Origin of the sequence: Glycomyces xiaoerkulensis (assembly GCF_002798405.1) — a bacterium.
Taxonomy (GTDB): Bacteria; Actinomycetota; Actinomycetes; order Mycobacteriales; family Micromonosporaceae; genus Glycomyces; species Glycomyces xiaoerkulensis.
In genome coordinates this window covers 303,680-486,590 of record NZ_PGGV01000033.1, presented here as the reverse complement: position 1 = coordinate 486,590, position 182,911 = coordinate 303,680, and the positions used below count along the sequence as shown (strand labels likewise).

The following is a 182,911-nucleotide window of genomic DNA, read 5'->3' as shown; positions in this document are numbered from 1 at the left end:
GGACTCCTTAGAAAGGAGGTGATCCAGCCGCACCTTCCGGTACGGCTACCTTGTTACGACTTCGTCCTAATCGCCAGCCCCACCTTCGACCACTCCCCCCGCACAAAGCGGTTGGGCCGCAGGCTTCGGGTGTTGCCAACTTTCATGACGTGACGGGCGGTGTGTACAAGGCCCGGGAACGCATTCACCGCAGCGTTGCTGATCTGCGATTACTAGCGACTCCACCTTCATCGAGCCGAGTTGCAGACTCGAATCCGAACCACGACCGGCTTTACAGAGATTCGCTCCACCTCACGGTATCGCCACCCGCTGTACCGGCCAATGTAGCATGCGTGAAGCCCTGGACATAAGGGGCATGATGACTTGACCTCATCCCCACCTTCCTCCGAGTTAACCCCGGCAGTCCCCCACGAGTCCCCACCACTACGTGCTGGCAACATGGGGCAAGGGTTGCGCTCGTTGCGGGACTTAACCCAACATCTCACGACACGAGCTGACGACAGCCATGCACCACCTGTCACCCCGCCCGAAGGACACTGCGTCTCCACAGCCATCGGGGTGATGTCAAACCCAGGTAAGGTTCTTCGCGTTGCATCGAATTAATCCGCATGCTCCGCCGCTTGTGCGGGCCCCCGTCAATTCCTTTGAGTTTTAGCCTTGCGGCCGTACTCCCCAGGCGGGGCGCTTAATGCGTTAGCTACGGCACAGAGACCACAAACGTGCCCCCACACCTAGCGCCCACCGTTTACAGCATGGACTACCAGGGTATCTAATCCTGTTCGCTCCCCACGCTTTCGCTCCTCAGCGTCAGCACAAGCCCAGAGACCCGCCTTCGCCACCGGTGTTCCTCCACATATCTGCGCATTTCACCGCTACACGTAGAATTCCAGTCTCCCCTACTTGCCTCAAGCCCGCCCGTATCCACCGCACGACCACAGTTAAGCCATGGCTTTTCACGACAGACGCGACGAGCCGCCTACGAGCCCTTTACGCCCAATAAATCCGGACAACGCTCGCGCCCTACGTCTTACCGCGGCTGCTGGCACGTAGTTAGCCGGCGCTTATTCGAACACTACCGTCACCGACCGAACACGACCGGCTTCGTCGCGAACAAAAGAGGTTTACAACCCGAAAGCCGTCATCCCTCACGCGGCGTCGCTGCATCAGGCTTCCGCCCATTGTGCAAAATTCCCCACTGCTGCCTCCCGTAGGAGTCTGGGCCGTATCTCAGTCCCAATGTGACCGACCGCCCTCTCAGGCCGGCTACCCGTCACCGCCTTGGTAGGCCATCACCCCACCAACCAGCTGATAGGCCGCGAGCCCCACCCCAGCCGCCAAAGCTTTCCACCACTGAACATGCATCCAGCAGTCACATCCGGTATTAGCCGCCGTTTCCAACGGTTATCCCAGAGCCAGGGACAGGTCACCCACGTGTTACTCACCCGTTCGCCACTCGAGTACCCACCCAAAGGCAGGCCTTTCCGTTCGACTTGCATGTGTGAAGCACGCCGCCAGCGTTCGTCCTGAGCCAGGATCAAACTCTCCAACCAAAACCAAACAACACCAACCACCACCACAACCGCAGCAGCAGCCAGCATCAAAGCATGCATCGAAGCAGACCTGACCGATTCCAAAAGGAAAAGACAGTCAAACAAACCAACCAAACCACCCCCAGCACAACACCAGGAACAGCCCAGCCAGCCCGCACGCTGACCATCCAAACACCCTGTTGAGTTCTCAAACAACACGCCACAACCGAGTCATTTCACTAACGTGATTTGGCCTCAGCCGGAGCAACCTCTCAACTCTACCAGTCCTCGACTCTTGCGCAAACTCCAGGTTGATTAACCTGCGTCACACACGAACGAGTCTCCGGTGAGTCTCTGAGATCTCCCGCGAATCAGTCTTCGGACCGCGCCTGCACTCTTCCGAGTTCGTCGCTGATCTCCGGTGACTTCCGGACCAGCCTCTCCGGCTGTCCCGTTCCCCCGCGGGCAAGAACAAATATACACGCCTTTAACCGACGCTGCAAAGGGGGGTGCCCCTTGAGGAGCGGAGCCTTGAACAGCACAAATGAACTGCGCCCCAATAGAGTGCAGGAAGGGCGACTCACCGTCACCGCTCCGGGGGGCCGAAAACGAAAGGGCCGGGGGCCGCCTTTCGGCGGCCCCCGGCCTATCAAAGCTCTGTGCGCTACGTCCTAAGACTCGCTCTGGACGATGTTCACCAGCTTCCGGCCGCGCTTGCTCGAGAACAGCACCTCACCCTCGGCCAGCGCGAACAGCGTGTCGTCGCCGCCGCGGCCGACCAGGTCGCCCGGGTGGTACTTGGTGCCGCGCTGCCGGACGAGGATCTCGCCGGCGGAGACCTGCTGTCCACCGAAACGCTTGATGCCGAGGCGCTTGGAGTTGGAATCGCGCCCGTTGCGGGAGCTGGATGCACCCTTCTTGTGTGCCATCGGTCAACCCCTTACTTCTTGATCCCGGTGACCTTGACGCGGGTCAACCGCTGGCGGTGCCCCTGGCGCTTGTGGTAGCCGGTCTTGTTCTTGAACTTGTGGATCTTGATCTTCGGGCCCTTGGTGTGCTCGAGAAGTTCACCGCTCACCGTGACGCCGGAAGCGTCGGTGACCACAGTGCCTTCGTCGACGAGCATCACCGCGGGCAGCGTAAGCGTGTCGCCGGGCTCGCCCAGAAGCTTCTCGACTTCGAGGACGTCGCCCTCGGCGACCTTGTACTGCTTTCCGCCAGTCTTGACGATTGCGTACATGTCGACGCTGGTCTCCTTGGGTCCTCCCCGTGCGGGGAACAAGTTCCCCCCGCAGGGGAACGGTGGCTGTCAAATAATTGCGGTGTCACACACCACGCGCGTTTACGGCTCCGCAGGCGTCGCCGTGGGCCCGTCCGATCGAGTCCGTGTGCGCCCCCGCGCGGGCGGGGAAGACGGAAGGCTCTTTGGGCCGCTCACTAGGCTACGTCATGTACGCGGAGACTCCGGCACGGGGATCGTCGCGGCGCCGCGAACGTCACAGTCCGCGGCGCCGTGCCCGGTTCAATCGGTGCCGGTCTGGGCCTCTGACGATTCCTCGCCCTCGCTCGAGGCGGCCGCGATCTTCGCGGTCGGCTCGGCGGCCGACTTGGTCTCCTGCTGCTTGGACTTGGATCCGCCGGACTTGGACCGTTCCTTCTTCTTCTTGCCGCCGCCGGAACCGCCGTTGCCACCGTTGCCGCCCCGCTTCTTCGAGCCGTTGCCGAGGATCTCGTCGGGGTGGACCAGCACGCCGCGGCCCTTGCAGTGGTCGCACGATTCGGAGAAGGCCTCGATGAGGCCCTGGCCGACGCGTTTGCGGGTCATCTGCACCAACCCCAGCGAGGTCACCTCGGTGACTTGGTGCTTGGTGCGGTCGCGGCCCAGGCATTCGGTCAGGCGCCGCAGCACCAGGTCGCGGTTGGATTCGAGGACCATGTCGATGAAGTCGATGACGATGATGCCGCCGATGTCGCGCAGCCGCAACTGGCGGACGATCTCCTCGGCCGCCTCGAGATTGTTGCGGGTGACCGTCTCCTCGAGGTTGCCGCCCTCGCCGGTGAACCGGCCGGTGTTGACGTCGATGACGGTCATCGCCTCGGTCCGGTCGATCACGAGCGAGCCGCCCGAGGGCAGGTAGACCTTGCGGTCGAGGGCCTTGAGGAGCTGCTCGTCGACGCGCTTCTCGGTGAAGACGTCCTTGGTGCCGGTGTGGTGCTTGAGCCGCGGCAGCAGCTCGGGCGAGACCGATTCGAGGTACTTGTGGATCTCGTCGTAGGCGTCGTCGCCCTCGACCACCAGCTCCTTGAAGTCCTCGTTGAAGACGTCGCGGACCACGCGGATGAGCACGTCCGGCTCGGAGTGCAGGACCGCGGGCGCGTTGCCCTTCTTCGCCTTGGTCTGGATCTCCTCCCACTCGATCTGGAGGCGGGAGATGTCGCGGGCCAGGTCCTCGGGGCCGGCGCCCTCGGCGGCGGTGCGGACGATGACGCCGGCGCCCTCGGGCACCAGCTTCTTGAGCGCGGCCCGCAGACGGGTCCGCTCGCGGTCGGGGAGCTTGCGGGAGATCCCGGAGGCGTTGCCGCCCGGGACGTAGACCAGGTGCCGACCGGACAGGGCGATATGGCTGGTCAGGCGCGCGCCCTTGTGGCCGACTGGGTCCTTGGTGACCTGCACCAGGACCGAGTCGCCGGGTTTGAGGGCCTGCTCGATGGAGCGGGCCTTGCCGGCCAGGCCGGTGGCGTCCCAGTTGACCTCGCCGGCGTAGAGCACGGCGTTGCGTCCGCGGCCGATGTCTACGAAGGCCGCCTCCATGGACGGCAGGACGTTCTGGACCTTGCCGAGGTAGACGTTGCCGACCAGACCCTGGGCGCCGGTCCGGGACACGTAGTGCTCGGCGAGGATGCCGTCCTCGAGGACGGCGGCCTGGGAGCGGCCGTCGCGGAAGCGGACGACCATGCGGCGCTCGACCGACTCGCGGCGGGCGAGGAACTCCGCCTCGCTGACGACCTGGGCGCCGCGGTTGCGTCCGCCCTTGCGGCCGTCGCGGCGGCGCTGGCGCTTGGCCTCCAGGCGGGTGGAGCCGGAGACGCCGCGGACGTCGTCGCTGGAGGACTTCTTGGGGGGCGTGCGGACCTTGACGACCACGTCGGAGTTGTCCGAGCCGCCCGACTTGGAGCGGTCGGAGCCCTCGGTGCCGGCGCGCTTGCGGCGGCGCCGCCGGCGGCGGGTGATCTCGGGTCCCTCGGACGAGGCCGACTCGTCGGAGTCGGAGTCGGGGCCCTCGTCGCCGTCGTCGTCCTCGTTGCTGTTCTCGGCGCCCTTGCCGCGGCCCCGGCCTCGGCGGCCCCTGCGTCCGCGGCGGCGACGGCGCTCTTCGGCGTCCTCGTCGCTCTCGTCGACCTCGTCGGCGGCCTCTTCGGGCTGGGGGTCGGGGTCCTTGGGGGCGGGCTTGGACTTCTTGCCCTGCTGGTTCTTCTTGGTCTGGTTCTTCTTGGAGCGCTTGGGCTCGCCCTCGTCGGGTTCGTCGGGCCCGTCGGCGCGCGGGGCGCGCTCGGTGCGTTCGACCTTCGGCGGCGGGGCGAACACCGGGACGGCCTGCGGGGCCGCCGCGGCGGCGCGCTGGCGTTCAGCGCGCTCCTCGGCTTCGGCGTTGGGATCGGGTTCGGGTTTTTGCGGCGCCATGAAAGTGACGGGTGCAGCGGGCACCTGCTGGTCGCGCGGTTCGTTCTCGCGCATGCGAATAAATCTCCATTCCAGCCGCCTCCCGGGCGCGTGACGCTCTTGGCGTCCGCAGCCGCACGGGCTCGGCATCAGTAGTGCGGCCGTCCCGCCACGGTTACGCCCACGAGCCGATCGCTCGGCTCCGCGCTCCGTGCCGTTCAGGCCGCACTGAAAGCCTTCAACTCGCGCCGGGAAAACACCTCTGCCCCGGCCGAGTGGTCGCGTCCGGCGCCGGCGGCGCGGACGGGACATCTTCGGGCCGCACCTCGTCATTGTGTGCGGTGCGACAACTTCGAGTATCGCACACTCCGACCCGTAGGCCGACCCCGACGGCCGTGCGGTGCCTCTTCTCTCAGTGCGCTGTGACACACCGAACGGTCCACCGGGGCCGCCGACGGCGCCCACCATCGGGGGAAAACGCACGACGCGACGGGTTTGGCACGCGCTGGACCTGGTCCGCATCAGATGCACTCGCTACGCTATATGGCGCGCGGCGGCAGCAACGCCGATACACGGAGGTACCGAAATCGCACTGCAGGTTGTCGACTCCGACGAGTCCGATGGACCCCCGGGTGGCGGGAAGCCCGGCACCTACCAGGGGCGGCATCGCGGTGCCGACCGGCTGCGCCAACTGGCCAGCGCCGGCGGCGTGCTCACCGCGATCGCGGTACTGCTGGCCGGGGGCGGCACCCTCCTGTTCTGGCTCTCCGGGTTCGGCGACGAGGAACCGCTGGTGCGGTCCGACCGGATCGGCGACCTGTGCGAGATGGCCGTCGACGAGGAGCTGCTCGGGCCGTGGGCCGACGCCGAGCAGGCCCGGGAGCCCACCGACCGCACCGAGGACGAGGTGCGGACCTTCGACTGCACCTATTCGGCCGAGCACAGCGGCGACGACGCCTACCGCCTGGTCACGTTCTTCGCCACCGTCCAGGTCTACGAGTCGGTCGCGGACGCGCGGGCGGCGCACGCGGGCGTACTCGAGTTCGAGGACTCCGAGGGCCACCAGACCTCCTCGGTCGGCGGCGTCGCCGACGAGGCGGCCCTGGCGACGGTCACCGAGGGCGAGGAGACCGAGCTGCGGCTGCACGCCCAAGAGGCGAACACGACACTCAGCTTGAACCTGTTCCTGACCGGCACGCCGCCCGAGGGCGGCGACGGCCCGACCCTGGCGAAGGATCTGGCATCGGGGCTCATCGGCGCGCTCCCCCGGGAAGGGAATTGACCGGCCCCCCCTTTAAGCTGGCCATGAATACCTCGGCGTCAAGTCGACACGCCGAGAATGAATCGTGGAGGATAACGTGAGCGCCACACCGCCCTTTGGCCCGGCCTATGAACAGCCGCCCGACGAACCACCGAGGCGGCAGGGGCCGAACCAGTGGCAGCCACAGGCGGGCAGGCCGCCCGCGGGGCAGGGCGGCCCCGGTCAGCCGCCGCCGGGCGGCCAGCGCCCGCAGGCGGGACGCCCCGGCCCGGCGGCCGGAGGCAGGCCGCAGGCGGGGAGCCCGGCGGCCGGACGCGGCCCGGCCCGGCCGCAGTACCAGTCGCCGCAGACCGGCGGCATGCCGCAGTCGCCCCCGCCGCCCTACGGCCCCCAGCCGCAGCAGCCGCCGCAGGTCGATGCGGAGGAGCTCTCGCCGGAGCCGTTCGAGGAAGCCGCGTTCGGCGCCGGCTCGCAGGGCGACTGGAGCGGTGAAGCGACCTCGACCATCGGCCGCCTGGGAGCGGCCAAGGAGTCCCGTTCTCGGCGGCGCACCGATTTCCAGAAGAAGCGCAGGCGCGCCCGCAAGTCGAGCCCGATCCCGAAGATCATCGCGGCCGTGGCGGTCCTGGGGCTCCTCGGCGCTGCCGGATGGTGGTGGCTGAACCGCGACGACTCGGGCGACGAGACCGACACCGTCGACCCGAGCCTGGCCTACGCGCCCAGTGAGGAACCGTGCTCGCTGGCCGACTCCTCACCGCTGGACGGCCTGGTCGACGGGGTCGAACCGGAGGCGGTCGCCGAAGCCGAGCAGCGGCGGCGCGGCTGGGAGCAGTCATGCGTGCTCACCTACGGGGAGCCCGACAGCGCCGCGGCGCTGCTGGAGTACGAGGGCACCGTGTTCGACTCCGACGCCAAGGCGAGCGTGAACTTCGAGCTGGGCGCCCGCGAAGTCGCGGAGATGACCGACCCGTGGACGGTGATCGAACCGGCCCCCGAGCTCGGCGCCCAGGCGGCGGCGGTGGCCCGGGTGGTCGAGGAGGGCACCTCCAACTACCAGCTCCACCTCCAGGACGGCAACGTGTACCTGGTGGTGCGCCTGTCGGTGGTCGACTCCGGCATGGACGAGCAGGGCATGACCGACCTGGCCACCGAACTGGCCGGCTCGTACCTGGACGCCTGGGACGACGCCGGCTGACCGGCACCGACGAAAGGGCGGGGCCGGGTGGCCCCGCCCTTCCTTCAAGCGCTCAGTAGGTGCGCATCGGCTGGCCGAACATCTGCGACTCGATCGAGGTCGGCGCGCACCAGAGGTACTTCTCCTTCTGGCCCTTCCGCAGCATCGCGACCATGTCGTCGTGGAGCATCTGGAGCCACTGCAGGACCTCCTGGTTGACGCGGATGCTCGATCGCGCGATCTGGGCCTCCTCGGCGGTGAGGCGCTGGAGCACGGTCATGTGGGCCTCGGCGGTGAGGCTGTCGGCGAAGTTGGTCAGGCGCGGCAGCACCGTCAACTGGGTGCGCCAGGGGCCGAGCACCGGTTTGGTCTGGGAGCCGCGCTCGCCGACGTCGTAGACGTACAGCGCCGGGGAGTGCTGGCTGGCGTCGACGGTGACCGGCTGGTCGCCGTGGAGGACGGCAAGCCGGTCACCGCGGCCGGTGGCGGCCTCGCCGAGGCCATTCCACTCCTGGGGCCGGGCGGTGCAGACCGCGACGCGGGTGCCGAGGGCGAGCGCGCGGAAGACCAGCAGCCGGGCCAGGTACACCCCGCCGATGAGATTGACGCGGGTCTCCTCGGGCCGGAAGAGCGGGGCCACCACCGGGACCTGCTCGGCGTCGCGGCCGATGACCAGCCCGGAGGGCGGGCTGGCGGAGGTCATGAGTTCGAGCGCCCGCGCGGTGGGGATCTGCGGCATGGGGCGGAGCGGTTCGACCGCCTTGCCCGCCTCGGAGGCGGTCGCGACCGCGCGGTCGGTGACCGGGAGGCCGTAGACGGTGCCCTCGGTGGGCCCGGCCGAGACCTGGGAGACGCCGAACAGGCCCGCCGAGGTCGGCGTGGAGCTGACCGGGCCGCCGCTCAGCGGCGCGGCTCCGGAATAGGGCACGCCCGAGTACGGCTGGGCCGACGCCGGCTGGCCGGAGAACGGCTGCCCGGAGACCGGCTGTCCCGAGACGGGCTGTCCGGACACCGGCTGCACCGACGCCGGGGAGACCTGCGCGGGCGAGCCGCCGGAGACCGGGGCCGCCGAGACCGGCGACTGGGGCGGCTGCTGCTGAGACGGAGGCGGCCCCTGCGGCCGGGGCTGCTGGGGCGGTCGGGCGGCGGGGCCCTGCCGACCGCTCTGCGGCGGCGGGGCCGGCGGGCGCGTCGGCGGCGGCTGCGAGGCGGGACCCTGCCCGGCCCGGGGCGGCACGCCGTGCGGCGGCCGCGGCGACGCCCCGGCCTGTGGAGTCCCGGTGCCGCGAGCCGGACTCTGGGGACCGGGCGCCTGCCCGCCGCGCGCGGGCGATTGGGGACCTTGGCCCCCGCGGGCGGGCGACTGCGGCTGCGGCTGGTTCCCGGGAGCGGTCGCGCCGTAGGTGTGCGGTGCCCCCGGCTGGGTCGGCGGCGGGGCGGGCTGCGGTGCGGGGTGCTGCTGCTCGGGGGGACGCGGCGGGGAGTCCGGCGCGCCGCCGTTGCGGGCGACCTTGATGGTGCCGTCGTCGTCCTCGACCGAGGGCTTCTCGGCTTCGCGTCGCTCGGCTTCCTCCTCTTCGGAGTGGTGGCGGCCGCCGTTGCCGCCCGCGCGGTAGGTGCCGCCCCGGTAGGTGCCGCCGCCGTAGACGTTGCCGTTGCGGTCGCTCATCGGGGACCTCCTCCGGTCGGGGCGGAAGCGTACGCGGCGGGGCCGTGCTCGCCGTCGAGTCGCTGCAGCCGCACGCCGAGCTGGTCGGCGACATTGAGCATCTGGTTCTGGGCCGACTCCCACGAGGCCTGGTCGAGCGCCAGGCGCACCACCGCGTCGACGGCGAGCTGGCGTCCGGTGACGCGGCCGTCGGGGCTGACCTTGCCGGAGGTGCCGGCGGTGACCACGATGGCGACGGTGGCGAACGCGGCCGGGACGCCCGAGAGCGCGTCGACGGTGCGGTGCAGGGCCTGCCCGTCGCTGGGCCACTTGGTGATCCGGTAGGAGACGTGCCGCAGTCCGTCGGCGTACCAGTGGCTCCACTCCTCGGCGGTGCGCTCGCCCGGGACCGGCGCGAAGGCGACGCCGAGCGACTGCTGCACCGCCTCCCTGACGCCTCCGGCGTCGAGGATCCGGTTGGGGACGCCGACGTTGCCCAGGAGCTTGGAGACGCGCTGCGAGGTGGAGGCGAGGGCCTTGTAGACGCCTTCGACCTCGCCGCCGCGCTCGGCGGTCGCCTCGCGCGCGTCGCGGGCGCCGAGCCTGACCGCCAGCCACGCCTTGTGGTGGACCACGGCCGGGTACTCGCCGAGCAGCTCCCGGTAGGACCGGGCGGCGGCGCTGTTGTCGTAGGCGGCCAGGCCAACCGGGGTGGTGTGGCCGACGAGCTGCACCGCGGTGACCGGCACCGAGGACTCGTCGAACAGCCGCTCCAGGCGTTCGAGCGGGATCGCCTTGGTGCCTTCGTCGGTCGAGCCGATCTCGATGACCGAGAACCAGCCGCCGTTGTCGTGGCCGATGCCGACGTTCTCGTCGCGGTCCTCCACGCCGCTAATGCCCAGGTCCGGGGCGACGCGGTGCAGGACCTCGGTGAGCTGCTCGGTGTCGAGCGCGCGCACGCGGCGGCGGAGCCTCGACCGCAGGGGCCAGGTCTGGTACCACCAGTAGTCGCCCTTGCGCCAGAACGCGATCACGACGATGGCCAGCGCGACCGCCCCGCCGGCGGCCTGCACCGGCAGGTCGAACGCCAAGCACGCCAAGGCGATCGTCAACGCGACCTCGACGGCGATGAGCTGGGCCACGGTGAGCGGCCCCAGCCTGCCCGAGGAGCGCGTCGTGAACACGACGGTCTCGCCGGGGGCCGGGCCTTCCTGCCGGGCCTGCACGGACGCCGTGCCGCGAGCCTGGTCTTGCCCCTGCAGCATCGTCATTTGCGACGTCTCCATCATGAAGGTGAGTGGTCGTACCTATCGTAAGCGGGCAAGTCCACCTCTCACCGACCACCCGACCGGCCGATCGCGAACCCGGGCCGCTGGTGCGGCGGCGTTACACTGGATCAGTGCGTATCCTCCCGCGTTTTCCCCTTTACACTGCGGTCGTCGCGGCGGCCACCTGCACACTCCTGCTGCCCGCCGCGCCCGCGTCGGCGGAGTTCGAAATCGAGCGGCTCGAAGAGGATAAGGAGATCCCCTGCGAGAAACCGCCCGACAGCCGCGAAGACCTGACCGCTAAGGCTTGGACGGTCGACTTCCTCGCCCTCAACGAGGCCCACCAGTACAACCGGGGCACCTACGAGGACGGGACGCCGGTGACGATCGCCGTCGTCGACTCGGGTGTCAACGCGGAACTGGAGGTCTTCGAAGACCGGGTGGTCGACGGATTCGACCTGTGGGATCCGGACGCGGCCGGCAAGTGCGACGCGCACACCCACGGCACTTCGGTGGCGGGGGCCGCCGCCGGCCGGGCGCAGGGCCGTCAGTTCGTCGGTGTCGCGCCCGAGGCCGAGATCATGCCGCTGCGCATCTACCAGGACACCGAGGACGCCGGCGACGGCGAGCGGAGTGAGCTGCTGGCGCAGACGATCGTGGCCGCCGTCGACAACGGGGCCGACGTCATCAACGTCTCGAGCGTCGTGCTCGACACCCCGGAACTGCAGGGCGCCGTGGAATACGCGCATTCGCAGAACGTCGTCATCGTCGCCGCCACCGGCAACAACAACCTGTACATGGACGACGACGGAGTTCCACGGAAGGACCGGGCGTACTATCCGGCGAACTATCCGGAGGTCATCGCCGTCGGCGCGCACAACCCGGACGGGTTCTGGTACGAGAAGACGAACTACGGCCGGAACCTGGACCTGCTGGCCCCCGGCGCCCAGGTCACCATGCCCTACGCCGGCGGAGGATGGCACACCGACTCCGGAACCAGTTACGCCGCCCCGCACGTGGCCGGTGTGGCCGCCCTGCTGAAGGGCGAGTTCGGCGACGAGATCGCCACCCCGGCGTGGATCGAGCGGCGGATCAAGCAGACCGCCATCCACCCGGCGAACGATTTCAACGTCTACCAGGGGCACGGAGTGCTGGACATCCCGAGGGCGCTCACCGCCCCACCGGAGGTCGGTGCCGCGCCGCTGCCGGATGAGGCGGACCCGAGCGAGTCGACCCCGTCGTTCGAGCCGCAGAGCATCGATTCGATCGCGGTCGACTACGACCCGTTGCGTACTGAGAAAATCATCGCCTGGTCGAGCGTCATCGGTTCGATCACGCTGATCATTCTGGTCCTGGTGCTGAAGAAGCTCATCCCGCAGGGGCGCAGGCGGCGCTGGAAACCGGGCAGGCGCGGAGGCGACAACCTCCCGGCCGCGAGGGCGGACTGAGCCGGGCGGCAAGCCGCACCCGAGCGGTTCAGAACGGCAAGAAGCCCGGGTGATCAACCATCACCCGGGCTTAACTTGGATCCGCTGAGGTCGAAACCCACTATTGGAATCTCATGGCGTTCGCGGCCTCGGTCTCCTGCGTACGGATCATCGCGTTCTCGACGGCCTTGCCGACCATTCCGAGAATCTCGTTGATCCGGCCGATGGACTGGTTCCATTCCTCACGCTTCGCGGTGTACGCCTCGAGGTCGTCACCCACCCACTCGAGGTTGTCGAGCTTGGTGGCGAGCTCCTCAAGGGTGTCGTTGATGGATCCCTGATCGTCAATGATCCGTTTGTGCGCGGATTCCATCTCCGCGTATGTCATCGAGATAGGCATGGAACATCACCTCTTCCTGGAGTGTCGGGGGCTACAGTTCGCTGTAGACGTCGTCGATGTCGCTGGAAGCTTCCATGTCCTGCTCGGCGGTCTGCGCGGCGGACTGGTCAAGCTGCTCGGCGATTTCCTCGAGGGTGGTGCACAGGTCGGTAGCCTCTTTGTTCCAGTCCTCCATGACGGCCTCGAACTTCTGAGCCGCCGCACCGGACCAACTGGCGCGGACCTCGTCCACCACAGTGCGGAGGTCCTGCAGAGTACCGTCGACGTTCCATTTCGCGTTGATGGTGTCGGTAGCTGCTTGCGCAACTGTCTCCGGTGTCATGGCGACAGTACCGGCCATCGTCACACCTCCTACTACTTTGTCGAACCGGGGCAGCGGCCTCGGGCCGCCAGGGTCTCCCAGTGAGTTTTCGTTTCGCAGTCACCATAACCCGTCCGTGCAAACTCACCGGGCCGGCGATGCACCTCCCAGTTTACAGTCCCGCGAGTCCCCCCGTGTATCCCGACTTCGTGCCATGATGGGAAGCGGCCTGCATCACCAATCCGAGCGGCGGCCCCGTGGTCCCGGGGAGAGTGAGACCGGGTTGCGGGAACCAGCGGAGAGTTCACACCTTGCACTCCAGTCATCATCCGCAACATTGCCGGCAGATGAACAGCCTCATAAGCTCTGAGAACCACCGACGATGAGAGCTCGCATCCACTTAAGTCCAGCGTGTGAATCAAGGGAAGCAAGGGCACACGTGACCAGTGCTCGGTCCCCTCGAAATACATAGGATCTCGTCAGCGTCGGCCGACACCTCCTCCCACGGCCCAGGATCCGAACCAGTACAAGTTGCGCTAACTCGGTATGCTGGTACCAGTACGTGGTGAGCGGCCGTGCCCGTCGACCTACGCAGCGTCGGCCCACACCCATCCCTGACCGAACACAGCGTTCCCCGAGGTGAAACGATGCCAATCCCAGCCGGCAATGGCGAAATGATCCACGTCATCCCCGACGATTCGGCCGACGGCTACTCGCTGGTCAGCTCGACCGACGGCCGGATCATCGTTGCCGACGAAGACGCGCTCGACGAGCTCGGCATCAGCCTGAGCGACATCGAATCCGAGCTCGAAGGCACGCGCGACCTGGTGACCAACGGCAATCTCACCAGGGTCCGCGGCGCCACCTTCGCGATGATGCCGCAGATCCAGTTCGAGCAGGTCGACGCCCTCAATCTGAAGCTGGGCACGTTCGACGATGCGGAAGAGGTGCGGAACCTCTACCGCGAGAACGTCTACCTGGGCAGGGCCGAGCAGGTGGAGCGCATCGCCAACGGTTATGCCGTCGGACGCCAGGTCACCGAGGAGATCAAGACCGAGTACGTCAACAACGACGGCGACGTGGCCGCCGACATCAACCAGATCAACTCGGAGTTCGACTCGACCGAAGGCATCTCCGAAAGCGAAGTCCAGGAAGTTCAGTCCGAGAACGAGGCGCTGGAGGGCGACGGGGACGGCGATGCACCGCAGCACTGACGGGCATTCGACAATAGACTTCGCCTCAGCCCCTAGGAAGGAGCCACGTCATGGGACAGGGTAAGGGCGCCGAATACTACAAGAACACATACACCCACGAACAGCTCTGGCAGAAGCTCATCACTGACGGCGACTCGTGGAGCGTCGAGCAGGGCGGCTCGGTCTGGCGCACCGCCAGCGCAGACATCGAGAACGCCAAGACCGGTCTCGACACCGCCATGTCCCAGGTCGCCGACTACTGGCAGGGATCGGCCTCCGAGGAGTTCCAACGCCGCATGGAAATCCTGCGTGAGTACGGCGACGAGGCCGCAAGCGGTATGGAGCGGGTCTCAGAATATACAGTGCCTGAACTTGCTGGATTCCTCAAAGAAGCGCAGCAGAAGGCCAGGGACCAGGATCTCTATCCCGAGCATACGCTCACTGACTACGATGAATGGCTTGAGCAGACCAAGCCGGAAGACCTGCAACCGGGCACTGAAAAGGAGCAGAACCAACGTCCGCAACTCCAGCGTGAGCATGCGGACTACATCGAGGAGCGCCATGAAGCCATGGCGATCATCGTTGCCGACCTGGGCCAGAATTACCAGGATGTCGCTGACACATTCCGCGAGCCTCCCTCGCCGCCTCCGACCGGCATGCCCGGCAACGATACCTATCAGCAGCCCACCGGCGGCGTCTTCGGTAGCAGCGGCTTGGGCCCCACCGGCGGCTACACGGGTGGCGGCTCCGGTCCAGGGTCGGCGAACTTCGCGAACGACAATCAGTTCAATGGTGCCGGTTCCGATGATCTTGAACCGGTAGACGGCTGGGACCCGGCTTCATACACCGACCTCGACTCGAATTTCGAGGGCGGCGCCCTGGCCAGTGGCGGCTCGGCCACCGCGTTCGCACCTGGCGGTGGCCCTGGGGCCACCAGTGTCGGCGGTGCTGGCACCACCGGCACCGGAACCGGCGCCGGCCTGTTCGGACCGGCACGCAGCAGCGGTGCGGGATCCGCTCCCGGTCGCGGCACAGGCTCGAACAGCCCGGCGCGCAGCGGTGCCAATAGGCCCGCCAGCTCTACCCGGGGCTCGGGATCGGGACGCGGTACGGGCGGACGCGGCAGCGCGACCGGCCGCGGCATCAACAGCCGCGGAGTCGGTCCGCGCGGTGGCACTCGCTCGGGTCACAACGACGATGATGAGGAAGAGGAATACACGCGCGAGACCTGGTTGAAGGAAGACGATGTCAACTGGGGACGCAACCGGACTCCGGACGAGGAACTCGACGACTGACCTCTGAGAGCCGAAAAGTGAGGGGCGAGCGGCAGAGCCGCTCGCCCCTCACTTTTCGCTGTTGTCACCTTCGATAATTTGGATCGCTGGGCTGCCATGGTGGGCTCTGGTCCGCGCCTCCAGGAGGTGGGCTGTAGCCCTGTGGGTCGGGAGGCGGTGGGGATCCGTAGCCTTGCGGCGGCCCCGACGTTGGTGGGGCGTAGTGCTGCGCCTGGGGCGGCTCCGACGGTGAATAGCCGCCTTGAGCTGGTCCGACTCCGGGGTCGAACCTCCCGCGGACCATCGCCGCCTGCTTGCGGCTTCGCCCCCGGAGCACAAGCCACACGCCGACCGCCGCGCCAATCAAGACGAGTGCCGCCGCGATAACGATGACCGTCGACAGGCCGGAGTCCGACTCCTCGGACGCCGCTTCGGTATCCACCGCTGATGGCTCCTCGGCCGAGTTCTCTGCCGGCGCTTCCCCCTCGCCCGCCTCGGAATCCTCTTCGCCATCATCATCCGGGCTGGCGCCGCTCGCTCCCGCTTCCCCCATCGGGTATCCGAGCGGATTCTCGTCGACGGTTTCGATGCCGTCAGCGTCTACTGCTCGCTGAGCGTTTACAAGACCGAACCCCATCGCATCAGTGCGGTTCTCGCCGCTGCCGTCTCCGGCGGTTTGGATCAGACGCTGGATCACGTTGTTCTCATCCAGGTCCGGATGTGCCGCCATGGTCAGGGCGGCGACGCCGCCGACAAAGCCGGAGGCGACCGATGTACCGGCAATGCCTTCGTCGTATTCGACTTCAGGCTCGGTCCCCCAGCCCTTGTCCTCTTTCATCGGTAGTGGATGGAGCATGTTCTCCGCTGGTGCAGCGATGTCGTTTTCGGGTCCGGTTGATGTCCCGTACCAAGCGGATCCGTCAGTGTCCGTTCCTGCAACTCCTACGACGCCGGGAAGATTTCCGGGGAACGCTGGGGGGTTCTCCGGAATGTTCCCGACCGCGGAGATCACCACTACCCCTTTATCGATGGCGTATTGAACTGCCTCAGTGATACGTTCGTTCTCCCCAGTTTGACCCGACGCGAAAACGATGACATCAGCGCCATTGTCAGCGGCCCACTCGAACGACGGCTTGGTCGTTGCACCGAGACCACCAATCTCTACCTCGGCCCCGTTGTCGAACCGGACGGGAAGAATTGTCGCCTCCGGTGCGACGTGGAGAACACCCGCGGCGACCTGCATACCGTGGCCATCGAGAGTGTCCTCCCAAGCATCGTCTTCACGGTCGAACGCTGAGAAACCAGGCAGAACATCCTTGTCGTCGAAGAAGGGGTGCTCGCCCATCCCGGTGTCGATGACCGCGACCGTCACGCCATCGCCTTTGGTCGTCTCCTGAGCGGCGGGCACCTGCATGAGGTCCAGCGCCCACTGCGCTGAATCGGTGAGCTTCTGGTCCTGCGCGAGCGCGGCACTTGGTGTGGCGACAATGCTTCCCGCCAGAGCGACCGCTCCGAGGCCCGCCCCGAGAGCGGTTCGCAGGCGCCGCGACACTCCTCGGTCCGTTTGCCTTGCACGGCTGGGGAGGTCGGGGTGGCAGGTTCTGCGTTTCGGGGGTATCGAGTCGAGAGGTGACGCCATGGGGATGGCCCCTTCCGTGCTTCTGTCGTAACAGCGGTGTCCGCTCTGTCCCACAAGATACCGGACCTGCGCCGTCTCGGTGAGCCGCGGCTGAGCCCTCCAGAGTAGGGCACTGTCCAGGTAGAACAAGAGGCCGAGCGGGGTGTGAGGGAGGTCCTAGACGTTCTCGAACCCGAGCGCGTGTCGTCCTTGATTCCGGGTTCGGGCTGTGCCATGGTGCTGGCACGCGCGAAGCGCACCAACCGAATATGGCCCGGCGGGCCGCCTCACTGACGCCAATCACCGCGGCGGCCCGCCTCCACAACCATCGGAAGGTAACCTCCCATGGTCTCTGTCAGCCTACGTGAAAAACCGTCTGAGGCAATAGAGCGAAACGCCCCCGACAGGTGGACGGCCGTCAAGCCGGTCCCGGGCACTCCGGCCTGGGCCCACCCGGCACGACCCGGGACCCGAGCTCCGGCCAAGCCGTGGGAGCCCTGGAGACTCCCGAGCAAGCGCCCGTTCCCGAACCCCTCCACCCGCAGACCCAGCCCTACTCCCGTCGAGCAGAACCACGCCTGGCGGATCGACTTCACCGAGCCTTCTTCCCCTGCTCCAACCGCAGTCGCGACCACTCCCGAGCAGGATCGCCGCGTCCGGCGTCGTCTCGCTGCGCTGGTGGGGCTGGCCTACCTGCTCCTGACCGCGCTGACGACGGGGTTCACGTGGAGTGCCTACTTCGCGGATTCGGCAAACGACGAGACCGGGCCCGAACCCCGGAAGCCGGAACCGGACGACGAGCCGGACTCGACGGATCGACATCCGGATGCGCCGGGGCTCCACGTCCGGGCGGACGGGTCCCGATACCTGATAATGCCGCTGCCGACGGCGGCTCCGGGCGGTGCGTAGTGAGGTTGAATGCCATCGTCGACGCCGCCAGTATGCCGGTCCTGGCGATCGAGCCCGTAGCGGACCGCCGCGTCCAATACTCCTGGCCGGTCGGCCAAGACCGGCTCAGGATCCTGCTGGTCGGCTGGATACCGGCCCCGATCGGCAGCGTGATCGACCTGAACTCGGAAAACGCGCGCCTGGTCATCTCCGAACCGCACCACCTGGACTGGGCCAGGGCGAACGCCGACCGGATCGTCGCAGGCGCGGTCGGACTGTGGCGACGCACCTTCCATGAATGCGAAGGATTACGGCGGGACGGGCGGCAGCCGGACGTTGCGCCCGGCCGCCGGGGGTCAGGCCGATTCGACCGGCAGGCCGGCGGCCGTCCAGTCCTCGATGCCCTCCTTGTACTTGCGGACGTTGGTGTAGCCCATGGCGGTCAGCCGGTCGGCGACCTGGCCGCTGTTGGGGCAGGCGGGGTTCGAGCAGTAGGTGACGATCGCGGCGTCGCGGTCGGGCAGCAGGGTCGAGGCTTTGTCGTCGACGTCCGCCAGGACGAGCGGGAGGGCACCGGGCAGGTGCTGCTTGGCCCAGTACTCGCCGCCGAGCGCATCGACGACGGTCACGTCGCCGCTCTCGACTGCGGCCTTGAGTTCGTCACGGGTGATGAGTGCAGTCATGTCGCACCTTTCAAGTAAGTGGACTATAGTCCAGATGTGCAACACGACCGTACCGGACCACAGTCCGTTTCTGCAACCCCGCTGGAACTGCTTCGGACCCCGCCACCGAAGGAGCGCGCCGACGCGGCCCGCAACCGGGCCGCGATCCTGGACGCGGCGGCACGTCTCTTCGCAGAGCACGGAGTCGAGGACGTGTCGATGGACCAGGTCGCCACGGCCGCCGGTGTCGGCAAGGGGACGCTCTTCCGCCGCTTCGGCGACAAGGCCGGCCTGGCCGCAGCGCTCCTCGACTCGCGCGAACGCGTGCTCCAAGACGGGATCCTCACCGGTCCCCCGCCGCTGGGGCCAGGAGCTCCCGCTCCCGAGCGCATGGCCGCCTTCGTCGAGGCCTACCTGGACTACCTCTTCGAGCATCTGCCGCTCGTGCGCATGTCGGAGACCGCCAGCCCCGGTGCGCGCTACCGGATCGGTGCCTACCGCTTCTGGCACCGCCACACCGTGATCCTGCTCGATGACCGACCCGACGCAGAGGCCACCGCGCACGCCTTGCTGGCGCCGCTCGGCGCCGAACACATCGCGGCGATCCTCCCCGACCTCGGCGAAGACCGCGTCCGGGCGTCCGTCCACCGCTTGTGGAACGCGGCCGCGACCGAATAACCTGCTGCCCACCCGAAAACGCCAGCGTCTACGTCCCTGAGGCCTGTCTCCCGATCCGTTCCGGACCGTCGCCGATCAAGACACCCGTACGGGCGACTCTCGTTCCCGGGAAGCTGGGAGCGGTCGTGACTCGGCGGGTGTTCAAGGCCCCGGCCGTCAACTCGGATAACGCCCCGGGGCGGTACTCGGCGGTGGTCTTGGCGGTCTCGCACACCCGCACTGCGGTCAGCTCGGGGAAGTCCTCGATCCACCGCTCGTAGATCCAGATCGCCAGGTTCTCCGAGGTCGGATTCCACTCCATCGACTCGTTCAGATGCCGGTGGTCCAGAGTCTTGTCGACCCATTGCTTAAACTCGTCCAAGTCCCGGTAGTCGCGCACGAAACCCGATGGGGTGAGGCGGTCGCGCGAGGCCCTCAGCTCCAGTACGACGACGTAGTTGTGCCCGTGCATGCGGGCGCAAGGGTGCCAGCTCGGGAGCCCTTCCAGGACGTGGCTCGCCGAGAAGTGGAACTCCTTGGTGATCGTCAGCATCGCCAATCCAGTCTCGCACCGTCCCGCTCACGGCCGGGGCCGGATGCGCTCCTCACCGCTCGGAACCCTCACCGTCGCGGATCGCGCGGTTGAGCGGGTCCCTCTCGACGAACCCGGTCCTCACGGCCGGGTCGTCGATCAGTTCGGCTTTGCGATCCAGTTCGGCGCGTGCCCGATCGAGCAACTCACGGGCCGAGTCCGAGCGGCCCGCGGCCGCGTGCGCGAGCGCCGCGTGGAAACAGACCTCCTCGGTGCGCAGCGCCGGCATCGGCCCCACCTCGTCGAGGATCCGGACGCCGTGCTCGGCCTCCCGGAGAGCACGCTCGGCGTCGCCCCGAGCTCTGGCGATCCGGCCCAGGAGCATATGGGCCGCGATCGTCGACCGGACCATGCCGCTCTGCCGGGTCTCCTCCACCGTCGCCTGGGCGAGCCGCCCGGCCATTTCCAGGTCGCCGCGGTGCTCCAGGAGCGCTTGGGCGTACAGGTTGCGGACGATCGGGACGAGGTTCAGCAGCCAGGTCCGCTCGGTCTCCTCCCAAGCCGACTCCATCAGCGCGATCACCTCCCGGCCCGCCGCGCCCGATCGGCCCCGGGGGTGCGCGAGCAGCGCCGAGTTGTAAGCGTGCCAACCCGACTCCCCGCCCCGCTCCTCCTCGATCGAGCACGCCTCCCGCAGCGCGTCCTCGGCCCCTTCCAGGTCGCCGAGGGTGGTGCGGACCTGCGCCAGGTAGTTCAGGGCGATGGGCAATTCCGCGAGACTGCCTTCGGCGCGCATCCGGTCCACCGCGGGCACGAGCCGGTCGAGCGCTTCACCGAGGCGCCCAGAGTCGAACAGCGTGATCCCGTACTGGATCTCGCCCAGATTGCGGCTGTGGTTCAGCACCGGGTCGTCGCCGCCTGAGATCCGGGCGTCCGTCCGCCGCATCCGCTCGGCCTCGGCGAGCTGCGCGAGCCCGTCGGCCAAGCGCCGCTTCGAGACCTGGCGGCCGTACTCGATCCGGGCGACGTAGAGCGCGACGGCGTCTCCGGAGCTCTCGGCCAGTTCCACGGCCCGGTGCAGGCGCTCCAGGCCGACTTCGAGTCCGCGCGTGGACATCAAGGTCTTGCCGCGCATCATGGCCGCTCGGGCGAGCAGCACCGGATCCCCGTGCCGCCGGGCCGCTTCCTCGGCCTCGGCCGCCAGCGCGTCGACGTCGCGCTCCCCGGTCGGTCGGCGCAGGCCCTTCCAGCGCACCTCGGTCAACGACAGGTGCAGGACGATCGCCCGGATCAGCCGTGCATCGCGGCCCGGTTCGCCGGGCGGCATGCTCCTGGCCGCGTCGATCGCGATGCCGCACAGCCACTCGGCTTCGGACATCGACAGCAGTTCGGTGGCGGCGCGGGAGGCGAGCTCCAGGTGGAAGTCGCTCGAGGCTCCCAGGCAGCGGACGCCCGCGGCCCGGTAGTGGCGGGCGATCTCCAACCGGTGTTCCAGGTTCGCAGTCTCGCCGAGTCGGTCCAGCTCGGCTGCGGCGATCCGCTCGTGTCGTTCTCGGCGCTGGTCGATGCTCTGCGATCGGTAGACCAAGCGCCACAGCGCCCGGTGCTGGAACCGGTAGTGGTCGGCCCGGCGGTAGCGTGCCCACGGGGGCGCCCCGTCGGCCTCGATGAGGTGGCTGCGTCTGGCGAGCTCGTGGAGCCGGTCCCGGACGGGGGCGTGCTCGCGTCCGGCCAGGCCGGCCAGCGTCGCCGAATCGAATCCGTACCCTTGGGCGGCACCCAGGACGACCAGTTCCCGGCTCGACTCCGGAAGGGCCTCGAGCTGCTCGTCGACCCAGTGCGCCAGGCTTTCGGGGAGGGCGATGCCTCGATCGGCCGCGTTCTCCCAGTCGTCCAGGCACTTGACCACGAAGATCGGGTGGCCGCCGGTGACCTGGCTCAGTTCGGCGGCGAACTCGGGCGGGGACACCGGTCGCTTCGATTCGACCAGGTCGGCGACCGCCTCCGCGGGCAGCCCGCCGATCGGGAGGCGGCGCAGCAGTCCTTCGCGCTCCCAGGAGCCCAGGAGCGGTTCGGTCTCCCGTCCGCCGCTGTGGAACGGATCGAACCCCAGCACCAGGCCCATCGGCAGTCCTTCCGGCCGACGCATCAGGCGGTCGAGCACCTCCAGGCTGCTGTGGTCGCACCGGTGGACGTCGTCGATGACGAACACCGACGGCCGCTTGGCGATCCGTTTGCCGATCGCTTCGGTGATGCGGATCGCCGCCGCCTGCTGGAACGGCATCAGGCTGTCGAACGGCATCGAGCCCGACCCCAGCGACGTCTTGACCACCTCGGCACCGGCGTTGACGACCGGTTTGAGTCCGGGGACGAGCTCCCCGAGCAGCGCCGGTACGGAGGCGGTCACACCCGCCACGACCGGTTTGCGCAGCAGTCTGCGGGACCGGCGGCGGGATTCCAGGAGCGCCAGGAGGTCGACGATCGGTCCGAAGGTCAGGGTGGGGCCGATCGTGGGGTTGCAGCGGACGGTGTAGACGTCGACCGGCAGCTCGCTTTGCGCGGCTTCGAAGTCGGCCAGCAGGGCGGACTTGCCCATGCCCGAGGGCCCCTCGACCACTATGCAGGGGTCGGTCGTCCCGCCGGGTACCGCCCTGGCGAACTTGCGAAGCCGGTCCGCCTCATCCACACGATCAACGAAACGCTCGTTCATCGGACCCCATCCGTCCACGATTGCCAAGCCAGGCAAAGGGTTCAGTCTCCATCACGATAGGCCATCGGCGTCTTCGGCTGGGGCCTCGGCGCGGCGCGGGGCGTCGGGCATGCGCTCAGCGCCGCCGGTAGGCGGTCATGCCGGATTCGGTGAGTCGTCTGGTCAGCAGCAGGATCCGGGCCGGGAGGTAGTCGGTCTCGGGGTCGTCGCCGTCGAGTTCGTCGTCCTCCTCGGCCCACTGCTCGAGCGTGGTGCCGATCGCCCGGTCGAGGAAGCGCCGGGCCGCCTCGTGGGTGAGGTCCTCGGTCCGGGTGGGGATCTCGTTCAGCAGGTTGCCGGAGTCGATCCGCTTGAGCAGGCCCGGTACCTGGTCGGGCGGGACCGGGTCGAGCATGGTGATCGCGCCGCCTCCGGTGTGGTCGACACCGATCAGGAAGCCGTGCTCCTCCTCGCCGCGGTGGAACAGTGCCAGCAGCCAGGCTTCGTCGTCGTCCTGCGGGACGGTGATCCGGGTGAAGCGGACCGGTTCCACCGGGCGGAAGAGCTCGGCGGTCCACACCGGGTCGGGCACCCCGGTGGCCTCGAGGACGGTGTCGGCCTCGCGGGCCAGCGCGGCGAGTTGTTCGTCGGGGCCGAGCGCCATGAACGTCAGCAGGGCGCGGGCGCTGGGGTCGGCGCCGCGGGCGACCTCTTCGACCAGGCGGACGGCGGCGTGGTCGGAGTCGAGTTGCTCGATGCCGGCCAGGAGGCCGAGGATCGCGCCGCCGGCCAGTTCGGCTTCGAACGGGTCGGTGACGGTGGCCAGGTCGTCGCCCATGGCCGCCAGGTGCGGGCGGATCGCGGTCAGGAGGTCTTCGATGTCCTCGACTTCGCGGCGCAGGGCCGCGCGGAGTTCGATCCGCTCTCTCCGCCGCCGGTCCCGTCGCCTGCTCATCACCTCATGCTGTCACTTCGCCGCACGGCATGGAACCCCCGCCGGATCAATCCTCCCCCGTACACGGCAGGCCGACGACCGTGTCGCGTTCCGGGGGCACCTCGCCCTGCGGGTCGAGGCAGGGGACGCTGTCGTCGACCCTTTCGAGGCAGCCGCTCTGGACCTCCAGCAGGGGCTGCTCGCCGGTGAGGAGCCGGAAGGTGAGGTCGTCGCCGCGGTGGGCGGTGAGGGTGGGCCGGCCGTCGCGGGTGGTGCCCCGGTAGAGGACCTCGTAGTCGCCGCCGCTCCATCGGTCCCGGAGGGCGGTGGTGTAGGCGGTCTCGTCGGCCGGATCGTCGAAGTCGGCGATGCCGTAGGCGATGCGGTAGCGGTAGGTCTGCAGGCCGCTTTCGGTGCGGTAGCCGCAGGCGGTGACCTCGACCTCGCGGCTGTGGAAGCCGGGGAAGCCCTGGTGGGCGACGGCGGTGGTCGTCACGGCCGCTTCGATGCGGGCCCACACGTCGGATTCGTCGTGCTCGCCCACCGGAGGGCCGGTCTCGGTCGAGGCGGTCACCCAGTCGCCCACGGACACGGCGACGCCGAAGCCGAGGATCACGCTCGCGCCCCAGGTGAGCGACTCGACGCTCAGCAGGTGCGGCCGGGCCGGTTCGTGCTCGGTGCGCAGCCACCGCTGGGATTCGGCGGTGGCCGCGATCGCCACGGCCGCGAACGCGACCGGCCCGACGGTGAGCGCGAACAGGACTCCGGCGGCCACCGACCGGCCGGGGTCGACCGGGACGAGCAGGAGGATCTGCTGCACGGCGGCGAGGACGGCGGCGCCGGTGAGGTAGAGGCGGGCCCGGAAGCCGCCCTTGCCGAGCCAGTAGACCGCGAGCAGGTTGACCGGCAGGGCGGGGGCGAGCGTCACCAGGTAGGACATGCCGCGTTCGAACAGTTCGGTCTCGACGCCGCCGGCCCATGCCTGGCCCTGGAGGGCGCGCCACGTCCAGAGCCAGAGGGCCGCCACCAGGACCGTCTGGGCCGCCAGCAGCAGGCGCAGCGCCTGCACGCGTCGGGGCGGCCGCGCGGCCGCCCGTCCGGGCGGGCGTTCCATTCAGCCTTGGCCGTTCGGCGGCAGGAGCGCGGTCTGTATGAGCTGCTCGCCGTCCTTGCGGCGCACGAGGGTGCCGCGGCCGGGCGGCTGCGGGCTGGGCCGCAGCTTGCCGAAGATCGCGCCTTCCTCGCGTTTGCCGCTCATCAGCAGGCCGGGGTTCTCGAGCTGCTTGATCTGCCCCATCACCGGGTCCATCATGGATCGTCCGGCGCCGGCGCAGCGCCGGGCGAGGATCATGTGGAAGCCGATGTCCCGGCCCTGCGGGATGAGCTCGGCCAGCGAGGTCAGCGGGCCGGACCGCCCCTGGGAGACCATCTCGTAGTCGTCGACGATCAGGTACAGGTCCGGGCCGGTCCACCAGGTCCGGTCGCGCAACTGCGCCGCCGAGACGTCGTCGCCGGGCAGCCGGTTCTCGATCGGGCCCTTGAGCCGCTTGCAGGCGGTCTCGAACTGCTTGCTGTTCATCGCGTAGTCCAGCAGCGTGGGCTTGCCGATCTCCTCGAGCATGCCGCGCCGGAAGTCGGCCATGATGACCTTGGCCTCGTCGCCGGCGTACGTGGCCTGGATCTGGCGGGCGATGTGCCGCAGCAGATTCGTCTTCCCGCACTCGGTGTCGCCGAGCACCAGCAGGTGCGACTCGGCTTCGAAGTCGAGCGTGACCGGCTTGAGCCCGGCTTCGTTGAGCCCGATCGGGATGCCCGGCTTGGACCGGTCGACCGCCTGCAGGAACTGGTCGACGTGCAGCTCGCGCGGCAGCAGCCGCACCGGCGGGCACGGCGGGCCGGGCCAGGCCTGCTTGACCTTCTTGACGAAGTCCTCCACGCCCGGGGACAGGTCGTCGCCGTCCATGTTCCCGTCGATGCGCGGCACCCCCGACAGGAAGTGCAGCTTGTTGGTCGACAGCCCACGGCCCGGCCGGCCCTTGGGGACGTTCGCCTGCGCCTTGCGGTCGACCTCGGACTCCATGTTGTCGGAGAGCTTCAGCTCCAGCTTCAGCCCGAACATGTCGCGCATGTTCATGCGGATGTCGCCCCACCGGGCGCAGGTGACGATCACGTGCACGCCGTAGGACAGGCCCCGGTTGCCGATGGTGCGGATCTGGTCGACGAACGGCTCGTAGTCCTCCCGCAGCGTCATCCAGTTGTCGACGACCAGGAAGACGTCGCCGTAGGGGTCGTCGGGGAAGCGGCCGTCGGCCTTCATGCGCCGGTAGGCGTGCATGCCGTCGATCTTGTTGGCGGTGAAGAACGCCTCCCGCTCGTTGAGGATGGAGGTGACCTCCTGGATGGTGCGGCGCACCCCCTCCTCCTCCTGGCGGCCGAACACCCCGGCCACGTGCGGGAGGTCCTCGATGCCGCGCAGGGTGCCGCCGCCGAAGTCCAGGCAGTAGAACTGGATCTCCTTCGGGGTGTGCGTCAGCGCCATCGACCCCATCATGGTCCGCAGCATCGTCGACTTGCCGGACTGGGCACCGCCGGCGATGGCGACGGTGCCCTGGCCGCCGGACAGGTCGACGATGAACGGGCTGCGCCGCTGCTCGAACGGCCGGTCCTCCTCGCCGAGCACCGCGTTCAGCTTCCCGTTGAGCGAGAAGCCCTTCGGGGTCAGGCCGCGGACCGGATCGGGCTCGAGGTTCGGCAGCAACCGGTCGAGCGTCGGCGGCTCGGTCAGCGGCGGCAGCCACACCTGGTGGGCCGGCCGGCCCATCCCGATGCAGTTGTTCACCATCACCTCGAGCTCGGAGAGCTTCTCGTCCTCGTTCTCCTCCTCGGCTTCGGCCTCGGCCTCGTCCTCCTCGGGCTCCTCCTCCGGCTCCGGTTCGGGCGGCAGCTCGACGTGGCCGGGCAGGAACCGCTGCACCTTGTGCTGCACCGCGGCGATGCGCTCGGCGCGGGAGACCTGCTGCTTCGGCGGCTTGTAGGCACCGCCGACGTAGGCGGCGCGGAACCGCACCAGCTCCTCGGTGCCGACCTGGAGGTAGCCGTGGCCCGGCTGCTGCGGCAGCTCGTAGGCCGCGCCGGTGCCGATGACGGTGCGGGACTCCTGGGCCGAGAACGTGCGCAGCGCGACCCGGTAGGACAGGAACGTGTCCAGGCCCTTGAGCTTGCCCTCCTCGAGCCGCTGCGAGGCCAGGAGCATGTGGACGCCGATGGAGCGGCCGATGCGGCCGATCTGGAGGAACAGGTTGATGAACTCCGGCTTGGCGACGAGCATCTCGGAGAACTCGTCGGCGATGATCATCAGCGTCGGCATCGGGTCGAGCGGCTGCCCGGCGGCGCGGGCCTTCTCGTACTCCCACCGGTTGGTGTAGTTGCCGGTCGAGCGCAGCACCTCCTGGCGGCGCACCAGCTCCCCCTCGAGCGCGTCGGCCATGCGGTCGACCAGCTCGATCTCGTCGGCCAGGTTGGTGATGACCGCCGACACGTGCGGCAGCTCGTCGAGCGAGGCGAACGTCGCCCCGCCCTTGAAGTCGACAAGGATGAAGTTGAGCTCCTCGGAGGAGTGCGTGGCGATCATCGAGCCGACGATGGTGCGCAGCACCTCCGACTTGCCCGAACCGGTCGCGCCGATCAACAGCCCGTGCGGGCCCATGCCGCCGGCGGCCGACTCCTTGAAGTCGATGTCGACGACCGAGCCGTCCGGTCCGGGCCCGATCGGCACCTTCAGGTAGTCCTTGACCGCCTTCTCCCGCCAGTGCACGGCCGGGTCGAGGGCGGCGGCGTCGTTGAAGCCCAGCATCTCCGGCAGGTTCGACGGGGCCGACATCGGCGAGGCGTCCTCGTCGCCGGACTCGGTGCTCCCGCCGGCGCCCTTGAGCGTCAGCCGCCACGGGGCCAGCGACCGGGCGATGCCCTCGGCCTGGTTGTACGACAGCCGGTCGGGCCTGCCCAGGACCCGGCGGCGTCCGGCCTGGTCGCTGCGGATCTCGTCCTCGGTGATGTCGAGCAGCTTGATCTGCGGGCCGGGCTTGCGCGGCAGGTAACCGGAGAAGTCGAAGACCGTCACCCCGGCCATGCCGTCGGCGGCGATGAGCCCGGTCGGGTCGACGTCGCCGCCGTCGAGGATCACCACCAGGTGGGACTCGTCCTCCCCGGCCGTGGCCCCCGGCGACCAGGCGGCGCGGCCGGTGAACTGGTCGCGCAGGGCGCTCTCCAACTGCGAGGTGGAGTTGTAGAACATCCGCACCGGACCGGCGCCGTCCTCGTCCGAGGGATGCTGCAGGTGCGGCAGCCACTTCGTCCAGTGCCACTCGGCCATCCGGTCGGCGTCGGCCACCACCGCGACCATCACGTCGTCGGGCGAGTGCAGCACCGCCAACTGGCATAGTTGCGACCGCAGATTGTCCATGACCAGCGCCCGGTCCCCGCGCAGCACGTGCCGCCCGGCCTCGGTGTACCGCAGCGACCGCGGAATGTTCATCACGTTGGAGTGCGCGGCCACGAAACGCCGCAGCGCCATCGACGACATCGGCTCCAGGTCCTCGACCGGCTTGGTCTCCGGCGGCACCAGCTTCATCGTCATGCGCTGCTTGCCGACCCCGACCCTGACGTCGAAGGAGTCGTCGTCCTTGTTGCGGCGCTCCCACATCCGCCGCGAACCCACCAGCGACCACAGCGCCTGCGGGTCGGGGTGGCGCCAGCGCGCCGCCCGCCACTGCCGCTCGGCGCCCTTGCGGGCCCGGCGCCGCACCTGGTTCAGGTAGCGCATGTAGTCGCGCCGCTCGGCGTTGAACTCGGCCTTCTTCTGCCCCTTGTTCCCGCCGATGTTGGACAGGAACATGCCGAGCATGGACACGCCGAACATCGCGCCGACGGCCATCATCAGCGGGTCGATGCCGCCGCCGGCGCCGCCGCCGCGGCGCATCATCATCAGCGCCATCGCGCAGGCTCCGGCCAGCATCGGCAGCACCATCAGGTACTGCCCGATCGACTTCGGCTGCGGATCGGGCATGTCCGGCGGCGACTCGAGCAGGATGTCGCCGCGCGGCGCCTGCGGACCGCGTTTGCGCGGCGGCCGACGGAAGAGTTTGGTCGTCACAGTGGGTCCTTGTACTCACCGGGGGATGCGCCCTGCCGTATAAAAGATGTAAGTGCGCTCTGTCGAGTATCGCACTTTCAGGGTAGGACCGCATCGCCACCGGTGCGCCGGGTGCGTGATGGCATGAGGGATTTATCCTGGGAACGTCCCCCCGATTCTCGACCCGACCCGGAGGTTCGTGCGGTGAGCACCAAATCGGCCACCCTCAGCAGGGTGACGATCGTCAGTCCTCGCACCAGGATCGACCTCGCCCTGCCCTCAGACGTGCCTCTGTCGGACCTGCTGCCGACGATCCTGCACCAGGCGGGCGAGTACTACATCGACGAGGCCGGCGACAACGGCGGCTGGATCCTCTCCCGGCTCGGGGAGGACCCCCTCGACACCGGGCACTCGTGCTCGCAACTGTCGGTCGCCGACGGCGAGATGCTCTACCTCAACCCCGCCGACGCAGCCAAGCCCGAGATCGTCTTCGACGACGTCATCGACGCGGTCGCCACCGCCACCGAGCAGCGCGGCAACCGGTGGGACCACATCGCCACCAAGCGCTTCGCGGTCGGGGTCGGCACCGCCGCCCTCGCCGCCGGGGCCCTCGCGGTGCTGCTGACCGGCCCGCCGCAACTGCCCGGCGCGATCGTCGCCCTGGCCGTGGCCGCGGTCCTGGTCGGAGCCTCGGCGCTGCTGAGCCGCGCGGTCGGCGACTCGCGCGCGGCCACCTACTTCGGCGTCACCGCCGTGGTCTACGCCGGAGTGGGCGGGCTGCTCATCGCCGCAGGCGACCGGACCGTATCCGAACTCGACGCCCCGCACGTGATGATCGCGGCCAGCGCGATCCTCCTGTTCAGCGTGCTCGGCATGGTCGCGGTGGGCGACATGGCCTCGGCGCCGGTGTTCATCACCACGATCCTGGGCGCGATCGTGCTCGGGATCGCGGTCGGGTTCATGATGCTGATCGACTCCCCCAACTTCCCCAGCACCGCCGCGACCGGCGCGGCCATCGCCGCGCCGCTGGCGCTGGCGCTGCTGCCCTCGGCACCCCGCCTGTCGCTGTCGATGGCGATGGTGCCGACGCCCACGCTGCCGTCGACCACCGACGAGCTCAAGGAGGGCGACACCGAGACGATCGACGGCAAGCGGATCCTCACCCTGTCCGAGCACGCCGGGAACTACCTGGAGGCCCTGTACGCCTTCGCGGCGGTGGTGGGGCTGGTGTCGTCGATCGCGCTGGCGTTCTCCGGCGAGCTGCCGGGCATGGTCCTGTCGACGGTCGTGGCGCTGATCCTGCTGAGCCGCTCCCGCTCGATCGAGGACCGGCCGGCGCGGATCGTGATGCTGGCCTGCGGCATGGGCGGGCTGACCGCGATGCTGACGGCGATCTTCCTGGGCACCGACAGCCTGGTGGTCCGCCTGGTGGCGATCCTGGGGGCGCTGACGCTGCTGACGGTGATCGCGATGGTCTACGGCCTGGCCGTGGCGGGCAAGAAGATCGCTCCGACCTGGGGCCGGCTGCTGGACATCGGCGAGGCGCTGCTGATCGTTTCGATCCTGCCGCTGGCCGGCTGGATCTGCCACCTGTACGACTTCGCGCTGACGCTGCGCGGGTAGAGCGACCGTTCCCAGTCACCCCGAGAGAGGCTGAATTCGATGGCCCAGATGCGTTCCCGCCGGGAGCAGGTGGACGCCCACCGCTTCATCACCTCGCGGATGAACCAGGCGCTGGTGCTGGCCAACCCCGACTCGGTCGAACGTCCGCTGCGCCGGATCGGCGTCTCCATCTTCGCCTCGGTGATGATCATGGTGCTGATCTTCGCCGGGTTCGCGATCGCCGCGCTGCTGAACAAGGGCAACGACGCGCCGCAGTTGAACCACATCATCCTGGAGAAGGGCACCACCTCGATCTACGTCTACACCTTCGCTCACGACGAGAGCGAGGAGAACGGCGACGAGCCGAAGCTGTGGCCGGTCACGAACTTCACCTCGGCGCTGCTGCTGCTGGAGCCCTACAACGGCGAACCGCCGGTGCAGGAGCTGAAGCCGGAGTCGCTGGCGGGGTACCCGCGGGGGTTCATGGTCGGGCTCAACGACGTGCCGCCCTCGCCGCCGCCCCCGGACAGCCTGCTGCAGGACGAGGACTGGAACGCCTGCTCGCTCCACCGCGAGGACGGCGGGGTCAGGAGCCACATGTTCACGCAGTTGCTGGTGGCCGACCTGCCCGAGCCGGAGTTCCTCGGCGATGAGGAGTGGATGCTGGCCGAGTCGGTCGTCCGCGAGGGCGAGTCGCGGATGTACCTGCTGTGGGACGACCGCCGGCACGAGATCACCGACCCCGATTCGGCGCTGGCGGCGCTGGACATGACGGCGAGCGACGCGGTGCCGGTGACCGACGATGTGCTCACGACCTTGGATGACGGCCCGCCGCTGGAGGCGGAGCCCGAGGACTACTTCGGCGAGCCGTCCGAGGTGGTGGACGCCGACGGCAACCAGTTGGACTACGGCCAGACGGTCGAGTCGAACGGGAGCAAGTACGTGCTGCTGCGGGTCGAGGAGGAGCCGGAGCTCGCCCGGATCGGCGACACCACCGAGATGCTGCTGGAGGGCCAGTTGGGCGACACGGTCCCCATCGCCGCCGACGAGGTGAGCCGGGTCGGCATCGAGGCCGAGTACGAGAAGCCGAACTTCCCGCAGGCCCGGAAGGAGACGCGGACGCTCGACAGCGACCGCCCGGCGGTCTGCTCGGTGTTCGACCCCGGTGCCGAGGACGACACCGGGCTCCGGATCGCCTACTACTCCAACGCTCCGTCGGACATGACCGAGCCGGCCGAGTCGGTCGAGCTGAACGACGACGGCACGATCAAGTCGAACCTGGAGAACCTGACCACGCAGGTGGTGATGCCGCCGGGCACGGCCGCGGTGGTGGTGGCCAAGGGGCCGACCGGCCTGGACATCGCCGGCTTCAGCTACCTGATCGACAGCCTCGGGTTCAGTTACGGCCTGGTCGACAAGGGCACGACCGGTTCGACGCGCCAATTGCTGGGCTACGGCGAGGTGGATCCGGTGGGCGTTCCGAACTCGATGCTGACGCTGATCCCGTCGGCGACCGATCTCGATCCCGAACAGGCCCAGTACGAGACCGCTCCGGACGCGGAGGGCCCGCCGGTGTTCGATTCGGGAGAGGACGAGCAAGAAGCTGGAGATGACGAGCAGGAAGGCTGAACGGCGCTTTCCGCCAGCACTTCTGCAGTGGCAGAGCCGTGTTAGCCTGACGCGACGTACACCTGAGACCCGAGGAAACAACATGTCCTACCCGCCACAACAGCCGGGCTTCGACCCGAATCAGCAACCCCCGTACGGGCAGCAGCCCGGCGGCTATTCGCCGCAGCAGCCCGGGTATGGACAGCAGCCCGGATACGGCCAGCAACCGGGGTACGGTCAGCAGCCGCCCCCCGGCTATGGGCAGCAACCCGGGTACGGACAGCAGCCGGGCTACGGCCAGCAGCCGCCCCCCGGTTACGGCCAGCAGCCCGGATACGGCCCGGGCGGGCTGCCGCCGGCCCCGCAGAAGTCGAAGGCGGGCCTGATCGTCGGCATCCTGCTGGGCGTGGTGGTCCTACTGGGCGCGATCGGCCTGGTGGTGTGGCAGCCGTGGAACGACGGCAGCGGTGGCGGCGGCGACGCGCCCTCGGCCGGGGACTCCCCGGAGGACGTGGTGGCCAACTTCATGGACGTGTTCACCGAGTCCTTCAGCTCGGGCGGCTTCACCGACACCGAGGGGATGGTCGCCGACCTGGAGCCGTTCGTCTGCGCCGAGGAGAAGGAGGCCCTCAATTCGGAGGTCGAAGAGTACTTCGGCACCGGCGCGATCGGCGAGGAGGAGATGGCCGCCATGGAGGACATGGAGGTGACCATGGACTACGAGATCACCGGCTCCTCCGAGGACGGCGACACCGCCAGCGTCGACGTCTCGATGACCGGCAATATCGACATGGGCGAGTACGGGAGCGTCCCGCTCGACACGACCTCGACGATGGACCTGGTCAAAGAGGACGGCGCCTGGCGGATCTGCGGCGGCATGTAGCCGGGCGGCACGATCGTTGGAGCCCTTCCCGGCGTCGCCGGGAGGGGCTTTTCGTCCATCTGGAATCACATCAGCGCGGTCAGTCCGGCGAGGTAGCCGTTCCGCTGGCCGTCCCGGTTCGGGTGGTAGGACTCGCCGATGGGCCAGGCGAGGCCGTTGATCCACTCGGTGTCGTCGCAGACGGCGTGTCCGTCGAATGGGTCGCGCACGTCGACGAAGTCGAGGCCGCGGCCGGCGGCGGTCGCGCCGATCGTCTCGGCCAGCAGGTCGGCCGCGTCGTTGAGCCGCGCCTGCTCGTCCGGGTCGATGCGGGTGATGGCGTTGCACTCCCGGCCGTTGAACAGGCGCGGGTATCCCAGGACGACGATCCGTGCGGTCGGTGCGGCGTCGGCGACCGCGTCGTAGACCTCCTCGAGCCGGCCGGGGAGGGTGTTCTGGATGAACTCGCGCGCCTGGTCGATCTGCTCGTCGCACGTCAGCGGATACGGGTAGGCGCACTGCTGGATGACCGAGGCCCAGCCGGTGTCGTTGCCGCCCACGGTGAGCGTGACCAGGTCGGTGCTCGCCGAGAGCGAGCCGAGCTGGTTCTCGATCACGTCGGCGGTCCTGGCGCCCGCGCAGGCCGCGAAGGCGAAGTCGGCGCCGAGGTCGGCGGCCAGCAGCGACGGGTGGGCGTGCGGCGAGCGCTTGCAGCCGGAATCGTCGTCGAGGTACTCGCGGGTGCCCAGACCGGAGGCGTAGGAGTCGCCGAGGGCGGCGTATTCGACCGATTGCGCCCGGGCAGGTCCGGCGGCGAGCACCGCGGTCAGGAGGAGGGTGACCGCGGCGTTCACGAATAGGACGGTGCGACGCCGATCGTCCATACGGGGCTCCACCTCGAATCCCGGTCCGGAGGAAGGAACCCTCTTTATATCAATTCGATAACGAATAATCCAGTAGCAGAACGCCACCGGTCGGTGATCTTACGGCCGACGGTGGACCCGTGGGGCGGGTGTGACCGGTGGGGCGGCTCAGGCGCCCTCGGGCAGGTCGAGTCGGTCCAGCGGCTGCGGCTCGTCGGGGGTCTCGGCCAGCAGCCGCCCGGTGACGTCCTCCCGGGCCGCCTCGGGCTCGGCCAGCAGCCGCCCCACCTCCTGCCGCAGGTGGGCCTCCATCAGCTCGGCGAAGCGGTCCCCGCGGCCCTCGTGCAGCGCCTCGAAGACCGCCGCGTGCTCCTCGGCCAGGTCCCGGTGGATCTCGAAGTGCTCGTACATCGAGAAGGTGCACAGCCGCGTCTCGATCAGGAGCGTGCGCACCATGCGCTCCATCCGCGTCGAGGAGCCGGCGGCGCCCAGCACGCGGTGGAAGTCCAGATAGGCGTCGCCCAGGCCGCGCGCGTCGTCGGCCTTGAGCGCCTTCTGCATCCGCTTGAGCTCGGTGGAGAGGTCTTTCAGGATCGCCTTGCGCTCCTCGCCGGGGCGGTCCAGGAAGCGCCGGCCCAGCTCCGTCTCGATCCGGGCCCGCAGCCAGTGGATGTCGTGCACGTCCTCGGCGGTCATCGTCCGCACCGCCATGCCCCGGCGCCGCGGAATCACCAGCAGCCCTTCGGCGCACAGCCGCTGCATCGCCTCGCGCAGCGGCCCGCGGCTGACGCCGAGCTGGTAGGCGATCTCGGCCTCTCCGAGCGGCGCTCCCGGCGGCAGGGCGCCGTCGACGATCGCGGTCCGGATGGTGTCGGCGATGAGGTCCACCGTCGAGGTGCGCCGCACCGGGGCCAGGCGTCCCACCTGACGACTGCGCAGTGATCCGCTCCTGCGATCCGACACGACCGTCTCTCCTTCTGCGAGTTTCGCTCAGCATCTTAGCGCCACGGCCGGACCGGACACGGTTGAATGCCGCCGACCGGGGGGGACTCTGCAATAGCGTGGTCACCGACGATTTCGTTACCGAACGTCAATCATCGGATTGTCGACAAACCTACAGCAGACCGCTAGGGTCGGCAATGTACACGAGAAAGTTTCTGGAGGAGACCACCGTGTCTGACAATTTGAAACTGAACCGCCGCAACCTGATGTTCGGCGTTTCCGGCGGGGCGGCCGCACTCGCCCTCGGAGCCTGCTCGCGCACCGACTCCAACGGAGGAGGCGACGGCGACGGTGGCAGTCTCCTGGAGCGGGCGCAGGACGGCGAGACCATTCGCGTCGCCTACGCCGACGAAGCCCCTTACGCCTACACCGCCGAGGACGGATCGGTGGTCGGCCAGTCGGTCGACACCCACGTCCACATCCTCGAGCAGCTCGGCATCAGCGCCGACCAGATCGACTGGCAGCTCACCGAGTGGGGATCGCTCATCCCCGGTCTCGGCGGCACCCACGACATGGTCATCGCGGGCATGTACGTCACCCCCGACCGCTGCGAGAACGTCGCGTTCGCCAACCCCGACTACATCATGCCGGACGCGCTGCTGGTCCTCGCCGGAAACCCGGGCGGCTACACCACGCTCAACGAGATGGCCGACACCGACGGCGTCATCGGCGTCATGAACGGCACCAGCGAGCAGGAGATCGCCGACCAGATCTACCCGGAGGACCGCATCAACGTCCAGGGCGACCTGGACTCGCTCATCCTCGAGCTCAAGGCCGGCCGCCTCGACGCGATCGCGCTGACCAGCGCCAACCTTCAGCTCGCCGCCGACGCCGACGACGAGATCGAGACCACTGAAGGCTTCTGGCCGAAGGACCCGGAGACCGGTGAGGACATCATCGGCGCCGGCGCCGCCGTCTTCCAGCCGGGCGACACCGACTTCCGCGACGCGGTCAACGACGAGGTCGCCAAGCTGCTCGACGACACCGAAACGTGGGAGTCCATCGTCGGTGAATACGGCTTCACCGTCGAGACCAACCACCCCGAGGGGCTGACCGCCGAAGAGCTCTGCCCGGACACCTACCAGTAACACCATGGACTGGCAGACCGTCTTCGACTCACTGCCCAGCTACGCCGAGCCGCTATGGGTGACCGTCCAGGTCACCGTCGGCTCGGCGGCGCTGGCTCTGGTGGTCGCCTTCGCGCTGGGACTGATGACCAGCTCGAAGCATCTCGCCGTGCGCACCCCCGCCCGCACCGTCGTGGAGTTCATCCGCGGCTCGTCGGTGGTGGTGCAGCTGTTCTGGTTCGCCTACGCCATGCCGCCGCTGCTGGGCATCCAGTTCGACTACCAGATCCTGGCCGGGATCATCGCCCTGGCGCTCAACTACGGCGCCTATTCCTCGGAGGTCGTGCGCGGCGCCATCGGAGCCGTCCACAAGGGCCAGCTCGAGGCGGCCACCGCGCTGAACTTCAGCTCCTACCAGAAGATGCGCTTCGTGGTCCTGCCCCAGGCCTGGCCCGAGATGATCCCCTCGCTCACCGCCTTCGCGATCATGCTGCTCAAGGCCAGCGCGCTGGTGTCGCTGGTGAACATCATCGACATCACCTCCTGGGCGACCGTCCTCGGATCCCGCCCCGGTCAGGACCGCCTGGTCCACTACAGCGTCATCCTGGTCATCTACTTCATCCTGGCCTGGCTGATCTGGACCGGCATGCGGGCCCTGGAGCGCAGAGCCAAGCGCGGCCTGGGCATCGGCCTGAAGCAGCGGCGGCAGAAGACCGTCGGCGGCATTCGCGGCCCGCTCGGCGGCCTCGGGGCCGACCACACGGCCCAGGCCGAGAACGAGCTCATCGACGACAGGCGTCGCCGTGAAGGAGGTGGCGAGTTATGGAGGGCTGGAGCAACGAGCGCGCCGCCGAGGTCTTTCCGATGGTGCTGGACGGCTTCTGGGTCGTCCTGCAGGTCACCGCCGTCGCCGCGACCATCGCGGTGCTGGTGGGTCTGGCGGTGGCGATCACCGAGCAGGTCTCGTCGCCGTGGGTGCGCCGACCGCTCAGCGGCGTCATGCAGTTCATCCGCAACACCCCGCTGCTGGTGCAACTGCTGCTGGTGTGGGCGGCGACGAGCTACTACATCAACCCGGACTGGAGCGCGTTCATCGTCGGCTCGGCGGTGCTCGGCGTCCACTACTCCTCTTACACCTCCGAGTCATTCCGCGCCGGCATCGAGGCGATCCCGCAGGGCCAGTGGGAGGCGTCCACGGCACTGAGCCTGCCGGCCCACCGGACCTGGTTCGCGGTGATCCTGCCGCAGATGATGCGGCGCTCCACCGCCGCGGTCGCCAACTGGCTGATCGCCATGTTCAAAGAGGTCCCGGCGCTGTTCGCCATCGGCGTGCTCGAGATGATCTCCCAGGTCGACAAGTACCTCGGGCAGACCTACTCCGGCGCGGTCGAGGGCTACACCATCGCCGGGCTCTTGTTCCTGGCCGCCTCCTACCCGGTGGCGGTCGCGATGCGGAGATTGGAGAACCGTCTTGCCAAGTCCAACTTCTGATGAACCCATTATCAGGTTCGACCGGGTCAACAAGGCCTTCGGCGACCTGAAGGTCCTCAAGGGCCTGAGTTTCGACATCGACCCCGGCGAGCGCGTGACGCTCATCGGCCCCTCGGGTTCGGGCAAGACCACGATCCTGCGACTGCTGATGACGCTGGAGCACGTCACGCCCGTGAAGCACCCCGAGGAGAACGGCGGTGTCATCTGGGTCGAGGGCGAGCCCTTCTCGCACATGAAGAAGGGCAGCAAGCTCCACGTCGCGAACGAACGCTACCTGCGGCAGCGGCGCCAGAAGGTCGGGATGGTGTTCCAGCAGTTCAACCTGTTCCCGAACATGAAGGTGCTGCGGAACGTCACCGAGGCCCAGGTGCACACCCTGAAGCGGTCCAAGGACGAGGCCGAGGCCAAGGCCCGGGACCTACTGGAGCTGGTGGGCCTGTCGGACAAGATCGACGGCTACCCCAACCAGCTCTCGGGCGGGCAGCAGCAGCGCGTGGCGATCGCTCGCGCGCTGGCGATGGACCCCGACATCCTGCTGCTCGACGAGGTCACCAGCGCGCTCGACCCGGAGCTGGTCGCCGACGTGCTGCAGGTGCTGCGCGACATCGCCGACACCACCAGCATCACGATGCTGATCGTGACCCACGAGATGAGCTTCGCCAAGGACGTGTCCAACCGCGTGATGATGTTCGACCAGGGCGTCATCGTCGAGGAGGACACTCCCGAGCGCATCTTCTCCGATCCCCAAGAAGTGCGTACTCAGGACTTCCTCAGAGCTGTCCTGGCGGAGTAGAATCAGAATCTCCTCCATCCTTGGAGAGTGTTAGGGGTGTTCGAGGGGGGCGGTCATGAGGGGTTTAGGACCGCCCCCCTCACTTCTCGTCTTCACCCGTTCGCGCGCGCCGACGGGCCTCCGGTGCGCGGTGCGGCACGCGGCCACGCTCGGTGAGTGGCAGAATCTATCAGCGTGTCAACACGTTATTCCGAGGGTGCGCGCCTATGAACCTCTTCGGCAGGGACGAGATCGCCGCCGGCGAGGCCGTGGCCGTGGTCGGCCTCGGCCGGTTCGGCTCGGCTGTCGCCCAGTCCCTCACCCGGCTCGGGCACGAGGTGCTCGCGATCGACGAGCGCGCCGACATCGTGCAGCGCTCCTCCGAGAGCCTCACGCACGTCGTCCAGGCCGACTCGACCGATTCGGGCGCCCTCGACCAGTTGGGCCTCGGCGAGTTCGACCACGTGGTCGTCGCGATCGGCACCGACATCGAGGCGAGCGTGCTGACGGTCCTGGCCTGCGAGGAGGCCGGGGTCCGCGAGATCTGGGCCAAGGCCATCAACGCCAAGCACGGGCAGATCCTCCACCGCACCGGCGCCCACCACGTGGTCTACCCCGAGGCGGCCATGGGCGAGCGCGTGGCCCACCTGGTGAGCGGCAAGATGATGGACTTCATCGAGTTCGACGACGGGTTCGCGATCGTGAAGACCAAGGCCCCGCACGAGGCCATCGGCCGGCCGCTGGGCGAATCGAGGCTGCGCTCGAAGTACGGGATCACCGTCGTCGGCGTCAAGCAGCCCGGCGAGGACTTCACCTACGCCACCGCCGACACCGTCATCTCCGAAGGCGACACCCTCATCGTCTCCGGCAGCACGAAAAAGGTAGAGGCGTTCGCCGCCACCACCTGAGATGCGCACCTTCCTCAACTGGTTCACCGGCCACCCCGTCCGCCTGGTCCCGGTCGGGTTCGCCGCCGCCATCGCCCTGACCACGATCCTGCTGCTGCTGCCGATCTCGCAGTCCGGCCGCGCCGAGACCGGATTCCTCGACGCGCTCTACATCGGCACCTCGGCGATCACCGTCACCGGCCTGATCACCCTCGACACCGCCACCCACTGGAGCCTGTTCGGCGAAGCCGTCCTCATGGTCGCGATGCAGGTCGGCGGCCTGGGCATTATGGTCAGCGCCGCGTTCCTCGGTCTGATCGTGAGCAAGCGGCTGGGTCTGCGATCGCGGATGATGGCCCAGGCCGAGGCCAACCGCGCGATCAACATGGGCGACGTCAAGACCGTCATCGTCCGGGCGGTCCTGGTGATGCTGACCGTGGAGCTGACCACCGGTGCGCTGCTGGCGCTGCGCTTCTACTTCGGCCACGGCTTCGGCCGGTTCGAGGCGATCTGGCAGGGCCTATTCCACGGCATCAGCGCGTTCAACTCCGGCGGGTTCAGCCTGTTCTCCGACTCCATGGAGGGCTTCGTCCACGACCCGTGGGTCATCGGCCCGATCATCGTCGCCGCGGTCATCGGCGGCCTGGGCATGCCGGTGCTGTTCGAGCTGGCCCGCCGCAACTGGGGCCACGCCAAGTGGACCCTGCACACCAAGATGACGCTCACCGGCACCACGATCCTGTTCGTCGGCGGATTCTTCGTGTATCTGGCCTTCGAGTGGTCGAATCCGGGCACGCTCGGACCGTTCGCCTGGCACGACAAGCTGCTGCCGGCGCTGTTCAACGAGGTGATGCTGCGCTCGACCGGGTTCAACTCGATCGACGTCGCCTCCATGCACACCCACACGCAGTTGTCGGCGATCGTGCTCATGTTCATCGGCGGCGGCGCCGCCTCGACCGCCGGCGGCATCAAGGTGACCACGTTCTTCGTGCTGCTGTGGGTGATCTGGTCGGAGGTGCGCGGCGAGCCCGACGCCTCGGCGTTCCGCACCCGGCTGGGTGAGCCGGTGATCCGGCAGGCGCTCAGCGTCGCCCTGGTCTACGTCGCGTTCATCGCCGCCGGCACGATCGTCATGCAGATGTTCGAACCGCATATCGACTTGGCGCACATCCTGTTCGAGGCGACTTCGGCCGGGGCGACGGTGGGCCAGTCGGCCGGTATCACCCCCGACCTTTCGGGCCCGTCGAAAGTCGTGTCCATTGTCCTCATGTACGGTGGCCGGATCGGACCGGTGCTGTTCGCGACGTCCCTCGCGATCCGCACCAGGCAGCGGCTGTACCGTTATCCCGAGGGGCGCCCCCTCGTCGGCTGAGGAGGCCCCTATCAGTGCCCGTCCCCCTCACAAGCGAAGATAGTGTGAGCCTTACCGCAGCGCGGTTCGTCGCCTCAGAAAGGACGCCCTCCGATGTCCCGTAAAGCCCGGCAACGCACCAGCCGTCTCCCGATCCGGATGCAGCTCATGCTGCCGATCGCCGCCGCGCTGATGGGCATGCTCGTGCTGGGGCTGTTCCACACCGTGCACGTGTGGGGCTCATACCAGGACTCGACGGACGCCGAGGTGGTCGCGGACCTGGCCGATTCGCTGTCGGGCGTGCTCGAGGACCACCAGCACGAGGGCGGTCCGGTCCTCGAGGCGGTCCTGACCGGGCGGGGCGCCGACATGGATCTGGAGCCGCTCCGGGCCGAAACCGACGCCTCCATCGCCGAGCTCGAACGGGACGCCGAGGCCGCGGTCGAGCGGTTCCCCGGACTGCACAACCCCATCGACGGGCTCATGCAGCACATCGACCGGCTCGGCACCGCCCGCTCCGGGCTCGACGACCTGGCCGCCGGGGAGGCCTCCTTCGAAGACGACCGGATCACCGAGGCGTTCGGGATCTACCAGTCCATGGCCAGCAGCCTGGTCAACATCGCCGCCCGGCTGCCGAATCTGGTAGACGACTCGAACATCTCGGCGCAGATCGATTCGCTGGCCTCGGCGATGCAGGCCGGGCGGCTGGCCTCCCGGATCCAGTTCCGGGTCACCGCCGACCTGGCGGTCCTGGCCGCCGAGGGCGCGATCCTGGTCGACCGGCTGCTGCTGTCGGACGCGGCCTGGCTGTCGGGCAACTTCGACCGGCAGATCATCGACTTCCAGGCCAAGGCCGAACCAGAGGTCAGCGAGGTCTACGACACCGGGGTCAGCTCCGAGGAGGCCATGCTCGCCCGCGAGTCGCTGGGCATCTACGCCGACGGCGACATCCCCGAGGTCTCGCCGGTGGAGTTCTCCGCCGCCCAGCGCGAGGTCGTCACGGCCCTCCAGCAGACCCAGGTCAAGGCCCTGGAGATCCTGCACCGCGACGTCACGGCGCTGCGGGACTCCTCGACCCGGACCCTGCTGACCACGTTCGCGCTGATCATCGTGCTGGCGCTGACGGCGATCATCTCGGCGGCGATGCTCGCCCGCCGCATCAGCCTGCGGGTCGACTCGGTCCGCGAGGCGACGCTGACGGCGGCCTACGACACCCTGCCCAAGACCGTCGCGTCGGTCTCGCAGGCCGGCAACGCCGACGAGGTCGACCGGTTGCTGCAGACGGCGAAGCAGCAGACGGTGATCGCCACCGACTCCCGCTACTCCGACGAGCTCGACAGCCTCGCCGAGGCCTTCAGCGCCGCCCACCACCAGGCGCTGCGCCAGACCGCCAACCAGGCGCTGCTGCGCATCGACGTCGAGGCGATGATGAAGACCCTCGCCCGCCGCGGCCAGAGCCTCATCCGCCGCCAGCAGCAGGTGATGGAGTCCCTGGTCGACGCCTCCGGTTCGACCGACGGCATCCCCGAGGAGTGGCGCAGCGTCTACCACCTGCTGTCGCGCATGCGGCGCAACGAGGAGAACCTGCTGCTGCTGGCCGGCGGCGACCCGCAGCGGCGCTACGACCGGCCCACCGACATCGGGTCGATCATCAGCGACGCCGTCGGCGAGATCGAGGCGGCCGGCCGGGTCCTGGTCGACAACCAGGTGTCGGCGTGCCTGGAGACCAAGCCGGCCGGGGACGTCGCCCGCATCCTCGCCGAGCTGCTCGACAACGCCACCGCCTATTCACCGCCGAACCAGCAGGTCCGGGTCTCGTCCCGGCGGTCGGGCTCGGAGATCGTGGTGTCGGTGGCCGACGACGGGATCGGTCTCAACCCCGACCAGATGTCGGCGATCAACCGGCGCCTGGCCGAGCCCACCCAGCTCAACTCGGAACTGACCGCCACCATGGGCCTGCTCGTGGTCGGCCGTCTCGCCGCCGAGCACTCCGTCAGCGTCCAACTGCACTCCACCACCGGCAAGGGCACGCTGGCGCTGGTGCGGCTGCCGGCATCGGTGCAGGCCGAGATGCACGCCGGCATGGTCGGTGTCGGCCCGTCGGGTTCGTCTGCGCGCCTGGCGCTGTCGGCGCACGCGGCGAACCTGCCGATGACCGGAACCGGCACGGACATCGAGGCCGAGGGCGCCAACGAGCCGATCGTCCCCAAGGCCCGCCGGGCGGGCGTGACGCCCGAACCACGGCCGGTAGCTGGGCCTGAGCCCACTGCGGGCGCCAATAATGAGCCTGTGGATGTTACCTTCAGGAAGGTGAACAGAGCACTCGAATCCGCCGGAGGTCCGAACGGCACGGAACTACCGCGGCGAGCGCCAGGCACTGAGCTCATCCCCGGCTCGGTTCCCGGAGCGAAGCCCGGTTCCGGCGAGTTCGACCTCGACCCCGCAGAGATCCGCGAACGCCTCACCGGATTCGCCTCCGGCATCGCGGCGGCCTCCGAGCAAGAACAGCGTTGATAACTAGAAAGCAGCGAGATGGATACCAAGGACAAGAACGTCGGTGAACTCGACTGGCTCCTCACCTCCTTCGTGGAGAAGGTCCCGGACGTGTCCGAAGCCCTCACCGTCTCGGTCGACGGGCTGGCGATCGCCGCCTCCGAGGGCCTGTCGAACGACCGCGCCGACCAGCTCGCCGCCATCACCTCCGGGCTCGCCAGCCTGACCACGGGGGCCGCGAAGGTCTTGGACGCCGGCCGGGTGCGCCACTCCGCGATCGACATGGACGAGGGCGTTCTGCTGCTCATGGCCGTGGCCGAGCGCGCGTACGTGGCCGTGCTCGCGACCGCCGGCGCCGACCTGGGCCAGGTCGGATACGAGACCGCGGTGCTGGTCAAGCGGGTCTATGCGGCGCTGGAGCCCGACTCCCGGAGTTAGGCGCGCCGCCGGGCGTAGGAGATTGCTCACGAGTCCGCCCCGCCCTCTCCCAGAGCACCGGACGCGAACGCCCCTCCCCCACTCGAACTTCCCCGCGACCTGCGACGATCACCGAACGCTCCCGCTCGGCCACGCCGCTCCACCTCCGACCCTCCGCAGCGGCGCGCCGGAGGAGGGCTATTCTGCGTTCGCTACCTGGTATCAGATTCTGGAGGCCCACAGGTGACCACGGTTGAGCCCAAGGTCGAACCGACGCCTATCGTCGCGCGCCCCTGGCCGGTGCGCCGCGAGCCGAAGGGTTCCTGGTTCGCCCGGACCCTCCGCACGACCGACGCCAAGCAGATCGGGCTGCTCTACTTCACGACCTCGTTCGCGTTCTTCGCCATCGGCGGCATCCTCGCTCTCCTGATCCGAGCCGAGCTGTTCCGGCCGGGTCTCCAGTTCCTCTCCAGCGAGCAGTTCAACCAACTGTTCACCATGCACGGCACCATCATGCTGCTCATGTTCGCCACGCCGATCGTGTTCGCGTTCGGCAACTACCTGGTGCCGCTGCAGATCGGAGCGCCCGACGTGGCGTTCCCCCGGTTGAACGCCTACGCCTACTGGCTCTACCTGTTCGGCTCCACGCTCGCGGTGGCCGGCTTCCTCACCCCCGGCGGCGCCGCGGCGTTCGGCTGGTTCGCCTACCAGCCGCTGTCGAACGCGGTCAACTCCCCCGGCGTCGGCGCGGACATGTGGTTCGTGGGCCTGACCATCTCGGGTCTGGGCACCATCCTCGGCGCGGTCAACATGATCACCACGATCATCACCATGCGCGCCCCGGGCATGCTCATGTTCCGGATGCCGATCTTCACCTGGAACATCCTCATCACCAGCCTGCTGATGCTGCTGGTGTTCCCGATCCTGGCCGCCGCGCTGCTGGCGGTGGTGGCCGACCGGCAGATGGGCGCGCAGGTGTTCAACTCCGAGACCGGCGGCGCGATCCTGTGGCAGCACCTGTTCTGGTTCTTCGGCCACCCCGAGGTCTACATCGTGGCGCTGCCGTTCTTCGGAATCGTCTCCGAGATCTTCCCGGTCTTCAGCCGCAAGCCGATCTTCGGCTACAAGACCCTGGTGGCCGCGACCCTGGCGATCGCGGGCCTGTCGATGGCGGTGTGGGCCCACCACATGTACGCCACCGGCTCGGTGATGCTGCCGTTCTTCTCGCTGATGACGTTCCTGATCGCCGTCCCCACCGGCGTCAAGTTCTTCAACTGGATCGGCACCATGTGGAAGGGCCAGCTCACCTTCGAGGCGCCGATGCTGTTCAGCCTCGGGTTCCTGGTGACGTTCCTCCTGGGCGGCCTGTCGGGCGTCCTGCTGGCGAGCCCGCCGATCGACTTCCACGTCTCCGACTCCTACTTCGTGGTCGCCCACTTCCACTACGTCCTGTTCGGCACCATCGTGTTCGCCGTCTACGCCGGGGTCTACTTCTGGTTCCCGAAGGTCGCCGGCCGCATGTACGACGAGCGGCTCGCGAAGGTGCACTTCTGGCTGACGTTCATCGGCTTCCACACCACGTTCCTGGTGCAGCACTGGCTGGGCAACGAGGGCTTCCCGCGCCGCTACGCCGACTACCAGATCGGCGACGGGTTCACCGCCCTGAACATGGTCTCCACGGTGGGCGCGTTCATCCTCGGCCTGTCGACGCTGCCGTTCATCTGGAACCTGTTCAAGTCCTGGAAGGCCGGGCGCCTGGTCGAGACCAACGACCCGTGGGGCTACGGCGGTTCCCTGGAGTGGGCCACCAGCTCCCCGCCGCCGCTGCGGAACTTCGACCGGCTCCCGCGCATTCGGAGCGAACGGCCCGTCTTCGACGAAAAATGGGGCCATCTGGTCAAAGAGGTCAAAGGCCACTAGAAGGCACAAGAAAAGCCCGGGAGCCGATGCTCCCGGGCTTTTTCGGTCCCACCCCTACACGATCGCCTACCCGGTCACTAAAGTTTGAAACATGAGCCGGGCATTGATCGTGGTAGACGTCCAGAACGACTTCTGTGAGGGCGGGTCACTCGCCGTCAACGGCGGCGCGGCGGTCGCCCGCGGCGTCACGGAGTTCATCAACAACTCGACCGGCCGCTGGGACCACGTGGTCGCCACCCGGGACTGGCACATCGACCCGGGCGCCCACTTCTCCCCCGACCCGGACTTCAGCGAATCGTGGCCGCCGCACTGCGTGGTCGGCACCAGCGGCTCGGACTTCCACCCCGACTTCGACCACTCCCTGGCCGAGGCCGTGTTCGACAAGGGCGCCTACGAGGCTGCCTACTCCGGCTTCGAGGGGTCGGCCGGCGAGAAGGGCCTGGCCGAGTGGCTGCGCGACCACGACGTCGACGAGGTCGAGGTCGTCGGCCTCGCCGCCGACCACTGCGTCCGAGCGACCGCCCTCGACGCGGCCCGAGAGGGCTTCGCCACCTCGGTCCTACTCGACTACACCGCCGGGGTGACCCCCGAGACGACCGAGCGGGCCATGGAGGAGCTCACCGCGGCGGGCGTCGGCATCCGCTGACCGCGACATGTAAGACACGCCGATTGCATGTCCCGCATATGTACCATCGTTATCGGTACCGTCCGGGTATGCCATTGGAGAACACCATGTCGAAGAACCTGCAGGTACGTGACCTGGATGACGAGGTGGTAGCCGAGCTCAAGGCCCGCGCTGCCCGCGCCCAGCAGTCCCTATCCGCCTACGCAGGGCGGATCCTCACCGAGGCGGCCTCGCACCCCACCCCGGACGATCTGCTCGAACGCCTCAAGGCACTGCGCGAACTCGGCGGCGGAGCCAGCCACGAGGATGTCATGGAAGAGATCCGCAGGATCCGCGAAACGTGATCGTGCTCGACAACTCTGCCCTGATCGACGCGACGATCGGCTACGAGGAGCGGCCGGGACTCGACCGTGAACTCATCACCCAGGAGCTGCACGTTCCGCACCTGATCGATTATGAGTTCCGGAATGCGCTACGCGGGATGCTGCTGGGCAGCAAGATCATCCGCAGTCGCGCCGAAGGGGCGATCATGATCAAGGAGACCCTGGCACTCGTACGCTATCCGGAATCGGTCACCGGCAGGAGGACCTGGGATCTGATGGACAATTTCAATCCCTACGACGCCACCTATGTGGCTCTCGCCGAGTATCTCGGGTGCCCCTTGGTGACGACCGATGCGAAGATGGAGCGCGGGGCGCGCACCGTCGAAGTGCGGCTGTACTAGGTCACCTGCCGTAGCGGCGGTTTCGGGTGGCGAAGGAGCGGACGGCGCGCAGGAAGTCCACGCGCCGGAAGTCGGGCCAGTTCGAGTCGCAGAAGTAGTACTCCGAGTACGCCGACTGCCACAGCAGGAACCCCGACAGCCGCTGCTCCCCCGAGGTCCGGATCACCAGGTCGGGGTCAGGCTGCCCGGTCATGTACAGGTGCCGCGCGATCGAGGAGGCGTCGACCGCCTCGGCGGCCTCCTCCATGCTCGCGCCCGCGGCGGCCTGATCGAGGATGTAGGACCGGACCGCGTCGGCGATCTCCCGCTGGCCGCCGTAGCAGACCGCGAGGTTGACCCGGATGCCGCGCTTGCCGGCGGTGCGCTGCTGGGCGTCCTTGAGGCGGGCCTGGTGCTCCGGCGGCAGCAGGTCGAGCGCGCCGACCATGCGGAGCTGCCAGGGCTGCTCGTCCTCGGCCAGCTCGGCGGCGAGGTCGCCGATGATGTCCAGCAGCGGATCGAGCTGCGAGCTGGGCCGCGTGAGGTTCTCGGTGGACAGGAGGTAGATCGTCACGTGTCCGACGCCGAGCTCGTCGCACCAGTCGAGGAAGCGCTCGATGTGCTTGGCGCCGGCGCGGTGGCCGTCGTTGGGGTCGGTGTAGCCCATGTCGCGGGCCCACCGGCGGTTCCCGTCGACCATGACGCCGATGTGGCGGGGCAGGGGTTTGCCCGCGAGTTCGCGGGCCAGCCGTCGTTCGTACAGACGGTAGAGCAGATTCGATGGCGCCACAACCGGCAATTATAGGCCGGAGCGCAAGACGCTCCGGCCCCAGTGCCGCCGGCGCTCACCGGTTCGTCACCGCGCGCCGAGGCGGTGCTTCAGGGCGTCCAGCTCGCTCCACAGCATCGTCGGCAGCTTGTCGCCGAAACGGGCGAACCAGCCCTCGATCAGCGGGATCTCCTCGATCCACTCCTCCCGGTCGACCTCCAGCGCCGTCTGGAGGTCGCCGGGGTGCAGTCCGAGCCCGGCCGTGTCGAGCGAGGCGGGGGTCGGGCAGTACCCGATCGGGGTCTCCACCGCGTCGGCCTCGCCCTCCAGGCGCTCGACGATCCACTTGAGCACCCGCGAGTTCTCCCCGAAACCCGGCCACAGGAAACGGCCGTCGTCGCCGCGGCGGAACCAGTTGACGTAGAACACCTGCGGCAGGACCGACTCGTCGACCGCCGACTTGCCGACGTCGATCCAGTGCCCGAAGTAGTCGGCGGCGTTGTAGCCGATGAACGGCAGCATCGCCATCGGGTCGCGCCTGACGACCCCGACCTGCCCGGCCGCGGCCGCGGTGGTCTCGCTGGAGAGGGTGGCGCCCATGTACACCCCGTGCACCCAGTCGCGCGCCTGCGTCACCAGCGGGACCGTGGTGGCGCGGCGGCCGCCGAACAGGATCGCGTCGATCGGCACCCCGCGCGGATCGTCGTACTGCTCGGCCAGCACCGGGCACTGCCGGATCGGGGTGCAGAACCGGCTGTTGGGGTGGCTCGCTGGCCGGCGCTCCTCGGGCGTCCACTCCCGGCCCAGCCAGTCGGTCGCGCGCGCCGGGGGCTCGCCGGCGCCCTCCCACCACACGTCGCCCTCGTCGGTGAGCGCGACGTTCGTGAACAGGCTGTGCCCGCGCTCGATGGTGCGCATGGCGTTGGGGTTGGTCCCCCAGCCGGTGCCGGGGGCGACGCCGAAGAACCCGGCCTCGGGGTTGGTCGCCCATAGCCGGCCGTCCTCGCCGAACCGCAGCCAGGCGATGTCGTCGCCGAGCGTTTCCACCTTCCAGCCGGGGATGGTCGGCTCCAGCATGGCCAGGTTGGTCTTGCCGCACGAGGAGGGGAACGCGCCGGTGACGTGGTAGACCTTCCCTTCGGGGCTGGTCAGGCGCATGATGAGCATGTGCTCGGCGAGCCAGCCCTCGTCGCGGCCGATCACCGAGGCGATACGCAGCGCGTAGCACTTCTTGCCCAGCAGCGAGTTGCCGCCGTAGCCCGAACCGTACGACCAGATCTCGCGCTCGGCCGGGAAGTGGGAGATGTACTTGGTGTCGTTGCACGGCCAGGACACATCGGTCTCGCCGGACTCCAGGGGCCGCCCCACCGAGTGCAGGCAGGGCACGAACTCGGCCTCGTCGCCCATCGCCTCGAGCACGTCGGCGCCCATGCGGGTCATGATGTGCATGCTGGCGGCGACGTAGGCCGAATCGGTGATCTCGACGCCGAACCGGGGCGGCTCGGCCTCGAGCGAGCCCATGCAGAACGGGACGACGTACATGGTGCGCCCGCGCATGCAGCCCCGGTAGAGGTCGGTCATGGTCTCACGCATGTAGTCGGGCGCGGTCCAGTTGTTGGTCGGCCCGGCGTCCTCGGGGTCGGCCGAGCAGATGAAGGTGCGGTCTTCCACGCGGGCGACGTCGGAGGGGTCGGTGCGGGCGAGGAACGAGTCGGGCTTGGCGGGTACGGCCTCCAGGGTGCCGAAGGCGACCAGCTCGGCGGTGAGCCGCTCCCATTCGCCGTCGGTGCCGTCGCACCAGACGACCTGGTCGGGGCCGGTGAGGTCGGCGATTTCGGCGACCCAGGCGACCAGGCGCCGGTGGCTGGTGGGCGGATTCGTCAGGCCGGTGATCGGCGCTGCGGTGGCGGCATCGGTGCTCACTGTCGCTCCTTCGGTTCCAGGGCAGTGTTCGGTCGCGGGCACTCCGTCCGGGACCGGCTGCTTCGGACGCTACGGGACCGGGCCGGACCGCGCGGGCAGTCTTGCGCGAACGGTGTGGACTTGAGCAGGGACGGCGTTTGCGGATTCCTACAACCTGCTTATTCACGCTCGAAAAGAGCAAATTTGACGGTCATTATTGCTTAGTCGATCATCATCGATCATGATTGGTGAAATCCAGTCCGCCTTTCGAGCGAAACGCACCGGCTTCGCGCATCGAATGAGCGCGCTGGTGGGCCGCTACTGCGCGGGTACCCGCATTGACAGGCGGTAATTCCGACGATTCTCCCCGTTCGGGTGCCGGGTTGTATCAGGATCGGCCCATACCCACCGCAGAGCGAGCATCGGAGGCGGCGATGGCACACCGCAGGGAACCCGAGGGGTCGAGAGGGCCGCGGGTGCGGACCTGGACGATCGGGGCGGTGATCCTGGTGGCGCTGGCGGCGGTGGTGGTGCTGGCGTCCCTGGCGGTCCGGCCGTAGCGGTCTAGACGCCGGGTCCGCGGCGGCGCAGGTCGTCGACGCTGGTCATGGCCTCGCGGAGTTCTTTGAGCCAGTCTTCGGAGTGCTGTTCGACCAGGCGGACGCACCAGGCGAGCGCGTCGGATCGGGAAGAGGCGACTCCGGAGCCGACGAGGGTGTCGAGGACGAGCCGCTCCGGCTGGCGCAGGCTGGTGGTGACCGGGATGGACTGGTGGGTGAAGACCATGGTGGTGGCGCCGCATCGGGCGCCCCAGGAGGCCTGCCGGTGGTAGCGGTACTGGAGCTGCTGGGCGATTTGGACGCGCATGTCGCGGGTGGCTTCGCGGAAGCGGGAGATGCGGCCCTCTTCGGTGGCGGCGCGGTCGGATTCGGTGGCGTCGGCGGGGTGGTCGGGGGTGGCCAGGGGGCAGACGACGATCATCTCGTCGCGGTCGGCGCTCACTTCGGGGAGCCCGGCGGTCCAGCCGTCGGGGAAGATCCCGTAGATCCAGGCGGGTGCGTCGTCGGTGGACGGCAGGGGTCCGTAGTGCCACGAACTGGTGTCGTCGATGCCCGGCATGGCGTCGCCTCCTTGAGCGGCCGGCTCGTGTTTCGAGGGCCGCCTCAAGGTGTACCGCATGTGCGCAACCGCCCGGTCACATGCCCCGCAGGAAGAGAGCGGCGAGACCGCAAGTGGCGGTGACGGCTCCGGCGACGCAGGCGATGATCTGGCCGGGGCGGGGCCGGACGCGGTACTGCCAGCCCAGCCAGAGGCCGAGGGCGAGCGGGCCGGCGGCGATGCCGGCGAAGAGGCCGAGCGCGGCCGCCGCGTGCCGGGCGGGCAGGTCGCCGGCCAGGAGCCAGGCGGCGAGGGCCACGGCTGCGGCGCTGAGGGCCGCGCCGATCCCGGCGGCGCCCAGTTCGGTGTGCCGGGGCGCTTCGATGGGCAGTTCGCCGGAGCGGGCGAGGGTGAGGAGCCGGTCGGCGCGCCGCAGGCGGGCGCGGACACCGGCGGGTTCGGGATCGGGGTCGGGTTCGGCGCTGGGGGTGGGGCCGGTCCGGCGGTGGCCGACGAGGTCGCCGAGGGACCGCCAGAGGGCGGCGGCGGTCCGGTCGGTCTCGGCGGCGAGGTCGGCGGCGTCCCGCCGGGCGGCCTCGGCGTCGTCGCGTTCGGCCCGGGCCTCGGCCGCGGCGTGTTCGAGGGCGGCGGTCTCGGCCCGGTAGGTGTCGGTGGCGGCCTTGATCTCGGCGTCGGCGTCGTCGCGTTCGCGCAGGTAGGCGGCGATGGCGTCGTGGTATTCGGTGGTCATGTCCTCCCCTCGGCGGGCGCTTGGTCGAGGACGGATCCGGGCCGGGGCAGGGCCGGCTCGGTGCGGTAGGGGATGACCACGGACGGGTCGCGGTGGCGGGCGCGGTCGAAGTAGAGGCCGCGGCGGGGCCGCGGGTACCAGGCGGGGCCGCCGGAGGCCGGGGAGAGGGGGGCGAGTTCGGGGCCCTGGACGTCGAGGGCGAGCCAGGCGTCGACGGCGTCGAAGCGGGCGGCGAAGCCGCCGAGGTCGTCGCGGAGGCGCGGCACGGACCGCCACCAGCCGAGGGTGTGGAGGTGCCGTTCGGGTCCGTCGAGGAGCATGGCACGGAGGGCGGTCAGCGCGGTCGCATCGAGGCGGGCCGATCCGGCGTCGACCGCGTAGAGGAGGTTGAGGCGGAGGGCGCCGTCGGCGCGGTCCTCCCAGGTTTTGACCACGTCGGCGAGGTTGTCGTGCCAGGTCAGGTCGACTTCGGCGGCTTCGAGGGCGGCGGCGAGGGCGAGCGCGCCGGTGGCGGCGTCGGGTTCGAGGCAGCACAGGTCGACCGCGACCGGTTGGGCGCGGGCGGCGGTGAGCGCGGCGGCGGCGAGGACGTCGGCGGCTTCGCGGGTGCGGGTGCCGAGGACGGCGAGGTTGCGGCCGGGGGCGCGGTGGAGGTCGATGGTGGCCGGGCGGGCGGCGACGTCGATAGTCTGGCCGAGGACGGCGGTCTCGGGTTCGGGCGTGCGGTCGGGCAGGTCGGGGACGAGGTCGCCGTCGAACAGGGCGGGCGGGGCGCTGTCGGCGTCACGGGCTTCCCACAGGCGCCGCTGGAGGGGGCGCCAGGCGTCGGCGTGGCCGGCGTTGGGGACGGCCACGGTGCGGTTGGCGCCGAGGTGGCCGGATTCGTCGTTGACCACGGCGTGGAAGCGGGGGACGGTGTCGGCGGCGTGGTTGTTGTCGGCCAGGAGGCGGCGGGCCTTGGGCAGAGCGATGCGGAGGGTGAACTGGGCGACGAGGCTGGGGCGGCCCCAGAGCGCCTCGATGCCGGCGATGTCCTGGGAGGCGAGGACGAGGTGGATGCCTTGGCCGCGGCCGCGGCGGGCGAGGTCTTCGAGCAGGCCGACCGCTTCGTCGGTGACCGCGTCGCGGGCTTCGAGGAGGACTTGGAACTCGTCGACGACGGCGACGATGCGGGGCCAGTGGCCGTGCGGGTCGGCTTCGCGGAGCTCTTCGAGTTTGGTGGCCTCGTGGGCCTTGGCGGCCTCGGCGCGGCGGCGCAGTTCGTCTTTGAGGTGGCGCAGGAGGGCGAGGCCGAATTCGCGGTCGTCGTTGACGTTGACGCCGACGAGGCGGACGTGGGGCAGCCAGGTGGGGTCGCGGCGGCCTGCGGCGAAGCGGGCGAAGGAGACGCCTTCTTTGAAGTCGAGGAGGTAGAGGGCGAGTTCGTCGGGCGGGTAGGTGGAGGTGAGCCCGGCGATCCACGCGTACAGCAGGTTGGTCTTGCCGGATCCGGAGGGGCCGCCGACGAGGGCGTGGGGCGGGTTGTCGCCGAGGGTGAGGCGGGCGGGCTCGCCGGTGGGGGTCTCGCCGACGACCGCTTCGAGTCCGGCGGCCGAGTCGGCCCGCCACAGGCGGGCGGGCAGGAGGTCGACCAGGCGGGCGGGTTCGCGGCCGGCGGTGTGCCGCTCGGCGATGCCTTTGGCCGCGTCGGTGATCAGGCGGCCCGGCGGGGGGTCGTCGAGCGCGATCGGGGCGCCTTCGAGGCCGGGGCAGGCGGTGGGGCCGAGGCTGGGCAGGTCGCCGGGGCGGTCGCCGACGGCGACGAGGTGGACTCCGGCGGCGACGCCGGTGCGGCCCAACCGGGCGAGTTGGGCGCGGTCGTGGTCGGGCCAGGTGTCGGCCTCGGCGCCCTGGAGGACGAGGATCCGCCACGGTTCGGGGCGGCGACCGGTGGCTTCGGCCAGTTCGGCCAGGGAGGCGTGTTCGCCGGCGAGGACGTCGGCGTTGATGCGGCGGACGTCCTCGACCAGCGCGTCGAGTGTTTCGCGGAGTCCGGAGGGGCCGATGAACGACAGCAGTCCGGCTTTGCCGAGGGGCGCGAAGGCGGCGAGGGAGCCGCCGAGGTGCTCGGGGTCGTAGACGGCGAGGCGGACGAGCCCGGCCGGGGCCGAGCCGACCGCGCGCAGCAGGAGGCCCGGCAGCGCGCCGGCGGCGTCGGTGCCGACGTGGAGGTGGGCGCGGTCGAGCAGCTCCACCAGGGCCGGCAGGTCGCTGCCGTCGTCGAGCCGCCCGACCCGCAGCAGCGGGGCGGGGCCGCCCGTCCGCGCCGGGGCCGGTTCCCACCGGTCCCAGGGGGCGCCGGCGGCGCCGGGGGCGGCTGCGGCGGCGGCCCGGTTCGCGGCGTCGGTGCCGTCGCGGAGCGTGCGGGTGCGGCGGGTTTCCAGGGTGGCGATCATGCGCCGGTGGATGGCGGTGAGTTTGGTCCGCTTGCGGTCGGCGTCGGCGATGGCGGCGGCGGCCTCGCGCCGGGCGGTCTCGGCCGCGGCGGCGGTGCGGTCGGCCAGCAGGCGCGCCTCGCCGCGGGCGCTGCCCAGTTCGGTCTCCAGCGCGACCGCGAGTCGTCTCCGCCAGTTGCTCATGCCGGTCGGCCCTTCCGCTCGGTCTTGCCCAGACGGTGGAGTGCGGCGACCAGGGCCGGGCCGACCGCGGCGGTCGCGGCCGGGTCGGTCCGGTCGTCGCGTTCGGGCACGCCGAGAGTGCAGGCGGAGGCGAGGGCTGCGTCGAGGTGGCCGGGCTCGGCGCCGGGCACGAGGGCGCGGACGCGGTCGGCGGTGCGGCGGCGAAGGTCGGGCAGGTCGCGGGCGGTGGGGGTGCGGCCGAGGTGTTCGGCGGCGAGGGTGCGCACCAGCGGCCAGGCGAGGCTGGGCAGGCGGCAGCCGGTGTCGGGGCCGGCGTCGCGGACCAGGCGGTGGTAGGCGGCGGCGTTGCCGTCGGCGGCGGCGCGGAGCATCTGGTCGAACACCCGGGTCGGCGGGTCCGGTGCGGGTCGGCCGGCGCCGGTGCGGCGGCACAGTTCGTTGACCCGGTCGGTCCACCAGCGGCGCGGGTCGGGCGGCGCGGCCGCGGGCCGGGATCGGGAGGAAGGCCGACCCGGTGCGGGCGGCGCGGCGCCGGAGGCGCCGATGGCGCCGAGGTAGTCGTCGACGGCTCCGGCGGCTTCGGCCAGGCGGGCGCGGGCGGCATCGAGGCTGCCGCGCGCCTGGCCGAGCCGGTGGAGGCCGATGTCGGTGCTGGACTCCCGCGAGGCGGCGCGCAGTTCGGCGGCGGCGGCCTCGAGGTGGGCGTCGGCGGTCTCCAGGCCCGGTGCGGGGAGGTCGGCGGTGAGCGACCGGAGCCGGCTCGCGAGGGCGGCGACGTCCACGGGGTCTCCGTTCCTAGAGGGTCGCGGCGTAGGCTTCGGCCTGCTCGGCGGCGGCGAAGGTGGCGGCCAGGGACTGCTCGAGCTCGGTGGTCGCCTGGGCGAGCGCGGCCTGGGCGGTGGCGACGGCCTCGTGCCCCGAGCCGGCGGTGACGGCGTTGAGGCCACCCTGGGCGGCCTCGATGTTGCCGCGGGCAGCGGTGATGGCGGCCTGGCCGTCGCGGACCTGCTGGAGGGCGGCGGCGATGGCCGACTTGAGTTCGGCGACGCTGATGTTGGACACGATGTTCATTGTCGCCGAGAACCGGCCGCCTTTCGGTGGTAGAACGATTACTCGGCGTGTCTGCTTTGTCGGATTCCCGACCCTTCGGTGACTCCCGGTCACGATTGCGACGCGTTAACCGTAGCGAAGTGACACACCTCCCAACTAGAGTGTGGGTACCAACGGGGCACGGCCGGAGCGCGGCCGGCAGAGGTCGCCCAGGCCGTCCCCCATACATCGACATCCGGGAGGCGACCGTGCTCGCACAGCGCACCTACGTCCTCGACACCTCGGTTCTGCTATCGGATCCAGGAGCGTTCTCACGGTTCGACGAACATCACGTGGTCATCCCGCTCGTCGTCATCGGCGAGCTGGAGGCCAAGCGGCAGCATCCCGAACTCGGCTGGTTCGCCCGCGAATGCCTCCGCCGCCTCGACGAGCTCCGCATCAAGCACGGCCGCCTCGACGAGCCGATCCCCATCGGCGAAGCCGGCGGCACGCTCCGGGTCGAGCTCAACCACGTCGACACCTCCCGCCTTCCGGCCGGGTTCTCGGTCGACTCCAACGATTCGCGCATCCTCGCCGTGGCCTGCAACCTCGGCCTCGAAGGCGAGGAATCGGCACTGGTCACCAAGGACATGCCGCTGCGGGTCAAGGCCGCCGCCATCGGCGTGGCCACCGAGGAGTACCGGCACGGCCAGGCCGCCGACCCGACCTGGTCGGGCATGAGCGAACTGGCCCTGGCCGACGAACAGCTCGGCGAGCTCTACAACGGCGAACGGCTCGACCTGCCGCCCGAAGCCGACCTGCCCTGCCACACCGGCCTCGTCCTGTCCGGCGCGAGCACCTCGGCGCTGGGACGGGTCACGCCCGACAAGCGCATCCGCCTGGTCCGCGGCAGGGAGGCCTTCGGCGTCCACGGCCGCTCGGCCGAACAGCGCGTCGCACTCGACCTGCTGCTCGACCCCGAGGTCGGGATCGTCTCCCTGGGCGGCAAGGCCGGCACCGGCAAGTCCGCGCTGGCCCTGTGCGCCGGGCTCGAGCAGGTCCTCGAACGCGAGACCCACAAGAAGGTCCTGGTGTTCCGGCCGCTCTACGCCGTCGGCGGGCAGCAGCTCGGCTACCTGCCGGGCACCGAGGGCGAGAAGATGAGCCCGTGGGGGCAGGCCGTGTTCGACACGCTCGGCGCGGTCACCGGCGACAACGTCGTCAACGAGGTCCTGGAGCGGGAGATGCTGGAGGTCCTGCCGCTCACCCACATCCGGGGCCGGAGCCTGCACGACGCGTTCGTCATCGTCGACGAGGCGCAGTCGCTCGAACGCGGCGTGCTGCTGACCGTGCTGTCCCGGATCGGACAGGGCTCGAAGGTGGTGCTCACCCACGACGTCGCCCAGCGCGACAACCTGCGGGTGGGCCGCCACGACGGCATCGCCTCCGTCATCGACGTCCTGAAGGGACACCCACTCTTCGCTCACGTCACCCTCACCCGCAGTGAGCGTTCGGAGATCGCCGAGATGGTGACCAACCTGCTGGAAGGCTGAGGAGTCGACTCTGGCATGCTGTGTCGCGGGCGCGCGTCCGCCGCGCGCCCGCGACACAGGAGTTGAGAGATGATCCCACTGCTGACCCGGTACGGCTCGAAACTCGCTGCCGTACTCGTCCTCGCACTCGGGGCCGTCATAGCCGTCAACGCCGCCACCGACGACGCCTCCGAACTCGACGCACAGCACCCCAGCCAGGCCGCCGCCGAACAGCAGGCGGCCGCCGAAGCCGCCTACGAAGAGGTCCGGTACCGGCACGTCAACTACATCGCCGAGACCGCCGGCGCCGACGTCGACACCAAGGCCGCCGCCGTCGCCGACTTCGCGCTCGCCAAGGCCGAGGGCCTCGACGACGCCGAAGAGGCCGCCGTGAAGGCCGCCGAGGAAGCGGCCGCCCAAGAGGCCGCCAACACCAACCCGACCTCGGTCGACGTCCCCGAGAGCTGCGACGCCTACTCCGGCAACCGCGCCACCGGCTGCGCCATCGCACTCGACTTCGGCTTCAGCCTCGAGCAGTTCGCCGGCTGCCTGGAACCGCTGTGGACCCGCGAATCGGGCTGGAACGAATACGCCGCCAACTCCATCGGCGCCTACGGCATCCCCCAGGCACTCCCCGGCTCCAAGATGTCCTCCGAAGGCGACGACTGGGAGACCAACCCGGTCACCCAGATCCGATGGGGCCTGTACTACATCCAGGGCCGCTACGGCGACCCCTGCGGCGCCTGGGAGCACTCGGAGAGCAACGGCTGGTACTGACCGGCCGGATCTGGGACGATAGAGGCATACCCGCTGCTGGAGGCGCGCCGTGCTCTACCGCATCCTCGCCGACGCCGTGATGCTGGCACACTTCCTGTTCCTGGTGTACCTGGTCGTCGGCGGCTTCCTCGCCTGGCGGTGGCCGAAGGCGTGGTTCCCGCACGCGGCGGTGGCGGCCTACGGCCTGGTCATCACCGCCTACGGGTTCGTCTGTCCGCTCACGCCGCTCGAGAACGACCTGCGGGGGCGCGCCGGCGAGGACGGACTGGAGCCGACCGGGTTCATCGACACCTACATCGAAGGGGTCGTCTACCCCGAGGAGCACACCCTGACCGCTCGCGCCGCGGCCGCGGTCGTCATCGCCGTCTCCTGGATCGGCGCCTATCTCCGCCACCGGCGGCGCCGAGGCCGCGGTCAGGCCGGGACCGGAACCGGCTCGCGCACCGCCGGCGGCTCCGGGACCGGGTCGCCGCCGCGGCGCAGCCACGACCCGAGGACCGCGAGCGCCAGCAGCTCCGAACCCACCGTCATGCGCTGGTTCAGGCCCCCTGCCGCGGCCCACCACGGCGAGGCCAGGTCGAACCACGCCAGCGCGTAGGGCAGCGCGGTCACCGCCAGCGATCCCAGCGCCACCCAGCCGCACGCCGACACGATCCGCGCGCAGCGGCAGGCGCCGCGCGCCCACCGGCCGAACGCGATGGCGAGCGCGGCCATGACGCAGAAGGCCGCGAACGCGGCGTACCGGTGCACGAAATGCACCGCCGAGTAGGGCCCGGCGGTGGGCGGATCCGACGGGAACGCCGCCACCAGCAGCAGCAGGCCGGCCCAGGCCGCCAGCAGCGGCGCCATCCAGCGCGGTGCCGCGACCGACCGGGCCAGCGCGGCGAACGCGCAGGCGCCGCCCGCGAACAGGCACAGCGAGACCGGCAGCAGCCACCCGTGCGGCGTGTAGAGGTGCGCGCTGATCACCGCGTGCGCCGGGTTGAGCCCGGAGGTGGCGTGCAGGACGACCATCGCGGCCAGGCCGAGCCCGATCCCGGCGAACCCGGCCAGCGTCAGTCGCTTCAGGACGATTTCACGATTTCGCATGGGCGCGGCGGTGATCATGCTTTCCAGCCTCGCCGGAGAAGGCCGCCGATGCAGTAACGCCGACGCCCCACTTCAGCGCCTTGCCTGCCCCCGCGTCCCGGTACAGCCAGCACTACCACGGCGGTGCCCGAACGGCATGAGACCGGGGGCCGCCCGACCTCACCTGCGAGCCGGTCATCGGCAACGTTAGGACCTACAACGACCGCTGTCATCCGACCGCCATCCACTCGCCGACGCGCCCCGTATGTGGAGGAGACGGTCAGAGGCGTCACCGGCCGGTGAGACGGCGCCGCGGGCCGGCGCGATCCGGTGCCGGACACCGCTACATCCCACGGCCGGTCGGCGTCGGCTACTTGACCTGCCACCGATCGTCGACATCACCGTGGTGCCTCTCGGACAAATTATGATCCGCAGTGCACACTGATCCATATGACGCGGATCAGAGCCAAAAGCGGATCAGAATTGAGAGACGTCTTCGAACATTTCCTGGATTCGACGCTTCCTGAGGGCTGGGATCTGGAGCTGATCCCTGCGGACCGATCCGGTAGCGACCAGGGATTCGACTACGTCATCACAGGTCCGGACGGCAACCAGGCCCTTATCACCGTAGAGGCAAAGGTTCAGGTTAGCCCGGCGAACGTCCCCCGCATGGCAGCGAAACTCCGCGACGTCCAAGCCGCACTGCGCGGAGGTCCGCACGCGTCCACGAAGGCCGTGATCGTCTCGAACTTCATCTCCAAGCGCTCGCAAGAACTATTGGAAGCCGCCGGGATCGGGTGGTTCGACCCCACCGGCAACACGAAGGTCGAAACCGATCGGCCATCCCTGTTCATCAGGCAGTCCGGGGCCGATCAAGACCCGAACCCCGACACGGAGGACCGTCGGAAGAAATCGCTTCGAGGCCCAGGGGCGGCGCGAGTGGTCAGGGCACTGCTCGACGGCGCAAGCGATACCCGGGTCCACGCGCTGGCTGCAAACGCGAATGTAGGCGCGGCCACCAGCGCGCGGGTCCTCGGATACCTGGCCCAGGAGCATCTGGTGGAACGCGATGAGCATGCAACGGTGCGGCGCGTTCACAAACGCTCACTCGTGCGCGCCTGGGCGCGCGACTACGGCATTACCAGGACAAACCACACGACCACCGTGCTCGCACCACGCGGTCTCGACTGGGTAGTGGAGCAGCTCGCCGAGCGACGACTGCCCCATGTACTGACCGGTTCAGCCGCGCTCCGTCGTTATCTCCCCGAAGGGATCCCGGCGGTGACTCCGCTTTCACTGCTTGCGATCTACTCAGAGCAGACGCCGGCACTTCAGCGAGAGCTACGGCTCCGAAATACCGAGCGGGGTGCCAATGTCCTGCTGATAGAACCGTTCGATCAAGCCGTGCTTCAACGAACTCGGGACATCGACGGGCACCGGTACTCGGCACCGAGCCAGACCGTAGTTGACCTTCTGACGAGCCCAGGCCGGGGACCCGAGGAGGCCGAACAACTCATCGAGGTGCTCGCACAGAACGACAAGGAGTGGTCACTATGACGCCGCAGGAAGAGTACGTCATGGCGCGGCGGGTGCTGCTGGACGGACTGGAAGCACTCCAACCTCATCTCGACGCCCTCGTCCTGGTGGGAGCACAAGCCGTATACCTCCACACCGGCGAGGCCGAGTTCTCAGTGGCACCGACCACCACCGATGCCGACATCGCACTCGATACGAACCATCTCGGCGACCGTCCACTCCTGGGTGAAGCACTCTGCGAGGCCGGATTCACACCCGGTCGAAACCCTGGTACCTGGTACAGCCCCCGCAACCGTGCAACTGGATCTAATGGTGCCTGAACTTCTCGCGGGTCCTGCAGGTCGACGCGGGGCCCGCCTTCCGCCCCATGGAAACCACGCTGCTCGAAAAACCTCGGGCCTCGAACCGGCGATCATCGACAATTCGCCGGCCGTCATGAGCGCAATCAACGCAGAAGACGAGCGTCGGTTCGTCATTCGAGTGGCCGGACCGACCGCGTTGCTGGTTGCAAAACTCATCAAGATCGGGGAACGACTCGAATCCCCTGCTCGGCTTGCGGCCAAGGACGGACTCGACGTACTGCGAATCCTGCAGGCCACCGAAGCCGAGACGATGGCGACCACGCTGCACAGACTTGAGACCGATCCACTCACGGCTCAAGTTACCCGCACCGCGCTGAACTTCCTGCGAGCTGAGGGGACCCATACCCGCGGTGCGTTGGCGGCGCTGTCGGCGCAAGCAGTCGGCGTTCTGGCGGATCCCGAAACCACCGCCGCCTCGCTGTCGTTCCTAGCGCAGGACCTGTGCGACAGCTATGAGACGCTCGGCTGAAGCTGTGGGACGCTGGAGGCATGAACCGGCTCGCCGACTCACTCTCCCCCTACCTCCGCCAGCACGCCGCCAACCCCGTGGACTGGCGCGAATGGGGGCCCGAAGCGCTGGCCGAGGCCCAGCTGCGCGACGTCCCGCTGCTGGTCAGCATCGGCTACTCGACCTGCCACTGGTGCCACGTGATGGCCCACGAATCGTTCGAGGACCACACGGTCGCCGCGGTGATGAACGACCGGTTCGTGCCCGTCAAGGTCGACCGCGAGGAACGCCCGGACCTGGACTCGGTCTACATGCAGGCGACGATGGCGATCACCGGCCAGGGCGGCTGGCCGATGACGGTGTTCGCCTTCCCCGACGGAACCCCGTTCTTCGCCGGCACCTACTTCCCCAAGCCGCACTTCCTGCGGCTGCTCGACGCGGTCGGCACCGCCTGGACCGAACAGCGCGACGACCTCCGCCACCAGGGCGGGGCCATCGTGCAGGCGAGTGCGCAGACCGGCCCGGCGTTCGCCGACGTCACCGTGGCCTGCCCGCTCGACGGCCCGTGCCCGCCGGCCCCGCCCATCCGCACCGACGCGCTCGACACCGCGGCCTCGACCCTGCTCCGATCGGCCGACCGCGAGCACGGCGGATTCGGCGGCGCCCCGAAGTTCCCCTCCGTCCCGACCCTGCGCTTCCTATGCGACTACTACGTCAGGACCGGCGACCGAGCGGCCCTGGACCACGTCGCACTGACCGCCGAGCGCATGGCCCGGGGCGGGATCTACGACCAGCTCGCGGGCGGGTTCGCCCGGTACAGCGTCGACCCGGCGTGGGTGGTGCCGCACTTCGAGAAGATGCTGTACGACAACGCCGAGCTGCTGTGGCTGTACTCGCGGCTCTACGGCGAGGGCGCCCTCTTCGCACGGGTCGCCGACGAGACCGCGGCATTCCTCCTCGAGCACTTCTCCACCGCCGAAGGCGGCTTCGCAGCGGCCTTCGACGCCGACACCGAAGGCGAAGAGGGCCTGACGTACGTGTGGACCGCCGAACAGCTCGTCGAGACCCTCGGCGAGGAGGACGCCGCCTGGGCCGCCGAAGCCTTCGGCATCGACCCGGCCGCGCCGAACTTCGAGCACGGCGCGAACGTGCTGCTCCTCCCCCGCGACCCCGCCGACGACGCGAGGCTGGCGGCGGTGAAGCACCGGCTGCTCGCCGCCCGGCGCCGGCGCCCGCAGCCGGAGCGGGACGACAAGGTGGTGGCCGCCTGGAACGGCCTGGCCATCGCCGCGCTGGCCGAATACTCCTCGCGCACCGGGCACCGCGATTCGCTGCTGGCGGCCGAGCGGGCCGCCGAGTCCCTGGTCCGCCTCCACCTCTCCGACGAGGGCCGCCTGGCGAGGGCCTCGCTCGGCGGCGAAGCCTCGGAGGCGCCGGGCATCCTGGAGGACTACGCCGCGGTGGCCCTGGGCTTCCTGCGCCTGGGAGGCGACTGGACCGACCGGGCCACGGGACTGCTCGAGCAGATCCGCGCCCACTTCAGCGACGGCGAGGGCGGCTTCTTCGACACCGCCTCCGACGCGGAGGAGCTGGTGTCCCGCCCTGCGGACGTGCACGACGGCCCCACCGCCTCGGGCTGGGCCCTGGCCGCGGCCGCCCTCCTGGAAGCCTGGCAGGTCACGAGCGACGAAACCTACAAGGACGACGCCTGGAGGGCGATCGCCAGGGCCGAACCGGCGATGTCGGCCAACCCGAGGTTCACCGCCGGGCTCCACGCGGCGGCCGAGGCCCTGGTGCGCGCCCAGAAATAGCCGCCCGGCCCCGGATGATGTGGGTGGGGGATCACAGCCGTGCCCACGGGGAAACCCATTGCCGGGGCCGAGCGCCCGCGCATAGGTTTAACAGGTGTGAAGCCCAACCCGCTGCGTCCCGCCCCTCCCTCCCCCGCCCGGATTCCCACCTCCCCATGGAAGTACCTGGTACGGGTGGCCCGAGCCCAGACCGCCCGGGTCGCCCTCGGGTTCCTGTCGCTGAGCGTCTCGGGCAGCGCCTGGGTGCTGCTCCCCTGGGTCATCTCCCGCGTCATCGACGAGGTGGTCATCGCCGGCACCACCGAGCCGCTCCTGCCGTGGACGATCCTCCTGGTGGTCACCGCGATCGCCAGCTCGTGGATCTTCACCCTCGGCTACCGGTTCCTGTTCATGGCCGAATCCCACTCCCGCGTGCGGACGGTCCACGAACTCACCGACCACCTCAACACGGCCGGCACCGGCGTGAGCGGCGCCGTCTCCCCCGGGGAGATGGTCAACCTCTCCACCGAAGACGCCCACAAGACCGGCTCGTTCATCTTCCAGCTCGGCTTCGGCTGGATGGGCGTGGTGATGCTCGTGGTCGGCACCGCGGTCCTGTGGGGCACCCACCCGGCCCTGGGGGTGACGGCCGCCGCGGGGACGTTCGTGATCGGGTTCCTCGTCGGCCCCCTCCTGTCGCGGCTGCAGCGGCACCAGATCGCCTACCGCTCCAGCGTCGCCACCCTCACCAGCCAGGCCGCAGACGTAGTCGGCGGCCTGCGGGTCCTGCGCGGGATCGGCGGTGAGGACCGGTTCTCCGAGCGCTACCGGCGGGCCTCGACCGACCTGCGGGAAGCCGGGTACACCGTCGCCGCGTCCGATTCGTGGATCCAGGGGCTGCGGACCAGCCTGCCGCTGGCGCTCATAGCCGGGACCACCTGGGTCGGGGCCCGGCTGGCGCTGGCCGGGACCATCACCGTCGGCGAGCTGTCGGCCGCCTTCGGGATGACCGCACTGCTCGCCCAGCACGCCGGCGGGCTGATCGGGTTGGCGCAGGCGTTCATCGCCGCCCGGGTCTCCTCGCGGCGGCTCACCGCGTTCTTCAAGACCGCGAGCGAGATCGACGCGAGCGGCACCGAACGCGAGCCCGGCGGAGAACTGCGGGACACGGACACGGGCCTGGCCATCGAGCCCGGCCGGCTGACGGTCATCGTCAGCGCCGAGAACGAACCGGCCGCCGCCGCGCTCGAACGGCTCGCCCGCCACCGGGACTCGGGGGCGCTGTGGGGCGGCACGCCGATGTCCGAGGTGGACCTAGAGGTGCTGCGGGAGCGGATCCTGCTGCTGCGCGAGGACTACCTGTTCGCCCAGTCGCTGGGGGCGACCCTGCGCGTCGATCCGGAGGCCGCGCTGCGGGCGATAGAGGTCGCCTGCGCCGGAGACGTCCACTCCAGCCTCGGATCCAGCCTGGACGGTGAGATCACCAACGGCGGCCGCAACCTCTCCGGCGGCCAGCGCCAGCGGCTCCGCCTGGCCCGCGCCGTCGCCGCCGACGCCGAGACCCTGCTGGCGATCGAGCCCACCTCCGCGGTCGACGCCCACACCGAGTCCCTCGTCGCCGAGCGGGTCGCCGCCGAACGGGCCGGCCGCACCACCGCCGTCGCCACCACCTCCCCGCTGTGGCTCGCCCGCGCCGACCGGGTCGCCTGGATGGTCGACGGGAAGATCCGCGCCACCGGTACCCACGCCGAGCTGTCCACCGAGCGCGAATACCGCAGCCTGACCTCTCGACAGGAGCCCCGATGAGCGACCAGTCCACCGCCGACTCCCGGCTGCCGATCGCCGACCGCGCCACCATGATGCGCGCGGTAGGGCGGCTCGTCCTCGACGACCGGCCCCGGTTCGTCGCCGTGATCGGCCTGTACATCGCCGCGGCCGGTGCCGGGGCGGCCCTGCCGGTGATGCTCGGCGAGGTCATCGACGGCATCGGCACCGGCTGGACCACCACGCGGGTCGACCTGGTCTGCGGTGCGATTGCCGGCTGCGTGGTGCTGCAGTTGGTCCTCATGCGCGCCGGGCGGCGCCTGGGCTACCGGCTCGGTGAACGCGCGGCAGCGCGGCTGCGCGAATCGTTCATCGACCGCGTCCTGCGCCTGCCGCTGGGCACCGTCGAACGCGCCGGCACCGGCGACCTCGCCACCCGCACCGCCGGTGACGTCAGCGCGGTCGCCGAGCTGCTGCGCAAGACCGGGCCCGAGGTCGCCGTGGCCGCCATCGAGGTGGCGGTGATCGCGGTGGCGGCGTTCGTGGTCGACCTCAAGCTGGGGCTGCTGTTCCTGATCGGTTCGCCGGTGCTGTACTTCGCCGGGCGCCGCTACATCCGGCTGGCCAGCCCGGTCTTCCTGTCCGAGCGGGCCGCCATGAGCGAGATCGCCGAGACGCTCACCGCGTCCGCGGCGGGGGCCGGGACCGTGGCCTCCTACCGGATGCAGGACGAGCGCCGCCGGGCGGGCTTCGGTCGGGCCGCGACGCACTTGGGGCGACTCAAGGGGATCGTGCGGCTCCAGAGCTGGTTCCTTCCCGCCACCGATTTGGCGTTCCTGACCCCGGCGGTGGTCGTGACCGTCGTCGGCGGGCTCTGGTCGATGAACGGCGGGGTGAGCGTCGGCGAGGTGGTGGCGGTGGCGATGCTGGCGCTGCGCCTGGACGGGCCGGTGTTCAGGTCGATGATGTCGTTGAGCGAGTTCCAGATGGGCGGGGCCGCGCTGGCCCGCGTCGAGGGTGTCCACCTGCTGCCCGATGACGAGCGGGACGCGGCGCCCCGTGGCGCGGAGGTGCGGCTCGAGCAGGTCACGTTCGGCTACGGGGACGGCCCGGACGTGCTGCACGAGTTGAGTCTGCATCCGCGGCCCGGTGAGCGGCTGGTGGTGGTCGGGCCGTCCGGGGCGGGCAAGTCGACCATCGCACGCCTGATCGCCGGGATCGACCGGCCGCGCTCGGGGTCGGTGACGCTCGGCGGGGTGCCGGTGGCCGACATCGCCCTGGAGGAGCTGCGCCGGAGGGTGATCCTGGTGACTCAGGAGCATTATGTCTTCACGGCGACGTTGCGCGACAACTTGAACCTGGCGGCCCCGGAGGCGACCGAGACGGAGCTGGTCGCGGCTTTGGAGGCGGTCGACGCCCGCTGGGCGGTCGACCTGCCCGCGGGTCTGGACACGATGGTCGGTGAGGAGCACCGCTCACTGAGTCTGGCCGAGGCCCAGCAGCTCGCGCTCGCCCGCGTGATCCTGGCCGATCCCGATGTGGTGATCCTGGACGAGGCGACCGCGGGGATCGACCCGGGCAGCGCCGGCGGCGTCGAGGCGTCGTTGGCGGCCGCGCTCCACGGCCGCACCGTGATCGCGATCGCCCACCAGTTGCAGGCCGCGGAGGCGGCCGACCGGATCGCGGTCGTGGAGGACGGCCGCATCGTCGAGGAGGGGTCCCAGCGGGAGCTGCTGGAGGCCGACGGCGTCTACGCGGATCTGTGGGAGGCGTGGAAGGGCGTCGCCGCGTAGGCGTTTCGGTTCGGCGGCACCTGGTCGCCGGTCCGTTCCGGGCCGGACCGCCTCGGGCGGTTCAGGGCCGCATCGGCTTCAGGCCCGCCGGTGGATCAGGGCCTCGATGCCCTGGATGAGGCGGTCGAGGCCGAACTCGTAGGCGTGCTCGGGGTTCTGGCCGGCCCGGTGCGCCCGTCCGGCCGCCTCGCCCACGCGGGTCGCTATCGGGAAGGCGGCGGGGTCGAGCACCGCTTCGAGTTCGGGTCCGGCCGCCCGCCACCATTCCTCGTCGCCTATCCCGGTGCGGCGGACGGCCCGGTCGGCCTCGACCCGGCGGCGGGCCACGCCTTCGACGTGGTCGTGGACGAGCGTGATGACCGCGTCCATCTCGACGTCGGTGAGTCCGATCCCTTCGACGACGCCGAGTTCGCGCTCGTACTTGGCGATCGAGTGCGGCCCCAGCGGGGGGCGGCCGGTGAACACCTGCATCACCCAGCGGTGGCGCATGTGCAGGTCCCATCCGGCTCGGGCGACGCTCCGCAGGCCGTCCTGCCAGGTGGCGTGGTCGGGTTCGCCGAGCCGCTCGACCGCTTCGCCGTGGACCGAGTCGAGCATGGCGTCGAGCAGGTCGTCCCGGGAGGCGATGTAGGTGTAGAGCGACATGGTGCCCACCCCGAGCGCTTGGGCGACGCGCCGCATGGACAGGCGGTCGAGGTCCTGGTCGCCGTCGGCGATCTCGACGGCGGCGTCGACGACCTGCGCGGTCGTGAGCGAGTGTCTGGGGCCGCGCCGCGGAAGCCGCCGGGTGCCCCACAGCGTGGCGACCGATCGCGCCGGGTCGCCTACATTGCTGATCTCGGTCGCCATGGCTCGATCATAGCCGAAATACTTGGTACATCGTACGGTGTATGGGGTACGCTTCTCCGTATGCCATACGAAGAAAAGGTTCCGCCGCTCCCCCGCGGCGATCTCGCGATCGAAGCCGTCGACGTCCGCAAGCACTACAAGGACCGGACCGCACTCAGCGGCTTCAACCTCCGGGTCCGGGCCGGCACCGTGTGCGGCCTGCTCGGACCCAACGGCGCGGGCAAGACCACCGCTGTCCGGATCATGTCCACGCTGACGCGGGCCGACGGCGGCGCCGTCTCCGTCGCCGGATGCGACCTGCGCACCGACCCGACGCGGGTGCGCTACCGGATCGGGCTGGTCGGCCAGTACGCGTCGGTGGACGAGGTCCTCAGCGGCCGGCAGAACCTGGTCATGTTCGGCAAGCTCTACCACCTCCCCGCCGCCGAGGCCCGGAACCGGGCCGACGAGCTGCTGGAGCGGTTCGACCTGACCGAAGCGGCCGACACGCCCGCATCCGAATACTCCGGAGGGATGCGCCGACGCCTCGACCTGGCCGCCGGCCTGCTGCTCAGTCCCCAGGTGCTGTTCCTGGACGAGCCGACCACCGGCCTCGACCCGCGCTCGCGCATCGAAGTCTGGGAGTCGATCAGGGGCCTGGTCGGATCGGGAACGACCGTGCTGCTGACGACCCAGGACCTGGAGGAGGCCGACCAACTGGCCGACACGATCGCCCTGATCGACGCCGGACGCGTCGTCGCCGAAGGCACCCCCGACGAGCTGAAGGCCGCCGTCGGACCCGACCGCGTCGAGACCGTCACCCGCAAACCAAGCCTCGACGAGGTCTTCCTGCACCTCACCGGCCAACCGGCCGCCGACCGCACCACGGAGGACCGGCGATGACCGCCACCGCCCCGACGACCGCGCCGCGCCCGACCCGACCGGCGACCGGCCTCCGCGACGCCGCCACCCTGACCGGGCGCGTCCTCACGCACTGGCGCCACCGGCCCGCGTCGATCTTCCTCAACCTGATGTTCCCGGTCCTGATGGTCCTCATGTTCGGCTACCTCTTCGGAGGCGCGATGACGGTGCCCGACGGGCGCTACATGGACTTCCTGATCCCCGGCATGTTCGCCATGACCATGCTGTTCGGACTCGAATCCCTGGTCGTCGCCGTCACCACCGACAACGCCAAGGGCGTCACCGAGCGCGTCCGCGCCATGCCCGTCGCGGCCACGGCGGTTCTCGCAGGCCGCAGCACCGCAGACCTGCTCAACGCGGTCGTCGGCCTCGCGGTCATGGTCGCCACCGGCCTGCTGGTCGGCTGGCGGGCCGATCGCGGCCTCCCACTGGCACTGGCCGGCCTCGGGCTGCTCCTCTGGCTCAGATTCGCCTTCACCTGGATCGGGATCTACCTCGGACTGCTGCTGAAGACCCCCGAATCGGCCGTCGCCGTGCAGATCCTGGTCTGGCCGGTCGGCTTCCTGTCCAGCGCGTTCGTGTCCCCCGGCACGATGCCGGCCTGGCTCGGCGCCATCGGCGCCTGGAATCCCCTCTCGGCCACGGCCACCGCGATCCGGGGACTGTTCGGCGACCCCGACTGGAACGCCCAGCACTGGGCCGCCGAGCACGCGCTCGTGCTCGCGATCGTCTGGCCCGCGGTGCTGACCGCGATCTTCCTCCCGCTCGCGGTCAGGCGGTACCGGGCGCTGGAGGACTGACGGGCCGCGTCGGTGCCGCCGTCGCACCCCGGCGTTAGACTCCGGTCCCATGGGCGGCGAGCTGATTCCCCGCGAGCGTGACGAGGTGGCCCCCGGCGCGGTCCTGGTACCGGATTGGCTCGACCTGGACCGCCAGCGGGACCTGGTGGAGGCATGCCGGGAGTGGGCGCGGCCTCCGGCGGGGATGCGCACGGTCCGCACCCCCGGCGGCGGTGTCATGACGGCGAAACAGGTCTGCCTGGGCTGGCACTGGTACCCGTACCGCTACTCCACCACGATCGACGACTGCGACGGCCGGGCGGTGAAGCCCTTCCCGCCCCGGCTCGGCGAACTCGCCAGCCGGGCGACCGAAGCCGCGTACGGCGAGGCCGGATCGTCCGAATACGACGTGGCGCTCATCAACTTCTACGACTCCGGCGCCCGCATGGGCATGCATCAGGACAAGGAGGAGCACTCCGACGCCCCGGTGGTCTCATTGAGCCTGGGCGACACGTGCGTCTTCCGGTTCGGCAACACCGAGTCGCGTGCCAGGCCCTACACCGACCTGGAGCTGCGCAGCGGCGACCTGTTCGTGTTCGGCGGGCCCTCCCGCATGGCCTTCCACGGCGTCCCGCGCGTCCTGCCCGGCACCGCCCCGGCAGGTCTCGACTTGACCGGACGTCTGAACATCACACTTCGCGTCAGCGGCCTGCACCCGCCCTGAGCTGCTAACCAAGCCTGGCCCGGATCCCGACCCCGCCCGAACCCGTGCGTCCCCCGCCATCACCGTTCCGACCACCCTTGGGCACTCGATCGCCGTCGAGTACGGGTCCGCAATCCTCCGGAGCACGCTCGCAACACGGTCCGGCATCAGCGCCCCCAGCGCCGGACGCCTGACCCGAGACACCGCAACCTGCGGGTACACGGAACGCGCCTGAGGCTGATCGACAGCCTCCGAGCGCTCTCATCCGCAACCGCGCAGGCGCGCCCCGAAATCCGCCACGGCGGCCCGGAAGGCAGGCGGTTCGTCGACGGTGAAGTCGACGTCGAGGAAGGCCAGGCTCGGCAGGAGCCACTCCCAGGTATCGAGCCACAGCAGCACCTTGGTCCGTCGTTCGCCCAAGGACTCGAGCTCGGCCTCCTGGTATCTGAACGCGTCGGCGACGGCGGCCACCGGCGCCTCCACGGTGAGGACGACGCGCTCGCGGTGCCGGTGGAGCCCTTCCTTGAGGTAGTCGATTGCGGTGCCGGAGGGCAGCGGCCTCGGCGTGAAGACGTCCGTCGAGGCCCGGAGGGCGGTGATCCGGTCGATGCGATAGACCCTCCAGTCGCGCCTGTCGCGGTCCCAGGCGAGCAGGTACCAGCGGAGGTTGAGGTGAATCTGCCGGTACGGTTCGACGCGCCGCGAAGTGACCTCGCCGTCCTTGCGTTCGTATCGGAAACCGACGACCTGCCGGTGCTGGATCGCCTCGGCCAGGCTGCCCAGGACCCCCGCAGTGGCGCTCGGGGCCGGGGCCGTGTCGGTCTCCAAGCTCGCCCGCAGGCGTGCCGCCTGATATCGCAGGCGCTTCGGCAGATACTGCTCGATCTTGCCGTAGGCCCGGGTGGCCGCGTCGTCCAGACTGCCTTCGGCCGCACTGCCGGTGGCGGCGAGGGCGGCCAGGCCGAGGAGGGTCGCGATCGCCTCCTCGTTGCCGAGCATGAGCGGCGGCAGAGCGGCTCCAGCGGTGAGCCGGTAGTGGCCGCCCGGGCCGGGCCGGGTCGCGACCGGGTATCCGTAGCCGCGGAGACGATCAACGTCGCGCCGCACGGTTCGCGGGCTGACGCCGAGTCGTGCGGCGAGCTCCTCGCCGCTGAACGTCCGCCCGGTCTGGAGGATGGTCAGCAGGGCGAGTGTGCGTTGCGTGACGTCGGCCATGCCGTCATGTTCGCTCAAATTGCGGACGGATACCGTCCGCATCTGGTCATAGCGTCGACTTTATGACGAAGCGAATCCGTATCCGAGGCGCCCGAACCAACAACCTGAAGTCCGTGGACGTGGACATCCCGCGCGGTAACCTGGTCGTGTTCGTCGGCGTGTCGGGCTCGGGCAAGTCGTCGCTCGTGTTCGACACGATCGCGGCCGAGGCCGGCCATCAGCTGAACGAGACGTTCCCGCCCTTCGCCCGGAACCGGCTCCCGAAATGGACGAGGCCCGAAGCCGACGAGATCGAAGGACTGTCCCCGGTGGTGCTGATCGATCAGCGCCGGATCGGCGGGAACGCCCGATCCACAGTCGGCACGATCACCGATACCTGGACCTACCTGCGGCTGCTGTTCTCGCGGATCGGCACACCCCATGTGGGCGAGTCGAACCGGTTCTCGTTCAACGACCCCGCGGGCATGTGTCCGACCTGCTCCGGACTCGGCGAGATCGTGGCGACCGCCGTCGACCGCGTCCTGGACCTGGACCGGTCCCTCTCCCAAGGCGCGATCCTGGTGCCGGGATTCGGCAACGGCGGCTACTGGTACTCCCAGTACGCCGACATCGGCGGCTTCGAGGCCGACACTCCCCTCCGCGAGTGGACCGAGACCGAGCGCCGCGCCCTGCTCTACGGCGGCGAGCACGCCGCCCGCCTCGGGACCAGGCCGCCGGAGCATTACGAGGGCGTTGTGGAGCGGTTCGAGCGGATCCACCTGCGCACCGCCGACAACCTGTCGGACCGAAAGCGGGAGACCATCGCCCGGTTCACCCGCTCAGAGGCCTGCCCCGACTGTCGCGGCGACCGCCTCAACGACCAAGCCCGCAGTGTCACCGTCCTCGGCCGGACGATCGGGGAAACGGCTCTCATGGAGGTGAGCGAACTCGCCGAACTCGTGTCGCACCTGGACGACCCGACTATCGCGCCCGTCGCGGACGCGCTCGTGGACCGGCTGCGGGCCATGATCACGATAGGACTCGGGTACCTCCAGCTCGGACGTACCACCACCAGCCTCTCCGGCGGTGAGTCGCAGCGGATCAAGACCGTCAAACACCTCGGCAGCAGCATGGTCGAGATGGTGTACGTCTTCGACGAGCCCACCGTCGGCCTCCACCCGCACGACATCGACTCCATGACCGCGCTGCTGCGGAAACTGCGCGACAAGGGCAACACCGTCCTCGTTGTCGAGCACGACCCCGCCGTCATGGCCATCGCCGACCAGGTCGTCGAGATCGGCCCCGATGCCGGGGCCGACGGCGGGAGGCTGGTCTTCCAGGGCACCTTCGAAGCACTGCGGACGGCGCGCACCCCGACGTCGACGGTGCTCGCCGAGCGGGCGCCGCTCACGACCGAACCACGAGCGCCGTCGGGCACCGTCACGGTGAAAGAGACCTCCCGCAACAATCTTCAGAACCTGACCGTCGACTTCCCCACCGGGGTTCTCACCGTCCTCACCGGCGTCGCGGGATCGGGCAAGTCCAGCCTCGCCGGGGAACTGGTCGACCAGCACGACGCGGTCGTCATCGACCAGAAACCCGTCGGCACCAACCGGCGCTCCACGCCCATCACCTACACCGGCATCGCCGCTGCCGTCCGCAGGCTCTTCGCCCGGCGGAGCGGACTGCCCGCCAAACGCTTCAGCGCCAACTCCGAGGGCGGCTGCCCCACATGCGATGGCCTGGGAGTGATCCATACCGACCTGGCCTTCATGGACGGTCGCGATTCGGTCTGCGAGACCTGTGACGGGAGGCGTTTCACCGGTGAGGTGCTTCGCCACCGCGTCAACGGCCTGTCGATCGCCGACGTCGACGACCTCACCATCGCCGATGCCCTCGGCCTGCTGCCGGACAAGGCGATCCGCGAGGCACTGCACCACCTGGAACGGGTCGGGCTCGGCTATCTCCGCCTCGGCCAGCCGCTCACGACGCTCTCGGGCGGGGAATGCCAGCGCGTCAAGATCGCCAAGGAGCTGCGCGAAGCCGCCGAACCGGCCCTCTACGTCCTCGACGAGCCCACCACCGGGCTGCACCTGCGCGACATCGACACCCTGGTCCAAGTGCTCGATCAGCTGGTCGATCGCGGACACACGGTCATGGTCATCGAGCACAACCCCGACGTGATCCGACGCGCCGACTGGATCGTCGACCTCGGTCCGGGGCCGGGCAGGCATGGCGGCCGGGTCCTCTACGAAGGCCCTGTCGCGCACATGACCGGCACTGTCACGTCCGAGGCATTGCGGGAGGGCTGATCGCCCTGCGCGTGAGCGGCCTGGACCGGCCCTGACCGATCGCGGTCCGGCGGGGCGGTCGACCGCCCCCGTGACCCGAAGTCCCGTGCCGAGGCTCGCCGGAGCGGGCCATCCTTCCTCGCACAGCACGAACGACCACTGGAGATTGACAGCTATCAATAGGATTGGGACACTCGACCCATGTTCCCTTGTGGCCGAAAAACCGCGCCCCTGATCGTCGCCGCCGTACTCGCGGCGAGCCTCATCACGGTCTTCTCGACCGCCGCTCCCGCCGACGCGGACGACCATTGCCGTGCCGAAGTCGACCACACCGTCGTCGCCGACTGGGGCTCCGGCTTCCAAGCCCGGGTCACGATCGACAACACCGGCGAGACCTCGATCGACGGATGGCGGGTCACGCTGACGTACCCCGAGCCGGTCACGGTCGGCAACCCCGGCTGGGGCGCCACCGGTCCGGTCCCGATCGATCCTCACACCATCGTGTTCGAGAGCACGGCGTGGAACGGCACCATAGCTCCCGGCGGCCGGACCGGCTTCGGGTTCGTCGCCTCCGGCGGAGGCGGAGCGCCTTCGATCACCCTCGCCGTCGCCGGCGAGGACTGCGATCTCGGCGGCACCGAAGCCCCCGGACCGGCGAACCCGTACCAGGACGCCGAGGTCTACGTCGACCTCGACTGGTCGGCCCAGGCTTCCAGCGGCGGCGCACCCGCCGAGGTCGCCGACCAGGCGACGGCCGTGTGGCTCGACGGCATCGGTGCGATCGCCGGTGAGGGCGCCGTCGGCATGGGGCTGGCGGACCACCTCGACGAGGCGGTGGCCCAAGGCGCCGACCTGGTCCAGATCGTCCTCTACAACCTCCCCGGCCGGGATTGCGCCGCCCTGGATCCGGACGGGGAGCTCGCCCCCGACGAGATCGACGTCTACAAATCCGAGTTCGTGGACCCGATCGCCGACATCATCGGCGACCCGGTGTACGAGGGACTGGACGTCGTGGCGGTGGTGGAGCCGTATGCGATCCCCAACCTGGCCGCCCACACCGACCCCAGCCCCTTTGCCACGGAGGAGTGCGACGTGATGGGGGACAACGGGAATTATATGGAGGGCATCGCCTACGCCGTCACCGAGCTCGCCGACGTCGGCGTCTACAACTACCTCGACGCGGCGGACCACGCCGCGATCGGATGGCATGACGCCAACCCCGCCTACGATGAATTCGGCAACGCCGTCGAGCTGTTCGGCCAGATGCTCTCCATGGGCGTCGACCCCGGCGACGTCGACGGGATCGCCACCAACACCGCCGGATACGCCGCGACCGTGGAACCGTACTTCGACGCCGACGACGTGGTCGGCGGCACGCCGGTCACCCAGACCGACTGGATCGATTTCAACTCCTACATCGACGAATACGACTTCGCCTCCGATCTCCGCAACGCGGTCGTCGATGAGGGATTCGACCAGGACCTCGGCATCATCATCGACACCTCGCGCAACGGCTGGGGCGGACCCGACCGGCCCACAGCCACCAGCGGCAGCTCGGACCCCGCCGCTTATGTGGACGAATCACGCATCGACCGCCGGATCAGCAAGCAGGACCGTTGCAACCAGGACGGCGCGGGGCTCGGTGCCCGGCCCCAGGCCGAACCGATCGCCGACCCGAACCTGCACGCCTACGCCTGGATCAAACCCCCGGGTCTGTCCGACGGCAGCGACGGCCCCGTCCTGGTCCCCGGCCAAGGCTACGATTCGACCTGCGCCCCCGAATACGGCTCGCTGCAAGGCGCCCCGCCGCGCGGGGAGTGGTTCCAGGGGCACTTCGACCAACTCCTGAGAAACGCCTGGCCGCCACTGGAGCCGGTCACCGAATAGAACCTTCGACCGACGATTGCGCCACACCGAGGCAACCGGTCCGTTCGCCTGTAGTCGACCCATCAGCCTGGTAACGAGGACGGAGTTCCCTCGCGGCCGCATTGCGTCTCGAGGTGTGAGAGATGCCGGTGAGACGCTTGCGCCACGTTGTCCACGTCGTTAGCCTCAGGGAAGTTCCACGGCGTGCCCTCACCTCGATCGTGGGAGCCCGATACGAGAGGAACGACCATGGCCGATTCACGGACCAATATTCGGGTTGCCGCCGTCTCGGCGGCAGCCGTTGCAGCAGTTGCGTTGACGGGGGTTACGGCCGAGGCCGACCCGAAGGAGCCGACCCTGCGCGGCGAAGCGCCGATCGATCTGAAGGTCGGCAGCGCCGTCTGGGGCCAGAACGAGCTGCTGGACTACGACCCCGCGGACCCCAATGAATTCCAGAGCATTCTCGGCAGCGAGTTCAACTCAATTACCGCCGAGAACGACATGAAATGGGCCGAGATCCACCCCGAGCCCGACGTCTACGACTTCTCCGGCGCGGACGCCATCGTCGAATTCGCCAAAGCCAACGGCCAGGAGGTGCGCGGTCACACGCTGCTCTGGCACAGCCAGAACCCGGACTGGGTGACCGAGGGCAGTGAAGACTGGACCTGCCAGGAGGCGCGCGGCTTCCTCGAAGACCACATCCGCACCGTCGTCGGCCGCTACGCCGGCGACGTCTACGAGTGGGATGTGGCGAACGAGCTCATCCAGGACGACTGGGACGAGGGCGGTGTCAGGCTGCGCACCGAGGTCAACCCCTTCCTCAGCGCCTGCTCGGAGGATCCGGTCGGCCTCATCGGCGATGCTTTCCGCTGGGCGCACGAGGCGGACCCCGAGGCGGTGCTCTTCCTCAACGACTACAACGCCGAGGGCATCAACGAGAAGACCGACGCCTACTACGCCTTGGCGCAGGAGCTGCTCGCCGACGGCGCGCCGCTGCAAGGATTCGGAGCTCAGGGCCACCTGAGCCTGATGTACGGCTTCGACGATTCGATCCAGGCGAACTTCGAGCGGTTCGCCGATCTCGGGCTGAAGGTGGCCGTCACCGAGGCCGACGTCCGGATGCCGCTGGACGAGGACGGCAACCCGACCGAGGAGCAGATCGCGCTGCAGGCGGAGCGGTACGACGCCATGCTCCAGGCGTGCATCAACGTCCCGGCCTGCACGAGCTTCACGGTCTGGGGCTTCGATGACGGGCGCTCCTGGGTGCCGGGAGTCTTCGACGAAGGCTACGCGACGATCATGACCGAGGAGTTCGAGAGGAAGCCGGCGTACTTCGCGCTGCGCGACAGCCTCTCGGATGCCACCCCCGGCAGGTCCCCGCGGACGCCCCCGGGCCTGAACAAGTAATCCTCACGAGTGACGTCCGGTGGCGCGTGGGTCCGAACGGGCCTCGCGCGTCACCGTTCGCTTACCGGCACGACCGCCGAGTCTCCACGTCGAACCGCCCGTCGCGACGACGATTCCGTCGCCCGGAACCCCGACCGCGTGCAGGGGTCGGCGTGAGGGTTCAGGGGGTCCTCTACGGGTCCGGCACATCCTTGACCCGCCCGGCTCCTTGATACGAGCACGAGTCGCGAAAACTGCGGAGAGCATGGGCCCCATGGGGGGCCGATGGTGGACATCCTTCGTCGATACTCGAAACGCTCCGACGTGCAAGAAGACCTGAAGAGAACTCTACAAGCTCTCAAGCGCTCCCGCGACGAGCCAGCTACGAACCGTAGGAGCGTGCAAAGCAAGCCGCGAACGTGGTCTGCGCAAGACCGAGTTGCCGGAGAGCAGCAGAGGGCCATCGGAGAAGCTTTCTTGGAAGGTGCCACAAAACAGCAGCTAGCCGAGGCATACGGGCTCAGCCCCAAGACTATCCAGCGACTGTTGCGGAAGCTTGGGGTGCGCCGCTGAAGAGAACAAGATGGCTCCTCCAGCCACGGCCCTGCGGTGTTCCATGTCCCTAGCCCGGCTCAGGACGCCCTATACTCTTGCCATGAACACCTCGGGCGATCCTCACATCTACGATTTTGACGTTGCACTCTCCTACGCAGGGGAAGACCGCTCGTACGTCCAGAGCCTGGCGAACTTGCTGCGCGAACGAGGCATACGTGTCTTTTATGACGAATACATGCAAGCTGAACTGTGGGGCAGCGATCTATACGTCGTTCTCGATGAGGTGTATCGGAACCGCGCCCGGTATACTGTCGCATTCGTTTCACGACACTACGTCAGCAAGCCCTGGACACATCACGAACGCCAAAGTGCACAGGCTCGCGCGCTGGTCGAGCGAGATCCGTACTTCTTGCCTGTGCGCCTGGATGATAGCGAGTTGCCCGGCCTACGTCCGACAGTTGGCTACATTGACGCTAGAAGCACATCGGAAGATCAGCTCGCCGCTCTTATTGAGCAGAAGCTCGCCACAAGCCCTGGAGTTCTGTCTACTTCTACTCCCAAGCTCCGTGTACCGAGAACTCCAGACCAGGAGCGTGAACTCCTTGCGCAACGACCTTATGGTTGGGAATACATGCTGTATGCCGGGATGATCTGGCAGAGAATTCAGCGCCTGGAGACAAAGTGGCACGACCATGAGATGGGTTATGCCCGTAGGTCAGGTAAACACCTGACCGATATCGATGCCACCGAAGCCATTAGCAATATTCTGAGCGACATAGAGTCGCATACCGATACCATGAATTCCATCTTTAATGAACGTTTCATGGAATTGGCATTTGGAGCCCCCGGCGAACCTGGCGATCCCACAAGAATCGAGCACTTGGCGATAAGATTCGTCGGAATATACGAAGATCTGATGGACCAGGCTGCGCAAATCCGTGGCCTAGGAGTAAGTGATGAACTCAAGAGACTTTTCGAACTAGCTGCTCAGCTCACGAACCAACCCCTATCGGAAATCCGCGAGTTTGCCAACCTTCTGTTGGTTGAATTTGACGCACTACCAGAGCTACTGGAGACAGGCGAGCCTATAGAGAAGGAACTCATGATTAATCTCACAGTTGACAGACAGGCCGTATCGACCTACTCCGAAGAGTTGAGGAAAGTTCGCCGACGCATGCTGAGGCGACGATGACGGATGACTCTACATTCCTAGCAACGCTTATCCAAGCGGCAGCAACGCTCGCTGCAATTATCGGTGGTCTACTTGTGGCACGTATCGTTGCCGTTGCTGGCGAACGTCACTCATTGGAGCGACGAGTTAAAGAGTTGAAAGAGATCGTCAAACAGAGGAGAATTGATCTCGATGCAGCGCGTCAAGCATTGCTAGAGGAAGATGGAAGAAGCTTCATCTGGTATCTTCTTGATGAATTCCTTGATGAACCAGGAAGGGAGTTTGAAGACTTCTACCGGGAATACGATACAGATCGAACGAGTGACGAGCTGCGCCCGTACTTTAATCAGCTAGTACAAGCTGTCCAGCATGTCTCTGAAACTCTTAACATAAAACAACTATCGTTGCGAAAGCCGGCATCGTGGGATACGGAAGCACGCGCTGAACTACTTCAGCAATTCGCCGATCAGCTCGAGAAGGCAATTGCCGAGAGGCTCATCGATATCGTTGAAAATCACTGGAAGTCTCAGGAACCGAAAGGCCCGTTTAACGTTCCCCTCCCCGAGTTCGAGACTCCACGACTTGATCACCTATTCCAGACTGCTAGTGCGATTGAATATCAGGATCTAATCCGCACCGAGGCTCGCTCAAAGGCTGAGTTTACTGACGCTGAGATGGAACTCAAGCACACACAGCGCGCTCTTGCTTCTTTGAGCCGGCCACGTGGTGTTGTTTGGGCCGTTTCTATCCTTGCTGCAATCTCGATTAGCGGTATAGTCGTGCCTCTGGTAGAGATGACTACAGGCAAGGTTCCACTCTCGGACACCGAACGTACTACTTATGCTTCACTTTTCGTTCTAAGTCTGGTCATCTTCTTCGTTTACCTGGGTATAGAGATATATAGGATCTTGGCGCCATATAAGTCCCTAGACTCCTAGAGTATCGGTTGTTCATTCCACAACACCAGCACTCTTGACTGTCGCGCTAATGCGACGCATAACAACAAGTAGGGACTGTGCGCACATCTCCTTCAGAGCTAGCTTGCCGTTGTAGCGGTGGGCCTGGTTCGTGGTGCCCAGAGCTGAGCGGCTCGGGCATGGGCAAGCATGTAGACGGAGACAACGACATGGAAGTGTGGCCTCACCAAGAGGAACACGAGCAATTCTTAGTTCCGCCTCCCGACGAATCTACGGACGAACGGGTGATTCGGGAAGGCATCGCTGAGGCGTTACGTGAAGAGCGCGAAATCGACGACCGGACGGCCCGGTGCATCGCCTCGCAGTTGCACGGCGGGCAGGCATCAGCGCTCTGCGGTCTGGCCTCCACTGGCGCAGTGCCGGAAGAGGTTCAGCACGCCTTGGCGCGAGAACGCGAGCAGCAGTCTGCCCAGGGCGGTTTCAAGTTCCGTAGTCGCGTAGAAAGGCCGGGTCGAGACGACTTGGGGTGCATAGCAAGGCAGACACGGGATTCGTGATCATTGTGGTGCTGAAGCCAAACGATCACGAAAGCTGCCCGTGCCTGCCGATGTATCCTCTCCGATCCCTGCCGTGCTGGCGAAACTGGGTCCGCTCGATGCCGACCGGATCGCTGACCTGCGCCCCTACCTCGACGCCGTTCCCGATCCCCGGTCGCGGCAGGGCCGGTGGTACTCCTTAACCGCGATCTTGCTGGTATGCGCGGCCGCAACGGTCTCGGGCGCCACGAGCATCGACGAGCTCGCCGAATGGGGCCACCGCGCCGGGATCGAGCTGCTGGAAACGATCGGCGTCCGCCGCCATCTGCTCCACTGGCGCCGCTCGCCCTCGAACGCGACGATCGGGCGCGTCCTCGAACACCTCTACGGCGATGCCCTCGATGCCGCGATCGGCGCCTACCTGGCCGACCGACACCGCGCCGACACCGGAGACGCTCCGGCACGGACGAGACGGCCGCTGCGCGCGATAGCGCTGGACGGCAAAGCACTGAAAAGCTCGGCCTACCTCGACCGGAAACACCGCCACCTGCTCTCGGCGGTCACTCACGGCACCGTGGTCACCCTCGCCCAAGCCGAGATCGGAGCGAAGACCAATGAGACCAGGCACTTCCAGCCTCTCCTGGCGCCCCTGGACCTGGCCGGGGCCGTGGTCACCTTCGATGCTCTCCACTCGGTCAAAGCCAACATCACCTGGCTGGTCGAGACGAAGCAGGCGCACTACATCGCCGTCATCAAGGCCAACCAGCGCAATGCATACCGGCAGGTGGCCGGCCTACCCTGGCACGCCATTGACATCCAGCACACGGCCTCCGAGACCGGGCACGGCCGGGCCGAGTCCCGCTCGATCAAAACCATGGCCATCGCGGACCACCTCGGCGGCATCGCCTTCCCCCACGCGATGCTCGCCATCCGGATCCACCGGCGCCGCAAGGAAACCGGGAAGAAGGAGACCCGCCGGACCGACTACGCCGTCACCAGCCTCGACGCTCACCAGGCCAACCCCGCAACACTCGCTGAACTGCGCCGCGGCCAGTGGGGGATCGAAAACTCCTCCCACCACATCCAGGATGTCACCTTCGCCGAGGATGCTTCAACCGTTCACACCGGAACCGCCCCGCGCGCCATGGCCGCCTTCAGGAACCTCGCCATCGGCACCCTCAAGATCCTCGGCGCGACCAACATCGCCAAAGCCACCAGGGCAATCGGAGCCGAACCGGAACGAGCCCTGCCGATCCTGGGCATCAGCCACCAACCGAACCCTTCAGGAACTTGAACGAGCCCTGCAGTCTGCCCAGGTGCAATGGTGGATTGACTGGCTGGACTCGTACGGTGCAAGCCGTGAGGACAAGGGATCAGTGTCAAGCTGGGCGGCATCAGCGGCAGCAGCAGAACGCGACGAAGACGAAGAGACGGCTCGCTGGCAGCTCTTGGAACGGCTGGAGTCGGTGGTGGTGACCACTCTCGGTCAGGTCGCTCTCGTGGATGTTGGCAGTTCACCGGAAGACACAGCATCAGATGACGAGGATCTGTTCCCCTGGCACGACTCGGCACGCTGGTCGCCAGAGCTTGCTGAGTACGAGACGCACCAGGACTACCTAGATGAGCTGTTCTCTCGGACTCCATCTGAGGAAGTGGGCAACGCCGAGGATATGGGCTGGTTCGGCTTGCTGACGGATCGCGAGCGTAGTGGCGGCATGATCCTCTCGCAGAACATGTACGGACGACAGCGGGTTTGGGAGATGTACTCGGATGATGAGCTGCGGCAACGGTGGGAGACGATCACCAACGAGCAGGCTTGTTACGCCACCGGACGGGCGCGTGCCGGTAGCAGCGTCCGGTCCGAGTCGGACCCGGTGGATAGAATGGAGACCTTCCAGCCCGAGATCTGGATCGGGAACCTCAGCGACTACAACAACGGTCGGCTGCACGGAGAGTGGCTAGATGCCACGATGGAGCCGGATGAGTTGTCCGCAGCGGCGTCGTTCATTCTGCGCAATGGGCATGACCCCGACGCCGAGGAGTGGGCGATCATGGACTACAGCGGCTTCGGCGGGGCGCAGATCGATGCGTACGAGTCGCTGGAGACGGTCAGCCGGTTAGCACAGGGCATCGCCGAGCATGGTGAGGCGTTCTCACACTGGGTCGCCTACGTTGGCGAGTACAACGAGGAGGCACTGGAGAACTTCGAGGATCACTACCTTGGCCACTTCGAGAGCACCGAGGCGTACGTTGAGCACCTGCTTGAGGAGAGCGACGCCTAGTCATTCATGGAATTCGTGCCAGCGTGGTTAAGGCCGTACGCTAAGATTGATGTGGAGATGCTTGCTAGAGATTCCGAGATTGAAATGTATGGGATGGCCAGCCATGATGGTGGGATGTTTGTGTTTCATTGCAATCTATAAGAAGACTCGGCATTACATTTGCGAAAGCTGGAACCACCATATATCAATGGCTCTTTCCTTGGGAATTGGCCAGTTTGAAGACTCTCGTAGAGCCAATTGGAAGAGTCTTGTCAGAGTACGACACGATTGCAAGATCATCATAGGTCAGCTCTACTACAGATTTGAAGGAAGCAATCATTTCACGCATTGCTACCACAAGATTCGAAACAGCATCGTCTTCTAGCATGACTCGGTTGACATGGCCAAGGGTAATATACATATCATTGTCAATGTCGCCGATGCCCTTCGAATACTTGTGCGCGAAACCTCGCTTCTCGAACTCGGCTCGTAGAGAACCTAGTGGCGTCACCCCATTCCAGTCTCTCCGTTCTGGCCATCCAATAAGTACGACATGGTCGCCCCTGATGTCGAATGAACGGTCGTAAGGAGATCGACTGTCGCTTTCGAATCCGTAGTCTTGGCTCTTGTTGTACCCACCGAACTGTATCGAGAAGGGCAGTGCACTGCTAGCGCTTATAGTTTCATGCACCTCAGCTATAGGTAGCATAGAGTCGTCATCATCGGATCGAGATGAATGGATTCCGACATCCAATGCTGTACCGAGGCGTATTATGGTCGCATGAATCTGGGCTGCTGGCTGCGGTTCGTAACTACCAACCGGCAGCATAGAGCACAAGCGCGCTTGGATACCTTCCACCAGGTGTGACAATGAGCTGGGAAGATGCCGATAAAAAGCAACTAGCGAAGTCCCTTTTATGGCGGCGAATCCGTTAGGCATTGTATCGTACATGACTATTCTGATAGTAGCTCTGGGCAGGAAATGCTGTCAAGTTGCCATTGCCTTCTTAGATCATTGGCAAAGAAATCATATGAAGAAGCGCTCCCTATAGTTCGCCTAAATCGAAGTGCAGTGCCACTCTGAAGAGGACTGTGCGCGGTGGACGGTTGAATCCGAATTTGCCCAAGCTTATCATTCGGGTGTTCCCCAGTCGGCTCGATGTCGCCGTCAACCATAATCGCCGTAAAAGGGGGGATACTCTTTCGAAATCGAACAGCGAACCCTGGATGTAGAACGAGTCCGGATGAATTGATCACGTTTATCACTCCCGCTATATCAGCGCGTCTATCTGTACTGCCTATAGTCGTAGCTGTATCTGGATGCAGCAACAAGGCCCGAACCTTTACGCCCCGCCGCAGCATCTTCTGTATAAGATCAAGGTGGAGCCTGAAGGTTAGTGAGAGACTGATTCCTGATATTGCAATCTCCTGCTTAGCGGAGGCCATGAAAGCACTGGGCGCTACAGGGTTGTGGGAGTCAATCCGATTCTCGATATCGACGAGTCCGGCCGAATTGATCGCTTGCAATAGAGTCACACCGCGTTCGTTCTTGGCGAGCATTGGTTTGAGTATCAAGTAGCAGCCAAATGCTACTGTAGACGCAAGGAGAATGACACCTATAGCTCCCTTAAGACCGTACCCAGATGCAATGCTAGCAATCGAACCTAGCGCCCCCAACAATGCAAGGGGAATCGACACGAGCGCCAGCGACTTGGTTCTTAATGCGCTCATACAACCTCCATGCGAACTAGCACAACGCCAATGTGACTACTCTCACTCAGAGTGTAACCCAGTGAACTCATTGCTAGATCCAGGGTTCAACCTGCGGCACAGCTCCGTCAGCTTCGGGCGAAGCGACCGGCATAAGGTCAGGTCCTACCTTTTGACCCATAGAACGACAAAATCAGGGAAATCGGTCGCCCCAACTGCAGAGTACCTTGCTTGCCAACCGTGGGTGCCGCCCCGAGCCGGCAGGGCGTGTGCGAGATTCGGTTATGTGCTGATTCCGAGTGCTGGTAGTGCTCGTGATGGGTTTTTGGCGTTGTAGCGGCTGGTGGCGGCGATGTTGGTGGCGCCAGCCAGTCTGAGAGCGCCGATGACCAGGTTGCGCAGGCTGGCCATGGTGCGTGGGGCTGATCCGACCGAGATAGTCGAGGCGTCTTCACCGAAGACCCGGTCGCGAACGTGATGCGATCTGTTCTCGATCGACCAGTGGTTTCGCATGTAGGCGTTGACGTGCTCGGCATCGGCCCTGCTCAGTGGGAGGTTTGCGATGGCGTAGACGGTCTCGCGGGTCTGCTTGCAACTGGCCTCCTGGCGGCGCCGGTGGACTCGGATGGCGACTGTGGCTCCGGGGAAGTGCAGAGCGCCGAGGGCCGCGTCCACGGCGGTGACCTTTACCGACCGGGATTCGGTGCGGCCGTGTCCTTGCTCGGAGGTTTTGTGTCCGGTCGGGACCTGTGACCAGGGGAGGTCTTCGATCGCGGCGCGTTGCAGCGGCTGATTGGCTTTGACGATCGCGATGTAGTAGGCGTGCTTGTCCTCATGAAGCCACCGCAGGAGTTCGTTGACGGTATGCATTGCGTCGAAGGTGACCACGGTGGCCTCCAGTGGCAGCGGGTCGAGCAGGGGTTTGAACCCGGCCGTCTCGTTGGTCTTGGCTGCGACCTCGACCTGGGCGAGGGTGCGTGCGTCGTCGTGGTCGACCGCCGAGAGCAGATGGCGGCGCGGCTGGCCCAGGCGGGTCGAGCCTCGTTGGGATTTGCCGTCCACGGCCTTGGCCGGGATCCGCTTATCCTGGTCGTGCTCCCTGGCCTGTGCTGCGGCCCTGTGGGTTAGGAAGCGGCTGATCGCGGCGTCGAGGGCATCGCCGTCGAGCTGCGCGAACAGGCGCGTGAAGCAGGAGCGGGACGGTGCGCGACGCAGCCGCAAGGGGTGGTGGCGAAACCCGAGACAGGACAGCAGATCAGCGGGCAGTTCTCGGGACCATTCGGCGATCTCGCGGAGGGTGACCGCTCCGCAGGCCACGGCGACCGCCGCGATCGCCAAGAGCCCGGGCAATGGGTACCACCGGCCCCGACGCGATCAGGGATCGGGGACCGCATCGAGGTACGAACACAAGTCAGTGAGGTCGCCGAGGGCGAGTTCCCCTGCCGAGGGGAGACCGGAAGCGTTTTGAGACGATGAGGCTGCAGGCACGGTTCTCCTTGAGCGCCATAGGAATTCGACACTCTCATGATGCTCGAGGTCGTGCCTGCTTTCCTATGCGACCCAACCGATCACCGACCGTCACACCCGGTCAAAACCGAATCTCGCACACGCCCTGCTCGAGCCGGCGCAGCAGCGACAGATCCGCCAGACCCGCCTCGGCCAGACGCCAGCGTGCTTCTTGCCGGTGCCGTTGCAGCGCAAGCAGCGCCGCCAGGGATAGATGAGTGAGTGGATCAGGTAGTACAGCGCGAGGACGGCCAGCGCCAAGGCGACCCACCAGAAGTCGCGCATTTCGAGCAGGCCGCTGGAGTCACGGAAGATTTGGACGGTTTGGTCAATGACGTTCTTGAGGAGTTCGGTCAGACTCATGGCTTCCGGGGGGCAGCTCGGCGGAAAGATGAAATGCCCGGCCGTACCCGCCACTACGACCGGGCCACCCGCCAGTCCTGAGACGCGACGGGCCTTCTCCTGGCTGGCGACTGCCCCACCGCAGCACCTGATTCCAGCCAGAAGGATTGAGCAGCGCCGAGGGAACCAGGCACGGCGCTGCTCGCAGCAGGGTCGGCGGTCAAGTTGGGGCTTGCGGTGCTGCGTCTTGAGGAGCTGCTGCACCTGCCCGAGGAGCTTGCTGCGGATGGAGGGAGCCAGGTAGCGCCACCAGTGCTGGTTCCAACTCACCTGGCAGATTCGTCCGCCGTTGTGAGAGGTAGTGAGAACCACGTCAACTTCGTTGACCAGGAAGGTTGAGCGGTAGCGGACAACGGCAGTGGTGTTGTTGAACTCGACCGAGAACGTGAGCTTTCGCCGTGCGCTGGCGGTAGCCTCGACTTCGACGGACGCCACGATCGTGGTCACTTGCGGTTACTCCTGTAGTTCCTGGTACCGCTTCAGGACTTCCTTAACCGAGTCCGTCACCGCTAGGTCCTCGGCGAGTGCTCGCCACTCGTAGGCGTCGTGCTCGGTGAGAGCGACTGGAGCTGGCGCGGCCACGTCCACCGCGAAGTTGAACTGGCGGCTCTTCTTGCCGCTGCCGCTGTTGTAGTCGAAGTGGCCGAGGTAGTGCTGGATGACCGCTACCTTGAGGCCGGTCTCCTCCTCGACCTCACGCTTGAGGGCGGCGTCGAGCGCTTCGCCACCTTCGACCTTGCCGCTGGGAAGCTCCCAGATACCGCCCATGAAGTCGTCCGCTGGGCGCTGGAGCAAGAGGACCTTACCCTCGTGCTGGACGACAGCGCCAACGACGAGTTGCTGTACGCCGTCGAGGTCGGCGTCAGCGGTCAGGCGGGTAAGGAGCGAGTTGTCGATCATGGTGTTCATCCTTGTAGCTCTTGGTAGTTGGACGTGACTTTGCGGAACGCTTCGATGTAGCTGTCAACGAGCGGCAGGTCTTCCTCGCGGTGCCAGACCGGCAGCTTGAGCGTGTGATGGTGGACGGCCTCGGCCACCGGGAAGTCTCCTGGAGCGTAGGCCAGCTTGCTTCCGTAAGCCGGCATCAGCGGTGCTGGGTCTTGGAACAGCGGGAGCAGGTTCAGCGGGCAGGTTGAGCCGGGGCGGTCGACCTCGCGGCATCCTTCGGCGTGCAAGGCTTCGTAGAAGCGCTCGATGGAGAGGCCGTCGAGTTCGTCTGGGCAGTAGCGGAGTATCAGGCCGTACCAGGAAGAGCGAACGTCGAGCGGCAGCTGCGGCACGGCGATGCCCGGAAGTTCGCTGAGCTGCTCGCACAGGTAGTTGGCGACGTTTGCCCGACCTTCGAGGTACGTGTCTAGGTCGCGGAGCTGGTCAAGTGCGATGCGGGCAGCGAGCGCGTGAATGCGGTGCTTGAGTCCCATGCCGGTGACGGCGTAGCGGTAGAACTCGTGATCCTCCGGCAGTTCGTTGCGGCAGCGCTTGTTGTACTGGCCGTGAAGCAGGATGCGGTAGTAGGTCTCGTCATCATCGGTGAGGACGAAGCCACCTTCCCCTGCCGAGAGGGGCTTGGGACCGTTCATGCTGAAGGCCGCGGCTTGGCCGAAGGTGCCGACCTTCTGTCCGTCGATACTGGCACCGTGGGCGTGCGAACCATCCTCCAGCAGCATCAGGCCGCGTTCCTCGGCGATGGCCTTCAAACTCGCCATGTCGGCCGGAAGTCCCCACATGTGGGTCACCACGACGGCCTTGGTTCGCGGCGTGATGCACTGGGTGATCTGCTTCGGGTCGAGATTGCCGGTCTCATCGCAGTCGGCCAGGACCGGCACGGCGCCGAGGTGAAGCAGCGGCGTTACGGTGGCGAAGAAGGTGTAGGCCGGCACGATGACCTGATCGCCTGGCCCGATGCCGCGGGCCGCGTACATGGAGTACAGCGCCGCTGTTCCCGAGCTGGTGAGCACCGCGCGGGAGACGCCGTGGTACTCGCACAGTTCGTCTTCCAGTCGCTCGATGACGCCGGAGCGGTCGTAGATCGAAACGCCTTGGTCGAGCTGTTGCAGCAGCGCGGCCTTGGTGCGCTCGGTGATCGGTGGCCAGGTGAAGTGTGATCCGTCCTGCTCGACGGCGGCAGTGCCGCAGAGGAGTGCCAGTTGGGAACTCAATTCATCTCCTTCGGGTTGATGTAGCTGTGGGTCTTGGCCGACTCGTAGCAGGCCGCGATGAAGCTCATGTGTGCCAAGTTCTCCTGCGGGCTGCTTACGTTGGGGCGAAGTCCCTCGATGACGCGGCAGAAGTAGTCGATCTGGCTGGCGGCGGCCGAGGGCCATGCCTGCTCGCGGGAAAGCGACTCGATGACCTCCCCGCCGTTGGTCAGGCGGCGGAGACGACCACGCTCCAGATGTACGACGCCTTTGCTGCCGACCAGTCGAATCTGCTCGGTCTTCGGCCCGATGAACCGCGAGAGCAGCAGCGAGCCGTACAGCCCGCTGTCGTAGCCGAAGTGGATGAGCGCAGTGTCTTCGGCGTCGTAGCTGCGATCGGGGCGAGCGGACACCGACAGGTCGCACAGGATGCGGTCGGGTAGGCCGAAGTACCAGAGGATCATGTCGACCAGGTGGTAACCCATGTCGATGATGCAGCCGCCGCCGGCCATCGCGGTCTGACCGCGCCAGCCGTCCGAGGGGTCCTCGACGTGCAACGTGTACTGGCCGTCGACTACGAACGGCGTGCCGATCTGGTCGGCCAGCTGCATGAAGCTGGTGTAGATCGGGTTGAAGCGGCGCTGGAGAGTGACCATTAGCTGGACGCCGGTCTCGTCGCAGCGCTGGGCCAGCTCGCGCGCTTCGCTCATGCTGGTGGCGAAGGGCTTCTCTTTGAGCACGTGGACTCGTGCCTCGGTCGCCGTCTCGATGACCGCTCGGCCGACGTGGTGCGGCACGGTGACGATCACCAGGTCGAGCTGTTCCTGCCGGAACATCTCTCGGAAGTCGGTGTAACCGGGAACCTTGAGCTGGTACTGGTACTCGTGTATCAGCTCGGCGCTCTCATCGCAGATGGCGACCAGTTCGGCGCCGTCCGAGCCGCGCAGTCCAGGGATGTGGTCTTCCATCGCCTGCTTGCCGAGGCCGACGACGCCGGCCCGGAGTTTGTTGCGGCGCTGACCATTGGAACCGTCGAGTCGAATCAGCGACGTGCTGGTGAGAAGTTGCTCGATCATGTCAGGGGCTACCTGTCTGGTCGCGTCGAGCAAGGATGTGGTCGACAATTTGCTCTGCTCCTTCGGCGATGGGCTGGTTGGTGTTGTCGAGCACCAAGAAGCGATCGGGCTCCTTGGCGATGAGCTGGTGGGCGATGCGGTCCCGTGCCTCGAAGACCTCGATGTCGTCGGGACTGACCCGGTTGGCACGGTCTTCGCTCAGGTGGCGCTGGCGGCTTTGGATGCGCTCGATGCGAACCGACAGTGGAGCATCCACATAGACGGTGAGGTCGGGAACGTGCCGAAGCTGACTGCATAGGTTCGCCAGCCAGGCAACAGCTTGAGCCTCGCTCGAAACTGAGTCGGCGCTGACCAACGCGGGAGCGAGGGCGTAGACCACGGTGTCAAGGTGACGATCCTTGAGAACCACATGACCGTGACCGCGAGCTGGCCCAATAGTCCGATCGTCCTGGTAATACAGGTCAGCCACGATGTCCAGCGCCCTGGTGATCGGAGTCGCGGCCTCGCCCGGCATAGGCCGGAGAAACTTGTCTTGAGAGAGGGCTTCAAGCAGTCGCTGACCGTGCGGGCTGTCGGAGAACTCCTCGATCTTCACAGCTGGAACGTCCTGCTGTTGGAGCAGTTCAAGTGTCGCGTCGAGCAGCGAAGTCTTGCCCGCACCGTCTTGGCCCTCGAAGGAAACGAGCATCACTTGTGCCCTCCGAAGTCATCGAGAGCATGTAGACCATCGAGGAGACGTTTGAGCACGTCGGGGTCACTCATGACCTCAATGGGCTCCACTGGGCCGTCGTAGCGCCGGCGACACGGGAGCTGTTGCGGCAGCGGGAAGGTGGCATCCTCGATCGAGGCTGGTTCAAGTGCAAGTTCGCACCAGACGACCTTGCCGCTTGCTGCTGGGTAGTAGTTCCAGCGACGGGCTAGCTGGGCCACGAGTGCCAGGCACTCCTGCTCCTGCCGCTCTGGCTGAGTGGGAAGTCCGGGTGGGTGAGGGTCGCTGTCCCAAACCTCGATGACCAAGCCGTTCTCAAACAGCGCCAGGCGAAGCCCGATGAACTGCAAGCGCTGCTTAGAAAGCGTCTGCTCTGAAGCAAGTTCCGTTCGCTTGCGAGACTCAGTTGCGTGGCTAACCAGCTCAGCTGCCAGACGTTCAGCATTCTCGAGATGGTTGCTGGGGAGGTGCCAGCGCCGGAAGACGAACTCCACGAACATGCGCGCACAGCTCGCGGTGGTCGGCGCGGCCACTAGCCTCAGTTGGTCTACGGCGATGAGTCGACGCCGTTCCTGGCTGGTCACAGCAGATACCGGTCTCTCGGCAAGTGCAGTGGTCATGACGGCTCCTCGGGACTGGGATGCATCACAATGACCTCGGCGCCAGTCCTGTCTTCCAGCAGCTCCTTGATGGCCAGGCGCATTCCAGGCGAATGAGCGAAGTGGTGCAGCGCCGGCACGATGACGTGCTGCGACTCCTTGCGCTCGAGAGCGTCAACCAGCAACGAGAAGCCACTGGTCTGCTCGTCCGAACGGTCGGCGAATAGCGTGGAGAGCTTCATGCCCTGTCGCTCGGCGTATGCGTAGATGTCTCGCTCAAGCTGGCTAACCCGCTCGTCTGACGTGGAGGTCGGTACGCGGAGATAGCCGAGCGCTGTGGTCTGCATGGTCACCTCCGCAACTCGGTAGCGGACCGGGCCGGGCGTGGTTGGGGGCCGTCGCGCCGACCCGGCCCTATCGGGACGGAATCACCCGCGCTGCCAACGACTCGGATACGACAAACACCCTTGATGAGCGTCCTGGAGCATTCGCGCATGTCCGTTGCCTCCGTTGTCGCGGCAGTTGTGAGCGCCGTAACCTTTATGGAACCGGGGATAGTGACTTCGGACCAGAGCGTGAATGCCGCAATCCTGCTGCATCGCTGCTGCAACACCGCTTCTGACCAGTGCAAACGAAGCTGAGAACTTCTGGAGGTCGAGACATGGGCAGGCCGAGGAAGCACTTCGTCAAGCGCCGCAAGGCTATGGGCTTCAGCCAAGAGTCGTTTGCCGAGCGTGTAGGGGCTAATCGCTCAACGGTGTATCGCTGGGAGGCCGGTGAGTCTGAGCCGGTGCCATGGATTCGCTCGAAGGTGGCACGCGCCCTCCAAGTCTCCGCTGAACAGCTTGAAGAACTGCTGGCCGAAGCTGGTGAGCCCGAAGTACCTCCAGATGAACGACTGGCTTTCGCCCTGGAACACCCACGCAGCGTTGACCATCTGACCGTAGCGCGGATACGGGATCAGGTGCTCGAACTTGACCTTCGGTACGACAAGGAGCCGTCGACTGCACTGCTTGCCGACACCGGGCAGGCCCTCGGCCAAGTGTCATTCCTGCGCGCCCACGCATCGACCAATCGCATACGGCGCGAACTCTTCGCTGTCGAGGCCGAAGCTGGCATCCTGATGGGCCAGCTGGTCTGGGACGCTTCGCAGCGCCGCGACCACAACACGGCCCGCGGCTACTTCGGCCAGGCTGTCGAGGCAGCGCGACAGATTCATGACACCAGCACCGAGAGCCTGGGGCTACTTCGAACCAGCTTCGTCGCTCTCTACGGCGAGAAGAACCCGCAAGCCGGGCTGACGCTGGCGATGCAGACCGCCGAAACGGCCGAGCGCACCAGCATGGTTCTTGCTGGCCTCGGAACTCTGCACGCGGCTGAGGCATACGCCATGCTCGGCAAGCGTCGGGAGTGCGAGCAGGCCCTGAGCGATGCCGAAGGTTACTTCGAGCACATCGCCGATACTGACGCCGCGATAGACCTGTTCTCGCCCACTCAGCACGGCCGACTCGCCGGGTCGTGCTACCTCTTCCTCGATGATGCAAAGCAAGCGCAGCCGATTCTGGAGACGACCGCCCAGGAACTCCGTGATCGCTCAAAGTCGCAGGCCATAGCCCTGGGGAATCTGGCGCTGGCCCTGATCCGCCAGAGGAAACTCGATGAAGCGACGGGGGCGTTGCACAGTGCTATCGATGTGGTGGAACAAACCTGGGGTGGTGGCGGGTTGAACATCGTGTTCGGCGCCGGTCGCGAACTCAGGCCGTGGCGTCAGGTCGCCGAGGTACAGGATGTATACGACCGCCTGATGAACCTCATGGCCACAACCTAAAGGAGCAGCGTTGACCAGCACTGATGTTGACCGGGCCAAGAATGCGATCCGCGAACGGGTCTGGACGCTGCTCGAGAACGAGCGCGCCGTTCCACCAAGGGTTCATGGCAGGATTCCGGCTTTCTTCGGGGCCGAGATGGCAGCTGAACGGCTTGCGGGACTGGATGTGTGGCAGCAGGCGCGGGTGGTTAAGGCCGTGCCAGACAAGGCGCAAGAGCCAGCACGGGCGCGAGCTCTCGAACAGGGGAAGCTGCTTTACATGGCCGTTCCCAAGTTGGCCGAAGCGAAGCCGTTCTACCTACTTAACCCGTCCGAGCTGACCGTTCCGCCGAGCGAAGCAGCGTCGAATAAAGTTGCGGTGTCTGTCGGACGGTCGGTCGGCGCAGATGAGATGCGACCAGTGGACCTGATCGTGTGCGGGAGTGTGGCGGTCAACCGCGATGGAGTACGGCTTGGCAAGGGTGCGGGGTACTCGGACATCGAGGTGGCGCTGCTTCAGGAGGCTGGACTCATCTCGGAGAAGACGGTCATCGTGACGACCGTGCATTCCTTGCAGGTGGTTGATGAGGAGCTGCCCGAGACAGAACACGATTTCAGCGTGGACTTGATCGTTACCCCGAATGAGGTCATTCGGTGTGAACCAGCGCGCCGGCCTGTCGGGCTCCTTTGGGGAGAGCTAGACCCGGAGAAGATTGAGGCCATTCCAGTATTGGCCGAAAGATTCTAGCACCAACTTACCTGGCAGAGGATAGCACCGAACGACCCGATCAACCCGGAAAGAAGTCGAGCAGTGGCGAACAACAGCTTTCACTTTCCGCCAGTGCCTAATGGGATGGACCACCTACTCAGTGTTGTCAATCATCTGAGTGGGGAGCCGGAACCGCAGGATCTCAAGTATGCCGTGCTACACCTCCAGGCCGCCGCCGAAGTACTCCTTAAGGTACGCCTGATCGAAGAACATTGGTCCTTGGTCTTCAAGAACCCTGGCTCAGCACGCCGTGACAAGTTCGAGGCTTCTGACTTCGATAGCTGTGGTCCGAACGACGCTATTACACGCCTCCGAGAGATAGTTGGAAAAGAAGTTGGCGAGAAGTTCGAGCGAAACATCAACAAGGCGTTCTTCCAAAAGTTCCTGGTGGATGGTTCGAAGATCGTCGGGGGCGAGCTGAAAGAGCCCTTCGACGCCCTGACAGGCGCTATGGAGCGCGAGGCGGTCAAGGTCTACCTCCGAGAGGTCGGGCTCGTTCCAGACGGCACGAGGCCCAAGAAAGGGGCGCGAGGCCAGCGCACCCGCTCTCAGATAGCAGGAAGCCCTGTCCTCGTGACCGAGAACAGGGCTAACGCTGAGGATGTTTCCCTCACTGACCTGCTAGAGCTGACCTGGCCCTCGCGGGCCAGTGTCTCTAATAAGTCAGCGATGGTGGAGCTTAGGGGATTCGAACCCCTGACCTTCTCATTGCGAACGAGACGCGCTACCAACTGCGCCAAAGCCCCAAGCGCGCACTACTCTAGCACAGGCTCGGACCGGTGCCGCGGGGGCGCGGTGTGGCCCGGGTCTCGGCGTCAGATCCACGAGTCGAGCCACATGCGGGCCCGCCAATCGGAGTAGTCGAGCGGTTCGCCGGTGTATATCGGCCAGAAGTAGGCGAAGCACAGCACCACCACCGCGACGAAGGCGCCCGCTATGAGCCCGCCGGTCAGGCGGCGCTCGGGGCCGGCGGTCGCCGCCCCGCCGCGCCGGTGCCGGCCGATGATCGCCCCCAGGCACCAGGTGACCGCTCCGATGAAGAACGGCACCGCCGGGGCGGTGTAGAAGAAGAACATGGTCCGCTCGGGGTAGGCGAACCACGGCCCGATGCCGGCGGCGATGCCGCCCAGCAGGAACCAGGCGCGCCAGTCGCGCTTGTACAGCGCCCACGCCAGCAGCGCGAGCGTCGCCGGCACGAACGCCCACCACAGCAGCGGCGTGCCCAGCAGGAGGATCTCCGCTGCGCACCGGTCGGCCCCGCACGGGACGTCGGAGCTCCAGAAGAACACCACCGGGCGCAGGTTGAACAGCCACTCCAGCGGAGTCGACTGGTAGGAGTGCTCCGAGGACAAGCCGGCGTGGAAGTCGTAGACGCTCAAGTGGTACTGGAACCAGTTGACGAGCGGACCGATCACGGGCGGCTCGCTGTGGTCGTTCTCGGCCAGCCAGTGCCGGTAGGAGCCCTCGTCGTTGGCGAACCAGCCCGCCCACGTGGCCAGGTAGGCGCCGATGGCGAGCAGGCCGAACCACAGGTTCTGCCCGAACTCGTAGATCAGAGTGTCGCGCAGCGGCTTCCGCGCGCCCGCGTCGACCCGCAGCCGCCAGTCCCAGACGACGAACAGCACGATCGCCAGCAGGATGAACCACAGGGCGCTCCACTTGACCGACATGGCCAGGCCGAGCAGGACCGCGGTCGCGATCCGCCACCACGGCAGCCCGAGCCGCGGCCTCCGGCGGGCCGCGTCCATGCCCTCCTCCATGGCCGCCAGCCAGCGCTCCCGCCGCCAGTCCCGGTCGCGGACCAGGCAGTACATCGCTCCCAAAATGAGCGTGGCGAGGAAGATGTCGAGCAGCGACGTCCGGGACAGCACGAAGTGGCTGCCCTCGACCGCCAGCAGCAGTCCGGCGGTCCCGCCCAGGAGTGTGGAGCCGGTCAGGCGGCGCATGAGGCGGACCAGGAGCGCCACGCCGACCACGCCGGCGAGGACGGCGCTGATGCGCCAGCCGGTCTCGTCGAACCCGAGCGCGCCCTCGCCGGCGGCGATGAGCCACTTCCCGAACGGCGGGTGGGCGACGTAGGCGCCCGCGCCGCCGACGTGGTCCCATTCGACGCCGTGTTCGAGCAGGGACTTGGCGTCCTGCGCGTAGTAGACCTCGTCGAAGATCAGGCCCTTGGGGTGGTTCAGGCCGATCAGCCGCAGCACGGCGGCCAGCGCGGTGACCCCGATGGTCACCAGCGCGGCGCGGCGGCGGTCGTCGGGCAGGCTGGTCTGGAATCGGGCCTTGACGCGGGGCGAGGCCCCGGAGGGCAGGGCCGGCCGCCATTCGGCGGGCGGCGCTGCGGGCCGGACTGCGGTGGCGCTCACCGGTGTGAGTCTATGGGGTCAGTCCACCAGTGCGGTAGGGGGCGTGAACTCGCCTTCGCCGCGCAGCTCCCATTGGGCGGCGAGGATGTCGGCGGCGGCGTGCGCGGGTTTGCCGAGGTTCTGCCTGCCGACGTAATGCTCGGGGCTGTCGGGGTCGGCGACGAAGGCCGCGGCGGAGGCGTTCGGGGTGAAGCCGATGAACCAGTTGGTGGAGTTGCCGTCGGTGGTGCCGGTCTTGCCGGCGACCGGTCCGTCGACGGCGGCGCCGACCATCCCGGCGGTGCCGCCGGTGCAGTGGCCGGCGGCGGCGCCGTAGCCGGTGGGGCAGCGGGCGGCGTCGACGGCGGCGCGGGCGACTTCGGCGTCGACGGCCTGTTCGCAGTCGGTGCCGAATTCGATGGTGCTGCCGGTGCCGGTGACCGCGGTGGTGGCGGGGACGGGGGCGCAGTAGATCCCGTCGGCGGGGAGGGCGGCGTAGGCGGCGGCCATCTCCATCGGGGTGTTCTGGGTGACGCCGAGGGTGAACTGGCCGTAGTGCTCGGCCTTCTCGCCGCTGGTGTGGTCGAGGTCGAGCGCGCTGTGGAACTCCAGGCCGAGGCGCTTCGCCACGTCGATGGCGTGCTCGGAGCCGACGCGTTCGATGAGTTGGACGAAGTAGGTGTTGACCGAGTGGCCGAAGGCGGTCCACATGTTGTAGTTGCCGACCAGCGACGATGAGGCGTTCCGGGGGCACCAGTGGTTGCCGCAGGTGGCGGGCCCGGGGCTGGCGACGTATTGGCTGGTGTACTGGTAGGGCGAGTAGATGGTGGTGTTCAGCGGCATGCCGGCCTCGAGGGCGGCCAGCAGGGTGAACAGTTTGAACGACGATCCGGCCTGGTATCCGGGCGCGGCGGGGCTGCCGGTCAGGAGCGGGTTGGTGGTGTTGGGGTAGGTGCCCTTGCCGTATTCGGCGCCGGCGGTGTTGGGGCCGTTGTCGGAGATGTCGTTGGAGTATTCGCGGTTGACGGCCATGACCTGGACGGCCCCGGTGCCGGGTTCGACGACGACCGAGCCGAGGGCGAACTCGGAGCCGGTCTCGAGTTGGGCTTCGACGGCGGCTTCGGCGGTCTGCTGGAGGTCGGCGTCGAGGGTGGAGACGATCTCGTAGCCGCCGCGGTAGAGGCGGGCCTTGCGTTCGGCTTCGGACTCGCCGAACGATTCCTGCTGCTCCCACCAGCGTTCGAAGTAGTCGACGAAGAAGCCGTACTCGGAGTCGATGGCGCCGCCGGCGGTGTTGTTGGCGTTCTGCGGGTTCAGTCCGAGGTCGTCGGCGCGGGCGGCGCGGCCTTCGGCGGCGGTGAGGAAGCCGACGGCGCTCATGCGGTCGATGACGTGGTCGCGGCGGGTCTTGGCCGCTTCGGAGGAGCCGTCGATGGGGTCGTATTCGCTGGGCGACTTGACCAGGCCGATGAGCAGGGCGGCTTCGGCGACGGTGAGTTCGGCGGGGACCTTGCCGTAGTAGACCTGGGCGGCCGCGCCGATGCCGTAGGCGCCGTGGCCGAAGTACACCGTGTTCAGGTAGTTCGTGATGATGTCTTGTTTGGACATCTCTTCTTCGAGGGCGAGCGCGTAGCCCATCTCCTTGACTTTGCGTTCGACGGTGACCTCGCTGGCGGCGGCGACCTCCTCGGGCGTGGTGGCGGTGTAGGAGAGCACCTGCCGCACGTACTGCATGGTGATCGTGGAGGCACCTTCGGCCGCCTCCCCGGCGGAGAGGTTGGCGACCAGGGCACGCACGACGCCTTCGGGGTCGATGCCGTTGTGCTCGAAGAAGTTGGAGTCCTCGGTGGCGATCAGGGCCTGCACGACCGTTTCGGGGATCTGGTCGTATTCGAGTTCGACGCGGTACTGGTCGCCGAAGGTGGCGATGACGGTCTCGCCGTCGTCGGCGTAGAGGGTGGACGACTCGGGGGCCGGCGGCAGCACGAGGTCGCCGGGCAGCTCGAGGACCGATTCCGAACCGGCCTTGGCGGCGCCGCCGAAGGCGCTGGCGAGCGGCAGGAACGCCAGGGCGACCACCAGGCCGAGCGCGACGGCGGTCGGCCCCAGTGCGGCCATGGCGCGCCGCTGCGCGTCGGTGATGGGTCCGAACCAGGTCTGCGCCACCGGTTTCGAAGATGCACTCACGCTGTCTCCCGAAGGCCCTGCATGCGGGGAATGACGGTCATTTCCTTGGGGCGCGGCCCGCCGGAGCGGACCGGTCGCCGAGTCGTCTCGGGCTCGGCACCGGGGGCGGGCCTCACTCTACGACGGCGGCGCGGTCCGGTGCGGCCGCGTCCGCCGTCCGGTGGGGGCGGTTACACGGCGCGGTTCACCAGGCGAAGGCGAGCGCAGCGGCGAGGACCGCGCCGGTGGCGGTCCAGCACAGGCCGATCGCGGCCCCGCGCCGCTCGTAGAGCCGGGTGGCGCCGCTGGCGGCGACGAGCGCGAAACCGCAGGCCAGGTACAGCGCCATGGGGCCGGCCCAGCGCAGGATGAGGCCGGCCCGGTCGCCGACGTAGGCGCTGTGGGCGTCGGGGCCGGTGGCGCGGGCCTCCCGCTCGGTCCCGACGTCGGCGGCGCTGACCTCGCCGGTGAGGTGCAGTTCCTTGGTCCAGTCGCCGGTGTCGAACTCGCCGGTGCAGCCGGGCGCGAAGCCGCCGCCGCACTCGGTGACGGTGACGGTGCCGCTGTGGCCGTGCCCCATGGACATCCACAGGGCCGGGGCGGCCACCCAGGCGAAGAACATGAGCAGGCAGGCACACACCAGGGTGCCCAGCAGGGCCGGCAGCAGGCGGGCCGGCCGCCGGCGCGGCCCCGGTCCGGGACGGGGGCGGCTGCGTTCGGGCCGTCCGGCGCGCTCCCACACCGCGCGGATCGCCTCCATGCCCTCGACCTGGGAGCCGATGGGGCTGCGCTGGGAGGCTACGCGGGGAGCGGGGTCGGTCTCGGCCGCGCGGTGTGTTCTGGACATAGGGGTATTGCATCACCGAAAGCGCCCCGGGAGGCGGAATCGGGGAAGACTCGCCGTGTCGGTGGACGCCTCCGGTGCGCCTCACCGGGAATACGCCCGTGCCGTCCCGAATGCCGGGCCGCTAGCATTGGGGCCATGACACACGTACTGACCGCGCTGGCCTGGCCTTACGCCAACGGCCCGCGCCACATCGGACATGTAGCCGGTTTCGGGGTGCCCGCCGACGTCTTCGCCCGGTACATGCGCATGCGCGGTCACGACGTGCTGATGATCTCGGGCACCGACGAGCACGGGACTCCGATCCTGGTGCAGGCCGACGCCGAGGGCCTGCCGCCCGGCGAGGCCGCCGCGAAGTACAACCGGGTCATCGTCGAGGACCTGCACGCGCTGGGCCTGTCGTACGACCTGTTCACCCGCACCACGACCGGGAACCACTACCGGACCGTCCAGCAACTGTTCGAGACGCTGTACGACAACGGCTACATCCTGCAGCGGAAGACGCCCGGGGCGATCAGCCCGTCCACGGGGCGGACGCTGCCGGACCGGTACATCGAGGGCACCTGCCCGCACTGCGGGTTCGAGTCGGCCCGCGGCGACCAGTGCGACGACTGCGGCAGGCAGCTCGACCCGACCGACCTGATCGACCCGGTCTCGCGGATCAACGGCGAGACGCCGAGGTTCGTCGAGGAGGACCACTTCTTCCTGGACCTGCCGGCGTTCGCCGAGGCGCTGAGCGCCTGGCTGGACACCCGCACCGGGTGGCGCACCAACGTGGTCAAGTTCTCCAAGAACCTCCTCGAGGACATCCAGCCGCGCGCGATATCGCGGGACCTGGACTGGGGTGTGCCGATCCCGCTCGAGGGCTGGCGGGAGCGGCCCGACAAGCGCCTCTACGTGTGGTTCGACGCCGTCATCGGCTACCTGAGCGCCTCGATCGAGTGGGCGCGGCGGCTGGGCGAGCCCGAGAAGTGGCGCCGGTGGTGGTCGGACCCGGAGGCGGTCTCCTACTACTTCATGGGCAAGGACAACATCGTCTTCCACTCCGAGATCTGGCCGGCGATGCTGCTGGGCAACAACGGCTCCGGTGCCGCCGGGGGCGAGCCGGGCGCGCTGGGCCGCCTGGAGCTGCCGACCGAGGTCGTCTCGAGCGAGTTCCTGACCATGGAGGGCCGGCAGTTCTCCTCGTCGCGGCGCGTGGTGATCTACGTGCGGGACTTCCTGGAGCGGTACTCGCCGGACGCGCTGCGCTACTACATCTGCGCGGCCGGCCCGGAGAACCAGGACTCGGACTTCACCTGGGCGGAGTTCCTGCGGCGCAACAACGACGAGCTGGTGGCCGGGTGGGGGAACCTGGTCAACCGGTCGATCACGATGGCCGCGAAGAACTTCGGGGCCATCCCCGAGGCCGGCGAGTTGGAGCGGGTCGACCGGGAGCTGCTGGAGACGGCGCGGGCGGCGTTCGACGCCGTCGGCGACCTGATCGGGTCGAACCGGATCCGCGCGGCCACGGCCGAGGCGATGCGGACGGTGGCGGCGGCCAACAAGTACCTGGCCGACACCGCGCCGTGGAAACTCAAGGACGACCCGAAGCGGCAGGGCACGGTCCTGCACACGGTCCTGCAGGCGGTCAGCGACCTGAAGACGATCCTGAGCCCGTTCCTGCCGCATTCGGCGCAGCGGGTGCACGAGCTGCTCGGCGGCGAGGGCGTGTTCGCGCCGATGCCGCGCATCGAGCAGGTCGACGACCTCGACTCCGGCGGGGCGACCGAAGGGTCCTACCCGATCCTGACCGGCGACTACTCCGGCGCGCCGCCGTGGGAGTCGGTGCCGGTCGCGGCCGGTACGCCGCTGGAGAAGCCGACGCCGATGTTCGCCAAGCTCGACCCGTCGATCGTCGACGAGGAGCTCGCCCGCCTCGAGCAGTAGGCGCCTAAGCGTGGGCGAGTTCGCCGCGCGGGACCCATTTCTCGTAGACGCCGCGTCGCACCGGTTCGGCCGCGGTGCGCGACAGCGCATCGGGGCCGGGCCGGGCGAGCCGGAACAGGCCCCAATCCTCGTCGGCGTCCACCAGCGAACCCGGCACGCCCTTCCACACCACGCGGGCCGGCTCGCGCAGCACCCGCCGCACCGGCACGGGCCGGCCCGGCTCGACCCCGGGCAGGTCGAGGCGGTGGTCGGCGTCCACCGGCGTCCACTGCCTCCCGTTGTAGACGTACAGCACCGACTCCGAGCCGTCGCCGGTGCAGGCGACGAGCTCGGCGCCCTCGGGCAGCGGCAGGTCGGTCAGGTCGGCGGTGACGTGCTCCGGCAGCAGGTGCGCCGCCGACAGCGCGAACCCGGTGCCCAGCACCGGCGTCCCGCGCCGCTCCGACGACGGTATCGCCGTCAGCCCCTCGTAGTCGGGCGAGACCGGCGCGTCGAAATCACCCGGGGCGGCCGCGTCCCAGCGCAGCGCCAGCACCGCGCGCTCGCCCGGCTCGGTCTCCCCGCCCAGGACGCTGCGCGCGGCGGGCGTGCGCAGGTGCGCGACGTCGCGGCGCCGGTAGCAGAATCCGCCCGGGACGGCGGCGGTCTCCAGCAGCCGCGCCGCCTGCCCGCCGGTCACCGGCCGCTCCATCCGCTCGCCCTCGCCGACCGGCGAGGACCGCCGCACCCGGTCCAGCAGCGCCCGCGCGGCCGGGTCGAGGTGCGGGCTCTGGGTCAGGCGGCGCACGTACTCCAGATCCAGGCCCACCGCGAGCGGCACCGTCGGCGCCCGGTCGTCGGCGACGCCGACCGGCACCCCGTCGCGCAGCACCTCCCCGGCGGGCACGAACCACCGGTGCGGATAGTCGGTGCCCGGCCTCGGATTCGGCACGAAGTCCGGGCGCGGCAGCGCCGACAGCAGCTCCCAGGCGGCGCCGTCGGCGTACGGTAGCCCCGGGTACTTCTCCCCCCGCCATTCGACGGTGACCGGTGCCTCCTGCCGGGGTCGCGGTTCGGGGCGGCGCTGCCGGAGTGCCGCGGCTCGGTTCCGGCGGGACGCGAGGTCACGTGTCATGGGCGGCTCGATTCGACGCGGTGAGGGACGGCGGTCACGGCGGGGTGCGGTGCCTCCACCGCCGGTAGGCGGCTGACGGCCGAATCTAGGCCCGGGCTGTCAGATGCGGATATCGCGCACGTGAAGTTGGTGTTACGGCAGCCGGATCCTTATCGTGGAGGCGTGCACAGATCCGAACCGGCCCCGCTGCCCGAACCGCTCCCGGCCCCCGTCTGCGACAGCCACACCCACCTCGACATCGTCGCCGGCCGCGACCCCGAGGACGGGGCGGGCGCCCCCGAACCCGGCGAGGCGGCCGTCCGCGAACTGATCGACCGGGCCGAGGCGTCCGGCGTCGGCACCATGGTGCAGGTCGGCACCGACCTCGAATCGTCCCGCTGGGCGAGCGACCTGGCCGCGGCCGACCACCGGGTGCTGGCGGCGGTGGCGCTGCACCCCAACGAGGCGCCGCTGACGGCGGACCTGGACGCGGCGCTGGCGGCGATCGACGAGCTGGCGGCACTGCCTCGGGTCGCCGCGGTCGGCGAAACCGGGCTGGACTACTACCGCACCGGCGAGACCGGCCGCGCGGCGCAGGCCGAGTCCTTCCGCGGCCACGTCGAGATCGCCAAGCGCCGCGGCAAGGCCCTGGTCATCCACGACCGCGACGCCCACGACGACGTCCTGTCGGTCCTGGACGAGGAAGGGGCGCCGGAGCGGGTGGTGATGCACTGCTTCTCCGGGGACGCCGCGTTCGCGGCCGAGTGCGCCCGGCGCGGCTACTTCATGAGCTTCGCCGGCAACGTCACGTTCAAGAACGCCGCGATGCTGCGCGGGGCCGCCGCGGCCGCCCCGGCCGAGGCGGTGCTGGTCGAGACCGACGCCCCGTTCATGGCGCCGGTGCCGGTCCGCGGCCACCGCAACCACCCGGCCCTGACCGCCTACACCGCCCGATTCCTGGCCGAGCACCTCGACCGGGACCTGGAGAAGTGGTGCCTCCAACTGGCCGAGAACTCCCGGCGGGCCTTCGGCGACTGGTAACGCCACCTCCAGCGCCGTCTCCGCGGTCGCGGCGCGCCCCTCGGCGTCGGTGAGCGTGAACGTGAAGACGTAGCGGCCGGCTTCGGGAACGCTGATCTCGCCGCCGAGGATGCCCCCGCGCAGCTCGATCAGCCGCAGCGGTTCGGCCGGCTCGCCCTCCAGGCCCCACTCGGCCTCCCATTCGGCGATCTCGAGCGGCTCCCCGTCGGAGTCGGACACGAGGATCCGCACCGAGTTCGGTCCCGGCCGGCCCGGTTCGAGGATCAACTGCCCCGAATACAGGTCGGTGGTGACCAGCGCGGCGGTCTCGGCCTGCTCGGCGGTTCCGGCGCCCTCCAGCAGCGCGGTCTTCGCCGGGACGGCCTGCACCAGCACCACCACCGCCGCCAGCACCGCCGCGGCCAGCGCGAGTTCGACGCCTACCAGCCGCCGCAGGGCCTTCGTGCCGTCGCCGCCGTCGCGCAGCAGGGCCTTCCGGGTGAGCAGGCCGACGGCGACGATCGCGGTCAGCAGGAGCGCCTTGAGCGCGACCAGGCGGCCGTAACGGGTGTCGGTGAGCGCCGCGATCGAGTCGATGTGCAGCAGGGCGGTGGCGGTTCCGGCGACGACGACGGTGCCGAGCAGCCACGGCACGAGCGCGACCCAGAAGCGGCGGGTCGCGGCCGGGGTGCAGGCGCCGCGTTTGATCGCGATCGCCAGGAGCGCGGCGATGCCGCCGGCCCAGGTGAGGGCGGCGGCGAGGTGGAGGCCGTCGGCGGCGAAGGCGACCGGCACCGGGTCGGTGGCCATCGGGTGGCCTGCCAGGGGCCAGGTGGCGACCATGGCCAGTCCCACGGCGGTGAGCCCGGCGAGGTGGCCGCGGCCGGGTTCGGCGGCGGTGATGAGGCCGCGCAGCGGCGGCAGGGCCAGCAGCACCAGCAGCAGGCGTAGCAGCGCGGCGAGGCCGACCGGTGATTCCATGACCGTCTGGAGGGCGGGTGCGTCGAGCGCGGTCAGCGGCACGCCGGATTCGTAGGCGGCCTGGAGGGGGATGCCGAGCACGGCGGTGGCGGCGACGGCGGACAGTCCGGCGGCGATGAGGCGGGCGGTGTAGGCGCGGGGGCGGGCTCCGGCGGCCAGGAGCACCCCGGCGCCGAGGGCGAGGGCGAGCCCGGCGTAGCCGAGGAAGCGTCCGGTGTAGAGCAGTGCCTGGACGAGGCCGTCGGTGTCGCCGATGAGGGTGTCGGCGCCGGGCGCTTCGGTGCGCTGTCCGACCGAGAAGGTGAAGGTGCCGGCGACGGGGTGGCCGTCGTCGGAGACGACGCGGTAGCCGACGAGGTAGGTGCCCCGCTGGTCGGCGTCGATCTCGATGACCAGGACCGAGGGGCTGTCGCCTCTGGAGACGTCGCTGTCGACTCGGTCACCATTGGGAGCGGCGACCCCGGTGGCCGCGTCCACTGGTGTGACCGGTTCGTTGAACTCGACGACGACTTCGCTCGGCGGCGAGTCGACGACTTCGTCCGAGGCGGGCGCGGTCCCCGTGGCGAGGGCGTGCGCCGCGGCCGGGGAGGCCCAGAGCGCGACGGCGGTCGCCACTGCGATTGACAACCAGGCGAGGCGGGTGGAGAGGTGGCGGAGCACGCCGCCGAGCGTACCGAAGCCCCCTCAGTTCACAGAGAGGCGTTTGAAGGATATGGGCAAGTCCGAGCGCGGGCGGGCCGCCGAGGCCTGGCGCAGGCAGCAGGCGGCCGAGGCCCGGCGGAGGAAGACGGTCTTCGGGGTGGCGATCGGCGCCGCGGTGCTCCTCATCGGGGGCCTGCTGGCGGTGGGCATCTGGTTGAACCGGGAGCCCGAGCGCGAGATCAACGAGCCGTCGGCGGCCACGACCGGGGACTACGCGGTCCGGGTCGGCGACGGCCCGGTCGTGGTCGACCTGTACGTCGACTACCTGTGCCCGGCGTGCAAGCAGTTCGAGGCGACCTATGCCGAGGACCTCCAGGGGTGGGTCGACGACGGGTCGGTGACGGTGAACTACCACCCGATCGCGATCCTGGACCGGCTCAGCGAGGGCACGGAGTACTCGACCCGGGCGGCTTCGGCGGCGGTGTGCGCGGCCGACGTCGGAGAGCAGGAGTTCCTCGATTTCACCGTCGCCATGTACGAGGGCCAGCCGGCGGAGAACACGCCGGGCCTGTCCGATGAGGAGATCAAGGCCGTCGGCTCCGGGGTGGGCCTGGGCGCGGACTGGGAGGCGTGCGTGGACGAGGAGTCCTACGCCGGCTGGGTCGGCGAGGGCACCGAGCACGCCACGTCGGATCAGGGCGTGCAGGGCACGCCGACCGCGAGGGTCGATGGCGAGGACGTCGAGCTCGCCGCCTTCGCCGACGAGGTCGAGGCCGCGATCGCGGCCGAGTCCTGACTCAGCCGAGCGCGGCCAGCGCCGCCTCGAGGGAGAACCCGAACGGCAGTTCCAGCCGGTGCCGCTCGAGCAGGGCGGCATCGGCCAGGATCTCGGCGGTGGGGGCGTCGGCGACGATGCGTCCGGCGTCGAGGATGACCGCCCGCTCGCACAGTTGCAGCGCGTAGGGCAGGTCGTGGGTGACCAGCAGCAGGGTCGGGGCGGTGCGGTGGAGGATCGCGGCCAGTTCGCGGCGGCCGGCCGGGTCGAGGCCGGCGCTCGGTTCGTCGAGGACGACGATCTCGGGGCGCATGGCCAGGACGCCGGCGAGGGCGGCGCGGCGCTGCTGCCCGACCGAGAGGTGGTGCGGCGGCCGGTCGGCGGCTTCGCGGAGTCCGACGTCGGCCAGGGCGGCGTCGACGCGTTCGCGCAGCTCGGTGCCCTTGAGGCCGAGGTTGGCCGGTCCGAAGCCGACGTCGTCGGCGACGGTGGGCATGAAGAGCTGGTCGTCGGGGTTCTGGAAGACGATGCCGACGCGGCGGCGGATCCGGGGCAGGGTGCGTTCGCCGACGGTGAGGTCGCCGACGGTGACGGTGCCGGCGGTGGCTCGGAGGAGTCCGGCGAGGTGGAGCATGAGGGTGGTCTTGCCGGCGCCGTTGGGGCCGAGGACGGCGACCCGCTCGCCGGGCCGGAGGTCGAGGTCGATGCCGTCGAGGGCGCGGTGGCCGTCGGGGTAGGTGTGCCGGAGGCCGGCGACGTTGAGGGCGGTCATGCGCCCACCGCCGCCCAGACGGCGAGTCCGGCCGCGAGGGCCGGGGCGGTCATGGCGGCGCTCCACTGGCCCGGTCCGGCCCCGGCCGGGGCGACGTCGATGGGGAGCCGGCCGGTGTAGCCGCGGGCGGCCATGGCCTGCCAGACGCGTTCGCCGCGTTCGTAGGAGCGGATGAAGACCACGCCGAGGCTGCGCGCGAGCGCCCCGGCCTGCCAGAGGAACCGGGGGTCGTCGCAGCGGGCGAGGCGGGCGCGGCGCATCTGGGCGACCTCGGCGGCGGTGAGGTGGGCGTAGCGGACGGCGAAGGCGGTGATCTGGAGGAGGATCTCGGGGCAGCGCAGCCGGGAGAGGCCGGCGAGCAGGTCGGCCACGGGGGTGGTGGCGGCGAGCAGGAGCGCGGCCCAGACGCCGAGGGTGGCCTTGGCCAGCAGGTTCCAGCCGGCCCACAGGCCCTCGACCGACAGCGCGATCCCAGCCCATTCGACGGTCTCGCCGCCGGCGAGGAACGGGAAGGCGAGCGCGAGCAGGGCGAACGGGGCCTCCACGAGGCTGCGGGCGGCGATCCACTTCGGTGGGATCCGGGCGAGGGCGAACAGGGCGAGCAGGGCGGCGGCGCAGCCGCCGAAGGCCCAGACCGCTTCGCGGGGGGTGGCGACGACCGCGAAGGTGAACGCTGCGAGCGCGACCAGCTTCACCTGCGGGGCGAGCCGGTGCAGGGGCGTGTCGCCGGGCCGGTGGAGCCCGTCGCCGCCCCTCATTCGCCCTCGCCGCCGGTGCCGCGCTTGCGGGCCAGGAGCGTGAACAGGCCCCAGGCGACGGCGAGCACGAGGGCGACCCCGGCGATGCCGGACAGGGAGCCGCCGAGGGTGTCGTTGTCGAGGAAGCTCATGCCGTAGTCGGCCAGCGGGCCGCCGATCTCGTGGTCGGCCTCCTGCTGGGCGACGCAGGTGCCGCCGCTGATCTCGCCGTCGGCACCGGTCCGGCAGCCTTCGAGCATGGCCGATTCGAGGCCGTCGGGTTCGGAGGAGGCGTAGAGGACGAGGCCGCCAGCGAGGACGAGGGCGATGGTGAGTCCGGCGAGGACGAACCTGGAGGTCTTCATTTATGCGGTCTCCTTCGCGAGGCCGTCCCCGGGCTGGTCGAGGCGGCCGCCGTTGAGGGCGTGGACGAGGTCGGGGCGGGTGAGGGCGACGGCGGTGACGGCGGCGGCGCTGATGGCGGCCTCGCCGACGCCGATGAGGACGTGGGTGCCGAGGAGGGCGGCGGCGATCGCGGCGAAGGACTGGCCGATCGGTTCGCCGCCGAGGGCGAACTGGAGGAGGAATCCGGCCGAGGCGGCCACGACGCTGACGACCGAGCCGGCGAAGACGGCGGCGGTGAGGCCGGCGCGGGTGCGCGGCAGCACCTTGAGGGCGAGGGCGATGACGGCCCAGGCGGCGACGGTCGAGATCACGGCCATGTTGACGATGTTGAGGCCGAGCGCGGTGACGCCGCCGTCGGCGAACAGGAGTGCTTGGACGGCGACGACGACGGTCAGGCAGAGCACGCCCAGCCAGGGCCCGAGGAGGGCGGCGGCGAGGGCGCCGCCGACCAGGTGGCCGGAGACGCCGGCGGCGATCGGGAAGTTGAGCATCTGGGCGGCGAAGATGAAGGCGGTGGCGAGCCCGGCGAGCGGCACGAGCCGGTCGTCGAGGCCGCGGCGGGCGGCGGCGACGCAGGCGGCGACCGCGAGCACGGCGGCCAGGCCGAAGCCGAGCGAGGTGGGGATGCCGATGATCCCGTTGGGGATGTGGAGGGCGGTGTCTGACACGGGCGATGCCTTTCGGCCGGGAGGTGGCCGGGCCCGGGCTGGATGCCGGGCGCCGACGTCTGGAATCAACAGCCCACCGTTGGACTATTGCAATTATTTTGCAATAGCAAGGGGGTGGTTGTCCAGTCGGGGACGGCACGCAGCCGCCGCCAAGGGAGCTCCCAGACGATTGTCAGGTACGGGCGGTAGTGTGCTGACTCGTGAACGTACGACTTCAGCCAGGCGAGACGGCTCCCGACTTCACGCTGCAGACCGACACCGGCGACACGGTGACGTTGTCGAGCCTGCGGGGGCGCAGGGTGATCCTGTACGCGTACCCGAGGGCGATGACCGCCGGCTGCACGAAGGAGGCCTGCGATTTCCGCGACAGCCTCTCGGAACTGCAGGAGGCCGGTTACGCGGTGCTGGGGGTCAGCCCCGACGAGCCCGGCAAGCTCGCGGAGTTCGTCGAGCGCGACGGCCTGACGTTCCCGCTGCTGTCCGACCCCGAGCACAAGGTGCTCGAGGAGTACGGGGCGTGGGGCGAGAAGAAGAACTACGGCCGCACCGTGCAGGGCGTGATCCGCTCGACCTTCGTCATCGACGAGGAGGGCGCGATCGAGCTGGCTCGGTACAACGTCAAGGCCACCGGCCACGTCGGCCGCCTGAAGAAGGAGCTGGGCCTCACCTCCTGAGGCCCGACGGAGCGGCCGGGGTCAGCCGTCCCCGGGTGCGTACGGGGCGATCAACCGCTCCGACACCGCCGCGAGCTGGGCGCGCGCTTCGGGGTCGTATGCCTGGTCGTGGGCCTTCGTCGGCTGTGACTGCTCGAAGTAGCGGCCGGTGACCTCCTGCAGCGCGGGATCGCCGATCAGGCGGAGGGTCGGCTCAGCGCCCTCATCGACGCCGGCCAGGGGCGTGAAGCCGCTCTGGCGGACGATCTCGGTGTCCATCAGGTGCGCCGGGTGGATCGCGTTCACGCTGACGCCCTGCGGCTCGAACCGCTCGGCCATGTCGATAGTGGACATGATCATGGCGAGTTTGCTCTGGCAGTAGGCCCGTACCCCCTCGTACTCGCGTTCCAGCATCACGTCGTCGAAGTCAAGTGGCGCCTGGCCGAGCGAGGCGACGTTCACCACCCGGGACGGCGCGCTCGCCGCGAGCAGGCGGCCGAGCGACCGGGCCAGCAGCAGCGGCGCCAGGTGGTTCACCGCGAGCCGCAGCTCGTGGCCCTGGGCGCTCACCTCCCGGCGGGCGGTGTCGGAGCCGCCCCCGACTACCGCGTTGTTGACCAGGACGTCGAGCCGGGGCGCCCGATCGGCGACCGACTTCGCCAGCGCGGCCACCTGGTCGAGGTCGCTCAGGTCGGCCAGGAAGCGGTGGATCTCCGCGCCGGGCCGCTCGCGTTCGATGCGGTCGGCGGCGGCGTCGAGGCGTTCGGGGTCGCGGCCGTGCAGGAGCAGTACGGCTCCGGCCTCGGCGAGTCGTTCGGCCAGGCGCAGCCCGAGGCCGCGGGTGGCGCCGGTGATGAGGACGTGCTTGCCGTGCATGGGGAAGAGAAGATCGTTCATGCACACCACACTATCAAACTCTTTATAACTAACAAGCTCCTTACAGAGCGACGACCCTGTACAGTCATTTCGTGACCATCCCCGTCGATCAGCGGCTCGGACTCGACATCAAACGGGCCGAGCAACACCTCATGTCGGCGAAGTCCGGCGCCCTGCGCGACCTCGACCTGAGCGTCGCCGCCTACGCCGCGCTCCTGGCGATCGACCGGACCCCCGGGATCTCCCCCGCCGGGCTGGCACGCGAGTGCCTGGTCACGCCGCAGGCGATCAACTCGGTGCTGAAGACCCTGACCGAACGCGGGCTCGTCGAACGCACCCCGCACCCGTGGCTGCGCCACGCCACCGAGACGACGCTGACCGATCAGGGCCGCACGGTCCTGGCCGAGGCCGACGAGCGCGCCGGATCGGTGGAGCAGCGCCTGGCCGACGCCTTCACGCCGCAGGAGCGCGAGACGCTGCGCCGCCTGCTCGCCAGGGCCGCCGAAGCGCTGTGACCGCGACCTCTCAGGCGGTCCTCCCCTTCGCAACTCCGACCGCTTCCTGCGCGCCGGGCAAGAGTCCCACGGAGCGTGGCACCCCAGACTCCGTCAAGGCACCGAATTGCTTCCCCGTACTTCGCGCGCGCTCGCTCCGGTTCGCGCTCCATGTGCTCGAGGCGCTCAAGCACCTCCTCGGGGTTCGGGTGCTGATTGCGGTCGCTCATGCGGCGGCTGGTCGGCCGCCGCGGTGCGCCTCGGTAGCCCGGAGGCGGTCTCGCTCGACTCGTGAAAGCCAACTGACGCGCGACGTCAGTGACGTCGGACGTCAGTGACGTCAGTTACATCAGGTGAAGGTTCTCGGCGGCCGATCTGTCGGTCTTCCGACTATCGGCCGCTGGGCGCAACTTTGAGGGCTGACAGCACGTGACTGAAGCGATATCGTGCGCAGATCGGTCTGATCCACCGCACGCCTACGTCACGGAATGGAACCCCCCATGGCCGACCTCGAGCTCACCGTCCCCGAGTTCAACCTGCTGCTGACGCTGGTGCACCTGCGCGGCACCGGCACCACCAAGGATTTCAAGGCCGCCTTCGGCTTCGACAAGGTCGAGACTCCCGCGCAGCGCAAGCTCACCGAACACGGCCTGGTGTCGATCGACCGAACGGTGAGACCGTACGCCTACGAGCTGACCGACGCCGGCTGGCTGGCCGCCCGGCGGCTGCTGTCCGAGAAGGCCCCCTCCGGAGTCAGCCAGCGCACCGCCCGGATCCTGTGGGCGTTCATCGGCGACTTCTCGGCCCACATGGACCGCACCGGCACCGAGCTGGCCGATCTCTACCCGGCCCGGGTCGAGCCCTCCACCGCCGACCGGATCCGCAAGGCCTACACCGAACTGGTCGGCGGCGCCTCCGACTGGGTGCCGCTGCGCCGACTGCGCGAGCTACTCGATGACATCGAGCGCGAGGAGGTCGACTCGGTCCTGGGCGAGCTGCTCGCCGCACACGAGATCCGGTTGATCCCCGAGTCGAATCAGAAGACCCTCACCGAGGCCGACGACCGGGCCGCGGTGCGGCTCGCGAACAAGGACCGGCACCTGATCGCGATCGAGGCGCTGTGATCTCCGCCCTCGAGGCGCTCCGCAGCGTCCCCAGCGACTTCGCGGTGACTCCCGACGACATCTGGGACGACCGGTCCCGGCCGCACGTCAACGGCATCAACGAACCCGCGCTCCGGGCAATAGAGGCGCGCATCGCCGCCGCCGAGAACAGCCCCCGGTCGAGCGTCACCGGACTCCCGCTGGTGGGCGAGGGCGGCAGCGGCAAGAGCCACCTGCTGGGGCGGGCGCGGCGCGACGTCCAGGACCGGGGCGGGTTCTTCGTGCGCCTCAACATCGTCGACGTGCGCGACTTCTGGGCCAACCTGGCCGGAAGCTTCGTGTACGCCCTCGACATGCCGCACCGGTCGGCCGAATCGGGCCTGGCGCACCTCCTCGAGCGCCTGGCCGACCTGGCCGACCTTCCGGAGGGGCTGCGGCACCGGCTGCTGGAGTCGAGGCTGCCCGACCCCGACTCGGTCGCCCAGTTCACCGAGTCGGTGCGCGGGATCGACCGCTCACTGGCCGGCACCCGGAACACCCTGCGCGCCCTCCTGCTGCTCCACTCGAACGACGAGCGGCGGGCCGCCCCGGCCGACGCCTACCTCGCCGGAGGAGAATTCGACGTCGAATCGCTTCCCGGATTCGGCACGGCACCCCCGCGAAGCCCGATCGAGCTGGTCAGGGACCTGTCGCAGCTCATGGCGCTCTGCGGGGCCACCGTGATCGCCGTCGACCAGGTCGACGACATCGTGCGCTCCTCCCAACGCACCGCCGCGGCCGAGGGGGCCGAGTCCACCGTCGAGCTGCTCGACATGCTCGGCAGTGGCCTGACCGAGCTGCGGGACGTCACCCGCCGCAGCACCGTACTGCTGTCCTGCCTGGACACGACCTGGAGCGAGTTCACGCGGGCGACGGTCGACACCGTTCTGCAGCGGTTCGAATCCAAGATCTGGCTCGACAACACCCTCCCGGATCCTAAGGTCGCGGCCGCGCTCCTGGAGGCGGTCCTGGAGCCGGTGTACCGGCGGTCGGGCTTCGAGCCGCCCTATCCGTCCTACCCGTTCGGCGACGCCGCGTTGGGGAAGGCCGCCTTGCTCAGCCCCCGTGATCTGCTGCGCAGCGCTTCGGCCCACCTGAACCGGTGCGTGGAGCTGGGCGAGGTGACCGAGGCGACCGAGCTCGTGGCGCCCGATCAGAAGGAGGGCAGGCCGCAGGCGGCCTCGCCCGCCCCCGGCGAGGGCCTGGACGCCGATTTCGAGAACTACAGGGCGATGGCCGATATCGACACGGCCCGCTCCCCCGACACCGTGGACACCCGGATGCCGCAGCTCCTCGATGCCGCGCTCAGGTCCTTCCAGGTGGAGTCGGGCCGGGACCCCGCCGCGTCCCAGGTGGGGCTGCCGGTCGGCAAGCGCCAGGCGTTCCACGCCGAGCTGCACGACGAGGACGCCGAGCCCCGGAGGAGCTGGAGCTTCCTGGCGATCTCGAAGACCAACCCGAACGCGGTGCAGCATCGGGTCGCGGGCCTTTCGGCCAGGGCCGGAATCGGGCGGAGCAACCGCCTCCACCGGAGCCGGGCGGTCCTGTGGGTGACCGCCCCATCGGGCGAGTGGGGGTCCTGGGGCCGGAACACGAAGGCGGCAAAGACTCTCGCCGAATTCGAACGCGAAGGCACCGTCATCATGGTTACCGAGGACGACCTGCGGGTGTTCGCCGCGCTCCACCATCTGCACCGGCAGCGCCGGCCCGGCCTGGAGGCGTGGCTGCGGGCGCGCCGACCCGCCTCGCGGACCGTCCTGTTCCAGCACGTGTTCGGGCCGCCTCCCGAGGAGTCGGCACCGCCCGAGCCCGAGCCGGTACGGCCGGACCTGCCGCCGTCCGGGGCCGGGCGGATCCTCGACTTCCCCCTGTCCGGCCCGAGAACCAGACCCGAGGCGGGCGGCCGGGCCGCGGCCCCGCGCACCGGGACCGGCGGCCAGGCTTCATCGGAGTCGGTGCGGCTGCCGGTGGGGCGGGGAGCGGACGGCGAGCCGGTCCGGTTGGATACCGGATCGATGCCCAAGCACACCGGCGTGTTCGCCGGGTCGGGTTCGGGCAAGACCGTGCTGCTGCGCCGCATCATCGAGGCCGCGGCGCTCCAGGGCGTCCCGGCGATCGTCCTCGATCCCAACAACGACCTCTCGCGGCTCGGCAGCGCCTGGCCGGAGCCGCCCGAGCACTGGCTTCCCGGGGATGAGGCGGCGGCCGCCCAATACATGAGCAGCGTGGAGGTCACGGTGTGGACGCCCGGACGCACCGGGGGCCGTCCGCTGAGCTTCCGCCCGCTGCCGGATTTCGCCGCCGTCGCCGACGACCCGGACGAGATGGAGATCGCCGTCGACACGGCGGTGGCCTCGCTGGTGCCGCGGGCGCGCATCGCCCGCGCCGCCTCCAAGGACGACCACGCCCGGGCCGTGCTCCGGGAGGCTCTCGCCTTCTACGCGAGGGGAGGCGCCTCGGACCTCGGCGGTTTCCTCGATTTCCTCGACGAGCTGCCCGAAGGCGTCAGCACCCTTCCGAAGGCCGAGGAGATCGCCGCCAAGGTCGCGGCGACGCTGCGAGCGGCGATGATCAACGACCGGGTCTTCGGCGGCACCGGCGAGCCGCTCGATCCGGCGGTGCTGCTGCGGCCGAGCCCGGGCAAACGCACCCGCGTCTCGGTGGTCAACTTCCTGGGGCTGCCGACCGAGGAGCAGCGCCAAGGGTTCGTCAACCAACTGGAGTTGGCGCTGTTCTCCTGGGCCAAGCGGAACCCGGCGGTCGACCGGCCGCTCTCGGCCCTGTTCGTGATCGACGAGGCGCAGACGATCGCCCCCTCCTCGGGATCGACCGTCTGCCTCGACTCCACGCTCGCCCTGGTGTCGCAGGCCCGGAAGTACGGCCTCGGCATGGTGTTCGCGACCCAGGCCCCCAAGGGGATCCACAACCGGATCGTCGGCAACTGCGCCACCCACTGGTACGGACGCATCAACTCGCCCTCCCAGATCTCGGCCGCGACCCAGGTGGCCGAGAACAAGGGAGGGTCGACCGTGGACCTCGCCCACCTGCGGGCCGGACAGTTCTACCTCGCCGCAGACGGGAAGGCCACCGAACGGGTCGACGTCCCGATGTGCCTGAGCCACCATCCGCCGACCGCCCCCACCGCCGAGGAGATCCTCGCCTCGGTGAGGGCCTCGGACTGAAGAGGAGCACGCGCTTGTGAACGAGATCGTCCAGGAGCGACTCCGCCACTTCCAAGCCGAGCGCGAACTGCCCGACTTGGACGAGCCGCAGTTGTTCGAGGTCTTCGCCGCCCACTGCGTCCTGCACCAGTTCCACGAGGAGCGTTTCGCGCCGGACGCCCACCAGACCGGCGGCGGGAACGACCTCGGGGTCGACGCCTGGGGAATCGTCGTCAACGGCGAGCTATACCACGATCTTGACGGTGTCAAGAACGCCGCGGAGAGCTTCCGAGAGATGAACGTCGTGGTCGTGGCCGTCCAGGCCAAGACCAGCACCAGCGCCGAGGGGAAGGTGGTGGCGGACCTGGCCGACAACCTGCGGCAGATCTGCGGCCGCGAACCGATCGCCTACACCGCCTCGCCGGAGATCCTGGAGCTCCAGCAGGCGCTGCACGTGCTCTACGACCACCACGACAGGAACGCCGTCGGCAGTCCCCGCCTGGAGGCGTGGTACGTGCATTGCGGCGGGGATCCGAACGAGGACCTGCTGGCGAAATGCCGTTCGGCCGAGCGGACGGTGGAGGCGCTGGACCGGTTCGAGTCGGTCAGCTTCGAGGTCGCCGGTTCACGACGTGTGCAGCGCCTCTACCAGCGCTCCAACCGGAAGGTCCGGGCCTCGTTCGACTGGCCGTCCAAGATCGGCATGGCGGGGATGGACGGCGTCAAGCAGGCGTGGACCGGGATGCTGCCCGCTTCGGAGCTGGTCGGCAGGATCCTGGTGGACGAGGGCGGCAGCATCCGGAAATTCCTGTTCGAAGACAACCTCCGCGAGTATCTGGGCCAATCGAACGAGATCAACGACGACATCGCCCGGACCCTGGCCGACGAGGCGCAGCGCAAACGGTTCGCGGTGCTCAACAACGGCATCACCGTGATCGCCGAGAGCTTCGACGCCTCCGGGGAGAACTGCACCCTGGCCGATTTCCAGATCGTCAACGGCTGCCAGACCGGGCACGTCCTGTTCGAGAACCGCCACCAGTTGACAGACGACGTCCAGGTGAAGCTGACCGTGATCGAGACCGAGGACGAGAGCATCGCCGAGGCCATCACTCAGGCCACCAACCGCCAGACGCTGATCGCCAAGGAGAGCCTCGCCGCCGACCCGCAGATCCACCGGAACATCGAGGCGTACTTCCGTACCTCGGTGCCGCCCCGGGACCTCTACTACGAGCGCCGGGCCGGGCAGTTCGACGGCGACCGGTCGGTCACCAGGACCAGGGTGCTGAACCAGAACCAGCTCACCCAGTCCTACGCGGCGGTGTTCCGCAACCGCGTACACGAGGCGACCAGGCCGGCGAAGCTCCTCAAGGACGATAAGCTCGCCGTCTACCGCACCGACACTCCACCGATCGCTTACTACACCGCGGCCTCGATCTGGTACCAGGTCGACTGGCTGCTGCGCAACAACCGCGTCGACCGCATCTGGAAACCGGCGCGGTTCCTGCTCATGGCCGCGGCGGTACACCGGCTCTCAGGCGGACGGCGACCGCCCGCGACCCCGCGGAAGACGAAGGCTTACTGCGATGAACTCCTGGAGCGCATCTGGGACCGCGAGAAGGTCGAACGCTGCGTCGAAGCGCTGATCCCCGACCTGGATCGGCACTGGAGAAGCGAAGCACCGGGACATCGCCTCGCCGAGCTGGTCCGCACCAAGGGCTTCACCGACCGCTTCCTGCGCGCCGTCCAGGAGCCCCACTGAGCACTGCAATACTGTGGCCCCCGCCGGGGAGACGATCTCCGTTCTATGGCCGCATCCACCCCCAGCCGAGAATGAAAGCAGCATCGCATTGTCGTTCCAAACCCCGCTCAGCATCGAGGAGATGCTCACCGCCATCCACAAGCATGAGTACCTCATGCCGGCGATCCAACGCGAGTTCGTCTGGGACGCCGGTCAGATCACCAGAATCGTCGACAGCCTGATGCGCGGGTACCCCATCGGGTCCTTCCTCCTGTGGAAGGTCGAACCTGAGACCGCGCAGTCGTACACCTTCTATGAATTCCTGACCAACTACCACGAGCGCGATAATCCGTACGCCGGCAAGGCGACCGTCCCGGCCGGGGGTGGGACCACGGCGGTGCTCGACGGCCAGCAGCGGCTCACGTCGCTGAACATCGCCTTGTACGGCAGCTTCGCCGAGAAGAGGAAGTACGCCTGGTGGAACCATCCGGACGCGTTCCCGGTCAAGCGCCTCTACCTCAACCTCACCGAGGATCCCGAGAACGAAGAACTCGGCCTGAAGTACGACCTGCGGTTCCTCACCGACACCGATGCCGCTGCGAATCCCAAGTGGTTCCGGGTCGGGGAGGTTCTCGACCTCGCCAACTCGGGTCCGGCGATCATGAAGGAGCTGGAGCGGCGCGGCATAGCGGGGTCCGGGGACGCGTTCCAGCGGCTCTACGACCTGTTTTGGGCCACCCGCGAACTCAAACCGATGAACTACTTCCTGGTCACCGATCAGGACGCCGACAAGGTGCTGGAGATCTTCGTCCGGGTCAACAGCGGCGGCACGCAGCTCTCGTACTCGGATCTGCTGCTGTCGATGGCCACCAACCAGTGGCGGGAACTCGACGCCCGCGAGGAGGTCCGGGCACTCGTCAGTGACCTGAACGGCAACGCCGGCCGGCAGTTCTCCTTCTCCAAGGACGTCGTCCTCAAAACCGCGCTGACCATCGCGGATGTGGATGTCCGGTTCAAGGTCACCAACTTCACGCAGGCGAACATGGCGAGGGTGGAGGCCGCTTGGCCGGAGGTCAAGAACGCCCTGCTGCGCGCGGCCACACTGCTCCAGCAGTTCGGCTACAACGAACGGAACCTGACCGCGGCCAGTGTCATCGTCCCGATCGCGCACTACCTGCACCTGCGGGGCGCCGGAGATGCCTACATGGACTCCAGTGCCCACGCTGCCGACCGGCTCGCCCTCCAGCACTGGGTCACCCGCTCGCTGATCAAGCGAGGCATCTGGGGATCGGGCCTCGACACCCTGCTCACCCGTATCCGAGATGCGCTGCGCGCGGACTCGGCCTCGGGGTTTCCGGTCGGGGCCGTGGAAGCGGCGATGACGGCCGTCGGAAAGGGACTGACCTTCGACACCGCTGAGATCGACGAGTTGCTGAACCTCAAGTACGGAGGGAGGCGGACCTTCTCCGTCCTTTCGGTGCTCTACCCGGGCTTGGATCTGAGTAAGCAGTTCCACGAGGACCATGTCTTCCCGAAATCCCGCTTCACGCCGAAGAAGCTCGCCACGGCCGGAGTGCCTCCGGATCGGATCGAGGAGTTCCGCGCCGCCGTCAACCTCCTGCCCAACCTGCAACTGCTCGCGGGTACCGCCAACATCGAGAAACAGGACACCCTTCCGGCCGACTGGATCGCATCGGCCTTCCCGAGTGAGGAGAAGCGGACGACCTACGCGGTGGAGAACGACCTCGAGGGCCTACCGCTCGACCTCACGGACTTCTTGGAGTTCTATGAGGCACGGAAGCACAAGATCAGAGATCGTCTGATGAAAGCCCTCGGGGTCTCGCCGGAGGCCGACATGGCCAGCGGTTGAGAGTACCGCCCGGGTCGGCAGGGCTTGGTCACCCGGTCGACGGGGCGGCCGCCGGGAGAACACGTGCGTGCCCCGGCGGGGCACGGTCGGTTTCAGCGGTCGCATTCCTTCCGGCAGTCGGTCCAGACGCGTCCGGCGGCGGCTTTGATGTCGGCGCTGACGGTGTCGGTGTTGATCCAGGCCCAGGCGTCGGGGTCGCAGATCCACAGGTCGGGCCGGGAGTGGACGAGTCCGGTGAGGAACCCGATCACGTGCGGCAGGTCGTGTTCGGTGACGATCCACAGGCGCGGGCGGAGTGCTTCGGTGGCGAAGGCGACCGTCCGCCCGCCGATCCGGGCCGCGCCGAGCACGGTCAGCGACCGGTGGTCGGGCGGGTCGGGAACGGTGGCGAGCAGTGGGCGGTCGACCAGCGCGCGGTGGTAGGAGCGGCGGGCGGCTTCGGGTGCGGTTCGGGACCTCATCAGGCGCGGCCTCCGATCGCTCGGCGCCCGGTCGGTCTGGATCCGATCGCAGGACGGTGTATCGGTCCGGCGGCGCCGGTTTCGAACCGCACTTGAGGCCGGCGCTCGGTTCGGTCGTGAGGGCGCGGCGAAGGTCGGCGCATAGCCCGGCTCGGTCGTTCGGGGAAGGGCAGGACCCGCCAGTAGAGGACGGCGAGCAGGACCCGGAGGAACCAGCGGACGCGGACGAGCGCGAGGCTGGGTTCGGGGGCCTCGAAGTGCGCCTGGTGGAGTTCTTCGGAGTCGCGGAGGAACGCCCGGTAGGCGTCTTCACGGAGGCGGGAGAACCGCTGCGGCCGCTCGGTGCTCGAAGCTCGGTCCTCAGGGAGCGGGTCGGGCAGCTCGCCGCGCCGGTGGCGGCCGATGCGGCGGTCCGGCCTCCAGCCCGGAGTGCCGTAGGGGCCGGGGTCGTCGGGGTCGTGGGGTCTGCCGCCGATCTTCCAGTCGTCGCCGGGCCGGTGGCGCAGGTGCGCCGGTTCGTAGCTCGGCTCGCCGGGACCGAATCCCGGCGGATACTGCGCGGAGTTCCAGACTTGCCCGGCGGCGAGTCGGGCGGCCGAATGGGTGTTTTCAAGTACGCCGGAATGGCGTATCGTCACTGACGACACGGGAGCTCGCTCTCTCTGTGTTGGGCCGCCCGGCGGAACTGGTTTTAGCGAACGTGGACCGCCGGGCGGCGGCTTGAGATGCTTCCTTATGAATTTGTTTCTCTTTCAGGGTTCTGTCGTAACCTTTTCTGGAATAGTCGTAAATGGTTGCCGTTGTGGGGGAACTCCACACGCGGTGATTGCATGATGAACCAGGATCATCGCATTGTCAACGACATCGTCCAGACGGACCCGGCATCATTTCTGATTTCTCTGTGGCACAAACACAGTGATCGGGCGATCCGTGGACACCGCGAGCGTGTCACGCTCGAAGCGACGCACGCCCACGACGCCAAGCAGTATCGCGCGCCGACCGAGGCCTCGACCTTGGCCGAGTGGGCAACGACCCGATGGCTGGCCGGGCCGTCGTCCCTCAAGTCTCCCTGTCGGTCGGCTCCGGTCGACCGATGGCCTCGCGGCGTGTGCCGTTCGCGGTGAAGGGGATCGTCGCCGCCTGCCCGCCCTCGAACGGAGCGACTGCATCCGCGGTCTTGCTCTCCAACTCCTCCCGACTGAGAACCATACAGTCCTTTGTGCTGTCGTTCTCGGGTTTGACGCCACCGAGCGGAGGACCACACACCGGATGCCCCTCAGCCTCCACGCAGGCGACCTGAGCGTGGATTACGATCTGCCCTATCTGGTTCTGGTACCAGAGGTTGACACCGTCAGGTCTTATCGCCTGTATATTTGCGATGTTGCCGTCAACGTCGTCCCGTTCACCGTGGACCTCCCATCCCAACGAGGGCCAATGCTCCTTGAGCACCGCGAAGTACTCCTTGGTGACTAGGTCGGAACCGATCGTTTCCTCAGGAAGGGTATAAGCGATCTCGTAGGACTCGCGACCCTCTTCCGGACAGTCGAGCGCCAGTGTCGTACGTTTATGGAACCCCGGGAAGTCGGGAAGCCCGTCGATGGTCTGCGCTACAGCCTCGTCCATTCGGATGAAGGCCTCACTCAGATCGAATTCAAGTTCTGGCAGACTCCGCGACATAATGGAGCATCCTCCTAGAGCGACTATAGTAACGATTGCAGTACACGCAGCGAGTGCGCTGCGTCGTACCGGTCGGACACTCATCTGACCTCATCCCCATTCCCAGTGAAGATCTTCGCCATATTGTCTCGGGCAGAGTTGCCGTCTTCCCAGTAGTTGCTGTGGATCTCCATGGGATTCCAACTCATACTGTCGCTCTCAAACGACGTCCCGCCGAATCCGGAGCCGGGTCCGTCGGAGAGGTTCAGACCGGTATCACTCGGGTCCGGACCGTGAATCAAGGACGATTCAGCGGCAGCATGGATGGCGTCTCCTGGAGCGGTGGTGGCGTAGAAGTCATCAGGGTCAATGTTGAGTTCGCTCGCGTGGTCGACCGTCATGCCGGGGCTGGCGACGGCGACGATCTGATCAGTCGCAAGCCCATTCTCGCTGGCGGCCTCACCGATGACCGTCGTCCCGTAGGAGTGCCCCATCACGGTCGTCGTCGTTCCTTCAGGATCATGATTGGTCGCCTCGAGCCCGCCCATGAACGACGTGAGCGGCTCCGAGGCGTCCTCCGCGTATGAGGAACTCGGTGCATTAAGGAAGGCATCGTCCGGAGCATCGTAGTCCAACCACATCACTACTGCCGTTTCCCCACCGCCTGGAACGGCGGCAGCGTCCCAGGCCATCGTCTCAGCTCGCTGCAGGTCTCCGCCACTTGCGCCGTCCAGGTCGCCGCCGGTACCCGGCACGTACACCGCGGTGTTGTCGGCGGTGTCGGGGTTGCCGACCGACACGATGGCCTTGCCGTCCTCGGCCGAGTCGTAGCCGAGCAGGAAGTACTCCTGGTCCGTGCGAGCTTGACCGCTGATCGCGTCCTGCAATTTCTCCAGCGAGTCCCGATCGTCCCGCTCGACCTCCAGGGCTTCGAGCTGCTCCCGCAGTTCCCGGTACTCGCTGGTCTCATGCGGGACCCCGAGATTCCCGCCGCCCTCGTCGAACCGGTCGCCGGCGGCATCCAGCTCCTCCAACTGGGCCTCGAGGTCGGCGATGTCCGCGTCGAGCGTAGGGCTGAAGCGGTCGATCTCGGCCTCGAGCAGGTCGCGGTTCGCCGCGTCGCGATCTTCGGTCGGAATGCCGTCCACATCGGCGATGAGGCCGGGGTTGCCTTCGAGGATGCCGAGGCGCTCGGCCTCGTCGAGGCCGCTCCACCAGTCGTTGATCGCCTGAGGGGAAGCGCCCGAGTCGATGAGCTCTTGCAGCTCTTCGGCCTCATCGGCGGCTCCTTGGATCAGTGCGCTGCGTTCGCTCGCGCTGAAGGTCTCGGCCCAAACCCCGATCGCAGCCTTGAGCCCCTCGTCCGCCTCGGTCGCCCGGTCCAGGGCCGCGTTTATGCGGGTGCTCATGCCTTGGGCGTAGGAGATGTTGTCGGTGCCCCGGGAGGTGTCCGGGACGACAGCGCCCGCGTCGGTCACCGTGGCCCGCTCACGATCGACCTCGGCGACCGCCTCGTTGAGATCCGACTGCGCTGCCCGGAATTCTTCGACCGCGTCGGCGATCGAGACCGACACGCGGCGGGCTGCGGCCGCTCGTTCGTCCAGATCGACGACGATGTCCCGCACCTGTTCTCGGGCGGTGTCGGCGTTCCGGCCCTCCCAATGGTTGACGCCGAACGCGGCGACGTCCTTCGCTTTGAGCTCACCGATCGTCGCGGCCTGGTCGTCGAGATTCCCGTACAGGTCCATCCAGGCTTCGCCGACGGATTCCAGCGCGGTGAAATCGGCCTCGAGCAGGAGGCCGTAGGTGATGGCCACTGCTACACCGCCAGGCTCTCGCCGCGCGGGATCTGTGCGGCCGGGTCGGGGCCGGGGCGCTCCGGCGAGGGAGCGGTGCGATCGTCGAGGTAGACATCGGCGTACTGGTCGAACATCGTTGCGCCGTAGTCGTCGACTTCCTCGCCGGTTTCGGCGCAGACGGCGGCGAACTTGGCCGTCTCCTCGATGTCGGCCCGATGCACGGCGATGTAGTCGCTCTCCCAGACTTCCGCGGCTTTAAGGCATTCGGCGATCCCGGTGAACTCGGTGGCCTCGGGCGTGCCTTCGAGCGCGCTCGAATCCTCTGCCAGCGTGTTCATCGCCTCGTAGATTGCCTCAGAGGCGTCGAACAGCGCGGTGGCGCCACTACGCACTTCCTCGGGCCTGATGCTGAAGTCACTCATCGCCACCTCCGAGCGATGAGCTCGAGCACGGCCGAACACGGCTCCGCCGGTGGCGCGGTTGCGGTCGCGGTGTCGTTCAACGGGCTCCTCCTCTGTCTGTCACGGCGTCCGAGGTGTCGGCCGGGCAGGCGGCCGCGGTCTGGTCGACTTCGGACGGGATGGGGTGGGATCGGGACGCGAGGTCCCCGAATCGGACGGCGGTCCCGGTCGGGAATCGGAGTTCACCGGCATGGGGCGGGGATCCACAGCGCTACCGCTCGGAGACGTTCGGTATCTGTCTTCGACTCAACCTAGCAAACCCGGCACTCCGGTAGGGTACGAGCGAACTCGCCGAGACGGTGCCAGGACGGCACGACCCGACTCCGCGAACCGGGCAACGTAGCCGAAAGCCGCTCCGGCGAGCGCGCGGCTTCGCCCGGCGGTACTGCGTTCCACAGCGGGATCGGCCGCCTTCCTCACCGTCCGCGCCGGGCTCCCCTTGCTCCTCGACCTGCGCGCTACCGGCTGACCGGTCGCGTCGAGCGCTCCCCGGAGCTCATTAGGCTTGACAGATGAAGGATTTCGACCATGAGATCGAGAAGGCCGTGAACCGGGCCGGGAAAGCCGCCGGATGGATGTTCGCGCTCGGGTTGGTGACGCTGGTCCTGGGGATCCTCGGGGGGTTCGGGGACAACAACGGGACCTACCTACTCGCGATCCCGGGCGCCGGGCTCCTGTTCGGGTTGGGCGTAGCCATCAACCTGCTGGGAATGCACCTCATGGAGACCTGGAGGCAGGGCCGCCGGTCCGCCGGCAACGGCTCCGGCGATTGGACTCCGCCCGAGCCCACCGGCCGCCCTTAGTAAGTGAAGCGGTCCCGGCCGAGCTCTGGCGCTCCGCAGCACCCGCTCCATCAAGTTCGCTACGCCGTACGGTCGGCTGTAGGTCAAGACGTGCTCGACCTGGCGGGCGGTCGTGCCCCAGGGATCGCGGTCGATGACCTCGATCAGCCGCCGCCAGTCCCGAACCGAGCCCCGCTCCATCGCGGTCTGGACCGCCTCGACCGGCCAGCACTCCACCGGATCGTCCGGGGAGACGTTCAGGTTCCGAAACTGCAGTGCCATCCGTTTATCCTCTCGCGATCTGTTCGGCCGGTACGCCGCAGGCGGCGAGCACATTCGACCCAGTCGCTCCATCGTTCGCTGAGGTTGCGGTAGAGGCACCCAGCTCCTTGGTGACGGCGACGTCCGCCGGACGCGGCTCGCTGAACCGGCGAATCAACTGCGAGCGGACTCATTCCTCCTGGCTGCCCTGATCGGCCTAGTAGCGGGACCCGGCAGTCGACTGCCGGGTCCCGCTAGGAAATTCGGTGCACCTAATCGAGGGTCTTTCGAAGCCAGACCCAACGACACAGCGCCCCCTCGACGCAGCCTGATTTCATAGCACAAACGTTCGATTCTCTAGTTGCGATAAGCTCCGATCGTGAAGAATCCTGCGCGTGAACTACATGAGCTGATAACCGACTGGGACGACTGGCAAAGTCGATACACGAATGACGGTTTCGGTGAAGCGGTCTCCGATGAGGGCAACCGACGATGGGAAGCACGCTGCTACGCTATCGATCTGGTTCGCGAAGTTGACCGAGCACTCGCGGGAATGGCCATCGCAGGTCTTGATGTCGAAGTCTATCGAGATTGCGTTGCCAGTTGGTATGCGGTCATCTTTGACATGCTCAAGCTCAAGCCAAACAATGTACCGGAACTGCCGCCTGCAGAGCTTCGGATGCTGAAAGCATTGGCTTCCCACCTCGACTCAGTACGCGTTGGATGGAGCGGCGAAGAGGTCAACTATGAAGAACTTCTTGAGGCTATTGACGAGGCGCTGAACCTTCTCGATGAGACCGTGTTGCCAGTCGATGAAGACCACTACATCCGAGCGCTGCTCAGCGAAGCTCGCGAAGTTGCAGCCGAGGTTCGAAAGTTCGGCTCGGCGACTGTACGGAAGATTACGGCCGAACTGGGCGGTGAAATCCTACGCCTCACGGGCCAAGTTCCGGAAGAGAAGCAGCAAAAGCGTCTACTTACGCTTGCAGGAAAGTTTCTCAGATTCGGGGTTCAGACGTTTACAGGTAAGGCACTTGAAACTGCTGGCAGTGATACTGGACAGGCTGCAATCCAGGCTATCACCAGCGGGGGCACCGAGTAGGCTAGGTCGGGTCAGAGGAGCGCCGCCCATGCTCAGGCGATATCCGGTCTTTCTAGGCCAGGTCGGGGGTGTTCGGCACTTCCAGATCGTCGATGGATAGCCAATTAGCCCATAAGAGCATAAGATGTACCAGGCGTTAACCGGTGCGAAGGCGAAACGCTGGGCGTTAACGTTCCGTATTGTGTATATTCAGCACTGTCCGTTGATCTGCGGTTCGTGCGGGCACTTTCGCCCTCATTCCCACCGATGGACGGAATACTGCTTTGGTCAAGGAGGGGGAAGAATGCTGTTCAGCAACGCGTACCATATCGAGCGCTCGGAGGAGGACTACTGGTTCGATCCTATTCTCGACGCAGACACCCCTCTCTTTATTGATCCATTTCTCATCTTTCAAGATGCGGCAGAATTGTGGAGAGCGGCACACGAAGAATTGATTGGCCACTTCAATACATGCTTCGAGCTAATTGCTAAAGGGAGGCGCAATCGAGATAGCGTGCCATATAGAAAGGCGCTCGCGCTACTTACATTCCCTGAGCCTCAGGAATTCTGCCTTGGCTACACCAGGTCTGGAACCGATGGCGCCGGAGGCGGTAAAGGCTATGCTCAACTCATTGCAGAGGCAATGGAAGACGCAATAGAACGTGGCCTAACAGATCTCCGTCACTTTGAAGAACTGGGAATTCTTAATGAAGGAATTGGGCCGGATCGTATCTCTGACGTAACATGCAACATTCTCAGACGGCGCTTTATTGCTTATACCAAGCAAATAGTTGGGTGTCATCATATTCCGACGCAACGGGTAAACGTTCAGGGAGCATCTCTCAATACGGTACGTATGAACTGGCAAGCCGAGCCTCATTATCTTCCAGTCAACGAGTTCAGTGAGAAACCCATCCTACTTCTTCCGAAAAGGTTTCTGAGTGATCTTCCTACTCTGAATCCTAAAGAATGGTGGTATTCATATGATGCACAGCAGCTGCGTGATGACATGAATTACACGATCTTGACCCGAGTATCAAAACATGACATCGTGGAACTTGCGAGGGAAAATCCCGAATCCGTCAGAGCTTGGACTCGATCTCAAGAGGAAAAAGCAGGGGAATCGTACAACCTTGAGGTCGATCCCCGTGGTGTGTATCAGTACGATCAAGCGACTCGTATCTATACGAGTCAGAACCCTCTAGCAATTGATACTCCGTCAACGAACGAGCAGTTCTTCGAGGTAATAGCGCTGATTATAGAAGAGTTCAAGGAGTATGTAGAAGAGCAAGGTGGCTGGTCGCTACTTTGGAACGAGGTAAGCAACAAGGAAAAGCGCGAAGAAGCAGCACAGCGACTATTTATGGGATTTGCACGTAGTTACTGCCGAGCAAACAATATTGTCGTAGATCGTGAAGTTGAGCTCGGTCGTGGGCCGGTGGACTTTAAGTTTTCAAATGGATATTCCAGGCGAGCGCTGCTTGAGATTAAGAAGCTTGATAACTCAAGATTCTGGAATGGAATTCAAGCTCAACTGCCTTCCTATCTTAAGAGCGATCAGGTTCGCGACGGATGGTTCGTTGTGATCCAGTACAAGGACAGCAAGAATGCTCGACAACGGATCCAGGAGCTTCCAGGAGTCGTTAATAGTGTCGCTGTCAGATCTGGCAAAGCACTACGCTACATAGTGGTCGACGCAGCGCCGAAGACCTCCGCTTCGAAGATCAATGAGTGACTATTTTGTGACGAGTATGACCGTGGCCTTCGGAAAGTGATTTAGATATTCAGGCGTCGAACGACCTTCCTCACCACCCGCGCATGCCGTCCCGACCCCTCACGGCACCGGCAAGCACCGTCGCCACGGGTAGATCAACGAGTGGATCGCCCAATACACCTCCGGGCCGGCCAGCGCCAGGGCTACCCACCACAGGTCATCCATAGCGAGCAGACCGCCAGAGCCACGGAAATCTTGCACGGTCTGCGCTGCTGCACGCTTGAGGAGTTCGAGAAGATTCATACGTTTCCTGGTTTGCGGGTGGGTGAAGGCTGAGAGATGCCCGGCCGCATCGGGATTGCGGCCGGGCATGCCCGCCAGCTCGTGAGACGTAGCGGGCCTACTCCGGTCCGGAGGGCTGCCCCACCGCAGCGCCAGAACTCCGGCCACGAGGACAGCAGCACCGAGAAAAGCATCGCGGCGCTGCTCTGTGGCAGGTCAGCGGTCGGGGATGGACCGGCGGTGATGCGCCTTGAGTAGCTCGAGCACTTGGCCCACAAGTTTGGTTCGGATAGTGGCGACCAGATACCGTCGCCAGTGCTCACTCCAGGTCACCTGGCACAGATGGCCCCGCTCATGCTGGATCGTCAGCACCACGTCCGTCTCGCTCACCACGAAGCTGGGGCGGTACCGCACCACGGCCATTGCCTCGTCGAACTCAACGGCGAAAGCGAGTGTGCGCTGAGCGCTTGCGCTGACTTCGACCTCGACACTTGCCACGGTCATAGTCATGGTGCTGCCTGCTCGGCATACCGCTCGGCCAGAATGGCCGAGACCTTGTGGCGCTGGATCTCCTTCCAGGCGTCGGTCTGCTCGCGCCACGGCTCGTCCCAACTGACCGCGCGGAGGACGCCTCCGGCATGTTCGGCTCGGCCGATTTTGCACGGTTCGCTGCCGTCGCGCTGCATCCAGATCGAGGTGTACTGGCCGCCCAGCTTTCCGACCAGCGACAGCGTAGAGCCGCCTTCGGTGATCCACTCGCCAAGGACTTCAGGCGTCTGGGGTTGGTCCGCCTCGGCGGATATCTCGACTCGTAGGCTGGTGTCTGGCATCAGTTGCTCGCCTTCTGGTGTCGGTAGGGGCGGGCCGCCACTCCTCGCTTCTCACACCTCGGGTGGCGGCCCGCTTTTGTTGTTGACGGCGTACGTCTCGCCGGTGCTGGGAGCTTCCCGGCGCCCCATGCCGGTCAGTGGCACCGGCGGATCAGCAAGAGACGCCCGCCTTCGCCTCGCCGTCCAGAGACGGCGAGACATGGCCGGGATCGGTCCCGTTTTCCCACGTCAGTCGGGTTCCAAGACCGGCGGCCATGTCTGTAGTGTGGATCGGGACAAGACGGTAATCAAGGATTTGAATCGGACAAGCCCGTACCATGCATCTTGTCCTTTTCGGCCGACTCGGGAGGCGGAATGCCCAAGCCGCTCAAGGACTTGGAGCCGGGCAGGAGCGTTGATCATTGGCTCGGCGCGGAGTTGCGTCATCGGCGCACGTCTGCCGGGCTGAATCAGCCCGACCTTGCCGAGCGGGCGAACGCCTCAGCGTCGCTCATCAGCAAGCTGGAGCTTGGCGCCCGGTCGCTCAAGACCGATATCGCCGCCAAACTCGACGAAGCGCTGAACACCGGCGGTTTCTTCATGCGGGCGATGCCATTGGTCGAGGGGCAAAGGGACAAGGCGACCGAGCAATCGGACAACCGGCTCGACACGGCCTTGGTCCTTGGCAAACATGAGGGACTGCGGCGCATGCTGGGGCGAGCTGACGATCCCGCTTCCGAGGAGCCCGAAGTGAACCGTAGAGAGTTCCTCTCCAACGCTGGCACCTGGGCCGCGCTGCTTGCGACCGAGACCGCCCGAATACCTGGGTTGAGCGACCTCATTGCGGTCGTACTCGATACCGCGCCTCGCTACTCCGGAGACGCGCCAAGCCTTGATGAGCTGGCGAGCGGCGTGGTGGCCGCCAAACGTGAGTACCAGGCGTGCCAGTACCGCGAGGTTCTGAAGCGGCTTTCCGGGCTACTGCAACAGCTGAATGTCGCCGAAAGCGAGTTCGACGACCGCGAGCGCGTGACCGCCTTGACCGCTGATGCCTATCAAGTCGCCTCCGGTGTGATGCTCAAACACTCGGAGCAGACCTTGGCGACGCTCGCCGCCGACCGCTCCATGTCCTCAGCCAACATGCTGGGTGATCCAGTCGCGATGGCGTCGAGCGCCAGGGCGGTAACGCACGTCCTACTGCGCACCGGCTACCCGGACTTCGCCGCTGACTTCGCATCGAGTCGAGCTCAACTGCTCGGCTCTGAGTCTCGTACTCCAACGAACCTGTCTGTTCAGGGTGCGCTGCTGCTTCGAGGAGCCGTGGCCGCCGCGGACGCCGGCAAGCGCACCAAGGCAGACGAGCTGCTCGATGCTGCTGATGAGGCCAGTATCCAGCTCCAGGATGCGGACAACCTGCGTGGTACGGGGTTCAATGCCGTGAATGTGGGGCTGCATCGAATCCACATCGCGCTCGTCCTGGGCGATGCTGGGCGGGCGATCGAGTTGGCTCGCGGGATTGAGATCGGGGCGATCAGCTTGGTTGAGCGGCAGGTGAGTCTCGCCATCGACGTGGCGAGTGCGTTCGCGCAGTGGGGTCGATACGAACGAGCCCTGAACACCTTGTACTTCGCCGAAATCGCCGCACCCCAGGAGGTACGGGTGCGGAAGAACGTCTCTGAATTGCTCAATACGATCCAGAGTGCGGCGCCGCCCTCGATACGTTCACACGCTGCCACATTTGCGAAGAAGCTGGCGGCGGTATGAGCAAGGTCGTCTACCTCATTAGTTGTGGAGCTGGCCCCGCCCCGTACGCCACGGAGTTCATTACCGCTGCGCAGGAAGAGGGCTGGGACTGCCATGCCATCACGACGCCTGCAGGGCGGGGGTTCGTGGATGTCGCGAAGCTCGAAGACGCGTCGGGCAACCCGGTGATCTCGGAGCACCGCCGACCAGGAACGCCGCGACGTGGGCGACCTCCGGCTGATGCACTGGTGATAGCCCCCGCGACGGCCAACACCATCTGCAAACTCGCTGCCGGGATTGCCGACACCTACGCGCTGGATATCGCCTCGGAGCTCATCGGGCTGGGCGTCCCGACGGTGGTGGTGCCGTTCGTGAATTCGGCGTTGGCAGGGCGGGCACCTTACTGGCGTGCGGTGGAGTGGTTGAGGGACGAGGGTGTGACAGTGATTGACGTTGAGCCGCATGAACCTCGTACGGGTGGAGAGAAGCTGGCGGGCTTTCCGTGGAAGGCCGCACTGGAGGAAGCTTTGGAAAGCTCCGGCTTAGCGATTCAGTCTGGAACTTAGTGGTCCCTGTGTACCCGCAGCTTCCAGACTTCTTGTTGGACGTCAACCGGTACAACTTTTGCGAGCAACTGATTAGGTAGAAAGGACTGTTCAAGAAGCTTTGCATCAACGAGGACGGCACCGTGGGGCGGTTCGAGATGACCGAGCCGTTCGCCACGCTCCTCGACCCAGAGCTGTTGGACGACTTGGCGAAGGGCCGCATGAACACCGAGCCAGACGCTCCACAAGGTCAGGTGGTACGCGAAGCTGCGCCGCTTGCCAATGCGGGCCAGGACGGCAATCCGAAGTCGCTGGCGCGCATGTTCACGTGTGAATATCGGACAAAAAAGAACCGACCGGATGTTCCATACATCCGGCTGAGTTCGAATATGATCTCTTTGGTGCACGAGGGGGGACTCGAACCCCCACGCCCGGAGGCACAGGAACCTAAATCCTGCGCGTCTGCCAATTCCGCCACTCGTGCGAGGCCAGGCGGCCGACCGGAAACCCGCCCGCGACCAGGGCCGGGTCGGCCTTACCAAGGCCGCAACCAGTGTGTCACACGACTGTTCGGTCACGTACGCTGGTGGAGATGACTCGACCCGACAAGCGCACCGCCGATGAGCTGCGCCCCGTGACGTTCACCCGCTCTTGGACCGACCACCCCGAGGGCAGTGTCCTCGTCGAGTTCGGCCGCACCCGCGTGCTCTGCACCGCCTCGGTCACGCCCGGCGTGCCCCGGTGGCGGCGCGGCACCGGCGAGGGTTGGGTCACCGCCGAGTATTCGATGCTCCCCCGCTCCACCCACTCCAGGTCCGACCGGGAGTCCATCAAAGGCAAGATCGGCGGCCGCACGCACGAGATCTCCCGCCTCATCGGCCGCTCCCTGCGCGCCTGCATCGACTTCAAGGCCCTCGGGGAGAACACCATCACCCTGGACTGCGACGTCCTCCAGGCCGACGGCGGCACCCGCACCGCCGCCATCACCGGCGGCTACGTCGCCCTCCACGACGCGGTCACCTGGCTGAAGGACCAGCGACTCGCCCGCAAGCCCGACAAGGTCCTCACCACCTCGGTGTCGGCCGTCAGCGTCGGCATCGTCGGCGGCGAGGCGCTGCTGGACCTGCCCTACGAGGAGGACGTGGCCGCCTCGGTCGACATGAACGTCGTCGTCACCGGCGAGGGCAAATTCGTCGAGGTCCAGGGCACCGGCGAGGAGGCCACCTACAGCCGCGCCGAGCTCGACCAGCTCCTGGATCTGGCCGTGGACGGCTGCAAGGAGCTGTCCAGCCTCCAGGCCCGGACCCTGATCACCTAGCGATGCGGATCCTGCTGGCCACCCGCAACGCGGGCAAGATCGACGAGCTGCGGCAGATCCTCGCAGAGGCCGCCCCCGGCTTCGAACTGGTCGGCCTCGACGCGGTCGAGCCCTACCCCGAGACGGCCGAGACCGAACTGACCTTCGCCGGCAACGCGCTGCTCAAGGCGCGCGACGGCGTGAAGCACACCGGCCTGCCGACCGTCGCCGACGACTCCGGGCTGGCGGTCGAGGCGCTGAACGGCATGCCCGGGGTGCTGTCGGCGCGCTGGGCCGGACGCGCCAAGGACGACGCCGCCAACAACGCGCTCCTGCTCGAGCAGCTCGCGGACGTGCCCGACCGGCTGCGCGGCGCGAAGTTCGTTTGCGCTGCGGCCGTCGCCTGGCCCGACGGCCGCGAACAGGTCGTCCACGGCCGGATGCGCGGCCGGGTCGGCCGGACCGAGCGCGGCTCCAACGGGTTCGGATACGACCCGCTGTTCATCCCCGAGGGCCACGAGGTCACCAGCGCCGAGCTGCCCCCCGAGGAGAAGAACGCGATCTCCCACCGCGGGAAGGCATTTCGCGAGCTCGCGGCCGAAATCGTCGACTGACTTCCCGCATGCCCTGCGACGGGTCCCCGACTGTGCTGTCATGGGCGATGGGCACGCTTGAGGGGAGTCAGACATGATCGCTGTCACCGGAGTCACCGGCCACCTGGGCCGGCTCGTCGTCGAGCACCTGCTGGAACGCCAGGTGCCGCCGGACCAGATCATCGCCCTGGCCCGCGACCCCGACCGGGCCGGCGACCTGGCCTCGCGCGGCGTCCTCGTCCGGCACTTCGACTACGACCGGCCGAACACGCTGCAACCGGCCCTCGCCGACGTCGAGAAGCTCCTGCTGGTCTCCGGCTCCGAGGTCGGCAAGCGCCTGACCCAGCACCGGAACGTGATCGACGCGGCCTCCTACGCCGAGGTCGGACTGCTGCTGTACACGAGCATGCTGCATGCCGACACTTCGCAGATCGCGCTCGCGCCCGAGCACATCGGCACCGAGCACCACATCGCCGAATCGGGCCTGCCGCACCTGATCCTGCGCAACGGCTGGTACATGGAGAACTACACCGAGTCCCTGGGCCACGTCATCGAGTCGGGGACGCTGTACGGGGCGGCCGGGAAGGGCCGGGTCGCGGGGGCCACCCGCAACGACTACGCCGAGGCCGCCGCGGTACTGCTCACCGAGGATCACGGCGCCGACCGGGTCTTCGAGCTGTGCGGGGACGAGCCGTTCACCTACGATCAGCTCGCGGCGGCGGTCGGGAAGGTCGCCGGGACCGACGTGGTCTACCAGAACATGGACCCCGACGCCTACCGGCAGGCGCTGCTGGAATCGGGGGCGGCGCTGGAGACGGCCGAGGCGCTGTCCAATTTCGATGAGGGGATCGCGCGCGGCGACCTGGACTCGGACTCGTCCGATCTGACCGACCTGATCCACCGGCCGACGACCTCGCTGCTCGACGCGGTTCGGGCCGCCGTCCTGTAGGCCGGCTTCAGCTCCGCTTGCGGTGCTCGCGGAGGAGCTCCAGGGCCCGGTCGGCGTGCAGGTTCATGTCGGTCTCGCTCCTGACCCGGCCGATGACGGTGCGGTCGGTGTCGATGACGAAGGTCTGGCGCTTGGCGATCTTGATGCCGAACCCGCGCTTGACGCCGAAGAGCTTGGCGGCCTCGCCGTCGGGGTCGGCCAGCAGCGGATAGCCGAGCGAGTGGGCGGAGACGAACTCGGACTGCTTGTCGACCGCGTCGAAGGAGATGCCGACCGGGGAGGCCCCGACCTCGGACAGATCGGCCGCCAGGTCGCGGAAGTGGCAGGCTTCGGCGGTGCAGCCCTTGCTCATGGCCTTGGGGAAGAAGAACAGCACGACCGGGCCGCCGGCCAGCAGTTCGGAGAGGGTGCGCCGCTCGCCGGTTTCGTCGGGGAGCGTGAAGTCGGGTACGGTTTCTCCGGTTTCCATGGCCATAGTCTAGCCCTGATCCGAGATGACCTCGCGTGGCGTTTGCAACCACACCCAGTACATCGATAGACTCCAATATAGCGATACGCTTCACGCGGTCGCCTCACCCACATACGTGAGCAAACAGCAGTTAGGCGCGGGTTCGTCAGAACCAAGGTTGGGAGCGCTCCACTGACTATAGGAGTCTTTTATGTCCACAGCTACAGCAGTGGGCCTGCGCGGCAAGCACCGCAGGCTCATCGCCGTCATGGCGCTCTTCCTGGCGTCGGCGCTGGCGGTCGCCCTTTCGGCGCTGTTCACGCAGTCGAAGGCCGAAGCACACGGAGCCAACACCTTCCCCGGATCGCGCCAGTACTTCTGCTACTTCGACGCGCTGACCGAGTCCGGCGGCCTCGACCCGTACAACTCCGCCTGCCAGACCGCGCTCAACACGAGCGGCTCGGGGGCGTTCTACAACTGGTTCGGCAACCTCGACTCCAACGGGGCCGGCCGCACCGAGGGCTACATCCCCGACGGCCGCATCTGCGACGGCGGCGGCAACGGCCCGTACGACTTCAGCGCCTTCAACCAGCAGCTCGACTGGCCGCGCACCCACGTGACCGGCGGAGCCACCTACGAATGGAGGCACAACAACTGGGCCGAGCACCCCGGCCGGTTCGACCTGTACATCACCACGGACGGGTGGGACCCGAACCAGCCCATCGGCTGGGACGACCTGGAGCTGTTCGAGACGATCCAGGACCCGCCGACGAACGGCGGCCCGGGCGCCGACGGCAACTACTACTACGCCAACGTGACCCTGCCGCAGAAGTCGGGTTACCACATCATCTTCACCCACTGGGTGCGCTCGGACAGCAACGAGAACTTCTACTCGTGCTCGGACATGGAGTTCGACGGCGGCAACGGCGAGGTGAGCGGTGTCCGTCCCGGCGCGGACCTGCCCGGCAACGACGGCGGCGTGACCGACCCGGACCCGGAGCCCACCGACCCCGAGCCCACGGACCCGGAGCCCACGGACCCGGAGCCGACCGACCCCGAGCCGACCGACCCGGGCGACTCGGACTGCGCCGCCAGCGCGTCGGTCAACAGCTGGGGTTCGGGAGCGACGGTGACGATCACCGTCACCAACAACGGCAGCAGCCAGCTCAGCGGCTGGGCCGCCGACTGGGCCTTCCCGAGCTCGGACGTGTCCATCACCAACTCCTGGAACGCCGACATCACCTCGCAGGGTGATTCGTTCTCGGCGTCCCCGGTCGGCTGGAACTCCGAGATCGCCGCGGGCCAGTCGGTCGACTTCGGCTTCAACGTGAGCGGTTCGCTCACCGAGCTGTCGGGGATCGGCTGCAGCGCCTGACGGCTGCGTGATATAGCCACTTCGGCTCCTCCCCCCGGGGCGGTGCTGCGATACTGATCGCAGGCCGACTTCGGGGGGAGGAGTCATGTCCACTGCCGTGCCGGCCGGCGAGCCCCGCACCGGGCCGCTCACGCCCGCCACGCCCGCCGGGATCGTCGTCCGCTCCTACATCGACGCCCAGGTCGACGTGCTCGACCGGGCCATCGGGCGACTGCAGCGCCATGAGTCCGGCTCGGTCGGCCGCACCAGCACCGCGGTCGTCCGCATCCGCTCGGCCGTCCGCGGCTACCGGCACCTGTTCGTCGAGGTCCCCCGCGGCGGGGAGCGGCTCGAGCACCTTCTGGCCGATCTGAAGCACGCCGAGGACCTGGAGGCGCTGCGGGACCACTTCACCGAGCGCCTCGCCGGCCTCGGCCTGGCCGCGGAGCGGTTCCCCCGCTGGCACACCGACATCGATCTCGAGCGGCGCGAGGCCTACTTCGAGCTCGACCGGGTCAGCACCCAGGCGTGGGTGGCGGTCCTGCTGGAGCAGGTGCGGCTGTTCGCCGCCCGGGCGCGCTTCACCGCCGCCGGCCGCCGCCCGGCCTCGTCGCTGATGGGCGTCCTCACCCGTGCCAAGTACCACCTGCTCGACGTCTACTCGAAGCAGAGACTCGCCGCCGACCCGGTCGAGGCCAGGGACGGCACCCGCGAGGCCGCACGCGAGGCACACTACCTGGCCGAGGCGGTGCACCCGGCGTTCGGCCGCGCCGCCGGAGAGGTCATCGTCCCGGCCTCGAATCTGGAGCACCTGCTGAGCCGGTACCGGCTGTCGCTGATCGCCGGGAACCGGCTGCGGCGCCTCCCGGCCGCCGACCGGGCCGATCCTCTGACCGTCCGCCTCGCCGAGATCGAGCAGGAGCACCGGCGCGAAATGGCCGACCAGATGGACGAGCTCGCCGCCGCCCTGGCCGAGCGGTGGCGGTGACGGCCCGTCCGTCAGCGTCCGGCCAGCACCGCCGCGAGGTTGCCGAGCCCGATCGGCCCGAGATCCAGGGCCTCGGTGTGCCAGGTCTTGAGGTCGAAGTCGGATCCGGCGCGGGCCTTGGCCTCCTCGCGCGCGGCGATCCAGGCGCGTTCGCCGAGCTTGTAGCAGATGGCCTGGCCGGGCCACCCGGCGTAGCGGACGATCTCGGGGCGGGCCCGGTGGGCGGCGATGCGGCCGCGCTCGCGCAGGACCTCCAGGGCCGTCTCGAAGTTCCAGCGTTCGCCGTGCCGGGCCGCGTCGGCGGCCGGCAGCGGCAGGTCCAGGTGCCAGCCGATGTCGATGACGACGCGGGCGGCGCGCATCGCCGAGGCCTTGAGCATGCCCAGGCGGGTGGCGGGGTCGGCGTGCCATCCGAGTTCGTCGGCGAGCCGTTCGGCGTACAGCGCCCATCCTTCGGCGTGGCCGGGCACGCTGCCGTGGAGCTTGGCGAAGCGGCTGAGCCGGTCCCCGGCGACCTTGGCCTGCCCGATCTGGAGGTGGTGTCCGGGGACGCCTTCGTGGAAGACGGTGGTCAGTTCGCTCCAGACGGCGAACTGCTCGCGTTCGGCGACGGGCCACCAGGTGCGTCCGGGGCGGGAGAGGTCTTCGCTGGGTCCGGTGTAGTAGGCCGACCCGGCCGAAGAGCCGTGGACGAGTTCGACGTCGAGTCGCATCAGGCGGGGGTCGATGTCGAAGTGGACGCCGTCGAGTTCTTCGAGCGCGCGGTGGTGGCGTTCGGTGAGCCAGTCGAGGTAGGCGTCGGCGTCGGTCAGCGGGGCGGCGCGGTCCAGGTGGGCGACGACCTCGTCGAGTCCGGCGCCGGGCAGGATCTTCGCGGCTTCGGCGGCCATCTCGGCCTCGAGGCGGTGGAGTTCGGCCCAGCCCCAGTCGTAGGCGTCGGCCGGGTCGAGGTCGGCGCCGAGGGTGTGGCGGGCGTGCAGGAGGTAGCGCTCGGCGCCGACGGCGTCGGACGGTTCGGCGTGCGGAGCGTAGTCGTGCTCGAGGTAGTCGGCGGCCGCGGCGAAGGCGCCGTAGGCGGCCTCGGCGGCCTGTTCGAGGTCGCGGGTCTGGGGGCCGTCGCCGTATTCGGCGACCCGCCGGTCGAATACGCGCGAGTCGGCGTTGCGGCGGGCCTGGGCGGCGCCTTCGATCGCCTGCCGGAGGGCGACGGTCTGTCCGGCCTCGATGCCGGCGTCCATGGTCCGGCGCCAGGTGGCGAGCATCTCGGGGACGGCGCGCATCCGGGCGGCGGTGGTGCGCCACTGCTCTTCGGTGCCGCGCGGTGCGAGCGCCACGTACGAGCACAGGAGCTGCAGGATGCCGTAGGGGACGCGCAGGCCGCGGCGCCATTCGCCGGCGTCGTGGAGCGCCAGTTGGGCTTCGAGCCGCTCGGCCATGTGGAGGCGGGCGAGGTCGTCGGCGGGGCCGGTCGACTCGAGTGCCCGCAGTCGGGCGAGGGCGTCGCGTGCGAGTTGGGCGCGCTGCTGCTCCCCGTCGGGTCCGAGGTCGGAGGCGAAGCCGAAGTCGCCGCTGATGCCGATCATGCCGGCGGACAGTGGGTGCAGCCGGGCGTACGAGGTGATGTACTCGTCGGCCAGCGCGAAGACGGGTGTGGTCATGGCCGCCAGCTTACCGCGCGGCTAGTGCGGTTCGGTGGCGCGACCGTCGGCCGCCGCGCCCCTGGTGGAGACGACGACGGCGCCGACGAGGGCGGCCAGCAGCAGCAGGGACAGCACCTCGAACGGCAGGACCCGGTGCGCGAAGATCTCCTCGCCGACGGCGGCGGCGTCGCCGGCGGCCCGGTCGGCAAGGCCGACGCGGCTCCAGCCGAAGGCGCCGACGACGACCGCGGCGAGGCCGAGTCCGGCGCCGCCGGCGATAAGGGCCCCGGGCAGGCGGCGGCGGTCGAGCTCGGCGGAGGGGTCGGTGGGCGCGCGGGTGAGCATGGTGGCGAACAGCAGGAGGACCACGATGGCGCCGACGTAGATGAGGACCAGGACCCAGGCGAGGAACTCGGCGGTGAGGACGAGCGCGGCCCCGGAGATCCCGGCGAAGGCGACCGCGAGCCAGAGCCCGGCGCGGACGATGCGGCGGGTGGTGACCACCGCGAGCGCGGCGCCGAGCGCGAGCAGGCCGAACGCGGCCAGGAGGACGTCGGCGAGGGTCACCGGTCACCGCCGGATTCGGGCAGGGAGGAGGCCGGGACGGTGTCCATCCACTCCCCCAGGTGCTCCTTGTCGTGGAGCAGGTCGCGGATGTCGCCTTCGGCGTAGTCGAAGTCGGGGGCCCAGAACAGGGCGTCGAAGGGGCACACGTCGACGCAGATGCCGCAGTACATGCACAGCGAGAAGTCGATGTCGAACCGGTCGAGGACGTTGACCTGCCTCGGCCGGGCGGCCCCTTTCTCCTCGACGGTCTCCTTGTGGGAGTCGATGTAGATGCACCAGTCGGGGCATTCGCGGGCGCAGAGCATGCAGGAGGTGCAGTTGGGTTCGAGGAGCGCGATGACGCCGCGGGTGCGGTCGGGCAGGTCGGGCCGCCGCTCGGGGTACTGGCTGGTGACCGCGCGGCGGGTGGCGGTGCGCGCGGTCGCGGCCAGTCCGCTGATCAGGCCGCTGCCGGGAACCTTCATGCCCTCATGGTCCCAGATCGTGACGCTCATCTCTACCCGGAGGGCCGGGCGAATCCCGGCCCGGAGCCGATCAGATCCAGCCCTGCTCCCAGGCGTGCTGGGCGGCGGCGTGGCGGCTGCGCTTGCCGAGTTTGCGCATCGCGGCCGACAGGTAGTTGCGGACCGTGCCCGGGGCCAGGTGGAGTTCGGCGGCGATCTGGTCGATGCTGCCGCCGCCTCTGGTGGCGCGCAGGAGTTCGAGCTCCCTGGGGGTGAGCGGCGATTCGTCCTCGGTCAGCGCCGAGGCGGCGATCTCGGGATCGATGTAGCGGCGGCCGGCGTCGATGTCGCGGATGATCCGGGCGAGCTGCTCGGCCGGGGTGGTCTTGGGGACGAACCCGGCCGCGCCGGCGGCGAGCGCGCGGCGCAGCACCCCGGGCCGGGCGTGGCGGGTCACCAGCATGACGTTCGTGTCCGGGTTCGCGCCCCGGATTCGCTCGGCGGCCCACAGGCCGTCGCGGGGCGGCATCTCCAGGTCGAGGACGGCGATGCCGGGCTCGCGGTCGGCGGCGAGCTCGACCGCCTCGGCGCCGTTGGAGGCGCAGGCGACCACGGTGATGTCGTCCTCGAGGTCGAGCAGGGCCGCCAGTGCGTCGCGGATGAGGGTCTCGTCGTCGGCGATGAGCAGTTCGATCACGGTCGCTCCTCTGCGGGCAGCGGGAGGGCTCCGGTGAGGACGAACCGGTGCCCGTCGCGGGCGGCCTCGACCGCGCCGCCGGCCTCGGTGAAGCGCTCGGTCAGCATCGCGATGCCGCTGCCCGGCGCGGCCTCGGCCGCCTCGGAACCGTCGTTGGCGACGGTGACGTGGACTTCGCCGTCGTCGGCGGCGACGGTGAGCTCGGCGGCGTCGGCCCGGGAGTGGCGCAGCACGTTGGTGGTCGCCTCCCTCACCAGCAGGCCCAGCAGCCGTTCGGCGTCGGCCTCGAGCCGGGGGGCGTCGGCGCGCACGACCGTCTGGATCCCGGCCGAGCGCAGCACCCTCCCGGCCGAGTCGATCTCGTCGGGCAGGGAGACCTTGCGGTAGCCGGCCACGACCTCGCGGGTGTCGCGGAGCCCCTGCATGGCCAGTTCCTCGACCTGTTCGAGCTCGGCGGCGGCGCGGTCCGGATCGCGGCCGACCAGGCGGCGCGCCAACTGGGACTTGAGGGCGATGGCCTGGAGGTGGCCGCCCTGGATGTCGTGCAGTTCGGCGGCGAACCGCAGCCGCTCCTCGGCCACGGCCAGCTCACCGGCGACGGCGCGGGCGTCGTCGAGCCGTTCGGCGGTCTCGTAGAACCACCACTGGCCGATCACGCCGCCCATGGCCCCCGGGACGGTGACCAGGCAGATGATCGCGATGCCCACGTTTCCCAGGCCGACCGCCGCCGTCCCGATTCCGACCGCGGCGAACACCGAGCACGACCGCACGCTGGACCGGAGGTACCGGCCGCGCCGGTCCCGCAGGATCCGGGCCGACTCCAGCAGCGCCGCCGGCAGCACCCAGGCGGCGCTGACGATCCCCGCGGTCAGGCCGACCCCGACACCGGCGGCGACGACGGCCCATCCGGCGATCACCAGTCGGCCGATCCGCTTGCGGCCGGCCCGCTCCAGGAACGCCCACAGCGCGCCGGTCGCGAGCCCGACGGCCGCGAGCATGAGCACCGCGGAGGCGGCCAGCGGCGCCGTCGAGTCGGAGCGGTCACCGGCCAGGAAGGCCAGACCGATGAACAGCGCGAGCGGACCGCAGGCCAGGATCGTCCAGTACGTGTAGCGGTGGAACCGGACCAGGTCGCGTTCGGCGGGGGGAGCGTCGGAGGTCACGGGGCGATTGAACCACCGGCGGGACCGAAATGACAAAAGTCATCGCCGCCGAGTACATTCCCACACCGGCCGGTGCGGTTTCGGCACTACCGGGGCCGCGGCCCGGCGGCCACGCTGGATCCATGAGCACTGCAACGCGAACGCGAGCGGCCGACACCGGCCGCACAGTGGACTCGGCGGTGGCGGTCGAGGACCTCACCTGCCGGTACGGCACGTTCACCGCCGTCGACCGGGTATCGATCGAGGTGACCGACGGCGAACTGCTCGCGCTCCTGGGCACCAACGGCGCCGGGAAGACCACCGCGGTCGACGCCTGCAGCGGGGCCCGCCGCCCCGACGGCGGCACCGTCCGCGTGCTGGGCCGCGACCCGGCCGAGCACCGGCGCGAGCTGGCCACCGAGGTGGCCGTGATCGGCCAGGAGAGCGGCTTCGCCGACGAACTGACCGCGATCGAGACGCTGCGGCTGTGGAACGACCTGCACGGGCGAGGCAGCGACCCGGACGCAATGCTGGAACGGGTCGACCTGTCCGCCGGCGCGTCCAAGCGGATCGAGTCGCTCTCGGGCGGCGAGCGGCGCCGCCTGGACCTGGCGATGGCGCTGGCGGTAAGGCCGCGGGTGCTGTTCGCCGACGAGCCGACCACGGGCCTCGACCCGGCCTCGCGCCGCACCGCCTGGAGGCTGCTGCGCGAACTGACCGAGACCGGGACGGCGGTCCTGCTGACCACGCACTACCTCGAGGAGGCCACCGAGCTGGCCGACCGGGTCGCGATCATGGACGCCGGATCGGTGGTGCGGTTCGGCACCGTCGAGGAGGTCACCGCCGAACACGAGGCGGTGATCGGCGCCCGCCTGCCGCGGGCGGTCACCGGACTGGACCTGCCGGTCCTCGACGGCCGTCCGGAGCTGGCCGACGGGCGGCTGACGATCCGCACCGACGAACTGCAGCACGACCTGCACCGCCTGCTGACGTGGGCCGATTTCCAGGGCATCGCACTGGAGGGCCTGAGGGCGCAGCCGGCCTCGCTCGACGAGGTGTTCGCCGAACTCGCATCCGGACGGGAGCACTGACATGACCACTGTGGAGAAAAAACCGGTCCGCCGGCCGGGACCGGCCTGGTGGCCGCTGGCGCGCGCCGAGACCCGCCTGATCATCCGGAACCGGACGGCGCTGCTGTCGGCCGCGACGCTGCCGCTGGCGTTCGGGCTGGCGCTGATCTTCTTCGAGGTCGGATACCTGGTCGGGGCGCCGGGGGCGCTGGCGGCGATGCAGTTGATGTTCCTGCAACTGTTCGGGGTGTACGCGACCGGCACGATGACCCTCGCCTCGCGGCGGCGGCAGCACTACCTCAAGCGGCTGCGGACCTCCCCGGCCTCGACGACCGGGATCGTCGCCGGACTGACGGTGCCGCTGGTGGCGCTGACGGGTCTCCAGACGGTGCTGGTGTACGCCGCGGCCGGGGCGGTGCACGGTTCGGTCCCGGCCGCGCCGGTGCTGCTGGCGGCGGCGTTCGCATTGGCTTCGGTGACCATGGTCGGCTTCGCGTTCCTGACCGCGGCGTTCACCTCCACGCCGGAGGCCGCGCAGTACACGATCATGCCGGGCTTCGTGCTGCTGATGATCGGCATGTCGTGGGTGCAGACGAGCGAACCGGAATCGCTGGGGCCGCTGGCGCTGCTGGTGCCCGGCGGAGCGCCGACGGCGCTGGCGCGGGCAGGCTGGGACGGCCCGGCCGACTGGGTCGGCGAGGTGGTGTGGCCGGTCGTGATCGGCGCGGCGGTGGCCGCGGCGGTGTGTTGGGCGGCGGCCCGACTGTTCCGGTGGCAGCCCCGGACGTGACGGGCCGCGCTTCGGGCGGCGGTCGGCGACGGCCGCCCGAAGCGGTGCGGCTGCTAGGTTCACCGGCATGGAGACCCTCGACCTCACCCACGCCGGACGCACCCTCCGAGGCGTGCTGCACCTGCCCGGATCCTCCCCCGCCCCGGCCGTGGTCCTGTGCCACGGGTTCGGCGGCAATCGGATGGAGTTCGGGAACGTCTTCGTCGACCTCGCTCGGAGCCTGACCGAGCGCGGACTGGCGGCCTACCGGTTCGACTTCGCCGGTCACGGCGACTCGGACGGCGACTTCGCCGATCTGACCGTATCCGACCAGGTCGAGCAGGCCCAGGCAGCCGTCGAGGCGGTCGCGGCGCACCAAGCGGTCGAGGCCGAGCGGATGGCGCTCATGGGCATGAGCCTCGGAGGACTGACCGCCTCGCTGGTGGCCGCCCGGCTCCGGTTCCCATCGCTGGCGCTGTGGGCGCCCGCGGCGAAGGCGGCGGCCGCGAACAAGCCGGAGGAGGACCACCGCTGGACCGCGGTCGCCGAGCACGGGTTCTTCGACCTGGGCGGGAAGCCGATCCACCGGCGCTTCCTCGACGACGCGTTCGGGATCGATCCGTGGGCCGATGCCGCCGGGCACGACGGGCCGGCCCTGATGGCGAGCGGCACGGCCGACGACCTCATCACCGACGATGTCATCGAGCGCTACCGGGAGCTGTACGACGACCGGCTCGAGGAGCACCGGTTCGAGGCGGTCGGCCACGCCTTCGAAACCGTCGCCGCGCGCGAGCGACTGGTCGAGACGACCGCGGACTTCCTGGCGCGCAACACCTGACGAAGCATCGGTCCGCACTGTCGGGAACCGGACAACGACCCGCCGGTGTCATTGCAGGGCGCGACGGCCACCGGAACCTACGTTGAGCCGGTGGTCACCTACGAACACGAGACGCCGCTGAGACTGCTGCAGGACGACCCGAAGCTCGCCACGGAGCTCTATTGCGACCTGCTCGGCCAGCGGCTTCCCGACTACACCGAGATCCATCCCGGCTCCTCCCCGGGCCAGCAGGAGGACCTCGCCTCGCAGGTCGCGGCCAAGGAATCCTTCTGCCTTTGGCAGGGCATCGCTGTCGACCAGTGGGTCAGCGAGATCGGCGACGGCATGGACCTGCGCCGCAGGAAGCTGCTGGAGTTGAAGAACCGGATCGAGGACGGCCTGATCGGACACGTCCTGATGGCGCACCAAGACCGGATCGCCCGGTTCGGCTACGACTACCTGGAGCACATCGCGGCACAGCACTGCTGCCGGATTACCGTCGTCAACGACGAGTCGCTGTCGCCGCACCAGGAGCTCGTGGAGGACCTGTTGGCTATCGTGCACACGTTCTCGTGCCGCCTGCACCGGCTGCGCGGCTACGAGCAGACCTTGAACGACGAGCTGTCGGGAGGTCAGCGGTGAAGGTCACTCGCATCGCCTACAGTGCCGGGCTCAACCCGGGCAAGTACGCCCAGTTGGTCGAGCAGGCGCGGAGGCTCGGGGTGGTCCGGGCGAAGGTGTGGCGCGAGTACGGGTCGGTGCAGGGCGTGGGTGTCGGTGGCCGCGCCATCCGGGACCGGTGGATGCGCGATGGCACCGCCGATGGCTTCGGGGTGCTGGCGAACGCGTGGAAGGAGACCGTGCGCGACGCGGTGGCCGATATCACCGCGCACTGCGAGGCCGCGAAAACCCGGGCGCGGCAGGCCATCCACCGCCGGACCGGCGACGAGGCCGAACGCAAACGCCTGTACACCGCGCTCAAGTGCGACACCTGGACGACTGACCCGTTCCTGCGCAGGGTCATGCGCCGCTGCTGGCGCCGCTCACGCACCCGCATCACGAACCAGATCATCGTCCGCTCCGACCAGTTCAAGACGTACACGCTCACCGACGGCGGCAACGTGTGGCTCGCGATTCCGGGCCTGGAGCGCCGCAGCACGGTGAAGATCCCCCTGGGTACCACGGTTGCGCCGACCGGGACGCTGCGGGTAATCCTCCGCGATGGCCGCCTCGAGGTGCATTACGCGATCGACGCCGCCGAGATTCCCTCCAGCAGGCGACCGGTCGGCGCAGCGACGATCGGTGTGGACAAGGGCTACACCGAGGTCCTGACCGACTCCGACGGGCACCACCTGGGCACCAGTCTCGGCAAGCTTCTTTCGGCCGAGTCCGACTACCTCAGGGTCAAGAACGCCCGACGCGCCAAGATCCACTCGGTCGCCAAACGCGCCGCCGACGACGGTGACCGAGCGAAAGCCGAACGCATCCGGCGCAGTAACCTCGGCATCGTCAAACGTCGGCGCAGGCGCACCAGGTTCGAACACCAAGTTCGGACCGAGACGTTCAACGCCGTACACGCTGTGACCGACAAGGCGCACACCATCGTCGCCGAAGACTTGACCCGGACCTTCGCCGCTCGGCACCGGTTCGGGAAGCACACCAACCGCCGCCTCGCCGCCTGGACCAAAGGCGTCACCGCAGAGGCGCTTGCAAACGTGTCGGAACGCAGAGGTTCTGCGTTGCGGCTGGTCAACGCTGCCTACACCTCGCAAGTCGCCCCCTGCTGCGGTGTCCTCGGACGCCGAGCGGGGGACCGGCTTCACTGCACCGAGTGCGGGGCGGTGTGGCATGCAGACCATGCCGGAGCGATCAACGTCCTGGAACGAGACGGAGACCCCGACATCTCCCTGTGGACTCCGCACGCGCGGGTGAGGCAGATCATCCAGGAACGGGCCGATCGCCGACGGACCAGACTGCCGGTCCAGGACTCCAGCCCACCACGGGCGGAGAGCGAAACATCCGATTCGATCAGCAATGATCACGAATAAGGAAGCAGGCGGAATACATGGCGGACACCACCGAAACCCGACCGACGATCTTCGACAAACTCGAAGAACGCGGCAAAGCCGAAGGCCGGACCGAGGGCCGGACCGAAGGAGAGGTGGACATGCTGCTGCTCATCCTCGAACAGCGCGGCATCGAACTCGACGAGGCCGACCGGGAACGCATCACCTCCTGCACCGACACCGGGCAACTCCGCTACTGGGCCACGAGGGCCTTCCAAGTCGATACGGCCGACCGGCTCTTCGGCTAGTAAGGTCCGCCCGCCGCTCGGGGGCGTGCGGCGGGCGGACCGAATGGGAGGAGCAAGGTCTACGTCAGCACCCGCTCGAAAGCACGGCGGGTCTCGGCGAACACCTCCGGACCGGGGCGCTCCCAGAGGGCGTCGTTGAACAGCTCGACCTCGATGGGGCCGCCGAACCCGGTGGCGTCCACGGCCTCGGCATAGCGGCGCAACTCGATGCAGCCGTCGCCGAGCTGCCCGCGGCCGGTCAGGACCCCGGCCGGCAGGGGCGTCACCCAGTCGGCGAGCTGGAAGGACGCGATGCGGCCCTCGGCCCCGGCCCGGGCGATGCCGTCCCAGACCTCGGGGTCCCACCAGATGTGGTAGGTGTCGACCACCACCCCGACCGCCGCGGCCGGATGCGGCGCCGCCAGGTCCAGGGCTTCCTTGAGCGTGGCGACCACGCAGCGGTCGGAGGCGAACATGGGGTGCAGCGGCTCGATCGCGAGGGTCACGCCGCGCTCGGCCGCGTACGGGGCCAGGGCCGCCAGGGCCTCGCCGACGCCGGCCCGGGCGGCGTCGATGGTGCCGCCCTCCGGGATCGGCCCCGAGACCAGCACCAGCGCCGGGGCGCCCAGTTCGGCGGCCTCGTCGATCGCGCGCCGGTTGTCGTCGATCGCCGCGGGGGTCGGGTCGGTGAAGAACCCGCCCCGGCACAGGCTGGTGACCTCGACGCCGGAGTCGCGCAACTGCCCCGCGGTGGCGGCCAGGCCCTGCTCGGCGACCGGCCCGCGCCACAGCCCGATGCCGCAGTCGGCGCGGGCGCACGCCTCGATCGCCTCCCGCTGGTCCCAGAACTTGGCGGTGGCGTGGTTGAACGAGAACCGGTGCAGGGCCTCGCCGCTCATGGCCGCCCCCTCGGGGGCTGCCCGGCCACCTTCAGCAGGGCGTCGAACCGCTCCTCGGCCAGCGCCCGGTCGGGGAGGAGCCCGACCGCTTCGGCCAGGTCGTACACCTCGGTCAGGTGGCCGATCGTGCGGGCCGATTCCAGGCCGCCGACCATCCGGAAGTGGTCCTGGTGGCCGCACAGCCACGCCAGGAACACCACGCCGGTCTTGTAGTTGAACGTCGGGGCCTCGAAGACCTTGCGGGCCAGGGGGACGGTCGGGTCGAGAACGGCCCGGAACCCTTCGGTGTCGCCGTCGTCGAGCCGCTGCGCGGCCTTCGCCGCCAGTGGCGCGAGCGGGTCGAAGATGCCCAGGAGCGCATCGGAGTACCCCTGGTCGTCGCCGGCGATCAGTCGCGGGTAGTTGAAGTCGTCGCCGGTGTAGCAGCGCACCCCTTCGGGGAGCCTGCGGCGCAGCGCGATCTCGGCGTCGGCGTCGAGCAGGCTCATCTTGACGCCGTCGACTTTGGAGGCGTTCTCGGTGATGATGTCGACGAAGACGTCGGCGGCCTCGGACAGGTCGGTCGAGCCCCAGTAGCCGGCCAGGGCCGGGTCGAACATGGGCCCGAGCCAGTGCAGGATGGCCTTGCCGCTGACCTCGCCGAGCAGGTCGGCGTAGAGGGCGCGGTAGTCGTCCGGGCCCTTCGCGGTGGCGGCCATGGCTCTGGAGCACATCAGGATGGTGCCGGCGCCGGCGTCCTCGACGACGGCGAGCTGGTCGAGGTAGACCGCGCGGATCGCCTCGAGCGTGGTCTCCTCGGCCGGGAGCTGGTCGGTGCCGACCCCGCAGGCGAGGAGGTCGCCGGCGTCGGCGGCGTCGGCCGAGCGGCGGATGAGCTCCTTGGTGGCCTCCCAGTCCAGGCCCATGCCGCGCTGGGCGGTGTCCATGGCGTCGGCGACGCCGAGCCCGAGGTCCCACAGGTGGCGGCGGTAGCCGATCGTGGCGTCCCAGTCGACCGCGGCGGGCCGGCCGGGGCCGTTGTCGGCGGTGGGGTCGGCGACGACGTGGGCCGCCGAGTAGATCACGCGGGAGTCGAACTTCCGGCTCACAGGTCCAGCTCCTCCAGGTCGATCCGCCGGCCTTCGCGGGCCGAGCGGTAGCCGGCCTCGGCCAGTTGGACGCCGCGGGCGGCGGCCAGGAAATCGTGGTGCCAGGGGGCGTCGTCGACGACGTGGCGCAGGAACTCCTCCCACTGGAGTTTGAAGCCGTTGTCGAACTCGGCGTTGTCGGGCACCTGGTACCACTGGTCGCGGAAGCTGATCGGCTGGTCGATGTCGGGGTTCCAGACCGGCTTGGGGGTGTGGGCGCGGTGCTGGGCCCGGCACTTGCGGAGGCCCGCGATCGCCGAGCCGTCGGTGCCGTCGACGTGGAACTCGACCAGTTCCTCGCGGTCGACGCGGGTGCACCAGGAGGAGTTCATCTGCACGACGGTGCCGTCGGCGAGCTCGAAGATCGCGTACACCGCGTCGTCGGCGGTGGCGGGGTAGGGCTTGCCGCGCTCGTCGAACCGCTCGGGGATGTGGGTGGTGACGTGCGCGGTCACCGACTTGACCGGGGCGATCGTCCCTTCGAACACGTAGGACCAGTGGGGGAACATGTCCAGGACCATGCCGCCGCCGTCCTCGGCGCGGTAGTTCCAGGACGGGCGCTGGGCGTCCTGCCAGTCGCCTTCGAAGACCCAGTAGCCGAATTCGCCGCGGACCGACAGGACGCGGCCGAAGAACCCGGAGTCGACCAGCCGCTTGAGTTTGCGCAGACCCGGCAGGTAGAGCTTGTCGGCGACGGCGCCGTTCTTGACCCCCGCGTCCCGGGCGGCACCGGCGAGGCTGAGCGCGTCGTCGAGGTTGGTCGCGATCGGCTTCTCGGTGTAGACGTGCTTGCCGGCCTTGATCGCGGCGTTCACGGCGGCGAGCCGGTGCTGGGTGGACAGCGCGTCGAAGTAGACCTCGACGCCGTCGTCGGCGAGGGCTTCGTCGAGGCTGGTGGTGTATCGGTCCAGTCCGTGACGAGCGGCGATGTCGGCGAGTTTGTCGGCATTGCGGCCGACCAGGACCGGCTCGGGCCAGATGACCGATCCGTCCGCGCGCTCGACGCCGCCCTGCTCGCGGATCGCCAGCAGCGAGCGCACCAGGTGCTGCCGGTATCCCATGCGCCCGGTCACGCCGTTGAGGGCGATCCCGACGGGAATGCGTTCTGTCATAGGGGTCTGCTCCAGACGATAGCTATGCCAATGTTCGGCTCCGCAAGCGTCCACCGACACCGGCAAACGCTTTCTCGAGGGTTTTTCAGAAGCATACAGCAAAACCACATACACATGAAAGCGGTCGCCCGACAGAATCGCGCCCTGCCTCGGCGCGGCCGGAGCCGTCCGGGATCTCGGGCGGGTGGAGGGTCCGGGAGCGGCGCCGGCTCAGCGGCTCAGACGGCCTGCTCGGTGATGTCGCTGACCTCGCCGCGCGGGGCCCAGATCTGGTAGACGCCGGCGTCGTAGGGCTCCAGGCCCAGACTCCGGGCCACATCGCTGCGGCCGCCGCGGTATTCGAGGCGCAGCCAGTCGCCGGATTCCCCGAGCACGATGAACGGCTCGCCGCGCCAGGTGCCGACCGTGCGGACGTAGAAGAAGTCCTCGAGCTCCTCGATCGGCACGCCGCGGCGGTAGCGGCCCTCGGCGACCTGGACGAACCCGTCGCCGCCGGTCGGCGAGTACAGCCGCACGTGAGCCCCGTCGGGGCTGGAGTCGTATTCGGCGCCCTTCCACCGCGCGATGTAGCCGTCCCGCACCTCTAGGCTCCCTTCCACTCGCGGTCCCGGTTCTCCAGGACCGAGGCGGCCTTCTCCTCCGGGGCCGGCCGCAGCAGGTCGTAGTGGCCCTGGGCGGGGTCGCCGAAGGCGTCGCCGAGCGCCGAGGACTCGTAGCCGCCGGTGTCGTAGCCCTGGGCCTGAGCGTGGGCCTGGCCCTGGTAGCCCTGCGACTCGGGGCCGGGCGCGGCCTCGCCCATCGGGCCGGAGGTGAAGCCGCCGCCGTGCCCGGCGGGCTGGCCGACCGGCGGCGTCGGCGACGGTCCGGCCTCGATGGCGGCCGGTCCGCCCGGGGCCCCGTCGACCGGGGCCCACTCGCGCGTGTCGGCGTCGTAGACGGCCACGTCGGTCACCTCGCCGCGGGAGTCGATCCGCAGGATCCCCGCCCCGTGAGGCAGCCGCAGCGAGTCGATCTTGAACTCGGGGATCCGGTCGTCGGCGGTCTCGGAGGCGGCGAACCCGTCGCCGCGGAAGGGCCCGGGCTCGACGATCCAGCCGCCGCGCTCGGCCGCGGTCGGCTCGTCGTTGCCGCCGACCGCCCGCGGGTACAGGTCGGTGCGGTAGCCGGTCCAGCGCAGCACGTGCACCGAGTCGTCGGTGGGGTTGAAGTCCTCCGAAGACCGGATCAGGCCCAGCGCCAGGTACAACTGCGCCGGCGTGCGCAGGTGCTGGACGGACTCGACCGGATGCACGAAGCCGCCGACGCGGTCGTAGCCGCGCTCGAGGTAGAACGACACCTGGTGGTGCGGGATGGTCTTCTGCCACTGGACGGGCTTGGAGCGCCGGGCCGCGGCCTTGGCGCGGACCTCGGCGGCCTGCCGCCGCTCCATCTCGGTGGCCAGCGCCAGCAGCTCCTTGGCTTCGGCCCATTTCAGCAGCGGCTCGACCTCCGGGCCGGACATGTTGGCGCCGACCTCGGTGCCGGGGTTGACGTAGAGGGCGTACTCGACGCCGGGCCAGTGCTGGATCAGCCACCCGAACGGGACCTGCGTGTACGGGGCGTCCTCGCCGGAGCGGGCCTGCAGGCGCTCGACGGTGGTGTAGACGGTGATGCCGTGGATGCCGTCGACGATGTCGCTGGCCCAGCGGAAGGCCGGGTCGCCGACGCGGATCGCGGTCGCCTCGGGGTCGGCGACCGGCAGGATGACGCTGGTCGACAGCAGTGTCTGCAGGAACGCGGCGGTGTCGCCCTTGGCGGCGGACTCGGCCAGGATCGGCTCGGCCTCCTCCCCGCTGAGCTCGGCCGGCGCCGGCCGCCGCTCGGAGGACGGGGCCGGTTCGGACGCGGCCGCCGGGCGGCGTTCGAAGGCGCTGGACATCGACGTGAACGACCCGCCCGCGCCGGAATCCGCCTGCTGCGGCGGTGGCGACTGCCGGGCGTAGGGATCGGACCGGGCGGACTCGGCGGCCTGCCGCTCGGCGAGCGTCGACGGGTCGGGCTGCTGCTCGCGCAGCCATTCGGGCGCGTCGGGCCAGTCGGTCTGCTCGGTCGGCCACTGCGGCTGCTCGGGGAACGGCGAGGACTGGCCCCCCGCCGGTTCGGCGAACGGGTCGGACTGGGACCCGGGCGGCTCGGCCTGGGGCGGCTGCCGCCGCGGCAGGCCGGCGCCGGTGGTGCCGTCGACGGTCGAGTACGCCCCGGTGGCGCCCTGTCCGTCGGAACGGCGCGGCGGCGCCGGGACGTCGGGGACCGACGGCGCCGCGGGCATGAAGTCGCTGTCGCGCCGGCCCGGGGCCGGCTCCATCGGATTCGCGAAGGGGTCGGACTGGTTCACGGAGGCGAACGCCTGCTGCTCGCCCGATTGCGACTCGGCCGGGACGGTGGTCATGCCCTGGGCGACCTCGGTGACGAACCAGGCCGGCAGGTAGCCCTCGATGGGCAGGCCCGGGTTGACCGCGAGCCACCAGTCCTCGTCGGGCCAGGCGTCGGACAGCGCGTTGAAGCGCACCCGCCGCGAGGATCCGGCGTTGTCGCGCAGGCACAGCGACAGGGCGGCCTCGGAGGTGAAGGCGAGGATGTGGGTGCGGTCGTCGGTAGTCCAGGTGGCCCAGGTGTCGGCGCCGCCGATGCCCGCCGGGTCTTCATAGGACAACGGAAGGACCAGCTCGATCTGAGAGAGTATCCGAAAATATCCGTCCTGGTCGTCGGCGCGCAGCGCCTCTCGGAGACGGTGCTCGATCTCGTTACTCGGTTCCCACATCGATCCCATTCAGCCCTTCTCCCCTACCGGTCCTCGATGGGGCAGCGACGAGTGGACGCGGCGTCCCCTCGCGATGGTCACCGTAACGCGAGGGCGTTGTCAAGTTTCCGTCAGTAGGGCAAAAATAACGAAACCATAAAGGCGAGCGCGTGTCACTCCCACCTTTTGGGCGGTCCGCTGTGCAACCATCCGGTTCTCATGGGGGACCGCACCGCTCGTTTCGTTATCGCATGCGTCTGTTCGACCATCTTGGCACTCTCGCCGAGCCTGCCCGCGCAGGGGTCGTCGGCGGTGTCGTCGTGGCACGTGCCGACGATCGGGGCCGAACGGGCATGGCGGACCGCGACCGGCGCCGGAGTCACTGTCGCGGTCATCGACTCGGGCGTGGACGCGGACCACCCCGACCTGGCGGGGGCGGTGCTGCCGGGTCGCAGCTACGTCACCGAGGCCGGCCGGACCGGGCCGCGCCTGCTGGCGCTGGGCGCCGACCGGCGCCGGAACGGCGACGAGGCGGTCGCGCACGCCGATCCGGTCGGGCACGGCACGGCGGTCGCCGGGCTCATCGCCGGCCGCGGCGGCGGCTCCGGCTCCGGAGTGGCCCCGGCCGCCGAGATCCTGCCGGTGCGGGTGCTGGACGACCAGAACCGCTACGACGATTCGGCGCTGGTGGCCGACGCGGTCGAATGGGCGGTCGACCAGGGTGCGGACGTGGTCAACCTGTCGCTGGGGGGCCACTACGACTCCCCCGCCCTGGGATCGGCGATCGAGTACGCGGCCGCCCGCGACGTGCTGGTGGTGGCGTGTACCGGCAATCAGGCCCTCGAGGGGGCCGGCGAATCGGTGTGGTTCCCGGCGCGCGATCCGCGGGTCCTGGCGGTGACCGGCGTGGACCGGAGTCTGAGGCGGTGGCCGACGGCGATCTCGGACGACCGCACCGATCTGGCCGCGCCGGGCGTCGGCCTCTGGGCACCGGCGGCCGGCGGCGGCTATAAAGAGGCCACCGGCACCTCGTTCGCCTCGGCGGTGGCGGCGGGAGCGGCCGCGCTGGTGCGGTCGGCGCAACCGGAACTGAGCGCCGACGAGGTCAAGTACGTGCTGACCGCGACCGCGGGCCCCGAGGGCCCCGGCATCGGCGCGGGCGTGGTGGACGCCGCCGCCGCGGTGGCGGCCGACCTGGACCGGCTGCCGCCCCAGCCGTTCGAGCTGCGGGCGCGGCAGGAGGCGTCGGCGCCGTGGCCGGCGACGGTCGGCACGGCCGCGGCCGGCCTGCTCGGTGCCGTGACGCTGCTGCTGCGGGCGCGGCGCCGTCCCGCGGCCCGGTGACCGCCCCGCGCGGGCTTCGGCGGCGTCGCCGGCCCCGCGTAACATGGCGGCGTGACCGCCGCCGACGCCCGCAACGGAACCGAAAGCGACCTGGCCAAGAAGCGCCGCGCTCGCGCGATCGACCGCCTGCTGGCCGCGGCCCACCCCGACGCGCAATGCGAGCTCGACTACTCCACACCGCTCGAGTTGGCCGTGGCGACGATCCTTTCGGCCCAGTGCACCGACGTGCGTGTGAACCTCACCACCCCCGCGCTGTTCGCGGAGTACCGCTCCGCCGCCGACTACGCCGAGGCCGACCCCGAGCGGATCGAGGCGATCATCCGCCCGACCGGTTTCTACCGGAACAAGACCAAGTCGATCATCGGACTGGGCAAGACGCTGGTCGAGCGGCACGGCGGCGAGCTCCCGCAACGCCTCGAGGACCTGGTGAAGCTGCCCGGGATCGGCCGCAAGACCGCGAACGTGATCCTCGGCAACGCCTTCGGCGTCCCGGGGCTCACGGTCGACACCCACATGATCCGGCTGACCGGCCGGCTCGCTCTGACCGAGGGCAAGGACCCGGTCAAGCTGGAGTTCCGGCTGCAGGAACTGATCGACCCGCGCGAGTGGACGATGTTCTCCCACCGCATCATCTTCCACGGCAGGCGGGTGTGCATCGCCCGCAGGCCCGCCTGCGGGGCGTGCACGCTGGCGAAGCAGTGCCCCTCGTTCGGCGAGGGCCCGACCGACCCGGCCGAGGCGGCCCGGCTGCTGCGCGGCGACGACGCCGAACGCGAGCGCCTGGCGAAGCTGGCCGGGATCGAGGGCGCGCGGTGAGGCGGGCGCTCCCCCTGGCCGCGGCGGCGATGCTGGCCGCCTCCGGATGCTCGGGCGGCGACCCCGGCTCCGCGCCCCCCGCCTCCGAGGCGGCCCCGGAGCCGACCTGGTCGGTCGCGTGCGAACCGGGCACGACGCCGGTGGAGCCGCTCGGCGAACTGTCGCTGCCGTGCCTGGGCGACGGCACCGCCACCGAAGTCGGCCTCCGCCCGGACCGGCCGCTCGTGCTGGTGCTGTGGGCGAGCTGGTGCGGTCCGTGCGTCGAGGAGGCGCCCGAGATCGAGGCGTTCTACCAGGACCACGGCGACCGCATCGACGTCCTCGGCGTGGACACGGCCGACACCGTCGACCGGGGGCGCTGGTTCGCCGAAGACTTCGACCTGTCCTACCCGTCGGTGTTCGACGCCGACGAACGGGTCCGGACCGCGCTCGGCGTCCCCGCGCTGCCGGGCGTGGCGTTCGTCGCCCCCGACGGGCGGGTCGCCGAACTGGTCACCGAGCCCGGCGTGACCGCCCAGGGCCTCACCGAGACCGCGTCGAAGGCGTTCGGCATGGAGCTGCCGTGACCGCCGACCGCACCGCCCCGTACACCGCGGCCGAACCGCTGCCGCGGTGGTGGCGGCCGCTGCTGGAGGCCGCCGGACGCGAGCACGGCCCGCGGGTGTCCCGCCCGGCCGCCGAGGCCTCCCTCCTGTACTCCCCCGACGACGGCGCCCGGACCGCGTCGGTCCTGGTGCTGCTGTCAGAACGGGCCGGCGGCCCGTCGGTGCTGCTGCAGCAGCGCGCCGGCGGGCTGCGCCACCACGCCGGAGAGGTCGCCTTCCCCGGCGGCGCGGCCGATCCCGACGACGCCGACACCGCCGCCACCGCGCTGCGCGAGGCCGCCGAGGAACTGGCGGTCGACCCGGGCAGCGTCGACGTCGGCGGAACCCTCCCTCCGGTGTGGATCCCCGTCTCGGGGTTCGCGGTGACGACGGTGCTCGGGTTGTGGCGCCGGCCGCACCCGGTCACCCCCGTGGCCGAGGAGGAGGTCGCCGCCTCGCACCTGGTGCCGATCGAGGCCCTGGCCGATCCCGACTCGCGCGGAACGGTCCGGTACCCCTCGGGCCGTACCGGACCCGGCTTCCGAGTCGACGGCGTACCCCTGATCTGGGGCTTCACCGCCGGGGTACTGTCGTGGCTGCTCGAATTGGGCGGCTGGGCCCGGCCGTGGAACACTGACCGGATGATGCGGCTCGAGCGGTACTAGGAGGGCCATGCAGGAAGAAGCGCTCATGGGGGCCGGCGGCGGCCTGCTGGTAGACGTCCTCATCGTCCTGCTCGCGCTTCTGTTCGCGATCAACGGCTACCGGCAGGGCTTCATCATCTCGGCGGCGACGTTCCTGGGGTTCCTGGGCGGGGCGCTGCTGGGGGTCCAGTTGGCGCCGATGGCCGCCGACTTCTACACCGACCCGCTCGCGAAGCTCGTCGCCGCGCTGGTGGTGGTGTTCGCGCTCGCCCTCGGCGGGCAGGCGCTGTTCACCGCGCTCGGGTTCAGGATCCGCAGACGGCTGCGCACCAACGGAACCCGTCGGCTCGACCATCTGGCCGGGCCGGTGGTGTCGGTGGTGGCGGTGCTGCTGGTGACCTGGATGGCCGCCGCGCCGCTGGCGAACGCCGGCATGCCCGCGGTGGCCAGCGCCGTGCGGCACTCGAGTCTGGTGGGCGGAATCGACCGGCACATGCCCGAGGCGGTCAAGGGCGTGTACGACTCGATGCGGGAGTCGCTGGACACCTCGGAGTTCCCCGACGTGATCTCCGGACTGGACCCGACCGAGGTGCGGCCGGTCGAGCCGCCGGACCCGGAGCTGGCGGCCTCGGGCGTGGTGACCGGTTCGGAGCCGTCGGTGCTGAAGGTGCACGGTTCGGCGCCGGCGTGCGACCGGCAGATCGAGGGCTCGAGTTTCGTGTACGCCGACGATCTGGTGGCGACGAACGCGCACGTGGTGGCGGGGACCGAGCACGTGCAGGTGGAGTCGGCCGGGACGCGGATGGACGCCGAGGTGGTGGTGTTCGACGCCGAGCGGGACCTGGCGGTGCTCTCGGTGCCGGGCCTGGACGCGCCGGCGCTGCCGCTCGCGGACGGGCAGACCGCTTCGGGCGAGGACGCGATCGTGCTGGGCTACCCGGGCGGGGCGGGCTACACGCCGACCGCGGCGCGGGTGCGCGAGGCGCGGGTGGTGTCGGGGCCCGACATCTACAACTCGGGGACGGTGACCCGGGAGGTCTACCAGTTGTACGCGACGATCATCGGCGGCAATTCGGGTGGGCCGATGCTCACTCCCGAGGGCGAGGTGGCCGGGGTGGTCTTCGCGGCCGCGGTCGACGATCCGGAGACCGGTTACGCGCTGACGATGGCCGAATCGTCGCCGGTCCTGGACGCCGGCGAGTCGGCCCCGGGGCCGGTCGACACGGGCTCGTGCACGTTACGGTCGGCGCGTTCACGCGCGATTCCCGGCGTGAAGGCTGCTCACGGGGGTGGGCGTGGCGTCGCATAGGCGGTAGGCTGTAGCGGTCGTCGCCGGTCGGTACTGCGGCTTTCGGGTGAAACCCCTGCTCGCCGGGTGAGTCTATGCTCACGCCGTGATTAGCGGAACCGCAGGTGCGCCTTCATTCGGATTCGGATGACATATCGGTGCCGACGGTGCGCATGTGGATTTACGGGGGTCTCGCTCCCGCAATGCGGACAAGAGGCATAGACTCAGTACTTGCACTAGCGGTGCGTTGAAGAAAGGTGCGAACGGACATGGAAGATGTATTGGCCAGGGCCGCGCTGTTCAAGGGCGTGGACCCCGAAGCTGTCGAGTCGCTCATCAAAGAGATGGAGTACATCGACGTCAACAAGGGCCAGACCGTCTTCACCGAGAACGAGCCGGGCGACAGTCTCTACATCGTCATGTCCGGGAAGGTGAAGCTCGGGCGCCGTTCCGCCGACGGCCGCCAGAACCTGATCGCGGTCATGGGGCCCTCCGACATGGTCGGGGAGCTGGCCCTGTTCGACCCGGGCCCGCGCACCGCCACCGCCACCGCCCTGACCGACACCCGCCTGGCCCGGCTGTCGAAGACCGCGCTGCGTCCGTGGCTGGCCAATCGGCCCGAGATCGCCGAGCAGTTGCTGCGGGTGATCGCGCGCCGGCTGCGCCGCACCAACGACTCCATGGCCGACCTGATCTTCACCGACGTGCCCGGCCGGGTGGCGAAGGCGCTGCTGCACATGGCGAGCCGCTTCGGCACCCGCGACGGCGGCGTGCTGCGAGTCACGCACGACCTGACGCAGGAGGAGCTGGCGCAATTGGTCGGCGCCTCCCGCGAGACGGTCAACAAGGCCCTGGCTGATTTCGCCGGCCGCGGTTGGCTGCGCCTGGACGGCAAGAGCGTCATCATCATGGACCCCGAGCGCCTGGCCCGGCGCGCCCGCGTCTGACCGGTCCGCACCGCCGACGGCCCCCGGCCCCACGGCCGGGGGCCGTCGGCGTCCAAGGGAGTGATCTCCCAGGCTCCCGCTTATGGGGGATTCGACGAGGGACCTGTCGGCGTCTAGACTTCCGGTAACCATCCTCGGAGCCGGTTTGAAGGAGCGTTTGTGGCAGGCCAACTGAACGTCGAACTCGTAGCGGTCGAGTCGAAGGTGTGGTCCGGTGAGGCGGAGGCCCTCTACGCTCGCACCACCGAAGGCGAACTCGGCATCCTCCCCGGCCATCAGCCGATGCTCGGTGAGCTCCAGGTCGACAGCGTCGTCCGCATCGTCCCCGCCGACGGCCCCGAGCGGTCGTGGCGGATCGAAGGCGGTTTCCTGTCGGTGACCACCGACGGGGTGACGGTCCTGGCCGAGACCGCCGAGGCGGTCGAATCCGCCGCAGCCTGATCCCATGTTGAAAGCACTGCTCGTCGCCGCCGCCCTCGCGGCGGCCGTCGCGGTGTTCCTGATCCTGACGTACGTGCGGCGGTCGGCGCTGTCCCGGTTCGGGTCGGTGGCGATGGCGGCACGGCTGTCCCGGCGCATGGCCGGGCGGGGCTGGGCCCCCGGCTTCGCCGTGTACGACCGGGGGACGTTGCTCTGGTACCGGATGTTCTCCCTCGCGTTCGGCCCCAGGTACACCCTCTCCCGGTCCGAGCTCCAAGTGGCCGAACGGCGGGAACCGGCCGGTGCCGAGGCGCAGATATTCCCGCCCGATGTGGAGATCCTCCATTGCAAGAGTCCCACCGGTGACGTCGAGTTGGCGATGACCGACTCCGCAGTCACCGGTTTCCTCTCCTGGCTCGAGGCCGCTCCCCCGGGAGCGGCCTTTCGCGATTTCGAGTAGTTCCGGCCCCGCGCCCGGGTGCGGGGCGCGGGGCCGGAACTCGGGGTTTCCCCGGTTTCCTCGGTCAGGTCCCGATGCGGGGGAACGGCTTGGTGGAGAAGACGACCTCGACCGGGACCTCGAAGTGCTCGGCGATCTTGAGCGCCAGGTGGAGGCTGGGACTGTATTCGCCGCGTTCGAGGTAGCCGACCGTCTGGTAGTGGACGCCGAGGGCGTCGGCGAGGCGTCGGCGCGAGATCCCGCGCTCGGCGCGCAGCACGGCGATCCGGTTGTAGACGACGTCGTCGGCCACGGCCCTTACCCCCACTCCTGGTACATCTTCTGGCGCCTCGCGGCCATGGTGGAGCCGGATTCGCGGCGGGCCATGCGGCTCAGCAGCTTCGGTGCGGCCGCCAAGGCCGTGATCGACCAGGCCGCCAGCACGGCGAACATGGTGAGCGTGCGCCAGGACCCGCCGATCTCGACCACCACGGCCGAGTCCGCCAGCATCGCGTGGCGCATGCCGAGGCCGGCCCAGTACATCGGGAAGACCTGACCGACGGCCTGCGCCCAGCCGGGCATGCCGCCGAGCGGGTAGAAGATGCCGGAGACGGCCATGAGCGCCATGAAGGGCAGCATGACCACGCCCATGTTGCGGGGGTTGTCGATGAGCGCCCCCAGCACGGCCCCGATCGGCATCGTGGCGGCCATTCCCAGGGCGAGCACCGCCAGGAACGTCAGCCAGCGGTCCGGGGAGCCGAATTCGAGGCCGTCGAACAGCAGCAGGCCGACCGCGAGCAGCACGACGACGCCGGCGGCGGTGAACAGCGCGATCGACCCGATGTGGCCGATCAGGTATCCGGTCATGCCGCCGGGCATCGACTTGGCGCGCAGGAGCGTGCCGTTGGTGCGGTCCATGACCAGGATGCCGAGAACGCCGAAGACGCCGCCCCAGACGATGAACATGCCGACCAGGCTCGGCATGTTCATCGAGCCCAGGGAGACCGGCGCGCCTTCGATGTCGACGCCGCGCAGGAACAGCAGCACCACCACGGCGATGCCGACCGGGAGGACGTAACCGAGCACATCGGATGGCGTGGTCAGGGAGATCCGGGTCTCGATGAGGGCGCGGCGCCAGCCGGTCCTGTAGGCGTGGAGGGTGGGGTTCACCTCGAGACCTCCTTTCTGAATCGGTCGACCGCGGCTTCGGCCTCCCCGGACTCGAACCGCTCCACCAGGGTCAGATAGGCGTCTTCCAGGTTGGCGCTGTGGACCTCCAGGTCGCGGACGGCCCCGTCGTCGGCCGCCAGCAGCTTTCGGACGAAGCCGGTGGCGTCGTCGGTGGCGTGGACCTGGCGCCGCCCGTCCTGCATCCACTTGACCTCGGCGCTGGTGGCCGCGGCCCGGGCGAGGGCGTCAGGAGAACCGTCGGCGATGATGCGGCCGCCCGCGAGGATGAGGATGCGGTCGGCGAGCTTCTCCGCCTCGTCGAGGTCGTGGGTGGTGAGCAGGACCGTGACACCCTCCATGTCGGTGAGCCGGTGGATGAGTTCATGGAACTCGCGGCGGGCGTGCGGGTCGAAGCCGGTGGTGGGTTCGTCGAGGAACAGCAGGCTCGGACGGCCGACGATGCCTGCGGCGACGTCGAGGCGCCGGCGCTGCCCGCCCGAGAGGGTCTGGACGCGCTGCTTGGCCTCGCCGGCGAGGCCGACGAGTTCGAGCAGGCCGTCTGCCTCCCACGGGTCGGAGTAGGGGCGGTAGTAGTCGGCGAAGTGGGCGAGGAGGTCCCGCACGCGCCACTTGCCGTTGTCGTTCCACTCCTGGAGGACGATGCCCATCTTCGCCCGCCAGCGCTCGTCGCCGTGCTCGGGGTCGAGGCCGAAGACCTCGACTTCGCCGCCGCTGCGGGCGCGGAAGCCTTCGAGGATCTCGACCGTGGTGGTCTTGCCGGCCCCGTTGGGGCCGAGCAGGGCGGTGACGCCTCCGGGTTCGACGGTGAGGTCGAGGCCGGAGAGGACCTCCTTGTCGCCGTATCGCATCCGCAGGTCGGACACGGCGATGGCGGGTCCGTCGGGGGCCGGGGCGTGCGCCATGGTCACCTCCGTCGTACAAGTCTGTCGTTTGATAGCAGTCATACTACATTTCACAGCATGACTTTGCAATCCGGCTACAGCACCGCTATGGATCGGCCCGATGCTTCGGCGGGGAGCGGGACCGGCCGCTCCAATCCGTATACCCCCACGGGGTATAATGTGCTCCAGGCGTTCGTCCAGCGGAAGGAGCCTCAAGAATGAGCGATCACCATGCGCACCCCGAGGACTCGAGACACCCGGCGAGTCACGGAGACCACGGCCGGCACGCAGGCCACGACCCGGAGGCGTTCCGCCGCAGGTTCTGGCTGAGTCTGGCCCTGACCGTGCCGGTGGTCGTGACCAGCCCCATGATCATGGACTGGTTCGGGTACGCACTCGACTTCCCCGGAATCGAACTGATCGGACCCGTGCTCGGCACCGCGCTGTTCGCATACGGCGGCCTGCCGTTCCTCGCCGGGGGCCTCAGCGAGGTGCGGGACCGCGCCCCGGGGATGATGCTCCTGATCGCCACCGCGATCTCGGTCGCCTACATCGCCTCCCTGGCCACCAGCCTCGGCGCGTTCGACCTCGAGTTCTGGTGGGAGCTGGGGGCCCTGGTCACCATCATGCTGCTGGGCCACTGGCAGGAGATGAAGGCCGTCGGCCAGGCCCGAGGGGCCCTGGCCGCGCTCGCGGCGCTGCTGCCCGACCGGGCCGAACGCCTCCGCCGTGACGGCTCGGTCGAGCCGGTCGCGATCGGCGACCTGACCGTCGGCGACCTCGTGCTGGTCCGCTCGGGATCCCGAGTCCCGGCCGACGGCGTCATCGCCGAGGGCGAGGCGGAAATGGACGAGTCCATGATCACCGGCGAGTCCCGGCCGGTCGCCAGGGGCGACGGCGACCGCGTGGCGGCCGGCACCGTCGCGACCGACTCGGCGATCCGCGTCCGCGTCGACGCTACCGGCGACGACACCGCCCTCGCCGGGATCCGGCGGCTGGTCGAACAGGCCCGGTCCTCGCGGGGACGCGGCCAGGCCCTCGCCGACCGCTTCGCGGCGCTGCTGTTCTACATCGCCGTGGGCGCCGCGGTGACCACCTTCGCGGTCTGGTCGCTCCTCGGCGACGCCGGCGCGGCCGTGGTCCGGACCGTCACCGTCCTGGTCATCGCCTGCCCGCACGCGCTCGGTCTGGCCATCCCGCTGGTCGTCGCGATCACGACCGCGACGTCGGCGCGGTCGGGCCTGCTGGTGAAGGACCGGCTCGCGATCGAGCGGATGCGCACGGCCGAGGCGGTCCTGTTCGACAAGACCGGAACGCTCACGCAGGGAGCGCACAAGGTCACCGGTATCGCCGGGACCGACCGATTCGACCGGGACGCGGTGCTGCGCGTGGCGGCCGCCGTCGAATCCGACTCCGAGCATCCGCTCGCCAAGGCGATCGTGGCCCACCGCGGCCGCGGCGAGGTCGCGCACGCCGACGGCTTCCGCTCCCGCACCGGCAAGGGCGTCGAGGCCGCCGTGGACGGCGAGCGGTACGCCGTCGGCGGACCCGCGCTGCTGCGCGAACTCGGAACCGAATCGCCCGAGCCGCTGCGCGGCGACATCGACACCTGGTCGGGACGGGGCGCGACCGTGCTGTACCTCATCGCGCTCGCCGAATCGAAGGTGCTCGGCGCGATCGCCCTCGAGGACGAGATCCGCCCGGAGGCGAAGCGGGCCATCGAGGACCTGCGCGCCCAAGGAGTCGGGAAGATCGCGATGATCACCGGGGACTCGCGGGCCGTGGCCGAGGCCGTCGCCGCGGACCTCGGCTTCACCGAAGACCGTGACGAGGTCTTCGCGGACGTGCTGCCCGCCGGCAAGGACCGCGTCGTCGCGGACCTGCAGGCGCGGGGGCTGACCGTGGCGATGGTCGGCGACGGCGTCAACGACGCGCCTGCGCTGGCGCGCGCCGATATCGGGATCGCGATCGGGGCCGGCACCGACGTGGCGATCGAGTCGGCCGGGGTGGTCCTGGCCTCCTCGGACCCGCGCGGGGTAGCCGCGGTGATGCGGCTGTCGAAGGCGAGCCACCGCAAGATGATCGAGAACCTCGGCTGGGCCGCCGGGTACAACATCGCCGCGATCCCGCTGGCGGCGGGCGTCCTGGCCTGGGCCGGGTTCACCCTGAGCCCGGCGGTGGGGGCGGTGCTGATGTCGGCCTCGACGATCGTGGTCGCGCTCAACGCGCAGTTGCTGCGGCGCGTCAAGCTGGCGCCGGCCCCTTGAGGCGGCCGGTCGCCCTCCCGCGCCGAGGCCACACCGCTCAGTGCTGCGACTTCTTGGGCCGCCAGAGGATGTCGTCGCCGTCGTTCGCGATGCGCGCCAATACGAACAGCAGGTCGGACAGCCGGTTGAGGTAGGTGACCGGGACGGCGTGGGTCGTGTCGGGTTCGGTCTCCAGCAGCTCCCAGGTCGAGCGTTCGGCGCGGCGGGCGACCGTGCAGGCCTGGTGCAGCAGCGCCGCGCCCGGGGAACCGCCGCGGAGGATGAACGACCGCAGCGGCTGCAGGTCGGCGTTGAACTCGTCGATCCAGCCTTCCAGGCGGGTCACGTACTCCTCGTCGATCCGCAGGGGCGGGTACTCCGGTTCCTCGGCCACCGGCGTCGACAGGTCGGCGCCGACGTCGAACAGGTCGTTCTGGACCGCCAGGAGCACCGTCTTCATGTGGTCGGTGACCGCCCCGCCGCCGAGCGCCAGCACGCACCCGACGGCCGCGTTGAGCTCGTCGACGTCGCCGTAAGCGGCCAGACGCGGATGGGTCTTGGGGACTCGGGAGAAGTCGGCGAGGCCGGTCGTGCCGTCGTCGCCGGTTCTGGTGTAGATCCTGGTGAGATTGACCGCCATACCACCGACCCTATAGCCTCGGCCCATGTCTCACATAGCGGTAATCGGTTCGGGTCTCATGGGCTCGGGAATCGCGCAGGTCGCGGGGCTGGCCGATACGGACGTCACACTCATCGACAACGATCCGCGCGCGCTCGAACGGGCCTCGGCCACCATCGGCGATTCGCTCGACCGGTTCGTCGCCAAGGGAAAGGTCGAGGAGGCCGACGCCCGCGCCGCGCGGGGCCGGATCGCCTCGACCACCGACATGGGCGCCGCCGCAGAGGCAGAGATCGTAGTGGAGGCGGTGTTCGAGCGGCTGTCGGTCAAACAGGAGGTCTTCGAGCGGCTCTCGCGGATCTGCGGTCCGGAGACGGTGCTGGCCACGAACACGTCCGCGATCCCCATCACCGAGATCGCGGCGGCGGCGACGCACCCGGAGCGCGTGGTGGGCACCCACTTCTTCTCCCCGGTGCCGATGATGCGGCTGTGCGAGCTGGTGCGCGGGATGCAGACCGGCGACGAGGCGCTGGACCGGGCCCGGGCGTTCGCCGAAAGCACCGGCAAGACCTGCGTGGTGGTCAACCGCGACGTGGCCGGATTCGCCACCACGCGGCTGATCTGCGCGTTCGTCAACGAAGCGGCGCGGCTGGTCGAGGACGGCGTGATCTCGGCCGAGGACCTCGACACCGCCTGCAGGCTCGGGTTCGGGCATCCGATGGGGCCGCTGGCCACCGCGGACCTGACCGGCATCGACGTGATCACCCACGCGACCGGGAACATCTACGAGGACACCGGCGACCCGAAGTTCTTCGCGCCCTCGCTGCTGCGCCGCATGGTCGCGGCCGGCCGCATCGGCCGCAAATCCGGCGAGGGCTTCTTCGGCTACGAGTGACGATGGATCCGGTGGCGCGGGAGCGCTCGGCGGCACAGGCCGCGCTCGCCCAGGGGGAATGGTCGACCGCCCGCACCCGGTTCGCCCGCATCCCCGACCCCGGCGTCTCCGACCTCGACGGCCTGGCCGTCGCGTGCTGGTGGCTCGGCCTGGTGGACGAGTTCATCGACGCCAGCGAGCGGCTCCACGACGCCCATGCCGCCGACGGCGCGCCCGCCCGAGCAGGTCGCGCGGCGGTCGAGATCGCCTACATGGAGATCCTGCGAGGCAACGAGGGCACCGGTATGGGGTGGTTCGCCCGCGCCCGCCGACTGCTCGAGGCCGACCGGAACGCACCCGAACGCGGCTACCTGCTGGTGCTCGACGGCGCCGGCGCCGTCGAGGCCCGCGAATGGGAGGCCGCCGACGCCCTGTCCGCCGAGCTGCTGGAACTCGCCTCCACTCACGGCGACCCGACGCTGCAGGCCCTCGGCCTGTTCGGGTCCGGCGAGAGCGCCGTCCACCAGGGCAAGGTCACCGACGGTCTGCGGGCCCTGGACGAGGCGATGCTCCTCGTGCTCGACGGCCGAGTGGCGCCCAGTTGGGCGGGCAACCTCTACTGCCGGATGATGCAGATGTGCAGCGACCTGGGGGACCTCCCCCGCGCTCGCTACTGGACGGACATCACCGAGCGCTGGCAGGCCGGTTACGCCCCGGCCGTGATCTTCCGCGGCATCTGCCGGGTGCACCGGGTCGAACTGCTCCAGGTCGAGGGGCAGTGGGACCGCGCCGCCCGGGAGGCGGCCACCGCGGCCGAAGAACTGGACGGAATCGACCTCCAGGTCGCGGCGGAGGCGCACTACCGACTCGGCGAGATCCACCGGCTGCGAGGCGAACTCGACGCGGCGGAGGCGTCGTACCGCCGCGCGCACCGGGCCGGCAGGGACCCGCTGCCGGGCTTGGCCCTGGTCCATCTGGACCGGGGGCGGTGCCACGTCGCCGCGTCGGTGCTGGACGCGGCCCTCGCGACCGCCGCCACCGCGGCCGAACGAGCACCACTGCTGGCCGCGCGCACCGAGGTCGCCCTCGCCACCGCCGAGGCGGTGGACACCGAGACCGCCGAATCCGCCGTCACCGAGCTCGAACAGTTGGCACGCGACCATCACAGCCCCGCGTGGCGCGCCGACGCCCACCGGTGGCGCGGCACCGCGCATCTCGCGGCGGGCCGCACGGCCGAGGCCGTCACCGAGTTGCGCGAGGCACGGCACGAGTGGCAGCGGATGGGGGCGCCGTATCTCGTCGCCCGTATCCGCCTGGACCTCGCACGCGCGCTGGCGCGGCTCGGCGACTCCGACTCGGCCGACCGGGAGCGCCAGGCCGCCGCGGAGTCCCTCAGTCGGCTGGGGGCCCGGCGGGACCTGGCCCGGGTCGGCTCGCCCGGCGCCGGCGAGGACCGGGTGCTCTCCGCACGCGAAGTCGAAGTGCTGGCCGCCATCGCCGATGGGAGCACCAACCGGGACGCGTCCGGCCGACTCCACATCAGCGAACGCACCGTGGCGCGCCACCTGGCGAACGTCTACCGCAAGGTCGGTGCCGCGAGCCGCACCGGGGCGGTCGCGTGGGCGCGGGAGCGGGGGCTGCTGTGACGCCGCCGGGATATGTAGTCGACCCGTTCGCGATTGCATGATTCGGCCGATGCGGCGCCGCACCGACCGATCCTAGCGTCGAGGTTGTTACGCCCGTACACGCGAAGGAGCGAATCATGACCACCACGACGCCCGCAGTGCCCGCCTCCCAGCCCGACCCGGAGGCGGTCGGCCGGTTCGCCGAGAGCGTCTTCGGCACCCTGGCGGCCGGGTCCACCGCGCTGATGATCAGCGTCGGGCACCGCACCGGGCTGTTCGACGCGATGGCGGGGCTCCCGCCCGCGACCAGCGCCCAGATCGCCGCCGAGGCCGGCCTGCACGAGCGGTACGTCCGCGAGTGGCTCGGCGCGATGACCACCGCGCGGATCGTCGAGTACGACCCGCGGGAGTCGGCGTACCGACTCCCGCTCGAGCACGCCGCCGTCCTCACTCGGGCCGCCGGTCCGGACAACCTCGCGTCGTTGATGCAGATGCTGCCCCTGCTCGCTCAGGTGGAGGACGAGGTCGTCGCCTGCTTCACCGAGGGCGGCGGTGTGGGCTATGAGTCCTTCCGGCGGTTTCACGAAGTGATGGCCGAGCAGAGCGCACAGGTCAACGACGCCGCCCTCATCGACCGCACCGTGCGGCTCGCCGACGGTCTCCCCGAACGCCTGGCTGCGGGCATCCGCGTCGCCGACGTCGGATGCGGCCGGGGGCACGCGATCAACCTGCTGGCCCGCGAGTACCCGGCCGGCGAGTTCATCGGCTACGACTTCTCCGAGGAGGCCGTCGCGGCAGCGCGGGCCGAGGCGGAGGCGTGGGGCTTGACCAACGCCGCCTTCGAGGTGCGCGACGTCGCCGACCTGTCCGGGACCGGGGAGTTCGGCGCGATCCTGGCCTTCGACGCCATCCACGACCAGGCCCATCCGGCCACCGTGCTGGAGCAGGTCGCCGAGCACCTCGACCCGGCCGACGGCGTGTTCCTCATGGTCGACATGAACGCCTCGAGCGACCTCGCGGCCAACCTCGACATCCCGTGGGCGCCGTTCCTCTACACGGTCTCGACGATGCACTGCATGACCGTCTCCCTCGCCATGGACGGCGACGGCCTGGGCACCGTGTGGGGAGTGGAACTCGCACAGCGGATGCTCGCGGAGGCCGGGTTCGGGGACGTGCGGATCGCGAACGTCCCCGAGGACTTCATCAACGCCTACTACGTGGCGCGCCGCTGAAGCGCGGGACGGATCCCGAACGCTAGGCCCGGGACAGGGTGGCGCGGGCCGGTGCCAGCACCTTCTCGCCGCCGCTGCGGGCGGTGATCGCCAGTTGCACGGCCTCGGAGTCGGCCTTGCGGACCTTCGCCTCGATCTCGACGGTGGTGCCGGAGCCGGCCGGGACCACCACGGGCTTGGCGAAGCGGGCCGAGAAGTCGGTCAACGCCGCTTCGAGGCCGGCCTGCTCGACCCACTCGAGCACGGCGCGGGAGGCCAGCCCCATGGTGTACATGCCGTGGGCGATGACGCCCGGCAGTCCGGCCGCCTCGGCGGCGGCCTCGTCGAGGTGGATCGGGTTGCGGTCACCCGAGGCCTCGGCGTAGGCCGCGAGGTCGTCGCGGGTGACCGGAAAGGCCGTCTCGAAGACGGCCTCGCCCGCGGTCAGGTCGGTGAAGTCGGTCATTCGTCCTCCCCGGCGGCGACGAACAGGGTGGTCCAGACCTCGGCGACGGGGCCGTCGGTGCCGTCGACGGCGGTGCGCAGGACCAGCAGGTCGTTGCCGGCGACGGTCTTGATCGACTCGATCGTGGGCGTGCAGGTGACCTCGTCGCCGACGCGCGGCCGGCGGTGGAAGGCGAAGCGCTGTTCGCGGTGCAGGACCTTCGACCAGTCGAGCCCGAAGTCGGAGTCGTCGAGGAGCGGGTCCGCGGCGGGGAACGTGAGGGAGATCAAGTAGGTAGGGGGCACCTTCGCCGCGTCGCGCAAGCCGAGCGCGGCGGCGAACCGTGCGACCGAGTCGGCGGTGATCGCCACTGGTTCGGTCGTCGGCAAGGACCGGCCTACATACGAAGTGTTGAGCATGCCGGGCGCGCGGGGCCTAGCGGGTCTCTTTGTGGACTCGCGAGGTCTTGCAGCGCGCGCAGTACTTCTTGAGCTCGAGCCGGTCGGGGTTGTTCCGCCGGTTCTTCTTCGTGATGTAGTTGCGCTCCTTGCACTCCACGCACGCCATGGTGATCTTGGGGCGAACGTCGGTAGCCTTGGCCACGATGAGTGCCTTCCTCGTAATTGCGGCGAACCCGGTGGTCCGCCGACTGGACGTATCACAATGCTCTGGTGAGCAGTGCTCAGACGAATAGCGCCGACTAGCCTAGCTCGGTAGTCGACGCTGGTCGCAGTAGCGATGGCCGGGATCGAACCGGCGACACAACGATTATGAGTCGTTTGCTCTACCACTGAGCTACACCGCCGCGCACCCACTGCCACCGCTGACGGTGCGGGAGGCAGTCGGAACACTGCTCGGCAGTGCTCCCGAGCCCCAAAACGGAATCGAACCGTTGACCTTCTCCTTACCATGGAGACGCTCTGCCGACTGAGCTATTGGGGCGCTCGCGCTCTCACGCGGACTCGACAAGAGTACATGATCGGCCCCGGAGTTCCTAAGCGGGGCGGTAGATGCGGTTCAGGCCACAAGCCCGGTCCGCGCCCGGCGGCACCGGGCCGTCTCAGACCGCCCGCAGCCGCCCGGCGCCCCGGTCCTGGGTCTCCAGCCAGGCGCTGAACCGGTCGGGCGTGAGCGGCCGAGAGAAGTAGTAGCCCTGGCCGGTCTCGCACTCCAGGTCCCGCAACTGCTCGAGCGTCTGGTGCGACTCGATGCCCTCGGCGACGACGTCGATCTCGAAGTGCCGGGCCAGGCCGAGCACCGCCCGCACGATGGCGCGGTCGTCCGCGTCGGTGGCCATCCCCTGCACGAACCTGAGGTCGACCTTGATCTCCTGGATCGGCAGCCGCCGCAGGTAGGCCAGCGAGGAGTAGCCGGTGCCGAAGTCGTCGACCGACAGGCGCACGCCCATCTCGTGGAGGCGGTCGAGCACCGTCGACAGCCGGGTGCCGTCGGCGACCATGTCGTCCTCGGTGATCTCGAACGTCAGCCGCCCCGGCGGGACCCGGTGGCGCTCGAGCATCTCGGCCACCAGGTCGGGGAAGTCGGCGTCCCCGAGGGTCCGCGGCGAGAGGTTCACCGCCATCGCCAGCGGCCCGCTCGGACAGGACCACTCGGCCGACCGCCGGAGCGCCTCGTCCAGGACCTGCTCGGTCAGACGGCCCAACTGGCCGGTGCTGCCGGCGATCGCGATGAACTCCTCGGGGGCGACCGGGCCGTAGGTGGGGTGCGCCCACCGCACGAGCGCCTCGGCTCCGGCCAGCGCGCCGGAGTCGAGGGCGACCTTGGGCTGGAAGTGGACCTCGAGCTCGTCGCGGTCGAGGGCGCGCCGCAGGTCGGCGGCGAGGCCGATCCGGCGCAGGCTCTCGGATTCGAGCCCGGAGTGGTAGGTCTGGACACCGTCGACGGCGTTCTTCGCCTGCCGGGTGGCGGTGTCGGCGCGCTGGAGGAGCTCGTCGGCGTCGGCGGCGAAGTCGGGGTGGGTGACGACGCCGACGACGGCCGAGACGCCGACGGCGACGCCGCCGAATTCGAAGGGGCCCTGGATCGCCTCTCGGAGGCGGCGGGCGGCTTCGGCGGCGGCGTCGGTGGAGGGCAGCCGGGTCTGGAGGATGAATTCGTCGGAGTCGATGCGGCCGATGAACGAGGCGTCGGGGGCGTTGTCGGTGAGCCGGCGGCTGAACTCGGCGAGCAGGGCGTCGCCGGCCTCGTGGCCGAGGGCGTCGTTGATCTCGTGCATACCGTCCACATCGAACATGAAGACGGCGACGACTTCGCCGGACACGGTGATGCGCAGCGCCTCTTCGAGGGCTTCGAGGCTGCGGCGGCGGCTGGCCAGGCCGGTGAGCGGGTCGTGGTAGGCGTCGTAGCGGAGTTGGTCGATCAGCCGGGCGTTGTCGACGGCGATGCTCACATGGGCCGCCACCGTCTCCAGCAGTTGCAGATCGACCGGGACGAAATGGGACATCTCGCCGCCGATGCGGTCGGCGACCGAGAGGCAGCCGTAGACGTCGTCGCCGGACCGGAGCGGCACCAGCATCGCGCCGCGCAGTCCGGCGGTCCGCAGCAGCTCGCGATGGCGGCTGCCGCTGGCCTTGAGGTCGACGAACATGGCCTCCTTGGAGGCGATGACCTCCCTTTGGAGTTCTTGCGGCACCGGATCGAGGTCGGTCAGGCCGGGGTCGTCGACGCCGGCGGTCAGGCGGATCTCGGGGAAGCGGTTCTCGGCGGGGACCCACACGGTCGCCGACTCGGCCGACAGGATCTCGCGCAGCCGCCCGAGCATGGCGTCGATAAGCCGGTTGGATCGCACCGAATCGGCGACGAGCTGGGTGAAGACGTTGAGTTCGTTCAGGATGTAGCGCTGCTGGCGCAGCTTCATGTAGCTGCGTGCCAGGAGGACGATGCCGACGGTGAGCAGTCCGATGGGCAGGAACGACCACCGGGTGGCCTCGATCAGGATGAGGAAGATCAGGCCCGCGCTGGCGGCGAGGACCGGGCCCAGGAGGGTCATCGCGAAGCCCGCCCAGGCCCTGACGAGGCTCGCCCATCCATTGAGGATAAACAGCAGCAGGGACAGCATGATCGTGGTGACGAAGCCGGCCAGGACGATCGCGCCGATGATGACGATCCAGGTTCGCGGGTCGTGGGGGCCGACGAGGCCCGCGTACTGGACGAAGGCGGTGGCCACCACCGCGCCGCTGGTGGTCAGCCCGATGTTGAACAGCGGCTTGAGCAGCCCGATGTCCTCGCGGAGATAGCGTCCCGCGTAGTAGAGGATCGCCGCCACCAGGCGGACGCCGACGATCGCGAACGGCGACAGGTAGAACAGCGCGGCGACCAGTGGGATGTCGGCGAGGTTGAACGAGATCCGGTGGCCTCGGACGTGCTGCTGGATGAGCAGGTTCTGGGCGATGATGAACGCCGCGACGAACAGCGCGGCCCGGGCCGGCGAGAACTCGTCGGGGAGTCCGAACTCGATGAGAGCGAGGCCGACCCCGGCCAGTACCAGCCCGGTGATGATCCAGGGCAGCACCGTGAACAGACGGGGATGCCGCTCACGGATAGCTGTCACGGTCTGTCCTGAGACGCGGGCCCTCCCCGGCGTCAGCCGATCTCGTTGGAGTTACCGGACGTCGTGTAGGCAATCTCGTTGGAGTTGTCCTCCGTTGCGGAGCCGATCTCGTTGGAGTTGCCGTCCTGCGTCGTTACGGTGGCGGCGATCTCACTCGAGTTCGCAGCGGCGACGGATGGGGTCCCCGCGGTGAGGCCGAGAGCGAGAAGACCCGCGGCTGCGGTCGCAGCGAGCTTCTTGAGCAGTCTGACCGGTTTCACAAGGCCTCCCATGGTCCTGGATTCGAGTTGTCAAGGGGACCAGACAAGCCAATGGTGCCACAGTCCTCGCAGGCGTGGGAAGTCCCGCGGGGTGAACCTCAGGCTATTTCTGGCTCAGCCGTACGTCTGATATGTGGTTCGAATCATTGTCGCCGATCGTCCGGGGCACCGCGCGGACGGGGTCGGCCCGGTCCGGCCGAGCACTGGCGCAGCCGGGACGGTTAGGTTAGCCTTACCGGCAGGATCGACGACCGCCCGACCCATTGGGGGCCGCATGCCCGCGAACACGACCGCCGAGGACGACGTCGAGTCGCTGCCGTTCTCCGCCCGGATCCGGAGGGCCAGTTGGTCGCGCCACCGGGCACTGGATCCGACCGACGGCCCGCAGGCGCGCGGGCCGGGCGTGTTCGACCGCCTCTTCGACGGGACGCTGTCGAGGGAGGACTACACGCGCTGGCACGCCCAGCAGCTCTTCGTGTACGAGGCGATCGAGGCCGCCGGCGAGCGATGGCGCGGCGATGCGGTGGCCGGGGCGTTCGTCTTCGACGAGCTGCTGCGCACCGAGGCGATCGAGTCCGATCTGGAGTTCCTCATCGGACCTGACTGGCGCGACCGCGTCGCGCCGCTGGAGTCGACGCGGCGCTACGTCGGACGGATCAACGCCACCGCGCCGGTGTGGGCCGGCGGCTACATCGCCCATTCCTACACCCGCTACCTGGGGGACCTCTCCGGCGGACAGGCGTTCGGGAAGGCCGCCCGCGAGCATCTGGGCCTGGAGGCGGCCGGCGCCGGGTTCTACCGTTTCGATTCGATCCCGGATCCCAAGGCGTTCAAGGCCGATTACCGTTCCCGATTGGACGCGGTCGCACTCGGTGAGGCCGACCGGCGCCGCGTGATCGACGAGGTCCTGATCGCTTACGACCACAATGGAGCCGTATTGGACGAGCTCGCCTCCGGCCTGGCCGACGCGAACCCGTTCGGCGACGAGGCGGTCGACGCGATCTGCCGCCACATGAACGACGACCACGCCGAGGACACGCTCGTCATCTGCCGGGGCGCCGGCGGCCGGCCCGAGGCGACCGCGGCCCGCATGACGGGCCTCGACGGCGAGGCCGGCGAGTACGCCGTCACCGTCGGCGGCGCCGAGGAGACGATCCGGATCCGGTGGTCCCGGCGCCTGACCGAGCGCGCCGAGGTGCGCCCGGAGGTGGTGCGGCTGTTCACCGAATCGAAGGAGCTGCTGCGACACACCGACCGGGTGTGAATCGCGCCTCGCCGCCCGCGGCGGCGCTACGGTGTCCCGGTTGCCGTCCATGAGCGCAGCCACGGACCCGGAGGATCGATGTCCTATACCGGACCGGCGGACGGGGGCACCGTCCGCCGCCACGCCGCCCGGCCGCACCGCATACGAGGCCGCCACCGCGCTTCGTGGGCCGCCGAACTCCGGCCGCTGCTCGCCGGGACCCAGCGCCGCTACACCGCCGTGGTCGGCTCGGCCGTCGCCGGAGCGTCCATGGTCGCCGCGGCGACCGCCGCCGGCCTGCCCTCGGGCGAGCCGGACCCGGGCGCATCCGAGGCCGTAACCGACATCGCCTCCGCAGCAGCGCAATCGGCCGCCGCCGAATCCAGGTGGCGGGACCTGCCGCCGGCCGAGCCGGACGAGCGGGCGCCCGCGGAAGCGCCCGAACCGGTCGAGACCGAGCCGGTCGGAACCGGCCCGGCCGAACGGGAGCGGCGCCGCTCGCCGGTGTCGGTGCAGGCTCCGCAGGTGGCATGGACTCCGATGCTCGACCGGATCGACATCACCTCGCTGTTCGGCCCCAGGTGGGGGCGCAACCACAACGGCGTCGACTTCGCCGCCCCCACCGGGACGCCGGTGTACGCGGCCTTCCCCGGCACGGTGACGCACGCCGGTTGGGAGTCCGGCTTCGGGAACCTGGTGGTCATCGACCACGGCGACGGCGTCGAGACCTACTACGCGCACAACTCCGAGATTCTGGTCTCCCAGGGGCAGCGGGTCGAGGCCGGCGAGCACGTCTCCGACGCCGGCAACACCGGTTTCTCGTTCGGCCCGCATCTGCACTTCGAGCTGCACGTCGACGGCCGGCCGGTCGAGCCGCTCGGCTACCTCGAATCCGCCGGGCTGGATCTCGGTTAGGTCCCGGTCCGGCGGCCTACAGCTTGCTGACCGGCGCCAGGCGCAGGATCACCCACTTGGGCTCGCCGTCGCCGAAGTCGATGCGGGCCTGCGCCCGAGGGCCGGAGCCCTTGAGCTCGACGACCCGTCCCAGCCCCCACTTGTCGTGGTTGACGCGGTCGCCGACCTCCAGCGACGGCACGTCGGCCGGGTTGCGGACCGCGATCGGCTGCCCGAACGACGGGCTACCGCCGCCGACCGCCCGCAGCGGCGGGGCCGACTCGCTCCATTCGACGAGCCCGGAGGGGATCTCGGCCAGGAAGCGGCTCGCCGCGTAGAACTCCGGGCGGCCGAACACGTTCCTGGTGCCGGCTCGGGTCAGGTGGAGGTGCTTGCGGGCGCGGGTCAGGCCGACGTAGGCCAGGCGCCGCTCCTCTTCGATGTCGCCGTCCTTGGACATGGACCGCTCGTGCGGGAACATGCCGTCGTCCATGCCGGTGAGGAACACCGTGTCGAACTCCAGCCCCTTGGCGGTGTGGAGGGTCATGAGCGTGACCTGGCCGCCGTCCTCGGCCTCGGGGTCGGGAATCGAGTCGGCGTCGGAGACCAGGGCGACGTGCTCCAGGAAGGAGGCCACGTCGGGGGTGAGGTCGGCCTCGTCGTCGGGTCCGCCGCGGGCGGCCTGCTCGGTGAACTCGTGGGCGACCGCGACCAGTTCCTGGACGTTCTCGACCCGCCCCTCATCGCGCGGGTCGCCCGACTGCTCGAGCCCTTCGAGGTAACCGGTGTCGGCGATGAGGCGCTCGAGGACCTCCTCGGGCGGAGCCTCCTCGGCCAGAGCCGCGGCGGCGTCGATGATCTCGCAGAACCGCTCGATGCCGCCGCGGGCGCGGGCCGAGACGCCGGGGGCGCGGTCGACGCGGCGCAGCGCCGCCGGGAACGAGATGCGCTCCCGGGCGGCGAGGGCCTCGATCTCGTCGACCGCGCGGTCGCCGACGCCTCGCTTGGGGACGTTGACCACGCGCCTCGCGGAGACGGTGTCGTCGGGGTTGGCGGTGAGTTTGAGGTAGGCGAGCAGGTCGCGGATCTCCTTGCGTTCGTAGAAGCGGACGCCGCCGACGACCTTGTAGGGGATGCCGCGGCGGACGAACACCTCTTCGAAGGCGCGGGACTGGGCGTTGGTGCGGTAGAAGATCGCCGTGTCGCCGAAGGTGGTCTGGTCGGCGTCGGCGAGTTCGTCGATGCGTCCGGCGACCCAGGCGGCCTCGTCGTGCTCGTTGTCGCCGGTGTGGCCGAGGATGGACGGGCCGTCGCCGAGGTCGCTGAACAGCTTCTTCTCGGCGGCCCGGCCGCGGTTCCTGTTGTTCCGGATGACCTGGTCGGCGGCGTCGAGGATGTTCTGCGTGGAGCGGTAGTTCTGCTCCAGCAGGATCGTCTTGGCGTCCGGGTAGTCGCGCTCGAACTCGATGATGTTGCGGATGGTGGCGCCGCGGAAGGCGTAGATGGACTGGTCGGCGTCGCCGACCACGCACAGTTCGGCGGCGTCGTCGCCGGTGCCGACCAGCTCGCGGACGAGCACGTACTGGGCGTGGTTGGTGTCCTGGTACTCGTCCACCAGGACATGGCGGAACCGCATCCGGTAGGAGCGGGCGAGCTCGGGGAACGACCGGAGGAGGTGGACGGTGGTGCCGATGATGTCGTCGAAGTCGACCGCCCCGGCCAGGCGCAGCCGCTCGTCGTACTGGGCGTAGACGTCGGCGATCAGGCGGGATCGGGCGTCCTCGGCGACGGCGGCGGCCTGCTCGGGGCCGACGAGCTCGTTCTTGCACCGGCTGATCTCGGCGGCGAACCAGCGCGGCGACTGCTTCTTGGAGTCCAGGCCGAGTTCTTTGATGATCTGGGTGAGCAGCCGGCGGGAGTCGTCGGCGTCGTAGATGCTGAAGTTCGACTTCCAGCCGAGCCGGTGGGCCTCGCGGCGGAGGATCCGCAGGCACGCGGAGTGGAAGGTCATGACCCACATGGCGCGGGAGCGGGTGCCGACGAGCTGCTCGACGCGCTCGCGCATTTCGGCGGCGGCCTTGTTGGTGAAGGTGATCGCGAGGATCTGGCCCGGGTGCGCACCGCGTTCGGCCAGGAGGTGCGCGATGCGGTGGGTGAGGACGCGGGTCTTGCCGGAGCCGGCCCCGGCGACGATGAGCAGCGGGGAGCCGGAGTGCTCGACGGCCTGTCGTTGCGGTTCGTTGAGGCCGGACAGCAGTGCGGCGGAAGCGTCGTTCATAGGGGTTCGATTATGCCGCGCCGGGTGCGACGCTTTCGTGTCGGCACCGTCGGCGCGGCTCGTCCGGCGTGCCGTCAGAGCGGTCCGCGTCCGGCGCGGAGCACCAGCATGGCGATCTGGGTGCCGTCGTCGCCGAGAGCGTCGCGGTACTTGTCGAGGATGGCGCGTTCGCGGTCGAGGACGAGGCGGGTGCCGCCGTTGGCCATGCGGATCTCGCCTACGCGTCGGGACAGGCCGGCGCGCCGCTTCCACAGGCGGATGATCTCGGCGTCGAGCTCGTCGATCTCGCCGCGCAACTGCGCCAGTTCGTCGGTGCCGGTGGAATCGGCGGTGGTCGCGGACATCAGGGCTGCTCCTTCGGAATGTTCGGATCATGTGTCCGGGTTCGGGCCCTGGGCGTGAGAAAACCCCGGGCGTCTCGCCCGGGGCAGTAGGTCTCAGTCAGCGCGACGACCTACGGCTCGGACGACCCGTGCCGTAGTAAAAGTAAAATCGCGCGTTCCGGTTCACGTGCGCAAGTATGACACACGCCCGCCGACGGTGCCAGCGGGCGTGTGCCGATCGTCTCCTCAGCCGGTGGCCCGGAGCGCTAGCCCCAGTCGCCGCCGGTGGCGGTGCGGCGGCGCATGAGCCAGATCGCGGCCGCGCCGGCGGCCAGGACGGCGGCGCCGACGCCCACGAGCGTGGTCAGGCTGGAGCCGGTTTCCGGGAGCTGCGGCGCGGCGGGGGTGGTCTCCTCGGGCGGGGCCTCCTCGACGATGAGCTCGAACTCGACCTCGCCCGCGACTTCCTGCAGGTGCTCCTCGGCGAGGATGAGGTTCTGTCCGGTCACGGTCTCCTCGCCCTCGATCGGGACGAAGGCCCGGCCGACCGGGGTGACCCAGGTGATCGACTCGGTGGTGATGGTGACGGTGGCGGCCTCCGCCTCGTCGAATTCGACGTAGATGGTCTGGCCGTCGGTGAACTCGTCGATCGCCTCGCCGTTCTCGTCGACGATGGTGGCGCCGTCGGGCTGCTGGAACTCGACCTTGCCGAAGTTGGTGGCGACGGTGAAGGGGCCGACGGTGGTGCCGTCGGTTTCGGCCTCGGAGCCGTCGACGTCGAACTCCGGGTCCATGCCGGGTTCTTCGACCGGGTCGGTGTTGTCCAGCAGGTAGTCCTGGATGCCGGTGACGGCGTTGTCGACGCCGTCGCCCGCCGCGGTCGGGTCGTCCCCGTCGATTTCCCAGCCGTCGGTCAGCGTCCAGATCGCCGATTGGGTCCCGGCGTAGGCGACCTGCTCGGCGCTCCAGTCTCCGAGGTCCTCGCCGGCCACCTCGGCGGCGTCGACGAGGTCCCCGGCGTTGGCGCCGTCGAAGCCGTTGAGCAGGACGCCGAGCACGAGCGGCAGGTCTTCGACCTCGGTGTCGCCCCAGGCCCGCTCCTCGTGGACGTGCTCGGTGAACAGGGGGACCCCGATCTGGATGCAGTAGACCAGGCGGGTGTCGTCCTCGGCGAGCTCGAGGCCGAGGAGGGTGGCGGCGGGGTCGCGGTCCGGTTCATCGCCGTCGATCAGGCCGTGGAGTTGGATGCCGTCGTCGATCTTGTCGTAGGTGCCGGTGGCGGTCGGCTGGGGGTCCTCGTCGCCGCCGTCCTGAGCGCCGGCGACGCCGGCGCTTCCGAGGCCGAGGGCGAGTCCCGCTGCGGCGGCCAACGACCCTTTCAGGGTTTTTCTGATCATGTGTGGATTCCCTTTGGTTTTCCGAGGGATTGACGCGTTCATTCTGCCTACGACACGTTACCGGCCCGGTGCCGGTTGCACCTTCCGGCAGCGGTCGGCTCATAACGATTCGGCATCGCTCGGAGGGATTCGCGCAACCCAAGCGTCCGGGGCCGCGACCAAGTCGCGGCCCCGGACGCACCATGCGCGGCAATCGGGCTGGTGAGCCGCCGGAGCGTCCCCGGCCCCGAGCCGGGTCAGATGGCTCGGACGCTCCGGCGGCGGCGGGGCGAGCGCCCCGCGCGGGATCGACGGGTCTATTCGGCCGCGGCCCGGCGGCGGACCAGCGCGATGGCGGCGAGTCCGCCGATGACGAGCGCGAGTCCGGCGGCGAAGGCCGCGGACAGGCCGGTGCCGGTGGTCGGCAACTGCGGCTTCGGGCTCGTTTCCTCGGGCGGGGTCTCGGTGTCGGGCAGTTCGAGCGCGAAGGCCCATTCGGCGGGCAGTTCGGCTTCGCGGTTCTCGGCGAGGATGAGTTTCTGGGAGGGGCCGGAGGTCATCCCCTCGGTGGTCTGCGCGCCGAGCGATTCGTCGGCGGCGGCGAGGAAGACGCGGCCGACCGGGAGGTCGAAGACGGCGTGTCCGCCGATGGTGATCTGTTCGGCGCCTTCGTCGAGGACGATGTAGAAGTCGTCGCCGTCGTCGAGGCCGGTGACTTCGCCGCCGTCGGCGTCGAGGAGCCGGCCGCCTTCGGCGTCGAGGGTGACCGGTCCGGCGTTGGTGCGGATGGTGTAGGGCCCGAACTCGCCGTCCTCGTAGACGGCGTCGTCGACGCCTTCGAGGTCGATGTAGAACTCGGAGGGATCGGGGAGGCCGCCGGCGTTGTCGACCAGGTGGTCGTAGACGGCGGTGACGGCGTCCTGCTGGGCGTCGGTGCCGCCGAGGACGGGATCGTCGTAGGGTTCGAAGCCGTCGGTGAAGTGCCAGACGGCGGCCTGGGTGCCGGCGTAGGCGACGCGGGTCAGCTCGGTGTCGTCCCATTGGTCGGGGACCGGGGCGCCGGCCCTCTCGAGCAGGTCGGCGGCACCGGTGTTGGGGTGGCCGTTGACCAGGACCCAGCGGACCTGTTCGAGTCCCGGGACGCCGGAGGAGTCCCAGTCGCCCTCGGCGTAGGTGGCATCGTGGTCGATGTCGTTGCGGATGTCGATGCAGTAGACCTGGAGCGTCCGGTCGGAGTCGTGCGGCGTGAGGCCGAGGACGTTGGCCCACACGTCGAACCGGTCGCCGTCGAGGTCGCCGCGCAGTTCGAGCCCTTCGGCGACGACGGCGACGTCGCCGGTGACGGTGGCGTCGTCGTCCTGGGCGGTGGCGGCGCCGGGCGCGATCGCCACCAGGGCCGCTGCGGCGCCGGCCGCGAGTGGGGCGAGCCTCAACTGTCGAATCATGGCTGTTCGGTCCTCCTGAACGGGGCGAGGTCGGATTCGGCTTGCTACGGGGGAAACGACGCGGCTCCGGCCGCGGGCGCGGGTTCTGGTCCGAACGATGCGCAGAACCCGCCGAAAGTACGATGACGAATCGGTCGTTAGACACCGTCCGGTCTCACCTGTCGCAGATGTCGGGTGTGCGGCGGCAGCGGCCGGGCGTCCGCACCCGAGCTCTATAGTCTGGGATATGCCGATCTCGAAAGCCGCCTCTCGCGGCATCACCGACGAATTCAGCCGCCGCCGCGGCCCCAAGAGCGGCCTGGTGGTCGGCACCGCCTGGGGAGACCCGGTGCTGACCGCGGCTCTGGAGGCGCTGATGCCCGACGACCGGTTGACGGTCGTCGCCGATCGCCCCGCCGTCGAGGATCTGCGGGCGGCGCTGGACGCCGAGGGCTCGTGGACGGCCGGGAACGTGACCGTGGTCGCGAGTCTGGAGGAGGCCGGACCGGTCGAGCAGGTGATGCTCGCCGCACCGGTGACGGTCGAGGCCGAGTCGTTCATCGCCGACATCGAGACGCTGCGCCGCAAGGTGCGGCCGGGCGGAGTGCTGTCGTTCGCCGCCACGTTGACCGCGCCGGCGCGGGAGGAGATCGCCGAACTGGTCGCCGAGTACGGGATCGGGTCGGACCTGATCGTGCGGTCGCTCCCGCCGCTGCGGATCCACAAGCTCCGGATCGGTTCGGCTTCGGACGGGCCGGAGCCGCGCGGGATCGCGCCCGCCGAGGACCTGGCTCCGGCGTGGCGCGCCTCGTCGGTGCCGGTGACGCCGGGCATGCACGTCGACTCCAACGGCGTCATCGCCGCCTCGCTGCTGCTGGGCGCGGCGTGGGCGGCGAAGCGGATCCGGCCGCGCTCGAAGGCCTGGATGGTTCCGGCCGCGGCGGCACTGCCGGCGGCGGGGTTCTTCCGGGATCCGGAGCGGGAGGCCGACCTTCGCGGTGAGGACGACGACCCGAGCGCGGTCCTGGCCGCCTCGGACGGCCGGGTCTCGGCGGTCGAGACCGTCGTCGACGAGCGGTTCGGCGCCGCGGCCGGATACGCGGGCGCCGAGTGGCTGCGGATCAGCGCGCACCTGTCGGTGCTGGACGTGCACATCAACCGGTCCCCGGTCGCCGGGGAGGTCGCGGACCTGTTCGTGGAGCGGGGCGGGTACTCGAAGGCCTCCTCGCCGGAGTCCGAGCACAACGCCGCCTGCTACACGGTGCTGGCCACCCCGCGGGGGCGGGTGGTGGTGGCGCAGCGCACCGGGGCGGTGCTGCGGCGGATCGTCAACCGCTCCAAGGTCGGGGCCGCGCTCGCCAAGGGCGAGCGGTTCGGACTCATCCGCTTCGGTTCGCGCACCGACGTGTACCTGCCGGCCGGGGCCGCCGAGGCGCACGTGACGCCCGGCGAGCCGGTCCGGGCCGGTGAGACCGAGATCGCGCGCTGGATCTAGGCGGCGAGCTTCTTCAGGTCGACCACTCCCAGGGTGTCTTCGACGGCGGCCGACAGCGGCAGGTCGTCCAGGTCGTCGACGTCGAACCAGGCCGATTCGCTGGTCGATCCGCCCGCGGTCTCGACCACTTGGGCCGCCGACGGGTCGGCGACGGTCGCGGAGTAGATCGCCCGGACGCCGTGCCAGTCGAGCGGGTAGCCCTCGGGGCCGATGGCGCGCCGGTGCCGGAACGAGGTGACGTTCAGCAGGCGCCCGACCAGGGCGTCCTGGCCGGTCTCCTCGTAGATCTCGCGGAGGACCGCCGCCCGCGGCGACTCTCCGAAGTCGACCCCGCCGCCGGGCAGGTGCCAGGTGCCGGCGCCGGGGTACCCGTCGGCGATGCGGGCCAGGAGGATCCGGCCGGCGGCGTCGGCGACGACGCCGTAGGCGCCGAAGCGCTGGCCGCGGCGGCGGCGCCCCTTCTTGGCCTTCTGCGGCGGGGTGGGGCGCAGTTCGGTGGGCGTCTTGTCGACCATGCCGGCGAGGCGGTCGTCGGGCAGGGCGAGGCAGGCCGCCACGAACGGCGAATGCGGTTCGGCCGCCGCCCGGGCCGGCTCGACCCATTCGACCGCGTCGACGTCGGTGACCGGTTCGGTGCCGACCGGGTCGGCGGGGTAGATGATCGCGTTGGTGTGGGTGCCTCGCCTGGCGACGGCGACCGCTTCGAGCGGGTCGGCGACGACGACCTCGAAGCCGGTGTGGGCCCCGACCAGTCGCTGGGCGGCGGTCCTGGGGGGTTCCCCGTGGTCGATGACGCCCCCTGGGAGGTGCCAGGGTCCGGCGGTGCGGCCGGCGCGCCGCCGTCGCGTCAGAAGGAGCCGTCCGTCCTCGTCACGTACCTCCCCGTACGCAGCTATCCGGAATTGCATCCCTCAACTGTACGACCTGTGGAGCCCGGCGCTACTCCCATTCAATCGTCCCCGGCGGCTTGCTGGTGACATCGAGGACGACTCGGTTGATCTCGGGCACCTCGTTGGTGATGCGGGTGGAGATCGTGGACAGCAGCTCGTAGGGCAGGCGGGACCAGTCGGCGGTCATCGCGTCTTCGCTGGCGACCGGCCGCAGCACCACCGGGTGACCGTAGGAGCGGCCGTCGCCTTGGACGCCGACGGACCGGACCTCGGCCAGCAGCACCACCGGGAACTGCCAGACCGACCGGTCGAGACCGGCGGCGGTCAGCTCGGCGCGGGCGATCGCGTCGGCCGCGCGCAGCAGGTCGAGGCGATCGCGGGTGACTTCGCCGATGATGCGGATGCCGAGGCCGGGGCCGGGGAAGGGGTGGCGCCACACCATCGCCTCGGGCAGGCCCAGTTCGGCGCCGATGGCGCGGACCTCGTCCTTGAACAGGGTCCGCAGCGGCTCGACCAGGTCGAACCGGAGGTCCTCGGGGAGGCCGCCGACATTGTGGTGGCTCTTGATGTTCGCGGCGCCGGTGCCGCCGCCGGATTCGACCACGTCGGGGTAGAGCGTGCCCTGGACGAGGAACTCCACGTGCTTCTCGGCGTCGATGTCGCGGGCGGCGGCCTCGAAGGTGCGGATGAACTCGCGGCCGATGACCCGGCGTTTCTCCTCGGGGTCGGTCACGCCCTTGAGGGCGGTGAGGAACTGCTCGGAGGCGTCGACGGCGCGCACGTCGATGCCGGTCAACTGCGCGTAGTCCTTTTCGACCTGTTCGGCCTCCCCGGCGCGCAGCAGCCCGTGGTCGACGAACACGCAAGTGAGCTGGTCGCCGATGGCGCGGTGCACCAGGGCCGCGGCGACCGAGGAGTCGACGCCGCCGGAGAGGGCGCACAGCACCCGCCGGTCGCCCACCTGCTCGCGGATCGCGGCGACCCGCTCGTCGATGATCTGCGCATTGGTCCAGGACGGTTCCAGCCCGGCGATGTCGTACAGGAAGTGGCGGATGACCGCCTGGCCGTGCGGCGTGTGGGCCACCTCGGGGTGATATTGGACGCCCGCCAGTCGGGTGGGGAGGTGTTCGAACGCCGCCACCGGAGTGGCGGCGGTGTGCGCGACCACGTCGAACCCGGCCGGGGCCTCGGTGACCGAGTCGCCGTGGCTCATCCACACCGACTGGCGGTCGGGCAGGCCGTCCAGGAGCCTGGAGTCTGCGGTGACGGTCAGCTCGGTGCCCCCGTACTCGGACCGGTCGGTCTTGGTGACCTCGCCGCCCAGGGCCTGCGCCATGGCCTGGAAGCCGTAGCAGATGCCCAGGACCGGGACACCGGCCTCGAACACGGCCGGGTCGATCCGGGGGGCGTCGTCGGCGTAGACGCTGGAGGGCCCGCCGGACAGGACGATCGCGGCCGGATCCTTGGCGAGCATGTCGCTCGCCGACATCGTCGAGGGCACGATCTCGGAGTAGACGTGGGCCTCCCGGACCCGCCGGGCTATGAGCTGCGCGTATTGGGCCCCGAAATCGACCACCAGCACCGGTTGTTGCATGCGACCAGCGTAGCCGGTCGCCGAGCTCACAGGTCGGGGCGCGGCTAGCCTGGGCGTGTGGTGAACCCGGGTGTGGCGGAGTCGTTCAGGCGGGTCGGCCGGGACCTGCGGTCATGGACCGCAAGCGAGGCCGCCCCGGTGCCCGCAGTCCGCGCCGCCTGCGGCATCGCGGCGGTGATGGCGGCCGTGCAGGCACTGGACTCCCCCGGGTGGAGCATTCCGGCGATCATGGGCGCCTGGCTCGGCGGAGTGGGACTGCTGACGCCCGGCACCAGGACCGAACCGGGAGTGCCGCTGCTGATCGGCCTGGCCGGGGCCGGCGGGCTGCTGCTCGGAGCGATCGACCACGCCGTGCTGCTGGTCGCGGCCGCGGCGCTGTACGGATTCGCATTGACGCTCCTCGGTTCGATCTCCCTGCACACCGGCATCACACTGACGGTGTCGGGGCTGGCGTTCTTCCTTTCCGAGCATCTGGCGGCCCACACCGACCCGTGGACGGCCGCCGCCGCGGTCGGCGCCGGCGGGGCGGTCCAGGCGCTGACGGCGCTGCTGCCGCCGCGATACCGGTGGGCCGAGGACCGCCGCATCCTGGCCGGGGCCTGGCGGGCGCTGGCCGATGAGGCCGCCGCACTCGCCGACGCCCCGGACGTGCCGTTCCGGACCGAGGCGCTGGCCGAAGCCGCGCGGGAGCTCGACCGGCGGCGGGCGCTGCCGGCGGCGATCGTCGACGCCCGCGCCCAGATGTACGCCGTATCGGCCGCCATCGGGCGCGTCGCATCGGCGCGAGCGCGGGCCGACGCCCGCGACCAGGACACCGTCGGCTTCCACTCCGAGGCACTCCGGCTGTGCTCGCGGCTACTGGCCCACTTCGCCGACGAGATCACCGCTCCGCGACCGACGGCGCTGGACTGGGACGAGCTGGTGGAGAGCCTGGGTCGCAGCCCGGTGGCGACCTCGACGGGGACGATCCCGGCCGAGGTCGGCGGCCTGCTGCGGACACTGCACGACACCGAGCGGTACGCCGCCAGGATCGCGACCGGCTCGGACGACGTCGTCGCCGACCGCGCCCTTCGCCACGCCACCGGGCGGGCCAGGGAATCGCTCCAGGAGCTGGCGGGCCACTTCCACCGGGCCGACCCGGTGCTGCACCACTCACTGCGCCGCGCCGGGGTGGTCGCGCTGGCGACCGCGATCGGGCTGGCCTGGCCGCTCGAGCACGGCTACTGGATCCCGCTGACGGCCTGGCTGGTGCTGCAAGCCGACTTCGCCGGGACGCTCACCAGGGGCGTCACGCGCGCGGTCGGGACCCTCGGCGGCGTCGTCGTCGCCTCGGGCCTGAGCCTGGTGATTCCGCACGTGCCGCTGTCGCTGAGTTTGACCGTGCTGGCGTACGCACTGCTGGCGTATCTGGCGCGGCCGGTGTCGATGCTGGTGTTCGCCGCGGCGGTCGCCGGGTTCACGGTGTTCCAGGTCGACCTGTCCGGACAGGACGCCCTCGGCGCGGCGGCGGACCGGGCGGCGTCGACCGCGATCGGCGCGTCCGTCTCGATCGGGTTCTACATGCTGGTGCCGACCTGGCAGACCCGCCGCCTGGGCGACCTGCTGGCGGACCTGATCGACGCCTACGGCGACTATGCGCGGCTCGCGCTCGGCCGGCAGGCGAATCCGGCCGACTACGACGCGAAGCTGACGCACGCGGTCATCGACGGGGTCCGGTCGAAGCGGGCCGCGCTCGCCACCGCCGCCGACCAGGCGAAGGCCGAGCCGGTGGGCGGGCCGGGGCCGCTGTCGGCCGACGCGCTCGGTGCCGAGGAGGCGCTGTCGCGGGCGGCGCGGGCGCTGGTGGCGGTCAACGCCAGCGCCGGTAGTAGCGGCGAGGCCGCGCCGCTGCCGGGTGTGGAGGCGTTCGCGCAGTCGGTGGATGCGGCGTACCGGCGGCTTGCGGCGCTGGCCGGGGGCGAGCCGCCGCCGCTGCCGGTGGATCTGGCCGAAGCCGCACGCAGGCTCGATGCCGAACTGGCCGAGGGGGATGCGGAGACCAGGGCGCGTAGGAGCGTGCTGCGCTGGGAGATCGACAACCTGGTGGAGGCTTTGGACGACGTCGGGCTGCTGATCGCCGGCTGGGGTCGGCCGTAGGGCTCGTGGTGCGGTCGACCGCGGGTGGTGTCGCCTGGGGAGCCCGGCAACGGCCGCGGGTGCATAGGCGGGATGCCGCATCCGGATGGCCGCGCTGCACCGAGGCGGCGACGAAGGAGTGGGTGGGCGGTGGAGGTGGGTGCTCGTGGCCGGGTGGCCTTCGGTGGCGTTGGGGCCGTGGCGGACCGGTCCGGGTCGATCGTGAAGATTCCTCGTGTTCGGTTGCACCGCAGTCGATTCGGTGTCGAACATGAGGACTCTCTCACTCGTACGGGTGATGCCAAAACGGCCATGTCCTGGGAGAATGGAGATATAGCACGAACGAGCCGAAAACGACCGAATGTTCGACCAACGAGAGGGGGTGCCGACCATGACCGAGGCGACCGGGGACGAGCGCAGCCGGAAAGCGCAGGCGATCCACACCCACCTCAACTCAGCCGCCGCCGCGGTCAACGCCCTCCACGCCCAGGCCCTGGACCAGGTCATCGAGGCCCAGACCTGGCGCATCCACCGCGACTTCGGCGGCTTCTCCAGCCTCCGCGACTGGCTCATGCACACCTTCGACTTCGGACCGGCCAGCGCCACCGAACTGGCCGCCATCGCCCGCACCTCCCGCAAATTCACCCACCTCGCCGAAACCGCCCGCACCGGAGCAGCCGGCATCGGCCCGATCGCGGCCGCCGTCCGCCGCCTCGAACGCGTCCGCGCCCTCCGCCTCTACGCCAAGACCCCCTACCCCGAACCCATCCCCTCCCCCTTCGACCCCGAGGCTTCCTGCCCGACCCCCGAGCACCTGATCGCCCAATACTGCGTACACGCGCCCGTCAGCGACCTCCACCGCCACCTCGACGAACTCCAAACCGCCCTCGACAACGGCCAGACCCTCCTCGACGGACTGTCCGAGCAGTCCCTCCAACGACTCGATCTGGTCGAACAGGACAACGGCATGTGGACGATCGACGGAGTGGTGGCCGCCGACACCGGGCGGCTGTTCGCCAAATACCTCGAAACCGCCGTCCCCCCACCCCGCCAAGACGAGACCGACGAGGACGGGGTGCTCCCTCCGGCGGCCAACCGCCGGGCCGAGGCACTGCACCAGATGATCGCCGTCTACGGGGCCGGTCCGGCCGCCCCGACCCGCCACGGCCACACCGCGACCCTCAACCTGACCGCCGACCTCGCCACCCTCCGGGGCGAGGACACCGGGCGGGTCCCGCTGCTGGAGGGCCGACCGGTCTCGGTCGCCAAGGCGCGCCTGCTGGCCTGCGAGGCCGGGGTCGTCCCCATCGTGTTCGACTACACCACCGGCGAGGCGGTGGAGGTCGGGGCCTACCGGCGCCTGCCGGGGGCGAGCCTGCGCCGCAAACTCGAGGCCGAGCAGCCGGGCGGTTGCGCCTGGAGCGGGTGCGGGCGGCCGGTCTCCTGGTGCGAGGCGCACCACCTCGTCGAATGGTGGCGGGGCGGGCCGACCACCGCCGACAACCTCATTCTGTTGTGCCGCTTCCATCACGGCCGGGTCCACACTCCTGGGTGGAGTGTGACCAAGACCGGCCCGGGGCGGGCACTGATCGTCCACCACGACGACCACGAGCCCACCGACCCTGCCGACCCGGACCCCGGCGACTGCGGGTGCGCCGACCACCGCAGCGCCGAAGACCTCGAGGCCGAGTTCGCCGGGGACGTGGCCGACCTC

At 69.0% G+C, this 182,911-nt stretch carries 158 protein-coding genes, 4 tRNA genes, 1 rRNA gene and 6 pseudogenes; 85 read left to right on the top strand and 84 right to left on the bottom strand.

Annotated elements, in window-relative coordinates; genetic code table 11:
- Positions 1 to 11: 11 nt before the first annotated feature.
- The 4 genes from CUT39_RS15800 to CUT39_RS15785 form a co-directional block, all read right to left on the bottom strand.
- Positions 12 to 1,550 (bottom strand): 16S ribosomal RNA (locus CUT39_RS15800).
- Between the two features lie 650 nt (positions 1,551 to 2,200).
- A complete protein-coding gene (gene rpmA, locus CUT39_RS15795; protein ID WP_100448225.1) occupies positions 2,201 to 2,458 on the bottom strand; it encodes a 50S ribosomal protein L27 in 258 nt (85 codons plus the stop codon).
- 11 nt (positions 2,459 to 2,469) lie between these two features.
- Positions 2,470 to 2,769 (bottom strand): 50S ribosomal protein L21, encoded by a 300-nt coding sequence (rplU, locus tag CUT39_RS15790; RefSeq protein WP_100448223.1) that lies wholly within the window; start codon positions 2,767 to 2,769, stop codon positions 2,470 to 2,472.
- A 282-nt stretch (positions 2,770 to 3,051) separates the two neighbouring features.
- On the bottom strand, positions 3,052 to 5,265 hold the full coding sequence (locus CUT39_RS15785; protein WP_100448221.1) for an Rne/Rng family ribonuclease: 2,214 nt from the start codon (positions 5,263 to 5,265) through the stop codon (positions 3,052 to 3,054).
- A gap of 634 nt (positions 5,266 to 5,899) precedes the next feature.
- Here CUT39_RS15785 and CUT39_RS15780 point away from each other — a divergent pair.
- The gene (locus CUT39_RS15780; protein WP_100448219.1) at positions 5,900 to 6,472 is read left to right on the top strand and encodes a hypothetical protein; all 573 of its coding nucleotides are present in this window, start codon (positions 5,900 to 5,902) and stop codon (positions 6,470 to 6,472) included.
- Positions 6,473 to 6,548: 76 nt separating this feature from the next.
- Positions 6,549 to 7,646, top strand: a complete 1,098-nt coding sequence (locus tag CUT39_RS15775) for a hypothetical protein (RefSeq protein ID WP_157930737.1) — start codon at positions 6,549 to 6,551, stop codon at positions 7,644 to 7,646.
- Between the two features lie 52 nt (positions 7,647 to 7,698).
- Here CUT39_RS15775 and CUT39_RS15770 read toward each other — a convergent pair whose 3' ends face one another.
- Together CUT39_RS15770 and eccE are read right to left on the bottom strand one after the other, a co-directional pair.
- Positions 7,699 to 9,294, bottom strand: a complete 1,596-nt coding sequence (locus tag CUT39_RS15770; protein ID WP_100448215.1) for a hypothetical protein — start codon at positions 9,292 to 9,294, stop codon at positions 7,699 to 7,701.
- Positions 9,291 to 10,544: a type VII secretion protein EccE gene (eccE, locus tag CUT39_RS15765; RefSeq protein ID WP_157930736.1), complete on the bottom strand. Its 1,254-nt coding sequence runs from the start codon at positions 10,542 to 10,544 to the stop codon at positions 9,291 to 9,293. The genes CUT39_RS15770 and eccE overlap by 4 nt, the downstream gene beginning before the upstream one ends.
- A 128-nt stretch (positions 10,545 to 10,672) precedes the next feature.
- Between eccE and CUT39_RS15760 the strand changes: the two genes are divergently transcribed.
- Complete coding sequence (locus CUT39_RS15760; RefSeq protein ID WP_157930735.1) at positions 10,673 to 11,989, top strand: S8 family peptidase; 1,317 nt, start codon at positions 10,673 to 10,675, stop codon at positions 11,987 to 11,989.
- Between the two features lie 100 nt (positions 11,990 to 12,089).
- Here CUT39_RS15760 and CUT39_RS15755 read toward each other — a convergent pair whose 3' ends face one another.
- Together CUT39_RS15755 and CUT39_RS15750 are read right to left on the bottom strand one after the other, a co-directional pair.
- On the bottom strand, positions 12,090 to 12,368 hold the full coding sequence (locus tag CUT39_RS15755; protein ID WP_100448209.1) for a WXG100 family type VII secretion target: 279 nt from the start codon (positions 12,366 to 12,368) through the stop codon (positions 12,090 to 12,092).
- A 31-nt stretch (positions 12,369 to 12,399) separates the two neighbouring features.
- Complete coding sequence (locus CUT39_RS15750) at positions 12,400 to 12,708, bottom strand: WXG100 family type VII secretion target (RefSeq protein WP_157930733.1); 309 nt, start codon at positions 12,706 to 12,708, stop codon at positions 12,400 to 12,402.
- 608 nt (positions 12,709 to 13,316) lie between these two features.
- On the opposite strand from CUT39_RS15750, the gene CUT39_RS15745 reads away from it, so the two are divergent.
- Positions 13,317 to 13,883: a hypothetical protein gene (locus CUT39_RS15745; protein WP_157930732.1), complete on the top strand. Its 567-nt coding sequence runs from the start codon at positions 13,317 to 13,319 to the stop codon at positions 13,881 to 13,883.
- A gap of 50 nt (positions 13,884 to 13,933) precedes the next feature.
- The gene (locus tag CUT39_RS15740; protein WP_100448203.1) at positions 13,934 to 15,157 is read left to right on the top strand and encodes a WXG100 family type VII secretion target; all 1,224 of its coding nucleotides are present in this window, start codon (positions 13,934 to 13,936) and stop codon (positions 15,155 to 15,157) included.
- A gap of 64 nt (positions 15,158 to 15,221) precedes the next feature.
- On the opposite strand, the gene CUT39_RS15735 is transcribed toward CUT39_RS15740, so the two are convergent.
- Both CUT39_RS15735 and CUT39_RS15725 read right to left on the bottom strand, forming a co-directional pair.
- Complete coding sequence (locus CUT39_RS15735) at positions 15,222 to 16,688, bottom strand: S8 family serine peptidase (RefSeq protein WP_198587176.1); 1,467 nt, start codon at positions 16,686 to 16,688, stop codon at positions 15,222 to 15,224.
- Between the two features lie 1,310 nt (positions 16,689 to 17,998).
- The gene (locus tag CUT39_RS15725) at positions 17,999 to 18,325 is read right to left on the bottom strand and encodes a rhodanese-like domain-containing protein (RefSeq protein WP_100448199.1); all 327 of its coding nucleotides are present in this window, start codon (positions 18,323 to 18,325) and stop codon (positions 17,999 to 18,001) included.
- An 81-nt stretch (positions 18,326 to 18,406) separates the two neighbouring features.
- On the opposite strand from CUT39_RS15725, the gene CUT39_RS15720 reads away from it, so the two are divergent.
- A complete protein-coding gene (locus tag CUT39_RS15720; RefSeq protein ID WP_100448302.1) occupies positions 18,407 to 18,982 on the top strand; it encodes a TetR/AcrR family transcriptional regulator in 576 nt (191 codons plus the stop codon).
- Positions 18,983 to 19,157: 175 nt separating this feature from the next.
- On the opposite strand, the pseudogene CUT39_RS15715 reads toward CUT39_RS15720, so the two are convergent.
- The 5 genes and pseudogenes from CUT39_RS15715 to eccCa all read right to left on the bottom strand — a co-directional run.
- Positions 19,158 to 19,514 (bottom strand): annotated as a pseudogene (locus CUT39_RS15715) (6-pyruvoyl trahydropterin synthase family protein); the annotation flags it as partial.
- Positions 19,515 to 19,566: 52 nt separating this feature from the next.
- Positions 19,567 to 22,203, bottom strand: a complete 2,637-nt coding sequence (locus CUT39_RS15710) for an ATP-binding protein (protein ID WP_100448195.1) — start codon at positions 22,201 to 22,203, stop codon at positions 19,567 to 19,569.
- Positions 22,204 to 22,318: 115 nt separating this feature from the next.
- The gene (locus tag CUT39_RS15705; RefSeq protein WP_100448193.1) at positions 22,319 to 23,137 is read right to left on the bottom strand and encodes a hypothetical protein; all 819 of its coding nucleotides are present in this window, start codon (positions 23,135 to 23,137) and stop codon (positions 22,319 to 22,321) included.
- Positions 23,138 to 23,183: 46 nt separating this feature from the next.
- Complete coding sequence (locus CUT39_RS15700; RefSeq protein WP_100448191.1) at positions 23,184 to 24,230, bottom strand: hypothetical protein; 1,047 nt, start codon at positions 24,228 to 24,230, stop codon at positions 23,184 to 23,186.
- Complete coding sequence (gene eccCa, locus CUT39_RS15695) at positions 24,231 to 28,268, bottom strand: type VII secretion protein EccCa (RefSeq protein ID WP_100448189.1); 4,038 nt, start codon at positions 28,266 to 28,268, stop codon at positions 24,231 to 24,233.
- Between the two features lie 183 nt (positions 28,269 to 28,451).
- On the opposite strand from eccCa, the gene eccD reads away from it, so the two are divergent.
- The 3 genes from eccD to CUT39_RS20870 all read left to right on the top strand — a co-directional run bounded on the left by eccD (position 28,452) and on the right by CUT39_RS20870 (position 32,340).
- Entirely contained in the window at positions 28,452 to 29,870 is a 1,419-nt protein-coding gene (eccD, locus tag CUT39_RS15690; RefSeq protein WP_100448187.1) for a type VII secretion integral membrane protein EccD, read from the top strand.
- A gap of 39 nt (positions 29,871 to 29,909) precedes the next feature.
- Entirely contained in the window at positions 29,910 to 31,478 is a 1,569-nt protein-coding gene (gene eccB, locus CUT39_RS15685; protein ID WP_100448185.1) for a type VII secretion protein EccB, read from the top strand.
- 82 nt (positions 31,479 to 31,560) lie between these two features.
- Positions 31,561 to 32,340, top strand: a complete 780-nt coding sequence (locus CUT39_RS20870) for a nuclear transport factor 2 family protein (RefSeq protein ID WP_198587173.1) — start codon at positions 31,561 to 31,563, stop codon at positions 32,338 to 32,340.
- Positions 32,341 to 32,405: 65 nt separating this feature from the next.
- Here the strand turns inward: CUT39_RS20870 and CUT39_RS15675 are convergent, their stop codons facing one another.
- Together CUT39_RS15675 and CUT39_RS15670 are read right to left on the bottom strand one after the other, a co-directional pair.
- Complete coding sequence (locus tag CUT39_RS15675; RefSeq protein ID WP_100448183.1) at positions 32,406 to 33,203, bottom strand: SGNH/GDSL hydrolase family protein; 798 nt, start codon at positions 33,201 to 33,203, stop codon at positions 32,406 to 32,408.
- 147 nt (positions 33,204 to 33,350) lie between these two features.
- Entirely contained in the window at positions 33,351 to 34,145 is a 795-nt protein-coding gene (locus tag CUT39_RS15670; protein WP_100448181.1) for a GntR family transcriptional regulator, read from the bottom strand.
- Positions 34,146 to 34,354: 209 nt separating this feature from the next.
- Here CUT39_RS15670 and CUT39_RS15665 point away from each other — a divergent pair, with 209 nt between their 5' ends.
- The 12 genes and pseudogenes from CUT39_RS15665 to CUT39_RS15615 all read left to right on the top strand — a co-directional run bounded on the left by CUT39_RS15665 (position 34,355) and on the right by CUT39_RS15615 (position 45,931).
- Positions 34,355 to 35,272, top strand: a complete 918-nt coding sequence (locus tag CUT39_RS15665; RefSeq protein ID WP_157930730.1) for a transporter substrate-binding domain-containing protein — start codon at positions 34,355 to 34,357, stop codon at positions 35,270 to 35,272.
- A gap of 4 nt (positions 35,273 to 35,276) precedes the next feature.
- Positions 35,277 to 35,873: pseudogene (locus tag CUT39_RS21865) on the top strand (amino acid ABC transporter permease); the annotation flags it as partial.
- A gap of 200 nt (positions 35,874 to 36,073) precedes the next feature.
- A complete protein-coding gene (locus tag CUT39_RS15655; RefSeq protein WP_100448177.1) occupies positions 36,074 to 36,742 on the top strand; it encodes an amino acid ABC transporter permease in 669 nt (222 codons plus the stop codon).
- Positions 36,723 to 37,535, top strand: coding sequence for an amino acid ABC transporter ATP-binding protein (locus CUT39_RS15650; RefSeq protein ID WP_269799169.1), 813 nt, complete (start codon positions 36,723 to 36,725; stop codon positions 37,533 to 37,535). The genes CUT39_RS15655 and CUT39_RS15650 overlap by 20 nt, the downstream gene beginning before the upstream one ends.
- A 206-nt stretch (positions 37,536 to 37,741) precedes the next feature.
- Positions 37,742 to 38,422 (top strand): potassium channel family protein, encoded by a 681-nt coding sequence (locus CUT39_RS15645; protein WP_100448175.1) that lies wholly within the window; start codon positions 37,742 to 37,744, stop codon positions 38,420 to 38,422.
- A 1-nt stretch (position 38,423) separates the two neighbouring features.
- Positions 38,424 to 39,773: a TrkH family potassium uptake protein gene (locus CUT39_RS15640; RefSeq protein ID WP_100448173.1), complete on the top strand. Its 1,350-nt coding sequence runs from the start codon at positions 38,424 to 38,426 to the stop codon at positions 39,771 to 39,773.
- Between the two features lie 93 nt (positions 39,774 to 39,866).
- Complete coding sequence (locus tag CUT39_RS15635; RefSeq protein WP_100448171.1) at positions 39,867 to 42,266, top strand: sensor histidine kinase; 2,400 nt, start codon at positions 39,867 to 39,869, stop codon at positions 42,264 to 42,266.
- An 18-nt stretch (positions 42,267 to 42,284) separates the two neighbouring features.
- The gene (locus tag CUT39_RS15630; protein ID WP_100448169.1) at positions 42,285 to 42,683 is read left to right on the top strand and encodes a roadblock/LC7 domain-containing protein; all 399 of its coding nucleotides are present in this window, start codon (positions 42,285 to 42,287) and stop codon (positions 42,681 to 42,683) included.
- A gap of 222 nt (positions 42,684 to 42,905) precedes the next feature.
- Entirely contained in the window at positions 42,906 to 44,582 is a 1,677-nt protein-coding gene (gene ctaD / locus CUT39_RS15625) for an aa3-type cytochrome oxidase subunit I (RefSeq protein WP_100448167.1), read from the top strand.
- A gap of 91 nt (positions 44,583 to 44,673) precedes the next feature.
- On the top strand, positions 44,674 to 45,228 hold the full coding sequence (locus tag CUT39_RS15620) for a nicotinamidase (RefSeq protein ID WP_100448165.1): 555 nt from the start codon (positions 44,674 to 44,676) through the stop codon (positions 45,226 to 45,228).
- Positions 45,229 to 45,314: 86 nt separating this feature from the next.
- Complete coding sequence (locus tag CUT39_RS20465) at positions 45,315 to 45,551, top strand: FitA-like ribbon-helix-helix domain-containing protein (RefSeq protein ID WP_157930728.1); 237 nt, start codon at positions 45,315 to 45,317, stop codon at positions 45,549 to 45,551.
- Positions 45,548 to 45,931, top strand: a complete 384-nt coding sequence (locus CUT39_RS15615) for a type II toxin-antitoxin system VapC family toxin (RefSeq protein ID WP_157930727.1) — start codon at positions 45,548 to 45,550, stop codon at positions 45,929 to 45,931. The genes CUT39_RS20465 and CUT39_RS15615 overlap by 4 nt, the downstream gene beginning before the upstream one ends.
- A 1-nt stretch (position 45,932) precedes the next feature.
- Here CUT39_RS15615 and CUT39_RS15610 read toward each other — a convergent pair whose 3' ends face one another.
- Together CUT39_RS15610 and CUT39_RS15605 are read right to left on the bottom strand one after the other, a co-directional pair.
- Positions 45,933 to 46,700, bottom strand: a complete 768-nt coding sequence (locus CUT39_RS15610; RefSeq protein ID WP_100448161.1) for an isoprenyl transferase — start codon at positions 46,698 to 46,700, stop codon at positions 45,933 to 45,935.
- A 66-nt stretch (positions 46,701 to 46,766) separates the two neighbouring features.
- The gene (locus CUT39_RS15605; protein ID WP_198587172.1) at positions 46,767 to 48,602 is read right to left on the bottom strand and encodes a phosphoenolpyruvate carboxykinase (GTP); all 1,836 of its coding nucleotides are present in this window, start codon (positions 48,600 to 48,602) and stop codon (positions 46,767 to 46,769) included.
- 413 nt (positions 48,603 to 49,015) lie between these two features.
- On the opposite strand from CUT39_RS15605, the gene CUT39_RS21530 reads away from it, so the two are divergent.
- Complete coding sequence (locus CUT39_RS21530; protein ID WP_269799168.1) at positions 49,016 to 49,141, top strand: hypothetical protein; 126 nt, start codon at positions 49,016 to 49,018, stop codon at positions 49,139 to 49,141.
- 4 nt (positions 49,142 to 49,145) lie between these two features.
- Here the strand turns inward: CUT39_RS21530 and CUT39_RS15600 are convergent, their stop codons facing one another.
- The 5 genes from CUT39_RS15600 to CUT39_RS15580 all read right to left on the bottom strand — a co-directional run bounded on the left by CUT39_RS15600 (position 49,146) and on the right by CUT39_RS15580 (position 54,110).
- Positions 49,146 to 49,700 (bottom strand): hypothetical protein, encoded by a 555-nt coding sequence (locus tag CUT39_RS15600; RefSeq protein WP_100448159.1) that lies wholly within the window; start codon positions 49,698 to 49,700, stop codon positions 49,146 to 49,148.
- Positions 49,701 to 49,776: 76 nt separating this feature from the next.
- On the bottom strand, positions 49,777 to 50,430 hold the full coding sequence (locus CUT39_RS15595) for a hypothetical protein (RefSeq protein WP_100448157.1): 654 nt from the start codon (positions 50,428 to 50,430) through the stop codon (positions 49,777 to 49,779).
- Positions 50,427 to 53,048 (bottom strand): FtsK/SpoIIIE domain-containing protein, encoded by a 2,622-nt coding sequence (locus CUT39_RS15590; RefSeq protein WP_100448155.1) that lies wholly within the window; start codon positions 53,046 to 53,048, stop codon positions 50,427 to 50,429. Before CUT39_RS15590 ends, CUT39_RS15595 begins: the two co-directional genes overlap by 4 nt.
- Entirely contained in the window at positions 53,045 to 53,830 is a 786-nt protein-coding gene (locus tag CUT39_RS20460; RefSeq protein WP_157930726.1) for a hypothetical protein, read from the bottom strand. The genes CUT39_RS15590 and CUT39_RS20460 overlap by 4 nt, the downstream gene beginning before the upstream one ends.
- Before the next feature lie 13 nt (positions 53,831 to 53,843).
- On the bottom strand, positions 53,844 to 54,110 hold the full coding sequence (locus tag CUT39_RS15580; protein ID WP_198587171.1) for a hypothetical protein: 267 nt from the start codon (positions 54,108 to 54,110) through the stop codon (positions 53,844 to 53,846).
- Positions 54,111 to 54,325: 215 nt separating this feature from the next.
- Between CUT39_RS15580 and CUT39_RS15575 the strand changes: the two genes are divergently transcribed.
- From CUT39_RS15575 to CUT39_RS21305, 3 genes and pseudogenes are all read left to right on the top strand, one after another.
- Positions 54,326 to 55,630: a PhoH family protein gene (locus CUT39_RS15575; RefSeq protein WP_408611162.1), complete on the top strand. Its 1,305-nt coding sequence runs from the start codon at positions 54,326 to 54,328 to the stop codon at positions 55,628 to 55,630.
- 69 nt (positions 55,631 to 55,699) lie between these two features.
- Positions 55,700 to 56,386 (top strand): aggregation-promoting factor C-terminal-like domain-containing protein, encoded by a 687-nt coding sequence (locus CUT39_RS15570; protein WP_100448149.1) that lies wholly within the window; start codon positions 55,700 to 55,702, stop codon positions 56,384 to 56,386.
- Positions 56,387 to 56,435: 49 nt separating this feature from the next.
- Positions 56,436 to 56,759 (top strand): annotated as a pseudogene (locus tag CUT39_RS21305) (DUF2784 domain-containing protein); the annotation flags it as partial.
- A 41-nt stretch (positions 56,760 to 56,800) separates the two neighbouring features.
- Here CUT39_RS21305 and CUT39_RS15560 read toward each other — a convergent pair.
- Complete coding sequence (locus CUT39_RS15560) at positions 56,801 to 57,475, bottom strand: DUF998 domain-containing protein (RefSeq protein WP_157930725.1); 675 nt, start codon at positions 57,473 to 57,475, stop codon at positions 56,801 to 56,803.
- Between the two features lie 429 nt (positions 57,476 to 57,904).
- Between CUT39_RS15560 and CUT39_RS20455 the strand changes: the two genes are divergently transcribed.
- The 6 genes from CUT39_RS20455 to CUT39_RS15535 all read left to right on the top strand — a co-directional run bounded on the left by CUT39_RS20455 (position 57,905) and on the right by CUT39_RS15535 (position 65,147).
- A complete protein-coding gene (locus CUT39_RS20455; RefSeq protein WP_157930724.1) occupies positions 57,905 to 59,011 on the top strand; it encodes a hypothetical protein in 1,107 nt (368 codons plus the stop codon).
- Positions 59,008 to 59,310 carry a hypothetical protein gene (locus CUT39_RS20450; protein ID WP_157930723.1) on the top strand — a complete coding sequence of 101 codons (303 nt, stop codon included), beginning with the start codon at positions 59,008 to 59,010 and terminating at the stop codon, positions 59,308 to 59,310. The genes CUT39_RS20455 and CUT39_RS20450 overlap by 4 nt, the downstream gene beginning before the upstream one ends.
- A gap of 115 nt (positions 59,311 to 59,425) precedes the next feature.
- Positions 59,426 to 59,821, top strand: coding sequence for a hypothetical protein (locus tag CUT39_RS15550; RefSeq protein ID WP_100448141.1), 396 nt, complete (start codon positions 59,426 to 59,428; stop codon positions 59,819 to 59,821).
- A gap of 20 nt (positions 59,822 to 59,841) precedes the next feature.
- A complete protein-coding gene (locus tag CUT39_RS15545) occupies positions 59,842 to 61,611 on the top strand; it encodes a thioredoxin domain-containing protein (RefSeq protein WP_100448139.1) in 1,770 nt (589 codons plus the stop codon).
- A gap of 96 nt (positions 61,612 to 61,707) precedes the next feature.
- Entirely contained in the window at positions 61,708 to 63,396 is a 1,689-nt protein-coding gene (locus tag CUT39_RS15540) for an ABC transporter transmembrane domain-containing protein (RefSeq protein WP_157930722.1), read from the top strand.
- Positions 63,393 to 65,147, top strand: a complete 1,755-nt coding sequence (locus CUT39_RS15535) for an ABC transporter ATP-binding protein (protein WP_100448136.1) — start codon at positions 63,393 to 63,395, stop codon at positions 65,145 to 65,147. The genes CUT39_RS15540 and CUT39_RS15535 overlap by 4 nt, the downstream gene beginning before the upstream one ends.
- A 78-nt stretch (positions 65,148 to 65,225) precedes the next feature.
- On the opposite strand, the gene CUT39_RS15530 is transcribed toward CUT39_RS15535, so the two are convergent.
- A complete protein-coding gene (locus CUT39_RS15530; RefSeq protein WP_100448134.1) occupies positions 65,226 to 65,996 on the bottom strand; it encodes a TetR/AcrR family transcriptional regulator in 771 nt (256 codons plus the stop codon).
- 60 nt (positions 65,997 to 66,056) lie between these two features.
- Here CUT39_RS15530 and CUT39_RS15525 point away from each other — a divergent pair.
- The 3 genes and pseudogenes from CUT39_RS15525 to CUT39_RS15515 all read left to right on the top strand — a co-directional run.
- Positions 66,057 to 66,854 (top strand): annotated as a pseudogene (locus tag CUT39_RS15525) (ABC transporter ATP-binding protein); the annotation flags it as partial.
- Positions 66,855 to 66,874: 20 nt separating this feature from the next.
- Positions 66,875 to 67,696, top strand: a complete 822-nt coding sequence (locus CUT39_RS15520; protein ID WP_100448130.1) for an ABC transporter permease — start codon at positions 66,875 to 66,877, stop codon at positions 67,694 to 67,696.
- Between the two features lie 49 nt (positions 67,697 to 67,745).
- Positions 67,746 to 68,399 (top strand): alpha-ketoglutarate-dependent dioxygenase AlkB family protein, encoded by a 654-nt coding sequence (locus tag CUT39_RS15515; RefSeq protein ID WP_100448128.1) that lies wholly within the window; start codon positions 67,746 to 67,748, stop codon positions 68,397 to 68,399.
- A 240-nt stretch (positions 68,400 to 68,639) separates the two neighbouring features.
- Here the strand turns inward: CUT39_RS15515 and CUT39_RS15510 are convergent, their stop codons facing one another.
- Positions 68,640 to 69,593 carry a helix-turn-helix transcriptional regulator gene (locus CUT39_RS15510; protein ID WP_100448126.1) on the bottom strand — a complete coding sequence of 318 codons (954 nt, stop codon included), beginning with the start codon at positions 69,591 to 69,593 and terminating at the stop codon, positions 68,640 to 68,642.
- 62 nt (positions 69,594 to 69,655) lie between these two features.
- Between CUT39_RS15510 and CUT39_RS15505 the strand changes: the two genes are divergently transcribed.
- From CUT39_RS15505 to CUT39_RS15480, 7 genes are all read left to right on the top strand, one after another.
- Positions 69,656 to 71,884 (top strand): ATP-binding cassette domain-containing protein, encoded by a 2,229-nt coding sequence (locus CUT39_RS15505; protein WP_100448124.1) that lies wholly within the window; start codon positions 69,656 to 69,658, stop codon positions 71,882 to 71,884.
- Between the two features lie 180 nt (positions 71,885 to 72,064).
- On the top strand, positions 72,065 to 73,750 hold the full coding sequence (locus CUT39_RS15500; RefSeq protein WP_100448122.1) for a glycoside hydrolase family 6 protein: 1,686 nt from the start codon (positions 72,065 to 72,067) through the stop codon (positions 73,748 to 73,750).
- Positions 73,751 to 73,978: 228 nt separating this feature from the next.
- Positions 73,979 to 75,136, top strand: coding sequence for an endo-1,4-beta-xylanase (locus CUT39_RS15495; protein WP_100448120.1), 1,158 nt, complete (start codon positions 73,979 to 73,981; stop codon positions 75,134 to 75,136).
- Positions 75,137 to 75,770: 634 nt separating this feature from the next.
- Positions 75,771 to 76,862, top strand: coding sequence for a toll/interleukin-1 receptor domain-containing protein (locus CUT39_RS15490; RefSeq protein WP_157930721.1), 1,092 nt, complete (start codon positions 75,771 to 75,773; stop codon positions 76,860 to 76,862).
- Positions 76,859 to 77,779: a hypothetical protein gene (locus CUT39_RS20445; protein ID WP_157930720.1), complete on the top strand. Its 921-nt coding sequence runs from the start codon at positions 76,859 to 76,861 to the stop codon at positions 77,777 to 77,779. The genes CUT39_RS15490 and CUT39_RS20445 overlap by 4 nt, the downstream gene beginning before the upstream one ends.
- A 609-nt stretch (positions 77,780 to 78,388) precedes the next feature.
- Positions 78,389 to 79,588, top strand: a complete 1,200-nt coding sequence (locus tag CUT39_RS15485; RefSeq protein ID WP_100448116.1) for an ISAs1 family transposase — start codon at positions 78,389 to 78,391, stop codon at positions 79,586 to 79,588.
- An 82-nt stretch (positions 79,589 to 79,670) separates the two neighbouring features.
- Positions 79,671 to 80,576, top strand: a complete 906-nt coding sequence (locus tag CUT39_RS15480; protein WP_157930719.1) for an antirestriction protein ArdA — start codon at positions 79,671 to 79,673, stop codon at positions 80,574 to 80,576.
- 184 nt (positions 80,577 to 80,760) lie between these two features.
- Here the strand turns inward: CUT39_RS15480 and CUT39_RS20440 are convergent, their stop codons facing one another.
- From CUT39_RS20440 to CUT39_RS15440, 9 genes and pseudogenes are all read right to left on the bottom strand, one after another.
- Positions 80,761 to 81,507 (bottom strand): hypothetical protein, encoded by a 747-nt coding sequence (locus CUT39_RS20440; protein WP_157930718.1) that lies wholly within the window; start codon positions 81,505 to 81,507, stop codon positions 80,761 to 80,763.
- A 1,040-nt stretch (positions 81,508 to 82,547) separates the two neighbouring features.
- Positions 82,548 to 83,624, bottom strand: a pseudogene (locus CUT39_RS15475) (ISAs1 family transposase); the annotation flags it as partial.
- 219 nt (positions 83,625 to 83,843) lie between these two features.
- Positions 83,844 to 84,620, bottom strand: a complete 777-nt coding sequence (locus CUT39_RS15470; RefSeq protein WP_100448112.1) for a hypothetical protein — start codon at positions 84,618 to 84,620, stop codon at positions 83,844 to 83,846.
- A 6-nt stretch (positions 84,621 to 84,626) separates the two neighbouring features.
- Positions 84,627 to 85,073 (bottom strand): NUDIX hydrolase, encoded by a 447-nt coding sequence (locus CUT39_RS15465; RefSeq protein WP_100448110.1) that lies wholly within the window; start codon positions 85,071 to 85,073, stop codon positions 84,627 to 84,629.
- Between the two features lie 5 nt (positions 85,074 to 85,078).
- The gene (locus CUT39_RS15460) at positions 85,079 to 86,332 is read right to left on the bottom strand and encodes a DegT/DnrJ/EryC1/StrS family aminotransferase (protein ID WP_100448108.1); all 1,254 of its coding nucleotides are present in this window, start codon (positions 86,330 to 86,332) and stop codon (positions 85,079 to 85,081) included.
- Positions 86,329 to 87,387: a Gfo/Idh/MocA family protein gene (locus CUT39_RS15455; RefSeq protein WP_100448106.1), complete on the bottom strand. Its 1,059-nt coding sequence runs from the start codon at positions 87,385 to 87,387 to the stop codon at positions 86,329 to 86,331. Before CUT39_RS15455 ends, CUT39_RS15460 begins: the two co-directional genes overlap by 4 nt.
- 1 nt (position 87,388) lies before the next feature.
- Positions 87,389 to 88,075 (bottom strand): dTMP kinase, encoded by a 687-nt coding sequence (locus CUT39_RS15450; RefSeq protein WP_232805779.1) that lies wholly within the window; start codon positions 88,073 to 88,075, stop codon positions 87,389 to 87,391.
- Complete coding sequence (locus CUT39_RS20435; protein ID WP_157930717.1) at positions 88,075 to 88,716, bottom strand: ATP-binding protein; 642 nt, start codon at positions 88,714 to 88,716, stop codon at positions 88,075 to 88,077. The genes CUT39_RS15450 and CUT39_RS20435 overlap by 1 nt, the downstream gene beginning before the upstream one ends.
- Positions 88,713 to 89,042 carry a recombinase family protein gene (locus CUT39_RS15440; RefSeq protein WP_198587168.1) on the bottom strand — a complete coding sequence of 110 codons (330 nt, stop codon included), beginning with the start codon at positions 89,040 to 89,042 and terminating at the stop codon, positions 88,713 to 88,715. Before CUT39_RS15440 ends, CUT39_RS20435 begins: the two co-directional genes overlap by 4 nt.
- Positions 89,043 to 89,356: 314 nt before the next feature.
- Between CUT39_RS15440 and CUT39_RS15435 the strand changes: the two genes are divergently transcribed.
- On the top strand, positions 89,357 to 90,523 hold the full coding sequence (locus CUT39_RS15435) for a helix-turn-helix transcriptional regulator (RefSeq protein WP_100448098.1): 1,167 nt from the start codon (positions 89,357 to 89,359) through the stop codon (positions 90,521 to 90,523).
- 10 nt (positions 90,524 to 90,533) lie between these two features.
- Complete coding sequence (locus tag CUT39_RS15430) at positions 90,534 to 91,250, top strand: 5-formyltetrahydrofolate cyclo-ligase (protein WP_100448096.1); 717 nt, start codon at positions 90,534 to 90,536, stop codon at positions 91,248 to 91,250.
- A 691-nt stretch (positions 91,251 to 91,941) separates the two neighbouring features.
- Here CUT39_RS15430 and CUT39_RS15425 read toward each other — a convergent pair.
- The 4 genes from CUT39_RS15425 to CUT39_RS15410 form a co-directional block, all read right to left on the bottom strand.
- A tRNA-Ala gene (locus CUT39_RS15425) sits at positions 91,942 to 92,017 on the bottom strand.
- A gap of 69 nt (positions 92,018 to 92,086) precedes the next feature.
- Positions 92,087 to 93,637: a dolichyl-phosphate-mannose--protein mannosyltransferase gene (locus tag CUT39_RS15420; protein ID WP_100448094.1), complete on the bottom strand. Its 1,551-nt coding sequence runs from the start codon at positions 93,635 to 93,637 to the stop codon at positions 92,087 to 92,089.
- An 18-nt stretch (positions 93,638 to 93,655) separates the two neighbouring features.
- Entirely contained in the window at positions 93,656 to 95,803 is a 2,148-nt protein-coding gene (locus CUT39_RS15415; protein ID WP_157930716.1) for a transglycosylase domain-containing protein, read from the bottom strand.
- A 184-nt stretch (positions 95,804 to 95,987) separates the two neighbouring features.
- Complete coding sequence (locus CUT39_RS15410) at positions 95,988 to 96,629, bottom strand: hypothetical protein (RefSeq protein ID WP_157930715.1); 642 nt, start codon at positions 96,627 to 96,629, stop codon at positions 95,988 to 95,990.
- Positions 96,630 to 96,764: 135 nt separating this feature from the next.
- Here CUT39_RS15410 and metG point away from each other — a divergent pair, with 135 nt between their 5' ends.
- Complete coding sequence (gene metG / locus CUT39_RS15405; RefSeq protein WP_198587167.1) at positions 96,765 to 98,555, top strand: methionine--tRNA ligase; 1,791 nt, start codon at positions 96,765 to 96,767, stop codon at positions 98,553 to 98,555.
- Between the two features lie 4 nt (positions 98,556 to 98,559).
- Here metG and CUT39_RS15400 read toward each other — a convergent pair whose 3' ends face one another.
- Positions 98,560 to 99,669 (bottom strand): hypothetical protein, encoded by a 1,110-nt coding sequence (locus CUT39_RS15400; protein WP_100448088.1) that lies wholly within the window; start codon positions 99,667 to 99,669, stop codon positions 98,560 to 98,562.
- Positions 99,670 to 99,780: 111 nt separating this feature from the next.
- On the opposite strand from CUT39_RS15400, the gene CUT39_RS21300 reads away from it, so the two are divergent.
- Positions 99,781 to 100,689, top strand: a complete 909-nt coding sequence (locus CUT39_RS21300; RefSeq protein ID WP_408611161.1) for a TatD family hydrolase — start codon at positions 99,781 to 99,783, stop codon at positions 100,687 to 100,689.
- A 381-nt stretch (positions 100,690 to 101,070) separates the two neighbouring features.
- Here the strand turns inward: CUT39_RS21300 and CUT39_RS21525 are convergent.
- Positions 101,071 to 102,264, bottom strand: a pseudogene (locus CUT39_RS21525) (copper resistance CopC/CopD family protein); the annotation flags it as partial.
- 97 nt (positions 102,265 to 102,361) lie between these two features.
- Here CUT39_RS21525 and CUT39_RS15390 point away from each other — a divergent pair.
- A complete protein-coding gene (locus CUT39_RS15390; protein ID WP_100448084.1) occupies positions 102,362 to 103,087 on the top strand; it encodes a DsbA family protein in 726 nt (241 codons plus the stop codon).
- 1 nt (position 103,088) lies between these two features.
- Here CUT39_RS15390 and CUT39_RS15385 read toward each other — a convergent pair whose 3' ends face one another.
- From CUT39_RS15385 to CUT39_RS15370, 4 genes are read right to left on the bottom strand one after another with little or no spacing between them, the layout of a single operon-like run.
- Positions 103,089 to 103,838, bottom strand: coding sequence for an energy-coupling factor ABC transporter ATP-binding protein (locus tag CUT39_RS15385; protein WP_100448082.1), 750 nt, complete (start codon positions 103,836 to 103,838; stop codon positions 103,089 to 103,091).
- Positions 103,835 to 104,596, bottom strand: coding sequence for a cobalt ECF transporter T component CbiQ (gene cbiQ, locus CUT39_RS15380; protein WP_100448080.1), 762 nt, complete (start codon positions 104,594 to 104,596; stop codon positions 103,835 to 103,837). The genes CUT39_RS15385 and cbiQ overlap by 4 nt, the downstream gene beginning before the upstream one ends.
- The gene (locus CUT39_RS15375; RefSeq protein ID WP_100448078.1) at positions 104,593 to 104,940 is read right to left on the bottom strand and encodes a PDGLE domain-containing protein; all 348 of its coding nucleotides are present in this window, start codon (positions 104,938 to 104,940) and stop codon (positions 104,593 to 104,595) included. The genes cbiQ and CUT39_RS15375 overlap by 4 nt, the downstream gene beginning before the upstream one ends.
- Positions 104,941 to 105,648 carry an energy-coupling factor ABC transporter permease gene (locus CUT39_RS15370; RefSeq protein WP_100448076.1) on the bottom strand — a complete coding sequence of 236 codons (708 nt, stop codon included), beginning with the start codon at positions 105,646 to 105,648 and terminating at the stop codon, positions 104,941 to 104,943.
- A 200-nt stretch (positions 105,649 to 105,848) separates the two neighbouring features.
- Between CUT39_RS15370 and bcp the strand changes: the two genes are divergently transcribed.
- The gene (gene bcp, locus CUT39_RS15365) at positions 105,849 to 106,322 is read left to right on the top strand and encodes a thioredoxin-dependent thiol peroxidase (RefSeq protein ID WP_100448074.1); all 474 of its coding nucleotides are present in this window, start codon (positions 105,849 to 105,851) and stop codon (positions 106,320 to 106,322) included.
- A 21-nt stretch (positions 106,323 to 106,343) separates the two neighbouring features.
- Here the strand turns inward: bcp and CUT39_RS15360 are convergent, their stop codons facing one another.
- Positions 106,344 to 107,198: an SDR family NAD(P)-dependent oxidoreductase gene (locus CUT39_RS15360; RefSeq protein WP_198587166.1), complete on the bottom strand. Its 855-nt coding sequence runs from the start codon at positions 107,196 to 107,198 to the stop codon at positions 106,344 to 106,346.
- A gap of 71 nt (positions 107,199 to 107,269) precedes the next feature.
- Here CUT39_RS15360 and CUT39_RS15355 point away from each other — a divergent pair, with 71 nt between their 5' ends.
- The 5 genes from CUT39_RS15355 (at position 107,270) to CUT39_RS15335 (ending at position 115,582) form a co-directional block, all read left to right on the top strand.
- Positions 107,270 to 107,692 (top strand): MarR family winged helix-turn-helix transcriptional regulator, encoded by a 423-nt coding sequence (locus tag CUT39_RS15355; protein ID WP_198587165.1) that lies wholly within the window; start codon positions 107,270 to 107,272, stop codon positions 107,690 to 107,692.
- A 479-nt stretch (positions 107,693 to 108,171) separates the two neighbouring features.
- A complete protein-coding gene (locus tag CUT39_RS15350) occupies positions 108,172 to 108,795 on the top strand; it encodes a hypothetical protein (protein WP_100448070.1) in 624 nt (207 codons plus the stop codon).
- Positions 108,792 to 111,995, top strand: a complete 3,204-nt coding sequence (locus CUT39_RS15345) for a helicase HerA domain-containing protein (RefSeq protein ID WP_100448068.1) — start codon at positions 108,792 to 108,794, stop codon at positions 111,993 to 111,995. Before CUT39_RS15350 ends, CUT39_RS15345 begins: the two co-directional genes overlap by 4 nt.
- Before the next feature lie 16 nt (positions 111,996 to 112,011).
- Entirely contained in the window at positions 112,012 to 113,733 is a 1,722-nt protein-coding gene (locus CUT39_RS15340) for an AIPR family protein (RefSeq protein ID WP_100448066.1), read from the top strand.
- 88 nt (positions 113,734 to 113,821) lie between these two features.
- Positions 113,822 to 115,582 carry a GmrSD restriction endonuclease domain-containing protein gene (locus tag CUT39_RS15335; RefSeq protein WP_100448064.1) on the top strand — a complete coding sequence of 587 codons (1,761 nt, stop codon included), beginning with the start codon at positions 113,822 to 113,824 and terminating at the stop codon, positions 115,580 to 115,582.
- Between the two features lie 92 nt (positions 115,583 to 115,674).
- Here the strand turns inward: CUT39_RS15335 and CUT39_RS15330 are convergent, their stop codons facing one another.
- The 5 genes from CUT39_RS15330 to CUT39_RS15310 all read right to left on the bottom strand — a co-directional run bounded on the left by CUT39_RS15330 (position 115,675) and on the right by CUT39_RS15310 (position 119,920).
- Positions 115,675 to 116,043, bottom strand: coding sequence for a hypothetical protein (locus CUT39_RS15330; RefSeq protein ID WP_100448062.1), 369 nt, complete (start codon positions 116,041 to 116,043; stop codon positions 115,675 to 115,677).
- Entirely contained in the window at positions 116,043 to 116,681 is a 639-nt protein-coding gene (locus CUT39_RS15325; protein WP_100448060.1) for a hypothetical protein, read from the bottom strand. The genes CUT39_RS15330 and CUT39_RS15325 overlap by 1 nt, the downstream gene beginning before the upstream one ends.
- A 421-nt stretch (positions 116,682 to 117,102) precedes the next feature.
- Complete coding sequence (locus CUT39_RS15320) at positions 117,103 to 117,720, bottom strand: hypothetical protein (RefSeq protein WP_100448058.1); 618 nt, start codon at positions 117,718 to 117,720, stop codon at positions 117,103 to 117,105.
- Positions 117,721 to 117,800: 80 nt separating this feature from the next.
- A complete protein-coding gene (locus CUT39_RS15315; RefSeq protein ID WP_100448056.1) occupies positions 117,801 to 119,516 on the bottom strand; it encodes an alpha/beta hydrolase in 1,716 nt (571 codons plus the stop codon).
- 2 nt (positions 119,517 to 119,518) lie between these two features.
- Positions 119,519 to 119,920 (bottom strand): hypothetical protein, encoded by a 402-nt coding sequence (locus tag CUT39_RS15310; protein ID WP_100448054.1) that lies wholly within the window; start codon positions 119,918 to 119,920, stop codon positions 119,519 to 119,521.
- A 551-nt stretch (positions 119,921 to 120,471) separates the two neighbouring features.
- Between CUT39_RS15310 and CUT39_RS15305 the strand changes: the two genes are divergently transcribed.
- The 3 genes from CUT39_RS15305 to CUT39_RS20425 all read left to right on the top strand — a co-directional run bounded on the left by CUT39_RS15305 (position 120,472) and on the right by CUT39_RS20425 (position 123,818).
- Positions 120,472 to 120,762 (top strand): hypothetical protein, encoded by a 291-nt coding sequence (locus tag CUT39_RS15305; protein ID WP_100448052.1) that lies wholly within the window; start codon positions 120,472 to 120,474, stop codon positions 120,760 to 120,762.
- A 619-nt stretch (positions 120,763 to 121,381) separates the two neighbouring features.
- Positions 121,382 to 122,104, top strand: a complete 723-nt coding sequence (locus tag CUT39_RS20430; RefSeq protein WP_157930714.1) for a hypothetical protein — start codon at positions 121,382 to 121,384, stop codon at positions 122,102 to 122,104.
- Positions 122,105 to 122,387: 283 nt separating this feature from the next.
- Entirely contained in the window at positions 122,388 to 123,818 is a 1,431-nt protein-coding gene (locus CUT39_RS20425; RefSeq protein ID WP_157930713.1) for a hypothetical protein, read from the top strand.
- Between the two features lie 99 nt (positions 123,819 to 123,917).
- Here the strand turns inward: CUT39_RS20425 and CUT39_RS15300 are convergent, their stop codons facing one another.
- The 3 genes from CUT39_RS15300 to CUT39_RS15290 form a co-directional block, all read right to left on the bottom strand.
- The gene (locus tag CUT39_RS15300) at positions 123,918 to 124,169 is read right to left on the bottom strand and encodes a hypothetical protein (protein WP_157930712.1); all 252 of its coding nucleotides are present in this window, start codon (positions 124,167 to 124,169) and stop codon (positions 123,918 to 123,920) included.
- Between the two features lie 126 nt (positions 124,170 to 124,295).
- Positions 124,296 to 124,577 carry a hypothetical protein gene (locus CUT39_RS15295; protein ID WP_157930711.1) on the bottom strand — a complete coding sequence of 94 codons (282 nt, stop codon included), beginning with the start codon at positions 124,575 to 124,577 and terminating at the stop codon, positions 124,296 to 124,298.
- 8 nt (positions 124,578 to 124,585) lie between these two features.
- Positions 124,586 to 124,909, bottom strand: a complete 324-nt coding sequence (locus tag CUT39_RS15290; protein WP_100448046.1) for a hypothetical protein — start codon at positions 124,907 to 124,909, stop codon at positions 124,586 to 124,588.
- Between the two features lie 354 nt (positions 124,910 to 125,263).
- On the opposite strand from CUT39_RS15290, the gene CUT39_RS15285 reads away from it, so the two are divergent.
- Together CUT39_RS15285 and CUT39_RS15280 are read left to right on the top strand one after the other, a co-directional pair.
- On the top strand, positions 125,264 to 126,652 hold the full coding sequence (locus CUT39_RS15285) for a helix-turn-helix domain-containing protein (RefSeq protein WP_100448044.1): 1,389 nt from the start codon (positions 125,264 to 125,266) through the stop codon (positions 126,650 to 126,652).
- On the top strand, positions 126,649 to 127,197 hold the full coding sequence (locus tag CUT39_RS15280) for a flavoprotein (RefSeq protein WP_100448042.1): 549 nt from the start codon (positions 126,649 to 126,651) through the stop codon (positions 127,195 to 127,197). The genes CUT39_RS15285 and CUT39_RS15280 overlap by 4 nt, the downstream gene beginning before the upstream one ends.
- A 378-nt stretch (positions 127,198 to 127,575) precedes the next feature.
- Here the strand turns inward: CUT39_RS15280 and CUT39_RS15275 are convergent.
- Positions 127,576 to 127,660: transfer RNA gene (locus tag CUT39_RS15275), tRNA-Leu, on the bottom strand.
- A 108-nt stretch (positions 127,661 to 127,768) separates the two neighbouring features.
- Between CUT39_RS15275 and rph the strand changes: the two genes are divergently transcribed.
- The 3 genes from rph (at position 127,769) to CUT39_RS15260 (ending at position 130,015) form a co-directional block, all read left to right on the top strand.
- Positions 127,769 to 128,494 carry a ribonuclease PH gene (gene rph / locus CUT39_RS15270; protein WP_100448040.1) on the top strand — a complete coding sequence of 242 codons (726 nt, stop codon included), beginning with the start codon at positions 127,769 to 127,771 and terminating at the stop codon, positions 128,492 to 128,494.
- A 2-nt stretch (positions 128,495 to 128,496) separates the two neighbouring features.
- Entirely contained in the window at positions 128,497 to 129,087 is a 591-nt protein-coding gene (gene rdgB / locus CUT39_RS15265) for an RdgB/HAM1 family non-canonical purine NTP pyrophosphatase (protein ID WP_100448038.1), read from the top strand.
- A 73-nt stretch (positions 129,088 to 129,160) separates the two neighbouring features.
- Positions 129,161 to 130,015 carry an SDR family oxidoreductase gene (locus CUT39_RS15260; RefSeq protein WP_100448037.1) on the top strand — a complete coding sequence of 285 codons (855 nt, stop codon included), beginning with the start codon at positions 129,161 to 129,163 and terminating at the stop codon, positions 130,013 to 130,015.
- Between the two features lie 7 nt (positions 130,016 to 130,022).
- On the opposite strand, the gene CUT39_RS15255 is transcribed toward CUT39_RS15260, so the two are convergent.
- Complete coding sequence (locus CUT39_RS15255) at positions 130,023 to 130,484, bottom strand: peroxiredoxin (RefSeq protein WP_100448292.1); 462 nt, start codon at positions 130,482 to 130,484, stop codon at positions 130,023 to 130,025.
- A 190-nt stretch (positions 130,485 to 130,674) separates the two neighbouring features.
- On the opposite strand from CUT39_RS15255, the gene CUT39_RS15250 reads away from it, so the two are divergent.
- Entirely contained in the window at positions 130,675 to 131,838 is a 1,164-nt protein-coding gene (locus CUT39_RS15250) for a lytic polysaccharide monooxygenase (RefSeq protein ID WP_100448035.1), read from the top strand.
- A gap of 85 nt (positions 131,839 to 131,923) precedes the next feature.
- Complete coding sequence (locus CUT39_RS15245) at positions 131,924 to 132,805, top strand: CHAD domain-containing protein (protein ID WP_100448033.1); 882 nt, start codon at positions 131,924 to 131,926, stop codon at positions 132,803 to 132,805.
- Between the two features lie 11 nt (positions 132,806 to 132,816).
- Here CUT39_RS15245 and CUT39_RS15240 read toward each other — a convergent pair whose 3' ends face one another.
- The 5 genes from CUT39_RS15240 to CUT39_RS15220 all read right to left on the bottom strand — a co-directional run bounded on the left by CUT39_RS15240 (position 132,817) and on the right by CUT39_RS15220 (position 137,315).
- Positions 132,817 to 134,463, bottom strand: coding sequence for a DUF885 domain-containing protein (locus tag CUT39_RS15240; protein WP_100448031.1), 1,647 nt, complete (start codon positions 134,461 to 134,463; stop codon positions 132,817 to 132,819).
- Between the two features lie 21 nt (positions 134,464 to 134,484).
- Positions 134,485 to 135,012, bottom strand: a complete 528-nt coding sequence (locus tag CUT39_RS15235) for an NADH-quinone oxidoreductase subunit J family protein (protein ID WP_100448029.1) — start codon at positions 135,010 to 135,012, stop codon at positions 134,485 to 134,487.
- Positions 135,009 to 135,476, bottom strand: a complete 468-nt coding sequence (locus tag CUT39_RS15230) for a 4Fe-4S binding protein (protein ID WP_100448290.1) — start codon at positions 135,474 to 135,476, stop codon at positions 135,009 to 135,011. The genes CUT39_RS15235 and CUT39_RS15230 overlap by 4 nt, the downstream gene beginning before the upstream one ends.
- Before the next feature lie 70 nt (positions 135,477 to 135,546).
- Positions 135,547 to 136,152, bottom strand: coding sequence for a response regulator transcription factor (locus CUT39_RS15225; RefSeq protein ID WP_100448027.1), 606 nt, complete (start codon positions 136,150 to 136,152; stop codon positions 135,547 to 135,549).
- Complete coding sequence (locus CUT39_RS15220; protein ID WP_100448025.1) at positions 136,149 to 137,315, bottom strand: sensor histidine kinase; 1,167 nt, start codon at positions 137,313 to 137,315, stop codon at positions 136,149 to 136,151. The genes CUT39_RS15225 and CUT39_RS15220 overlap by 4 nt, the downstream gene beginning before the upstream one ends.
- A 122-nt stretch (positions 137,316 to 137,437) precedes the next feature.
- On the opposite strand from CUT39_RS15220, the gene CUT39_RS15215 reads away from it, so the two are divergent.
- The 6 genes from CUT39_RS15215 (at position 137,438) to CUT39_RS15190 (ending at position 142,264) form a co-directional block, all read left to right on the top strand.
- Positions 137,438 to 138,385, top strand: a complete 948-nt coding sequence (locus CUT39_RS15215) for an ABC transporter ATP-binding protein (RefSeq protein WP_100448023.1) — start codon at positions 137,438 to 137,440, stop codon at positions 138,383 to 138,385.
- 1 nt (position 138,386) lies between these two features.
- Positions 138,387 to 139,154 (top strand): ABC transporter permease family protein, encoded by a 768-nt coding sequence (locus CUT39_RS15210; RefSeq protein WP_100448021.1) that lies wholly within the window; start codon positions 138,387 to 138,389, stop codon positions 139,152 to 139,154.
- A gap of 67 nt (positions 139,155 to 139,221) precedes the next feature.
- Positions 139,222 to 139,971, top strand: coding sequence for an alpha/beta hydrolase family protein (locus CUT39_RS15205; protein ID WP_100448019.1), 750 nt, complete (start codon positions 139,222 to 139,224; stop codon positions 139,969 to 139,971).
- Between the two features lie 90 nt (positions 139,972 to 140,061).
- Positions 140,062 to 140,592, top strand: coding sequence for an IS607 family transposase (locus CUT39_RS15200; protein ID WP_157930710.1), 531 nt, complete (start codon positions 140,062 to 140,064; stop codon positions 140,590 to 140,592).
- Positions 140,589 to 141,998 (top strand): zinc ribbon domain-containing protein, encoded by a 1,410-nt coding sequence (locus CUT39_RS15195; protein ID WP_100448015.1) that lies wholly within the window; start codon positions 140,589 to 140,591, stop codon positions 141,996 to 141,998. The genes CUT39_RS15200 and CUT39_RS15195 overlap by 4 nt, the downstream gene beginning before the upstream one ends.
- A 17-nt stretch (positions 141,999 to 142,015) precedes the next feature.
- Positions 142,016 to 142,264 (top strand): RpnC/YadD family protein, encoded by a 249-nt coding sequence (locus tag CUT39_RS15190; RefSeq protein WP_100448013.1) that lies wholly within the window; start codon positions 142,016 to 142,018, stop codon positions 142,262 to 142,264.
- A gap of 59 nt (positions 142,265 to 142,323) precedes the next feature.
- On the opposite strand, the gene CUT39_RS15185 is transcribed toward CUT39_RS15190, so the two are convergent.
- The 5 genes from CUT39_RS15185 to CUT39_RS15165 all read right to left on the bottom strand — a co-directional run bounded on the left by CUT39_RS15185 (position 142,324) and on the right by CUT39_RS15165 (position 148,181).
- Positions 142,324 to 143,142 (bottom strand): sugar phosphate isomerase/epimerase family protein, encoded by an 819-nt coding sequence (locus CUT39_RS15185; protein WP_100448011.1) that lies wholly within the window; start codon positions 143,140 to 143,142, stop codon positions 142,324 to 142,326.
- Positions 143,139 to 144,230 (bottom strand): dihydrodipicolinate synthase family protein, encoded by a 1,092-nt coding sequence (locus CUT39_RS15180; protein ID WP_100448009.1) that lies wholly within the window; start codon positions 144,228 to 144,230, stop codon positions 143,139 to 143,141. Before CUT39_RS15180 ends, CUT39_RS15185 begins: the two co-directional genes overlap by 4 nt.
- The gene (locus CUT39_RS15175; RefSeq protein ID WP_100448007.1) at positions 144,227 to 145,381 is read right to left on the bottom strand and encodes a Gfo/Idh/MocA family protein; all 1,155 of its coding nucleotides are present in this window, start codon (positions 145,379 to 145,381) and stop codon (positions 144,227 to 144,229) included. Before CUT39_RS15175 ends, CUT39_RS15180 begins: the two co-directional genes overlap by 4 nt.
- Before the next feature lie 218 nt (positions 145,382 to 145,599).
- Positions 145,600 to 145,962 carry a hypothetical protein gene (locus CUT39_RS15170; RefSeq protein WP_100448005.1) on the bottom strand — a complete coding sequence of 121 codons (363 nt, stop codon included), beginning with the start codon at positions 145,960 to 145,962 and terminating at the stop codon, positions 145,600 to 145,602.
- 2 nt (positions 145,963 to 145,964) lie between these two features.
- A complete protein-coding gene (locus CUT39_RS15165; protein WP_198587164.1) occupies positions 145,965 to 148,181 on the bottom strand; it encodes an SseB family protein in 2,217 nt (738 codons plus the stop codon).
- A gap of 249 nt (positions 148,182 to 148,430) precedes the next feature.
- Here CUT39_RS15165 and CUT39_RS15160 point away from each other — a divergent pair, with 249 nt between their 5' ends.
- The 8 genes from CUT39_RS15160 (at position 148,431) to CUT39_RS15125 (ending at position 154,663) form a co-directional block, all read left to right on the top strand.
- Positions 148,431 to 149,504 (top strand): S8 family serine peptidase, encoded by a 1,074-nt coding sequence (locus tag CUT39_RS15160; protein WP_198587163.1) that lies wholly within the window; start codon positions 148,431 to 148,433, stop codon positions 149,502 to 149,504.
- Positions 149,505 to 149,555: 51 nt separating this feature from the next.
- The gene (nth, locus tag CUT39_RS15155) at positions 149,556 to 150,320 is read left to right on the top strand and encodes an endonuclease III (protein ID WP_100448000.1); all 765 of its coding nucleotides are present in this window, start codon (positions 149,556 to 149,558) and stop codon (positions 150,318 to 150,320) included.
- On the top strand, positions 150,317 to 150,886 hold the full coding sequence (locus CUT39_RS15150) for a TlpA family protein disulfide reductase (RefSeq protein ID WP_100447998.1): 570 nt from the start codon (positions 150,317 to 150,319) through the stop codon (positions 150,884 to 150,886). The genes nth and CUT39_RS15150 overlap by 4 nt, the downstream gene beginning before the upstream one ends.
- Complete coding sequence (locus tag CUT39_RS15145; protein WP_198587162.1) at positions 150,883 to 151,569, top strand: NUDIX hydrolase; 687 nt, start codon at positions 150,883 to 150,885, stop codon at positions 151,567 to 151,569. The genes CUT39_RS15150 and CUT39_RS15145 overlap by 4 nt, the downstream gene beginning before the upstream one ends.
- A gap of 7 nt (positions 151,570 to 151,576) precedes the next feature.
- Positions 151,577 to 152,857 carry a MarP family serine protease gene (locus tag CUT39_RS15140; protein ID WP_232805773.1) on the top strand — a complete coding sequence of 427 codons (1,281 nt, stop codon included), beginning with the start codon at positions 151,577 to 151,579 and terminating at the stop codon, positions 152,855 to 152,857.
- Positions 152,858 to 153,105: 248 nt separating this feature from the next.
- Complete coding sequence (locus CUT39_RS15135; protein WP_030144656.1) at positions 153,106 to 153,783, top strand: Crp/Fnr family transcriptional regulator; 678 nt, start codon at positions 153,106 to 153,108, stop codon at positions 153,781 to 153,783.
- Positions 153,784 to 153,942: 159 nt separating this feature from the next.
- Entirely contained in the window at positions 153,943 to 154,224 is a 282-nt protein-coding gene (locus CUT39_RS15130; RefSeq protein WP_100447996.1) for a F0F1 ATP synthase subunit epsilon, read from the top strand.
- Positions 154,225 to 154,228: 4 nt separating this feature from the next.
- Positions 154,229 to 154,663 (top strand): DUF2550 domain-containing protein, encoded by a 435-nt coding sequence (locus CUT39_RS15125; RefSeq protein WP_100447994.1) that lies wholly within the window; start codon positions 154,229 to 154,231, stop codon positions 154,661 to 154,663.
- A gap of 64 nt (positions 154,664 to 154,727) precedes the next feature.
- On the opposite strand, the gene CUT39_RS15120 is transcribed toward CUT39_RS15125, so the two are convergent.
- The 3 genes from CUT39_RS15120 to CUT39_RS15110 are packed head-to-tail and all read right to left on the bottom strand — an operon-like array spanning position 154,728 to position 156,735.
- Complete coding sequence (locus CUT39_RS15120) at positions 154,728 to 154,955, bottom strand: helix-turn-helix transcriptional regulator (protein WP_100447992.1); 228 nt, start codon at positions 154,953 to 154,955, stop codon at positions 154,728 to 154,730.
- Positions 154,956 to 154,960: 5 nt separating this feature from the next.
- Positions 154,961 to 155,812 (bottom strand): ABC transporter permease, encoded by an 852-nt coding sequence (locus CUT39_RS15115; RefSeq protein WP_100447990.1) that lies wholly within the window; start codon positions 155,810 to 155,812, stop codon positions 154,961 to 154,963.
- A complete protein-coding gene (locus tag CUT39_RS15110; protein ID WP_100447988.1) occupies positions 155,809 to 156,735 on the bottom strand; it encodes an ABC transporter ATP-binding protein in 927 nt (308 codons plus the stop codon). The genes CUT39_RS15115 and CUT39_RS15110 overlap by 4 nt, the downstream gene beginning before the upstream one ends.
- Positions 156,736 to 156,932: 197 nt before the next feature.
- On the opposite strand from CUT39_RS15110, the gene CUT39_RS15105 reads away from it, so the two are divergent.
- On the top strand, positions 156,933 to 158,981 hold the full coding sequence (locus tag CUT39_RS15105; protein ID WP_100447986.1) for a heavy metal translocating P-type ATPase: 2,049 nt from the start codon (positions 156,933 to 156,935) through the stop codon (positions 158,979 to 158,981).
- Between the two features lie 37 nt (positions 158,982 to 159,018).
- Here CUT39_RS15105 and CUT39_RS15100 read toward each other — a convergent pair whose 3' ends face one another.
- A complete protein-coding gene (locus CUT39_RS15100; protein ID WP_100447984.1) occupies positions 159,019 to 159,600 on the bottom strand; it encodes a cob(I)yrinic acid a,c-diamide adenosyltransferase in 582 nt (193 codons plus the stop codon).
- A 25-nt stretch (positions 159,601 to 159,625) separates the two neighbouring features.
- Between CUT39_RS15100 and CUT39_RS15095 the strand changes: the two genes are divergently transcribed.
- From CUT39_RS15095 to CUT39_RS15085, 3 genes are all read left to right on the top strand, one after another.
- The gene (locus CUT39_RS15095; protein ID WP_100447982.1) at positions 159,626 to 160,474 is read left to right on the top strand and encodes a 3-hydroxyacyl-CoA dehydrogenase family protein; all 849 of its coding nucleotides are present in this window, start codon (positions 159,626 to 159,628) and stop codon (positions 160,472 to 160,474) included.
- 2 nt (positions 160,475 to 160,476) lie between these two features.
- Positions 160,477 to 162,099 (top strand): LuxR C-terminal-related transcriptional regulator, encoded by a 1,623-nt coding sequence (locus CUT39_RS15090; protein ID WP_100447980.1) that lies wholly within the window; start codon positions 160,477 to 160,479, stop codon positions 162,097 to 162,099.
- A 116-nt stretch (positions 162,100 to 162,215) separates the two neighbouring features.
- The gene (locus tag CUT39_RS15085) at positions 162,216 to 163,310 is read left to right on the top strand and encodes a class I SAM-dependent methyltransferase (protein ID WP_100447978.1); all 1,095 of its coding nucleotides are present in this window, start codon (positions 162,216 to 162,218) and stop codon (positions 163,308 to 163,310) included.
- Positions 163,311 to 163,332: 22 nt separating this feature from the next.
- On the opposite strand, the gene CUT39_RS15080 is transcribed toward CUT39_RS15085, so the two are convergent.
- From CUT39_RS15080 to CUT39_RS15050, 7 genes are all read right to left on the bottom strand, one after another.
- Positions 163,333 to 163,755, bottom strand: coding sequence for a MaoC/PaaZ C-terminal domain-containing protein (locus CUT39_RS15080; RefSeq protein WP_100447976.1), 423 nt, complete (start codon positions 163,753 to 163,755; stop codon positions 163,333 to 163,335).
- Positions 163,752 to 164,123, bottom strand: coding sequence for an FAS1-like dehydratase domain-containing protein (locus CUT39_RS15075; RefSeq protein ID WP_157930708.1), 372 nt, complete (start codon positions 164,121 to 164,123; stop codon positions 163,752 to 163,754). The genes CUT39_RS15080 and CUT39_RS15075 overlap by 4 nt, the downstream gene beginning before the upstream one ends.
- Positions 164,124 to 164,169: 46 nt before the next feature.
- Positions 164,170 to 164,340, bottom strand: coding sequence for a 50S ribosomal protein L33 (rpmG, locus tag CUT39_RS15070; RefSeq protein ID WP_100447972.1), 171 nt, complete (start codon positions 164,338 to 164,340; stop codon positions 164,170 to 164,172).
- A 127-nt stretch (positions 164,341 to 164,467) separates the two neighbouring features.
- Positions 164,468 to 164,539, bottom strand: a tRNA-Met gene (locus CUT39_RS15065).
- 64 nt (positions 164,540 to 164,603) lie between these two features.
- A tRNA-Thr gene (locus CUT39_RS15060) sits at positions 164,604 to 164,676 on the bottom strand.
- 118 nt (positions 164,677 to 164,794) lie between these two features.
- Positions 164,795 to 167,305 carry a bifunctional diguanylate cyclase/phosphodiesterase gene (locus tag CUT39_RS15055; protein ID WP_157930707.1) on the bottom strand — a complete coding sequence of 837 codons (2,511 nt, stop codon included), beginning with the start codon at positions 167,303 to 167,305 and terminating at the stop codon, positions 164,795 to 164,797.
- Between the two features lie 32 nt (positions 167,306 to 167,337).
- The gene (locus CUT39_RS15050) at positions 167,338 to 167,565 is read right to left on the bottom strand and encodes a hypothetical protein (protein ID WP_100447968.1); all 228 of its coding nucleotides are present in this window, start codon (positions 167,563 to 167,565) and stop codon (positions 167,338 to 167,340) included.
- A gap of 274 nt (positions 167,566 to 167,839) precedes the next feature.
- Between CUT39_RS15050 and CUT39_RS15045 the strand changes: the two genes are divergently transcribed.
- Together CUT39_RS15045 and CUT39_RS15040 are read left to right on the top strand one after the other, a co-directional pair.
- Positions 167,840 to 168,829: a biliverdin-producing heme oxygenase gene (locus CUT39_RS15045; protein WP_100447966.1), complete on the top strand. Its 990-nt coding sequence runs from the start codon at positions 167,840 to 167,842 to the stop codon at positions 168,827 to 168,829.
- Between the two features lie 78 nt (positions 168,830 to 168,907).
- A complete protein-coding gene (locus tag CUT39_RS15040; RefSeq protein ID WP_100447964.1) occupies positions 168,908 to 169,723 on the top strand; it encodes a M23 family metallopeptidase in 816 nt (271 codons plus the stop codon).
- 16 nt (positions 169,724 to 169,739) lie between these two features.
- Here CUT39_RS15040 and pcrA read toward each other — a convergent pair whose 3' ends face one another.
- The 4 genes from pcrA to CUT39_RS20420 form a co-directional block, all read right to left on the bottom strand.
- The gene (gene pcrA, locus CUT39_RS15035; RefSeq protein ID WP_100447962.1) at positions 169,740 to 171,980 is read right to left on the bottom strand and encodes a DNA helicase PcrA; all 2,241 of its coding nucleotides are present in this window, start codon (positions 171,978 to 171,980) and stop codon (positions 169,740 to 169,742) included.
- Between the two features lie 74 nt (positions 171,981 to 172,054).
- A complete protein-coding gene (locus tag CUT39_RS15030) occupies positions 172,055 to 172,324 on the bottom strand; it encodes a chorismate mutase (protein WP_100447960.1) in 270 nt (89 codons plus the stop codon).
- Between the two features lie 245 nt (positions 172,325 to 172,569).
- Positions 172,570 to 173,700: a thioester domain-containing protein gene (locus tag CUT39_RS15025; protein WP_100447958.1), complete on the bottom strand. Its 1,131-nt coding sequence runs from the start codon at positions 173,698 to 173,700 to the stop codon at positions 172,570 to 172,572.
- Between the two features lie 296 nt (positions 173,701 to 173,996).
- Positions 173,997 to 175,112, bottom strand: a complete 1,116-nt coding sequence (locus CUT39_RS20420) for a Cys-Gln thioester bond-forming surface protein (RefSeq protein ID WP_198587160.1) — start codon at positions 175,110 to 175,112, stop codon at positions 173,997 to 173,999.
- Between the two features lie 238 nt (positions 175,113 to 175,350).
- Here CUT39_RS20420 and CUT39_RS20415 point away from each other — a divergent pair, with 238 nt between their 5' ends.
- Positions 175,351 to 176,598, top strand: coding sequence for a phosphatidylserine decarboxylase (locus CUT39_RS20415; protein WP_157930705.1), 1,248 nt, complete (start codon positions 175,351 to 175,353; stop codon positions 176,596 to 176,598).
- Here the strand turns inward: CUT39_RS20415 and CUT39_RS15015 are convergent.
- Positions 176,595 to 177,506 carry an NUDIX hydrolase gene (locus CUT39_RS15015; protein ID WP_100447954.1) on the bottom strand — a complete coding sequence of 304 codons (912 nt, stop codon included), beginning with the start codon at positions 177,504 to 177,506 and terminating at the stop codon, positions 176,595 to 176,597. The two genes, CUT39_RS20415 and CUT39_RS15015, sit on opposite strands and share 4 nt — an antisense overlap.
- A gap of 31 nt (positions 177,507 to 177,537) precedes the next feature.
- On the bottom strand, positions 177,538 to 179,082 hold the full coding sequence (guaA, locus tag CUT39_RS15010; RefSeq protein WP_100447952.1) for a glutamine-hydrolyzing GMP synthase: 1,545 nt from the start codon (positions 179,080 to 179,082) through the stop codon (positions 177,538 to 177,540).
- A 57-nt stretch (positions 179,083 to 179,139) separates the two neighbouring features.
- Here guaA and CUT39_RS15005 point away from each other — a divergent pair, with 57 nt between their 5' ends.
- Both CUT39_RS15005 and CUT39_RS15000 read left to right on the top strand, forming a co-directional pair.
- On the top strand, positions 179,140 to 181,218 hold the full coding sequence (locus CUT39_RS15005) for an FUSC family protein (protein WP_157930704.1): 2,079 nt from the start codon (positions 179,140 to 179,142) through the stop codon (positions 181,216 to 181,218).
- Between the two features lie 340 nt (positions 181,219 to 181,558).
- Positions 181,559 to 182,911 (top strand): HNH endonuclease signature motif containing protein (locus CUT39_RS15000; protein WP_100447949.1); only part of this gene is annotated, 1,353 nt, incomplete at its 3' end.

Coding starts and splice junctions, on each gene's coding strand:
- CUT39_RS15385 (WP_100448082.1), bottom strand. CDS start 103,838: ATGACCGCCCTCAACGTCGCCGGCCTCCGGCACACCTACCCCGACGGC.
- CUT39_RS15215 (WP_100448023.1), top strand. CDS start 137,438: ATGAGCACTGCAACGCGAACGCGAGCGGCCGACACCGGCCGCACAGTG.
- CUT39_RS15375 (WP_100448078.1), bottom strand. CDS start 104,940: ATGAAGACCTCCAGGTTCGTCCTCGCCGGACTCACCATCGCCCTCGTC.
- CUT39_RS15630 (WP_100448169.1), top strand. CDS start 42,285: ATGGATACCAAGGACAAGAACGTCGGTGAACTCGACTGGCTCCTCACC.
- CUT39_RS15455 (WP_100448106.1), bottom strand. CDS start 87,387: ATGATCGAGCAACTTCTCACCAGCACGTCGCTGATTCGACTCGACGGT.
- CUT39_RS15495 (WP_100448120.1), top strand. CDS start 73,979: ATGGCCGATTCACGGACCAATATTCGGGTTGCCGCCGTCTCGGCGGCA.
- CUT39_RS15205 (WP_100448019.1), top strand. CDS start 139,222: ATGGAGACCCTCGACCTCACCCACGCCGGACGCACCCTCCGAGGCGTG.
- CUT39_RS15570 (WP_100448149.1), top strand. CDS start 55,700: ATGATCCCACTGCTGACCCGGTACGGCTCGAAACTCGCTGCCGTACTC.
- CUT39_RS20450 (WP_157930723.1), top strand. CDS start 59,008: ATGACGCCGCAGGAAGAGTACGTCATGGCGCGGCGGGTGCTGCTGGAC.
- CUT39_RS20465 (WP_157930728.1), top strand. CDS start 45,315: ATGTCGAAGAACCTGCAGGTACGTGACCTGGATGACGAGGTGGTAGCC.
- CUT39_RS15505 (WP_100448124.1), top strand. CDS start 69,656: ATGACGAAGCGAATCCGTATCCGAGGCGCCCGAACCAACAACCTGAAG.
- eccE (WP_157930736.1), bottom strand. CDS start 10,544: ATGACGATGCTGCAGGGGCAAGACCAGGCTCGCGGCACGGCGTCCGTG.
- CUT39_RS15700 (WP_100448191.1), bottom strand. CDS start 24,230: ATGGAACGCCCGCCCGGACGGGCGGCCGCGCGGCCGCCCCGACGCGTG.
- CUT39_RS20440 (WP_157930718.1), bottom strand. CDS start 81,507: ATGTACGATACAATGCCTAACGGATTCGCCGCCATAAAAGGGACTTCG.
- CUT39_RS15105 (WP_100447986.1), top strand. CDS start 156,933: ATGAGCGATCACCATGCGCACCCCGAGGACTCGAGACACCCGGCGAGT.
- CUT39_RS15400 (WP_100448088.1), bottom strand. CDS start 99,669: ATGACACGTGACCTCGCGTCCCGCCGGAACCGAGCCGCGGCACTCCGG.
- cbiQ (WP_100448080.1), bottom strand. CDS start 104,596: ATGAGGGGCGGCGACGGGCTCCACCGGCCCGGCGACACGCCCCTGCAC.
- CUT39_RS15560 (WP_157930725.1), bottom strand. CDS start 57,475: ATGCGAAATCGTGAAATCGTCCTGAAGCGACTGACGCTGGCCGGGTTC.
- CUT39_RS15305 (WP_100448052.1), top strand. CDS start 120,472: ATGAAGGATTTCGACCATGAGATCGAGAAGGCCGTGAACCGGGCCGGG.
- CUT39_RS15280 (WP_100448042.1), top strand. CDS start 126,649: ATGAGCAAGGTCGTCTACCTCATTAGTTGTGGAGCTGGCCCCGCCCCG.
- CUT39_RS15240 (WP_100448031.1), bottom strand. CDS start 134,463: ATGACCACACCCGTCTTCGCGCTGGCCGACGAGTACATCACCTCGTAC.
- CUT39_RS20435 (WP_157930717.1), bottom strand. CDS start 88,716: ATGACCACTGCACTTGCCGAGAGACCGGTATCTGCTGTGACCAGCCAG.
- CUT39_RS15725 (WP_100448199.1), bottom strand. CDS start 18,325: ATGACTGCACTCATCACCCGTGACGAACTCAAGGCCGCAGTCGAGAGC.
- CUT39_RS15350 (WP_100448070.1), top strand. CDS start 108,172: ATGGCCGACCTCGAGCTCACCGTCCCCGAGTTCAACCTGCTGCTGACG.
- CUT39_RS15030 (WP_100447960.1), bottom strand. CDS start 172,324: ATGTCCGCGACCACCGCCGATTCCACCGGCACCGACGAACTGGCGCAG.
- CUT39_RS15310 (WP_100448054.1), bottom strand. CDS start 119,920: ATGAGTGACTTCAGCATCAGGCCCGAGGAAGTGCGTAGTGGCGCCACC.
- CUT39_RS15440 (WP_198587168.1), bottom strand. CDS start 89,042: ATGCAGACCACAGCGCTCGGCTATCTCCGCGTACCGACCTCCACGTCA.
- CUT39_RS15770 (WP_100448215.1), bottom strand. CDS start 9,294: ATGAGCGACCGCAACGGCAACGTCTACGGCGGCGGCACCTACCGGGGC.
- CUT39_RS15175 (WP_100448007.1), bottom strand. CDS start 145,381: ATGACAGAACGCATTCCCGTCGGGATCGCCCTCAACGGCGTGACCGGG.
- CUT39_RS15640 (WP_100448173.1), top strand. CDS start 38,424: ATGCGCACCTTCCTCAACTGGTTCACCGGCCACCCCGTCCGCCTGGTC.
- guaA (WP_100447952.1), bottom strand. CDS start 179,082: ATGCAACAACCGGTGCTGGTGGTCGATTTCGGGGCCCAATACGCGCAG.
- rph (WP_100448040.1), top strand. CDS start 127,769: ATGACTCGACCCGACAAGCGCACCGCCGATGAGCTGCGCCCCGTGACG.
- CUT39_RS15550 (WP_100448141.1), top strand. CDS start 59,426: ATGAGCGCAATCAACGCAGAAGACGAGCGTCGGTTCGTCATTCGAGTG.
- CUT39_RS15095 (WP_100447982.1), top strand. CDS start 159,626: ATGTCTCACATAGCGGTAATCGGTTCGGGTCTCATGGGCTCGGGAATC.
- CUT39_RS15300 (WP_157930712.1), bottom strand. CDS start 124,169: ATGCCCGGCCGCAATCCCGATGCGGCCGGGCATCTCTCAGCCTTCACC.
- CUT39_RS15330 (WP_100448062.1), bottom strand. CDS start 116,043: ATGAGGTCCCGAACCGCACCCGAAGCCGCCCGCCGCTCCTACCACCGC.
- CUT39_RS15490 (WP_157930721.1), top strand. CDS start 75,771: ATGAACACCTCGGGCGATCCTCACATCTACGATTTTGACGTTGCACTC.
- CUT39_RS15705 (WP_100448193.1), bottom strand. CDS start 23,137: ATGAGCAGGCGACGGGACCGGCGGCGGAGAGAGCGGATCGAACTCCGC.
- CUT39_RS15080 (WP_100447976.1), bottom strand. CDS start 163,755: ATGACCGACTTCACCGACCTGACCGCGGGCGAGGCCGTCTTCGAGACG.
- CUT39_RS15435 (WP_100448098.1), top strand. CDS start 89,357: ATGGGCAGGCCGAGGAAGCACTTCGTCAAGCGCCGCAAGGCTATGGGC.
- CUT39_RS15710 (WP_100448195.1), bottom strand. CDS start 22,203: ATGAACGAGCGTTTCGTTGATCGTGTGGATGAGGCGGACCGGCTTCGC.
- CUT39_RS15645 (WP_100448175.1), top strand. CDS start 37,742: ATGAACCTCTTCGGCAGGGACGAGATCGCCGCCGGCGAGGCCGTGGCC.
- CUT39_RS21530 (WP_269799168.1), top strand. CDS start 49,016: ATGGCACACCGCAGGGAACCCGAGGGGTCGAGAGGGCCGCGGGTGCGG.
- CUT39_RS15100 (WP_100447984.1), bottom strand. CDS start 159,600: ATGGCGGTCAATCTCACCAGGATCTACACCAGAACCGGCGACGACGGC.
- CUT39_RS15530 (WP_100448134.1), bottom strand. CDS start 65,996: ATGGCGACCGAGATCAGCAATGTAGGCGACCCGGCGCGATCGGTCGCC.
- CUT39_RS15755 (WP_100448209.1), bottom strand. CDS start 12,368: ATGCCTATCTCGATGACATACGCGGAGATGGAATCCGCGCACAAACGG.
- CUT39_RS15165 (WP_198587164.1), bottom strand. CDS start 148,181: ATGTGGGAACCGAGTAACGAGATCGAGCACCGTCTCCGAGAGGCGCTG.
- CUT39_RS15045 (WP_100447966.1), top strand. CDS start 167,840: ATGCCCGCGAACACGACCGCCGAGGACGACGTCGAGTCGCTGCCGTTC.
- CUT39_RS15740 (WP_100448203.1), top strand. CDS start 13,934: ATGGGACAGGGTAAGGGCGCCGAATACTACAAGAACACATACACCCAC.
- CUT39_RS15040 (WP_100447964.1), top strand. CDS start 168,908: ATGTCCTATACCGGACCGGCGGACGGGGGCACCGTCCGCCGCCACGCC.
- CUT39_RS15450 (WP_232805779.1), bottom strand. CDS start 88,075: ATGCTCGTTTCCTTCGAGGGCCAAGACGGTGCGGGCAAGACTTCGCTG.
- CUT39_RS15015 (WP_100447954.1), bottom strand. CDS start 177,506: ATGCAATTCCGGATAGCTGCGTACGGGGAGGTACGTGACGAGGACGGA.
- CUT39_RS15635 (WP_100448171.1), top strand. CDS start 39,867: ATGTCCCGTAAAGCCCGGCAACGCACCAGCCGTCTCCCGATCCGGATG.
- CUT39_RS15620 (WP_100448165.1), top strand. CDS start 44,674: ATGAGCCGGGCATTGATCGTGGTAGACGTCCAGAACGACTTCTGTGAG.
- CUT39_RS15285 (WP_100448044.1), top strand. CDS start 125,264: ATGCCCAAGCCGCTCAAGGACTTGGAGCCGGGCAGGAGCGTTGATCAT.
- CUT39_RS15250 (WP_100448035.1), top strand. CDS start 130,675: ATGTCCACAGCTACAGCAGTGGGCCTGCGCGGCAAGCACCGCAGGCTC.
- CUT39_RS15140 (WP_232805773.1), top strand. CDS start 151,577: ATGCAGGAAGAAGCGCTCATGGGGGCCGGCGGCGGCCTGCTGGTAGAC.
- CUT39_RS15535 (WP_100448136.1), top strand. CDS start 63,393: ATGAGCGACCAGTCCACCGCCGACTCCCGGCTGCCGATCGCCGACCGC.
- CUT39_RS15750 (WP_157930733.1), bottom strand. CDS start 12,708: ATGGCCGGTACTGTCGCCATGACACCGGAGACAGTTGCGCAAGCAGCT.
- CUT39_RS15190 (WP_100448013.1), top strand. CDS start 142,016: ATGGCGGACACCACCGAAACCCGACCGACGATCTTCGACAAACTCGAA.
- CUT39_RS20870 (WP_198587173.1), top strand. CDS start 31,561: ATGTCCTACCCGCCACAACAGCCGGGCTTCGACCCGAATCAGCAACCC.
- CUT39_RS15515 (WP_100448128.1), top strand. CDS start 67,746: ATGGGCGGCGAGCTGATTCCCCGCGAGCGTGACGAGGTGGCCCCCGGC.
- CUT39_RS15260 (WP_100448037.1), top strand. CDS start 129,161: ATGATCGCTGTCACCGGAGTCACCGGCCACCTGGGCCGGCTCGTCGTC.
- rdgB (WP_100448038.1), top strand. CDS start 128,497: ATGCGGATCCTGCTGGCCACCCGCAACGCGGGCAAGATCGACGAGCTG.
- eccB (WP_100448185.1), top strand. CDS start 29,910: ATGGCCCAGATGCGTTCCCGCCGGGAGCAGGTGGACGCCCACCGCTTC.
- CUT39_RS15290 (WP_100448046.1), bottom strand. CDS start 124,909: ATGCCAGACACCAGCCTACGAGTCGAGATATCCGCCGAGGCGGACCAA.
- CUT39_RS15320 (WP_100448058.1), bottom strand. CDS start 117,720: ATGTCGCGGAGTCTGCCAGAACTTGAATTCGATCTGAGTGAGGCCTTC.
- rpmA (WP_100448225.1), bottom strand. CDS start 2,458: ATGGCACACAAGAAGGGTGCATCCAGCTCCCGCAACGGGCGCGATTCC.
- CUT39_RS20425 (WP_157930713.1), top strand. CDS start 122,388: ATGCTGTTCAGCAACGCGTACCATATCGAGCGCTCGGAGGAGGACTAC.
- rplU (WP_100448223.1), bottom strand. CDS start 2,769: ATGTACGCAATCGTCAAGACTGGCGGAAAGCAGTACAAGGTCGCCGAG.
- CUT39_RS15510 (WP_100448126.1), bottom strand. CDS start 69,593: ATGGCCGACGTCACGCAACGCACACTCGCCCTGCTGACCATCCTCCAG.
- CUT39_RS15135 (WP_030144656.1), top strand. CDS start 153,106: ATGGAAGATGTATTGGCCAGGGCCGCGCTGTTCAAGGGCGTGGACCCC.
- CUT39_RS20415 (WP_157930705.1), top strand. CDS start 175,351: ATGCCGATCTCGAAAGCCGCCTCTCGCGGCATCACCGACGAATTCAGC.
- CUT39_RS20455 (WP_157930724.1), top strand. CDS start 57,905: ATGACGCGGATCAGAGCCAAAAGCGGATCAGAATTGAGAGACGTCTTC.
- CUT39_RS15410 (WP_157930715.1), bottom strand. CDS start 96,629: ATGTCCAGAACACACCGCGCGGCCGAGACCGACCCCGCTCCCCGCGTA.
- CUT39_RS15025 (WP_100447958.1), bottom strand. CDS start 173,700: ATGATCAGAAAAACCCTGAAAGGGTCGTTGGCCGCCGCAGCGGGACTC.
- CUT39_RS15210 (WP_100448021.1), top strand. CDS start 138,387: ATGACCACTGTGGAGAAAAAACCGGTCCGCCGGCCGGGACCGGCCTGG.
- CUT39_RS15110 (WP_100447988.1), bottom strand. CDS start 156,735: ATGGCGCACGCCCCGGCCCCCGACGGACCCGCCATCGCCGTGTCCGAC.
- CUT39_RS15745 (WP_157930732.1), top strand. CDS start 13,317: ATGCCAATCCCAGCCGGCAATGGCGAAATGATCCACGTCATCCCCGAC.
- CUT39_RS15390 (WP_100448084.1), top strand. CDS start 102,362: ATGGGCAAGTCCGAGCGCGGGCGGGCCGCCGAGGCCTGGCGCAGGCAG.
- CUT39_RS20445 (WP_157930720.1), top strand. CDS start 76,859: ATGACGGATGACTCTACATTCCTAGCAACGCTTATCCAAGCGGCAGCA.
- CUT39_RS15595 (WP_100448157.1), bottom strand. CDS start 50,430: ATGACCACCGAATACCACGACGCCATCGCCGCCTACCTGCGCGAACGC.
- CUT39_RS15090 (WP_100447980.1), top strand. CDS start 160,477: ATGGATCCGGTGGCGCGGGAGCGCTCGGCGGCACAGGCCGCGCTCGCC.
- metG (WP_198587167.1), top strand. CDS start 96,765: ATGACACACGTACTGACCGCGCTGGCCTGGCCTTACGCCAACGGCCCG.
- CUT39_RS15230 (WP_100448290.1), bottom strand. CDS start 135,476: ATGAAGGTTCCCGGCAGCGGCCTGATCAGCGGACTGGCCGCGACCGCG.
- CUT39_RS15590 (WP_100448155.1), bottom strand. CDS start 53,048: ATGAGCAACTGGCGGAGACGACTCGCGGTCGCGCTGGAGACCGAACTG.
- CUT39_RS15125 (WP_100447994.1), top strand. CDS start 154,229: ATGTTGAAAGCACTGCTCGTCGCCGCCGCCCTCGCGGCGGCCGTCGCG.
- CUT39_RS15655 (WP_100448177.1), top strand. CDS start 36,074: ATGGAGGGCTGGAGCAACGAGCGCGCCGCCGAGGTCTTTCCGATGGTG.
- CUT39_RS15465 (WP_100448110.1), bottom strand. CDS start 85,073: ATGATCGACAACTCGCTCCTTACCCGCCTGACCGCTGACGCCGACCTC.
- CUT39_RS15675 (WP_100448183.1), bottom strand. CDS start 33,203: ATGGACGATCGGCGTCGCACCGTCCTATTCGTGAACGCCGCGGTCACC.
- CUT39_RS15785 (WP_100448221.1), bottom strand. CDS start 5,265: ATGCGCGAGAACGAACCGCGCGACCAGCAGGTGCCCGCTGCACCCGTC.
- CUT39_RS15085 (WP_100447978.1), top strand. CDS start 162,216: ATGACCACCACGACGCCCGCAGTGCCCGCCTCCCAGCCCGACCCGGAG.
- CUT39_RS15600 (WP_100448159.1), bottom strand. CDS start 49,700: ATGCCGGGCATCGACGACACCAGTTCGTGGCACTACGGACCCCTGCCG.
- CUT39_RS15185 (WP_100448011.1), bottom strand. CDS start 143,142: ATGAGCGGCGAGGCCCTGCACCGGTTCTCGTTCAACCACGCCACCGCC.
- CUT39_RS15520 (WP_100448130.1), top strand. CDS start 66,875: ATGACCGCCACCGCCCCGACGACCGCGCCGCGCCCGACCCGACCGGCG.
- CUT39_RS15545 (WP_100448139.1), top strand. CDS start 59,842: ATGAACCGGCTCGCCGACTCACTCTCCCCCTACCTCCGCCAGCACGCC.
- CUT39_RS15360 (WP_198587166.1), bottom strand. CDS start 107,198: ATGAACGATCTTCTCTTCCCCATGCACGGCAAGCACGTCCTCATCACC.
- CUT39_RS15500 (WP_100448122.1), top strand. CDS start 72,065: ATGTTCCCTTGTGGCCGAAAAACCGCGCCCCTGATCGTCGCCGCCGTA.
- CUT39_RS15255 (WP_100448292.1), bottom strand. CDS start 130,484: ATGGAAACCGGAGAAACCGTACCCGACTTCACGCTCCCCGACGAAACC.
- pcrA (WP_100447962.1), bottom strand. CDS start 171,980: ATGAACGACGCTTCCGCCGCACTGCTGTCCGGCCTCAACGAACCGCAA.
- CUT39_RS15245 (WP_100448033.1), top strand. CDS start 131,924: ATGTCCACTGCCGTGCCGGCCGGCGAGCCCCGCACCGGGCCGCTCACG.